Below are 230,686 nucleotides of genomic sequence, written 5' to 3'. Positions count from 1 at the left end.
GAAGGAAAAATCATTAAATTTTATCGAGAAAAGTACAAACTAACACAAGAACAATTAGGAAAAAACATTTGCTCCGTTACCCATATTAGTAAAATAGAATGTGCACAGACAAAGTACGCACCTGAAATTATAAATTTATTATCCAAAAGACTTGGAATTGATATGGAATTAGAAGTAGCTAATTTTATGAATATAAAACAACGATTACTTCACTGGCATGATGTAATTATTATGCAATTATTTGAAGAGATGGATCAAATTTACTATGAATTTGAAATGGAAGAATTAATTCAAATCTCGGAATATAATGATATGTATCAGTTACTAAGAGCGAAATATTTTCTTGCACATAGTAAATGCAATGAAGCATTTAAAATCATAAAAAAGCTACAAAAAAAAGAAGACAAATTAGCTCCTTATGAAAGAAACTTATTGAAGCATATTTTAGGAATCTATTCATTGGCGAAGCAAGAATATGGTAAAGTAATCCAAATTTTAAAGTCCATCGATAATACAGTATATAAAAACCCTGAATTTTATTACCATTTAGCATCCGCTTACCATACATTAAACGCTCCTGTGTTAGCCTATTATTATGCTGAAAAATCTCATCAATTTTTTAAACAGATCAATAACTATCTTAGAGTTATTGATGCTGAAATGTTAATGATTATTCAAATTCAAGGTGACACTTTAGATGAAGAGATTATCAGTCGTTTTAAAAATTTGATTAGAAGCTGCGAACTATGTAATGCACCTGATCGAAAAGCAAAAGTCTTGCATAATTTAGCCTATGAATTTTACAGAGGTAAAAATTATAAGGAAGCAAGAAAGTATTATAAAGACTCTATGTTACTGAAAAATTCAGAATCTTTATCCTATTTATTATCATTAGAGGGTTATATCCGAAGCTCTTTTGAAGACGGTTATTCTAACCTAGACGAATTAATAAATGATGCTGAAACTGGATTGTTCATAGCGAAAAAGAATAATTATATTTTATATATCCATTTATTCAAACTTTTACTTTATCTATTAAAATCTAAAGAAAAAGAGTACTATAATTATTTAAATAATAAAGCGTTACCAATGTTTATTAAAAATGGTTTTACTTTTTTAGTGGAGCGTTCTAAGAAGGAATTATTTAATTATTATAAAAAGATGAATTTAAATGAACAGGCAATGGAAATTGCGCAGTTAATCGTAAATGCATAAGAACTTATATATATAATTTTAATAGGCTACTATTTACAGATAAATGCTGGTCCTCACACTGAGGACCAGCTTATGATTTTTTCCAGGAGTTGCGAAAATGAACTTTAAATGAAAAAAAAGACAAGAATACTTATTTTGTATGCTTGTCTTTTTTTATTTTTAAGGGAAAGATTGAAATTTGAAAAAATTAGTCATTTTTTAAGTAGGGAGTATTTAGAAATTCTTACCAGCAAAATACTTTTAACATTATATTTATACGGATAAACAATGAAAAAGAAACCTTTTATGTCTAACTCCCAAAAATTCTATTCATTTCTCTAGCTTGACTTATCCGAAACAATCTTATAAATTCACGATTGATAAATCGCCATAGCTTACTATCTAATTGTTCTAATTAAAATTTAAAATAGGTTATTTTTATCTATAAATGAACGTACTAAAAATGAACCATATTTAATAAAACTATATTTAACTGCAGTTACTCCTAAATAGAAAAACCTCTTAAAACACTGATATATCAACGTTTTAAGAGGTTTAGAATTTATAATTTTAAGCATAAAAAAACCACCAAACAGTATGTATTGGTGGAGACGGTGGGAGTCGAACCCACGTCCAAGAATATCGGCACTTAAGCTTCTACGAGCGTAGTCACTGTATTAGAATTTCGCATACCATTTGGCCCAATGACAGGCTTCCTGATAGCTAGTCTGATTAATCTCTTCCATTCCCCTCAGACGGCGAGGTCCGGCGTAGCCCACTAATGAGTGAACCCCTCTAAGCTATGCACATGGGCGATACATAGGAGGAGCCTTTAGTGCAATTAAGCAGCTAAAGAGAAATTGTTGTTTTTGCCAGTTATTGGCTTTTGCGTTTTAACGAGGCCGACCCCTCGACTCGCAACTTAAGCTCGAACTACCCCTGTCGAATCCGTAACGTCCCCATATAAAATGCTCCCAGAACTTATTCAGATCTGTTCGCTATGAGTGACTTACGAAGCATAAAGCAAAGGCTTCATAATTTATAAAAACTGAACATCGTTCAATTTGTGTTGCTGATTAACTTACAAACTTATTATAGCATATCCTACTCAAGTTGCAATTAACAATTGTTTCTAAAAGAAATACAGAATTCCAATGCTTCAACATTTATCCAATTAGATTCGCTGACGATCTCTGAATGCACGCTCTACTTCACGTTTTGCTTCTTTTTTCTTTAAATCATCACGCTTATCATATTGTTTCTTACCTTTACCTAATCCAAGTAATAGCTTAGCATAGCCATTTTTTAAATAGATTTTTAAAGGTACTAACGTATAACCTGTTTCCTTTGTATAACCGATTAACTTCACGATTTCTTTATTATGTAGTAGTAATTTTCTAGTACGTAATGGCTCGTGATTGTAACGGTTTCCTTGTTCATATGGACTAATATGCATATTATGAAGCCATACTTCTCCGCCTTGAACACGTGCAAAGGAATCCTTTAAATTAGCTTTTCCAGCACGTAATGATTTTATTTCAGTACCTTGCAAAACGATACCTGTTTCATACGTTTCTTCGATAAAGTAATCATGATACGCTTTTTTATTTTGAGCAATTACTTTCCCTTCACCTTTTGGCATAAATAACACCTCTCTATCTTTACTTATTTTACCATAAATTATGTTTGTATACATAAAGCAGTGGACAATTTTGTCCACTGCTTTTTACTTACTATCGTTTTTTATTACCTTTTGCTACTTTTTCGTAGAAAGGTTTGTTCTTTTTACTCTTGCTTTTGCTTTTCGTAGGATTAAAACGATCATCGCGTTTATTTCTCGATGATTTTCCGCCACGTCCGCTTTCTTTCTCTTCATTTCGAGGTGAAGAACTATCTCCACGTCTTCCACGAGAACGGCCACTGCGAGAGCTATCTCCATTTCGCTCAGAAGAACCTCTGCCGCGTCCACCTCGTCCACTACCGCCACCAGAGCCGCCGCCAAGATTAACTGGGCCTTTACCGCCGCTTCTACGAGGTTTGTTCGATTTCATGCCAACAATTTCAAAATCGATTGCTCGTTCTTCTTTATTAACGTTAACTACTCGAACAGATACTTCATCACCAATTCTGAAGATTTTCCCTGTTCTTTCACCAATCATAGCGTACGTACGCTCGTCATAGTTATAGTAGTCATCTGATAAATCAGCAACTCGAACTAATCCTTCAATTGTATTTGGTAGTTCAATAAACATACCGAAATTTGTTACAGAGCTAATAATACCTTCATACTCTTCACCAATTTTATCAAGCATGTACTCTGCTTTTTTCAAATCATCGGTTTCTCTTTCTGCTTCAACTGAGCGACGCTCCATATTGGATGCATGCTCTGCGATTGCAGGTAATTTATCATCCCACTCACGCTTTGTCTCATTATCCATTTTTCCTTCGATTAAATATTTACGAATTAATCGATGAACAATTAAATCCGGATATCGACGGATCGGCGATGTGAAATGAGTATAATACTCCGCTGCTAATCCAAAATGGCCAAGATTATCCGCCTCATATTTCGCTTGTTTCATTGAACGTAGCATAACTGTTGAAATGACTGTCTCCTCTGGTTGCCCATGAACCATATCTAGAACTTGTTGCAACGCTCTCGGGTGAATTTCATTTCCAGCACCTTTAACTGTATATCCAAATGATGCAATAAATTCAAAGAATCGTTGTAACTTTTCTTCTTTTGGATCCTCATGAACACGATACATGAACGGTACATTTAGCCAATGGAAATGCTCAGCAACTGTTTCATTAGCTACTAGCATAAATTCTTCAATTAGTTTTTCAGCAGTTGAACGCTCACGAATGACCACATCAGTTGGATGACCATCTTCATCGACTAATACTTTTGATTCTTTAAAATCAAAATCGATTGCTCCACGAGTCATTCGTCTATTACGTAAGATTTTCGCTAACTTTGCCATTTCCTCAAACATTGGGATTAACGGTTCGTAACGTTCATGTAATTCAGCATCTTGCTCATCTAATATTTTATTTACATCGCTATATGTCATTCTTTCAGTTGTTTTAATGATACTTTCAAAAATTTCATGCTTAACAACTTCACCTTTTTGGTCAATTTCCATTTCACATGAAAGTGTAAATCGATTAACTTTTGGATTTAATGAACAAATTCCATTAGACAAACGATGTGGGATCATTGGTATAACTCGGTCAACCAAGTAAATACTTGTTCCACGATCATGAGCTTCTTGATCAATCGGTGAGTTATCAGTCACATAGTATGAAACGTCTGCAATATGTACCCCTAACTTGTAATGACCATTTTCAAGCGCTGTTACTGTAACAGCATCATCTAAGTCCTTTGCATCCGCTCCATCTATCGTTACAATCTGTTCATCTCGAAGATCGCGGCGAGTACCTATCGCTGATTCATCAATCTCATCAGGTACAGCATTTGCTTGATCCATTACTTCCTTAGGGAATTCTTGCGGTAAATCAAACTTATGAATAACCGATAGAATATCAACACCAGGATCATTTTTATGTCCTAATACTTGAACTACAATACCCTCTGCATTTTTCCCATTCTCAGGAAACTGAGTAAGTTCTACAACAACTTTGTGGCCTTCCACTGCGCCTTGGGAATTACTCTTTGTTATAAAAATATCGCTTCCGAATCGCTTATCATCAGGAACAACGAAACCGAAACTTTTCTGAGCCTGGTATGTACCTACCATTTTCGTTTGACCACGTTCAACAATTTTTACAATTGTCCCTTCTCTACGTGCATCACTTTTTTCTTTTGTAATACGAGCTAAAACGATGTCTCCATGTAAAGCACCATTTAAATCTGATGGTGAAATAAATACATCCTCTGCCCCTGCTTCTTCTGGAATGACAAACGCAAAGCCTTTCGCATGGCCAGTTAATTTACCTCTTACTAAATTAGATTGATCAGGTAAGCTGTATTTATTATTTCGAGACCGTACAATATAACCCTCATCTTCTAACATAACGAGCGTTTTTACTACTTCTCGAAAGTCACTTGCATCAGTCAACTCCATAGCCTCTTCAATACCTTGAATATTTAAAGGCTTATAGTCTTCACTTTTCATTAATTCTAATAATTTTTCTTTCCATTGTTGATTCATACTTTCCCTCCTTTTTTCTAACTGTTAAAGGGTATTTAGTTTAAGTTTGTCCAGAAAGATTTCATTCTACCATTCCAATTCATTAAGAAATGATAGTACATCTTCATGTAACATGTCTTTTTCCTGTCCAAGCGTAATAACATGTGTTGAATTTTCGTACCACTTTAATTTTTTCTGATCAGATTGCACTTCATTATAAATAATATTTGCGCTGTCCGTATTAATCATCTCGTCTACAGTAGATTGAACGACAAACGTTGGTGCATATACAGTATCAACATTTTCACGCACTTCTTTTATTAATCCTTGAAGACCTTTTAATGTATTCATCGGAGTTTTTTTAAACTCTTCCATTTCTACTTCAATTTGTTCAGGAGATTTCCCTTCACGTTTTTTAAACTCTCTTGTGTAAGCTAAGACACCTTCATACATAATTTCTTCACTTTTTATGTACATTGGCGAACACATTGTGACAATTCCATTTAAAGGAACAGTATAACCTAGCTTTAGTGCAAATACTCCTCCTAAAGATAGACCTACCGCTGCAATTTTTTGATGTCCTTTATCTTTTAAAAATTGATAAGCTTCCATTACATCCTTCCACCAGTCCTCTGGTCCAGTATGAACAAGCTCATCTGGTGGTACACCATGTCCTTTATAGTGCGGTGCATGACAAGTATATCCTTGTTTTTCTAAAAAACGACCAAGCATACGAACATCAGCAGAATGCCCTGTAAACCCATGTAATAATAAAACTGCTCGATCTCCACCTTCAAACGTAAATGGCTTCGGCATTGTTACTCTCATATATACTCACTCCAAAACTTTTCTATCCATTTTTCTTTCGTTACTTTTATATTATCTATAAATGATTTTGTTTATTTAAATTAATAATCGATATCTTCAATATAAATAATGAATAATAATTTTTAACTAATTTTACGTAAAGAAATTGTTCTTTTATTTTACCTTTCAATTCAATAATTTACCAATAAACAGTTTTTTTAATTAACTAGTTATGATTTAATGAAAGGTGTGGTAATAATAATGTTGGTAATTTAACCAACAAAAGGAGGATACGTTATGTTTAATAATGTTGAAGAATTTATTACTGAATGGAAAATGGAAGAAGCAAACACCATCAAATTACTAAATGCTATGACAGATGAATCACTTGATCAATCAATAGGTGAAGATTTTAGTTCATTAGGAGAATTAGCTTGGCATATAACAACAGCAATTAAAGCGATCATTTCACAATCAGGATTACAATTCGAAGCATCTATGAGCAAAGAAGAAATGCCTGCAACTGCAAAGGGAATTACTGAAAAATACGCAGAAGCTAGTAAAGCTATGGTAGAAGCTGCACAAAAAGAATGGAAAGAAAAAGATTTAAATCAAATCATTAACGCTTTTGGATTCCTTGAAATGCCTATCCATGCATTACTACGTATGGCAATTTCGCATCAAACGCACCATCGTGGCCAAATGACTGTATTAATGCGACAAGCTGGGCTAGCTATTCCAGGAATGTACGGTCCAAGTAAAGAAGAATGGGCTGCAATGAAAGGTTAATATTCAAAGGCAACCTAAAATACTTTGTCTACATACTCAGACGACCTAACTTTAGGTTGTCTTTTTTATTTTCTCACAAATTAAATAAAGCATTTTAACAAAATAAAAAGCCACCCTTTTAGGCAGCTTGTTTATTACAGTTTAAAATATGTTACAGCAATCGTTAGAATGAAGAATAAAACTGCTACAACAACTGTTATTCTTTGTAAAACTAGTTCAAAACCACGAGCTTTTTGCTTGCCAAACAGTTGCTCAGCACCACCAGATATCGCACCTGATAGGCCGTTACTTTTACTAGATTGAAGTAGAACTAAAACAATCATAAGTACTGAAACAATAATTAAAAGTACAGATAAAAACGTATGCATTTCTTCACCTCCACAGTAAAAAGACTGTTACTTCCTATTCTACTATGAAGAATACTATACTTCAATATGAGAGTACAACACTTATTTAATGATTTAGTATAGTTTCTTCTATCCAAGTTTTTACATCTTGATGCACTTCATCTTTATTGGTTTCATGAAGCATCTCATGGCGACCTTCTTCATATAATTTCAACTTTACATTTGTACATCCAATCTCTTTATATAACCCATAAACTTTCTTTACACCGTCACCATTTTGACCAACTGGATCTTTATCTCCAGAAAAAATAAAAATTGGCAATGAAGTTGGTGTCTTCTGTATTTCCTCTTTACGATGGATAATTCCGATCCCTTTCAACAGTTCGCGATAATAACTTGCAGAACAAATATAACCACAAAATGGATCTTTTATATAACGATTAATCTCTGCTTCATCTCTTGTTAACCAATCATATTTTGTTTTAGGAAACTTAAAATGATTATTGAAGTTTCCAAAAGTTAAAAAGTCTAAAATTTTACTTCTCTTATTGGCACCAATTAAAAATGCCTCTGCGCTTGAAATAAAGACCCCTAATTTTCTTAGTATTCCTGGATCGTATCCAGTTCCAGATATAATTAGTCCATCGTATAGTCCTCCATTTAATTGAACTACTCGTCTGCTCAAATAAGATCCCATACTATGTCCAAATAGAATTAAAGGGATATCCTTTACTTCTTTTCTAATCATCTTACTTATAAAAATAATATCATTAGCAACTTCATCCCAACCGATTTCTTCACCAAAAAATCCTAGATCATCTTCAATCGCCGCCGTTTTCCCGTGACCTCTTTGATCATGAATAAAGACTGCAAACTGATTATGCACTAAATATTCAATAAATTTATCATAAGCTCCACCATGTTCTGCCATTCCATGTACAATTTGAATCACAGCAATTGGTTCAGCAGGAATATATTTTCGCAAATAGATTTTTGTTCGATCTTTCGCCGAAATTAATCCTTCCCAATTAATCATTTTTATGCCCCTTCATCTCATATGTTGTAAAAGAAACTAATAAGAAAAAACAAATGAAATAGATTATTTCTAATCGTATGTATTTAAATGTAAATCCATCACCTAATAATCTCCAAAAAACAATTACTATTGAAACAATTACAATAATAAATGGAAGTAAATATGTTTTTATAGTATACCAAATAAAATCTTTTAAGTATGCGAAAAAGTTCATAATTCTCCTCCCAACTAATTGCCATTCATATCATTAATTCAATACTAATCCAAATTCCCTAATTTTATAGGTTAATTTTTAACATTTTTTCATCAAATTGATGAACTTTTTATGTCAAAGTTAAGCTCATTTTCGGGATTTTTAACTAATCAAGTTTTGTATTGATGTTTGATTTGAGATAAAAACAGGATGAATGGGGGATTCGAAATGAAAAGAGGCATACAAACAATTTTAAGTCTTGTCCTTGCAATTTTGATGCTTGTCTTATTTGTCATTTTTTTTATAAGAGACGATTCTTATCGATATCCAATCGCACTAGGTGGCTTCATTTGTGCACTTATGCCACTCATTTTAGATAAGTTTTTTAAAATTCGATTTGCATTTGCGTTTATACTCTCTTATTTTGCTTTTTTAATAGGGTCCCTATGTCTTGGTTCAATGCTTAGATTTTATAGTTTAGGCTGGTGGGATACGTTTTTACATTTTCTAAGTGGCACGCTAGTCGCGTTTTTAGCAATTGATTTAATGGGAAAATTAACAACCAAACAGTCTCGGAGTGAGATGTCAGCTGGCTTCGTATTTTTATTTGTTTTTGCATTTGGAGTATTCTGTGGAGCATTATGGGAAATTTGGGAATTCAGTAGCGACCAATTTTTTGGAACTAATACTCAAGGCGGAGGTAATTTTGATACAATGACAGATATAATCGCAGACTCAATTGGAGCACTCATTATTGCATTTTGGTTTGCTAGACGGTCGAAAAAAAATAAAAATTAGCATGAAATATAAAAAAAGAGAAGGACAAAAAACCTTCTCTTTTCTTTATTCTTCACCATCCAACGATACTAATGACACGAATATTTTCGCTTTCTTTAATAGAGTAATCAGGTTTTAATATAAAATGACCTAGTTTTATGATTTTGCTTCAACTGCTACATTTTTCATCTTAAACATCGGAACCATAATCATTATTCCAATGATGAATAATACCGCTGAAAGTTGATAAATAGTAAATAAAGAGAATTGTTCTTTTAAAACGCCTGATAAGCTCATTGTAATGACCATAGAGCCCATAAATAATGGAGTTAATATACCGTTCACTCTACCTACAAACTTTTCATCCGTATTTTTTAAGATAATCGTATTAATTCCAATATGAAGTGCAGGCATAAATAGCCCTATAAAGAACTCGGCTAATAGTGTAAGCCAGAATAATTGAGACCAACCTATTACAAAAATTCCAATAGCATTGACAGCCATACCGATTAATAATAAAACATGCGGTGCCAGTTTATTAGAAATTACCATAATCAGGCCACCCCCAATAATCATAGCCGCACCATTTGCTGCGAATAACCATTGTAAATAATCTTTATCTAGTCCTAATCGTTCAGTAACTAGAAAAATTGCTAATGGATGAATAAAACCGATACCTAGTCCTGCTGCTGCAAAAACCCCGCCTAAAAGGACTAATATTTTTCTTGTCCAAACATATTGAAATCCTAGTTTCATCTCTTCCCATAAAGATGAAGCATGATCAACTTTTTCCTCTTCCTGATCTTTAGGTAACTTTGTTAATACTAGAGCTGATAAAAGAAAAGCAATACCTACTATGCCCATCGATACAAACATTCCAGCTTGTTGAAATACAAATGTTCCTAATACAGGACCTAATATCATAAAGATCGCCATCATTGTTTGAAATAAGGACATACCAGCTTGCATTTGCTCCATTGGTACATGAACCTTAAATAACTTCATATTAGATGGCTGTGAAAACTGTGACAAAATTGCAGAAACCAATGTTGCAAAAAATACGAACTTCCAAGTCCCATACGTTAGCGCTAGAAGTATAACGAAAATTGAAGCCGCACTTAAAAGATCACACCAAATCATTGTACGCTTTGGTTTCCAACGATCTGCAAAAGTACCACCGATAAATGAAAAGATAAAAATAGGTGCAAACTCAGCAACTGAAATAAGTGACACAGCTGTAGCATCGCCATTCGTCTTTTCAACAACAAATAATAAAATTGCAAAATTACGAATCCAAATTCCGACTTGGATAAACAAACCTGCCGTAAGAATCGTCTGAATAAAGCGATTTTTTAGCAAGGAAGCCATTGAAGGATTTGAAGGTGTTGAAGTAGTTATCGTCATTTTTTCCTCCTCTTTTTTCAATTACTTGAAAACAAAAATTGTATAAAAAATTTACAGTTAACCGCCAAGACAGGAACGTACATTCTTAGTTATCTAGAACATATATTCTTATATTAACATTAAAATCCTTTAATAATCAATCTATTTTTTTTATTTATCTACAGTTAAAAAATGTAATTGAAACTGATCATTGCATATTTTTCAACTAAATTTGTTCACATATCAACTAGTTATTCCTAAAAAAACTCTGCAAGATATAGTCAGAATATCTATGATTAATACTATTTACTACATAAATTAGGAGCAACCAATGAAATTTGCTCTTTCAAACGATTTAATCAGATATTTCAAGTATATTCATTGCTATTATTAGAACATGTAGAATTTGGTATTTAATTAAAAAGAAAAGATTTTAAACTGTGTTTTTAATGCAAAAAAAAGAGAAGGTGACGATCCTTCTCTTTTTAACGTGTCTATAATGGATTATTTTTTTGTTAATGCACTTAGTTTTGATAAAATTATTTTCTTAAGTTGTAGAAAGATTTTAATCCTTGGTATACTGCGCTGTCGCCTAACTCGTCTTGAATACGTAATAATTGGTTGTATTTAGCAATACGGTCTGTACGAGAAGCAGAACCTGTTTTAATTTGACCAGCGTTTGTAGCAACTGCGATATCAGCGATTGTGCTATCTTCAGTTTCACCAGAACGGTGAGAAACTACTGCTGTGTAACCTGCACGTTTAGCCATTTCGATTGCATCGAAAGTTTCAGTTAATGTACCGATTTGGTTAACTTTGATTAGGATTGAGTTTGCGATACCTTTTTCAATACCTTCAGCTAATTTTTTAGTGTTTGTAACGAATAAATCGTCACCTACTAATTGTACTCGGTTACCTAAACGTTCTGTTAATAATTTGTGACCATCCCAGTCATTTTCATCTAAACCATCTTCAATTGAAAGGATTGGGAAATCATTGCAAAGTTGCTCGTAGAAATCAACCATTTCTGCTGAAGATACGCCAGTGCGTCCTTCACCAGCAAGATCGTATTTACCAGTTTCTTTGTTAAAGAATTCAGAAGAAGCAACGTCCATTCCTAAGAATACTTGCTCTCCAGCTTTGTAACCAGATTTATCAATTGCTTCCATGATTACTTCTAAAGCTTCACGGTTTGAACCAAGGTTTGGAGCGAATCCACCTTCGTCACCTACAGCTGTGTTTAAACCTTTGTCATGTAGTACAGCTTTTAGGTTGTGGAAAATTTCAGTACCCATACGAATTGCTTCTTTAAAGCTTTCAGCACCTACAGGTAAGATCATGAATTCTTGAAAGTCTACGTTATTATCAGCATGAGAACCACCGTTGATGATGTTCATCATTGGAACTGGTAATTGCTTCGCATTAAATCCACCAAGGTATTGGTATAATGGTAAACCTAATTCATCAGCTGCTGCACGAGCTACTGCCATAGATACACCTAGGATTGCGTTAGCGCCTAATTTACCTTTGTTTTCAGTACCATCTAGCTCAATCATACGACGGTCGATTGAAACTTGATCAGTTACTTCGAATCCTACGATTTCTTCAGCTAAAATATCATTAACGTTAGCTACAGCTTTCTCAACACCTTTACCAAGGTAACGAGATTTGTCTCCATCACGTAATTCAACAGCTTCATATTCACCAGTTGAAGCACCACTTGGTACTAGTGCACGGCCAAAGCCACCATCTTCTGTATAAACTTCTACTTCAACAGTAGGGTTACCACGAGAATCTAATACTTCGCGAGCATAAACATCAATAATCATTGACATAATAAAATCTCTCCTTTTGTTGCGTTATACGCATAATTAAAAACTTTTTATATTAACTGATCACTTATTTAATAAGTGATTTACCAGTCATTTCTTTTGGAAGTTCTACTTTTAATAAATCAAGAACAGTTGGAGCTAAATCACCTAAAATACCATCTTCACGTAACGTAATACCTTCTTCAGTAACAATAACTGGTACAGGGTTAGTCGTGTGAGCTGTCATAGGTTCACCCTCTGGTGTAATTTCCTCATCAGCATTTCCATGGTCAGCTGTAATGATTGCTTTTCCGCCTTTAGCTAGAATTGCATCAACTACTTCTCCTAAACATTCATCAACCGCTTCAATTGCTTTAATTGTCGGCTCAAGTTTTCCTGAATGTCCTACCATATCTGGATTTGCAAAGTTTAAGATGATTACATCATGCTTGTCTGCGGCAATTTCTTTAAGTAATGCATCTTTTACTTCATAAGCACTCATTTCAGGTTTCAAATCGTAAGTCGCAACTTTTGGCGAGTTAATTAAAATACGTTCTTCACCTGGGAACTCTGCTTCACGGCCTCCACTAAAGAAAAATGTAACGTGTGGATACTTTTCCGTTTCAGCAATTCGTAATTGTTTTAAGTTATTTTGAGCCAGAACTTCACCTAAAGTGTTATCTAGGTTTGTTGGTTTAAATGCTACATAACCTTGTACTGTTTCGCTAAAATGTGTTAAACAAACGAAATGAACATTTTTCGGGAACTTACTTCCACGATCAAAGTCACGGAAATCATCGTTTGTAAATACATTTGAAATTTGAATTGCACGGTCAGGTCGGAAGTTGTAGAAGATGATTGAATCTTCATCACTTATTGTTGCAACTGGAGTACCATCTTCTTTTAACATTACAGAAGGTAATACGAATTCATCATGGATACCGTTCGCATACGAATCTTCAATTAATTCATACGGGCTTGTATAAGTTGGTCCTTCTCCATAAACCATTGCACAATAGCATTTTTCTACACGATCCCAACGTTTGTCACGGTCCATGGAATAATAACGGCCAGAAATTGTTGCAAATTCTCCGACACCATATTCTTTAAACTTTGCTTCCGTTTGATCGATATATTTTTTAGCTGTAGTTGGACCAACATCACGTCCATCAAGGAATGCATGTACATATACCTTTTTCATGCCTTCTTCAGCAGCTAATTTTAATAAAGCAAACATGTGATTAATATGGCTGTGAATACCACCATCAGACAGTAGACCAAAAATATGTAATGCTTTATCTTTTTCTTTTGCACTTTTAATTGCATCGATGAATGTATCATTTTTTTCGAATTCGCCTTCACGAATTGCCTTATTTACACGCGTTAAGCTTTGATAAACAATACGTCCCGCGCCAATATTTAAATGACCTACCTCAGAATTACCCATTTGTCCTTCAGGTAGACCTACTGCTTCACCGCTAGCAGTTAATTGTGCGTGAGGATATTTATTCCAATATCTATCATAATTTGGTTTCTTCGCTTGTGCAACAGCATTTCCAAATGTTTCATCACGCAAACCAAATCCATCTAGGATAATTAACGCTACTGGTTGTTTACTCATTACTTAACAGCCTCCAATAATGCAAGGAAAGAAGCTGGTTCTAAGCTTGCTCCACCTACTAACGCACCGTCAATATCAGGTTGAGCCATATATTCTTTAATGTTTTCAGGTTTTACACTGCCGCCATATTGTACACGTACAGCTTCTGCAACAGTTTCATTATAAAGGCTTGCTACAACATCACGAACAAATTTACATGAATCTTGTGCATCTTTTTCTGTAGCAGATTTTCCTGTTCCAATTGCCCAAATTGGTTCATATGCAATGACTAAATTCTTTACTTGCTCATCTGTAAGACCTGCAAGATCAGCTGTTAATTGAGTACGAATAACTTCCTCAAATTTACCGCCTTCACGTTCTTCAAGCGTTTCGCCACAGCAAAGAATTGGTGTAAGTCCATGTTCAAAAGCTTTTTTTGTTTTACTATTAATAAACTCATCTGTTTCGCCATAATATTCACGACGTTCTGAATGTCCGATAATTGCATAAGTTACACCTAAATCTTTAAGTGCTACTGGGCTAATTTCTCCAGTATAAGCTCCACTATCTTGATTACTTACATTTTGAGAACCAATTTTTAATTCAGTTCCTTTTACACCATATAACATTGGTGCAATAAATAATGCAGGAGCACAAACTGCTGAATCTACTTTATCAGATGATGGAATGCTATTTTTTACTTCTTCAACGAATGTCATCGCTTCGTTAAGCGTCTTATTCATTTTCCAGTTACCTGCGATAATTGGTTTACGCATGAGAAACACCTTCCTAACAATTGGTAAGACATAACATCTTACTCTATTTCAATTACTAAATATTGTAAAGCTATAAGACTTATTTATCGTTTAATAATGCAACTCCAGGAAGTTCTTTACCTTCCATAAATTCTAATGAAGCACCGCCACCAGTAGAAATATGGCTCATTTTGTCTGCTAAGCCGAATTTTTCAGCAGCAGCAGCTGAGTCTCCGCCACCGATAATTGAGTATGCGTCAGAATCTGCTAATGCTTGTGCCACACCTTTAGTTCCCTGTGCAAATTTATCGATTTCAAATACACCCATAGGTCCATTCCAAATGACTAATTTAGAGCTATTAATGACATCTGCATACAGAGCAGTTGTTTTTGGTCCAATATCAAGGGCTTGCCAATCTGCTGGAATGCTATCAATATCAACCTGTTGTGTATTAGCATCTTCACCGAATTTGTCAGCAATAATTGCATCAATTGGCATATAGAATTTAACGCCTTTAGCTTCGGCTTTTTGCATAAATTCATTTGCTAAATCAATTTTATCTTCTTCTAAAAGAGATTGACCAATTTCATAGCCTTTAGCTTTTAAGAATGTATAAGCTAGACCGCCACCAATAATTAAGTTATCTACTTTATCTAATAAGTTTTCAATTACACTAATTTTATCTCGAACTTTCGCTCCACCGATAATAGCTGTAAATGGGCGCTCTGGATTAGAAAGTGCTTTACCTAAAACGCTTATTTCTTTTTCCATTAAGAAGCCAGCTACCGCAGGAATAAATTTAGCAATACCAGCAGTTGTAGCATGTGCACGGTGTGCAGCACCAAAAGCATCATTTACATATACATCAGCTAAAGAAGCAAATTCTTTTGCTAGAGCTTCATCATTTTTCTCTTCGCCTGGGTAGAAACGAACGTTTTCTAATAATAAAACATCGCCTTCACTCATTTTGCTAATTTCTTCTTGAACTTTAGGTCCGTATGCTTCATCAGTTTTAATAACGTTTTTACCTAATTTTTCACTTAAACGTGTAGCAACAGCATTTAAACGCATATCTTCATTTACTTGTCCTTTTGGGCGTCCTAAGTGAGATGCTAAAATAACTTTTGCTCCGTTTTCTATTAAATACTGAATCGTAGGAAGAGCAGCACGAATACGAGTATCATCTGTTACTTCACCATTTGCCATTGGTACGTTGAAATCTACACGGCAAAATACGCGTTTCCCTTTTACATCGATGTCATGTAATGACTTTTTGTTCATAGTAGGTGCCTCCAGTACTGTTTTTATTCATCCATTCAATTTCACTGGTCGATCCGTCTCATACAAAGTCGTATCTATTCTGTGATATTGTCACCGCAATTTTAACAGATTATGTACATCAATTGGAATTTATTTCTAGAGTATTTTTTAATATTGTGTTGGATTAGTGACAAAAGAGGATTTTTATCAAACAAAAGAGGGGAGGAAAATCCCCTCGCCCTCATATTAATTTTAATTAAAATTATAGACCTTTTGAAGCGATGTGAGCTACTAAGTCAACTACACGAGTTGAGTAACCAGTTTCATTATCGTACCAAGAAAGGATTTTAACCATGTTGCCTTCCATAGTCATTGTAGATAATGCATCGATTGTAGATGAGTTTGAGCAACCGTTATAGTCGATTGATACTAATGGCTCTTCAGAATATCCTAAGATACCTTTTAATTCGCCTTCAGAAGCAGCTTTAAATGCAGCATTTACTTCTTCAGCAGTAACTTCAGCATTTAATTCTACTACTAAGTCAACTAAAGATACGTTAGCAGTTGGTACACGTACAGCACCACCATTTAATTTACCTTTTAATTGAGGTAATACTAATGAAACTGCTTTAGCAGCACCAGTAGTTGTTGGGATCATGCTCATTGCAGCAGCACGTGCACGACGTAAATCTTTGTGTGGTAAATCTAGAATTTGTTGGTCATTTGTGTAAGAGTGAACAGTTGTCATCATACCACGTTTGATACCGAATTTTTCGTCTAATACTTTAGCAAATGGAGCTAAACAGTTAGTTGTACAAGAAGCATTAGAAATTACATTGTGGCTAGCAGCATCGTATTTGTCATCATTTACACCCATTACGATCGTGATATCTTCATTAGAAGCTGGTGCAGAGATGATAACTTTTTTAACTGATCCACCTAAGTGTTTTTCAGCATCTTTTTTATCTGTGAAACGACCAGTAGATTCTACTACAACTTCTACTCCGTAATCGCTCCAAGGTAAAGCTGCTGGGTCACGCTCAGCAATTACTTTAATTTCGCTTCCGTTTACAACGATTGAATCGCCATTAACTGCTACTTCAGCGTTTACTGAACCGTGAACTGAATCATATTTTAATAAGTGAGCTAATGTTTTAGCATCTGTTAAGTCATTAATTGCTACAACCTCTACATTTGGGTTGTTTAAAGCTGCGCGGAAAACCATACGTCCGATACGTCCAAATCCATTAATACCAATTTTAGTTGCCATTTTTAATTTCCTCCTTTTAATAGGTAGAAGCTTTTTTTTATTTTAAAGGGTACATCCTTTAATTAACTCTCTTGCTGCTCCTTCGTCTGTGACGAGGATGTTTACATGACCTTTCTTTAAGAAAGAAGCCATTGCTTTTGCTTTAGAAGATCCACCAGCTACTCCTAGAACATAAGGTATATTCTCCAATTCATTAAGTTGTAAACCGATTGTTCTTACTCTGTAAACAACTTCACCATTTTCATTAAAGTAATATCCAAATGCCTCTCCTACAGCTTCAGATTCAGTTAAGATTTCTAACTGTTCTGATGAAGATTGTCTTCGTTTAGCCATCGTAAATGCATCTCCAATGCCGTGTACGACAATAGAAGAAGATCGAATTAAATTTAGAACCTCTTTTACTCTTGGTTCTTCCATCATAGTTATATAGGCCTCTTCACTAAGTTCATCTGGCAAGTGAAGTAATCGATAATTACCTTTTGCCATTTCAGCCATTTTTGCACAAATCGTATTTGCTTGATTTCTTACTTCTTCACCTAAACCGCCTCGCGCTGGAACAAATAAGGTATTTAGATCCTTAGAATCATCATTCATCATTTCAGCTACGGCAGCTAAAGTGGAACCACCAGTAACAGCAACAATATTATTTGTTTCTATCCTTTGGTTTATACAGCCAACAGCCGCTCGACCCATCTCCTTTTTTACCCAGTCCAGCTCGTCACTATCGCCTGAAACAACGATTACTTCCTTAAGATTAAATGTTTCCTTGAGCAAGTCTTCGATATTTTTCAAACCGAATAGTTCACGCATTGGTTCTTCTAGGTCTAGAAGTAAGCTTAGTCCTTCATCCGTTAATGTCATTCCAGAAGATGCGACATTAATCAGTCTTTGCTCTTTTAATAAAGCAACTTCTGATCTAAGTACTCTTTCTGTCAATCCTACGCTAGCAGACAAATTCCTTCGACCGATCGGCTGCATAATTCGTATATATTGTAGGATTTGAAATCTTTTTTGGATAACGGGTATTAGATCAGGTAATAATTTTTGTTGTAGCTTTAAAATATGGTTCATTTTCATCTCCTCTTTCACAGAGTATTCACTTGGGTCTAAATGTGTCCCACTATGACATATTATGTCCCGCTTGTTTTAAAAAAATTACAGCGTTTTGCAACGTTGTTTTTTTGAACAAGACTTACTCCAGAAGTGAAATAACCCTGCTACATTTATATTGTAACAGGGTCATTCATTTCTTTCAACTGATAACTACCCATTTATGGCATTTAATATGTCAATCTTATGAATTTTTCCGTATGCAACAGTTTCCCCATTAATTTGAATAACAGGAATCATTAGTTGATACTCCTCTAATAATGCATCATCAGAATAAATATCAATTTCATTTACATCGATTTCATATTCAGATTGAACCAAGCGAATTGCATCTTTTGCTTCTTCGCATAATCCACAATTCTCTTTTGTAAATAAAGTTAACTTAATCGACATCCCATTCTCCTTTTTAACTAAAGCGCTTTCGTTTTGATGAACCAGGAATTCTCAGTATATCTCTATATTTAGCTACCGTTCTTCTTGAGATTTCTACTCCGTGTTTTTCAGCTAATAATTCTACTAGCTTTTGATCTGAAAATGGTTTTTCTTTGTTTTCTTCATCAACTAGTTGCTTGATGAATACCTGTACACTCGTTGATGCAAGCTCCTCACCATCTACACTTACACCTTGATGGAAGAATTTTTTCATTTCATATAAACCAAACGGTGTCTGTACATATTTGTTTTTACATGTACGGCTAATTGTCGATTCATGTAATGAAAGTTCTTCCGCTATCTCTTTTAAAGTAAGAGTTTTTAAATTTGCGGGACCTTTTTCAAAAAAAGCAATTTGCTTTCGAAGAATACAATTCATTACTGCTAACATTGTTGATTTTCGTTCTTCCAAGCTTTTCATTAACCAGTTAACTTGCGTATTTTTGTCCTTTAAATAAGTTGAAACTTCCTTCTCATGTTGACCATTTAAAATTGAAGAATATTCATTAAGTACTTTTAAACGAGGCATAATTTTATCATTAATCAGTACAACGAATTCCCCACCTATTTTTTCAACTGATAAATCAGGTGCTACATAATTTACTTGGTCTTGGAAATAATTTAAACCTGGTCTTGGCTGAAGGGTTAAAATTAAGTCAATTTGCTTTTGTAAATCGGGTAAGCTAATCTTAAGTTTCTTAGCTATTTCTTTCCAGTTTTTATTAACAAATAGATCAAAATAATCTTTAATGACCTGTTTTGCAATTGTTGTGTCAACTTCAAGGCCATTTAGTTGAATTAATAAGCACTCTTTAACGGATCTTGCTCCAACTCCTGAGGGTTCAAAACGTTGAAGTGTATCAATGCAGATTTGTAATTGATCGAATGAAATATTTAATTCGTGTATAAGCTCTTCATCTGATTCCATTAAAAATCCATTTTTATCTAAGTTATAAATTAAATATTTTATAATTTTATATTCCTCATTATCAATTTTCAACTCATTTAACTGACTAACAAGTTCTTCTTGTAATGTTTCTGTTCTTCGAGTATATAACTCCATTCCTTGTCCGCTGGAAGTAGTTTGTTGTTTGATTTTTGAAGAAGTGTAATCGTTATAAGGAGTTTCGACTTCAATTAAGGGATTTTCTAATGATTGCTCAAATAAAAAATCTGTAAGTTCTTGGGCATTAAATTGAAGCATTGTAATGGCTTGTCGTAGTTCCTGAGTCATTGCAAGTTTCAATGATTGTTTTTGCATTAAATTCATTTCCATACTACTTCACTCCCTTATTACTATTTTACTCGATATTTAACTTTTTCATAGTACTTGACGAATTGTTGTACTAATTTAAATATAGTGAAAACGTTTACTTTTTCCTGTATAGTAAAAGTATACAACTCTTTATGATGGGTGGGCCATTATGAACAGAAAAAATCAGATTTATGAAGTTTTTCTTCAAAGTAAGGAGCAAGGCTTTACTGCTAATGATATTGCTCAAAAGCTCGGTTTAGATAGAGCAAACGTTAGCAGTGATTTAAATAAATTAGTTAAAGAAGAATTATTAATTAAAACAAATTCTAGACCTGTCGTATTTAAGCTCCTATCTCATACTTTACAACAAACGAATCAATCTCAAATTAAGATCGCAAGTTCAGACTATAAATATGAATATTTTTATGAAGAAAATATTAGTTTAAGACCTGCCATCGAAAAAGCAAGATCAGCTATTCTCTATCCACCAAATGGTATGCATACATTAATACTCGGTGAGACTGGTGTTGGTAAATCTGCTTTTGCTAAAAGAATGCATGATTACGCAATCCGTTCAAATGTTTTAGAAAAGGATTCTCCATTCATTATTTTTAATTGCGCAGACTATGCAAATAATCCACAACTATTATTAGGCCAGCTTTTCGGTGTTAGAAAAGGTGCTTATACAGGTGCAACAGAACAAAAAGGTCTACTCGAGAAAGCAAATAACGGAATATTATTTTTAGATGAGGTTCATCGACTTACTCCTGAAGGTCAAGAAATGTTATTTACGTTCATTGATTATAAGTTGTATAGAAGACTAGGTGAGACAGAAAACGAGCGAACATCGAATGTATTAATCATTTCAGCAACAACAGAGGATCCCGAGTCCACTTTATTATCTACATTTACGCGCCGGATCCCTATGGTCATTACCTTGCCAGCTCTTCGTGATCGTACATATGAAGAGAGACTGACACTGATTAAACGTTTTTTCACGGAAGAAAGTGTTCGGCTAGGAAAAGAGATCGTTGTAAGTGCAAATACTATTCGCTCATTTCTATTTTATCCGTGTCAAAACAATATCGGACAACTTAAAGCCGACATTCAATTAGCTTGTGCAAAGGCTTACGCAGATTTTATTACTCATAAACATGACAAAATACGAATTTACAGCACTGATTTGAACTGGTATGTGAAGGAAGGCTTATTCATTGAAAAAAAAGTGAAGCATGCGGTTACACTTTTAAACGAGCATTTTGAATTTTCACCAACAAAAGGTATAACCAGTAACCACCAATTGGATCATTCTGCAGATACAATTTATGACCGAATTGATACGAAGTATGAAGAACTGAAACAACGTGGCGTAGCTCAGGACGAGTTATCCTTACTAATGGAAAACGATATTGAAAGCTATTTTACGCATTATTTAACTTCTATTAATCGCAAACTATCTAGTAAAGAAAATGTCTCAAAAATAATCAAGCCTGAAATCGTTACATTAAGTGAAAAGGTACTAAAACTAGCAGAAGAAAAATTAAACAAGAGATTTAATGAAAAAATACTCGTTGCACTTAGCCTACACATTCAAACCTTATTACAACGTATACAGTCAAACAAGAAAATTTATCATCCAAATATAACGCAAATCCGAGAGCAATATAAGAATGAGTTTTCCGTTTCAATTGAATGTGTAAAAATGATTGAAGATTTCTCAAATGTTTCAATCCCATTTGATGAAGTAGCATTTATAACGATGTTTTTTGTATATGGAAACGAAGATTTTAAAGTGACTAGCTCCAATGTAAAAGTAATTGTATTAGCTCATGGTAACGGTATTGCTAAAGAAATGGCGAATGTAACAAATGAACTGTTAGAAAACGAGGAAGTTATTGGAATCGATATGCCATTAAGTGAACCACCACAAGATTTTTTAATTCGAGTAAAAGATTATATTAAATCTTTAGGTAAATTAAATGGAATTCTACTTTGTATTGATATGGGATCACTATCTTATATCGGCGACATAATTGAAGCTGAATTTTCAATTCCTGTACGCGTGATTCAAATGGTAAGTACTGCACATGTAATCGAAGCTTCTAGAAAAGCAACACTAGGTTATAATTTAGACGAGCTTTATCAGGATGTAAGAAACTTAACTACTTTCTTCATCAATTCTCATTCAAATAAAACGAAACAACCTGAATTTAATCGTTCTGTCATTTTAACAGCATGTCTGACTGGTCAGGGAAGTGCAATAGCCATTAAAAATATACTAGCGAATAACTTGGTCTATGATAAAGAGATGCTAGAAATCGTGCCAATTAGCCTTTTAAATAAAGACGAATTACAAAAAATGTTAAATGATATATCTAAAGAACGAAGTATCGTTTGTATTGTTTCAAATTTTGATATAAATGTTCCATTTAATACGTTTCATTTACAGGATGTATTAAATATGAAAGCAACAAAGACAATACAAGAATTGATAACTTATGAAGAAACGTATTTAAAAATGGCTGAAACACTACAAGAGACTATTTCTTTAAAGGATGCTAAAAAAGTAATTAGTGTGATTAGACGTGCCTTAAATGATATACAAGTCCAAACAGACAAATTTTTCAAAAATGAGGATCTAATGGGAATTGTTATTCATATGAGTTGCATGATTGATCGGATTCAAAACTCACAGCCTCTAATCCCATTTAAAGATAAAGAAGATAAAATAAATAGTGACTATATGCTATATTTAAAAATTAAAAAAATAATGCAACAAATTGAGGATGCTTGTGACATTATCATACCTGATGATGAAATATGTTATTTAATGGAATTTTATTCTAGAAACGATATAAGTAGGTTAGATGAAGACTTTTATATAAAATAAGTAAAAAGCCAGTTACTTCGATGAAGGAACTGGCTTTACTCTGTTGAAAAACATCCCTGTCAATTAAATTACCAAATTTTCGTAAAAGGAGTAGAGTGATGTTGATTTCCACTACAGGATGCTCGCTTTCCATGGGGAGAGATTCTTTAGCCTCCTCGGCAAGCCTGCGGGGTCTTTAGCCTTCCCGCTAATCCCATAGGAGTCGAGCACCCCTCCGCTCCAATCAACTTATTCATCGAAAAAAGTCTCCAATAAAATCATAATCAAATAGCTTTTACTTAGAATAATCTAACTGTTGTGTATTAATCAGTTTGTAGGTCAACTAATATCGAACTTTAATTAAACTAATCAACTGAATTTGTTTTTCTAAAAATTAGCTCATAATATTTTTAATCACTGAAAAAATCATTACTAGTGATTATTGAAATCGTGAAATTGCTCAATATTAACATTTATAACCATTAATAAATCATCCAAAAAATGATCATTTCATCATAAATAAGTTCAATTTAATGTCTGTTTCCCTATTGACCATTTTATATTTCAATACTCTAATGCCAGTTACTTCGATGAAAGGAACTGGCTTTTTATTCTATATAATACTTTACTAGCTCTACTCCCTCAGGAAGTTTTGAGTTCGTTAAAATGTCTAGTTCTGTTAATCTCTCAAAGCAATAGGATGTACCATTTTTTAAATGATTATCGACTAATGCTGGATGTACCATAACCTCTACTGACTCAACATTTTTATTTATTCTGTCTTCTATTGTCTCAAAATAGTTTAATGGAATATCACTACCATAAAAATCAGTTAATAATTGATCCGTGAAAGGTGTGATTCCGTCTATTTGACTCTTTGGAGAAATACGGACTGGAAGATCATACTTTTGAGATAATTTTGCAATTACTGGATGTAGAATTGGAATCATGTGTACATGGTGATGACTATCTAGATGTGAAGGATTCAATCCATAAGAAAGAAACTTTTGAATTTGAGCATCCCATTCCTTTTCAACTTCTTCAACATTAATAACGGGATTGTCATACCAGTAACTATTTTTAAGGAAATCCCCATTTTGATCTACAATTGTTTGTAGATCTGTTAATAAAGGTTTGCCCGCAGTTAATACAAGATGTACACCTAATCCTAATGTAGGATGTAATTTTGCTAATTCAATTCCATGCTCTACCGCATACATATTCATCATCATAGTCGCGGAGTTCACTATTCCATTCAAATGTGCTTCAATAATGCCATAATTTACACCTTTTGAGTACCCGAAATCATCTGCATTTACAATTAGCTTCTTCATCATTCATTCTCCTTTTTCTTTTAGGATGATAAAAAGGGATGCACTCTTTCAATCGAGCTACATCCCTCTTTTTAATCGTTAATTCGCTGCTACTTTTTCGTTTTTAAAGAATTGAGGTAAATGCTCTTTGTGAGCCTCTAACATTTCATCTAGAATTTGTTTTGCTAAATTATCAGATCCAACTAGAGGGTTAATACACATAGCAAGTAATGCTGTTTTATAATCCCCTGTTACTCCAGCTTCCGCAGCAACACGTTCGAATGATTTAATTTGTTGAACTAAACCGCGTACTGCAACCGGTAAGTCACCCATCGTAAGCGGTTTTGGACCATCTTTTGTAATAACAGCACTTACTTCAACAGCACAATCATCTGGAATTGATGCAATTGCACCATTATTCATTGTGTTAACAGGTTGGATATCACCTTTATTGTTATATAAAGATGAAATTAATCGACATGCAGCATCACTATAATAAGCTCCGCCACGTTTTTCTAATTGTGGTGGCTTAATATTTAAATTAGGATCTTTATATAATTCGAATAATGATTCTTCTAATTTTTTCACAACCTCAGCACGCGTTCCATCTTTTTTCGCTGCTTCCAGTTCTTCCTCTAACATTACTTTCGTTTGATAGTAGTAACGATGATACGGACATGGAATCGCTCCAAGTGCTTCAATAAAATCAGGATTCCAATCCATTGCCTTAATATTTTGCATCGTCATACTTTCAGCAGGGCGTGCAAACTCACTTACAACACGACTTGTTACATCTTCACCATCTAATAATACTTTCGTTCCGTAAACCATATGATTTAATCCCATAAAATCAATGTGCACACGCTCAGCTTCTACCCCTAGACCTTTTGCAATGTTCATGTGAATATGAATTGGTACATTACATAAACCTACTACTTTACGGAAATCTGTGTATCTTAAAATCGCTTCTGTTAAAATACCTGTAGGATTCGTAAAGTTTACTAGCCAAGCATTTGGACAAAGCTCTTCAATATCCTTAACGATATCTAAAATAACCGGAATTGTACGAAGTGCTTTAAATAGACCACCTGGACCATTAGTTTCTTGTCCAATTACCCCATATTTTAAAGGAATACGCTCATCCTTCATACGAGCTTCAAGTAAACCTACACGAAATTGTGTTGTGACAAAATCAGCATCTTTAAGAGCAGCACGTCGATCAAGTGTTAAATGAATTTCCATCGGTACTCCTGCTTTTTCTACCATTCTTTTCGCAAGGTTTCCAACGATTTCAAGTTTTTCTCTACCTTCTTCAATGTCCACTAACCATAACTCTCTTACAGGTAGTTCATCATAACGTTTAATAAATCCTTCAACTAATTCTGGAGTATAACTTGAACCGCCACCAATTGTTGCTATTTTAATACCGTTTCTCATTTTCTTCACTCCTTCTATATGATAGGAGAAAAGTAGCCCGATGATACTAGGAAACTACTTTTCTATTTTCTCTTATTTATTTAATTTCTCATGTAGGAAAATTATTTCTGTTACTAAATCTCTCATCGTTAATGCATTCATTAAATGATCTTGAGCATGAATTAATAAAATACTTAATTCAACATTCTCTCCACGTGCTTCACCTTGAATTAATGAAGTTTGTGCCTGATGCGCAAGATTTAATTCTTTCTTTGCTTCTTCAATCTTACTATTTGCTTCTTCTAAATTACCTGCTCGAGCAGCCTGCATACCTTCCATTAATGAGCTTTTTGCGTTTCCTGCGTGTAAGATTAATTGGAATGCTGTTTGCTCAATTGTCGTTAATGTACTCATTTCGTATCCTCCTCAAACTGCATTACATAGCAGCACTTTGATTATTTGCTGCTTCTCTAGTTTTTTTAGATTCCATTCGTCTTTGTAGTGCAACGAAAGGTAAATAGATGACAACCGAGATAACTAGGTTAAATGCTGCTAAGGCTGCACCTGTCCAATGTCCCCCTGTAATCAGCCATCCACCTAAAATTGGTGGAGTTACCCATGGAATATTCGTAGTTACTGGGTGAACCATACCTAAAGAAATTGCTAAATATGAAATAACTGTTAAGATAATTGGTGTGCCAATGAATGGAATTAACCACATTGGATTTAACACAATCGGTAATCCGAAAAGAACTGGTTCATTAATTTGGAATAAACCTGGTGCTCCACCTAATCCAATCATTTGTTTATTACGTTTTCGATTTATTAAGATCATTGAAATGATTAACCCTAAAGTAGCACCTGATCCACCTAAGAATACAAATGCATCAAAGAACTGACCAGCCATTACATTATATTCACTCCACTTTGTAACACCTTTTGCTGCTAAATCAATATTTTCATTTCCTAAAGCTGTAAATAATGGTGTCGTAATTCCACCTAGTATATTCGGTCCATGTAAGCCAAGCATCCAGAAGAAATGAATAAAGAATGCGATACCGATTGCAAACGGTAAAGAGTCTGCAGCATTTGTTAATGGCTTAACAAGAACTGAGCTTAACCAATCATTAAAATAGACTCCATCTGATAAATATAGTCTAAATAGTAATCCAACAATCGCAATCACAAAGATTGTTAGCATACCTGGTAATAGCTTTGCAAATGCTTTTGAAACTGCTGGTGGTACACCATCTGGCAATTTAATAACTAATTGTTTTACTCTTGATAAGCGAACAAAAATTTCTGTTGCGATAATGGCAACGATTATTCCGGTAAAAAGTGCAGTTGAATTAGTATAAGTAGAGTTCACTAATCCCCAAACACTACCAGTAGCTGTTTTTCCATTTTCTAATGTAACTGTTACTGCATTTAATGATTGAGGCACTAGTACAAAATATGATGCTAATGCGACAAGCATTGCTTCAAATCCCTCATCACCATAAGAACGAGCCAATTTATAAGCAATCCCTACAACTGCAAAAACAGTCATAAATGCGAATGTTCCCCACCAGATGTCTCCACCTAATGTCTTCCAGTTTACTCCAAAAAGAGCTTCCATCATTTTGTCGTAACCTTTGATTGCTCCACCTAAATTATTAAATAATACTGCAAAAGAACCGACCATTGTAATGGCAATCATCCCGATTAACGCATCGCGTATTGCTAATAAATGACGTTGGTTACCGAACTTTGCTGCAGCTGGCATTATATATCTATCTACAAAATTCATCATTGTTTAGGACTCCTTTTTGTTTAAAATGTATGCAACGATCATGACTATTTTTTTAAACTAAGTGCTAATTCTAAAACCGCTTCACCATTCATAAGTCCATAATGCACTGGATTGATTACATCAACTGGTATCCCTTTTGGCTCGGCAACTTTTTTCATTTCAGAAGCTAAATAACGTACTTGTGGTCCTAATAAAAGAACGTCGGCTTTATCTAAATTTTCTTTTGCAGCATCACCTGAAACTGCCCAAATCTTTACGTCAATTCCTTTTGCTTTTGCTGCTTCCTCCATTTTAGTTACTAGTAAACTAGTAGACATTCCTGCTGAACAAGCTAATAAAATATTCATTGTGATTCCTCCAGTATTAGAATTAGTGTAGCGCTTACAGGTTTGTTTGAAGTAAGAAACAAATCCTTGAAGTAACTACAAATTAATTTATTTTGTACACTTTTTATATAGCAAATGGCGTGCCAACTTTTTCTGGTATATTGAAAAATATATAATTTACTCATTGAAACCTTGTCCTATAAGGAATCATCTTCATGAAATCTTTTTTCTTTACTTTAAAAGGAAAGTAACTTAAAACGTCTAGTGTGTTAAATATAGTTCCTCAATCTTCTTAAATTGTTTTAGTGTGTTATTATCCTGTTAGTGTGTCGTGATTTATATAAACTATATTGTAGTGTTTTAAAACACTTTTACGATCCTTACTTAAATTATACATTTTGTTCTATGTAATCTATCAAAAAAGTGATGTAGAATTAGTCTACACCACTTTTTTGATCAATTATTAAAGTGAAATTTTTTCATGTAAGTAAATAATTTCCTCTACTAAATCTCTTGTTGTAAGAGTGTTCATTAAATGATCCTGTGCATGTACTAAAAGAATATTAATTTTGTATTGTTGCCCACCCGCTTCACTTTGAATAAGTGAAGTTTGTGAATGATGAGCTCGCTTAAGTTCCGCATTCGCTTCGTTTACTTTACTACGGGCTTCCTCGAACTTACCATCACGAGCTTTATACATTGCTTCCATTAATAAACTCTTAGCATTACCGGAATGTAATATAAGTTGAAATGCAATTTGTTCATTATTTGTGTCGGTAGGCATTTTCACTCTTCTCCTTCACATTCTTTATACATTTAATGAATTACTACTTGTTGTTGTTTCTGTCGACTTTCTAGCTTCCATTCTTTCTGCTACTACAACGAACGGTAAGTAAATAACGATTGAAATTACTACGTTAACAAGCGATAAAACTGCACCGCTCCAGTGACCACCAGTTGCTAAATAGCCACCTATAACTGGTGGAGTTACCCAAGGGATTGTAGAAACAACCGGGAAAACAATATGTGATTGAACAGCTAAATAAGAAATAATGGTTAAAACAATTGGAGTACAGATAAACGGTATTAACCATACTGGGTTTAACACGATTGGTAAACCGAAAATAATTGGTTCATTAATATTAAATAATCCTGGAGGTGTTCCTAAAGCAATCATCTGTTTATGACGTTTACGGTTAACTAAGAACATTGCAATAAGTAAACCGATTGTAGTACCTGATCCACCCATATATACAAATGCGTCTAAGAATGGACCTGCTAAGACAGAATACTTATCTAAATCAGTCACACCTTTTGCATATAAATCGATGTTATGGTTTCCTAGAGTTGTTAATAAAGGAGTTGTAATCCCTCCTAAAATATTTGGACCATGTAATCCAAGCGCCCAGAAAAAATGTACAAAAAATGCAATTGCAACTGCAAATCCTAATGAATCTGCTGCATCAGTTAATGGTTTTACAAGAACTGAATTTAACCAATCATTAAAGAATACGCCATTCGAAATGTATAATCTGAACAATAAACCAATTAATGCAACGATAAAGATTGTTAACATACCTGGTAATAACTTTGCAAATGCTTTCGATACTGCTGGTGGAACGCCATCTGGTAATTTAATAACTAATTGTTTCACTCTAGCTAATCGTACAAAAATTTCAGTCGCAATAATCGCAACGATAATTCCTGTAAATAAAGCCGTTGAGTTTAATGAATTCCAACTAATAAATCCCCAAGTTCCACCTGTAGCTGTCTTACCACCATTTAATGTAACTGATACCGCAGCTAATGATTGTGGAACTAGTACGAAGTAACACGCTAATGCAACCAGCATTGCTTCAAAACCTTCATCACCATAAGAACGAGCTAATCTATGCGCGATCCCTACTACAGCAAATACTGTCATAAATGCAAATGTTCCCCACCAAATATCACTGCCTAGTGTTTTCCAGTTTGCACCAAAGACTGTTACCATCATTTTGTCGTAGCCGTGGATTGCGCCACCTAAATTATTAATAAGTACAGCAAAAGCTCCAATCATCGTAATGGCAATCATGCCAATTAACGCATCACGAATCGCTAACAAATGACGTTGATTACCAAACTTCGCTGCAGCAGGCATTATATACTTTTCAGCAAAACGCATCATTCAAATACACCTTCTTTTCTCTCTAGATTTTTAATTCCCCGTTTTACTTTTTCAAATTTAAAGCCATTTCCAGTACAGCTTCACCATTCATCAATCCATAGTGCACTGGATTAATTGTATCTACTGGTATCCCTTTAGGTTCAGCTAATTTTTTCATTTCTGAGACTAAATAACGAACCTGTGGACCAAGTAGTAATACATCCGCTTTAGCTAAATTTTCTTTCGCCTCATCACCAGCAACAGCCCATATTGTTGCTTGAATACCTTTCGCCTTAGCTGCTTGTTCCATTTTTGTAACTAGTAGACTAGTCGACATTCCCGCAGAACATACCAATAAGATCTTCATCCTACACCTCCTCAATTATTCTTGTCGATGAAACGCTTACATTTTTACAAATAATGACAAAAGAATTACGCGTTACAAGGACAAGTTGTGTAATCAATTTAAATATTGCAAATTCCGTGCCAATATTCCGAAAAATCTATCTATTTAAAAATACAACAAAAAAACCCTGATAAATCAAGGTTTTCAAAACGTAACATTTATTTAAAATATTAGTGTTTTATAAGTGTGTAGGCACAATTGATACTGTGTTTGCAATTACACAATAGTGTGTTAAGAAATTCCCAAAATAGGATATCTCCTAGCCGAAGTGTGTCATTCGACAACACATTAAGATTATTCTTCAACTGTTAAATGAGTTTTACAAAATTCAAATACTTCTTTTTCCTCATCTTCTTCCAAATCAAAATCTAAATACTGATTTGACTCAGCTTCATATAAGTCATATTTAATTAATTTCGACTCCTCACCATTTACTCCAAAAAGTACTTTTATATATATACCTTTTTCATTAAATAATTCATCATCCTCTGGTACATTGATATAAAGAATAAACTCATATCGATCACCTTCAATGATACCAAATGGATCTTTTATTTCTTCTACAGTGTATTCTGCAATCGTTAACACAAAAACATTCCCTTCAATTTTAATATGTACTATTATACACAAAGGAATGGACAAAAAGAAAGACGCCTGCCGCAGCAGACGTCTTGATGCGTTTGAGGCGAGAGACCGGGCGGCCACATCCGCGCGTTTAGCTTGCGCATATCTCTCGTCTTACTCAAATTAGCTCATCGCAAAGAGTAATATATCATATATTTAGGAAAAAGGATAGAGGAAATAAATAGAAGCAGGAAAAAGAACCGAATAATTTTTATAAATACAAAGTCACTCAGCTCTTTTTTTAGTAAATTTAAGATGATAATAAACATTCTCTAATTTAAATACAGAATTTAATGATTTTTAGGTCGATGCAGTATTTTTTCTTTTTAGAAGTTGAATACAGTTTATAAGTTTCTTTAAATTTTAATTCTCTTTCTATTTCATCTTTATTGATTTGTGCCATTTCTTCAAGAAACCAAGAATTCATATCCATTTGAATAACCTCCCTTTATATACTTTTAATATATGACTTAAAGTACCGGGAACCCATTCTTCATTGGATGGAGTTTTAATACATCTTTAGTTGTAAGGTAAAGGTAGGATTTAAGGCTGAGATTCAGGGTTTAAAGGAGGAAAAATAAAAACCGAACGATAATATCTGATAATTAACAGATTTTATCGCTCGGTTTATTCTTTTAGCGCGCTCGACAGGATTCGAACCTGCGACACACGGTACCGGAAACCGATGCTCTATCCACTGAGCTACGAACGCATTATATAATATCTAATTAAAATAAGTATAGTGTATCTGTCGCCCCAATCTCAGCAGGTAGTTGCAAGGAGCAGCTCGATTGGTGCGCTGCAGTTTCGCTTTGTAGCTTATTCGGACGTGCTCTATCCACTGAGCTACGAACGCATTATATAATATCTAATTAAAATAAGTATAGTGTATCTGTCGCCCCAATCTCAGTAAGTTTATGCAAGGAGTGGCTCGATTGGTGCGCTGATGTTTTGCTATGTAGCTTATTCGGACGTGCTCTATCCAACTGAGCTACGAACGCATTTTAATATATGGTTAAAATAAGTATTTCGTATTGTCGCCCCAATCTCAGTAAGTTTATGCAAGTAGCGGCTCGATTGGTGCGCTGATGTTTCGCTTTGTAGCTTATTCGTAAGTTTATAAGAAAATCTTATGTTTTATTATATCGTTAGAATGTTCTGACCGCAATAATTTAGGTTTCTTTTTGAGTAGGAAAAAGAAGAAGATACACTTTGGAATGGTTTGTGTGCATTTTCTTTTATAAATTTAGTTTTGATGGCTTGTAAAAGCGTTAAAAACTCATCGTCTTCTATATACAGGCGACGCGATGAATTTATATTTAATATACCAACAAAAATATAGAAATTGTTTATTAAGAAGTTAAAAATATTTAGAGCAAATTTTAGATAAATAATTTCAAATGATTAGTTTATAAGTTCATGGTCGATCTTAATTGAAATACAAACTGATTAATAAACTGTTATTTTACGCTAAGTAAAGGATATTAAATTAGCCTTTTATCGTAAGCTTTTTTAATAAGCAACTTGATTGGAACGGAGGGGTGCTCGACTCCTATGGGATATGCGGGAAGCCTGAGACCCCACAGGAACGAACGTGACGAGGAGGCTCAGGTCTCGCCCCATGGAAAGCGAGCACACTGTAGTGGAAATCAACATCACTAAACTCCCTTTACGAAAATTTGGTAGTTTAACAAGGCTCTATATTTCAAACAAGAATATGCTCCAATCATTTTGTTACTAGTTTTTTAACTTATCAAAAGAAAAACTACATAAAGTTACGTTTAATAATAGGAAAAGTCGTTAATGATGTTGAAGTATTAGATAAATAAATATGTTATAAAAGGTCAAGAATTTTAAGTTTGAATAATACATTAAATATAGCATCTGTTTTATTTGACCTTTTCTGACCTTAAAGGTATTATTGTATTAATCATTAATTTGTTTTAAACAAGGAGGAGAAAAAATGAATTTAATTCCTACAGTTATTGAACAAACAAGTCGTGGTGAGCGTGCGTATGATATATACTCTCGTCTATTAAAAGACCGCATCATCATGTTAGGTAGCGCAATCGATGATAACGTAGCTAACTCAATTGTTTCACAACTTTTATTTTTAGCAGCAGAAGATCCAGATAAGGATATTTCATTATACATAAATAGTCCAGGAGGAAGTATTACTGCTGGTATGGCTATCTATGATACGATGAACTTTATTAAGCCTCAAGTATCTACAATTTGTATTGGTATGGCGGCTTCAATGGGTGCGTTCTTATTATCTGCTGGGGAAAAAGGAAAGAGATATGCTCTTCCAAATGCAGAAGTTATGATTCACCAACCATTAGGTGGTGCTCAAGGTCAAGCTACTGAAATCGAAATTGCAGCTAAGCGAATCTTGTTCTTACGTGATAAATTAAACAAAATTCTTGCAGATCGTACTGGTCAACCATTAGATACAATCGAGCGTGATACAGAGCGCGATAACTTTATGACTGCAGACCGTGCATTAGAATACGGATTAATTGATAAAGTAATTTCTAATACTGCAGCTATTAAATAGTAAGAATAAACTAGCCGAAATTTTTCGGCTAGTTTTTTTGTAAAAAAAATTGGACATCCAACTTGTGAATGTCCAATTACATTAAATTTCTTCTCCGATAAAGTCCATTACGGCTTCCATTGCTTCAACTTCATCGTCACCAGTAACAGTAATTACGATTTCTTCTCCATGGGGTACAGCAAGGCTCATAACACCCATGATACTCTTTACGTTTACTTGTTTACCTTTGTAAGCTAATAATACTTCTGAACGAAATCTCGTAGCAACTTGAACAAATTGTGCTGCTGGACGAGCCTGTATTCCAGTTTCTAATAGTACTCTCCCTTTTTTCTCAATCATTTTTTTCTTCCCTCTTAACTTTTATTTTATTTTTATTGGTTCTCCCGCTCTTAGTTTATCAGCTATTTCATCTATTTTACGTAGGCGATGATTGATTCCTGATTTACTAATTGCTCCGCTAGATACCATTTCACCTAACTCTTTTAATGTAACATCCTCATACGCTACTCGAAGTTCTGCAATTTCACGTAGCTTTGGCGGTAATATATCTAAACCAACTGAGTTTTGGATATAACGTATATTTTCAATTTGCCTGAAGGCTGCACTGATCGTTTTATTTAAGTTCGCAGTTTCACAATTTACTAGACGATTAACACTGTTTCTCATATCTCTTACAATTCGGATATCTTCAAACCTTAATAAAGCTGAATGTGCACCAACAACGTTTAAAAACTCAGTAATTTTTTCTGCTTCTTTTAAGTACGTAATATAACCTTTACGTCTCTCCAGTGTTTTAGCATTTAATCCGAACTCATTCATTAGACGACAAATTTCTTCCGTATGCTCTTTATATAGTGAAAAAATTTCTAAATGATATGAAGATGTCTCTGGATTATTTACCGAACCACCAGCTAGAAAAGCACCTCTTAAATAGGAGCGTTTACAACATTTCTTCGTAATTAGCTCTTTCGCTATTTCATTCGTAAAGGTAAATCCTTCACCAGTTATATAAAGATCATTTAAAATATGTTTCGCTTCTTCTTTTATTCGAACAATATATACATTGTTCTTTTTAAGACGCATTTTTTTACGAACGAGCAATTCAACGTCCACATCATAAACACGTTTAATTAATACATATATTCTTCTCGCAATTGCTGCATTTTCAGTAACTACATCTACTATAAATTGGCGATTCGCAATTGATAATGAACCATTCATTCGAATTAAAGAGGATAGCTCAGATTTTGAACAACAATCTTTGATCTCAATCGTTGTTAATTCTTTTTTCGTTTCTGATGCAAAGGACATTTGAATCACCCCCTCCTTCTAGCTCTAAATATTTTTTCATTATTCTTTTATTTTTGTCGGGATTAGATCACATAAAATTTCTGCTAACTTTACTGTATCATGCCTAATCACATTATCATCATATTTAACGATCGACTTATGAACAATTTCTAGATTTAAAGATTCAAGCTCATTTATATCTAGTTTTACTTGTTGAGCATGTTCTTCCTTATAAAGTTCTAAAATATTTTTAGGCATCGTGCCTTCATTTACGATAATTGTATCGATAAAACTTGAGTCTAAATGCTGGTACAGAGCCCTTACATGATCACTAGCTGTATAATGTAAAGTTTCACCCGCTTGAGTCATCACATTACATACATATACTTTTCTAGCTTTTGAATTTACAACAGCCTTCCCAATTTTAGTAACTAATAGATTAGGAAGGATACTCGTATATAAACTACCTGGTCCAATTACGATTAAGTCAGCACGATTAATTTCATCAAGCGCCTCTTTTAAAGGTTCAACATTTCCTGGTGCTAAAAATACTCTTTTAATCTTTTTACCAGAATAAGGAATTTTCGACTCACCTGAAACAATTGTCCCATCTTCTAATTCAGCTTTTAATACGACACTTTGATTAGCTGCTGGTATAACTTTCCCTCTAACATTTAATACCCTTCGCATTTCAATGATTGCACGGTAAAAATCACCTGTAATCGCAGTCATTGCGCTTAGCATTAAATTACCAAGAGAATGCCCAGAAAGGTCTCCAGATGTTGCAAATCGATGTTGGAATAATTCTTCCAACATCGGTTCCACATCTGATAACGCAGCAAGTACATTTCGTACATCACCAGGTGGTGGAATTTTTAACTCGTCACGTAATCGTCCAGAGCTACCACCATCATCTGCGACTGTTACAATTGCGGTAATATCAACGGGATGTTTTTTCAATCCACGTACTAAAACAGATAGTCCCGTTCCGCCTCCAATTATTACTATTTTTGAACGTTGACTAACCATTACTTATGACTCCTTTTTTCAACGTCCCGATGACTAACATTCGTATCATATTGATCCTTATAGTAGTTAGCTAAATACTCTGCTAAAGTAACAGAGCGATGCTGTCCACCCGTACATCCGATCGCAATGATTAGTTGTCGTTTACCTTCTCTTTTATATTGAGGTAACATAAAACTAATTAAATCAATTAATTTCAGCATAAATTCCGTTGTCTCATTAAATTTAAGAACGTAAGAGGAAACTTCCTCATCTAAGCCAGTTAAGGGACGCATTGATTCAATATAAAATGGATTTGGTAAAAATCGTACGTCAAATACTAAATCCGCATCAATCGGTATTCCGTACTTAAAACCGAATGACTGAATATTTACTGAAAAACCTTCTTGTTCATTTTCTCTAAATTGTTCAATTATTTTTTCTCGTAATATTTTAGGTTTTAAATCTGAAGTATCATAAATTAATTGTGCACGCCCTTTTACCTCGGCTAAAAGAGTACGTTCCAACTCAATTCCTTTTAATGGAGAACCCGTTGGAGAAAGTGGATGTGAACGACGAGTTTCTTTGTAGCGAGTAACGAGTGCAGCATTCGTTGCGTCTAAAAATAAAATTTGAGGGATAATTGACGGAGTAGACATTAATTGATCTAACGAACTCCCTAACTGATCAAAAAATTCTCTTCCTCGTAAATCCATAACAAGAGCAACTTTATCTGTTGTATTGTGATCCGGGTCCTTTAATAGCTCTACAAATTTTGGAAGTAGAGCAGGAGGAAGATTATCAACACAGAAGTAACCGATATCTTCTAACGCTTGAACAACGACAGTCTTTCCAGCACCCGACATTCCAGTTATAATAACCATTTTTACATGTGATCTTGTAGGCATTTAACTCAACCCTTTCTATAATTTAAGTTAACTCGGATTTAAGCGATACCTTAATAATTCAAAGTCCGGTGTATAGACAAAGGTACCATGTAAAATTTCTTTACCCTTCAGTAAATAATCAATAATATGATAGTCACCTGCTGCCATAGGAAGGTTTTTCACTTCATCTATCGCATGCCAGCGAAGAATTCCTTCTTCACACTCATCTTGATTTTCACCGTCAAACTCGGTAGCTAAAAATGAAAACATCATCCATTCATTCACTACCTTAGCATCTTCTTCTATAATAATTGTAAAAACACCTTTTAATTTTGGGTTTTTTAAGTATATACCTGTTTCTTCACGATATTCACGAACAACTGCTTCTCTAATGTTTTCACCTGGCTCCATCTTGCCGCCGGGTGCAACCCACCAGTTTCTTCTAGGTTTTTGTAGCAAGAGGATATTATTTTCATTTACCAAAACACAATGTGTAACTCTTTGCATTTCTTATACCTCACTTACAATTTGGACTTGCAGTTGGTTGAAACTGCCCAATCTATATTATACCGTTAAACTAGTCAGACAACAACTTGTTAAGAGTGGGAATTAGGGTTGACAGGTACAGGCTAAAGGAAAAGATTTTGTGGGTTCGAACTACGGTCGAGGAACAGAACCGATCATTTTCGGAGACAAATAAAGAAAACTCACCGATTGCCGAGCTTTAAAGACTAAAGGCGTAGTTGCACTTATACTTAATTGCTAAAAATTTGCAACTACGTCAGTTCCTCATTCGTCGCTGTAAATTTAAACTTTAAAGCACAAAAAAAGGGAACATGGACAAGCGCATATCCATGTTCCTATATATATTAGGGGGCTCTCTGGTTATTGTCTATATTACAGTAACTATATTTCAAGAGAGTTACACCCTAATTACATATAAGTTTCAGAATATTACAATTTTGTTCACAATTCTAAAACTTAATTTTATCGTTTTTAATCAAGATTAGTTAGTTTTAGATAATTCTTCTTTTAATTCTTCAATATAATGTTGTACTGCTTGAGCAGCAATACTTCCGTCTCCAGTAGCTGTTACAACTTGACGTAAAGTTTTTTCACGAACATCACCAGCAGCAAAAATACCTGGTACTCTTGTTTCCATTACATCATTTGTTTCAATATAACCATTTTCATTTGTAATACCTAAACTTAAGAATGGTTTTGTTAATGGCAGCATGCCAATATAGATAAATACGCCATCAGTTTTAAATTCAGATTCTTCACCATTTTGAGTATCTACAAGCGTTACGCTACTTACTTTACCATCAGTTCCGTTTACTTCTTTAATTGTTGAATTCCAAATAAATGAAATCTTTTCATTTGCAAATGCACGGTCTTGAAGAATTTTTTGAGCACGTAATTGATCTCTACGGTGAACGATTGTAACTTTAGAAGCATATCGAGTTAAATATACGCCTTCTTCTACCGCTGAATCTCCGCCACCTATAACTACTAATTCTTTATCCTTAAAGAATGCTCCATCACAAACAGCACAGTAAGATACACCACGTCCTCCAAGCTCTTGCTCACCTGGAACACCAATTTTTTTGTATTCTGCACCAGTTGAAATAATAATTGCGCGTGTTTTGTATTCTTTTTTACCAGCAATGATTGTTTTATATTCTTTACCGTCGATAATTTCTTTAATGTCTCCATAAGCGTATTCAGCACCAAATTTTTTCGCATGATCAAACATTTTATTTGATAAATCCGGGCCTAAAATACTATCAAAACCTGGGTAGTTTTCAATTTCTTCAGTATTTGCCATCTGTCCACCTGGAATACCACGTTCCATCATTAATGTAGAAAGATTTGCACGAGATGTATATACAGCTGCAGTCATCCCTGCAGGACCAGCTCCAATGATAATAACATCATAAATTTTTTCTTCCATTTCTTAATCACTCCTTGTACTTAAATGGCTAATTGCCCTACTTCATTAACTAACACTATCCTAATACGCGATGACATAAAACAACAAATCATATGCTCATGATAAAGAAAACTCTTCGACTGACGAGCCTTCACCTTCGAGTACAAATCCTTGCTGCCAATTTATACTCACCTTAATGAGAAATAAAGAAAGCTTGCATTAACACCATCTGGTATTAAAACAAGCTTCGAATGGCGCTAATGCCTTTATTTAATAAATAGGTAGAGATATTATAGTTTGCTGCAATTTTCTTTTGTGATACACGATTTACTTCATTTTCAACAAGATAATGTGTAGCAGCTAATAAAACCTCTTCACTTACAGGTAATTCTTTATATTTTACTGTAAGTTCACAAATAGCGAAAAACCATAATTGAAGATGATTACGTAGTATTATATAATCTTCTTCCCAAGTTGTCTGTACTTTCTTTGCGCCGTTAATCGCAATATTCAATGACGGATGAGGCTCTAGATAACACATATTATTTAGTAGAACTTGTTCTAATTGTTCATCGAGACCAATATTTTCTAATGGATTCAAATCTTGAAGGATTGAACTAAATTTTTGTTCATAATAATATTCCTTCATAAAATAGATTAATCCCCATCTCTCACTATTCGAATTGGAGTGTTTTGCTTGGTATTCTGTTTCAACCATTAATTGTTCAATTTCATTTGATGAATGCTTTTTTTCAGCCCATGGAGCCAATTCCTCATGATCATCAAATTCACTTGTCATTTCAAAATTCCAAATACGTTCCGCCGTTTCAATTCTTCCAGATTGATATGCTGCATCACAGAACATATAATAAAACTGTATTTCACGATCTGGTCGTTCCATGTACAGTAAATTAAATAACTTATAAGCTTCTTCATACTTCTTGAACTGATAGAAAAGTACGCCAAGCTTGTGGCGGTGCTCTTCAGAAATTGGAACAATATTTGATAAGCCTTCAAGATATTGTAGAGCAATTTCTTGTTCGTTTAATATTCTTTTTAACATTGTTAAATGAATTAAAGCTGATAAATTACCTGGATTTTGTTCTAAAACATATTGTAATACTCTTTCAGCTTCTTCAGGATTTCCTAAATGAAGCTCTACTAAAGCTAAGTTATTATAAGCTGGCCAAAATTCTTGATACTTATCAACAATATTAAGTAAAGTTGTTTTAGCAGATTTCCAATCATGATTTGCCAAATAGCTTGTAACTCGCTCTTGAAGTACTAATAAATCATCATTAATACTTAAATCATCATCTTCTTCACTATGAATAATATCTAAATAGTCTTCTAGTTCTTCTAATTGCTCTTCATCCGTGCCAATTTCTAAATACTTTTGAGCATACAAATTGGCTTTTTGGAATAATCCTAATTCAAAAAATGCAAATGCTAATAAATAATATACATCCTCATTTGTTGGATATTTATCTAAAATATATTCTAAAATAGTTATTGTAGTTTGATATTGATGTAATGATAAAAGTTTTCTAGAAATATCTATAAGAACTGTTTGATTTTCTTCATTTTCAGCAGCTTTTTTCAAATAATAAATCGCTTGCTCAGAATCGTTACTATTATAAGCTTTCATCCCTTTTTCGTAGAAATAATCTTTCGGTAACGAGAACGAAACGACATTATGAAGTTGATTTGTTTGATTCCCCAAATTTTCAGACATTCGATCCTCCAGTTTTTCAAGCTTATCACAGTATATCACATAAAAAGAGGAAATAGTCGCCGTCCAAATTATAAGAATTTTAAACGAACGTACAATTTCCACATTATCTAAATAAGTTGTCAAAGTATTATTTTAACCGAAACAAAAAATATTGAAAACCACTTTTTTTAAGAGTTTAAATAGTAGTTTCAGATTGAGGTAATGAAATAATAACCATAGGATTACCTCCAACAAATGCACCAGCTGGAACGTCCTTGTTGACAAGTGTTGCAGCTGAAACTTTCGCACCATCACCTATTGTGACCCCCGGCAGAACTGTCGTGTTTGCACCAACTAACACATTATTACCAATAATGACTTCTCCTAATCGATATTCATTAATTAAATATTCATGCGCCAAGATTGTTGTATTATAGCCGATAATCGAATTCCTACCAACTGAGATTAATTCTGGAAACATTAAATCAGGCGTTACTTTAAACGCAAAGGATGTATACTCTCCTACTTTCATTCCAATGAGATTCCGATACATCCAGTTTTTCAATCTAAAGAAAGGGATATAACGGGCTATTTCAATGACAATAGTATTTCGAAATGTTTTCCAAAATGAAACAGTCTTGTACACTTGCCAAAGTGAATTTTCACCTTCAATTAGGTACCGTTTCGTTTTCCTCAATTCTCATCAATCCCTAAAATTGGTAAGAGATCACTCATCTTTTCAAGCATATAATCAGGTTTAAAAGTAGCTAAAAATTCTCTTCCTTTTAGTGACCAAGCAACCCCTGCTGTTTTCGTTCCAGCATTTTGACCACCTTCAATATCATGGTAATTATCGCCAACCATTATACTCTCTTCAGGAATAGAATTTAATTTTTTAAGAGCTAATTGAATAGGTTCTGGATGTGGCTTTGCATTTTGTACGTCATCTATTGTGATAACAATATCAAAGAATTGCTTTAATCGACTAAAACTTAAACCCATTTCAACAACATTTCGTGCCTTTGTTGTTACAATCCCTATTTTATAGCCTAATTTGTGTAAAGTTTCGATCGTTTCATAAACCGTTTCATATTCCTCAACAAACTCATCATGCATCTTCATGTTAAAACGACGATATTCCGAGATGAACTCTTCAACTCTTTCTTCATCTACCGTAGAGAATGATTCAGTTAAAGTTGGCCCCATAAAGGGTATAACATGTTCACGTTTATATTGTTCAGGATAATATTTATTCAAAGTATGCAAGAATGAAGCAATAATTAATTCATTTGTATTGATTAAAGTACCATCTAAATCAAAAAGTATCGTATTTATTTTCATAAGATTTCCTTTCTATTTCATTTCAGCTTTTAAACTAGATTCTGTTTTTCTACCAACTCTACCTACAATTCTTGCTACGATACAAGTAACAACTAATGCGACAAAAAAACGAATTAAAAATAAGTATAAAACTGGAATCCCTAAAGGAATAAAGAGAAGTGTATCTTCTACTACAGCATGGCATGCTACTAAAAATAAGAAAACGAGGTATAAATCTCGTTTCGAAACACCATCTTCTTTAACAGCTTGAATCATAACACCTGCTCCAAAAGCTAATCCAAAAAACAATCCCGCAGCTAATGTAACTCCAGCTTTTGCTTCAACACCGATTAATTTAGTAAATGGAGATAATGCTTTCGTTATATAATTCATCCACCCAAAATCTTTTGCAATTTGAATAACTAGCATTAAGGGGAAAACAATTTTAATAAGATTAAAAATACCCATTAATGACGAAATGATAGCATTATAAACGATATCCCATCCCGACTGGTTAACGCTTTCTGCAACAGCAATGCCTTTATGAACAATTTCTGTTCCACCAGACCAAAAGAAATGGATACAAATAGCAGAAATAATTGCAAATCCAATCCTTACTAAAACAACAAAGGATGCTCGAACTCCTACAGCAGTAGCTACTGTCGTTTCAACAAATAGATTATGAGAAAAACTTAACATAACTGCTAGGATTAATGCCTCCTTAACAGTTAAATCCATCGGTAGCATTGCTCCAAGGGCCGCATATAAATTTAAAACATTTCCTAAAACTAATACTAATGCTGCATCTCCCTTTAAACCGATAAAACTCATTAATGGTTCAAGAATATTCACAAACCAGTCCATTAGTGCAGTTTCTTTAATAATCGTTAAAATGAAAGAAATAGGGAAAATTATTTTCCCTATTTTCCAAGAAGTTTGTAAACCAACTAGTAACCCTCTCTTTAAAGTTTCCAACGTGCTCCCCACTCCTGTTTTTACAAACTTATGCGTCTAAATAACGCTCCTTCGATAATCCTTTAACTCTTCGATAAACAAGAATGAAAATAGATAATATGATAATGACGACTGATATAAATTGAGCCATTCTAATTGTACTTGTTAACATTAAACTATCTGTTCTTAGTCCTTCAATAAAGAAACGACCAACAGAATACCAAATTAAATAAGTTAAAAACATTTCACCACGTCTTAGATTCACTCTTCTTAAAATTAGTAAGAAGATAATCCCTAATAAACTCCATAATGATTCATATAAAAATGTTGGATGATAATACGTTCCATCAATATACATTTGATTAATGATCCAAGTAGGTAAATGAAGACTTTCTAAAAATGATCTAGTTACTGGACCACCATGAGCCTCTTGGTTCATGAAGTTTCCCCAACGTCCAAGCATTTGGCCTACTAAAATACTTGGTGCTGCGATATCGGCAAGCTTCCAAAATGAAATGCCTCTTTTCTTTGCAAAGAAATAACTAGCTATAAATGCTCCAATTAAACCACCGTGAATAGCTAATCCACCATGCCAAATGGCCGGTATTTCACTAACATGCTTAGAATAGTAGCTCCACTCAAAGAGTACATAATAAATTCTAGCCCCTATAATCGCAGAAGGTAGAGCTACTAAAATAAGATCCAAAAATGTATCATCAGGTATTCCACGTCGTTTACTTTCACGAATTGCTAACCATAAACCTAATACAACACCTAATCCGATCAATACCCCATACCATTTTATTGAAAGAGGACCTAAGTGTAAAAATACTTTATCTAATGGCTGAATATTTGACTCCATTCCAATTTCCCCACTTTTCCATTAAATTAAATCACTAACATTATTACCGCCTTGAATTACTTTTTCTAAACGATCTGCAAATTGCTGAGCTGCATTTACACCCATATTTTTCAAACGGAAATTCATCGCTGCTACTTCAATAATAACAGCTAAATTTCGACCAGGTCGAACAGGCAATGTGATTTTCGAGATATCAGTATCTAATATTTTAAGTTTTTCATCGTCTAAACCAACTCGATCGTAAACCTTTTGGGAGTCCCAAGTCTCCAAATCAATGTTCAACGTAATACGCTTGTAATTACGTACAGATCCTGCTCCAAAAAGAGTCATTACATTGATAATTCCTAATCCACGAATTTCCAATAAATGCTCAATTAATTCTGGCGATGAACCAATTAGCGTATCCTCATCCGTTTGACGAATCTCTACAGAATCATCTGCTACCAATCTATGACCACGTTTTACTAACTCTAGGGCCGTTTCACTTTTACCAACTCCACTTTTTCCAGTAATTAATACACCGACACCGTAAATATCAACTAGTACACCATGTAACGCTGTAGTTGGAGCAAGTTTAGCCTCTAAATAACTCGTAAGTCTACTATACGCTTTAGTTGTCTTACTGTTTGATAGTAAAATAGGTACGCCAGTTTCTTCCCCAGCTTCAATTAATTCGGGTGGAATGTCTAAACCTCGCGTCACGATAATACAAGGCGTATCATCTGCACAAAGCTTTCTTAATCGACCGTGTTTTTCTTCGTCAGTTAAGTTATGATAAAAAGTTAATTCTGTTTTCCCTAATATTTGTACTCGATCAGATGGATAGTATGTAAAAAATCCTGCCACCTCTATACCTGGACGAGATAAATCAGTCGTGTTAATCGAACGATTCAAACCTGCACTTCCACTAATGACCTCTAATTTAAAATACTCAACTAAATTCTTTGTACGTAATTTAGCCATACAAGCCTCCTAAGGATTAATAATTATGTATTATCTCTCATATTGTACCATTTTTAAACTTTGTGGGAAAATGTCGACAAGTCACTAACCGCGCTAGAACGATTAAAAATCATTAATGTAAATGTGAATTTATCACGATATTTAGTAATTTCAATAGCTTTAGCATTTAATGATACCAAGTTATATAACAACAGAGTTCACATAATGTTCAAAAATCCCATTAATCTAAAAAACAAAAAAAAGAGACTCTCAAAAGTACTTTAACTTAAGAGACTCCTCTTTTTCTACCGTTGACTATTCTTTTTTTTATCCTTTGAACCAAATACAAAATATTGAATTAACATACTGAATGTACTAATTAGAATCGATGCAATAATAGCTGTTCCAAAACCATTTACTCTTAAGGCATCTCCTAATAAATAATCAGTAATTTCAAGCGTAAATGCATTAATAATAAACAGGAATAATCCCATTGTAAAAATGGTTACAGGTAAAGTTATTAATATTAAGATTGGGCGGATAATTGTATTTAAGATCGATAACACCAACGCAGCAATGATAGCCGTTGGAATATTTTTCACATAAAAATCTGGTTGCAGAAATCCTGCTACTACAATAAAAACTAAGCTATTAATAGCTAATGAAAATAACCATCTCATTTATTTCACGTCACCCTCTTCTGGTACAACAAATATCCATATTAAATATACAAATAGTAGTGCTCCAAATCCTACGAAGAATAATATAACAAACAGTAAACGGATCAATGTACTGTCCAAATTAAAATACTTACCTAACCCACCACATACACCCGCAAGCATAGAATCTTTAGAAGATCGATATAGTTTTTTCACAAAAATCTCCTCTCTATCGATACGCCCTCATTTTTTTATCATTACTAATTTTTTTATTTTCATTATTTATTCTATGTTAAAACATTAAAGAAATGTGGACTACTTTTCAAGTAAAAGGAACTATGAATGACACTAAGTCCTAAATACAAACAATTATATACTTTGACCGTTTCAACACTCTGACATAGAAAAAGAAGAATAGTTGATTTCCGTTCCAGATTACTCGCTATCCAGCTAATTTAACTGGAGTTGAGCACTCTTTTCGTTCTAATCAACTACTCTACCTCATCAATATTTTCAATAACTATAACTTATTAAAAAAGAGATTTTTTTAAGATTCCATCAATGCCAATCTTTTTTCCATTCTAGCTTTGTCACGTTCTAATACAGCTTTTAAATACTTACCAGTATGGGACGCTTCGACTTTACATAGCTTCTCTGGTGTACCGGTTGCTACAATCGTACCACCTTTGTCTCCACCTTCTGGTCCTAAATCAATTAGATGGTCGGCCGCTTTAATGACATCTAGATTATGTTCAATTACAAGTACAGTATCTCCATTATCTACTAGTCTTTGTAATACAACTAATAATCGTGCAATATCATCAACATGAAGTCCTGTAGTAGGTTCATCTAAAATATATAACGTTCTTCCATTCGTACGTTTATGAAGCTCGGAAGCAAGTTTTACACGTTGTGCTTCTCCGCCAGATAAAGTCGTAGCAGGTTGACCTAATGTAATATATCCTAAACCTACATCATTTAACGTTTGAAGTTTACGTTTAATCTTAGGAATATTTTCAAAGAATGAAACTGCATCCTCAACTGTCATATCTAAAACTTCAGAGATCGATTTATCTTTATACTTAACTTCTAAAGTTTCTCGATTATATCGTTTACCATGACAAACCTCACATGGTACGTAAACATCAGGTAAGAAATGCATTTCAATTTTAATGATTCCATCGCCTCGACATGCTTCACATCTACCGCCTTTAACGTTGAAGCTAAAACGACCTTTCTTATAACCGCGAACCTTTGACTCATTCGTAGCGGCATATACATCTCGAATATCATCAAATACACCAGTGTAGGTAGCCGGATTTGAACGAGGAGTACGACCAATTGGTGATTGATCAATATCAATAACCTTCTCCAATTGTTCAATCCCTTTTATTTCTTTATGCTCCCCTGGACGTACTTTCGATCCATTTAATTTTTGAGCTAATGATTTATATAAAATCTCATTAATTAATGTACTTTTCCCTGATCCTGATACACCTGTTACTGCAACGAACGTACCTAATGGGAATGAAGTTGAGACATTTTTTAAATTATTTTCTTTTGCTCCAACAATTTTAATTTCACGTCCATCGCCTTTTCTACGTTCAAGCGGTACAGGAATAAACTTCTCACCTGATAAGTACTTCCCTGTTAATGAATTTTGATCATTCATTACTTCACTTGGTGTTCCTTGTGAAATGACCTGTCCACCGTGAATACCAGCTCCCGGTCCGATATCAATTAAATAATCTGCTGCTAGCATCGTATCTTCATCATGTTCTACAACTATTAATGTATTTCCGATGTCTCTCATATTTAACAATGTTGAGATTAAACGATCATTATCACGTTGGTGTAATCCAATTGATGGTTCATCCAAAATATATAATACACCAGTTAGTCTTGAACCAATTTGAGTCGCCAAACGAATCCTTTGAGCTTCTCCACCAGATAATGTACCTGCAGCTCGGTTCAATGTTAAATAATCTAAACCTACATTTACTAAAAAGCCTAAACGCTCTCTAATTTCTCGAAGGATTAGATTTGCAATTTTTTCTTGTTTTGGCGTTAAATCAAGCGATCCAAAGAAATCAAATGCTTCTTTAACTGACATTTTTGTTACTTCACCGACATGCAAGCCACCAATAAAAACAGCAAGTGCCTCTTTTCTTAGACGATGCCCTTTACAAGTTGGACAATGTTGTTGAGCCATATATTTTTCCATTTGCTCACGAATAAAATCTGAAGATGTTTCTTTAAAACGTCTTTCTACATTCGAAATAACACCTTCAAATTCAATCATTGCTTCACGTACATGACCTTGCTCGTTATCATATTTAAAATAGATTTGTTCGCCATTACTACCATAAAGAATTTTATCTTGCAGATCTTTTGGTATGTCTTTAAATGGAATATTCATATCAATGCCGTAATGATTACAAACACTCTCTAGTAATTGAGGATAATACATTGAGCTAATTGATTCCCACGGTGCTATAGCATTTTCTTTAAGAGTTAATTCATCATTTGGGATAACTAAGTTTAAATCCACTTCTAATTTCGTTCCTAATCCATCACATGAATGACAAGCTCCAAACGGGCTGTTAAACGAAAACATACGTGGTTCTAATTCCCCAATTGAAAATCCACACAGAGGACATGCATGATGTTCACTAAAAAGTAATTCTTCTTCACCTATAACATCAATGATCACTCGACCTTCTCCTAGTTTTAATGCTGTTTCAAGAGAATCAGCTAATCGAGATGCTACACCATCTTTTACAACAATACGGTCAATTACAACTTCGATTGAATGCTTCTTATTTTTCTCTAATTCTATTTCATCAGATACATCAAATAGCTCACCATCAACACGAACGCGAACGAACCCTTGTTTTTTAATTTCTTCAAATACTTTGACATGTGTCCCTTTACGACCAGATACCACTGGAGCAAGCACTTGAATTTTTGTTCGTTCAGGGTACTCCATTACACGATCTACCATTTGTTCGACTGTTTGAGAAGTAATTTCAATACCGTGATTTGGACAAATCGGAGTCCCAATTCGAGCATATAAAAGTCTTAAATAGTCGTAAATCTCTGTTACAGTACCAACTGTCGAACGAGGATTTCGGCTAGTCGTTTTTTGATCAATTGAAATCGCCGGTGAAAGTCCTTCGATTGAATCTACATCAGGTTTATCCATTTGACCTAAAAATTGACGAGCATACGCAGATAGTGATTCTACATATCTGCGTTGACCTTCTGCATAAATCGTATCAAATGCTAGAGATGACTTACCTGATCCAGATAAACCTGTCACAACTACTAATTGATTACGAGGAATCGTAACATCGATATTTTTTAAGTTATGCGCTCTGGCCCCTTTAATAATTATTTCATTCATACTTTTCAAGTTCTTCACCTCTCAGACTTCAATTCTAATATCAAGTCACGAAGTTCTGTTGCTCGTTCAAAATCAAGCGCCTTCGCTGCGTCCTTCATTTCCATTTCAATTGATTGAATAAATAAATGACGTTCTTTTTTGTTCATCTTCTTATATTTAGCACTAATGCCGTTTTCATAAACTTCTTCTTCTTCAGCAACAGAAGTAGCTCGAATAACATCACGTACTTGCTTAATAATTGTTTTAGGTGTGATTCCATGTTTTATGTTATATTCTTCCTGAATCTCACGACGACGTTTTGTTTCATTAATAGCAATATTCATCGAATTCGTCATTTTATCAGCATACATAATAACATGACCATTTGAATTCCTTGCAGCTCGACCAATTGTTTGGATTAATGAACGTTCAGATCGTAAAAATCCTTCTTTATCTGCATCTAAAATTACAACTAATGAAACTTCAGGAATATCGATCCCTTCACGTAAAAGGTTAATACCAATTAAAACGTCATATTTACCTAAACGAAGATCACGAATAATTTCAATTCGTTCAAGCGTTTTTATTTCAGAATGTAAATAGTTAACCTTAATACCGATTTCTTTCAAATAATCCGTTAAATCTTCAGACATTTTCTTCGTTAATGTAGTAATTAGTACTCTCTCATTTTTAGCAATGCGATTACGAACTTCATCAATCAAATCGTCAATTTGACCTTCAATTGGACGAACATCTATCGTCGGATCTAGTAGACCTGTTGGACGAATAATTTGCTCTACTTTCTCAGGACACAACTCTAGCTCATATGGCCCAGGTGTCGCAGTTACGTAAATAGTTTGTTGAACCTTTTCCACAAACTCTGCAAACTTTAAAGGTCGATTATCCAATGCTGAAGGCAGACGGAATCCATGATCTACTAATACTTGCTTTCGAGCTTGGTCACCGTTAAACATTCCTCGGATTTGCGGAACTGTAACATGTGACTCGTCAATTACCATTAAGAAATCTTCTGGAAAATAGTCTAATAATGTATAAGGCGTAGAACCTGGTGGTCTCAACGTCAGATGACGGGAATAGTTTTCAATTCCTGAACAAAATCCCATCTCGTTCATCATTTCCAAATCATATCTAGTCCGCTGCTCAAGCCTTTGTGCTTCTAGTAACTTACCGTTATCTCTCATTTCCTTTAATCGTTCTTCTAACTCAACTTCAATATTTTTAATGGCAATTTTCATCTTTTCTTCACGTGTAACGAAGTGGGAAGCCGGGAAAATTGCAACATGTTCACGGTCACCTAAAATTTCACCTGTTAAAGCATCCACTTCTCTAATTCGCTCAATTTCATCACCAAAAAATTCCACACGAATACAGTGCTCATCACGTGATGCCGGGAATATTTCAACAACATCTCCACGAACTCGGAATGTACCACGTGAGAAGTCAATATCATTACGCGCATACTGAATATCTACTAGTTTATGTAATAGTTCATCTCTACTAATTTCCATTCCAATACGAAGAGAACAAACTAATTCACGATATTCTTCAGGAGAACCTAAACCGTAAATACAAGACACACTCGCTACAATAATGACATCCTTACGTTCAAAAAGGGAGGAAGTCGCAGAGTGACGTAATTTATCAATTTCATCATTAATACTTGAATCTTTTTCAATATAAGTATCCGTTTGAGGTACATAAGCTTCTGGCTGAAAATAATCATAGTAACTAACGAAATACTCAACTGCATTATTAGGAAAGAACTCTTTTAATTCACTATATAATTGCCCTGCTAATGTTTTATTGTGAGCAAATACTAATGTTGGTTTTCCTACTTCTTTAATTACATTTGAAATGGTAAACGTTTTTCCCGTACCTGTAGCACCTAATAAAACTTGATGCTCTTTACCATTTTTAACCCCATCAACAAGCTGCTTAATCGCATTTGGCTGATCGCCTTGAGGTGAATAATTAGAAACTACCTCGAATTCCTGCTCCATCTTCCCCGCCTCCATTTCCAAAACATACCTATCCTTCTATTTTACCACAAAATTTCAAAAATCAATCAAAAACAGAACAAACGTACTTTAAAATTTAATTATCTTTACATATTATCGATGTTTATGGACGAATTCAAGTAATTAAACTAGAACGTATATTCTTTTAGTAAACAAGAAAGTAGTAAAGCAAAGAAAAAAGAACAGGAATAAAGAAATAAGAAGGAGTAGGAAAAGATTTATAAGTTTATAAAATCTTTTCCTATAACCAATCTCTTATCTTTTTCCTGCCCTACTTATTCAACCTGAAAATCATATACTTGTAATTTCTTTAATGCTTTACTAGATTTTCCTTTAAAATTCTTCACTTCAATCTTGCCTTCGAAAACACTTTGTCCATTTGTTAAATCAACAATAATGAAATCTTTACTGATTTCCCCTGGATTTTCAATATTCGTAATTGCATATAGTTTTCCATCAATGATTTTATAATTTGAAAGATTATTACCATTAATTTTAGAAGCAAGTACTGGTACACCTTCAACTTTTTTATTGTTAAGGTTATACTTTAATACTGAAAGATCTTTATCACCGTTCGTTATAAAATACAAGTTATCATTATCAATGATTACATTACTTTGCTTCAATTGTTCTTTTTGTTCATTCGATAAATTTAAAGGTTCTTCTTTATCAGTTTCTAAATTAAATACGAATACTTCATTACTAATTTCTTCAGTTGTTGTTTCTCCATTCGTTTGAACCGTATCCTTTAGTTTTGCCTTTTTGTAAACACTGAATTTAGAAGGAATAGTTTGATCTGATTCTGATATCGTATTTTGTAATTCAGTATGAGTCTGTGTTTTTTGGTCATTGGATGATTTATTAATCACTTTACGATCAACAATTTTCTTTTGGTTTACATTAATTCGATACATAACTAGTTCAGTTTGCTCGACATTCACATCAGGATTTGTATTATTATCTGTCATTTTATTTTGATAAGTAGTGACAACTAAATCTTTACCGATTAATTGTACATCCTCTACATTTATATATGAGTAGTTTTCTTCACCTGGGATATCTATTTTAAATTTATAACGGTCTTTATTTTGAAGATCGAGACCATCTATATACATATTAAAATGATTATTTTGATGCTCATACGTACCATCAAGTTTTCCACCTTTTACCTCGGCGTGCCATGCAAAATCTTTATCGATATAAAATTGAGAAGAAGAAATTTTTCCGCGCATAAAGTTTCTTTCTTTCTTTTTTAAATCATTTAATTTTTTTAAGGCATAGTATTCACTATCAAGTTCACTAAGAATTGAATTATTGTCTTTATATTCACTTCCGTCAGTTGTGATACTTAGACTTCTAGCACCTTCTTGACCATATCCAGCGCTAATCGTTAAATCTTTAACGTATTTTGTATCTCCATTTTCAGTCTTTAAGTAAAATTTAGGCAACTTGCTTTCTGACATAGCTACTTTCGTAAAAAACGTACCTAAACTGATTGTCGTGACAACGGCTATTACTGCCAAATTACGATATCGCTTCATTCTAAACTCCTCCTTACACCGATACTTTGTTTTTTAATAAATATTTACTAAATAAGATTGAACCTGTAATAATGATTGCAATAAGACCTATTTCCATATAAACGACTTCGCTTGGATAAAATGAGAAATCATTTCCAAAAACGTAAGATTGAATAATCTCTGGTATAAGAATTAAAACTACAATCGCCATAGCGTATAAAATCCCAAATAATATACCTTTCCAGCGATAACTACGTTCTAATAGTATGAATGTGAAAAGAGTAAACACTAAGCCCATTCCAATAAGATATCTAAAAATAAAATCCACAAAATTACTTGGTAAAATCATTTGAAAAATATTAGGGCCCATAACAAGTTCAACTGTATTCATTTTCCCTAAAAGTTCACCTGGAACTATTTGTTGAAATACGTTAATTTCAATTGGTAAAAGTATTAGTTGAAATGCCAGTAAACTCAACACCATAATTAAGATTGTAGTCGCTTTAGCAAAATAAATGGTCATTCTTGAAGTTGGTAACATAAATAAACGGTAAATAAACGTATTTTTTCCGAAATAATCTCTGTACCAAATGATAAAAACATAGAACATCATTAAAGCGACACTGATCACAATTGGCCCAATAAATAATGGATGATTAGCAACATGATTAAAGTTTAGCAATCCATTCGATGTAATAAATTCCTCCGTTGCTTTCAAAGAACTCGCGTAATTTGCTTCATTCGCTTGGCTCATATACGAGGACTTTACTACAAATAAACTTACAAACTGTGAAATAGCAACTACTATTAATAACCCTATATATAATTTAAAAAATCGATTAACTTCAAAATTAACTAGTTTTAAATATCGATTCACGATTCATACACCTCTCTCATTACGTCCATAACTGACTTACCTTCTTCTAATCGAATTTCTTCTGTATAAAACTCTTTCAGAATTTCGCCGTTATCTAATAAAACGACCTTATCAATTAAATGCTCAATATCACTAATTTCGTGCGTAGTTATGATCACGCCTCGATCTTCTATTAAGTGACTCGTAAACACTTTTGCAATTTGCTCTCTACTAAACATATCGATACCAGAAAAAGGTTCATCCATCAGAACATAATCAACATCTAACCCTAAACCAAAAAGTAAATTTGCTTTTGCAGCATTCCCTTTTGAAAGCTCACCTAGTTTTTCATCTTCCTTTAAACGGAAAAAACCAAGTAATTCTTTAGCACGCTCTGGATTCCAATTTACATAAAAATCCTTCATAAACTGCATTGCTTCTCCAACTGTAAAACTAGGTAGCATTGTAAGCGTATCTGGAATAAATGTGATATTTTCGTACATTGTATGGTTCATTTTCTTATCATCTATTACTATTTCACCGCGATCGATTGGTGTAATCCCCATTATCGCCTTCATTGTTGTAGACTTACCAACACCGTTAATACCAATTAAACAAGTGATTTCTCCTTTATTTGCTGTGAAAGATATATCACGTAAAACATTTTTCCGACCATATTTTTTTGAAACATTCTTTACTTGTATCATTTAAGCCTCTCCTTTCCCTTCTTCTTTTATCTTTTGTTCATAGTTTTGTTTCACCATCGTAAGTAACTCTTCAACCGGAACATTTATTACTTTAATTGAATCAACAAATTCATTTACTGCTTCCATAATCAATTCATTTCGTACACCATTTAACACTTTTATATCAGTCGTAATCTTACTAGGGAAATTTCGTTCAGTCGTAATCAACCCTTGTTCCTCCATTTCCTTGTATGCTTTTTGTACAGTATTTGGATTTATATTAAATTGAACAGCTAATTCTCTTCTTGATGGTATTTCTTGACCAGCTTCTAATAGTCTTTTGGCAATTTGTTGTTTAAAATGCCTAACGACCTGTAGATAAACCGGTTCACGGTTATTCACTATAAATTCCATCAATCCACCTCCTCGTTCTTAATACAATTTAATTAGTATGTGTGTGTACTACTTAGTTCATACACTTAATACACAACTATGCGTATCACTCGATTAATACACCTTATACGTGTACTATACAGGTAGTACACTAATATTGTCAATCATAAATTTAAAAATACTAGACTTAATTGAACCGATCCAATTAGTCTAGTATTTCTACACGATCCTTAATTTAGTTTTTTTCGATCTTTTCGAACAACTAAAAAGTAAAAGAAGACACTAGGCCAAGGGAATTGAATCATTCCTAACAGCCCCCATAACCAGGCTGAACGATTTCTCTTTTTAGCGTTTGTAAAAAGTGTGATACTTTGAGTTATTAAAATTATAAAGACTAAAACTAAAATGATAATATTTTCTGTTGTCCATTCCACTTTAGATCAACTCACTTTCAATTTTCTTTTTATCTCGTTTAAAAATAATCGGTAGTGCAATAAAGCCTAAAGCTTGAATAATAACAATGCTTACTGGTGCCTCTAAAGTAATTAGAAGTGCCCCGATGAATAGACTGCATGCTACACAAATGAATACGATTAGTTCTTTAAGAAAAATGGTTTTCTTTTTTTCCTGATGAACATTAAGTTTTTCCGTAATCGCACTGATTGAAGGTTCATGTACATTCGTTAATTCATCAAACTGCTTAAATGCTGAAACAATCTCTTCTTTATCCATCTTGCATTAACTCCTTTCTTAATTCCTTCATTCCATTATGAATTCTTGATTTAACCGTTCCTTCTCGAATTCCCATCATATTTCCAATTTCTTCGTTCGTATAGCCGTAGTAATGCTTTAATAATATAGCAGTTCTCACATCTGATTTAAGCTTTTCAAAGCCCTCCATAATATCACTCCACTCAAACCCTTTATAGGCTAACTGCCAATTTAAGGAGCGCGATAACTTTTCAGACTCATTTTTTTGCCAAAACCATTCGCGCTTTTTCCTTCTTTGTTGATCTAAATAAAGTCTAGTTGCGATTGTAATTAGCCAAGTTGAAAATTTGGATTGACCGTTGTATTTCTTAATATTGTCATAACCTTTCAACATCGTATCCTGCACTAAATCTTCTGCAGTTTGTTGATTTAGGGTCATTTTTAAAACGTATTTATATAAAAAGGAATAATGGATTTGAAAAAGTTTAGCAAATGCATCTTGGTCACCTTGCTGAGCATACTTTATAATTTCTAGTTCATCTAAATCCGCCATATCTTCCTCCCTTCTTGCTAATTCTATACAATTTTTATTTGGTTTCATTTGTTATACGAATAAGTTCTGCATATCGTTCATTTTTCTTTTAATTTTTTTCAAAAAAAAGTGAAGGGGAAATTCTACTTTCCCCTTCACTCTTATTAACCTTATTTAGGACGATCAATCGTAAACATTTCTCCAACCTTAGCATAGTCATTCCCTGCTAAACGGCTAACTGCTTTTAAGCCATCTGCATCTATACGTCCATTTTCATAAATTTCATCTTCTATATGAAAATAAACAACCTTGCCTATTAATAAGTCGCAAGCCTCATTATCTTTTCCTAATGGAATTGCCTGTTCTAAAATACATTCCATTCGAATTTTTGACTCTTTCACTCCTGGAACTGAAACCTTTACACTTTCTACAGGTGTTAATCCTGCTAACTCAATTTCACTTTCAGTAGATGGCAAAGCAGTAGCTGTTTTATTGATCGCTTCAACATTCGATTCATCAACGATATGAACGACGAACTCTTTTTTCTCAATCGCATTTCTAGCTGTATCTTTTTGTTTACCATTTTGTCGCTGAACAGATACAGATATCATAGGTGGATTAGCCGTTACGATGTTAAAATAGCTAAATGGTGCTCCATTTAAGACATTCTCATTTGATTCAGTTGTCACAAAAGCAATTGGTCTTGGAATTATACCGCCAATTAAGAACTTATAATTATCACGATCACTTAAATCTGCTGGAGAAAAAGATTTCATCATTATTGCATGCTCCTTAAAAGTTATTTTCGTACCAATCAGTTGCTGCTTCAATTTCCGATCTAGTTAAGCTATGCCCCATGTTTTCCCAATGAGTAACGACTTTTGCACCGGCACCTTCTAACAATGTTGCTAATTCTTCTGTTTCTTGTGGTAAACAGATTGGATCATTTTTTCCTGCCCCAATGAAGACTGACACATCCTTCATATTTGGCAATTCTAAATCACGAATCGGTACCATTGGATGCAATAGCATTGCGCCTTTAAATACATTTTCGTAATGGAACAGTAGACTACCAGCAATGTTTGCACCGTTTGAATAACCAATAGCAATCATATTATTTGGATCAAATCCATGTTCTGCGGACGCCGTTTCAATAAACTCTTTTAATTCTTTTGTACGGAAAACTAAATCATCCATATCAAATACACCTTCAGCTAATCGCTTAAAAAAACGTGGCATTCCATTTTCACTTACATTTCCTCTTACTGATAATACAGAAGCTTCATCATCGATCATCCCTGCAATTGGTAATAGATCAAGTTCATTCCCACCTGTACCATGTAATAATAAAAATGTTGGCTTCGATGGATTACTACCTCTATTAAATACGTGTTTCATCGTCATTCTCCTTTCACTTCTCTAACAACAATTGGTTGCAAGTGATTTTCTATTATTTCACGATTTGGTTCCTGCCACTTTGGTAGCATTAACTGTTCTCCTAAATGGTCTATATTCTCATCAATCGTAAATCCTGGTGGATCAGTTGCAATTTCAAATAATAACCCACCATTTTCACGAAAATAAATTGCATTAAAGTAATTTCGATCTTTTACTTCAGTAACTCCATAATGATTATCATATAATTTATGTTGCCATTTTACATGTTCTTCATCATTACTTGCTCTCCAAGCAATATGGTGGACAGTTCCCACTCCCATAACGCCTCTTCCTACTGCTGCTAATTCAATATCGATAATATTTCCGATGTCACTAGCAGCTTTGAAACGTAAATAGTTACCTTCTTGACCTAAGCATTCTAATTCCATTACGTTTTCCAACAGTTCAGCTGTTTTATTTGGTGCTCCAGAATATAAAACTGCACCACCAAACCCTTTAATTGCTACATCCTTTGTAACACCATTAAATTCCCAAGTATTTTCCTCGCCAGCTTCCCTTTCTACTAATTCAAGCTGTAAGCCGTGGAAGTCTTCAAATTGAAGAAATGTTTCTCCAAATCGACTTACTTTTTTTGTTTGAATTTTAAAAGATGTTAAACGGTTTTCCCAAAATTCCATTGAGTTAGCTGGGATTAAGAATGTTGTGATTCCTACTTGCCCACTTCCTACTTTTCCTCTGTATGCATTTGCCCAAGGGAAGAAAGTCATGATCGTCCCTGGTTTTGCAGTTTCGTCTCCAAAATAAAAGTGATACGTACCTGGATCATCAAAATTAATTGTTTTTTTCACAAAGCGTAAACCTAAAATCCCAGCGTAAAAATCCATATTTTCTTGTGGATCACCAACTATCGCAGTGATATGATGTATGCCTTTCATTTTCTCCATAAACTTTCCTCCGTTCTAATTCACTTTTTATTTAATTTCCTTAATAAAGTAAGTAATTGAAATTGCTCTTCTTCGGTTAATTTGCTGAATTGAGCTTGTTGAAACTCATCTTGTGAAGGTACGATTTCTTCATACATTTTTTGACCTATCTCTGTTAAAGAGAGATATTTGTTTTTCCATTCCACTTCTCTTTTAATCCACTGAAGCTCTTCCATTTTCTTTAATAGATGAGTCACATTTCCTTTTGTAACAACTAATTTATCGGCTAATTCTTGCTGAGTAAGACGCTTATTTCTCCCAACATGGACAATTACATCAAATTGAGCAGTCGTCAGTCCCCATTTTTTCAATTGATTATTTGATTCTCTAACATTTTTAAGATAAAAACGAGCTAATCGAAACCAAAGTAATACTGCTAAATTTTTTGATTTGTTTGTAGAAGCTTCATTATGACTATTTAACATTTTTGCACCTCTTTGATCGATCTTGTTATCAGTTTAATACTAAACTGATAACTTTGCAAGTAGATTGTTTGAACTAAATAAAAACCTTTTAAAAAAAAAGAAAAACTGTTGATTTCCGCTTCAGGACGTAATCTTCACTCTTTCACTATTTCTTTCTACAGTCTTAAATTCCCTTTAATTTCCTTCTTTTATTCTTTTTTTAATTAGTGATGATATAATGATGTTTAATTTCAATAACTAGAAAGACAGGTAAAATAGATGAAAATAAGACTACTGAAAATAAGTGCAAGTATTCTAATTTTATTTCTAATCTTATTTGGATTATACAAACTAATGAATGCGAGATCTTTTCAGCTTTTTGGAGGATTAACAAATGAAGTAAACACTAACCAAAAAGTAGTTGCTTTAACATTTGATGACGGTCCAACTAAAAATGTTGATGCCATTCTACCACTTTTAGATCAATACAATGCAAAGGCTACTTTTTTTCTAATCGGTAATGAAATTGAAAAGAATCCAGAAGAAGCTAAAAAAATTGTAGATGCGGGACAACAGATTGGAAACCATACATATTCTCATGACAGAATGGTGCTAAAATCACCTTCATTTATCAAGAACGAAATTGAAAAGACAGATAAACTAATACGAAAAGCTGGCTATAAAGGGGAAATTCAGTTCCGTCCCCCAAATGGAAAAAAACTATTTGGCTTACCGTATTACATGCATAAACATAACCGAGAAACGATCACATGGAATTTAGAACCAGATACTTTTTATACAAATCCTCAAGACAAAATAAACTATGTAAAGAAAAATATTAAACCGGGTTCAATTATTTTAATTCATCCGATGTATGATAAAACTGGCAAAGAATTAGAGACAATTAAGGGAATTTTGGATTTATTATCGAAAGATGGATATAAATTCGTGACAGTGAAAGAGCTTCAGAAGTTACAAAAAGACAAGTAGCATTATGCTCCTTGTCTTTTTGTATATTGATTATCGTTTTTTTTCTCTATAGAGAATTTAGTGCTTAAACTAAAGACTATAACTCCTAACACAGAGCCAAATGTATTTAATAATAAATCATCAATGTCACACGATCGATAATTATATCCAAGAATAAAACCAGTAGCTCCTTGTATTATTTCAATCCCTAAACTTACAGTAAAACCAACTAATATCACTTTATACTTCGAAATCATTGGATATAGAACTGGCAAAGCAAACCCTAACGGCATAAATAATAAAATATTTCCACCAACTTGCTTTAGAGCAATTGAAAATGATCCATATCTTATTGAATCTACAACTACTTTAAAGGGGACAAAATTATTTGTATTTCCCAAGTGATCCTCAATCATGACTTGAATTAGATATTTTTGATAAGGAAATGGGAACAAAGTAAAATCGACAAGACATGTAATATAGATGCCAAAGATAATCCAATATAAATATTTTACTAGAGTAATATAACCTTTAAAGAATCTATAACCAAAAAATAAAATGATTAAAGTCATGATAATGATACTAGGATATAAAAAATTTAACATTGCTGTCCTCCTCTTCACCTTCCAAGGAAAAAGGGTAAAACACTTGAAGCGTTTTATATCCACTTTCCATTTTTTACCATAATTCATTATTATACTATATCAAAATTACTATTTATTATATAGTCTTATATTCTCCACATTAGTGGCATTTTCTTTAGAAAAATTACTTTCATAAATGAAATGAATGTAAAAACTTTGAATATTACTTTTAAAAAAAATCCAAAATAATACTGGTATATTTTGAAAACATCTCAAAGGAGACATCTAGATGAAAAAACAATTACTAAAATTCACATCTCTATTTTTATGTTTTGCACTAATTTTATCCCCTATTAAATCCAGTGCCCAGCATGTTGATAATCGAGTTCAAGGAAGATGCATAAGTAACTCAGCATGTAATTTCAAAGCAGATATGAGAAAGCTTTGGATGGATCATTTAATATGGACTAGTAAGTATATTGTTAGTGCTGTTGCTGGAATGCCAGATAAGGACGTAGTACTAGCAAGACTCTTAAGAAATCAACAAGATATTGGGAATGCAATTAAACCATATTATGGTGCTGCCGCTGGAGATCAGCTTGCTAAATTACTAACCGACCATATTGTAATCGCCGGTAAAATTATTGATGCTGCGAAAGCAAATGATATGGCAACATTAAAAACATTGAACGACACATGGTTTAAAAATGCAGATGAGATTGCTGCATTCTTAAGTAAAGCAAATCCAAATTGGACAAATCAAGCTTTAAAAGACTTACTATATACACATTTAAAAATGGTAACAAATGAAGCTGTAACTAGAATAAAAATGGACTGGGATGGAAATATAAAAGCATTTGATGCTGGTCTTCAACATATGATCCCTATAGCTGATACAATTTCTTCAGGCATTATTAAGCAATTCCCAAATAAATTTAAATCTTAAACAAACGTTTGATTAAAAAACAAAAAAGATGAATTTAGCTCTAAACTAAATTCATCTTTTTTCTGCTTATTTTAAATCATGCAATCTTTCCATGATCCGTCTTTTTTTATAAAGCATTCTACCAGCTTCACCAACATCTTCAATTGCTTGTTTATTTACATATGCACCAAATATTAAGCCTGCAATTGGAATCATTTGAAACAGCTTCTTCCATCCCATGTTGTCACGATATGTATAAAATACTTCTCTCCAACCCTCAATTTGAGAAAAGGCTTTTTTTCCTTCAATATTTGTTAACTCTTCTAATATCGCTTTTTTACCAACTATATCAGCAGATGTAAATTGTAAGCACTTAATAATGAATACTCTCTCCATTTGATCATTTGGATCATAACCATAAGAAATCGCTATTTCTTGAAGTGTCTTTAATGTAAGTCCTAATAAGATTGGAATATCGATCGCAATTGTAAACATTCCACCAAAACCTGTGGTCGCTCCTTGGACTTTTGCAAATTGTTTACGACTAGCAATAAAATCATTCGAAACGCGATCCATTTGCTCAAGACTAAGTTGATTGACCATTTCAATTTCGGTTAGTTCCTGAATAGAAAGCTCCTTACTCATCCTATTTAAAGTTGAAGGAACACTAACTAAATATTGACCACCAGCATTCACATACTTAGATAGCTCATCTAAAATAACTCCAATCTTATCGTGAATGAACTTAGGTGTAATTTTATCCAAGATCATAAATGGAATTCTACCGATTTTCTCCCAAAAAAATACGCTTTTTTGATCTTTTTCCCATTTTTCAATTTCATTAAGCTGCGTAATTAGATACTCTTTCGTTTCCATAAACACTCCTATAATTTTTAATCTAAACATAGTAACTACTAAAACTATAAAGCTTTTTGTGAAAAAAACCAAAAATAAAAAAGGGCTGTTCTTAGACTTACACCCTTTTACTCTTTTGAGTAGTATGTTTCTTATTTTTGCTATTTTTACTTACTCATGAGTACCTTATAAGTTACTAAATTTCTTATTTTTGCTTTCGTACTTACTCATGAACCCTTTATGAGTTACTAAATTCCTCATGTTCTCTTTTTTACTTACGCATGAACCTTCTATGAGCTACTAAATTGCCCATTTTCAAATTTTTACTTACTCATGAACCCTCTATGAGTTACTAAATTTCTCATTTTCACATTTTTACTTACTCATGGACCCTTTATGAGTTACTAAATTCCTCATGTTCTCTTTTTTACTTACTCATGAACTCTCAATGAGTTACTAAATATCTTATTTTCGCTATTTTACTTACTCATGAACCCTCTATGAGTTACTAAACTTCTTATTTTCACTTTTTTACTTACTCATGAACCCTCTATGAGTAAGATGCTTTCGTTTTCTTACATCTAAAAAACAAGGTACCCATAAAAAGTGGGACACCCTGTTCTAATGTTTAAAATGCTCTTGATAATCAACCTAAAAATCTTATTTTTTCAGGATTTCGAAGCATATAAATACTTCGATAACGGTCTCCTTCTATTTCAAAACAAATTACGGTTGGTTCTTCGCCTTCACTTTTAACAATTAAGCCAATTTGATTATTAATCAAAACAATTTCGGTTTCAGATGGAGAGTTTATTTTCTTCCTTACACCAACAAGGAAGGCAATAACATTTTTCTGTAGATTGATTGGGCGAAGAGCAGCTTTCGTTTTGCCACCAGCGTCTGTAATTAGTACGATATCTTCCGTTAAAAGTGAGATTAGCATATCTAAATTACCTGTTTCTGCAGCTTCAATAAATCGTTTTGCAATGTCTAGCTCTTGATTTAGATTTCGTTTTTCAACTACATCCTTACTTTGGACTTTGCGCTTAAGTCTACTGAATATTTTACGGCAATTCAATTCGGTCTTATTTAAAATATTTGCGATTGTTCGAAAGTCAAACTGAAAGGCTTCCCGTAATACAAATACTGCTCTTTCGGTAGGGTTTAACTGTTCAAGTAAAACTAAAAATGCATAGGTGATCGTTTCATCTAAAATCATCTTTTCCATCGGATCATCATTTAAATCTTCCGGTAATTTTTGAATAATCGGTTCTGGAAGCCATGGTCCTATATAAACTTCACGTTTATTTTTTGAGGATTTTAATAAATCTAAGCAACGGTTTGTCATTATTTTACATAAGTATGCTTTTATATTATTTGGCTCTTCTTTTGAGGTGGATTGATTCATCTGTTGAACTGTGAGAAAAGTATCCTGCACCAAATCCTCCGAATCCTCAACCGATCCTAACATACTATATCCGATTGAAAATAAAAGTGGCTTATATTGAGAATATAGATAGTCTACTTCCATGAAGTATCTTCTCCTCTATTTTAAATTAGTTGAAGTTCAAGCTTCTCATTTATTAGTTTAGTAGCATTTTTAGCACTCGTTAAAGATGCATTCAATAGAAGTTCTGTCTCCCCCACCCAGTCTCCTGCAATATAAATACCTTCTAAGCCAATATCACTATTTGATAAATGATTGTCTAATTTATGAAATGGCTTTTTTATGTCGTTAGAAACGATAAGCTTAGGAAGATAGCGACGTGAAATTACATAGTCTCTCCAACCTGGTTGAAGCAAATCAAGTAAGCTTTCTAGTTCTACCTCATCTTTTTCAGAATCTGTTTCGTTGACCGAGTTTAAATATTTCATTAGATGAACTACAATTTCGCCTTCTTTATTCGATAATTTCGCGACTGATGAATGATTTGAAAAATACCACGGTTGGTCAACTCCTAAAGCAAAGTTGAGTTTTGGATTTGGTAAACCATTCATTACAAGGTCAAGGCATGCAGCTTTTACAGGAATCGTTTGATTACATTTTTGTAAAAATGAATCTGAGATTGGCTCATCTATTAACTTAACAAAATCAATTGGATTAATTGTCGATAACAAACAGCTCGTGTTGATCCTAGTATCATTTTTCAAAATAAGATTTATGTTTGGATAAGTTCCAGTGATTTTAGACACTACTGTACTATTTTGAATCGTAACACCAAGTTGATTCGCCTTTTTAATTAGGTCATTAACAATTGATTGCCATCCTTCGTTTATATACATAACTTTCGCGCTACGAAGCTGACCAATTGCCACTCCTGCACTTATTAATTCAGAATTACTTGTAAAAGTAGATACACGTATAAAAGCTAAAATTAAATTCTTTACACGACGACTTGTTATTTTTCGATTTAAATATTCTTCTAAACTAATATGATTGATTTCCTCTAAATCCATTTTACGAATATGTCGGTAAAATCGAATAAATTCCATTTTTTCTTTCCATTTTAAATGATTACCCAAAAATAAATTAAATGCTTCGATTATTTTCATTTGACTAAATTGATCACCAAGAATAAATGCACCACTCAATTTTGGAACCCTGCCAGAAACAGTAACACCAACCTCATTTAAAATTTCGATACAGTTTATATATAATGCGTGTGCTCCAAGATTTAAATATGCATCGCCAATTGTATTCGAAATACCTCTCCCACCTAATTTAGATGCTTTATCCAATAGAAGTACTTTTTTACCTGCTTGAGCTAAGTAGATCGATGCAGTTAATCCAGCAATACCACCACCTAATACAGTAACATCCCATTTTTGATGACCATCTATTTGATTTAGTTTCATAATATTATCTCTCCCTTTCCTTTTCTTCACTAATTAAGACGAATGAAATCCAAAAAATGTGACATATAGTAGAGCAGGAATAGGAAAAATAATTTATTTAGGCTTCGGACGGGCCTATTTCATTTCCTACGAATAGTCAAAAATAGAATCACATAAAATTACTTTGACAGATAGAGTAATTATTGTTAACATTACTCTATCAGATAGAATAATCTTATAGAAGGTGAATAGGTGAATTATGGTAAGAAGTGACATTATACGCGGGCATCTTGACTCAATCATATTAAAACTTATTTCTGAGAAAGACCGCTATGGATATGAGATTTCTCAAGAAATTGGATTACGGACAGACAATCGGTTTCAAATAAAAGAAGCAACATTATACGCTGTATTTCAGCGCTTAGAAAAAAAGGAATTAGTGGAAGCTTATTTTGGCGATATTACACACGGTGGAAAAAGAAAATATTACAAAATCACTTCATTTGGTAAAGCATATTTAAGTGAATTAGTAAAAGAATGGCAAGAAGTAAAAGAAATTATTGATCTATTCATGGAGGAGAAATAATGAAAAAAATTAGAAATCATATTGAAGAACTATTTAAAGATGTTCCTAAAACTGAACAATCAGAAATAGTTAAACAAGAGATTATTCAGAACTTAGAAGAAAAAGTCATGTTTTTAATGGAAAATGGTAAGGACGAAGAAGATGCTATAAACAAAGCGATTGTAGAATTTGGGGACATTGAGGAATTAAAGAGAGAACTTGGTGTTAAAAAACCAGATAGCAAGAAAGCAAATTTTGCAAAACTAAATTTATCCTATTCAATTTGGGGTAGTGGATTACTAATTGCTTTATTCTTATTTATTAATTTTTACTACACTCCACAGACTATATGGTTTGTGTACCCAACGTTTGGTCTATTATGGTGGCCTCTTTCAATGTATTTCTACTGGCAACGTAAAAAGTGAGGTGAAGCACAGTGAAAAATTATATCGGTTTTGCAACTGCAGGCTGTATTATGACAATGGTCTTTTTTATGCTCGTTAATTTTATTACATCTCCTAGCACGATTTGGTTCATTTACCCATGTTTTTTCATTTTATTTTGGCCAATTAGTTTATATTTCATTGGAAAAAGATCGACGAAACAATTCTCAATCTTTAGTAGTATCGTACTCCTTGCTTTCTTGTTAACGGAAAACTTAATTCACTCTCCTGATTATCTTTGGTTTTTCTATGCTGCCTTTCCAATTATTAGTTGGCCAATTCTCATGCATTTAGGTAAGAATGCTAGAACATTACCGATTGCACTCCTTGGCAGTATCATTACAATCGCATACTATGGGCTTTTGAATTTTATCTCATCTCCAGATTATCTTTGGGTCATTTATCCGGCATTTGCAATTATTTGGTGGCCTTTATCCATTTATCATGCGAATAGAAAATCGTTTGTAGCATTTTCGTTTACAGCTAGCATACTAATTAGTCTTTTCTTTATCATTGTAAATATCATTTCATCCCCAGATACAATTTGGGCTGTATATCCAATTTTTGCAGTTATTTGGTGGCCTTTAAGTATGTATTTTTATAGTTATAAAAAGAAACAAATATAGGCACTAATTGGTGGACTTCATACAATGAGGTCCATTTTTTATAAATAAGAAAAAGCGATTCTCATAAAGAATCGCTTCACGGACTTATTCTGCTTCAGAAACCAAAGTAAATCGTTCGTTAATATGCTGTGGATTTTCAATCTCGTCTAATAATGCAATTGCATAGTCAGCATAACTTACGTAGCTATTACCTTTTTTATTAACAATAAAATTGTCTTTTCCTTTTTGATAAGCCCCAGTTCGTTTACCATTCGGATCAAAAAATGCTGCTGGACTAATAAATGTCCAATTAATATCAGTTGTTTTTTGTAAGTCGTGAAGACCTTTTGTCATATTTGATGCAGTAGCATAATATTCTTTTGGAAATTCAGGTGTGTCAACTAATTGAATCGTTTTTTCTTCATCAACATACAAGCTTCCAGCTCCACCAACTACGATTAATCTAGTATCGTTAACACCTTTTAAAGCATTTATTAAAACATTCCCAGCTTCAATATAAAGATTCTCTTGGCCTTCAGCTGCTTTAAATGCATTTACAACAACATCAAATTGCTTTAAGTCAGCTGAATTTAGATCTAATAAATCCTTTTCCAATACTGATACTTCTTTATTTGTTAATTTAGAAGCATTTCTTACGATTGCTGTTACCTCATGTCCTCTTTCTACTGCTTCTTTTAAAATAAGGTTACCTGCTTTTCCTGTTGCTCCAATAATACCAATTTTCATCTTTTTTCTTCCTCCTTAATTCTTTAAAAATTGTTTTGAACTCAAAGTCGTAACTAAAATAGTTACAACTAGTTTAAAAAAATATAATATATAGATGTAACAACACCAGTTACATCATTTATAAAAAAAATTGAATGATACTATCCAATTTTTTTGCTTAATACTGTAACTAATTCTTCCATAGTAACTTCATCCAGTATTTTTTCCATTGCATCTTGTGCTCGATTTAAGATTAGTTCTAGCACTGCTTGGATATTTGCACCTACTGGACATTTAGGATTCGGTTTCTCATGAAATTGAAAAAGTTCTCCTTCTTCTACAACTTCAACTGCTCTATAAACATCTAAAAGAGTAATTTCATTTAACGGCTTACGAAGTGAAGCTCCACCGGTTCCTCGACGGACTTGAATTAAGCCAGCATTCTTAAGTTTTCCCATTACTCTTCTAATTACGACTGGATTTGTATTTACACTTCCTGCAATCCATTCGGAAGTACAAAGCGCACTATTCTCAATCGTGACCAAAGATAAAATATGAACAGCAACGGTAAAACGACTACTGATTTTCATAGGATTCAACCTCCGATGTAACTATTATAGTTACAACATTTATTAATTGTCAATAATATTTATTTTACACAAATTTATGATCGATACTATATTTTTTTATTTAATAAAGCAAGTTAAACAGCAGAAAATCGTTTATGGCTACTATTAGAAGTAAACTCAGACCAGTATCTTAATGGTTAAAATTAACTTATAAATGGAAAAAAATGGTTGAACAGCAATGATAGGTAATTTATCCTTAAATTATAAGAAAGATTCATAAAAAGGGTGAAGAAAATGAATGGAAATGATATTGCTTATCTAATTTGCTTTACGATAATAGGCTTGTTTTTGCTGGTCTTTGGAATTATGTATAAAAAAGAAGCACATGCAGATTTAAAAAATAGTGGAGTTGGAGGAAATGGTGTTAGTGGAATAGGTGCTATATTGCTCTTTTTGCCTCATTGGGTGTATAAAGCAATATTTATTGCATTAGGCGCATTCCTAGCGATTGGAATTTGGTATGTTATGTTTTTTTACAATTAATAAAAGACTTTCTATTCAATTCTAGGAAACAGCAAAAAAAAAGAAGCTATTAATATATATAGCTTCCTTCTTTACTTAATAAATGAAATAATTCCTAAAACAACAATCATTAAACCAGCCATTTTATTTACTAAACCTAAGTGAGTTATAATTTTATTTCGAAACAAACTAACTACGCTACTTAAAATAAACCACCAAGAAACTGCACCTAAAAAAACACCTATAATTAATGAAACTGTTGATTCTATAGATGTGGAACTTTGATCAAAACCCACCCCTGCAAACATTGCTACAAAGTTTAAAATTGTTACAGGATTTGTGATCATTAATAAAAATGTAGAGATAAACATGCTAACCATGCTTTCACCCTTCAAATTCGAGGCAGTTTTAGCAGGTCTTTTTAGAAAGGTTTTAATTCCTAAATACAATAAAAATATTGCACCTACGATTCGAAGAACAAATTCCTGCTCAATTAAAAATGATGAAACAATAGAAAAACCAAACGCGGCAATACTAGCGTAAAATAAGTTAGCTGAAGATGCGCCTAATCCTGTCATAAATCCAGCTGTTTTTCCTTTAGATAAAATTCTTTGTATGCACAATAAACCAACCGGGCCTATAGGTGCTGAAACTGATAAACCTAAAATAAAACTTTTTATTAATAACATCTAAATACCCTCTTACGCTTACTTACATTAATCCATATAAAGCTATACAACCAAAAATAATAATAATAATACCTGATAAACGGTTAATTAATGTTAAAGAACGATCATTGATTCGAGTTCTAAATAGTCCCACACCACTGCTTAATATTACCCACCATAAACTTGAACCACAAAATACACCTAATACTAAAATAACGGAAGAAACAATATTGCTATTTGAATTTGAGATTCCTAATCCCGCAAAAATGGCGATAAATGATAGAATTGTCATTGGGTTTGTTAGCGTTAAAAATAAAACTGATAAAAACGCATTCATTATATTTTTCTTCTGCGTATCAGATTGAGTATAACTGGCTTTTGAAATAAGTGTTTTTACACCTAAATAACAGAGGAAGAAACCACCGATTAACTGAATCCAAAAATGCTGACCAATCAAAAAATTCATAATGACAGTTAATCCAAAGCCTGCAACTAAGCCATAAATACCATCAGCAGTAGCAGCCCCAAGACCAGAAACTAAACCAACCATTCTTCCATACGCTAGAGTTCTACGAATACACAGTACTCCAATTGGGCCAACAGGTGCAGCAATTGATATGCCAATTATTAATCCTTTAATATAAAATTCAAAATTCATTTTGCCCTCCCTACTCTATAGAAAATTTATTTTTTTGTAATGGCAGTCGAAAGGTTTCTTTCGTTGTATCCATTACAATTGTTGTTTTTGTTCTTATTACACCCTTTAACCCTTTTATTTCATGGCTAATTACTCGATCCAAGTCTTTTGTATTTCTACTTCTTATTTTTAGTAAATAATCATCTTCACCCGCAATATGGTGACATTCCTGCACTTCCTCTAATTGATTAACAAGCTCTAAAAATGGAGCTCGATTTTCAGGTCGCTCAAGCGAGACAGCTACAAAGGCAGTTAATTCACTTCCAACTTTTTCTGAATCAACTAGCACACCAAATCCTTTAATTACACCTTGTTCAACTAATCGGTTAACTCGTTCAGCAGTAGCCGGAGCTGACAAGCCAACTTCACTAGCTAAATCCGCCCACTTTATTCTTGAATTATCCATTAAATGATTAATAATTTTTAAATCGAAAGCATCCATCTACCCAAACCTTCTTTTTGTAAGTATTTATTCCATTTTACTTATTTTATGAAAGTATTTCAATATTTCTGAGTAAAAATACAATCTAATATGCACGTTTAATAAACATATTTATTTACAAGTACTAATAAGATAAAAAAGGAAGACAATCTTTATCGAAGGGGGCGTCATTTTGTGAAAAGAGACCCGTTTGAATATCGAAAAAGACTAAGGGAAAGAGAAAAAGAAAGAGAAAGAGAGTTAAATGAAGAAAATGAAAGAGAGTCTAATGAAGAGAAAGAAGTAAAACCAAAAGAAGAAAAACCTCAAACACATGTACATGAATTTGTAGCTAGCACTAAATTGGCAGAAGAAGATGACGATCGACATAATCATCGCTTTGCTGGAGTTACAAGTGAAGTCATTCCCAAAGGAAGACATAGTCATGTACACCGAATTGTAGTAAATACAGATTTTCTAGATCATCATCACGAGGTTATTATTGAAACTGGTCCTCCTATTCCGGTAGGAAACGGTAAGCATGTTCACTTTGTCAAAGGAATGACAACGATCAATGATGATCATGAACACGATCTGGAATTCGCTACTTTAATTGATAGACCATTAGTTTAAGGCAATTGTAAATTTCAATTTATGTATATTTTATTAAGCATAATATACATAATTTATATCCTAATAAATTAAAGACCTCAGACTACACAATATTAAAACACGATGAAGAACCTTCCATAAAAGGCTCTCCATCGTGTTTTTTCGAATATGAAATCTTAAGTATTCTTCAATCCTTCAGTATTCATTAACACAACCCTCCATCTATCTGGGTCTTCGAATGTAATACCTTTTCCGCGCCAATAAGGATTCTCAGATTCAACTGCAAAATACCCCATATTATTTAATCGATTTTTGACCAAATCTATTTCAGCTTTATTAGGTATATAAAATACTAAAAGATTATCCTTTGTTGGAGCAGGACATGGACTTCCATCAATATGTTGAGTAAATTCTAAATGGTATTCAACATCAGGTAATCCGAACATGATTCCATCATACCCATTATGATTTTGAAAACTGCCCACGGTTTTTAATCTAAGTCCTTCACCATAGAATTTACTTATTTCAGCTAATTGGTTTGTAGGTCTTGCAATTCTAAACTGAACCCAGTCTTTCAATGTTATCACCTTATCCTTTAATAATTTGATGCAACCCATTCTTCATTTAGCTTTTTTGAAATTTGAGTATAGAGCTTCAATTCTTGAAATATGCTATCTACTGAATAAGATGTATTTTCTTCTAACGTAGTACCTTCTGACATAAAGTCTGATGGGTCAATCACAACTTGTTTCGATAAAACATTTGCATATAATGCTCTTAAAACAATTCTCATATTGTTAAGTGCATTAATTCCACCCTTTCCTCCACCGGCTACAGCCAAAATTGCAACTGGCTTATCTTTAAAATGCTTACTTCCTAAAAAGTCAAAAGCGTTTTTTAATGCTCCGCTCATTCCACCATGATATTCCGGTGTTGCAATGATCATAGCATCAGCATTTTCTAGCTGTGATCTTAGTTTTTGGATAGTAGCAATTTCATTTTGCTCCTCTTGACCATTATAAATTGGTAACACTAGTTCACTTAAATCAATTGTTTTTACATTGTATTTTTTCGAGATGATTGTCGCTAATTTACCTGTACGACCTTCTTTTCTTGGACTACCATTAATCATTAAAATATTCATATTTTCCACTCCTTTAATTCGTACCTTTAGTATAGTCAATTCATAATGTCCGAACTTCGGTCATTTGATAGAACTTTTCTACACGTTTAGGAGTATATAAAAATAAAAAAAATCTACAACTAAAGTTGTAGATTTCAAACTGAAAGACGTTCGGTTTCTTGATTACTATGATCTTGATTCATTTTTTGATAAACTTTAATATTTTGATAAACTAATTCAAGTAATTTAGCAGTTATATCCTTTTTCTTTGCAAGTTCTAGTAAATGCCCTTGCAAATGGTCCCCTTCTACTAACGAAATTTTTTCCATATCCCTCTGCAAAGATGATTTCATATCATATCCAAGAGCATCGATTGATTTCATATGCTCATCCACAATATTTTCAGAAATTGGCGCACCATGGGACCTCATAATATTAGCGCATTCTTCAAATAATTCACTGATAATAGCTCTTCCACCTTCACTTTCTCTAATTGGGCCAATAGGAGCACGCATAAGAGACGTTACGCCAGACATTACAGTAATAAACAAATATTTGTGCCACATATCTCGTTCAATCTGCTTACTATGGACAAAGTCAGCTTTTGAACCGCTAAATGCATCAGCAATTTTTTTAATACGGTCAGTTTCTTTACTTAAGAATTCACCAAATACAAGTCTAGCAGCTTTACTTGTTTGAGCAACTTCCCCTGCTTCATTTAAAGTAGTTTCGATAAAACATAAACCGCCTATAACCTTTTCTTCACCAAATGCCTGCTTTAAGGGATTTAGATGAGCAATACCATTCAAAAGTGGTAAAATAACAGTTTGATCGCCTACGAATGGTTTTACATCCAGAATGGCATTGCTTAAATGATATGACTTAGTTGAGAAAAGTACGATGTCAAAAATCTCGGCAGGACTCTTTGCAGTAATTAGATTCGGTTGAAATGAAAAATCACCATTCACACTCCGAATGACTAAACCATTTTCCTCTAGCTGTTTTTTCCGATTAGCTCGTACTAGAAATGTAACATCTTCTCCCTTTTCTACTAAGCGTCCTCCAAAATAGCCGCCAATTCCTCCAGCTCCTAATACAAGAATTCGCATTACACTCTTCCTTTCTATTAAAAAGTAAAAATCTGTAACTTACTAATGTCTATTTCAAAATCCCATTTCGTACTGCATATAGTGCCAATTGAGTTCGATCTTGAAGCTGAGTCTTGGCTAAAATATTCGAAACATGGGTTTTTACAGTTTTTTCTGTAATAAATAATGATGCTGCTATTTCTTTATTACTCTTACCCCTCGTAATTTCCTTCAATACATCCATTTCTCGCTTAGTTAATTTGTCTTGAAATGACTCATCGTTCTTCGTTTCTATCTTCCCAGTTAAAGCAGAAACTAATTGCGTCGTAACCTTCGAATGAAACTGTTTTTCCCCATCGTATATCTTTCGGATCGCGGAAACGAGTTCATCTGGATCACTATCCTTTAAATAATATCCCGCTGCACCCGCTTCAATTGCAGGTAAAATATGATCTTGATCATAAAAACTAGTTAAAATCATTACTTTAACTGCTAAGCCTTCTATTTTTATTCTTTTGGTAGCTTCAATTCCATCTAGAACTGGCATTGATAAATCCATGATAACAATATCAGGTCTTAACTCTTTTACTAAGCTTAATGCCTCTTCTCCGTTCGATGCTTCTCCAATAACTTCGATATCATCTTGCGTATTTAAGAAAAAAATAAGTCCTCTCCTAACTACATGATGATCATCAGCAATTAATATTTTAATAGACATAAAACTCTCCTTCTTAAAAAGGGATATTCGTCGTAATTTTTGTTCCTTTATTCAAATCACTTTCAACTAAAAACGACCCTTTTATCGATTCGACTCTTTCCTTCATGCTTTTCAAACCTAATGTTGGAATTTGTACATCCTTTGGGCAGATAAAACCTACACCTTGATCTCGAATCGTCATTTTAACTTTCTTTGTACTGATTGATAACTGTAAATATACCGTATTTTGTCCTGAATGTTTTCTACAATTATTAAACGCTTCCTGACCTACGCGCCATAATGTTTCTTCTATTTTAGAAGGTAATATCGTTGTTCCTTTTACATTACTAATTACTTTTAGTCCTAGCATTTCACCATAGTTAATTAATGCACTAACTATTCCTTTTTCAATCCCTTGTGGTCTAAGCTGCCATATTAATGCTTTCATTTCTGCTTGTGCTTCTTGGGCAATTTGTTGAATATGATTAAATGTATCCTTTAACTTCGGACTGTCGGATACATTTGCACCTGCTTTAGCAGTTACATTAATCGAAAACAATAATTGACTAACTGAGTCGTGTAGGTCCTTTGCAAGGCGATTTCTTTCTTGAATCAGCTCAAACTCTTTTACCTTTTCTGTTAATTGAATTCGTTTAATTGCTGTTCCAATTTGTAATGCAACTGCACCTAGTAAATTTAATTCTTCCTGATCAAATTTTAATTTATTAGAGGCAGCTACATTTAATAAACCAAAAGATTCTTCACCTGCTTGCAATGGTACAGTCGCATGATGGGTGACACCATTTGTTTCTCCCCACTTATGAATAATTGAGTCTTCTAATCTTTTACATTCCATAATGTTTGATGCCTTGTTAAGTCTTCCGGTATTATATTTATCTACACACCAACAATCTCCATTGCACATTGGCTTAGCCTCTTCGTTCATAAGAGCTGGAGGTAATTTATGTGAAGCAACTAATTCAAAGTCCCCATTTTTATCAATTAAAAAGATCCATCCTGTATCTAAACCCGTAACTTGAACTAACTTGGCTAAGGCACAATTGAGGGTACTGTATAGATCAGTACCCTCGTTTAATATTTCGGCAATTTCTTTTAATACTTGTAGCTCTAAAAGAAATGATTCTTTTTTCATACTTAGGCTAATTCCTTCATTCGACGATCAAGTTGTTCAAGCACCATCGGCCACGCTTGTTCGTGTTGGTCTCTTGATAATTCATCTGGGAATCCTGCATGAGTCAATCTAATAACTGTCGCTCCACTTTCATTTGTTGAAAACTCTACAGTGACTACCGTCTCCGTTTTAGATCCAGAAGTGAACCAAGTAATCTCAACAAGTTGATTATGCTCAAGTTTTAAAAAGCGACCATAATGAGGATGGCGTTTATCTTCAAAATGGGTCTCAAAGAAAAATACAGAATTAACCTCTGCCTTCATAATTACCGAACCTGGCGCAGCAAACCAATCACCGAATCTTTTTGTCCAAGCTTCATACAAAACATCGATAGTATTTTCCATTACTCGTTCCACAGTGAGACTATGTGGTCTACTCGATAAATCTGGATAACTAATAATATTCATATTAATCCCTCCAAAAGGTATATAGTTATTCATTTTCATTAATAATAGCTAGCATTTGGTGATCTTCCCATTTCCCATTTATACGTACATTTTTCTTGGCAATTCCCTCTTTATGGAAACCCGCCTTTTCTAATACTCTTATTGAACCAATGTTATGCGGCATTACACCCGCTTCAAGGCGATGCAATTTTAATTCATTAAAGGCATATTCTACAACTAACTTTGCAGCTTCAGTTGTATATCCTTTACCATTATGTTGTTCATCTAAAGAATAACCAACAAAACAACTTTGTAAATCTCCTCTTAAAACCTCTGCTAGCATCGTAAAACCTATAAAAGCATCTGTTTCCTTTAAAAAGATACCAAAGCCATAATACAGATCATTGTCGCTTTTCTCTTTATATGACTTAATACGATCTTGCTGAGCTTCCAAAGTATAGAAACTTTCGTCTTTTATATATGTAAAAGGTTTAAAAAACTCTCTATTTCGAACTTCGTAAGATAAAAAATCTTCTGCATCTGCAACTTCTAAATGTCTTAAATATATATTATTACCAACTAATTTCATCTTTTTCCTACACTCCCTAATTTCCCTGCTTTTCCTAACCCATTAAACGCCTGTTGCCCATATAATTCTAGGATCGATTTTACGGACTAGACGGTACGCTATCGGTTTAAAACCATTTTTTGGCCAGAATCTCGAGGATTGTAAATTCGTTATTCTCCAATCTGTTTCGCAAAGTTTATAGCCTTCTTTTTCAGCAAAAGTAAGTCCATGCTGTAATAAGGCCTTACTAACACCTATTCCGCGAGAAGATTCGACCGTTGCTCCTATTACTAAACTAATGCAAGATTCAGGTGTTAATAAATTCTCATCAGATGCTGTAGCTGATTCAAATACTTGAAGACCTACAATCTCATTTTGATAGAGCGCTAACCATAATGTTGCCGCTTCATCATTAATAATTTCTGCGTAACCTTCCTGATAGTCATCTCTTTCTTCAATAAACCCTGGTGCAAATACAGGTGACTTCGCTTGGTGTTCCATGATTACGGTTGCTAATTCACGGATTCTTTTTTCATCTTCACTAGTTGCCAATCGAATTTGAATATCTTCAAATACTTTATCCGACGAAACTGACAAATCACGTAAACCATGAACCTGTTCATAGGCAAATCCTAAACGAAGCCAAGCATCTAAAGTTGACTTATTTCCACTTGGTACCATTACGTAATGATTAAACGAACCAAGCTCTACCATTTTCTTGGCAAACTCTGCATATAATTCACGATATAATTCTACATCTTCACTTTCAGCTATAGCCATACCTGCATACTTAATCCATGTATGACGTTCTCGATTTTTATCTGTTTGAATTGACCCAATCATATAGCCAACTAACTCGGAATCTTTCACCGCTGCAATACCAAAACTATCCTTTTCATTAAAAAGTGCCTCAATAGCTTTCTTAGCATACGTAGCCTCTTCAAATTTAGATGGTAATTCAGGGTTGTTACTTCGGTCATACATATGACGGATAGCCAAAAGACTAGCCGCTTCTTCTAAGTGTATATTTTCGAATGCGATAAATTTCATAACAAACCTCCTTGCAACTTATACAAGTGCAACCGCTTGATAATCCAGACTATTCTAATTGTATTGATATTCACTCATTACTAGTTCCATAAAAAGAGCATTACTTCCTGCTTATAGCTGAATAATGCTCTCTCATCTAGTAAAATTCAACAACCTTCTTTTGTATTTGTTAATTAAATCATATCAATTTTCTTAAAATTAACAATTTAATTCTAACTAAGCATTCAATTAAAAATAAAAAACCACTGTTTATATACAGTGGTTTATCAAATAATCTTTAATGAAATTCTAAAAACTCGACTCTATTCCCAAATGGATCATTAACAAAAAAGCGAGTACGACCTTCTATTGGTGGTTCCTCTTTTATTTCAAAGTTGAGTTGAAGGAGTTGCTCTCTTAATGCCTCTATGTTTGTAACAATTAAACCAGGATGAGCTTTTTTAGGTGCTATAAAATCTTCTTGAATACTAATATGAATTTCTTGATTACCGCAAATAAACCAGCATCCACCTCTGCCTTTTAAATTTTCCGGCTTTGGCAATTCCTTCATTCCTAGAATTCCATTATAAAATTTTCTCGCTTCGTCCTCTCCACCTTTTGGACAAACTAATTGAATATGATCAATTCCTTTTACTTCAAATGCCATTGACTAGCACCTCTCTCATTATGAAAAGTTTATATCTTTAGATTACCAGAAGTAAAAAATAAGAAAAGCATTACCTCTATAGAAGTAACGCTTTTCCCAATATTCCAACTTATCAAACTAGCTTTAAGCCATTTGTAATTAGATTCTTTAAAGAATCTTCTTTTCTTAATGCTTCCAATTCCGCTTTTAATGGTTCAACAATTTGCGCTAATTTAGCATTAACTGTAGCTATTTCAAGTAATTCTAAACGTAATAACCAATCACTTTGGTGTTCACGTTTAAGCTCATTATGCACAGCAATTAATTTAGAAATACAGTCATCACAGAATGTATTCTTTTCTCTAATTACTCTAACTTCTTTATATAATTTTTCTAATTCAGTTAATGGAGCTGGTGTTTCCATTACGAACTCTACTTCTTTAATTGAATCACTAAAGTAAGATGTTGGGTCAGCTGCACCAGGGTATGCTGATTCAACTCGAGAACCAACTGCCATATCAAAAGTTCCCCACTCTTTTTTGAATAATTCTTTTCCTTCGTAAGTAACAGTGCAGTCTTCAAATGAGATTAATGCAACTTTGTCTTCATTTTTAATGATATTTACAATTCTACCGGAAGCGCTTACATTGCTTGAGAATTCTAAATCAACAAAGTTTCCTACGACAATACCTAAATTTTTAAGTGCAGCATCGTCACATTCTTCTAATTCAATATTACCTTTTAGAAGTCCAATTGGTGTTCCAAATCCTTTAGCATGGTAGTCTTTTCCGTGACCTTCTAATTGCTTATTGTTTATTGAAAGTGCAGTTTCGCCAGTTGTATTGACGTAAATTGCTTCACCGTTTTCGTCTTTTATGATTGCATGAACAATACCAGTTACACTTAATCCAGAATTTAATTCAAATGTAGCAACGCTTTTCGATTTAAGAGCTTTATCTAAGCTTTCTGTACCACCTACACGGAATGCCATAGTGCTTGCTAATTCTTCAGCGCCTTGCATTAATTCATCGAAATCTTTGCATACAAATAATTGTGCTTGCATTTCAGTTATATTTTTCGGTTGTAATGTAGAAGCTTCAATAGAGAAAGGTAGTCTTTCAACTGCATCTGTAAAGCAATGTGTGCTTTCACCTACTGATGATAATAAACCAGCACCGTAAATTTTTGGATTATCTAGTTCACCTATTAGACCATATTCAACTGTTCTCCAGAATACGCGTGAAATTTTTTCAGCTTCTGAAATTCCAACAATTGCTTTTTGTCTTTCTTCAACTAATCTTTGTGCAGCAGCTTTTTCTTCAGCTGTCGATTTTGGATCTTCCATTACAATCGTTAAATTTCTAACTGCTTCAAATAGTTCTTGTTTTTCTTTTGTAGCAAATGCCTTTGCACCAATTGATCCAATTTTTTGTACGTACTCTCTAAATACAGGATCAAATAATATTGGCGCGTGTCCTGCAGCCTCATGAATAATATCTGGAGCAGGTGTATATTCTATATTCGTAATTTGTCTAATTTCAGTTGCGATTGGTAAAATACCATTTGCTAATAGTTCAAAAAATGCAGCGCCTGGAATTAATCCATTAACGATTCCTGCGCCCCAACCGATTTTTGAAAGGCACTCGTTCATTTCAGCTACATTTGGAATTTTTTCCGTTTCAATTCCTGACATCTTAAGTCCATCGACAAATGCAGAATGTGCTCTATCTTTTAATGCGTGATGATTTTGTCTCATTACATAGCGCCATACAGCATGATCAATTGGCGTGTAAAGATCATAATTTTGCTCCGATAAGTATTGTTTCAAATGAGGTGGTATTATTTTTGTTTCAAAAGCTGCTTCTTTCATGTCATCAATTCCCCTTTTTAAAAATTATTTCACTTAAAAATCTATTACTCTACTTTCTTAAAAATACCCGTTCTATCTATATCTTGCTAAAAGCTTTTTTTTGAGCATTTTTAAGCAAGTTTCCATCATTTAACCATTTCTACTTTTTCCAAATTACTCCTTCTTTCTACAAAATCTTTTTTTATTCGGTATTTATAGTCATAATCAACCAAACACATCACTCCTTTCAAACATGAAATGTGGAAGGCGTTTGCTCAGCCCCGACAAGCATAAGACAAAGGCTGATAAAGGTTGGTTTTTACTTTTATTGGACTTTGGCTTATGACCTCGAGGGGCTAACGCCTGGAACTAGACAACTCAAAACAAGACAAGCTTGTTTTTCCTCTAAGCTCTTACCACTCTTGTAGCTTATTCCGTTACATCTATACATGCATCCAAGATTTTTGCACATAAAAAAATCCCTACTGTTTGCACAGTAGGGACGAACTTTAAATTCGCGGTACCACCCTAGTTATTAGCTGTTTTACTAAAACTTACTAATATCTTCATTTCATAACGGCTCTTCACCGTCTTCCCCTCACTATTCGTTTCGAAGAAGATGCTCATGGACTGTAATTCATGTCGTTTTATGTACTGATTTGCACCAACCATCAGCTCTCTGTCACAGGGAAAACTTCACTACTTTCGTTCCACTCATTGCTTATTATTTAATTAAATTATTTTCTTAAAATAAAAAAGTCCCTACTGTTTGCACAGTAGGGACGAAATAGTCTATTCGCGGTACCACCCTAAATTATTAGTATTAAAAACAATACTAATATCTTCATTTCATAACGGCTCTTCACCGTCTTCCCCTCACTATTTGTTTCGAGGAAGATGCTCTAGGATCGTAATTCATGTGTTCTATGTACTGGTTTGCAGCAACCACCAGCTCTCTGTTACAGGGAAAACTCCACTACTAAAATTCCTATCATTGCTTTTCGCGATTCAATTAATACATACTTTATTCCTATTTTTCGTAAATGTCAACACTTTTTATCTTTTGTTTTTTTTGAGGTTTTTATTATTTCAATATAATCAAAACCCTTACCTATAGAAATACCTAATTAGAAATATATACTTTAGACTCACAAACTAAATATTAATTACGCATCTCGTTTTATAGTAGTACCACACTTTTTCTGTCTAGCCTAAACAAGGATTTGTCAATCAATAAAACGATAAGTCTATTATATAGGTTATTTACTAGTACCATAATCTTATTCATGCCAAATATTTTCGCCCTTTAATATTTACTTAATTTCCCGTTGAAAATTCACACTTATTTTATCAGCTTCATCTTTTTGAAAGAAAAGAAAAGATATTATATTAACAAAGTTTTTCCCCGACACATTTACTAACTTCACTAATAAATGTATAGATACCTTTTATTGAGTTAACTAACATTTGGTATCGGTGTTTGAGCAAACATACTGCAAGCTAAAATTACAAGCTCATAATTGGTCGATTAGTTTACAGAGTTTTTACAGATTAATAATTAATAAGTTTCTTTCGAATATTGAACCGTTTGGAAATATTTGGTATTGTATACTTAATTACTTAGGATTATTTATCCAATTATTTATTTTAGGAGAACTTATGTTAGGAATGGTTGTAGTTTTACCAGTTGCAATTTTAATGATTGCTGGAATTATTTATGGTGTAATCAAATTAATTAAAAGAACTCGCTATTAATTAAATTATTCGGGAAAAAAATTATAGTTTTGAAAGGAGAGTAATCGAATTCGAATTACTCTTTTTTTATTTAATTGGGGATTAGACATTTTCCTAAAGCAATACTCTCTTTAAATTTGAACATATTGACAATCTTTTTATATAAAATATAATTAATTTATAATATGTTAACTAACAAATTAAATAAGTTAACATAAAGAGAGGGAGATTTTGTAATGCAACAAGAAAGATTAAAAATGCTTATTAATTCAGCTTTATTTGCAGCAATTATTGGTATTCTATCTCAAGTATCTATTCCTTTGCCCTTTTCTCCTGTTCCAATCACAGGTCAAACTTTAGCAATCGGCTTAGCAGCTACAATTTTAGGTAAAAAATACGGAACAATCTCGTTACTTCTTTATTTAGCACTTGGTGCGATCGGAATTCCGGTTTTCGCAGGTGGTGCTGCGGGGTTTGGCGTACTAGTGGGTTCAACGGGTGGTTATTTAATTGGATTTATTCCAACTATTTTCATCATCGCTTACTATATTGAAAAAACTAAGTTCACAGTTTTAAATGCAATGATTGCAAACACAATTGGAATGTTTGTAACGTTAATTTTTGGTACTGTGTGGTTAAAAATTGCAGCTTCTCTAAGCTGGCACGATACAATGGCTTTCGGATTTTATCCATTCATTATTCTTGGATTAGTTAAAGCCTATGTAGCATCTGCATTAGGTGTTATTATTGGAAAACGTTTAGCAAAAGCTAATTTATTAAAACGTGATGAAATTTCAGCGTAATACAAAAAGAGCTCACTCTTATGATGTGAGCTCTTTTTTATATTAAAAGGTTATTTTCATTGAACATCAACAGCTTTAACGACTGATCGATCTCTTTTTTGTTGGACTGTAACAATATACTTAGTTCCGCCTTGATTGTATTTGTCCATTTGGCTTTCAGGAATATAAAAGCGACCTAGATTATGGTTGATTACAATTTCTTCCTCTTCAGCAATATATGTGTATTGAATAGTTGCTTTAATGTATTTTGAATGTTTTGGACGATGATCGGTTACATAATCAAATTGATAAATATCGTTTTGTCCCTTTTGAAAGACAATATAAACTTTTTCCCCTTCTTTTGGTTTAGCTTCACCTTTCCAATTCTTCATTGTTATTGAGTCAAAATCATAAGATAGAGCCGCATAATGCCCTAATAAAGGTTCTACTGGATCCAAACTTTCTGACTTTATTTTAAACGTATCTGCTGACTGCTTAAAGTACATAATGTTGCCAAGTAAAGCTAGTAATAAAACAAATTGAATTATTGAAAGTAAAAGTAATTTCTTCTTATTTTGCATGTTCATCACCTCTTGCTTTTTTCGATTGGGTATAGACAAAATATAGAACCACTGCAAGGATGATAAACACAATTGACTTACTTATAAATGAAACGGCAAATCCTGTATAAATTCCAATAACGAGTGAGGCAAATGTAATAAAACCTATAATGATGCTTCCTTTTTCCTGACCTGAAACACCTTTAAATAAACGGATACATGAATAAGCAAATAATATTAGTACGCCTACGATCATATTAGCTAATTTATCTTGAACCCCTAGTATCGGTAATAAGAATATGAATAAGAAGATCCAAAGATAATTATTAAACGGTTCATGGTCCTTCCACTTCTTGTACACAGTATAGATTGCTAGTAAAAGGATTAATAGAATAATCGTATTAAACAGTGGCACTGCAATTGGCTTTAAAAACCCATGAGAAAATTCCTTTTGTAACTCGTGAACTGCATCATATGATCCTCCGAATAATGAGGTGAAAAATGTGAATAGCCATATGAATATAGTAAATACAGGTAGTAGTATATAATCAATAATTCCACGTTCATTTAAATACCAAAGAATAAACACTACTAGAATAATTGGCATCATATATTGGCGATCTGAAAATGTCTGGAAAAACATAATGATAATATAGCCTAGAAATGTGTAATTAAAGCTGGTATTCCATCGATTCTGCATTAATCTCAAGAAATAAATTGAACAAAGTAACAATGGAAATTGAAGTAGATAAACATGTGCCGTTTCTATTCCAGCACTATAGCTCAAACTAAAAAATCCGATTCCTAAGAAAAGATAATAGAACATATTATGCTTTAATACATAATAGTAAAGAAACGCGAGCAACGTCCAAGTAATTAGAAATACTGGACTATCACTAGAAAATTGATACATTTGTACAATTAAAACGAAAGCACATGCGTATCCAATTACATTAATAAAGTTTAAACAATGCCCAAACAACTCTTTACCCTTTTGATAGCTTATAAATGCAACTGTATGGAAAACCAATAGTGTTACAAAAATAATGACTAATCTCATAGTTTGGCTAAAGTCGTTCCAGTTACTGCCCACAAGCGCTAAAATTGCAAATGCTACAAGTAATGCAATTAAAAATGGCACAATATCCCCTAAAAACGATTGCTTTTCAGCTTTCGTTCGGTGCCTTTCATATTCTAGTATTCGATTTAAAGAGTCTTCATCTAGTAAGTTCTGTTTGTGCCATTCTTTTAGCTTTTGATCTAATTTACTCATTTAACTTCCCCCCTTTTAGTAACAGCTTAATAAACTACTTCCATTATTATTATAATTTCTTAATAATATATAAATTACCTCTAAATCTAAAATTTTATTGAATATATCTATTAATCTACAAGGAAATGATGAATCAAACGTTTGTTTAATTCATTTATTCCCCCTTTAGGCTTTGACAGATTGAACTAAGTGACGACAGTAGATTACCTTCATTTAATATCAATAAAAAAACAGCCCTATGTTTTGGGCTGTTTCTCTATAACTTATACCGGATAAACACCATGCTTTTTCGTAGCAGGAGTTTCATATGATTCTGAGTAATAAGCAAAACGTTTAATTAGCTCTGTACGTAGCTCTTCTGGTTGAATAACTACATCTACTACTAATTCAGATGCTAAGCGGTAAATATCGATATCTTCAGCATACTCTTTACGTTTTTCTTGGATAAAGGCAGCTTGTTCTTCTTTTGGTAAGCTTGCAATTTTCTTTGCATACACTGCGTTTACTGCTGCTTCAGGACCCATTACAGCGATCTGAGCAGATGGGAATGCAATGACACAGTCTGTTTCAAATGCAGGGCCAGCCATTGCGTATAGTCCAGCACCATAAGCTTTACGAACGATAACTGAGATTTTTGGAACAGATGCATTACTCATGCTATAAAGCATTTTTGCACCATGGCGGATAATTCCTGCACGCTCTACTTTAGTACCAATCATGAAACCAGGTACATCCATTAAGAATAATAAAGGAATATGGTAAGCATCACATAAATTAATGAATTTAGCTGCTTTATCCGCTGAATCATGGAATAATACGCCACCTTTAACTCTCGGTTGGTTAGCAATAATTCCTACACTACGTCCATCTAATCTAGCAAAACCAGTCACTAGTTCAGGTGCAAATAGCTTTTTAATTTCAAAGAATGAATCTTCATCAACTACTCGGTCGATAAATTCATAAATAGAAAATGGTACGTTTTGATTGCTTGGTATAATTTCTGCTAAAGACTTTTCCTTTTGAACAGGATTTTTAGCCTCAACAATAGGAGCCCCTTGCTTGAAATTAGTTGGTAAGTAAGATAAATAATCTTTTAACTTCGCAATTGCTTCTTCTTCTGACTCACACAATACATCTCCGCAGCCTGAAACTGAACAGTGCATTCTAGCTCCACCCATTTCTTCGAGTGTAACTTTTTCACCAATTACCATTTCAGCCATACGAGGTGATCCTAAGTACATTGAAGAATTACCTTCAACCATAAATACTGAATCACAGAATGCAGGAATATAAGCTCCCCCTGCAGCAGAAGGTCCAAATAATAAGCAGATTTGAGGTACTTGACCTGATAGCTTAATTTGGTTGTGGAATATACGTCCAGCACCACGTCTACCAGGGAACATGAATACTTGATCCGTAATACGTGCTCCTGCAGAATCCACTAAATAAATTAGTGGTACTAGCATTTTTAAACATGTTTCTTGAATGCGGATGATTTTTTCTACTGTTTTTTCGCCCCATGAACCTGCTTTTACAGTTGAATCATTCGCCATTACACATACAGTACGGCCATCAATTTTACCAATACCTGTTACGATGCCATCTGCTGGAAATTCGTCATTCATACAGTTCGCAAAGAAACCATCTTCCACGAAACTATCTTTATCTAAAAGTTGATTAATTCTTTCTCTTGCAAAGAGCTTACCAATTTTGGCATTGCTCTCATGATATTTTTCTTTCCCACCAGAAAGTATTTGTTCTTTTCGAGCTTGATATGTTGCTTCGTTTGACATGCAATTACTCTCCTTTATATTGCGGCTTACGCTTTTCTTGAAATGCTACTAAACCTTCCATACGGTCGTTTGTATGCAGTAAAGTTTCATATTCATAAGTTTCTAATCTTAGTCCTAAATCTAATGGAAGATCGAAACCGCGTTGAATTGCCTTTTTTGCTGCACGGATTGCAAGAGGACCTTTACTTGCGATTGTTTCGCATATTTCAAGCGCCTTATTTTGTAATTCATCTATTTCAACAACATGTTCTAGAATGCCGTAGCCTTCAGCCTCATGTGCATTTAAACGTTTGCCAGTAAAGATTAGTTCTTTCGCTCTCCCAAGTCCAATTAAACGTGGAAGTCTTTGTGTACCACCAGCACCCGGAATAATCGCTAAAGATGTCTCCGGTAAACCGACAATTGCTTCTTTATGAGCAATTCTTAAATCACACGCTAAAGCAAGTTCAAGTCCTCCACCTAGGGCAACTCCATTGATTGCTGCTATTGTTGGCATAGGTAATCTTTCCACTTTTTCAAAAAGTGTCCCGATTTTTTCTACAGTTTCTCGAGCCTCACTCTCAGTCATGCCTCTTCTTTCTTTTAAATCAGCACCACTGCAGAAGTAAGATGATCCACTACCAGTAAATATGACAGCACGCACAGAAGATTTCTTTAACTCATCCATTTGTCCATGAAGAGCATCTAGTAACTCACGTGATAATGAATTAGCTGCATTTGTACGATTTAAAGTAAGAATTCTAATATGACCGATATCACTTACTAATAAACTTGATTCCATTTAAATACTCTCCTTTGAACCATTCCATACGGAAAATAGCTTACTAACTGGTTTTAAGTTCATTTGTTCAGAGATATATGAAGTAGCTTGATGAAGTTTCTTTTCATCCACATTAGTTGTAATACCTAAATTATGAAGTAATGAAACAACATCTTCCGTAGCTACATTACCACTAGCTCCTGGTGCATATGGACAACCACCTAGTCCACCATTTGATGAATCAAATTTTTCAATTCCAAATAGTAAAGAAGTATATAGGTTTGCAATAGCACGACCATATGTATCATGGAAATGCATTGCAATTCGATTAACTGGTACTTCTTTAACTAGATTTTCTAAAAATTGATTTACCTGAAGCGGATTAGCAATTCCAATTGTATCGCCTAAGGAAATTTCATCTACTCCACAATCTAGTAATTGGTTTGCCAGATTGATCACCTTCATTTGGTCTACAGCACCCTCATATGGGCAACCAAATACAGTTGAAATATATGCTCTAGTAGTCTTTTTATTATTTTTACATTCTGTAATCATTGAGCGAATATCGCTCATTGAATGCTCGGTACTCGCGTTTTTATTTTTTAAATTATGTGTTTCGCTAGCAGAAACAAAAAAATTAATTTCATCTGCATCTACTTCAAATGCACTCATTAACCCTCTTTTATTAGGAACAAGAGCTGCATAAGTAACCCCATCTTTTTTCTTAAGTCTCGTAAATAGATCTACCGAGTCACTTAATTGAGGAATCCAGTCTGGTCTCACAAACGATGAAACTTCTATATAAGACAAACCACTCTCTACTAATAAATTGATCCACTCAAGCTTCTTTTCAGTGGAAACAAACTGTTTTTCATTTTGCAAACCATCACGTGGACCTACTTCTCTTATAAAAGCCGATTGAGGTAGCTTCATCACTAATAACTCCTAACCTAGTTTTTCAACTTGAATTAAAGAGTCGCCCTCGTTTACAAAATCGCCTTCGTTAACGAACACATTTACGACTTTACATTTATAAGGAGCAGCATGCGGAATTTCCATTTTCATAGATTCTAAGATTACATAATCTTGATCACTACTAATTTCGTCTCCTACAGATACAAGACATTTCCATACGCTTCCAGCCATCATTGCAGTTAAGTTTTCCATTTTTAATTACCTCATTTCACTTTTTGATATTCGCTAATAAAACTTGTTGTATAGTCGCCTTCTTGGAATGCATTCGTTGAAAGAATATCAATCAAAAACGGCAGATTTGTTTTAATACCTTCAATTTCTACCTTTTTAAGATAATTGTGCAGTTGAACTACTGCTTCTTTTCTTGTATTAGCCGTAACAATTACTTTCGCTAATAGTGGATCATAAAATGGTGATACAACCCATCCATCATAAAGATGTGTATCAATACGTACACCAATCTCCTCTGGGAAGTTACAGTGATGAACTGTTCCTGGCGATGGGAAGAAAGTTTTAGGATCCTCAGCATACACTCTTACTTCGATAGAGTGACCATTCATTTCTACATGAGTTGGGCGAATTGGAAGTGTTTCACCAAATGTGATACGGAACTGCCATTCAACTAGATCAATTCCTGTAATTCCTTCTGTTACACCGTGCTCAACTTGTAATCTAGTATTCATTTCTAAGAAGTAAATATTTTCTTTTTCATCAACTAAAAATTCAATTGTTCCCACGTTTACATATTTCATTTGATTAGCAATTGTGAGGGCATATTCTTCAAGTTTCTTTCTACCTTGTGGAGAAAGGAATGGTGATGGTGCTTCCTCAACAACTTTTTGGTTTCTTCTTTGAATTGAACAATCTCTTTCAAATAAGAAAACAGCGTTGCCATGAGTATCAGCAGCGATTTGTGCTTCAATATGTCTCGGTTTAATAATCGCTTTTTCAATGAATACATCATCATTTGCAAAAAATTGGAGAGCTCTCGTTTGTGTTGTTAAAAATTCTTTTTCTAGCTGTGCTTCGTTTTCGATTAACTTCATACCAATTCCGCCGCCACCACTAGAAGCTTTTAACATAACAGGATAGCCAATTTGTTCTGCTATTTCTCTTGCTTCTTCAACTGATTGAATTGGGTGAGAATTTCCTTTAATTAATGGAATGTTTAATTGTTCCATTATTTGTCTAGCTCTAATTTTTTCGCCCATCATCTCTAGATGCTCTGGCTTAGGACCAACAAATAAAATGCCCGCTTCTTTACATTTTCTAGCAAAATCACTATTTTCTGATAAGAAGCCATATCCTGGATGAATGGCTGTTACATTATTTTCTTTTGCAATTTTTATAATTAAATCAGCGTTTAAATACGTATCTTTTGTATGATTCCCTTTTAAAGAAAAAGCTTCATCACTTAACTTAACATGCAAACTTTCTTTATCAGCATCTGAGTAAACTGCCACAGTTTGATAACGAAGCTTTTTACATGTTTCGATAATTCTACATGCGATTTCCCCGCGGTTTGCAATAAGTATTTTGATCATATTCTCTCTCCTTATCGGCATCCTAATTGACGTGCAATTACCATACGTTGAATTTCTGATGTACCTTCACCAATTTCAAGTAACTTAGCATCACGCACTAAACGTTCAATGCCATACTCTTTCATGTAGCCATATCCACCATGAATTTGTAATGATTCATTCGCAATTTTGGAAGCGATTTCAGATGCGTATAACTTAGCGAATGCCGCTTCTTTCGTAAACGGTTTTCCATTGTCTTTTAACCATGCAGCTTTGTGTACCATATTTCTTGCTAACTCAATTCCCATAGCCATATCAGCTAATTTAAATTGAATAGCTTGGAAACTAGATAAAGGTTGTTTAAATTGTTTACGTTCTTTTGCATATACTAATGCTTTATCAAAAGCCTTTTGTGCAATTCCTACAGCAAGTGCTGCAATTGAAATTCTACCACCATCTAATGTATATAAGAATTGGCCAAAACCTTTATCAGGATTGCCAAGAATATTTTCTTTTGGAACACGTACGCCATCTAATACAATTTGTGTCGTATTTGAAGCACGAACACCCATCTTGTCGTAAGGATCTGTAATTGTTAATCCTTCTGAATCAGTTGGTACGATAAACGCACAAATATTTTTCTTTCCTTTTTCATCAATAGAAGTATAAGCAGTTACGATAATTGTGTTAGAATACTGAGCATTTGTAATCCAGCATTTTTCACCAGTAATCACATACTCATCACCGTCTAATACTGCTTTTGTTTGTGTCCCACCAGCATCAGAACCCGCATTTGGCTCAGTTAAACCGAAAGCTCCAAGCGTTTTTCCTTGTGCCATTGGAACTAAGTATTTTTGCTTTTGTTCCTCTGTACCAAAATAGTAAATTGGAGAAGCACCTAATGAACAAGTTGCAGCAAAACTTAAACCTGTTCCTCCACATGCACGTCCTATTTCCTCTACAGCTAACGCATAACTAATTGTATCGCCACCGCTACCGCCATACTCTTCAGGGAACGGAATTCCTAATAAACCTAATTCACCCATTTTTTTGAACGTTTCAATTGGGAATTTGCTATCACGATCAAGTTCCTCTGCAAAAGGCTCAATTTCCTTCGCTGCGAAATCTCGTACCATTTCTTGAATCATTTGCTGTTCTTTAGATAATAAAAAATCCATGTGTTAGTCACTCTCCTTTTAATATTTAGGTACGTTTTAAAAAACGTAAGAATGTCTCCAACTGCAGCACATAGCAGTGGAGTCTCATATTTCGTGTATAAGAAATAAATATTTTAGTCTTACAATTGATAATATTCGATATTTTCTACCATTTTCCTTTAATCTATGTTCGACAAATTGAGACAAGAAAGGAAATGTTAGGAAAAGTGGGAGGATTGTGGGGATGTAGTCTGAATTTCTGTTGAACGGTGGGCTGTGAATAAGTCTTGGGGGAGTGCAAATAAGAAGACAGTTAGTGCAAATAAATCTCAGAGAGCTGCAAATAAGCAGTTCATCAGTGCAAATAAAAGGAGAGCTGCAAATAAAAATGTCAAATCTGCAATTAAAATAACGATATCTGCAATTAAACACACCAAAACTACAATTAAATTCGTTAAAACTGCAATTAAGATGAAAAGTTACCCATACCAGTTAAGGTATTACACACTAAAAATGGCACAACTGTTGATTTTTCAAATGGAAAAATAGCAAGTTGCTCTAATATTGTTTAAATCAATTAAAAAAACTGATACGAATCTATTAAAAACGGTTTATTTTTACTATAAATGAAAAGTATCTTTCATTTACTACTACTTTTTAACCAATTCTTAATACATAATAGCGAAAATTAAAAATGGTAAAATATTACTTTATTAGAATAAAATGGTAGTTTTATTAAAAAATACTAATTATAATAGAAAATGTTCTTAATGAGAATGACCCCTTGTTCTTAATTAAGAAACAACATCTACGAGGTGATAGAATGAAAATGAAGAATGTTTTAGGAATTTCAATTGGAGCGTTACTAGCTTTAGGTGTTCAAAATCCTACTTTTGCAGCAGCAATAAAACTTTCAAAAACAGATGCTTTAGTTTCAGAAGTTTCTAAATTTGAAAAAGGCTTAACTACTACTCAAATTTTGAAAGATGCAAAAGAGGTTGCTAGAACTCAACATATGTCAGTAGACGATGTACTAGCACAAATGAAAAAAGAATTATCCGCTGATAAAGCAAAAGCTAGTAAGGAGCGATCAAATGTTATTAAACCACTAGGAGGTTCCGGTGGTACGGTTATAATTGGCTCAAGTACTAAAGGAAATTTCTATTATACAGATTCACAAACGGCATACTTAAATCATGGTCATGTTGGAATGTACTATACAACTACTACAATTGTAGAGTCTATTCCAGACAAAGGAGTACGTACGATTTCATCTAGTTCTAGAAAGGTAGATACAGGAGCTGTTATTAAGTCAGTTAATACTACACAGGCTAAAAGAGATGCTGCAGCTAACTGGGCATACGGTGAATTAGGAGAAGATTATTCTTACAATTTTGCTACAAACCGTCAAACAAGCACTAGTGGAGCAAAAAACTGCTCTAAATTAGTTTGGTCTGCTTTTAAAGAAAAAGCAGGTTTAGACCTTGACGTAGATAAAGGACTTGGAGTATATCCGAGAGATGTACGTGATGCAAAGGATACTACTAAAGTTAAAACATTATAAGATATTATACATAGGATAAAAAGGTGTAAGTATGGGAATAGCGAATATTTAACATATTCGCTATTCCCATTTATTACTAATATCTGTTGGAGGAATTATGAAATTAAAAATTATACTATCAACCCTAATAGTGGCACTCATTTTAAGTGGAGGATATAGTTTTTATGTGTACGCATGGGACCCAAGTGAAAAGGTTTCAGTAAAAGAAGATGAAATGACAAATGTTGATTTCTTAAAAGATAAACGAGCTGTAATTTACTTTTCAACTACTGCTGATCAAGATTCAAATGATGATGGTATGAGTTATGCGATGTTCGTTGATGAGAAAGGGCAAGCGAACAGTATTAAAATGGAAGGTTTAGAGTTAGGGAATATCACTAAAAGTACGAATCAAGTCTTTATAGAGGATAAAAATCGAATACAACTTTTAGGTGGGAAGTATGAGGATTTTCATTTAAAGAAAAGTCAGTATACGGGAGAGCGCTCCGGTTATTTACCAGGTAAAGATTTATTCTTTAGCATTTATAATACGGGATTTAATAAAAAAGGCGGATATGATTCTGATGTTCGCTATGGAAATGAAAATGGATTTAAAACAGGTACCATACCTAATTACCTTGTGTCTTCTGGCGTTGTAGGAGACAATGTATACGTTTTGGCGAACGATCAAACTAAGCCAAAAGTGTTTGTGTTAAAAGAAGTAATCCTCGATAATAAATTTGATGTAAAGGATCTAGCTAAGATTGAAACTCCTAATGAAGTAGCTGCAGAATCGGAAGTGTTAGCTGATCAAAATTATTTTTATTTTATTATGGGAGCTACAACAGATGACCATAATAAAGACGACCTTTTAATAAGGGTACATAAACAAACAAAAAAACAAGATATCTTTCCACTTGTACATTATGCGGGAGTGGACGACATAATTGAAACGATCGTATTTAATGTTAGGCAATCTGCATACCTCTACAAGGATGAGTTATATTTCGTTGATGGTCTAGGTGATGTTTATACATTTAATACAAAAACAGAACAAATTCAAAAAAAATTCTCATTTGTTGATGCTGATAAAACTAAAGTTGGTTATAACGAGCAAGTTTACTTCCAAGATGATCATGTTTATTATTTTAGATTTAATCCAAAAAGCGAAAAGTACACAATAGATGTATACAGTCTTCTAACAGGGAAACAAGAATCCCAACAAGAAATCACTGGTATAAATGAGGTTATGAACCAAGTGCAAAAGAGAGGAAAATCTATTTACTCCTATGGTTTCATGATGTTAAGTAAATAATGAAAAACAAAAGGGCCTACGTTGGTCCCTTTTTTAATTCTAGCTTAAACCCAATAATTTAGGACACTATTTACATTATTGGCTACTGCAAAGAACGGAACATAACTTGAAATATATCCCCCATATTTAGATTAGAACTGTCCTTATTTACAGTATTTTGAACACGCAAACCATACATAAATGTCAGAAATATAGAAGCCATTTTTTCTGCATCAACTACTAAAGGAATTGCACCTTCCTCTTGCCCCACTTCGATCCATTTTGTTGATATCGCTAAACTATGTGAATATACATCTTTTAAGATTTCTTCAACCTTCTGATTATCCATGCGACCTAGTAAGTAAATGAAAATTTTATTCGTTACATCTTGCTCTGTCGAATGTTTCGCTACGCCGTTTGCAATTACATTGAGTGGGTCATTAATCCCTACTGTTTCTTCTTTCGAAACAATTTCAAAAAACTTTGTATTTATTTGTTCAGTACGGGCTTTCAATATCAATCCAAACAGTTCATCTTTTCCAGTAACATAATGATAAATGGCCCCTTTAGAAAGTCCTGTTCGACCAATAATATCTTGCATCGTTGTTTGTCTACAGCCTTTTTCCTCGATGAGCTGTTCTGTAGCCGATAATATCAATTGAAAACTTGAATTTAGCTGTGGATTTTCTTTCATGTTTACCTCCTGTGGTAAATCCGTTGTTATCTATTTAATTGCTTTTCCATACAGTAGTAGGGGTATTTTCGTAAAGGAAATTCGATTTCTCCCTTTTTGACGTAACCATATTTGGTATACATCCCTACTGCCCCTTCATTAGCAGAATAAACATCTAATCTAATGCTTGTATAGCCTCTTTGTATTGCCAAATGTTCCACATAATTTAATAGTAATTTTCCAATTCCTCTTCCTTGGTAATGGGGACTTACAGCAAGTCTGTGTATACAGACAGGGTTTCCATTTTTGTCATTCCAATCTATTTGTTTATACTTTTCACTCTGGTTTTCGTCGAGTACTACAGCTCCAATAATGACGTGATTTTCTACTATACCGTATAAATTATGATTACTTAAATCACTTTGAATAACGAAAACATTCGGATAAAGTAAATTCCACTGATCATTATTCATACTAAGCAAATGCTTCGTGACAGTTTTATAAAGGCTTAAGACACTTTTTTGATGTGCCTTTTGAATAGGAATAATTTCCATCTCTACTGCACTCCTTTTATAGATTACTTTGTTAACTGTGATTTAATTTCTTGAAGCCTTGTTGCTGACTTTCTTCGATAAATAATAGTCCATAAAATTGCAGCACCAATAAATCCATAAAGAACATAATTTGAGAAAAATAGATATCTTTCAGTTGATAGATTATAAACCATAATTACCCGAACGATTGCTTCTGCTAGTAGCATAATTCCCCAGACAAAAGTCATTAATCGCATAACAAAACGAAAATATCTTATACTCCAGTTTTCTGCGAAACGATTGTTTTGAATAAATCGCATTCCTAAGTAGAATATTAAAGGGCGTTTAAATAAGAGCGAAACTAAAAAGATTATTCCGACTGAAGCAGTTATTAATGATTCTCTTACAAGTAAAATCTTTTCACTACCACCTAGGAAAACTAATAAAAGTGTCAGAACAATGGTAAAAAGCATTAATCCACCAAAAACATCAAGTTTCTTATACTTCCACAGATGAACTGCATTATCTACTAATGGAAGTAGCATTGCGATCGAGAGAGCTAAAAGACTGCTCATATAGTCTGATAACACTACATAAATAACCCAAGGTAAAATACCGTTAATTACTAATGTGAAAATGACATACATACTTTTAGACATATAATCATCCCTTTGATTTATTTTTTAAATAGAGAGTTTGTTTGAGTGAGATTAGAGGAGTGACAAATATAAAGGTGACAAATACCTACGTAATAGCAAACTTCGATACCTCCATTCTAAATGAGCTATCTGAATTTAAAGACCGACTGACGGTTTGTGTTTCTATAAAATTATATTATGTACCGACTGTCGGTATGTTAATGAAAATAAGTCTTTTTTTGAAAATAGGCTATGGACACATTTAATTTTTATAAATATGGATAAATAAAAAGGGCGCCTATCCATCAAATAACGATGTAATAGACAACCCCAGTAATTTATTATTTATTAACCAGCATACTCAAATGTTCAGCCGCCGATCTAATATCTTCTTTCCCTAAAATTGCAGAAACAATTGCAACACCATCAATATTTGTTTCCATTAATTCTGAAACATTTTTTTCATTAATACCGCCGATCCCCACGATTGGAATTTTTACTGCCTCACGTATTCTTCGCAACTCATCTGGCGCTAAATATTTTGCATCTAGTTTTGTACTCGTCGGATACACTGAACCAATTCCAACATAATCCGCACCTTGTTCCTGTGCAATCATTGCTTCTTCTAATGTTGATGCAGATACACCAATAATCATATCTTCTCCAACAATCTTTCTAGCCACAGTTAAAGGTAAGTCTTCTTGACCGATATGCAATCCATCAGCCTTTATCGCCAAAGCGATATCTAAACGGTCATTAATAATCAATGGTACATTATATTTTGAAGTTACTTCTTTTACTTGCATAGCGATTTTGTAAAAATCTAGACTACTACAATTTTTTTCTCTTATTTGTACGATTGTTGTTCCACCTTTAATTGCTTCCTCAACAGATTGAACTAAATCCCTTGATCCTAATACATCTCGATCCGTTACTAAATAAAGCTTATAATCTATTTTACTTTTTGTTATAGCCATTCGATTTTTCCTCCTGTTAGAAGTGTATCAACAGAAGCTTTAGATACCTCATCAAATAAGTTTACTTTAAATGTACCGATTCCTTGCCCTTCAGTTAGTCGAGCTTTAGCGAGCTCTCCACATAGTCCCATTGTAGTAATTCCTGAAACTGCAGCAAGGAAATAATCATTCGTTGCACCAGCATAAGTTCCGATTAATGATGTACTCATACATCCAGTTCCAGTTACATCAGCTAGCATTTTATCTCCATTTGAAATGGTACATACTCGGTCTTGTTCTGCAATAATATCTACCGCACCTGTAATTGCAACTACTGAGCCTAATTTCGCTGAAAGAGATTTTGCTATTTCAACACCGTCTTCTTCACCAGCTACAGAATCAACACCTTTAATTTGTACATTTAAGCCAGCAATCATTTTAATTTCTGACATATTTCCACGAACTACGGCAAAACGTACTTCTTTCAATAATTTAGCAGTCGTTTCTGTACGTAGAGTTGTTGCCCCTACTCCAACGGGATCTAATATAACTGGTACGCCTAATTGATTAGCTTTTTTACCAGCTTTAATCATTGATTGAATTGTTCTTTCATTTAATGTTCCAATATTAATAACAAGAGCTGATGCAAAAGATACCATTTCTTCTACTTCGGCTAAATCATCTGCCATAACTGGTGATCCACCTAGAGCTAACACCATATTTGCACAGTCATTTACAGTTACATAATTTGTAATGTGGTGAACTAAAGGCTTTTTCTCTTTTACGCTTTCAAGAATTTGACTCATTTCATTCATAGTTAACATTTTTTTCTCCCCCGATTTGCTTTCGAACAAGCTTATTAATAACAAATTGAACAACAATATAAATGACACAAATTAAAATCATACTTGGAACAGTAGCTCCAAGGAAGAAGTCTAATTGTACGAATTTACGATAAATAAAAACGCCTAAAATCCATGTAATAAACGCGATCCAATCAATCTTCAACGATTTACTTATACTTGTTCTTTTTAGAATAAAATAGTCCGTTAATAAAATTGCATATAACGGCGCAAAAAATGAACCAATTGTATATAAAAATCCTTCATACTTCTCAATAGGGAAAATAACGGCCAATAACGTTCCAATAGCTGTAACGATAAGGGCGATATGTTTTCCATTTAACTTTGGAAAAATGGTTGTAACTGATATTCCTGCAGAGTAAGCATCCATGAAAGTCGTTGTAACAGTTGCTAAGACGACAATACCAACTGCAAATAATCCTAGATTTGCACTCATTAAAACAGCAACCGGGTCTACTTGATTAAATGCTAATGCTGCGCCAAGTCCAATAATATACATCCAAGAGCTACCAAACATATAGCCTATAAAACTACCGATTGCACCATCCTTTGTTGTCTTTGCAAATCGAGTATAATCACTAATTAATGGAATCCACGATAATGGCATAATCACTGATAATTCAACGGCTTCACCAAAAGATAATCCAGAAGTGCTTGGTTGTGTTAAGATTTTATCGCTTTTAAAAATGACAAAACAAAGTACAATTGTTAAAACAAACAATAAACAAACAGCTAAACTATTTAGTTTTTTTGATGCATTTTGTCCAAAGTACAACCAGATTGCTATTAATACACCGATTACTAAACACCAAACCCATAGGTGGTCAAACCCGTAATCTTTTATTGTAACTAAATTGATTGAGCGAGCTCCTGTTAAAATCATAATTGCTGTCCAGCCTAGTAACTGTAAAACATTTAAAAGCGAAAACAAATAGCTACCATAACTACCAAATGAAATTTTTGTAGATTCCATGGCCGATAATCTTTGCTGAGAACCAATGGCCCCACCTAAGATAAGTAATAATGTTCCAAGTAAATGCCCTACTAAAATGGCCGTCAAACCTTTCTTAAAACCTAGTGGTGCTACTAGGGCACCCGTCATAATTTCTGCTACAGAAACTGCCGCTCCAAACCAAAGTGTTGTAAAGTTCCACTTCGTCATTTTTGCATTTTGATTAGACATGTTGTACTCCTGCCTTTTCATACAATGAGTAGAAATGATGTACAGGACCTACACCTTTTCCGATCGAAAAAGAATGTTGGATTGCTAATGTTATATAGTTTTTCGCCTCTCTAATTGCCTCATTTAATTCAAGTTCATTTGCTAAATTAGATGTAATAGCTGAAGATAAAGTACAACCTGTACCGTGAGTATTAATTGTATTAATTCTAGCGCTATTAAAGCTTGTAAACTCCTCACCATTAAAACAAATATCAGTAGCTTCGCCTTCTAGATGACCACCCTTTACAAGGACGTTTTTAGCACCTAATGAATGAATTTGAGCAGCAGCTTCTTTCATCTCTTCAATGGTTGTAATTTTTCTTCCAGTAATAACTTCTGCTTCAGGAAGATTTGGCGTAATAACCGTTGCTAACGGAATCAATTCTTTAATTAAAGCTTCCTTTGCATCAGGACTTAATAAGTCAAATCCGCTTTTTGAAACCATAACTGGATCAACCACGACTTGCTTTGGTTTATATTGCTTTAATTTCTCAGCAATGACTTTAATCGTCTCTATTTGAGATACCATTCCAATTTTTACAGCATCTACTTCAATATCAGTGAAAATCGCATCTAACTGACTAGCAATAATCTCTGGTGTCATATCTTGTACTGCAAACACTCCTTGCGTATTTTGAGCAGTTACTGCTGTAATTACACTCATTCCAAAAACACGATGAGCTGAAAATGTCTTTAAATCAGCTTGAATACCTGCACCACCACTTGAATCAGAGCCTGCTATCGTTAATACTTTCTTCAATTCTCTTCCCCCTATTTCATGAATAGAACTCTTTGATCTTACAGATAGAAGATGAAACTTGATTTTAAATACAAAAAAGCACAAATCCCATAAGGACTTGTGCTCGAACAAATCAATGTTATGAATACAAAATATGTATTCTACCGTTCACTTTCCTACGCTGGCATTATCCAGATCAGGTTAAAGGGTCAAAGACTTATGTGTCTTAATCTCAGCCGAACATTTACGGCACCCCTAGTACTATTCAATTATTAAAGTTAATTACTTTATCATCTTAATTAATCCTTCTACTTTATTCAAGTATTTAGACAGATTACTTTAAATTTTATCTTTTTAGTTTACGTTATACTTCTATTTTGAATAATTTGTATCACAATTTGAACTACAAGTTTTTGCGATTGAACAAGAACCACATTTACCTTTTTTTGTTTTCTTTATATATCGTAAAAGTGTCCAACCTGCATATCCAAAAATAAGAGCTCCTATTATAATATTGACAATCATAAGTAGATACCCCTTTCTTTAGTAGCCTAATAGACTTCCAACCTGATAGATAATTAGCGCTAAGATATACGCAATAACTAGTGCATATCCAACTGAGAAATACGTCCATTTAGCTGAACCTGTTTCTTTACGAATTGTCGCAACAGTTGCAAGACATGGTACATACAATAAGACAAATACCATAAAGCTAAATGCAGAAAGTGCAGAAAACTGTGTCGACAATATTCCTTGTAAAGAATTTGCATTTGGCACGTGATAGATAATATTCATGGCAGATACAACAACCTCTTTAGCCAAAAATCCTGTTAGTAAAGAAGCACCTGCTTGCCATGTCCCGAACCCTAACGGTGCAAGTATTGGTGTAAGTATTCCGCCAATCATTGCTAAAAAGCTATCATCCATTGAAACACCTAAACCACTTGGTCCCATATAAGATAATAACCAGATTACTACAGAACCACCAAAAATAAACGTACCTGCTTTTCGAATAAATCCTTTACCTTTATCCCATGTGCTTCTAAACAAAGCTTTACCTTGTGGCATACGGTATGGTGGGAGTTCTACAACAAATAATGAAAACTCACCTTTTAATATAGTAGATGAAAAAACCTTAGCTAGTATTAATGCAACTACTATTCCGAGTATATACAGTGAAAAAACAACTATTGCTTGATTTTTCGCAAAAAAAGCGCCAACGAATAGTGCATATACCGGCAAACGCGCCGAACAAGACATTAATGGTGTTAACAAAATCGTGAGTAGTCTCTCTCTAGGCTGTTCAATCGTTCTAGCTGCCATAACTCCAGGTACATTACATCCAAATCCAATAATCATTGGAATAAATGCCTTTCCGGTTATACCAACCATTTCCATCGAACGATCCATTACTAAAGCCGCTCGCGACATATATCCAAAATCTTCAAGGAATGATATTAGTAAAAACAAAATAAAAATTTGTGGAACAAAGACTAAAACTCCACCAACACCGGCAACAATACCATCAAGAACAACTGCTTTTATAAAACCAGATGCATGTATTGCATTTAAGCCGTTTGTTAGCCAGTCTGTTATAGGTCCAGATAAAAACCCATCTAATGCGTCAGATAAGGGTAAGCCCAACCAATCAAAAGTAAGCTTAAACATTAAAAACATTGTCACTAGGAAAATAGGAATACCCAAAATTGGGTGTGTCACAAATCGATCAATTCGATCAGTTAACGTAACTGCTTCATTAGATTCTTTCTCCACGGATCTTCCAATTAAATTTGAAATGACTTCTTTTCTTACAGAATAAATCCATTTTGAAGGTGAGACACCTTGTTCACTGTTTAATTGTTCCTCTGTTGTTTTAGTTACTTGGTCAATTTTACTAAAATCGTAGGATGAAGCTATAAATTCTATTACCTCTTTATTGCCCTCTAAGATTTGTATTGCAGTCCATCTTTTAGGAATAGATAAAGTTGAAGGTAATAGAGTCATAATATTTTTAATACCTTCTTCAATAATTAATCCATAATCAATTTCAAACTCAACTTCAGATTGAGGAATTGTCTCTAATAATTCATTTACCTCGTTTGTTCCCTTACCCGATCTAGCATCAATTGGAATAACTGGTACTTGTAATATCTTTGAGATACTAGAAGGATCAACTGAAATTCCTCTCCTTTTAGCAACATCAACCATATTTAGACCAATAATCATTGATTTATTAAACTCTAGAAGTTGAAGTGTGAGCATTAAATTTCTCTCTAATTGAGCAGCGTCAACAATATTAATCATTCCATCAAATGTCTCATTTACAAAAAAATGTGAAACAACGGCCTCATCTTTTGAAAGAGGGCTTAGAGAATAGATACCTGGTAAATCAATTAGATTTCCAAGTTTATTTTTAATAGTCCCTACCTTTTTTTCAACGGTAACCCCACTCCAATTTCCTACGTATTGGTATGTACCTGTTAAATTATTAAATAGAGAAGTTTTTCCTGTATTTGGATTTCCAATAAGCGCTATATTTAACATATTTTTTCTACCTTTATCCCCGATGCATCTAGAAATCGAATACCAAGTGATTGTCCACAATTTTCTATCATACAAGGTCCCTTAAATGGCATTGTACATTGTAGGCAGACCATAGACCCTTCACTTATCCCTAAATCTAAAAGACGTCTCTTCACTGCATCAGCTAGTGATGACAAATCTGTTATTTTTGCTTTTTCGCCTTTTTTTAATTCTGAAAGTAACATAAGTGATTCCCCCGGATCAAAACTTATTATATATAAACAATCAATAATGATAATCTTTATCAATATCTTTATCTTAAGTCAATACTAGTTAATTGTCTACCTGCTTTTATGAAAAGGTTTACCTAAGAAAAAATTTCCAAAACAGAGCAAAAAAAACAAGAAAAAACCCACAAAGAAAATTCTATGTAGGCTTTTTTGAAAACAATGATTAATTAATTATTTATTATTTTAAGTCTTTAACTTCTTTTAATACGCTTTCTAATTCGTCACCAGCTTGGTTAAGTGTATCTGCATTCAATGGAGATACCTTTACTCCTGCTTCAATAATATGAAGTGGCGTTTCTACTTTTTCATAAAGTGATTTGTCTTTATCTTTTACTGAGTCTTCGAATTTTTCCCATGATTTTTCAAGGGCTTCTCCGCTATCTTTTGCCTTTGCTTCATCATTATTTGAAATTTGTGTTTTTAATTCTGAAATCGTTTTGATCATATCATCAGAACCAGTTTTAATTGCATCGTCTGTTTTCGTTCCACATGCAGATAAAGTTAAAGATAGTCCTAATGCCATTGCTGCGACTAGTTTTTTATTAGATAACATTTTTAGTTCCCCCTGAGTTTTTACTACTTTTTTTATTGTTTTTATTTGAGAATCTATTATATATTACGGCAATACAAGCTATTAATAACAAGATCATTTGAGGTATAAAGCTCTCCCAAGTTGAATAGATCGCAAAGAAATCAATTGTTGGAATAGGAGCTTGGGTCGCTGGAAGTAATCCAGAAAGTTGTAAACCATGAATACCCATGCCGGCAAATTTAAAGCATAAATAGAACATTAATATACTTGAGACAAGGAAAAACGGTCTCATTGGAATTTTCAGTCCAACCTTTAAGATTAAGAAGCTTAGTATTGCTAAAATTGCGAAGCCTAAACCAATTCCTATTAATAATGAAGACAGTTTAATTGATGATGCCATTCCAATAAAGAATAATACAGTTTCAGTTCCTTCACGAAAAACTGCTAAAAACGCAAGAATTGATAACGATAATAAGCTACCAGTATTTAATGCTCGATCACTCTTAGTTTTAATATACTGTTGCCATTGCTTTGTATTAGATTTGCTATGTAACCAATAACTCATATATAAAAGCATGACAGCAGCAAATACTCCAGTCCAGCCAGCGATTAAGAAGTTGTTACTTCCAAAAGTACCTGCTGAAAATAAAATATTTACAATGACACCTAGTATGATGCTGACGCCTAATCCAGCACCAACGCCAAACCAGATCCACTTACTTTTCTTTTCTTGTCCAGACTTTTTAATAAATCCTAGTAATGCAACTACTACTAGTAATGCTTCTAAACCTTCTCTAAGTAAGATTGTAATAGCATCAATCATTGTATAACTAGTTTTAGATGCTAACGGTAATAAATAATCACGCATATCAGTAATTGTTTTTGTAGCCGCTTTTACATCTGGTGTTTTAGCAGTAAGCATTGCATAGGACGTAACCATATCTCTTTCAGCATCCGTGTAAACTGTTTGAGATTGTGTTAATACAACACCTTCAATATTGATCCAAGATTTTCTAAATTGATCAATCTCCGAAGTTGCTTCTGATACATTATTATCTTTTAAATCTGCTAATGCTTTGTTTAATATTTCAATTAAATCTTCTACACTACCTGTACTTTTTGAATTTAATTTTGAACTAGCAAACTGATGAGAAATAAACTTTTCATTTACCTCTTCTAATTCTTTAAGTGCAGTTACTAGTGCATTTTGATTCACTGTTTTTTGTGCTAGGTTATACTGAACCATTCCCATAGCTTCCTCGATTTTGCCATATGCTTCAATCGATTTATTTTTTATTCCATCCTCTTTATCAAGCCACTCGTCGTTGAATTTTTTATATTCCTGCTCAGCAGATTTAAAATCTCCTTTTTGTGCAGATTGAATTGCACTTTCTACAAAAGAATTTGCATGTGTTAAATCCTCTTCAGGGCTTGCAGCAAAGGTTTTAAACGGTAAAACTAATAATAGTAAAGCTGTTAAAGTTATTTTAATAAGAGCCTGCTTCATCGTTGAATTTCCCCTTAAATATAAATGATAATCATTATCACCTCTTGATAATAAGGGTATTTCAAGTAATAGTCAATTATATTTTTATTAATTATTTCTAATGTGTATATCAACATTCGACTAAATAAAAAAAACTGAGGAAAAGTTCCCCAGTTCAGTCGATAATCAATTTTTTAAGTTTTCGCCTCAAAAGACATTCCTTCATTTACAAAGCCATACTGTTTAATTAAAGAATCACGGTCTAAATAAATTCGTTCTGGATGTGGATGACTTAGAAAATTATGATGTGAGATCGCCCAGCCATACGCTCCCGCATAGCTAAATAACAAAATGTCTCCTACCCGTAATTTAGAAATGATGACTTCTCTAGCTAATACGTCATTTGGTGTACAAAGTTCTCCTGCTACTGTAATCTTTTCATCGATAACTTCAGGTCTTTCAAAAGAATATGGCCACTTTTCTACTGGGATGACGGTAAATGGATGGCTTTGCTTCCAAGCTGCAGGAAGTCTTAAATGATGACTTCCACCTCGTAGAATACAAAAATACTCACCGTGATTTTGTTTAATGTCTAGAACTTCCGCTGCGTAATAGCCACAGGAAGAAGTAATATACCGACCGCACTCAAATAAAGTATTCCAACTTTTGTCATTATGTTTTTCAAGTACTTTTTCCAATTGTTCCGTAAAATCTTCCCAATCAAATTGCTTATCTAACTGTAAGTAATTAATACCAATTCCTCCACCAACATTTACGTATTTAATGTCTAACTCCCACTTGCTACTCCACTTTTTTGTCAATTCATAGCAATGATCTACAAAAGAAGCATGCGATTTTGAATCAGTATTATTCGACATGGCATGGAAATGGAAACCTTGTAATTCTAAGTTGGGTAATCCTTCTATTAAGGAAATTGCCATATCTATTTCTGTCTCATCAATACCAAATTGTGTTGGCACTCCAGCCATTTTTAATTTAGCTGACGGTACAGAGTGACGTAAATTAACTCGTAATAATATTGAAACGGAGACTTTTTTTTGCATTGCTATATAATTAACGAGTTTTATTTCATGTAAGCTTTCAACATGAAGCAAGGTTACTCCATACTCTAATGCCATTTCAATTTCATGATGTGTTTTACCAGGGCCGCCAAATAGAATTGGTATAGTACGATCAATATTTCTTACCTTTTCAATTTCTCCTAACGAGGCTACTTCAAAACCATTCACAATTGGTGCCAATGCTTTAAGAATCATTTCATCTGAATTTGCTTTTATTGCATAAAATAATCGACAGCTTGAAGGAAGAGTTGTCATTAATGAATTTACATGATTTCGTAATTTTGTTAGGTCATATAGATATGCACAAAATGGACGATCTTGCTCCTGACTTTGTGTTTGCACAATTTTTGCGATCATTTTCATACACTCCTAAGAATAATAAAGTTATACTTTTAAGATTTCTCTTCTTTTCAACACAATCATTAAAGTGGTTAAGATGCAGCCAAGCCCCATTACACTTCCCGCCCAAAGAATTCCCAAACTTGATGCCATTGCTCCAATTAATAGTGCACCTAGTGGAATAAATCCTCGATCCATTAAAGCTATACTCATAATTCTTCCCCGGAGATGATCTGGAACTTGCTTTTGTAGAGTAATTCGACTTAACGTTCTATATGTTTGACTCGTTAAACCAACTAGGAACATTGCCAAACCTGCAACTAGATAATTATTTGTGCCAATAAATAATAGCAGTGATAGACCGAATCCAATAATTGAATAAATTAGCCATTTACCCGTTTCAATAATCTCTTTTCCAACGGATAACCAGCTTGTCCCAATTATTGCACCAATGGAAGAAATCGATAATAAAACACCAAATCCTTCAGGACCGAGATGCAATAACTCTTTAGCAAACAGTGGCGTCATTGTCGTATATGGGAAACCAAATACCATTGGAACAATTGCTAATATAAGCAAGGACTGAACTGATGGCTTCTTCTTTACGAAATCGACAGCTTCTTTTATTGTTATTTTTGCATCTTTATCTTTATCTTTATATTTAATCGATTGGTAGTCTGCCCGAATAATAGCTAAAGAGATTAAGACAGCAAATGTACCCCATGCATTTATATAAAATAAATTTGCTATATTTGTAATTCCTAACAAGATACCAGCAATTGCAGGCCCAATAATTCGCGATAGATTAATAATCATTGTATTAACCGCAAGAGCGCTCGCCATTGAACTTTCTGGTACAAGGTTTGGTATTAGCGCATTTCGAATTGGTGGATCCATAGCTGCAAGCATCGACCGTATCGTCACAATTAGTGCAAACAGCCAAAATGCTGGACCTTTTGCAACAAGAAATCCTATCACAAATGTTAACAGCATCATTCCTACTTGAAGCCATATTAACAATTTACGACGATCTAACCTATCAGCCATGATTCCCGCTGGAACACTTAATAAAAATGTTGGAACTAATCTACAAGCGTTCATAATGCCTAAATGAATTGGAGAATTTGTAAATTGCAAGACAGCCCAATTTAATGCAACTAAATCCATCCAATCTCCAACTCTTGAAATTAAGCTTCCCGCCATAAAAGTATTGAAGGATTTTGATTGAAAAGCAAAACGCGAATTCTTTTTATTCTGTACTTCAATTTGTGCCATTTTAAATTCGTTCCCTTTTACTTAAATTCATGAAGAGGATTTGGTACTATTGCGTAAGAATATCCTTTCTTTGTAGGATCTAGTCGCATTTTTGTAAGTGCCTTGTGCTCAACCTTCATTTGATAAAGAGCTTCGCGGTCAAATGCCACATTTTCTGTCAACGTCGGGTCTGCCTTTAATTTGTCAAAAACTCGATTACAGATTTGATGAATTTCTTGCCAAAGGTAACTCTCATTAAGACCGAACTCCTTACAAACTTGTAAAATTAACTCTCCTAAATGGTTTTGAAATACTGTATAAAACAATTTATTGTGCACTTCTTTCAAATCATCTGTCGCCGTTATCGAACCGGGATAAAGCTCTACATGTAAATTGTTTTTCTTAAGCCTTTCTTTATAAATTCGTAGACCACCCCAATCACGGAATAGCACTCGGACAGGTTGACCGTTCTTAAATACCATCACACTATTTTGCAAATGTCCCTCTAAACCGATGCCATATTTAACTAATAGTGTCAAAAATCCAGGTAACGCAATATTTGCATATTCTGAAACAAATTGATAAGCAGCCTGTCTAATTGAGGATTCATTTGTAGCTTTAGCATATTGGTCAATTAATTCCGAGACGATGGTCTTTTCTGAAATTGGTGATTCTGAAAATAGTGAACTTCCGACAATTGCAACTTCATCATTGTAAGTAAATGACTCAATATTTTCGCGTAATACTGCAGATAAATTACTATTTTTTTGCTTATCATTTTCTTTTTTGAAATTGTAACCAGCAACCTCATAAACTGGTACAAACTGTTTTCTTAACACTTGTTCATTTTCCATAATGGACTTTATTAATCTAGTAAAAATTGTAGAATTATTTGTTGTATTTGCAGAAATTGTACGAACAGTTGAGGTCATTTGACTATTAACCGCAACTTTAATTGCATAGTTCATGCACTCCTGGCTCCCAAGTGGTACAACAGTTCGGAAAGAAGATGTTGATCCACAAGGAACGTGAAATGATCGGATTGGAACAATAGTCTGTTCATTCAATTCTTGCTTATAAACTACAGGAATAGCGTTTTCTAGTTGCCATGGATGCACTGGAACGATGACATATTCTTCTATACGATGGCCTTGTAGCTGAAATTGTTGCTCAACTACTTTTCTTAATTCAGGGTAAACCTTAAATAGTAGTTTATTTGCATCCTCTTCAAATTCATCTTTCACACACCATTCAACACGATCTTTTAAAATGCCGACAAATTGAATTGTAGCCACTCCACCAAACTCAGGTGCATATTGAAAAACATCTTCAGCTTTCATATCGACTTTCGTCTTTGTACCTGGATGAAGATTATGCCCTTCAACCGAAAGCTGTTCAAAAAATAAGCTACTGTCAAATGCTGAATCTAATTTTTTCTGTAACAGTACCCAGTCTAAAACATTCGTAATCTTAAATTCTGAAGCTCTCTTTTGAAGCTCTTTTTTCTTTTGATCCCAATACGCATAGGATAATGCAAGATTTGCACTCCCATTAATTAGTTCCTTAGCAAGCTGCTCCCAAGCAAACTTTTCACCTTCGTATTGGAACTCTTTTTTGTGACGAACAATTTCCAACAGTTCAACCGAGTGATTTATTGGTCTTACTTCCTTCTCAGTAACAAATAATATTTCACCGTCGACCTCAATTCGATTAAACGCATAAGTACGACTTACCGGAATAACCAAACATTCATGCTCATTAAGAGAATATAGTTTATAAGCTTTGCCTGATTGTAGGTTATAAGATTGTACCTGTTGAATAACCATTCTCCAAAAGCTTGTGATAGCTGGTACATTTAATGCATAGATCGAATCAATAACATATAAATCATGTGAGTTTGTAGAAAAATTAAGTATGTTTTCTCTTAACATTGAACCGACGAGTCGGTTTAAAATACCACGTCTTCCTTTTTCCAGGTTTACCATATAATTTGGAATTAGATTTGGCGTATGACCTACTAAAAAAGTAAGATTCTCTGCTTCATCTGCCAAAAGTTCTCCGTTACGTAGTTTTTCAAATGATTCATATAAAAAACCTTTTTCTAATAATACTTTGGTTAGACTTGTACTCATTCTCCGACTTCTCCTTTCCAGTACTTCATTGGATTTGGAACTTTCATAAATGAATAAGCAGTACTATCTCCTTGTAGTCGCATCGTTGCTAAAGCCTTTAGGTTAATCAATGGTTGAAAAAATGCTTTTTCATCCGAAGCTGCTTGTACATTAATCGAGGGGTCCTTTTTTAATTCCTTGAATATCTCTCTACTAACGTTAACAATTTCTTCCCATAGCTCTACTTCATCGAATTCTAATGTACGAACTATACAAGTTATTAACTCAGCAAAATGATTCTGCATAACTGAATACGATATGATATTATGTAACTGGCTTTCCTCATCAGTAACAATTGATGAACCAGGATAAAATTCTGCTTCAAATCCTTGTTTCCACATTCTTGACGGAAGTATTCGAATTCCACCAAAATCTCTCACTAAAATGCGTACTAGCTCACCTTCTCTAAAGACCGTAACACTATTTTGCATATGACCTTCCAAGCTAATTCCATAACGTACCATCATTGTTAAAAAGCCAGGTAACGACGTTCTTGCATATTTACGAATAAATAGTTTAGCAGCCTCGTTCAGATCATCTAAATGATTTACAATAGCTAATTTTTCAATTAACTCGATCACAATTGGCTTTTTACTTATTGGAGATTTTGAAATTAATGATGCTGCAGCCATTGGAATTTCATCCTCAAATAGAACATAGTTTTCGGGATTTTCTCTTAAAATAGATGCTAAATTTGCTTGAAGTTTCCATTGCTCTTCCTCAGAAATATTTATACTTTCGGGCTTAAAATGAATTCCCGCTCGTTCTTCTAGCACAATAAATCTCCCATCAAATCCATATTCCTTTTCTTGGATTGCTTTAAATATTTTTGAAAGTATCGGACCATTTACGACAGAATTAGGTGATACAGTACGAATAGCACTTGTTGTTTGCACGTTAACTGCCGTTTTTATATGATGTTTTTTCTCTCCTAAATTTTGAATCGGAGCTAAAGATCGAAATGACACTAATGATTGAGTTGGAATAACAAAATCACTGATTGGAATTATTTTTCCTTGCATAATCTCTTTTTCATAAAATGCATTTAATGTATTTTCAAATTGCCATGGATGTACCGGTATCAATTCAAAATCACTAAGCTGTAAGCCTTTATTATGTAAAACCGCTTCAACAACAGGTTGTAAATTTTCATACTCTTTAAATAACCAATTTGTAATAGTAGTTTCATCAATGGATGTCGTTCGACAAAAGTCTTTTGATACTGCAAAAACGACTACTTCTGGTTTGCCACCCCATTCCGGTGAGTATTGAATTACCTCTTCGACACTAAGGCCAAACTTTGTTTTTGCTCCAGGATGTAAAGGATGCCCTTCAACTACACATTGTTCAAAAAATGCAAGTGGACTAAATTTTTTGTCCTGTTTCTTTTGATGTAGAGCCCATTCTATTGAAGAATCTATCGAAAATTGTTTTGCCTTTTCCGCTAATTCTTGATGATTGATTGTAGCACCCGTTAGAGCCAACGTTAGATTAGCTACACCATTTTGAATTTCGTGCTTAAATCGTTCATACTGCTCTGTAGTTGCTTTCTCCAACATACCTTCATTCTTTAATAACTCAATCAGTTCAACAGGATGCATTAGTTCGTTAGATAATGAATTGTTAATTACACTTACATCACCAGTTAGATCGAATCTTCCAAGTGAGTGTAATTTGCCAACAGAAACTTGCAGAAGTCTTCCACTAGGTAGATTTACGTTAATTTTTGACACTTCACCATTTATCCAATTAATTCTTTCTTCTGGTATCAACTTTTCTCTTATAAACGCTTGTAAAAGACGTTGAAAAATTCCTCTTCTTCCGGCTTTCACATTAGAAAGATAACCTACCAATAATTCAGGTTTTTCACTTTTAAGATAGTTCAAAGTTTTTAACTCTTCCTGATCTAAATGATCATAATTTGTTAGTTCATCTTTGTTCTGAATATTAATCATTTCTACACATCCTCTAATGATTTTCATTTAAATTCAAGAAAATGATAATGATAATTATTATCAACACAAAACACATTATCATATTAAGTGATAATGATTATCAGTGTCAATATTTTTTATTCCAATATTTTCTAATTTATAAAAAATAAAAAAGCAAAAAGTATATAACTTTTCGCTTTTAGTGTGTAGAAAACGTTCAAAAATCAACTATACAATTGAGTGAAAACTTTGTTTTTAAGAGGTATTAGTTAGAAGATGTAACTAATACCTTCTCTTCAATATTTAATATCTTATAAAGTTCATCTAGTTTTTGGATTTCATAAGTTGGAACTACATCTGAGTCATTTGAATGCATTTTTGGATTGACCCAGCAAGTATCGATTCCTGACCCTGCCCCACCAATTATATCCGCGCTAAATGAGTCTCCAATAATCAATGTCTTTTCTAATTCAATATTTGGAATTCGATCAAATACATATTGAAAGTATTCTTTCATTGGTTTTTGATAACCAGTATCCTCAGAAACGAAAATGTCTTTAAAGAAAGGATAAATACCCGCCGCATTCAAACGTTTATATTGTGTCTTTGAAACTCCGTTCGTGACAATATATAACTCGAATTCATGCTGAAGACTTGTAAGTAATTCATACGCACCTTCAACTAATTGATTTCCCTCTCCTAAATAACTTTGGTAAGACTGTTCCAGCAGAAAACCGTCAACTTCAATACCAAACTCTTTAAATAAGGTTGAAAAACGTGTGTTCACCACATCATCTCGACTTATTTTACATTCTTCAAATGACTTCCAAAGTCCATGGTTTATTTCTTTGTACCTTGACTTAACTTCATCCGTTAATGGTAATTTTTGATCTTTAAATAGAGACTGTAATGCTACTTTTTCTGCTGCACCAAAATCTAATAATGTATCGTCTACATCTAATAATAATGTTTTGTATGTTTTCATAACATTTCCCCATCTCTATTTATTTAATTCATATTTTACTAGATTGATTTTTAACTAGCTTAATACGTTTCATACTTATTCCGCTTAATTTAAAAATTAATATACCACTTATAATAAGCAAAACACCAATTAGATGCTTAGAAGAAAACGGAACTTTCTCAAGACCTAGCCATCCCATAGAATCAAATAACATTGCAAACAATAATTGAGATGTGAGAACAATTGATATCGCATAAGTTGGTCCAAGAATTTTAGTACTATTCGTTAAGCAGAAAACAACACCTACACCGACTATTCCGCTAATCCAATACCAATTTTTCATATTATGCAAAACAAATAATTCCTTACCTTCAAATAAAAGCCCCATTCCGAAAGAGGCTAAAAAGCCCATTCCTAATACAAATGTAGTTGTCACCCATATTCCTGCCCGTTCATTAACTTTACTATTGAATATGTTTTGTAAACCAATTAGTGATCCTGCTATTAAAGATAATATTAATCCATAAAGCATAAATTACACCTCCAAAAAAATTCTGTATGAGTCCTAAAATTATCATTCGTATATATTATTCCTTGCAAGAATACTCAAACCGGCTCGATCTTTAATAAGGATACTCCCATTTTTTCGCTCTACTAGGTCATCTTTACAGAACTGTTGAATAACTCGATTAACATGTCGATAACTCGTTCCGATTAGATTTGCTGCGTCTTTAAGATTGATCGGATTTATATTATCGTTTTGTAAAGAATTCGCTTCATGGTATGAAACCGATAATAAGTAACTTGCTAGTCGAACTTCTACTGGATACATTAAATTAAAGCTCATTGAATTCGACTTAATAAGAAACTTTTCCGTTATGATTTCTAATAAAAATTGAAGAAACGGTGCATAGTCTTTACCAATTTTTTTTAACCAACGATAATCTACAGCAATCATCTCAACCGCAGATATGGCTTGAACCGTATTTATATAGTTAGAGCCTCTTACATATTCAATATCTCCAATTATTTCAAGAGGCGTTTTAAATGATAGAATTAACGTTTTACCCTCCGCTGAAGAAGTATAAACTTTGATTTTCCCTTTTACTAAAATAAACAAAGTTTTTGGTGAGTCTCCTTGAGAACAAATAAGTTCTCCTTGCATGAATCGTTTAAGAGTTAAATGAGCTTTTAAATCCTCATTAAAGACTGCTTCAATATTATGTTCAGCTAAAAAACGATTAATTTGTTCAATATCACTAGTGATTTTCAAGTTAACTTCACCTCCTGTAAATTTACTTTTAAGACCCTAACACAATCACACCGATTATCATCATACCGATTCCAATAAATTGTGACGGACTAATAGTAAGCTTTTTGACTCCGAACCAGCCTCTACTATCAATGATAAATGTTAAACTTAGCTGTGCGATTAAAAGTACAGAAATTGAAAATGTCACACCAATAATATGAATTGAGGTCACATTACAAAATATAACAAATGCTCCAAGTGCCCCACTTAATAAATAAATTGGATTCACTTTCTTAACTTCAGCTAATTTTTTATCTTTTATTAATAGTAGTACGAATAAAGCTACAATAAAACCTGTAAACTGTGTAATTGTAGCTGCTTGCCAAGTACCTATATCACTACTTATTTGAGAATTGGCAACTCCCTGTAGTGTAATGAATGCTCCGCCGATAATTGCTAATAAAATTCCTTTCATATTTTTCACTCCTGACATATTGATTTCTTCATTATTAAACGATATTGGAAGGTTGTTTGGGAAGGACATATGTCCTAAAGGAAAATTGAACGATCTTTGCAATTGTGAAAAACTTTTTAGATTATATAAATTTCTGTGGATAGTTTGTAGATATAGTTTTGGGAGTGTGAGATTTCTGTGGATATTCTGCTATTATGTGGAAAACCTCATATAAAAATGTGGAGAATTGTAACTATTAGTGGATAAATTGATGATGCATTTTTTGGGAAATCTTCTAGTTTTGTGGATATTTTGTTACTAAATAGATGAAGTCGGATACTATAAGAAGAAATTAAAATCTGATATAGTGAAAAAACTGCAAATAAAGTATATTGATTCGCAATTAAATCCCCTTAGTCTGCAATTATTTGAGGAACTGCAAATATTTTTCGATAATCGCAATTAAAATGATCAAATCTGCAATTATATTTCTGGAATCGCAAATAAAAATAGCACATCTGCAAATAAAATTAAGAAAACCGCAATTAAACGTTTATTATACCCATACCGCTTACCGTATTTCACGTGTAATTCCACTAAAATCAGATGATAATATCAATCCTATTCAAACTTTTTCATCTAAAAAGGTTAACACAGACCAATTATTACCTAGAATCAGCTATTTTTCAGAGTTAAGCATGGTTAGGCTCGAAAGAATACCCCAAAAAATAAAAAATCAGGCCACTGATCTAGCCTGATTCACTTTTATTAAATTACTTCTTCGCTTACTATACTTGATTCCATTAAAAGTTTAATTTCATTAATCTTATTTTGATTAAATAAATCAACAATTTTACTTCCAACAATAACTCCATCACAATCTTGGCTTAATTCCTTTACTTGTTCTGGGTTAGATACACCGAATCCAGCTATTACAGGTTTATTACTAATTTCTTTAACACTTTTTAAAAAAGATGATAGGCTGGCGTCTAGCTCATTTCGAACACCAGTAATCCCTTTTACTGTAACTGTGTATAAGAACCCTCTTCCTTTTTCAGCAATTTTAATGATTCGATCTTTTGGTGTAGCCATTGTGACTAAACGAATTAGTTCTACTCCAAATTCTTCAAGTTGATGAATGATAATTTCTTCTTCTTCGATTGGTAGGTCGGGAATAATACAGCCGTCCACTCCTGCTTGCTGAAGGTCAGATACGAACCGATCAATTCCATATGCTAAAATAGGATTCATATATGTCATGACGATTAAAGGTACAGAAATTAATTTACGAACTTCTTTAATTTTTTCAAGTACAGCTTTTAAAGTTGTACCATCTTGTAATGCTCGAATTCCCGCTTGTTGAATTACCGGTCCGTCTGCTACTGGGTCTGAAAATGGAATACCTATTTCGATTGCTGATGCGCCAAATTTTTCTAGTAACGCAAGTCTTCCCCCTAATACTTCAAGACCTCCATCACCTGCCATTATATAAGGAATAAATAGCTTTTCACCTTTTTTAAGTCGTTCTGAAAATTGGAATTCAATTCGATTTAACATATTATTTACCCTCCTTCAATCGCTCACGAACGGTATGAACATCTTTATCGCCTCTACCTGATAAACAAATGACTAAACTTTCATCTTTCTTCATTGTTGCTGCTAGCTTTATTGCATAGGCAACAGCATGTGCACTTTCTAATGCTGGAATGATTCCTTCTAATCTTGCTAGTAATTGGAATGCTTCAAGTGCTTCTTCATCTGTGATCGATTCGTATTTTACTCGTTCAATATCTTTTAAATAACAATGTTCAGGACCTACCCCTGGGTAGTCAAGCCCCGCAGAAATTGAATGGGCTTCTTGTATTTGACCATCTTCATCTTGTAGTAAATACATTAATGCACCGTGTAATACGCCTGGTACACCTTTTGTTAACGATGCTGCTTGCTTATCTGTATGGATTCCATGCCCAGCCGCTTCTACTCCAAATAACTTTACACTTTCATCCGTTATAAATGGATGGAACATACCAATTGCATTACTTCCTCCGCCAATACAAGCTACTACTGCATCAGGAAGCTTACGTTCCTTTGCTAAAAATTGTTGTCTTGTTTCTTTTCCAATTACACTTTGGAAATCTCGTACCATCATAGGAAATGGGTGTGGCCCCATTACTGATCCTAATAAATAATGAGTGTCATCTACATTTGCAACCCAGTAACGAAGGGCTTCATTAACTGCATCCTTTAGTGTCGCACTTCCGGATTCAACACTAATCACTTTTGCACCTAGTAATTCCATTCGGAAAACATTCAGTTCTTGTCTTCGAACATCCTCCGCGCCCATGAAAATAACACATTCTAAATTTAATAAAGCACAAACAGTTGCAGTTGCTACACCGTGTTGTCCCGCTCCTGTTTCAGCAACGATTTTTCGTTTACCCATTCGAATTGCAAGTAATGCCTGACCAATCGCATTGTTAATTTTGTGAGCACCAGTATGATTTAAGTCCTCACGTTTTAAATAAATGCTAGCTCCGTTAGCATGCTTAGTTAAGTTTTCTGCAAAGTAAAGAGGTGTTTGGCGACCTACATAATCCTTTGACAATCTTTCAATTTCCTCATTAAATGCTGCATCATCTTTAATTTTTGAATAAGCTTCTTCTAATTCAGTTATGGCTTGAACAAGCGTTTCGGGTATATATTTCCCTCCATACATACCGAAATGACCTTTTACATCTGGAAGTGTATACGTAGACATTTAAATTCCTCCTAATTTAACTTTTTTTATAAAACTTTTTATTTTTTCTTTATCTTTTTTTCCGTTTGTTTCAACCCCACTACTTACATCAACCATTATTGGTTTTACGACACTACATGCAGGTATTACATTCTCAATCGTCAATCCACCGGCTAAAATCAAATTATCTACTTTCTTTGATCTAACAAGATTCCAGTTAAATGTTGTTCCGTTTCCTCCACGATATTTTCCACTCGGGCTATCAACTAAAATATAATCACAATCATATTCTGCTATTTTTTCAACGTCCTTTTCCGATTGAACTCGTAATGCTTTGATTACTGGAAAAGATAATGAACGACAAAATTCTGGCGTTTCATCCCCATGTAGCTGAAGATGTGTTAAACCAACTTCCTGGTAAATGGATTCTAATGTCTCCTTTGTTTCATTTACAAAAACGCCAATCTTCATTACCGAATCTGGCAATGATTCGATGATTTTTTTTGCCTCGGAAATTTCAATTTGACGTTTACTTTCTGCAAAAACAAAACCAATTGCATCAGCTCCTGCATTTATTGCACTTTTAGCTGTTTTTAAATCGGTGATGCCACAAATTTTCACTTTCACTGCTTAGCCTCCTTTAGAATAGGAACCATCAGCTCTCTCATGTTTGATGATAATTCATTGCTCCTCATTAATGCCTCTCCGACTAAAATTCCATTTGCCCCAACATCTCTTACACGTTTTGCATCATACTGATTGAAAATTCCACTTTCACTAATAATGAACCCTCCATCTGCTTGAATAAGTGGTGCTAGTCTTTCTGTCACACCCAGATCCACTTCAAATGTTTTTAAGTTTCGGTTATTAATGCCATATAGACCAGGCCTAATTTTTAGTGCTTTTTCTAAATCTTCCTCGTCATGTACTTCCATCAATACTTCAAGATTTTGCTGCTTAGCATACTGATATAAATGATTTAATGCTGTAAATGGTAACGCAGCAGCGATTAGTAAAATAATGTTTGCTCCATGCTCTTTTGCGATATCTATTTGAACTGGATCGATAATAAAATCCTTGCATAATATCGGAATATTAACGGAATCACGCACGATTTTCAGATCTTTAAAGGAACCTTTGAAGAAAGTTGTATCTGTTAAAACAGATATTGCAGCTGCTCCATTTTCTTCGTATTTCTTTGCTTGTTCTGCAGGATTGAGATTTGTATTAATGTCCCCTTTTGATGGTGACGCTCGTTTAAACTCTGCAATGATCGATAAATGGTCTGCAACTTTTAATTGTTCAATTAATGATAAATTCGTTGATTGATTCTTTATTTTCCGACTAATCGCTCTTAAACTTTTAATTTCGATTTGTTTTTGAGAAATAATTCGATCTAAAATGGTTTCCATTTAAATAACCTCTCTTTTTAGTTTGCTAGTTTTTTCGATTAGTTTTTGTAATTTCTCATAAGCTGCACCAGAATCAATACTCTCTTCAGCCTTCCTAATACCATCTGTAATTTGATTGACAATCCCTGAGGTATAGATTGCTAAACCAGCATTTAATAAAACTGTATCTCTAAAAGCTCCTTTTTCTCCTTTTAATACTCGAAGAAGAATATCTGCATTCCTCTTTGCATCTCCACCTTTTATTTCTGTATTTGGATAATAAGTTAATCCGACTTCTTCTGGATGAAGTGTCATCTTTTTCAGTTCCTTATTTTCAAGTAGGATGATATGATTTTCGCCGGCTAACGATGCTTCATCTAAATGCCCTGCACCGTTTAATACAATCGCTCGTTTACGTCCTAATTTATTTAGTACTTCTGCAAATACCTCTAAATAATCTCTTCTGTAAATTCCTAATAGTTGGGTCTCTAACTCAACAGGATTTGTTAAAGGTCCTATTAAATTAAAAATGGTCGGGATTTGCAACTCACGTCTAACCTTCATAACTTTTTTCAACCTTGGATGAACATATGGAGCAAATAAAAAGGCAATTCCTATTTCATCTAAAAGCTCCTCGGAAGCTTGTGTTGGAATCGATAGCTCCACACCTAATTGTTCTAATACATCGGCACTACCTGTTTTACTGGACATGCTACGGTTTCCATGTTTTGCAATTGGAATTCCACTTCCCGCAATAACAAACGCTGATGTTGTACTCACATTAAAGCTCGATGAGTTATCTCCACCTGTCCCACAGTTATCAATGACATTATGAAACTTCCTAGTAAATCCTACCGTATGATTTCGAATTGCGTTTACTAGTCCTGCGATTTCGTTTACTGTTTCACCTTTTGTTTTTAAAGCAACTAGAAATGCTGCGATTTCACTATCTGATATTTGATCATCCTGTAGAATCCTACCGACAGCTACTTGCATTTCTTCTACTGTAAACGACTCTCGATTAGCTAAGCGTTGAAGGTACTCTTTCATCTTTTAATTCCTCCTTTATTTCATTTAAAAAATTTAGTAAAAGTTGTTTTCCGTATTCTGTTCCAATAGATTCCGGATGAAATTGCATGCCGTAGATTGGATATTTTCGATGTTTAATGGCCATGATTTCTTGATCGTCCATAGCAAATGCTAAAGTTTCAAATAATGGCGGTATAGTTTCCTTTTCAATTACCAGTGAATGGTATCGCATAACTTCTAACGGTTGGGACATGTAGGCAAATAAATTACTGCCATCATGCCTAATTTTCGATGTTTTTCCATGTTTGATTTGTCCAGCTTTAATGATTTTTGCGCCGAATGCATAACCGATTGCTTGGTGCCCTAAGCAAATGCCTAGTATTGGCACAGTCTTATGAAAAGTTTGTATGAGTTCATTCGTTTCCTGCTTCTCTTCGGGCTTACCTGGTCCTGGAGAAAGAATAATTGCTTTTGGATTCATTTCTTTTATTTCATCAATCGAAATTTTGTCATATCTAGCGATTTTCATTTCTTCGCCAAGCTCTCCTAAAAATTGATAAAGATTGTAAGTAAAAGAATCATAGTGATCAATTATTAAAATCATGATTTTCCTCCAAAAAAGCCTTTAGTTTATTAATGGTCTCTTCATATTCGTTTTCAGGTTTGCTGTCATAAACAATACCTGCTCCTGCTTGAATATAGGCCATTTGATTTTTTAAAATCATCGTTCGAATAGCTAATGCAAAATCAAGGTTTCCATTTACGGATACATAACCGACTGCACCGGAATATACCCCTCTCTTTGAACTCTCTAAATCATTAATGATTTCCATTGCTCTAATCTTAGGTGCACCCGATACAGTTCCAGCTGGTAAGCAAGCAATAAGAGCATCAAGTGAGGTATGTGGTTTTTTTAATTGCCCGCTAACTTCGGAAACGATATGCATGACATATTTGTATCTTTCAACGTTCATATATTTTTCTAATTTGATTGTTCCAAACTCGCAAACTTTGCCTAGATCATTTCTACCTAAATCAACAAGCATTTTATGTTCGGCAAGTTCCTTTTCATCCTGTAATAAATCCCTTTCGATCATTAAGTCTTGTTCATCCGTTTTCCCTCTTCGTTTCGTACCGGCAATTGGATTCGTTATGACCTGATTATCTTTAACTTTTATTAAACTTTCAGGGGAAGTACCAGCAACAACGCTATCACCAAAATCGATATAATACATATATGGTGACGGATTTTGGATTCGTAATTTTCGATAATAATCAAATGGATTCCCTTCAAATTTTGCTCCCATTCGATGTGATAGAACGACTTGAAAAATATCTCCTTTTTGAATAAATGACTTTGCCTTTTCTACTTTGGACATATAGTCCGATTTACTAACTTCAGATTCGAACGTAGAAAATACAACTGGTTTTACTTCCTCCTCTTGATTTGAGTTAGATAAAATTAGTTGCTTATACTTTTGAATTTCGCTCTTCAAATCTTCTAATGTTGTTTCATCCGTAAGCCTTGTTCCAACCAAATGAATTTTCTGTTCCAAATGATCAAATACAATAATGACTTCAAAAAACATTAAATGGAGATCTGGCATTCCGATAACATCTTCCAGTTCATCACCGATCTCTTCAAACTGGCGAATCATATCATATCCTACATACCCAATTCCCCCTCCAATGAAAGGGATATCCAATATCTTTAAGCAATCCTGCTTTGGTATTAACTCTTTCAGTTTTAAAAGAGGATTTCCAACAAACTCTTCTTTCTGGCCATTTTTATAGATGATTTGGCCACTTTGATTTGTCCCAACCAATTCAAAAGCTGGTTTTGAGCCAACAAATGAGTAACGTCCAGAATCTTTATGTTTAAATGAACTTTCAAATAAAAACTTTTTGCTAGCGGTCAATTTCTTAAATAATAAAATCGGTGTAAACAAATCCCCCATTATCGTTTCAATGACTATTTCTGCTTTGTTTTGTACTGACAATTTGTTCGACCTCCAAAAATTTAATGTTGAATATAAAAAAAGTCCCCTATACGCACAAAGATTGTGCATATAGAGGACGATTAGTTGCTACCGCGGTACCACCTCAGATTGGATCAGATTTATCTGAATCCCACTTTTCGGATACGGGAATAAGTTACTAATCTAATTCCGATACCCTATCCTTTTAACGGTGGAAATCCGTGCATCCCTACTATATTGTTCAAGATGCCTCTCGTAAGCCCATTCGATAAAGGTTCCTGTATTAGACTCCCACCATTGTCTAACTCTCTGTGACATTCACCAATATTTACTCTTCTTACTCAGCGATTTAATTTTATTTAATTTTAAAGAAATACAAAAAGGGCCCCCCGTCTTAAAAAAGGACGAGAGACCCGTGGTGCCACCTTCATTAGCTGATTAACAGCTCGCTTTGTCGGTATCCAATCAACTTTCCATTGAATACCCGTCTTTTGTAACGAGAAGACTACTCGCCAAAGCCTACTACTTATTTAAGGTTCGGTTTGAATGCTCAGAAGTCCATTCGCGATTACTTTCACACTGATTCGCACCAACCATCAGCTCTCTTTAGTTTCCGTAATCGTTACTACTCTTCGTCAACGCAAAGTAATTATAGATGTTTATTTAAATTAATTGTCCTTATATTATTATGCAAAAAATAAAAAGTCAACAAGTTTATTTCTACAAGATTCGATTTTTCTACTTTTTATAAAACTGATATTTTACGTTTTTGTTAATCTAAAAAACGGAATCGTAAATGATTTATCATATGAGTCTTCATTGCATACACAACCTAATTTTGGAAAGAATAAACCCAATTAGACCTTCCATCAAAGAGGTATCAATATGAGAACAAATACAACAACGATGAGTTCAAATAAAGATGAAGTTTTAACAAAAAATCTAAAAAATAATATTGAAATGATTCAAGATTACTTATGTCAAACAGAAGATTTAGTCGTTAAGATTATTCATAAAAATGCTCAGATTTTTGCTATTTTGTTTCTTGAATCGATGATAAAAATTGAGGCACTTCAATCATTTATTATTGAACCTATTTTAAGAGAAACAAAGGATGAAACAGGGAATATCGTCAAATCATATGAGATTAAAAACTCAACAAATATCTCAGAATTAGGGGATAGTTTATTAGACGGATTTTGTCTAATTTTAGAAGAAAATTGTTTAAATGGAATATTAGCAGCAGCAGCAGATGATAAGGAACGTACAATTTCTGAACCTGCTAATGAACAAAATATTAATGGTCCTCACGATGGTTTTGTTGAAAGTATAAATACAAATATACAATTACTAAGAAAAAGAATTCGTACACCTGAGTTAAAGATTAAGTATTTTACGATTGGTACGATTACGAATACTAAGGTTGCTATGGTTTATATCGATTCAATTGTAAATCGAAAACTTGTCGAGGTCATTGAAGAAAGAATTTCAGGTCTTAAACTAGACAGTCTTCGTTCAACAGGACAACTCGAAGAATTGATTGAGGATAATACGTTTTCACCTTTTCCACAAGTATTAAATACAGAAAGACCAGACCGAGCTGCATCCTATCTTTTAGACGGAAAAATAAATTTACTTGTAGATGGGAATCCAACTGTTTCTATTGTTCCAATTACCTTTTTCGCTTTTTATCAAGCTCCAGATGATTATAATCATAGATGGTTGATTGGTTCATTTTTTCGAATTATTAGGGTATTTAGTTTTATAGTTGCAATTAGCTTACCTGCCATATACATTGCAATCGTATCCTTCCACTCTGAAATACTACCCATAGGCCTTCTTTATTCAATTAGGGTTTCTTTAGAGTTTGTACCATTTCTCCCTCTCGTCGAAGCTTTTGCGATGCAAATCATATTAGAGTTGCTCAAGGAAGCTGCTATTAGACTGCCTTCTCCCATTGCTCAAACAATTGGTATAGTTGGTGGGCTAGTAATTGGTACAGCTGTTGTAGAAGCGCATTTAGTATCAAACACGATGATCGTCGTAATTGGTTTTACAGCAATTGCTTCGTTTGTAGCTCCAGTTAGTGAGATGGGTACTAGTATGAGGCTATTGGGCTTTCCGACGATGATCATGGCTTCAATACTAGGTTTCTTTGGAATTACACTAACTTTAATGTTAATTTTTATGCATATGTGCAAATTAAAATCTTTTGGCATGCCTTATTTTTCTCCTATGGCGCCTTTTCGAAAGGAAGATATAAAGGATACTTTCTTTAGACTCCCTTCATGGAAACAAAATACTCGACCAACTGATGCAGTTCCCCAAAAGATTGTACAGCAAAGAATATCTAGGGTGTGGAAGAAAAAATGATAACGAATAGTAATTCGATTTCTAAATTACAGCTCTACTTTTTTATTATCCAAAGTCAAATCGGTATTGGACTTCTCTCATTACCAAATGCAGTTCAAAGTACAGCCAAAGGTGATGGGTGGATTTCTACCTTAATTGCAGGAGTAGCAGTCCAAATTACATTATTCATTTACTGGCTTTTACTAAGAAAATATCCAGATGCAACATATACAGATATTACAAAAAAAATTTTAGGTAAATATGTAGGAAAGCTCTGTAACTTATTTATATATATCTATTTTATTATGATTGGAAGTCTGGCTTGTGCTCTTTTTATCAGAAGCATAACTCTTTGGTTATTACCGTTAACTCCTATGTGGTTACTATCGCTAATTATTATTTTATCAAGCATTTATTTAACAATTAGTGACCTAAGAATCATATCAAGATTTTTTGTATTAGCATCGGTTTTAATCATCCTTCTTTTTTTACTATCGTTCTTTACCTTTTATTTACCAAATGATTTTCACTATATTCAACCGATTGGCCAATCAGGTGTAAAAAATATAATTTTAGGAAGTCATAAATCATTACTCTCGATATTAGGATTTGAAAGTCTTTTACTAATTTTCCCTTTTGTGCTTGATACTGAAAAAGGAATATTAAAAACTGTAAGTCTTGCCAATTTCTCTGTGACATTATTCTATACATATTTTACCTTTATTTGTCTAATAAGCTTTAGTCCGACACAACTTCTGCAAATTAGAGAGCCTGTTTTATATTTATTTAAAGCCCTTTCGTTTGAAATGATTGACCGCTTAGATTTGATCTTTTTATCGGTCTGGATTGTACCAATGACAACCTCGGTAATCCTTTATTTATTTTTATCAGCTAAAACTATCAGTAATGAAAGATCATTTAAAAAAAATGTATGTCTTAGTGGAATCTTAATTTTTTTCATAACAAACATACCATTGGATGAGGATCAACTAGCTATCTTTGATAAGTATGTAACTTACTTAAGCTATGTAGTTGTTTTTGGACTTCCCATCATTCTGTTATGTTTATCCTTCATCATTTCAAAAACTGAAAGGAGTGAACAATTATAAGAAAATCAATTTTGATAACCTTATGTTTGTTTACCTTTTTTTTAGCTAGCTGTTGGGATCAAAATCTATTAGTAAATAAAAAAATGGTCAATGGCATTAGCTTCGATTTAGATCAAAACGATAATGTTTTAGCTACAGTTAGAGCTTTAAATATTGAAAATAAAGGTGGAGGACAGTTTGAAGTTAAGGACGAACTTGTTAAAGTAAACCGCCCTAGTGTATCCGGGATGGAAGTTGACATTAACAATAAACTACCTGGCTTAATTGATGTAAGTAAAGCACATATTATCTTAATCGGAAGAGAACTTGCTAGAAAAGGAATTTACCCTTATTTAGAGCTTTTTTATCGCCCTAGACAAGCCTATGTTTCTACTAGAGTTGTAATAGCAGAAAATAAGGCTTCAGACATTATTACACTTAATCCTGGAACTAGCCCTATAGCATTTGTTATTTTAAAAGGGCTAGAAGCTGCTGAAGATACTACAAAGATTCCTAAAGAAACTGCTTTTACAGCATGGACACAAATTACAGATACAGGTCGAGATATCGTTTTACCTTTTGTAACAAAAGACGAAAATGATAAAATTACAATCGGTGGAATAGACCTATTTAATGGGGATAAATTTTCAGGAATTAGCTTACCTAATGAAAAAGGAAGTCTTTTATTGTTACTAATGGATCGACTAAATAAATATGCTGAAATGGCTGTACAGTTAGGAGACCATCGTTCAATTTCATATAGAGTAAAAACAATGAAAAGAGATTTAGATTTAAAAGTAGATAAAAAAACTAAAAAAATAACTTGTAGAATTAATTTAACTCTTGATTTAACAATTACTAGTTACACAGGTAAAGTAGGAGAAAAGCTTAACAAAGACAAATTAAATAAAGATGTTTCAAAAATTCTTACTAAACAGTCTGATGAAATCACTAAATCACTATTGGAAGCTAATTGTGATGCTTTAGGAATTGGAGGAATCTTATCTAGCTCTTATCCAGATATATGGAAAAAAATAAATTGGGACAAAGAATATAAGAATGTTAAGTTCAAAACTTCCGTAAAGGCAAAAATTGATCGAACTGGACCTGTTTTTTAAGAATCATATTTATAAAATTTCATACTCTTGAGCAACATAATGTAAGGATTAGAATCAATCTGTTTTTTAGGAGGAACTATACTTGAGACTAGGTAAAAAAAATGATACATTCTTTGAAATGCTCTTAAATATTGCAAATAATTTAAATGAATGTTCGATTTATTTTGATGACTTTAAAATAAAAAATGCTACTGATTTAAAAACATTTTCTGCAGAAATGAAGGCTTATGAAACAAAGGGTGATACATATATTCATCAAGTTATCGTTGAATTAAATAAAACATTTATTACACCAATTGAACGTGAAGATATACTAGAACTGGCAAATAAAATGGACGATGTACTAGACGGAATGGAGCAATGTTCAGCAACATTCGAAATGTACTCCATCATTCAAATAGATGAATTCATGGTGAAGTTCGTTAAAAATATTCGCAGTGCTGCAAATGAAATATTAAAAGCAATTCAGTTACTTTCAAGGAAAAAATTATTAGAAATGCGCGTACACGCAATCCAAGTAAAGGATTATGAGTCACAGTGTGACGCGTTATTACGCACTTCCATTAAAGAGTTATTTAAAAATGAAAAAGATCCAATCAAAATCATTCAGTTCAAAGAGATTTATGAAATGCTAGAAGCAGTTTCTGATAGTGCACAAGATGTAGCAAATACACTTGAACAAATTATTATGGGTAATGCGTAATTAAATACTAACTAAAAAATACAGCCTAATTAGACTGTATTTTTTTATCTCTCATCTAATAGTTTTTTTGCAAGTTTTCTAACGATTGATCGTGGGATGAATCGAACAGATTGCGCTAAAATTTTATTCTTAATACCTGTAATAACAACCGTTTTCTTCTTACTAACTGCCTCATAAGTCAACTTCGCAACTTTTTTTGGGGTCATAATTTTACCTTTAAATAGCTTTGAATTATTTCCACCGGATGAATTTATGATTCCCGTTCTAGTTGGTCCTGGACATACAGCTGTTACACTAACTCCTGTGTGCCTTAATTCCTCTGAAAGAGCTTCACTAAATGATAGTACATACGCCTTTGAAGCTGCATAAACAGACATTTTTGGCCCTGGTTGGAAAGCTGAAGTAGATGCAATATTAATAATTTGGCCCGATTTTTTTTGAAGCATATTTGGTAAAAAGTATTTTACTATCTCTGTTAAAGTAACAATATTTAGCTGAATCAACTTTAACTCTTTAATTAAATCAGTCTGACCAAATTCCCCGTATAGGGCAACCCCAGCATTATTTACTAGAATATCAATCTCCGTTTGTGATTTTGTAACTTGATCAAAAATGGACTTAGCAGAATTTACTTTAGAAAGGTCTTCTGTAATAACTAGTACTTTTATATTGAACTGCTTCTTCAATGAAATAGCCATTTCTTCTAATTTAGTTTTATTCCTAGCAACTAAAACTAAGTTGTAATGATCTTTTGCAAATAATTTAGTTAACTCATAGCCGATTCCTTCCGTTGGACCGGTAATTAATACTGTTTTACCTTTTTGTTTTTTGACCATCATTTTGATTATCCTTTATCTTTTTATCGTTTGAACACTTTTCGTTTTACTATATGTTCAACTTAATAAAAAAAGGAATCTTACTTTATTTTTCATAATATTTCTTAACTAACTCAATAAATATTTCCATCGATTTCGTTTGCAGTTCGATTTTATCAGTGATAATTGAAAAATTCCGTTGAATAGGTGTCCCCTCTACTTTTAGGTAATCAATGGTATTTAACTGTTTTTCTTTTTTTATTGCTAGCTCGGATAGATAGGTAATTCCCATGCCAGCTTCTACAGCTTCTTTAATTAATTGTGTACTACCAAATTCAATTATATTTTTAGGACGTATCTTTAATAATTCAAATAATCGTTCAGTCGCTTCCCTTGTTCCAGATCCTTCTTCCCTAACAATCCAAGTTTCATTTTCAATTTGATTCAATGTCACAGCTTCAATGGAATATATTTCACTCTTAGTTCCAGAAATAATATACATTTCATCATTTGCAAAAGGCTGTATATTTAAATTTGAATGAGTCGCTTCTCCTTCAACTATACCAATATCAATTTGATAACTTAGTGCGGCCTGAACAATTTCTCGAGTATTCCCTATTTGTACTGATGGTATGACATTCGGGAAAAGCCTCTTCATTTCAGCTAAAATTTGCGGTAATACATATTCACCAAAAGTATAACTTGCACCTATTTTAAGATGACCACTAGCCTCATTCATCAGATCATTCACAAGAGTTGACATACGCTTGTATAAACTAGTTATTTCCTTAGCATGCAAATAAACAATTTCTCCAGCTTTCGTTAACTGAACATATTTATTCGTTCTAATTAAAAGCTTTGCACCGATATGCTTCTCAAGTAATTGAATTTGCTGACTAACAGATGGTTGAGTCATATGTAACTCTTCAGCCGCTCTTGAAAAGTTTCTTTTTTCAGCGACCGCCATAAAAACCAAAAGAATTTGATCCATACTCAATCTCCTAGTATTAGATTTACTTATTATCAATATTATCATCATTTATTTTTCTTATAATAAGAAATTGATAAAACAGGTAAATAGAAAAGACTGATTCAAAATGAATCAGTCTTCTTTGACGCCTTAACTTTTCGAATTAAGTTAATTGCCAAGTATGCTAAAACCATAAAGACAAGATAGATTGATGCATAAAACCAGTACTCTTTATTGGTAAGTTTATTACTTAGGAGACTTAATATGAAGAATGTTGTAAATGAACCTAATAATAGCCCAATTAATGTTTTTAACTTCATTACAATGCACTCCCATTAAAGTAATTTTAAGTATTTAAAGAAACCCTTTTACAGTCTATATAGTTCATTATTGGTAAGAATATTCCATTCTAACCTTTTAAAGTGCAAACTAAGCCCTTTCTATACACGATTTCCAATAAAAAAGGCTGAATTAATCGGTCAATAATCCGATACTCTTTTACTATATTGAACTCCGACATCAATTAGATCATTTATAAACTCTTTAATATTTCCTACTAGGATTCCTCCATGTCCAGTACACATAACATTACTATCAAACTGATTTATTTTTTTTAGTCCACTTAGAAAATGATCTAAGTGTTCTATTGAGACTCCACCATCTCTCAGATACTTTACCCACTCATTTCTAAGGTCATCTCCTTTAGAAACTAGCCCATCTTTTGATAAAGGATCACCGAAGAAACATAAGAAATCACCCGTAAAAACTGTTTTTGATGGGCGCTGATAAAAAACGACCGAACCTGGAGTATGGTATCCAACTAATTCATATTCAAACTCATTAATTACTTCAAATACTTCTAGGTCATTACTAAACTGAGTTAAATCAAGTGAATCCATCAAATCATTATCATTTGAATGGATAAACTTCTTAGCATTTTTAAAAATATTAGAACCTTCAATATGATCTTCATGTCCATGTGTAGCTAAAAAGAGATGGACGTCTTCTGGTGTTTTACCCAGTTCAACCAGAGCTTTCCTAAGATACTTAGAGTGGATCCCTTTTCCTGAGTCAATGAGAGTAACTCCATTATCTTGAATTATAAAATAGCAATTATTATATGACTTCCATTCAGTATCCCATATCGCTAAAGCGTATATGTTATCTACTACATGTTCAAAAGAAACTTCCACGTCTTCACCTCCAGAATAGATAGCATTCCACAATTAACAAAAAATCGGTCTAAAATACCTAAATTATAGTGTTCGATCTTTACGACTAATAACCTTTTATCAATAGGTTATATAGTCATAATGAATAAATTTTATGAAAGATTCATCAGATTTAATGGGTCTTATCCACTATATCAAAATCACATAAGACATAATTTTAATTTTTCAGAAAAAAACAGATTGGAAAATTAATATGCTATAATCTTTCTAATTTTATAAATATAGTCCTGGAAGGAGCGTTTAACGTGGAAAAAGAACTAAATTTAAAGAAAAATATTGGCTTTTTCGTATCAACGTCTTTAGTAATCGGTACAGTAATCGGTTCTGGAATCTTTATGAAACCTGGGATCGTGCTGTCTTCAACTGCTAACTCCACTATGGCTCTTCTAGCGTGGATTATCGGTGGCGTTATTACACTAGCAAGTGGATTAACAATCGCTGAAGTAAGTGTAAAAATCCCAAGAACTGGTGGATTATATGCTTATATAGAAGAGGTTTATGGTGAGAAGTGGGGATTTTTGTGCGGTTGGGTACAAACCCTCGTCTATGGACCTGCTGTTATGGGTGCCCTTAGTCTTTATTTCGGCTCTTTATTGGCAGATTTTTTCGGTTTTCAGGGAAGTAGTAAAGTTATTGGTATTATCACGATTATATTACTAGGTGGTCTAAACATACTAGGCACTCAACTTGGTGGATTTATTCAAACAATTTCTACTGCAGGTAAACTTGTTCCTATTATTTTAATTGCTGTTTTTGGTATCCTTCAAGGGGACGTATCAGTTTTTAATGCAGATAGTGGTAGTTCTACTCAAGCACTTAGTATGGGCGCAGCAGTATTAGCGACTTTATGGGCATATGACGGCTGGATGAATGTAGGTTTTATGGCAGGAGAAATGAAGAATCCTTCAAAGACTCTACCTAGAGCTATTATTTCTGGTATTGTTATTGTTATTTTAGCTTATCTTTCTGTTAATATCGCAATGCTACATGTTTTATCTGCAAGTAAAATTGTTGAATTAGGTCCTAATGCAGCTACAGCGGCGGCTTCTTCACTTTTTGGTAGCATTGGTGGAAAAATTCTTGCCATCGGAATCTTAATTTCTATTTTTGGCTGTTTAAATGGCAAAATTCTCACATTCCCAAGGGTTACATTTGCAATGGCAGAACGAAACTTTCTACCTGGTTCAAAAGTATTATCTAGTATTCACCCTAAATTTAATACGCCAGTAGGCTCAACAGTTTTTCAAATTGTTTTAGCTTTAGCAATGATGATATTCTGGAACCCAGATCGACTTTCTGATATGGCTATATTTGCAGTGTTCTTATTTTATGGACTAGCCTTTAATGCAATCTTCATATTACGTAAAAAAGATAAAGGTGGAAATAAATTATATAAAGTGCCTTTATACCCTATCACTCCGATTGTGGCAATATTAGGTACACTTTACATCATCTGTAGTACGATTATAAATGCACCAATGGATGCACTTGTATCAATTGCTATTGCAATTGTTGGTTTACCTGTTTATTGGAGATTAAAATCGACTATTAGAAGTGACGAAAAATATAAAGCAAGTTGATATATAAGTATATTTAAGATTAATAAAAAGCAGGAAAAGACTTCAGTGTCTTTAACCTGCTTTTTATGTTCTCTATTATTTATGTGCAAAAAATACTAATTGAACTAAAAATAATACTGCAAATAAATAAACAAATGGGTGTACATCTTTAAATTTACGTTTTACGATTTTCATGATTGGATAAGAAATAAAGCCTAAAGCAATACCGTTTGCAATGCTTGATGTTAATGGCATACTAACGATGACTAAAAATGCCGGGAATGCTTCTTCAAAATCATCCCATTTAATCTCCGAAATACTTTTAATCATAAAACAGCCAACAATAATTAAGCTAGGCGCTGTAATTGCAGCAACTTCTGAAACGGAACCAATCATTGGGCTAAAGAATGCTGCGATTACAAATAGGACTACAACCGTTAATGAAGTTAAACCAGTTTTTCCACCAGCACCAACACCAGCAGAGGATTCTACAGTTGCTGCAGTCGGACTTGTTCCTAACATTGCACCAACAATTGTTCCAATTGAATCAGCTGAGAATGCACTTCCTCCCTTTTCTAACTTCCCATTTTTGATAAGACCCGCTTGTTTAACAATTGCTAGTAAAGCTCCTGTTGTATCGAATAACATGACAAGTAAGAATGAGAAAATCACACTATAAAGTCCATATTGAATAATGTCTTTCACTGAATCAATTGGGTTGTATACTAAAATTCCTTTTGGTAAATGAGGCATAGCAACAAAGCCATTTGCAAAATTTAATTGACCTGTAAAATAGGCAATTAGCCCCGTCGTAATCATCCCTAGAAATAACGCACCATTTAAGTTAAGTGCCATAAATACAATTGTTATTAGTAAACCAATCAATGTAAGTGCAACCTTAGGGGAACTAAAATCACCGATTTGAACTAGATTAGTAGGGTGATCTGTGACAATACCTGATAAACGTAAGCCAATAAAGGTAATGAACAAACCAATTCCAGCAGCAATTGCATGCTTTAAGTTTGCAGGAATTGCCTGAATCAATTTTGTTCGGAAAGATGTTAAAGAAAGTAGTAAAAATAAAATTCCAGTAATAAAAACAGCAGAAAAACCTACTGAGTATGGGAGATTATGTCCCCCAATTACAGAATAAGTAAAATAGGCATTTAACCCCATTGCAGGCGCAATAACGATGGGATAATTAGCAATCAATGACATGGTTAAAGTCCCAATAATTGTTGCTAGAATAGTAGCTAGGAATGCCTGGTTAAAAGGTACACCTGCGTCCTTTAAAATCATAGGATTGACAATAATGATGTACGCCAATGTTAAAAATGTAGTTAAACCAGCTAATACTTCAATTTTAACTGAAGTATTTCGTTCTTTAAGTTGAAACATATGATGACTCCTTTATTATATTGAAATAAAAAAACTGCCCGCTTTTCATGAGAAAAAGCAGGCAGTTTTACATTGTAAAGAAAACAAAAATCCAGAGCTCTTCCTCATAGTCTAGCAGTTTACGGGCGCTAGGTAGAAACTCTTGAACCTTATTTTCAAGTTTATATGAGAAAATATTAATATATTTTTTCTATCATACGACCTGACTTACAGTCTGTCAATAAAAAACATTTTTGTTATATAATTTAGAAAATAATATAATGAATGTGGATAAAATAGTAGTAAACAAAAATAATTTAAAAGTACTTTTCGTTATAGTCGAATGGTATTCTCATTAAAAAGCTATATATGTTATTCTGAAAGTATAATTTAGAATTTAAGGGGTTGTTTAACATTCGTTTAAATAAATTTATTAGTGAGTCTGGAAAGGCTTCGAGACGTGGAGCGGATAAGTTAATTAGTGAAGGACGAGTAAAATTAAATGGTAGAGTAGCAAAAGTCGGCGATCAAGTTGAGCCTGGTGATGAAGTAATTGTAAATGGTGAACATATTAGACTAGCCCGCAATCATGTTTATATAGCCTTGAACAAGCCAGTTGGTATAACAAGTACTACTGAAAAAGGTGTTAAAGGAAATATTGTTGATCTAGTAAACCATCCATTACGTATCTTTAATATCGGAAGATTGGATAAAGATTCTGAAGGTTTAATTCTCCTTACAAATGATGGTGATATTGTAAATGAAATTTTACGAGCTGAAAATAGGCATGAAAAAGAATATATTGTATCTGTAGATAAACCAATAACTCCTGAGTTTTTAACAAAAATGTCTGAAGGGGTAAAAATATTAGGTACAAAAACATTACCATGTGAAGTTAAACAGCTTTCAAAATATGATTTCCAAATTATTTTAACACAAGGTTTAAACCGTCAAATTCGTCGTATGTGTGAAGCGCTTGGATATGAAGTTTATCGATTACAAAGAACACGAATTATGAATATCACTCTAGGTAATCTACCAATGGGTCAATGGAGAGACTTGTCTAAGAAAGAAAAAACTCAATTGTTTAGAGAATTAAATTATGAACCTAATGAATGGTGATTTTTAAAAGACTGATTCGATTGAATTAGTCTTTTTTTATGATGGGTTAGTGAGTTTCATCTTATCAATTTTTTGCTTAATCATGAACCCTTTATGAGTTACTATATTTCATTTTTTCGCTTTTTTACTTACTCATGAACCTCTTATAAGTCATTATATTTCTTCTTTTTCCTTTTTTACTTACTCATGAACCTCTTATGAGTCACTATATTTCTTCTTTTTCCTATTTTACTTACTCATGAACCCTTTATGAGTTACTATATTTCATCTTTTTCCTTTTTTACTTACTCATGAACCCTTTATGAGTTACTATATTTCTTCTTTTTCCTTTTTTACTTACTCATGAACCATTTATGAGTTACTATATTTTCTCTTCTTCCTTTTTACAAAAAACAAGGTTTCCCATAAAAAAAGAAACTACTATTAAGTATTATTTAATAGCAGTTCCTTTGGGAAATAAGATTATAAGCCTAATTGACTCTTAATCGTTTCTAATGTTTGGTTTTTGTAGATCGTTTTCGGTGTCGGCGCATTTTGTACTGATGGATTTTTCTGCAAGTAATTTTTCTCAATCAAAGCGAAATCTTTTGCATCTACTGTTCCGTTAAAATTGATATCAGCACTTCGTTTATTTGTTCCCCAGTAAGTTTGAACGTAAAGTGCATCTTGTACATCGATTACGTTATCTTGGTTAACATCTCCACCAACTAAGTCAATGTTTGTTGATTCGGATTTTCCGTATAATTCGCCTTTATATTCAAAACCGAATTTCTGTGTTTTCTTCGTAATAAAGTGCCCTGGTACATTCACTTCAAATGTGTATGCATCTTTGCTTAGAGGAAGTGGTTCTATCTCAAAACGCCCACCACTTTTAATTAAATTAGTTCCGTCAAGATTATAGGCCCCATCTGTTACCTTCATTGATGCACCTATTTTTGTCCAATCACGGTATCCAGTATATGATTGACCTTCAACTAGGTACCCTTCTGGTATTATATTACCTTGCACTCGATTAAATCTTGGTTTTAACTGGAATCGTTTACCTGCGTTTAATAGCTTCACTGATTGACCGTTAGCATCTACTATATTAGCAGATGGGTTAATATAACCTATTGGATAGAAAAGTTGGTCTTGTACTTTTACTTTTACATTTACGATTTCTGCACGATCAAATACCATCGCTTCTTTAAATGTCACTTTAATTTTATTACCAGTTACTTGAATAGTTGCTTTATCTTTGAATTTATCCGTTAAAGCAGCATCTACAAGATTAACATAAGGAATCCCCGCAGCTTGAGCATCATCAAAATTCCAAGTAACTTCTTTTACACCTTGTAAGTTATCTAATACTAGAGATGCTGACAATATATCGCCTGATCTAGCTAGCTCTACATTATGTTTAGCGTAGGAGACAGGTGTACCTTCTTTTACAAAGTAGTATTCCTTCCAGTTTGCTTGATTTCCAGCTGCATCGTAACCAATTAAGTTAAATGATAATGCTGGAACTGTTTCAATCATTTCTACTTCATCAATCCACTTGCCGTTTTTGTCCATTTTAATTGGTCCATTTGGAAAAGGAGCACCATACGTATAGACTGCAAAATTCGATGTTTCGTCTAGATCAATACCAGCCTTCTGCATTTCAGTTAAAGCGTCATCTTTTATATCCATTTCAAAAGGATATGTTTTTTGTCCCGATTTATACTCTATAAACGGTGAATCTCCATCTAATGAACTTTTTACTTTAGGTGTGTCGATATCAATAAATACATCATCAAAGCTTATTTTTTGTTTCCCACTTGGTAAAGTAGTAGCGTATTTTAATTTGTAGTGTCCAGGTTTAGCAATCGTTGTTTCTTCAGAAATAGGATGTTTTTTATCTCCAGTAAACTCGTTATATGCACCACCAAACGCTTGAAGGAAGTAGTCTTTGTCCGTTGGTCTTCCTTCTAAATTAAGAGTACCGACTAACCCTAGATCTTCATTCGTTTTTCCGTCTTGTAAAATTACATCTAATGTATTAATTGGTGAACCTAAGTTGAATTTTAACAAGGCTGTTGTGTTACGATAGCCGTCATACGCATGATTATAATAAGAAGGCGTAATAGCAGGCGTTAGTAAATCAAGCATATCAAAGCCTTCATCTGATTTTTTGAAACTAAATGGGATACGATATTGCTCTGTTTTATCTTCACTATTTGTGATTAAAACATAGCCTTCATAAAAACCTTTTTTTGCTGTGGATGGGACAGTTAATGTTGCTTTGATTGTTTTAATGGTGTTCTTGTCCACTTTAAATGAATTACTTATATCTAGAACCACTCCGTTATCTTGTAATCCATTCTTACCATTTGCATTATCTACTATTTTTACATCAAATGTTTTCTTTTTATTACTATTGTTTGTAAACTCAATGTCTTTCTTTACTTTAACTTGTGAGTCATCTTTTACTACTTGTTTACCGAAACTCAACCCACCTGTTTCATTCTCAGCTTTTAATAACTTATCACCGACGGGAATTAGTGTTTCATCTTGTACTTTTATTTCTGTTTGAGTATGAAGAGCTTGATATGGATCTACACGACCTGCTCCTACTTCAAAAACGCTATAGTCTCCATTAAGTTGATCAGCAGTGTTCATCAGAATTGATTTAACGTCTGCTGGCTCAAGGTTTGGATTCTGTCCGATTAATAATGCTGCCACACCAGCTGCAAATGGTGATGCCATAGACGTTCCATCCATTCTTTGGTATGCATATCTATAGTCTTCTGGTGTATCATGATTTGCAATATAAGAAGGAACCGTAGATAGAACACTTACACCAGGTGCAGTAATCTCTGGCTTCATTTGGAAATTACCATTAACTGGTCCTCTTGAACTGAAGTCAGCTAATTTATCTCCTCCAGTTAAGATTTCCTTCAGGTTCGTAAACGTGAACGTTGTATTTCCGCTCGCAATTTTTTCTTTTAATTCTTCTCCTGCTTTCTTTGTCATAGAGAATGCAGGAATATATTCCATTGATTCACCTAAGTTATATCCAACATGGCCATCAACATTATTGTACATAATGACAGCTTTTGCTCCATTTTGCTTTGCAAACTTCACTTTATCTACTAGAGCAAAATTTCCACGTTGAACGAAAGCAATTTTCCCTGCAACATTTTTATTCTTGTATTCATCTACTGTTCCTAAACCAACATCTACTAGTTCAAGAGATTTTCCTTCTAAACTATTGAAGGTATCAGCAAAGCTTCTTGCCATACTAACAAGATCCGTAGACCATCCACCTGCTACTTTTCCGTCAAATGTTGTAAGCGAAGTTGGGACATCACTGGCTCCAACCGTTAGAGCAAATGCTGCTGTACCTGGTGAGCCTAAAGTAAAAGCGTTAGGTCCACTATTACCCGCTGAAACCACCGCTGTTACGCCATTTAGTACAGCATAATTTATTGCCGTACTAGTTGGATAATATGGATCGTTTATTGCTGCTCCTAATGAAAGGTTAATAACATCCATACCATCTTGAACTGCTTTATCAATACCTGCAATTACATTTTCAGATGATCCGCTACCGTATGGACCAAGCACACGGTACATATATAGATCCGCGTCAGGAGCAACTCCTTCTACCGAAACTTCACTATCATTTTTATTTTGTCCAACAATTGTCCCTGATACATGCGTACCATGCTCTGTATAGTAAGAGCCACCGCCATTACTTTCAGGTTGGTTTGATGCCTTCCAATCCTTATATGTAGTTTCCATTGGATCATTATCATTATCTACAAAATCGTATCCGCCTTTATACGCGTCTTTTAAATCAGGGTGGTTATAGTCAATACCAGTATCTAGTACCCCTACTTTAACGCCTTTTCCTGTTATTCCTTCTTTATGTAGCTTGTCCACATTTAAATAAGGAATGCTATCTACTGATGAAGTTGTTTTACTAGCAACATCTGTTGGAACCTCTTCTTTAATTGGATCTACATTAAAAGTTACATCTTTATATATCGTTTTAACAGCATCTGATTTTAAAAGTTCTTTTACTTGATTTGCAGGAAGTGTAATCGCTGCACCGTTAAATGCTGTTTTATATGTTTTTGTAATAACAGGTGCCTTTTTCTTTTCTTTCACTTTTACAAACTTTCCAACGTCTTCTTTAAAAGTATTGTGCTCTTTGTCTACCTGAGCTTGTGCTGATGCTTTTGTTAATGACTTTCCGTCAACTGCTGCTTCTAATACTGCGACATTACTTGGATCTGAGTTAAACTGAACGATGACAGAGATGTTTTTATCAGAATTCAATTCACCTTCTTGAAAGCCCTGAAGCCCATCTTGATCGTTTAATTCTAATTGTTTTAGTGCTTCTCTTTGCTCTGGTGTAATTGATGCTAAAATTTCTTCAGCTTTAGAAGTTGCTGCTTTTGCCGTTAAATATGACTTTGCACTGATAGGTGAAATAAGCAGACTTGTTGAAAGGGCAAGTACTGCCGAGTGCTTTGCCAATGTTGTTGCCTTCATATTCTTCATCCCCCATTATTCTCTATATAATTAAAAAATTCTTACTATTTAAATAGTAATCGCATTTAGGAAAAAAGCATATTGTGTTATTTTTAATCGAAATTTTGGTTATTTTGTAGGATTTTTTTACTAAAAAGTATTGAAATCTGAAAGAAAATTTCATTAAATATTAAAAAAGCATGAAATTTTGATAAAAAAATTGTGTTATTTTTAATTTAAATTGAAAGTATTTGACTTTACCAATTTCTAGCTATAATGAAATTAATAGGTATTTCAAAGTCATTGTACTTTCTAGTTTCTTAGATTTGCGTTTCAAAATGAACATTCGCAAATTGTAGGAATGCAATCTTGCATTGACGAAAAAACTTCATAGTTAAGCAACTGGAATTAGAAAAGGAGAGCACATATGCTTGAAGGCGAAATCATTAAATTTTATCGTAAAAAAGCGGGATTGACCCAAGAGGAATTAGGAAAAGACATTTGTACCGCTACCCATGTAAGTAGAATTGAAAGAGGGGAAACTCGATATTCTGAAGAAATTATTCAACTGTTCTCTCAACGTCTTCAGATTGACATTAAAAATGAGATAGCCGCTGTTCAAAATATTGAAAAGAAACTCCAAAAATGGCATAACGCAATTATATTAGAGCGAATGAAGGACGTTATCATCATAAAAGAAGAATTAGAAAGCATTCACTATATTAGTGCGTCTAACTATGCCATCTATTTTCAGCTTTTATTAGCCCGATACTTTATTTTATGTAAAAGCATTGAAAAAGCAGAGCGTATTATAAAACGGATTGAAAAAGATTCTCCTCCTATGTCAACTTATGAAAAGAACCTATTCCACCATGTCAGAGGAATATATTATTTAGTCCAATATACCCGTCTAGAAGATGTAAATAAACAAATTGCCTTACAAGAATTAAAGAAGGTTAATATAGAAGAATACGGAAATAAAGAATATTACTATCATCTAGGAACAGCCTATCATTGGACACGCTCTAAGGTTATGGCATATTTCTATGGTGAAAAAGCTTTTAGATACTTTAATAAAACAAATAATTATGCAAGGGCAATTTTGGCTGAATCCTTGATGCTAGTACAATTAAAAGACAGTACACAACTAGATTTTAAAGAAATTGTAAAAAGGTATGAGAGTTTAATAGAGCATAGCGAAGCTTTAGGCCTTTTAGATAAAAGAGGAATGATCTTACACAATTTAGGTCTAATGTACTTTTGGAAGCAAGACTTTAAAAATGCACATATTTTTTATAAAAAATCAGTTGAAGAAGCCGATAAACAATCATTACCTTATTTAAATCGTTTGTATAACTATCTAGATAATGCAGAGGAAGGTAAGCTTTTATTGACGAATGAATTGCTTAATGAAGCAAATGAAGGACTTGCCCTTTCAGAAAAGGCCACAAATAATTTATATAAGATCCTCTTTACTCTTCTAATTTTACGTTTTAACGAAAAATTTGATGAGTATTATGATTACATGGAACAAACTGCATATCCTTTCTTTAAGAATCACCATCATGTTACACATGCAATTAAATATGCAAAGTTGCTTTACAACTACTATGTCGAGACTAAACAGTATGAAAAGGCAGTTCATACTGCGGATATGTTTATTAATGGTAATTAGAGAATAATTAAAAATAGACAAAAAGGGACTAATTCAGATCGAATCTGTCCCTTTCAGTGCTTTTTAGAATCTATAAATCTAGTAAAATTAGTGTACAAGTAAGTCCTTCTCTAACTGATTGTATTCATCAGTAATTAAACTAATTAACTCGTTGTAATCTGATAATTCAGAATATTTTACGAGCAACTCTTCCACAGTATGATCTTGAAGGAAGTTTTGTAGTTCAACTGCTTCATGATCATCATTATTTTTATAGAATAAAGCAACTGCAATTGCTTTAACTAAAAAGGTAGGAGTTATTCCAAAATTTATTAATTCTCTAGCTGGCTTAATAAAACGGTCATTTGCTCCTAATTTACGAATTGGCGAACGAGCAACACGAGATAATTCATCTGAAATATATTCATTATCGAATCTACCTAATATTTTACTAATATAGGCAGTGTGTTCATCCGAATCAAAGTTATATTTTTTAACTAATAACTTACCCGTTTCATCTAAAATAGAACTAACAATATTTCTAATATTTTCATCAGAAATTGCTTCTTTAATCGTTTTATATCCATAAAAATTTCCTAAATATGCAGTTGCTGCATGTCCAGTGTTTACAGTAAATAGTTTTCTTTCAATATAAGGAAGCAAATCCTCTACATAAGTCACACCATTAATTGCTGGAACTTCTTCTATCATTTTTGATTGATCAATAACCCACTCATAAAAAGGTTCTACCGCTACTAATAATTTATCTTCGTGACTTTGAATTGGTACGATTCGATCTACAGCAGCATCCGGAAAACTGACCGACTGTTCAGTTTTTTTCTTCTGAGATTCAGTCATATTTAAATAAACTTCGTCTCTTAAAAAAGTACTTCCACCTATCATATTCTCACATGCAATTATATTTAACGATTTATCTGAATTCTCAACTCTCTCAATTAATCCCTCTGCAATTAGCTTTGCTATTTTAGGAAGAATTGTGGGACCCACTGCTGTTGTTACAATATCAGCCTGTACAATTGCTTTTGCTACTTCCCCTGGATCTTTTAGACTATTGATACCTCTTACATTAGTTATTTTTATTTTTTCTTGAGTACGATCTGCTAACATGACAGTATACGATTTCTTCTCATTCAGTTCATTAATAATCTCTTCGTTTACATCAACGAAGCAAATCTCATATCCTGCCTTGTGTAATAATTGTCCTATAAATCCTCTTCCAATATTACCTGCGCCAAAGTGTACGGCTAACATCTTACTCCTCCTCGCTAAACATTAAAATTAGTTCCTCTTTTGATGTGGCTGCGACCAATTTATGTACATTTTCTTCCTCTGAACAAAGGATCGCAATTTGAGATAACAGATCAAGATGCTCATTATCTTTGCCAGCAATACCAAATACTACCTTTACAATATTTCCGTTCCCAAAGTCTACTCCATTAGGAATTTGAAGAATTGAAATTCCAGATGAGATTACCTCTTGTTTTGACTCCTCAGTTCCGTGTGGAATCGCAATAAAGTTCCCCATATAAGTTGTTAAAGACTCTTCTCTTTCAATCATCTTCTCAATATAATTTTCTTTTACATAACCGTTTTTTACTAAGAGATTTCCCGCTAAACGAATAGCTTCATCTTTTGTTTTCACATCTACATTTAATAAAACATTATCTGTTGGTAATACTGTCTGAATCATTTCATAATCCCTCAATCCTTAAATCTTTTTTGTAAGTTGTCATAAAGTGCATAGCTTAATTTGCTATATATATCTGTATAGTTATTTGATGTAAAAATCCGTGTTGATTCTTCATCATCAATAATTGTTGAACTAATTGTGCTCAATACCTCTAATTGACCTGTTTGCATATCAACTGGAGCTAGTAATAATAATAATGTATTGATTTTTATTGACGAGTGGTCCATTGCTTTGACTACCATAGGCTCATGAAGCAAAAAGGATAAAAACACCGGTTGCATAACATATTCTGAACGACAATGATACAGTGCTATGCTAGTACCTGGTATCCCTAGACCACCCTTCTTTTCTCTTTCTGTGAGTTGATTAGTCACCTCAAAATAATCACCTATTAAACCTCTAACATTTGCCTGTTTGCATACTTCCAATAATAAAATAGATGAGGTTGGAATAAACGGTAATGAAATTGTCTCAAATGTATTCAATATATGGAGTACCGTTTCTGTGTACTGCTGAATAACTTCAAGATTTTGTTTAATTAATTTTGGCGTTTTTAGCTTTATCTGCTTTTTAAACTTTTTGTTGTGAAGCTTTCTTAGTAAAGTTGCTTCCGTTGTAAGAGAGTTACGTTTTATTTCATCTCGAATCTGTTCAGCCTCTTTCTTTGGCAATAAAGGATTTACGGTAATATATTTTTTTGAAAATCCCGGCATCTCAACTGTAGATAAAATAATGTCATATTGGTCAATTTGAATATTTCTTAAGTTCGCTAAAGACGATACTTCAATCTCCGTTATTTCTTTTATCTCTTTTTTGATTCGACTCGCTAGCATTTTAGAAGAACCGATCCCACTTGAACATAATACAAGCGCTCTTACCTCTTTACTGTTATCATAGATTACTTGAGATGAACCAAAATGTAGGACAAGATAAGCGATTTCCTCAGTTGGAAAAACAATCTTTGGAAAAGCTTCACTTAAACCTTCTTGAATGATCTTAAACATTGCAGGATAATCCTCTTGAATTTGACCTGCTAAAGGATTATTTGCATCTAGCTTTTTTTGAATTCGATAGATTGCTGGTTCAATATGAGTAATTAATCCTTCAAATAGGGCTTGGTCTTCTTCAAAATTTATTTCAAGTTCTTTAGATACATAATTGATTAACTTTTTTGAGCCTACAACCATCTCTGTACTACTCTCTTTTTGCCAATCATTTTTCTCTTGACGCTGCCTTGCACCTAATAAATGCATCGTAATATACCCTTTTTCAGCAATTGGGATATTAACTTGAAACACTTCTTCTAATTCAATAACAATCTGACTTGCGATAATAAATTCTTTAGAGATACTTAATTCCTCAAGAACCTCTTGATCTATTTGTATTACTTCACCTTGAATAATTCTTTCTATGGCTAAAGATAAGTGAATTGTAAATGTCATAAATGCACTATCAGCTAGAGAATAAGGTAATTGTTGTTCAATATCTCGAATCATTTTTCCAATCATGGTGAGTTTTTCTAGTTTTATTATTTCTAATAATCCATTTGAGAATCTAGTCTTTGACTCATACTCATCTTCCACTACAGATAAAAACTCATATTCATTTAATTGCTGTGCGATTAGATGTCCTAGGGCTTTTCTTTTTTTTCGTTCCGAACCAAGTAAGGCAATGCCATAACCTTTCTTTCTTATTAGATTCAAATCGAAGTCTTTTAACCATTCTTCTACTTTATTGAGATCATTACTAACTGTAGCAACGGTGACATGCAAATCATTTGCTAGTGAGCTTAGTTTAATAGATTCTGGTTCTTTTAATAACGAACATAGAATTAACTCTTGTCTTTCTTTTTGAGTAAACTCTTGCCCACTTTTTAATATTGCAATTTGAAGCTCATTTTTTTGCTCAGGTGTCCCTTCAATATACATTCCGACACCTAATACCTTTTTTAAGAAAAGACTATGAGCTGAGGCAATACTTTCAACTCCTTTTAGTTCCCGTTGCACGGTTCGGCTACTAACATTTAAACTCTCAGCAATTTCTTGAACATTGATTCCGTCTGGATGATCCAACAACAAATTAATGATTTCTCTTTCTCTTGCTGATATATGCATTTACATACCTCTTTAAATTTTTATTATTTTATTAAAGAATTCACTAATTCATCATACTTTGGACTGTTTAAGAAGTTCTCTACTGAGATATGAACTGCATTCGGTACTTTTGCCTTTGCTCGATCAGTTAAATCTTTATGAGTTATGACAACATCTACATCACTTGGTAAATTATTAATTGCTACATTCGTAACCTCTAATTCTAGTCCCTCTGTTTTTACCTTTTTGCGTAATATTGATGCTCCCATGGCACTGGATCCCATTCCAGCATCGCATGCAAAAATAATCTTTTTAACTTCTTTATCAATACCAAGGGAACTTGCTACCTCTTTTTCAGTCTGTAATAAACTAGCTACTTTACTTTCTTTACCTTTTAATTCTTGTGTTTTTTGAGCTGCTCTTTCTAAATCTTCATCTGATGCAACCGACTTAGATGATTTCAATACTACAGCTGAAACTATAAACGAAACGGCTGTTGCAACAAATACGCCTGCAAGAATTGGTAAGTATCCTCCTTTTGGAGCCATTGCTAATATTGCAATAATACTACCTGGTGAAGCTGCTGCTACTAGACCTGCGCCAAATATATTAAAAGTAAATGTACCAGCCACACCACCAGCGATAACGGACAAGATTAATAAAGGTCTCATTAAGATATAAGGGAAATAAATCTCATGAATCCCACCTAGAAAATGGATAATCACTGCCCCTGGTGCTGTTTGTTTAGCCGTTCCTTTTCCAAATATCGTATATGCTAGTAGTACGCCTAAGCCTGGTCCTGGATTAGCTTCTAGTAAGAATAAAAGTGACTTTCCAGCTGATTTTGCTTGTTCAAGACCAATTGGACTTAAAATTCCATGGTTAATCGCATTGTTTAAAAATAAGATTTTTGCTGGTTCAATAAATATGTTTGCCAGTGGAATAACGTTTGCTTTTATCATCATATCTACACCGTTAGCTAATGCTTCTGTTAGTGTCGAAACAACTGGATTAACAACTATTAAGCCAATTATTGCTAAAATTGCTCCTAAAATACCCGCTGAGAAATTATTAACTAACATCTCAAATCCTGACTTAACTTTTCCTTGTATAGCTTGGTCAAATTTCTTAATAGCCAAACCGCCAAGGGGTCCCATAATCATAGCTCCTAAGAACATCGGCATCTCTGCACCAACAATTACCCCCATTGTTGCAATCGCACCAACAACTCCACCTCGAATATCATGGACCATTCTTCCGCCAGTAAAACCAATTAGCAAAGGTAATAGGTAAGTAATCATAGGTCCTACTAATACAGCTAATTTTGCATTAGGTATCCAACCTGTTGGGATAAACAATGCAGTTATTAACCCCCATGCAATAAAAGCACCAATGTTTGGCATTACCATACCGCTTAAAAAGCTACCAAAGCGTTGTATTTTTACCTTTATATTATTATTTTTACCTGTATTCAAATTTTTACCTCCTTTATGAAGCTTCTACTTAAATGATAAAACGCTTACAGTATCAATACAATGAAATGAATATTCGTATTTGTCGCTTACTAATGTGACAAAATTTAAAAGGGCTAAAAAAAGAAATAACCTTTTTCTATAATATCTACTTTTAATAGAATGCTAAATTTCATCAACCTGAGCAATAGGTCTCTAAACACACTCAAAAAAATGACATTCTACCTACAAAAACACCCCTACATCAGACACATAATCGGTATAAATAATAGAAATAAAAAAGGAACATATTCAAGTTATGAATATGTTCCTTTTAATTTTATAATGTAGAAATTAAAGCTTCCAACCTACAACTCTTATCCGACCTGTCCACTATATTTAGATTCTTCTTCTGGGAATAAAAATCCTAACTCATGGTGTTCACCTTCATAAACTGAAGATTGAGTTATACGGATTTCAGAATTCAAATCAACTACTTCCAATTTACAGTATGCACGATTAATTTGTAGTGCTTCATAAAACTCATTAACAGTAGAAACATTTTGTCCATTTACTTTTGTAATGCTTTCGCCTACATTAATGTTCATTTTATCTGCTACAGAGTTTGGTAGAATTCCTAAAACAATTAGGCCCGTTGATTTTACTGTAAAGTATGATGGTGTATTAATATCTCTATTTTTATGAATATAGTTTATAGCCTCTCGTCCCACTACTGCGACTGCTACAGCTATAAATGCTACAAAACCAATAAAGTAACTTACTATACCACCTACACAAACTATAATTGCTAAAGCCACTATTTGTTTACCAACAAGCTTAATTGATTCCTTTGGTAGCATCCCTTGAATTAACTGGTAAAATCCAATTCCAAATGGTACACAAAGAATGGAATAGCCACTATCACCTAAAGCAAGTGTAGGCCACCATGAATAATCACTAACGATCGAACCACTTGGTATCAGTAAAAATAATGGCACCATCCATAACCTATTTGCCTCATGTGCCCCTACTCTTTTTCCACGTTTACTCTCAATAAATAAAGGAGTTGTATGATTTGCAGCATTACGTTGAACTAAAATTCCTTCAGCCAATAAAAGTAAAGCCAATAGAATCGTTATAGCAGGAAGCATCGCATTCAGATCATTAGGTATAAAGTTTTTCAACAAAGGTAATGAATCTTGCCCTCTATTTAGTAATGGCAGTGCTACTAATGCTAGTCCAAAAAGATAAGCAGGAGACATCCATCTGAATTGCAAAATAAGTGCACAAATGATCGTTAATACACTTAGTAAATAAACCATTTCAATCGGAATACTAATTCCAGCTACCAATGTGATAACTGAAAGAATTAATCCAATCAGTAATCCATACCCTAATGAAGTTTTCCACTCGAACGTTACATTAAAATTTCGAACCGAAAAATGCTTACGTTCTCGTTTTACACGTAAATTGCCACAGAAAATTGATGCGATGAAAAATATATAAGTAAATGGATTTAAAAATAGTTTACCGAATCCAACTAATAGTTCAGATAATAAATTTGACCACATAACATTCACCACCTTTTTCTATAATAGATTGATATACTTATGTTATCGGTTTATTAATGTTTTTTCAAAGAGAATATGCTACAAAACAATAAAAAAGCACACTTCTCCATAAAGTGTACTTTCGACATACTAAACTAAAACTCCTGCATGGATTGTAATTTCAAATCTATTTCCCGGGAATTATGTCAAAAGAGGACGAAATAAAGTTCGCCCTTGGACTGGACTTTGTCTATATACAAAGAGGACAATACGATATTGTCCTCTTTGTGTATTATTATTGAGCTACCATATCTAAAGCTTTTTCTAACTGAAGATCATTCTTTTCATCTTTAATTTTATCAATTAATGATGATTCAAGTTTTTCTGAAGTTAGAGGATCAATCTCACCGTTAACAGTAATTCCAACAGCTTTTTGATAGTTTTTAACTGCTATCTCAGTTTGCTTGCTGAAATATCCATCTTTACGGCCTGGGTCGTATCCTAAACCTTTTAACATGATTTGCGCTTGTTTAATATTTTCATCATTGTCATCAAACTTAAATGTTTTCTTTTTATCAATTGGTGTAGCGTAGAAATAATCAGGTTGTTTCACAGCAACATCTGGTTTAATACCTTTTTTGTGAATCCAAGTACCATCTGGAGTTAACCATTTAAATTGCGTTAACTTAATATTGCTACCATCTTTGAAATCTAATGTAGATTGTACAGTACCTTTACCATAAGATTTTTCCCCAATTAATTCATAATGTCCTGCTTCACTTAATGCCGCTGCTAAAATTTCAGCCGCAGATGCACTTCCTTTATCAATTAATACATCAATTGGATATGGTTTCGCTTTATTTAATTTAGTATAATACTTTTCACGTTGGCCATTTCTATTTTCAACTTGTAAATATGGCTCACTTTTTACAACTAATTCTTCTAAAACGCCTTCTACAGCTTGTAAGTACCCACCAGGATTTCCTCGAACGTCAATTGTTAATCCTTGGATATTTTGATCCTCTAGCTTTTTCAATTCTTTCTTGAACTCGTCTGCTGTTTTTTCATTAAACGAAGTAATATGAATATAACCTATTTTTTCGTTATTTACGTCTTTTACTGAACTAAATACTGTATACATTGGAATATCATCGCGTTTAATTGTAAATTTAATTGGATCCGGAACTCCTGGACGTTGTATTTCAATCGTAACATTTGTTCCTTTTTTACCACGGATTTTTAACACTGCATCATATTGAGATAAACCTTTTACACTTTTGCCATCAACTGATAAAATTTCATCCTTTGGTTTCAGACCAGCTTTTTCCGCAGGAGAGTTCTTAATTGGTGATACAATAATTAACTTTTCACCATCTTTAGAAACTTCCGCTCCAATTCCTTGGAAAGAAGAACCTAATGATTCATGGAATTGTTTAGCTGTCTTTCCATCCATATAAGTAGAAAACGGATCATCTAAAGTTGTTACCATCCCCTGGATCGCACCTTCAGTTAATTTATCAGGATCAATCTTTTTTACATATTGATTTGCAATAATTTCGTAAGCTTTTTGTATTTTAGCAATATTTTCATCTTCTGAAGCCTTTACTTCTTTACTCTCAGAGAATTTCGAAACGATTGTACTTGTACCATCATTAAATGCAAATGTACCTACCCCCATACCAACAACAAATGTTGCTGTTGCAAGTAAAGCCGTTGTTTTACGATTCATACAGAACCTCCTATTTTTCGTTCCAAAGGGAACGTACCAATCTATTAAATAGTGTATGTACTTGAAAAAGCATCACACAGACGTGCGATGCCATTTCTGTTCTATTATATGATAAGCCTGTATCACTTATGTTTGCAAGTAGAACACGATTTAATAAATTTTTATTAGAAGAGTTTAATTTATTTTGGTAGATGTTGTAAGTATGGCGTTAGGTTAATACCTAATTTAGCCGCAAGTCTCTCACCTAACTTTGCATCTGCACGATAGAAGTTACAAACTGCACGAAGCTTAATTTTTTCATCTACATCTGCTAGATCTGCACTAATATTTTTAATAACAGCATCCTGCTCCGTTTTACTATATCTATTCCACACTTCCCCTGCTTGGCCGAAGTCATTTGTTTTTTCTATTTTTTTGCGCTCAGAAACACCACTTAATGGTTGAGCTACTTCAACATAATCGGCATCCTCTTTTGGTGTATCCGAGTAGCTATTTGGCTCAAAGTTAATATGATGTGTTTGCTGACTAAAAGGCATATGACCATCACGTTGACCATTCGCTACCTTCGCAAAAGGACAATTAATTGGAAGTTGTAAATAATTTGCCCCAATACGATATCTTTGGGTATCTGAATAAGAGAATAATCTTCCTTGTAATAACTTATCCTCAGATGGTAATATGCCAGGAACTAGCACCCCTGGATTAAATCCAACTGATTCCGTTTCTGCAAAAATATTTTCAGGGTTTCGATTAAGGACCATCGTTCCGACAAATTGTCGAGGAATCACATCTTCAAACCAATCTTTTGTAGGATCTAATGGATCAAAATCGAAATCATCCATATCTGCAGGATTTAATACTTGTACATATAAGTCCCATTCTGGAAAATCTCCGTTTTCAATTGAATCGTATAAATCACCGCTTGCATGATTAAAGTCTTTACCTTGAACTTCACTAGCTTCTTCCATTGAAAGATTTTGAATTCCTTGCTTTGGTACCCAACGATGTTTTATATAAACAGTATTTCCATATTCATTTACCCATTTATATGCGTGAACACTTGAACCTCTCATTTGACGATAGTTAGCTGGAATACCTTCATCAGAAAATACATGTAATAACATATTTGTTGACTCAGGTGTTAGAGACATGAAATCCCAATATCTGTTAGGTGTTTGTAGATTAGTCCTTGGATCAGGCTTTAATGAATGAACCATATCGGGGAATTTCATTGCATCACGAATAAAGAATATAGGAAGATTATTACCTACAAAATCATAGTTACCATCTTCAGTATAGAATTTTACAGCAAATCCACGAGGATCACGTAATGTTTCAGGAGAATGTAATCCATGAATAACGGTTGAGAAACGAGCAAATACTGGTGTTTCTGTTCCGGCATCTTGTAAAAACTTAGCTTTCGTATATTTTTTCATACTATTTTTAGTTATGAAAACACCATGTGCGCCGGTTCCACGTGCATGCACAACACGCTCAGGTACTCTTTCACGATCAAAATGAGCTAGTTTTTCGATTAATTGATAATCCTCTAATAAAGTTGGACCTCTACGTCCCGCTGTATGTGAATTTTGATTATCTCCAATTGGCACACCTTGATTCGTTGTTAGTCGATTATTTGTCATATCATTTCTCCTTAATTATAATTATTATAATCTAGTAATAATTATATAATAGTCTAACTTATAATGAAAATCAATATCAAATTATAATTATTATAATCTAGGTATCAATATGATTGAATTTAATTTCCTCTTAACTTAAGTAGGTATAAATTGTAGTTTTATAAATTAATTGAGATTTATAAAACAAAAATAAAGAAAAAAACCTATCCTAGTGTTTTAGGATAGGTTTTTAGTAAATTAAAAATTAATATATTTCATAGGATCTACTGCATTTGATTTAGCATAATTCCATTCACCTTTATGTAATTCAAAGTGTAAATGTTGTCCAGTAGAATGACCTGAATTTCCCATATAACCAATTTGCATACCTTTTGAAACAGTTTGTCCAGTTGATACATTAAAACTAGCCAAGTGAGCATATACTGTTGTCCATACTTGTCCATCAATATTATGTGTAATAAATACACAATTTCCATAAGAAGATGAGACATAAGCACGAATTACAACCCCATCGCCTGCTGCTACAACTGGTACAGTTCCCGCTGAGGCAATATCAACACCTTCATGGAACTCTCCACCCTCAAATGAACGTTGTCCAAATCCAGAAGAGACATAACCATTTGCTGGTCTTGTAAAGTTGCCACTAGACACGGTTGGTGTATTATCAGAACTACCGGCACTATCTGAATTATTAGAATTACCTGAACCACTTGAGCTTCCAGATCCACTTGAATGACTTGTACTTGTAGATGTCTTTTTACTTTTTGCAGCAGCTTCTGCTTTACGTTTAGCCTCTGCTTTACGTCTAGCTTCTGCCGCAGCTCTTTCAGCAGCTTGTTTCTTAGCGATTTCAAGAGCTTTTTGCATTGCAGCCTGCTGACTTGCTAATAATTGATCTTGTTCCTTTAAATCTAAAACATCTTCATGAGCTTCACTTTCTTTAGCTTTTAATGAAGCCATTAATTTGTTCTTTTCGCTAACCTGACTTGCAAGTTGATTATTTAGACTCTTTAAGTTCGCTAAATCTCTTTCGATTTTTGCTTGTTTTATAGTCAAATCATCTTTTTTAGCACTAACTTCTTTTAAGTCCAAGTTTTGCTGGTTAATTATGTCCTCGTCAGCCTTCATAATAATTTGTACGGCACTCATTCGTTGAATTAAATCTCCGAAACTATTAGCACCTAAAATGACATCAATGTATGATACCATTCCACCAGCTTTTTGAAGAGAACGCATACGGTTTTTCAATAATTCTTCACGAGATTTAATGCGTTCTTCAATAAACTTAATTTCTTCCTTTAGTTTTGAAATTTGCTTTTTCCCATCACTAACTGCATCTTCAGTTTGGTTAACTTTCTGCTTAGTCAGTTTCATCCGAGCATCAAGTTTTTCAAGCTCCGCAACAACTTCTTGCTGGTCATGCTTTATATCAGCAATTTTGTTGTTTGTTGCATCAGTCTTATCCTGAACTTCACTACGCTTCTTTTTAATGCGGTCAATTTCTGATTGGTATTTACTTTCAGCAAAAGAAACGGATGGGATAGCACCGACTATGAAAGTACTGCATAACATAATCGTTATTACTTTCGATGATTTTCTCTTACTCATCTAAGATCCCTCCTTATATGTATATAGAAAAGCCCTAGTACCTGTATCAACTCAGACAGACGTTAAATTGGGAACTAGAGCTTATCAATCGAATTACACTATTAAAACAATAGAACTACAAATGAAAAAATTTATCTTATTTACGTAAAAACTTACGAATTGACATGACAGAACCCCACATCCCGATTATTGCACCAATAGCTATTAATATTGCAGATAGCTGGTACACAAACGGTGAAAATGGCAATAATGTAAACATTGTTCCTGCTAATTTTGGCATTAGCATATTATAAATGACTTTATAGCCAGTTAATAGTAAAACAATCGGAATAACCGATCCTAACACACCTAGCAGTAAACCTTCTATTAAGAACGGCCAACGAATAAAGTTATTAGTTGCCCCTACTAATCTCATAATCTCAATTTCACGTCGTCTTGCCATGATCGTTATTTTGATAGTATTAGAGATTAAGAACATCGCAGTAAATAATAGTCCGAAAATCAGTACTAAACCGATATTGCGACCTACCGAAACTGCATTAAATAATTTTTGAACCTGTTTTTTACCATAGATTACTTCATCAATATATTTTAAGCCTTCAATTTTTTTGGCTACTGGTGCGATTTGTTCTGGAGAATCCGTTTTAACAATATACGTATCATTTAATGGATTTTGCTGTTCAAACAGTTTGAATGCTTTTCCATCTTCTCCCATACTTTTGATTAGATTGTTTAATTCTTGATCTTTCGACGAGAACTTTACAGTAGTTACATGATCTAATTTTTTGATTTCTTCTTTTAAAGTAGCTTGTTGCTCTTTGTTTGCTGTTAAATCAACTAAAACACGTACCTCTACATCTTTTTCTAAAGTTGTTCCAATGTGATTAACATTCATAATTACGGTTAAAAATACGCCAACAAGCATTAAAGTAACTGCAACAGCACTTATCGATGCAAACGTCATCCAACCATTTCGTTTTAAACTACGTAAACCCTCACGAACATGTCTTCTTGCAGTTCTAGCTTTCATAACCGTACACTCCTCTCGCTTGGTCGCGTACAATTTTTCCAGCTTCAATTGCAATTACTCGTCGCTTGATCGTATTTACGATATCTTTATTATGAGTTGCCATTACTATAGTTGTTCCACGATCATTGATTTCTTTAAATATATCCATAATCTCCCATGTAGTTTCAGGGTCTAGGTTACCCGTTGGCTCATCGGCGATCACTACTTGTGGTTTATTTACAATAGAACGAGCAATCGAAACACGTTGCTGTTCACCACCAGAAAGCTCTGTTGGTAAAAATCGAGCTTTATGTTTTAACTTAACAAGGTCAAGTACTTCCATAACTCTCTTCTTTATTGTTTTCGGGTTTTCTTCAATAACTTCAAGTGCAAATGCAATATTTTCATAAACTGATAAAGTCGGTAATAATTTATAGTCTTGGAAAACTACTCCAATATTTCTACGTAATAAAGGAACTTTTTTATCCTTCATATGGCTTAAATCCATTCCATTAATTAAGATTGCACCCTTTGATGGTTTTTCTTCGCGATACATCATTTTAATGAATGTCGACTTTCCGGCACCACTCGGGCCCACGACATACACAAATTCACCTTGGCGAATTTTTACATTAATACCATCTACCGCAAGAACACCATTAGGATAAGTCTTATAAACATCTTTTAACTCAATCATGACATTCTCCTTAATTTTTGTTCCGTTTTCTTCTATCAAACTATAAGATCCATTCTGGATGAAATTATAATTAACTTAACTTTACTTGATCTTGATCTTATTATTTCGCCTGCTATTTACATATTTCGATAATTTCAGCTAAGCTCCTCTATTATACCACTTAAAAAATGTCAAAATTGATAAATTTATGTTACATTTTAATAATAGGCTAGATTTTTTCCGAACGATTTATGGGTTTGTTTAACAAATTATGGCAAAATGTAACTAAAATGAAAAGAAACAGACCTTTTCTAATTAACAGAAAATTGTCTGTTTCTTTAATTCTTTTCGATAGAAAACATTTTATTTTTTAGTCGCAAGCCATTTCGCTACACTTTTCGCGTCATTTCCTTGAACAACTCCGCTAGGCATTGAACCTCTACCATCATGGATAATATTTTCTATTTCTTTTTCAGAATATTTCGCTCCGACCTTTTTTAAGCTTGGTCCAATTATACCTTCTAATTCTCCACCATGGCAGCTAGCACAGCTTTGTTTAAATAGCTTTTCCCCATTAGCAACTGAAACCGGCTCACCTGAATCATTATTTTTACTTGTATCATTATTTGAACCACATGCTGTAATCGTTAACAGCATACCACCAGTTATAAAAGCAAGAAGTAGCTTTTTCACAAAAATCATCGCCCCTTTAAAAATCCCATAACTATAGTCTACTACTAATGAAAATATTTATTTTACCTTTTTATGTCAAATTTGTGAAACCTTCTCCAAGAACTTCTGTTGCATCTACAACTGTAATGAAAGCATTTCGATCAACTGTCCGAACGATATCACGTAGAGAAGAAAATTCAGTTTGATCAAGTACACACATTAATACTAAACGGTCTTCATTTGTATATCCACCAACACCAGTTAGTTTTGTAACTCCACGATCTAATTGGTGAACAATTGCCGTTGTTACAGGCTCCACTTCTGAAGTAATAATAAGTGCCATTTTTGATCTAGCAAGACCAATTTGAACTAAATCAATTGTTTTACTCGTAACAAAAAGTGCAATTAGTGCATACATACCACTTTCAAGATTAAACACGATTGCAGATGTAAGAACAATTAATCCGTCAATAAAGGCTACACAAATCCCAAGTGATAAACCAGTATATTTATGAACAATTTGAGCTGCTAAATCTGTTCCACCAGTAGATGCTTTACCACGGAACACGATTCCTAGACCTAAACCAATAAATAGTCCACCAAAAATTGATGCTAAAAGTGGATTATCAGTTGCAGGTTTTATATTGTATAAATCAACTAAATAAACAACAAGTGGAATAAAGATTGTTCCAACTAATGTTTTAGCGCCAAATTGTCTACCTAAGAAAAAGACACCTGCTATAAATAAAGGAATATTAAATGCCCATTGTACAAATGCAGGATTAAATCCCATTGTACTCTTTAGAATTGTCGAAATACCACTTACCCCACCAGAAGCAATATGATTTGGTAATAAAAACACACAAAACGCGACAGCAATGATTGCAGAACCAATTAATACAAAAAAGTACTCAAAAAACGTTTTTCCCCACCCTACAGTTAGAGCAGTAGAATATCTGACCTTTTTCAAACTTATCCCCCTCAAAATTTCTCACTTACAGACAACTTTTCTATTTTATATCCTTTATATCGGATACTCTCTCTATTTTTTATTATGAAAAAAACAATAAGATTTAATTACATATAAACAAAATTTACTTTCTTCTATTTGTAAAACAACTTAAAAATAAATATGATTCATGTAACTCCTTCACATTAGTAAGGTAAAATCCTTATTAATCCTCTAAAGAAAAAAAGCTCAAAAGAATAACATCTCCATAATTAGAAGATGTCCGTTTAGACAAAGTCCAAAAAACTTGATGATCAGACTAATTGCAAGTGTTTGGCAGGCAGTCTGGTAGATGTTCTAGGTTAAAAGATGGATTTACAGCTAACGAACTGATAAAATATACCCCTTTTGTCCCCAAAGATTAGGGCTGGTAAGAAAGAAGTTTCCCCCAATCTTATCAGCCCATTTTTCAACATTAAATCTTAGAACGTAAGTAAGCATCAATAAATGGATCAAGATCTCCATCCATTACTGCATGTACATTACCAACCTCTGTGTTTGTTCGATGATCTTTAACCATTGAGTATGGATGGAAAACATATGAACGAATTTGACTTCCCCAGCCAATTTCTTTTTGTTCTCCACGGATTTCATCTAGTTGAGCTTGTTGCTCTTCTATTTTACGTTGATATAGTTTTGCTTTTAACATTTTCATTGCATGTTCACGGTTTTTAATTTGTGAACGCTCTGTTTGACATGTTACTACAGTGTTAGTTGGAACATGTGTAATACGTACTGCTGAGTCAGTTGTATTAATGTGCTGACCACCGGCTCCACTTGCACGATACGTATCAATCTTTAAATCTTCTGTACGAATATCGATTTCAATTTCTTCATTGAACTCAGGCATTACTTCGCAAGAAACGAAAGAAGTATGACGACGACCTGATGAATCGAATGGAGAGATACGTACTAAACGATGAACGCCTTTTTCTGCTTTTAAATAGCCATAAGCATTATGGCCTTTAATTGCTAAAGTTACGCTCTTAATACCAGCCTCATCTCCAGGTAGATAATCTAAAGTTTCAACTTTAAATCCACGTTTTTCAGCCCATCTAGTATACATACGTAATAACATTGAACCCCAATCTTGAGACTCGGTTCCACCTGCTCCTGGGTGAAGCTCAAGAATTGCATTATTTTTATCATATGGCTCGCTTAATAATAATTGAAGTTCAAAATCATTCAGCTTTCCAGTTAAAGATTTTACTTCAGTTACTAGTTCTTCAAATAGTTCATCGTCATTTTCTTCTTTAACTAACTCATATGTTACTTCAAGATTCTCATATCCATCATTTAAATCATTGAATTCATTAATGACTTCTTTTAAACCATTTACTTCACTTATTACTACTTGTGCAGCTTTTTGATCATCCCAAAAATCTGGCTCTGACATAAACGCTTCAAGCTCATCTAGTCTTGCTTGTTTTGTTTCGACGTCAAAGAGACCCCCTAAATGCTTGAAGGCGTTTCGCCATCTTTTCTAGTTCTTGCTTTACTTCTACTAATTCCATTACATAACACCTCGATTAAATTTTACGAACAATAAAAAGCAGGTAAAGACAAGTAGTGAAGTAAGAATAACCTTTGAAGGTTACTCTTCTTTCCTAATAACTACTTGCCCTTGCCCCTTTTCATATAGTTTCTATTTTATTAGATTCCTTTACCGTGGCAGTTTTTATACTTCTTACCTGATCCACAAGGACAATCTTCATTACGGCCAGTTTCTTCGCCTTTTACGATTGGTTTTTTCTTTACTTCACCATCACCATCATTACTTACATGAATTGCATCGCCTTGTATAGCTTCACGCTCTACATCAGCTTCAATTTCAGCTTTCATAATAATGCGAGATACTTCTTCTTCAATTGAAGCAATCATCTCTTCAAACATTGCGAAGCCTTCCATTTGATATTCACGTAGTGGATCAATTTGTGCATATGCACGTAAATGGATTCCTTCACGAAGTTGATCCATTGAATCGATATGAGCCATCCACTTGTTATCAACAGTACGTAATAATACAACTTTTTCAAACTCACGCATTTGTTCAATTGGTAAAGCTACCTGTTTTTCTTCGTAACGCTCGAATACTGTTTTTTGAATTAATTCAACCATTTCATCCGGTTCAATTACACGTAATTGATCAACTGTGATTTCATCTTCATTTAATAAGTTTGCTTCTAAGAAATCAATGATTCCTTCTAAATTCCACTCTTCTTGAAGCTGCTCGTTTGGAGTATGAGCTTGAACTACTCTGTTAATAGTACCTTCAATCATATTCTTAACGATTGGTTGTAAATCATTTGAATCAATAACTTCAGAACGTTGAGCATAAATAACTTCACGTTGTTGACGTAATACATCATCATATTGAAGTAATTGTTTACGAGCATCAAAGTTATTACCCTCTACTCGTTTTTGTGCAGATTCAACTGCACGAGAAACCATTTTACTTTCAATCGGTTGAGAATCATCTAATCCTAAACGGTCCATCATAACTGATAAATTTTCTGAACCAAAACGACGCATTAATTCATCTTCCATTGATAAATAGAAAGTTGTCACACCAGGGTCACCTTGACGACCAGAACGACCACGTAACTGATTATCAATACGACGGCTTTCATGACGCTCTGTACCAATAACAGCTAATCCGCCAAGCTCACGAATACCTTCACCTAATTTAATATCTGTACCACGACCAGCCATGTTTGTCGCAATAGTAACTGCACCACGGTGACCAGCTAATGCGATAATATCAGCCTCGCGTTCATGGTTTTTCGCATTTAATACTTCGTGTTTAACACCTTTACGTTTTAACAATTGAGATATTAACTCTGAAGTCTCGATCGCAACTGTACCAACTAGAACTGGTTGCCCAGCTTTGTGACGTTCAACGATTTCATCAACAACAGCATTAAATTTACCAGTCATTGTTTTGTATACTAGATCAGGTTTATCCATACGAGCGATTGGTCTGTTCGTAGGAATAACTAGAACATTCATATTGTAAATATTACGGAATTCTTCTTCCTCAGTTTTAGCTGTACCTGTCATACCCGAAAGTTTTTTGTACATACGGAAGTAGTTTTGGAAAGTAATTGTAGCAAGCGTCATACTTTCATTTTGAATTTTTAATCCTTCTTTAGCTTCAATCGCTTGGTGAAGACCTTCACTGTAACGGCGGCCTTTCATTAAACGACCAGTAAATTGGTCAACGATTACAATTTCACCATCTTGAACTACATAATCTACATCATGAGTCATCGTAACGTGAGCACGTAATGCCTGAGTAATATGATGGTTTAAGTTAACATTTTTCAAATCAAATAGGTTTTCAACGCCAAAAGCTTTTTCTGCACGTGAAATACCATCTTCAGTTAATAAAACTGATTTTGTTTTTACATCGTACGTATAATCTTTGTCTAGCTTAAGCATTCCAACAAATGCATTCGCTGCAATATATGATTGTGCAGACTGTTTTGCTTGTCCAGAAATAATTAATGGAGTACGTGCTTCGTCAATTAAAATTGAGTCAACCTCATCGATAATAGCATAGTTTAGTGGACGTTGAACTCGTTGTTCAGCGTATACAACCATGTTATCACGTAAATAGTCAAATCCTAATTCATTATTTGTACTATACGTAATATCACAAGCATATGCTTCACGCTTTTCATCTGGTTCCATACTATTTAAATTTAGACCAACAGTAAGTCCCAAGAACTCATATAATTGACCCATCTCACGAGCATCACGACTAGCTAAGTATTCATTGACTGTAACAACGTGAACACCTTCGCTACTTAATGCATTTAAGTAAACAGGTAAAGTGGAAGTTAAAGTTTTACCTTCCCCAGTTTTCATTTCTGAAATATTACCTTCATGTAAGGAAATTCCACCTAATAACTGTACAGGATATGGAGTCATACCAAGCACACGAGTAGCACCTTCACGAACAACGGCAAATGCTTCAACTAAAATATCATCAAGAGTTTCACCTTTTTGGATACGCTCTTTAAATTCAAATGTTTTACCTCTAAGTTCATCATCAGATAATTTTGCATACTGATCCTGTAAAGATAACACTTGATCAACTTGTTTTTGCATTTTATTTAATTGTCGCTGATTAAGATCAAAAACCTTTTTTATCATTCCAAGCATTCGTAACGCTCCTCTATTATAAAGTCATAAACTAAAATGTCATTAAGTTAGTAGATACTATTTCTAATTTTATCATTAAATGAAGATACGTGACAACCTTATGTCGAGATTGTTCTATTAGAATTAATTAATATTTTAGAAAATAAGCAAAAAAGGACTAAGCTAATTGTTCAGCTCAGTCCTTTTATTATTATTTTATTAATTTTTATTTGGCTTCAATTAAACCATAACGCCCATCTTTTCTAGCGTAAACGATGTTCGTTTTATTTGTTTCACCGTTTAAGAATACAAAGAAGTTATGACCTAACATATTCATTTGTAGCACTGCTTCTTCTGCATCCATAGGTTTTAAATCAAATTGCTTTGTTCGAACTAACTCAATATCATTTTCGTGTTCTTCTACTGCTACAGCTGATTCAGTAGTTGATGGTGCAAACATGAATTTTAATGATCCTTTTTCTCTTAACTTGCGATTTACTTTTGTTTTGTGTTTTCTAATTTGACGATCTAGTTTATCAATAACTAAATCGACAGCTGCATACAAATCTGAATGCTCTTCTTCTGCACGTAATAACATATACGTTCCAGGAATAGTTACTTCAATTCTTTGCTTGTCGTGGAATACCTTAGCATTAACTCTCGCCGTTAACTCTTCGTCAAAATAACGATCAAATCGCGATAATTTTTTATCTACGTAATCACGAATTGCTGGAGTAATTTCAATATTTTCGCCTCGGATGTTTAGCATCATATGGGTTTCCTCCTTCATCAAGCTCCAAAAATGAAAGCTGTCATACTTATATTCTACACCTCTATCTCAATTTCCTCCTTGAAATATTTGTCAAATATGAGAAAACTCTGTGTCCATTTTTTGAACTTTTATGGTTTATATCTGATTATATTTTTATAATAATTTAAAGATACTTAAAAATTTTCCAAAACAAACAAAGGCTTACTCAAATGAGTAAGCCTTCGTGGTCCGAATCTATATAAGCAAATACTTACTTATTAACGGAAAAAATTAAATTTTAGTCACATTAGCAGCTTGAGGTCCACGGTTACCTTCAACGATTTCGAAGCTAACTGCTTGGCCTTCTTCTAAAGATTTGTAACCTTCTGCGTTGATAGCTGAGAAATGTACGAATACATCGTCTCCATCTTCACGCTCGATAAATCCAAAACCTTTTTCTGCATTAAACCATTTTACTTTACCTTGCATTCAAATCCATTCCCTTCAGTCGAAAACTTGTGAATCTTCTCCACATTTCAACTATACATCATAAAACTAGGGCAAGTCAAAAGTAGCTTATCGCCTTTTTTTTCACGAATTCGACAAATAACGAAAAATTCTAATTATTTCCCTACCTATCTTATTCGCTTACCTTTTGACTTGTCCTATTATTTTTTTCCTATTTTTATAAAAAGTAAATTTATGCCATTTTTCCTGCAAAGTTTTTTTCTTCTATAAAAAACTTTACTATACCTTAAATCTATAAGGTACAGTAGTTACAATAACACTTCGTTTATGAAGTAAATACGCTCTTAGTAATAAGCTTGATTGATTATGTAAAACATTATGCCAATTTTTTCTCGTAATAAACTGTGGTATTAAAACTGTAATTTCAAAGCCTTGTGCATGAGCTTTAGCTTCCATTTCATCTATTACTTTTAAAAGAGGTCTAGTGATTTCTCGATACTCAGAATGTTCAACAATTAGTTTTACGTTAGGGTTCCAAGCTTCCCATTTTTCTCTCATTTGCTCTTCACTTTCTTTATCAAAAGAAATGTAAACAGCATAGACTTCATCAGCAATTCCTTGAGCATATTGCATTGTACGTTCAACTACTTTTGTGATCCCAGCGACAGGAACTACCATGATATTTCCACTAATTTTTTCAGGAATATCATTGTTTAATCGTAATTGGTCACCTACTGCTTCATAATGCTTACGAATTCTTAAGAATAGAATAACAATCAAAGGTAAGAAAACAAATATTGACCAAACTTGATTTAACTTAGTAGTTAAGAAAATAATCGAAACTGTTGCTGAGATAAATGCCCCAACAAAGTTGGCAGTTAATTTCGGTAACCAGCCAGCCGGTTTTTCCCTAATCCATTTAATTACCATACCAGTTTGAGAAAGTGTAAATGGTACAAACACACCAACAGCATATAATGGAATTAATGCTTCAGTTTTACCTTGGAAAGCAATAATTAATAAAATTGAAGCTACACCAAGTGTAATAATACCATTTGAATATCCTAAACGATCTCCTCGAAGTAAGTACATTCTTGGCATAAATTTATCACTTGCTAAGTTATAAGCTAGTAATGGGAATGCAGAAAATCCTGTATTAGCTGCTAATACAAGGATTAGCGCTGTTGTCCCTTGTATAAAGAAATAGATTATATTTCGTCCAAAAATATCAGAACCTAATTGGGACATAACTGTTTCTTCTGCATTTGGTACAATTCCATACCAGTAAGCTAAAAACATAACTCCCGAAAATAGTACTGCTAAAATCGAACCCATCAACAATAGTGTTTTTGCCGCATTTTTATCTGAAGGCACTTTAAAGTTCGGAATTGCATTTGAAATTGCTTCAACACCAGTTAAGGCTGAGCAGCCAGATGAAAATGCTTTTAAAAGAATAAAGAGAGAAATCCCTGGAACAACTGTACCAATCGCTGAATGTGCTGTTTGTGGTGCATGGCCTGTAAAGACATTATATAAACCTACGATAATGATAATAACAAGTGCTACAACGAATAAATAAACTGGATATGCCAAAATCGAAGCAGATTCAGTTAGTCCGCGTAAGTTTAAAATTGTAATACATATAACCAAAATAACAGCAATAAAAACTGTATGAGCGTGCAAAGCTGGGAAGGCCGACGTAATCGCGTCCGTACCTGCTGACACACTAACCGCTACCGTCAAGATATAGTCAACTAACAATGATCCACCGGCAACTAAACCAGGAATAACACCGAGGTTTTGTTTAGATACGACATAAGCGCCTCCACCGTGAGGATAACTAAAAATAATTTGGCGATAAGATAAAATTAATGCTAGTAATAAAATCAGTACGCCTATACCAATCGGAACCGAATACCAATACGCTACCGCCCCAACCGTAGTTAAAACGATCAGAATCTGCTCCGGACCGTATGCTACTGAAGAAAGCGCATCTGACGATAGAATTGCCAAGGCCTTCGTATTCGATAACTTTTGTTCACTTAACTCTGTTGACTTAAGTGGTTTACCAATTAAGTATCGTTTTAAAATCGATAACATATGTACACCTCTACATAAAAAGTAAAAAACTAAACTATTTGAGTTTATCACATTATTAGAAACAATTGTGTGATATATTAAGAAAATCTTTCCATAATTTTATTAAGTTTTTTTCAAAATAATTAATATTAACTTCCCTCCAAATCAAATTAAAATACAATAAAATGAAAGAGTACTTTAAAAACTTCAAGACACAAATAAGATAAGATTTTGATTCGTATGTAAATCCTTTTTATTTCCTTGCCTAGACACAGAAAGAACTTAACATTTTGCTAAGTTCTTTCCTATTTTTTACATATATAGCTTAACAATTTTAGTAACAATCCGGTTCGGTTGTTAACCTTTATTTCTTATTAAAATAGCTAAGCATTTTTTCAGCCACTTTCATTGGTTGAACTTTGTATGTTCCCTCGTCAATTTGTTTTTTTAATTGCTTAATACGTTCATCACGTTTTGCGATTATCTGATTGGCGTTTTGATTATCCTTTGCTTGAGGGGAGATTTCTATTTTTCCTTCTTGTTCTCGTTTATTTTGTTCATTTTTTTCTACTTTGTATCGATGTAAATGAACTTTATCCTCATCAGATGTATTACCCTTCATATTTCTCACCTCATCGCTAATCGTTTTATACCTCGGATTTAATATTAAATTACGATCCTTTATCTGTATTTTTTTTTTATTCTGTCCAATGACCACTATTTATATCGGTAAAACTCGTAGTAAAATTAAGTTCTTTTATAATTAACAAGCCGCCAAGCTTTATGCCCGAATTAATGTAAGAGAATGTACTTCAGTAGCACCATTTTGTAACAATATCGTTGCGGCATCTTGTACCGTTTTACCAGTTGTATACACATCGTCAAGTAATACAATCGGTTCGTTATCGATTTTTTCCGCACAACAATAAGAAAAAACTTGTTCTCGGCTAAGTCTTTCATAACGGTTTAACTTACTTTGTTTTTCCGTATGAATTCTTTCTAAACAATTTGTTAAGTTTAAACCTGCATATTGTGCAAGCACTTCAACTTGATTAAAGCCTCGTTCCTTTAGTCTCGCATCACTTAGAGGTATTGGAACTATTTTATAATTTTTGAAAGAATTTTCATAGTATTCCCTCAAATCATCCGCAAATATAGATGCTAACTGAACATCACCACAAAATTTAAATTTATTGAGCCACTCTTTTATTTCATTTGTGTAATGAAAGATCGACTTATTAATAATTAACGGCATTTCTAGCTTTAAACTTATATACTCGATACAATTTTTACAAAGCTTTTGATTCTCCATAATGTAACCACAACAAATTTCACAAACAGGATCAATTATTTTTTTAAATTTCGATATACATTGTGAACAAGTTAATTCATTGGTTTGAAAAAACAATTTATGAAAGGAAAACTTCTCAACAAATCGAACACCACAATATACACAAATCACTTATTATCCAACCAGCCTTTCTTGATACCTAAATGATTCATTAGAAGTATTTGCTTTTTAGCTTTGACCATTTCTTCGCTTATTCCATTATGAAAAAAGATAACTTCTCCCTTTGCATAATTTATATGCCTACCAGCACGTCCAGCAATTTGGACTAATGCACTTTCAGTAAAAATCTCTTCATCAGCACCTAATACAGCTATTTGGCTATTCGGAATCGTAACGCCTCTCTCTAAAATTGTCGTTGTAATTAAAACTTGCGTATCACCATTTCGAAAAGCACTCACTTTTTCATGTCTTTGTGGATCTTGACTATGAACTGATGCCGATTTAACTGTTATCTTTTTAACGGCCTCTTCTATAAAAATACATTCATTAATTGTAGGGACAAACAAAAAAATAGGGCAGCCTTTCTGAATAAATAATTTAATCCATTTTTCTAAAGAATTTGGGAGTTTTTGTGTTTTGCGGATTGTTTTACGCCAGTTGCCAATCCATTTAAAGCTTGGTACTGGCAGGGGTTGCCTATGGTATCTTGCGGGAACCATTACATTTTTGATTTTATTTTTTAGCGCAAGTAGTTGTTGTTCACTAGTGGGAGTAGCAGTCATTTGTACTGTAGAACCTTTAATCGTTCTTGATTCATTTGCAACCCAGTGCAAATGTGTTTCAATATTATAAGGAAAAGCATCAACTTCATCGATAATTAATAAGTGGAAGGTATGTCTAAATTTCATTAACTGATGTACTGTACAAATCGTTATCCTATTTCCATCCCATATCTCTTCACTACCTCCATAAAGTACTGCAATTGAAATAGTAGGGAAGGCTTGTCTGAATCGAATCGATAGCTCCAAAACAACATCTACTCGAGGAGTTGTAATACAAATAAATTTTCCTTGCTGTAGTGCAGCTTCAATCCCTTCAAACAACATTTCTGTTTTTCCTGCACCACAAACTGCCCAAAGTAGCAAATTCTGATTTTCGTTCACAGCTTCAACTACTTTAATAGAGGCTTCTTTTTGCTGAGGTGAAAGTTTACCATCCCATTCGAGTCCAGAAATTGAGGGATCGAATCTCAAATCATCTTCATTAATGATTAACTCAGTACATGTCGACATCTTTCCCATAGTGATGCATTTTCGACAATATGTACAATGTGATGAACATTTAGCACAAAAATGAGTAGCGAAAAAGTGTTGATTTTGATTACCACAACGAAAGCATTGATAACGATTTTTAATTTTTTGAACCGCTTGAATGATTACACTTGTTGGAGGGATTTCCTGAAGGTTTATTGTGGGGAGAAGTTGGAGTTTTCTACCGTAAAATTTGTCCATTTTTAACCTACTTTCTTATATTATTTATTTTGAGGGATGAAACTTGGGAGCTTTTAAAAAGGTTCCACATAAATATGGCCATCTTCAAATATTACATCCAATCATTCACTAACGAAGTAAAATCCAGTGAAATTTCTTTGTCAAATATATAGATATATTGTGACGAGTTTTTAAGGATAAAAATCCCTCTTCAATAATTCTACAGTTCGTTTGTAAAGTAGACTAAAAATAATTTAATTCTAGTTAAAAACGAAGCATTTTTGATCAAATTCTATATAAACTCTAAAAAAACTTTAAGTGAAATTGAATAAAATCTTCAATAATTTATCGAGTTTTTCTCTTTCATTGCGATTTCTCTGGTTTTATTTGTGATTTTCTATTTTTAATTGCGATTTTCATTATTTAATTGCGTTACCTAGATTTTAATTGCGATTCTCTATTTTTAATTGCGTTACCTAGATTTTAATTGCGATTCTCACTATTTAATTGCGTTACCTAGACTTTATTTGCGATTCTCTATTTTTAATTGCGATTTCTAGTTTTTATTTCAAATACTCACTTTTTAATTACAATAACAAATATTCACTGCTAAAAAAAAAAGCCCCTAATCAAAGGAGCTCCTACTCAAACAACATACCAACCCAATCCTAAAGCACCTTCACCAAGATGCGTTCCAATTACTGGGCCAAAATATGAAGTTTCTATTTCAACATTCGGATATGTTTCACTAAGTTGTTGGGCTAACTTTTTTGCATCGTCTTCACGATTTGAGTGAATAACAACTGCTTTCATTTTTTCGCCTTTTGATGCAACTTCGCCAAATAAATCTGTAATTCGTTTCATTGCCTTTTTTTCAGTTCGAATTTTTTCAAAGGCAACAATTTGTTTGTCTACAAATGTTAGAATTGGCTTTACTTGTAGAAAACTTCCTACAAATGCTTGTGCACTTGAAAGTCTTCCACCGCGTTTAAGGTGTTCTAAATCAAAAACCATAAAGTAAGCATTAGCAGATTGTTTTATTTCATCTAATCGCTCTATGATTTCAGTTGGTCCAGCACCATTCTTTGCCATTTTCGCAGCTTCAATGACATAAAACCCTTGGACCATGCAGCTAATTTCTGAATCGTAAGCGACTACTTCTAAGTTATCAATCATTGAACCTGCTGATACAATACTTTGATAGGTTCCACTAATTCCACTTGATAAAGTGATAGCAACTACTGCCTCATATTCTTTTGATAGCTGTTCAAATTTTTCAATAATCGTGCCATATGCAGGCTGTGAAGTTTTTGGAAGTTCCTTTTGTTCACGGACCTTGAGGAAAAATTGTTCAGCAGTAATTTCAACTTCTTCTTGGTAGGACGCGTCTCCGAAGATTACATTAAGAGGCAACATATGTATATCTAAAGAATCTCTTACTTCCTTTGGGATATAGGATGTACTATCTGTAACAATTGCAGTTCTCATGTTCATATCCTTTCTTATATATATTAACGTTTAACTATGTATTTATTGGTTTTAATTTTACACAACTAATTAAGTAAAATCATTGTATTTCATTCTCTTTACTCTTTAGCCCATTCGACAAGTCAGCTAGACTTAGAAAGACTATTATACTCAAAAGCCTATTTATTGAAAAGATAAAGTGGGCATTTATTGTTGCTATGTTTCAGACTAAAAGTGAAATATCAAATATAATGTTCTTTGTCTACAAACTAAAACAGAGTACCGATCCTCCGATACTCTGCTTTTTGTATCTAACTATTTCACTTCTACCCAAGCATTTCTAATTGCCGTCACTACAGCATGAGTACGGTCATTTACTTCTAGCTTTTGTAGAATATTACTTACATGGTTTTTGACAGTTTTTTCACTAATAAAGAGAGCTTCACCAATAGCACGGTTACTTTTACCATCTGCTAGCATTTGAAGCACTTCACATTCTCTTCTAGTAAGTAAATGTAATGGACGGCGCACTTCTACTTCGCGAGATTTAAATAATTGTTCTTTAAGTGATAGTCTTCTAAATTCTTCAACTAGGTTGTGAGTAATCTTCGGATGTAAATAACATCCACCTTTTGTAACGACTTTAATCGCTTCAATAAGTGTATCTGAGTCCATTTCTTTTAATAAATAGCCTCTTGCACCTACTTTCAGGACATGAGTTACATACGATTCATCATCATGAATTGATAAAATGATTACTTTTGCATCAGGATGTTTTTCTAGTAATGCTTTTGTAGCAGTTACTCCGTTCATTGTCGGCATGTTTATATCAACAATAAATATATCTACTTGATGTTGATCCATGATATTTACAACCTCTGTACCGTCTGAACCTTCAGCAACAACATCAAAACTCTCTTCAAAATCTAGGATTCTCTTAATTCCTTCACGAAACAATTTATGATCATCTACAATTGCAATTCTAGTTTTCATTTCATTACTCCTCTGTTTATTTGATCTAGTTTGCTAATCTATCGAAATTTGTAGAAATTGGTATTTTTTTCTAAATTATAGTATATTTTAACATATTTTCTTATTGCTTACGACGCAAATCTCCAAAAAACGTGAAATAAAATTTTACTTTTAGGAATTTTCAGACGCTTTATTTTGAAATGACATTTCTAATTCATTCTCTATTTCTACATCTAAAGTGATCCTAATTGTCGTACCTATGTCTATTATAGATTCGATTATAAAATCTCCACTTAATAACTCAACGCGTTCTTTCATTCCTATTAATCCAAAAGAGTTTTCACTTTGCCCTTTGCCAACGGGAAAACCAATTCCATCATCCTGTACGAAAACTTTAATTTTGTTTCTTAAAAACTCTAATCTTACAAAAATTGTTGATGGATTGGCATGCTTACATGCGTTTTGAACCGCCTCTTGGATGATCCGAAAGATTGCAACTTCTATTTTTGAATTAAGTCTTTTTTCGCTTTGACCGCAATAGTCAAATTTTATTTCAATATGCTTATACGACTCTAGCGATTTTAAATATTTATTAAGGGCTGGAACTAAACCTAAATCATCTAATGCCATTGGGCGTAGATCATATATAATTCTTCTAACTTCCCCTAATGCGCAACGGACTTGTTCCTTTATATCACCTAATTCTTTTCTTGCATCTTCTTCTGGTCTTTGGCGATATGTTTTTATTAAAAAGTCTGACTGCATTAATATACTGGCTAACGTTTGGGCTGGGCCATCATGAATTTCGCGTGATAACTTTATACGCTCCTCTTCCTGAGCTTGTATCAGTTGGAATCCGAACTCTTGTTTTTGTTTTGCCTCTTCATGTAAATGACTAACTTGCTTAAAGTCTGTATTAAGGTAGTTTAAAACAATTGAAATACGGGAAACTATTAATTCGGCTTTTTGTAGTTTCTCTAACAAAGTCTGAAGTCTATTTTCTAATTCTTTTCTACGATGATTTAGGACTTTTTCTTCCTTTAATGAAAGAAAGTGCTGTTCCTGAATGTTTTGGACAGTTTCATATACTGACTTTACTTGAGATTCAGTATACCGATTAAATTCCCCATCAACTTCAGTTAGTTTTTTGCGTGCCGCTCGGGCTAATAAATCTAATCTAACCGTATTTTCAATCTTCTCTACTACTTGTAATTTTACTTCTTCAAGCTCTACTCTTAATTTCTCGTATTCTGAGCGAGTATCTTCAACAATTCCAAACACATGGGACTTACTATCTATAACAGATGAGAGCATATTATCCATAATTTCGTCTAGTGTCTGATTGTCCATTTTTCTAGCTGTCATTCACCTTTTCCCCCATTAGCCTATTACTAAATGACTAATAAATTTATGTATATTTAATATTATAATGTAAATAGGATTATAATTGTACAAAAATTTGAAATAAGCAAAAATTTTAATTTTTCCGATTCAAACCTTATATTACCAATATATATTGGTATTTTATTATAAATTTTAAAAAATACATACCTTTATATAACATCCTTAACACAATGTTAACAAGTATTACAAATATATTACGATTGACCCAATAAAAAAGCTGATTCCTGTAAAAGAATCAGCTTTCTGCCTATTTATTTATTGGTACTATTTTCATTTTCAGAACTACTATCTGAATTAATTGTATTAGTTGTATTCGTTTTAGATGGTTTTTCTAAACCTAAGTGAACTCGGAATTTGCTAGTAATTTCTTTTACACTTTCCTCTTCAGGAACATAGTAGTAAATACCGTGAATCGTATCATCGTTACCTTTTAATTTTATTGTTTCTAAGTCATTTTCAGTAATATTAGGTAAATGCTTCGCAAGTGAAATACCACCGCTCATTTTCATATTCGTACTAATATTTTTACTGAACACTTTCGCATATTGATCCATTTTCATGATTGTTTCAGGTGATTTAATTTCATTTAAAATCGCTTTAATTACTTGTTGTTGTCTTTCTTCACGTCCAAAATCACCACGAGGATCACGTTTACGCATACGTGAATATGCTAATGCCTGTTGTCCATCTAAATGCATCATACCCTTTGTAAAGTAAACCTTTTTCCTTGGTGTAGTATCTGTATTTTCCCAGAAATCAAATGGTACATCAACATCAATTCCACCAACTGCGTCAACTATGTTTTTAAAGCCATTAAAGTCGACTGTAACGTAATAATCAATTGGTACATTTAAGAATTGCTCAACTGTATCAACTGTTAATTGTAAACCGCCATATGAATATGCATGGTTTATTTTAGTTTTATCTGCATGTCCAGGGATACTTACATATGTATCACGAGGAATACTCATTGTTTTAATTGTCTCTTCTTTTGGATTAAAGGTAGCAAGGATCATCGAGTCAGTTCGTCCACCCTTTCCACCGGTTGAATAGTTTTCAATCCCTAAGAAGAGAATAGATATTGGGTCTTTCGATATTGCAACTTTTTCATTTCTTAAGTTTGAAGAAATATCTTCCCCTTTTGTTGCTTTATTTAATTCAAGATATGTTCTAACGCCTTTATATCCTACAAACACTAAGGCTACTACAATGATAAGTAATAATACCCTAGCAATTATACCTCTCTTTTTCTTTCTTCTTTTCTTGGCCATTTTTCGAGAATGATTCTGATTCATATGTTCGAATAGACCTCCTTTAAAATTAGTATGATTGTTCTATTTAAAATTAGTCATAAATTTACTATTTATAAAGCTAGACTACTACATGTATTTAACAATACTTTCATTTATATGGCAACTACCATTTGTTAACTCAATCATCCAGTTTTTGAAGATATCTACTTCATCAATCTTAATCCAAAGTTCAAAGCTTACTTCTTCCATGTGGTTAACATTTTCTAAATGATAATGCGAGTTCCGTAAAGCGAACTCTACTTTACCTAACAATTTATAATTTATCTTTACGTTCATTACTTTAACTAATGAACGCTCAACAATTCCAACGGCGTTTAGCCCTTCACTGACTGCTTGTCCATATGCACGAATTAATCCTCCTGCTCCAAGCTTTTTACCGCCAAAATACCTTGTTACAACAACAACAGTATCTTTTAAATCTCTCTTTTTCAAAACTTCTAACATTGGAACTCCAGCCGTACCACTCGGTTCACCATCATCATTGGCTTTTTGAACTTCATCATTTTCACCGATTAAATAAGCTGAGCAATTATGTGATGCATCAAAATGCTTTTTTTTAATTTCTGAAATGAATCGTTGCGCATCAACTTCAGTTTTCGCTTCATTTATGTAACAAATAAATTTCGATTTTTCAATCTCAATCTCATGACTACCAAAGCCACAAACAGTGAAATAATTCGCTAGCATTTAACACCTAACCTTTCGACTAAATTAAACAAAATTTCGACTCACTTCAATATATTACTACAATTATTCATTCCATTCCTTAAAAAACACTAACATTCTTCAAAAGTAAGTATTTACTGACAAGATTTTATACAGTAACATTAGAAATAATGCTTAATAATTTAGTTTTAAATTTTAACCAACTTCAATGATCAACCATTATGATTTAATCATTTCATACAAAAAAGTAAAGATTTCATTTTCGCACGAATATCAAACTGTCTATCCACAATGCATAAAATTTATATCAATTACTGATACCACTTCAAGAGATTTCTACTCAATTTAAATTAAATTTAACAATATTGAAAACTAAGTGATAAATCCATTTCATCGTTGGTCATTTCTAGGCATATCCCCACTAATTTATTTGTTTTTTCATTTAAAAATTAAAGTTTACACCTTTTTTAAGAAGAAGATTATCCTAAATGATCAAAAATATTAGAATCATATTTCTTCTGTGGTAATAAGTTTAATAATGCGGTAATTAAAAATGCAGTTAATAAGAGCATTTTATTTACAATCATATGATAAAAAAGCAATACTCCTCTCTGAATATTAATATAGTCCTTAATGGAACTACGTAAATTATAAATTGCGCCTACTTAATTCAAAATTAAACATAACAGCAATGAAAAGTGCTAAAAGAGGTTTTCAATAAGTAAAAAAATTCTTGAGCAATTACGAAGAGGGAGCTGATTTTTGGAGAAACAAAAAACAAGGTTTTAAAGGAAGGATAAAAAAACTATATTTATTCATAATAATTATAAGGAGAATCATCAAAATATTGTTATTACATACCCAATTACAAAACTAAGGTTATAAAAAAGATTAATCCCCACAAATAGTTAGATTCTTTGTTTATTTAACAAATGTTTTTATTTACTTATTTTCTTACAATAGCGTATGAAAATAAGGGAAGACAAATAGCTGATAAAATATCTATATGGGGTTTTATTCCTTTGGGAAAGTGCTATTTTAACGCGACGTATTATTCCACTTACTTTAAGCTAAAATAATAATACTTAAAAAGTCGACCTGGACAAAAGTTTGATCAATTACTAATTATTGTAATGCCGATTAATAATTCATTCTTGCACACACTATAAGTGTAAGGTACCCTTGTGAACTTTTTATGTGGAGTAATAAGCTTGTAACATAAAAATAATTTGATTTTTTTCTGCGAACATTTATAATTGTTATGATGTTATAAAACGTAAACGTTATACATTAGGACATGTTGCAATGCACTTGCAAGGATGGGCCTAAATTATAAACTGGGGTGTTTAAATGGCCTTACAGAATACTCAACAAAAGGTTGAAAGCCGCTACTCAATTCAACAACTTGAGTCATTAAAAAAGAAAAGTATTTTTTATTCATTTATAAAAAGAACATTGGATATAGTCTTTGCGTCGCTCGCGTTTGTGATTTCTTTACCATTCGTATTGTTCTTTATCGCATTAATTAAAATTGATTCTCCTGGTCCTGCTCTTTTCATCCAAGAACGAGTTGGATTAAATGGGAAGATTTTTAATATTTACAAGTTAAGAACAATGCGTATGGATGCAGAGATAAATGGACCACAATGGGCTAGTACGGATGATCCTCGCATTACAAAACTTGGTCACTTCCTTCGAAAAACTCGTATCGATGAATTACCGCAGTTCGTCAATGTCTTACGTGGAGATATGAGTCTTGTTGGTCCTAGACCAGAAAGAGCGTTTTTTTTAGTAAAATTTAATCATGAAGTACCAGGCTTCACTAATCGCTTAACAGTCAAACCAGGGTTAACAGGTTGGGCACAAGTGAATGGCGGGTATGAATTAACTCCGAAAGAGAAGTTAGTTTTGGATTTACACTATATTGAACATCGCTCAATTATGTTAGACATTCGAATTATGTTTAAAACAATTAAAGTTGTTTTAACTGGTGAAGGTGCTCGTTAAGTAATTTAAGATAAGTTCAAAATTCTCTTATTAAAAATAATAGTTTAACACCAAAAGGCCATTTCTCAATTGGGAAATGGCCTTTTAATTTCTTTAATAATATATAGTATTGATCATAAAAATACTTTGTAAGGTAAAAAACATTTTAAATTCCGAAAATTACCCACAATTTCAGAAGTTTATTAACAATTTGTGGATAACATATAATACTTATCCACAAACCGCTTGTTTATAAATTAATTCAAGTAGGCAAGAAATATAAAGATACGACAAAATTCTATCAAAATGAAAATTGTTAATCTTTTCTTCCTGTCGATAAGTATTAATTTTATTCACAAGTTATCCACATATTAAAAACAAATTGCATTCTTCTTAAACATATTTTGTAAAAACAGATCCTCGTCTACTTAATTATCGAGCATTGGAAATGAAGCAATTGTATAGTCCGAAACAAATAAATTTACTCTTTCCAATAAGAACTTGAAAAATAAAAAAAATACAATGCAATAAGAAAAAAACTTATCGCATCGTATTTAAACTATTTTACAACTTTAATTGTACGAACACTTTTGTTTCCTGATTTATCAATGACATAAACCTTTAAATATGTGTTTGCTTTCTGTACTTTTATTGATACAGAAAATTTACCACTGGAATTAACCGAGCTTTGACCTATTAATGTGCTTCCTCGATAAATCTTCACTGAAGCATATTTCTCAGCACTACCTGTAACAGTTTTAGATTTTGAAGTAACTTTATTAACAACTGGAAGAGCTGGTGGTGTTTTATCTAATACTTTTAAAGACTTTGTTGTACTTACATTTCCAGCTTTATCCGTAGCAGTTACACTAACTGTCGTTCCACTTTTTTGCTTTGAAATTGTAAATTTGTAGCTTTTATTTGAAGCAGCTGTTGTGCTTTTTTGAAGCTTACTATTTATATATAGTTTAACTGTAGAACCTGCTTCTGCTGTTCCGGTAATAGTAGTTGATTGATCTGAAACTGTATTCATTGTTGGTGTTGTAGGTTTTGTTTTATCGATTGTAAATTTAATAGTTGTTGTATTCATCACTGAATCTTTCACTACCAATGTATAGCTTCCCGCTTTTGAAACTAAGTAGTCATTATTAATACGTGTACCATTCAAAGTTGCGATACCCTCATTAAAGTGAAGTTTTACATCTTTATTGTAGAATTTCCCATTAGCAACCCCAGTTATAATCGGGTTTACTAAATCATATTTCTTCGTAATGTATGCAGATGAAATAAATCCTATTTTTCCATCTGCTCTTTTCACTTTAAACCAAGCGAATTGGTTATCATCACTCTTAGTATCAAACTGGATTTCGTCATAAATTGTTAATGGTGTATATTTAGCAAGTCTTTCCCACTTTGGAGTTGGTTTATCTTGCTCTACCGATGTATTTGGTTCTGGTCGTAATTTAGCACCATCTACTGTTACGTATGCAATTTCTCCCTTTTTCATGAAGAAAGGAGAATCATGAAGGAGCTCTTTATTGATTGTATAAAGAGAAGTTTTAAAAATAATTGGTGCTTTACTATCTTTGTTATAATCAAAATCTGACGTTTTAAATGGATACCTAGCTAAAACCGCTGGGGCATCATCAAGCCTTAAATAGCTTTGGCCTTCTATTATTCGGAATACTTTTTCCTGATAGGCATTTACATTGACCGATCCATCTTCCTGTTTAAGTGGACTATTGGCAGGTACATTACCATTATAAGCCATAACAGGAAAATACCAGTTCTCAATAATATGACGATTAGCACCACTAATTCTTGGTAATAGGTAGTTTCCGCCTGATTTCAAATTGTATTTCTCGTTAAGAATCTCGACACCAGCTTGAATATTATATGCAATATCATTTTCTAGTCGTTGCTGATCATAAATAGGTTGATCTGTATTTTCAGTAATTTGCATAATACCAAGCCCACCATCAAGGGACTTCATTTTCTGGTTCCAACCAGATTCCCTCCAAGCAATTGCCTTTACAACCTCAGGTGGAATATCGGCGTTTATTGCCGCATAAGTCAATAAACAATTAACCTGTTGTATAGAAGGAGCTGGAGTTTTACTAGCGTCTCCACACTTTGAAGCCCAATCTGTGTTTGTTTCTGCACTAGCTTTTCCAGTAAATAAACTTACTGATAAAGCCGTTATTAAACCACTTTTCAGAAAAAAAGATTTCATTGTATCTTCTCCAATCTACTTAAATATTAAGCAATAAATCTATTTTAACATACTTCAATTCATGACTATCTATTTGTCTATAAATCTCATAAAAAAAATGGCTCAGTTTTTCTGAGCCATCAAAAATATTATTTTAATTCTTGCTTAACATAACTTGAAGATACCCATCCAAAGCTTCCATTCGCTAGTTTGATTTTATACCATTTTTTTGAACTATCCATTGTTAAAGTACCATCTGTATTTGTAACAATACTTACGTAATTATTAAGGTTTAATGTGCCAATTACATTATTTTCAATTGTAGTTGCAGTTGAGCGCACGTTTAAACCATCTGTTGTTACTCTACCTAAGTTTTTAACAGATAAAGTTTGGCTATATACATTTAATTTGATACTGTTTGTCCAAAAAACATTTCCATTTATTGATAATTTAAACCAATAATTATTTGTTTTTTCAAGAAGAAGGAAAGTTGTACCGGCTGTAATCGATTTCACTTTAGTCGTATCTCCCTTTGCGGTATATAGATCAATATTTCCTTTTGCAACCGCTTGGATATTAGCAGGGAATACATCACTACCAACAGGAGTAGTTGGACTGCCTGGAATCGTGGTATTCGGTTGAGCTTTATCATAATACGCTTTATCAAACGGTAGAATTTTTTGCATATGTTGAGCAATCAATTTACCCCAGTTTGGATCAGTCGCGTAATAAAAATTCATCCCTTCACTCGCTCCATCTATTCTTACATTGCTCATATCTTTTGTACTGAATCCAAGATATGCACCTTTATATTTCCAGTTACTTGGATTTAAGTAAGTAGATTTAATTGAACGAGCAATATACTCTACATTCTCCTGAACGCTCATAAATTTATATGATGCTATATATGGCGTTGAATCATATGAACCAAATCCAAATAAGTTATTTTTTCCTAATGAAATTTGAGATGTACCAAATCCACTTTCATGAATGGCATGTGCTGCTAAATAAAGTGCATTTACACCATATTTATTTCCAGCATCAATAAATAATTGTCCTTGACCAGTCAGAATACTCTTAACTCCACTTTTCACATTATTAGCAATATAGGTATTAATTTGCGAAGCAGTTACAGGAGATTGTGTACGCAGATCAATAAACTGGTAGCTATCTCTTGATGTCATTGGGTCACCAGTTTTTACTTGTTTGATATATGTTCCGGATACATATCCCGTTTTCCCATTGTAATTAACCTTATACCAATTGTTAGAAGTTTTATCAGTTGCAATTAAAACCATATTAACCGGTATTACCGTAAGCAATGATGAAGAAGCATCATACGTTTGACGTAAATTTAATTCTGAAGTCGTAACATACGTCGTATCTGTTATATTCGTTATCGTCACGACATCACTTTTTCCGAAATCTCCTGCTCTTACATATCCATTTACACCGTTATAAGACACACTATACCAATTACCAATTTTTTTGCTAATCGGGATAACTGTATCTTTTGGAATTTGAATAAGCTGTTTTGATGCATCGCCGAACGATTCATATAAATATGTTGCATTTAGTGCCTTATAATTCGTAGTAGTAAATGTTGTGAAGCTATTTGCAGTTACGTCTTCACTCTTAACATAAAGATTTTGTCCATTGTAATTAATTCGATACCATATCTTCCCTACTAAATCTGTCGCTTTTTGAGTTGAAGCAAAGCCATTATCTCCATTAACTGTAGTTACTACAGGTTTTGTCGCATCTGGAGTTGCATATAAGTTAGTGACTGCTTTCGTAAAATAATATGCAGTACTTGTAGTTTCATATTTTATTTCATTTACTTTAGTAAAGTTACTTATATAAACATAACCTGTTATTCCATTAAACGTAACGTTATACCAGTTACCAATACGTTTTGATGATGAAACAACGGCACCAATTGGAATATGCGCTAGCACTTTATACGAATTTCCAAATGATTGATATAGACCAGCTATATTAATTGCTTTATACTTTGTCTGTTCAAATGTAGTTAAAGCACTTTTCGTAACATCAGCGCTATTTACGTATAATGTTTTTTCATTATAACTGACGCGGAGCCAAGTTTGGCCAATGCTATTTACTACTTTTTGAGTACTGATAAATCCATTATTCGCTACTACAGTATATACTGAAGCATTTTTTGTATCAGGTGTTGGATATAGCTTTGTAGTTTTATTTGTTAAATAATAAGCCGTGTTTTGAGTAATATATGTATTAGTTACTTTAGTAAAGTTACTTATATAAACATAACCAGATTTTCCATTAAACGTAACGTAATACCAGTTACCAACTCGTTTTGATGATGTAACAACGGTACCAACTGGAATTTGCGCTAGTACTTTAGAGGAATTTCCAAATGATTGATATAGACCAGCCATTTTAATTGCTTTATACTCTGTCTGAGCAAATGTAGTTGCAGTACTTTTCGTAACATCAGTGCTATTTACGTATAATGTTTTGCCATTATAACTGACGCGGAACCAAGTTTGGCCAATGCTATTTACTACTTTTTGAGTACTGCTAAATCCATTATTCGCAACTACAGTATATACTGCAGCTTTTTTGGTATCAGGTGTTGGATATAGCTTTGTAGTTTTATTTGTAAAATAATAAGCCGTACTTTGAGTAGTATATGTATAATATTCATTTAAATAGGTACCATTTACCCAACCAGTTATTCCACTGTAGGTTACTTTATACCAGTTACCATTTTTCTGTGTTGCAGTAATTACTTTTCCTTTTGGAATAGTCAACAATGTCTTATAGGTTGCACCTGCACCTTGCCTTAAATTGAGATTTGCTGTCGTTTGATACTTCGTTTTAATATTTACGATCGCTGCACTCGCTTTTGATGTTTCCAGACCGATATTAGGACAGGAAATGCTGGAGGTGCCTACTAATATACTTGTTGATACCAAAAGTACTCTTCCCATTTTTTTCATGTATCAAATTTTCCTTTCTTACCCTTTTTACATTTAAACCGTAGAATAAAACAATCCAATTCTATTAAACTAGTAAAATTAATAAACTATAATTTTTTTTAAATGAAATTAACAAAAAATTACACTAAAATTAAGTATAAGTCATAAAATGTCGGAATTTGAATTGTTTTTTCAATAATTATATCGGTAAAAAAAGGAAATTGTTTTATTTTATCGAAAGGACAACCATTTTGTAATTAAATTGACACAATTCTAGAATAAAAGTTAAAAAGTCCATAAAGAAGACATTTATCTCTTCTTAATGGACTATGGTTTTCCTACTATATTATTTTTAAGCGGAACTAAAATCTCGAAGTACTTTGTTTTCTTCATTACTTTTTGACTATATGTGAAGTCACCATAACAATATGGATATCTGAAATTTTTCTTATTATTATTACACGTATAAAGCTCAGGATTCTTCTCCACCATCGATAGAGAATAAGTTTTAGCAAGTTGATCTGTATGTTTACCTCCATGTGTTTTTACAAAATCAATATAAGCAATCCCCATATTGTAACTTTGTATTATGGTTTGTAAATCAACGCCTTGCTTTTTACCATAGGAATACACGTCTTTAAAGTGTGATACCCCTTGCTGTATGCTTTTTGAAGTATCTTGAATACTATCCTTTGCTAGCCCTAGTGATTCTGAAGCCTGCATTGGATCTTTTCCTTTACCCTTCGTTTCTTGCATCATTAGTCCTAGTAATAAAGGTGTATATTCTTCTAAATTAGATGTCTTTAATTCAGTGTAAACTTGTGTTTCATACTTCAATACATCTTGGAAATAGTAACGATAGATCGCAAATAACCCAATAATTGATATCAGAAGTGTAAATAAAAGAAGTTTTTTAATAAATTTCCACATTCTATTCTTTTTCATTACCTCCAAACATTTCTCTTTAATACATTATAACGAATATTCCTATTTAAAAAAGCAATGTGATAAAACTACATATATTTGACATTAAAATGTGAAAAAAGAAATATTTCTTATAATAATCATTTAATAAGGATTGTGCTCTTTTAATCCTAGCTTAATAATTGTGAAATCTTCCAACTCTGAAATCAAAAAGAGTCCAACCTAAATTGGACTCTTTTCTACAATTTACTTTAACTCTTTCACTTCTACTATACGATCCATTTTTAATTCATCATTTTCTCTTGAGAAGTGGTAAGTAATTTCAAATGATTTCATTTTAGTTTTACCATGTTTATCAGTTATCTCATACGACTCATTTGTTGTAATGATCATACCCGAATCATCTTGCTTTGAATTTTTCATAGAAAAGCTTGTGAGTTTTTGCGTTGTATCTTTTTTCTTAATTTTGTCTTGATATTCCTTAGACTGTAAGAATGCTTGGCCATTTTGATTAAACAAGCCGTTGATTAGTTGCTTTTCTTCTAAATCAGAAGAAGGCTTAGGACTTGGTAAATACTTATCAAAAAATCGTTTAAGTCCTGCAAAGAAACCATCTTTTTGATCTGTAGTGTCCTGATTTTCTACTGGCGTATCAAACATTAAATCTACATATTTTCCTGTAACCGGAATATCATCCGTTTTAAATAATTCACCATTCTTTTCAATTTCTGCGTGAACTACTGTTTTACCATTTAATAAAAATGGACCAAAACGGTCTAGTTCACTTACTTTTTGCCCCGTATCTTTTCCATTTACAAATAGTTCTGCCTCAGGTTCGTTTGAGTAAATTTGGACATAACTAACATTAAAAGTTAATTCTTGTGATAACTTATTTTTTGAAGCAGACGAAAAATCTATATCAACTGAATCCTTAACATCACTATAAACACCTTTATATGAAATAGCCATAGTGTACTTTCCAGGTAAAATTTTGTGGTATGTTGTTTCATATTCGTCTTTATTCAAATGAGTAATATGATTATTTAATTTTAATTCAATGTCATCAATTGGCGAAGAAATCTTTAATTCGAATGGTTGGGCACTTATTAAATACGTTTGATAAATCCCTAAAAATTTACTACCCTTTTTAATTGAAAGCACATAATTTCCACGACCATCTATTAACTTACTATTAATTACTTTATTATTTTGAATCATATCGTCTAATTTATCTAATACATTATAGCTATTTAAGTAATCCATAAATGCGATTACCGATTCTTCATCTAAGGATGCCCCGGTACCGCCTTTTTGTAACATATGTGTGACTTCTTTAAAATTATTATCTGACACAGCTTTATCAAAAATCTTCACTAATCTTTTAGGCGAATTTAAGTAATTTAACGTTAAATGTGTAATTAATATCACGATAATTGGTATTAAAATAAACATCCATTTTCTTTTAAAACTAGGTATTCGTGTTTTTCGCATTGTTCGTATACCCGCTCTTGACAAGGAATTTTGTTCTCTTAACTGAGTTTCCATTTATTTTTAACTTCCCCTTAAATTTTCATTCTATTATAGTGCATGTTTTTAATATATAAATTGAATCTAAATAAATACTTAAAAAAGTAAACTATAGTCTATCATACTATTTTTTATTTAAAGGGTAAAAAGAAATTTTTTTATTATTTAGTGGAAGTAATTGGTTTCATTTCTCTTAAATATATGTATGACATCCTTTCCATTTACTTGTTAAACTATAGGAGTTGAGGTATAGGAGGAGAAAAATTGAAGCCGTTAGTTAATAGGAAAGAATCGATTTATTTTATATTACTTTTACTTTTTAGTATTCCAATTTATTTTTTACTTATTTTAAGTGTTGTTGGTCTTATTATTTTAGGAATTTTAATTGTTTTACCACTCTTTGCCCATTTAATTTTCACTGCCCACATACGTATAAATGGCGTTAAGATTACTGAAAAACAATTTCCAGAGGTATATTTCAGAACAAGAGAAATTTCAAAGGAAATGGGCTTTTATTTTCTACCGGATGTGTATGTAGTCCAATCAGGAGGACTGTTAAACGCCTTTGCTACGCGATTCTTTGGACGAAATATGATTGTTTTATATTCAGATCTATTCGAAGAGATTGAATCAAATCCAAAAGTAGTTGATTTCGTGATTGCACACGAACTTGCACATATTAAACGAAACCATCTTCTAAAACAGGCTTTAGTATTGCCTGCAAATTGGGTTCCTTTTTTAGGCTCGGCATATTCCCGTGCATGTGAGTATACAAGCGATCGAATGGCTAGTCATTATATAAATGATTTTGAAGCATCGACTCAAGCACTTACAATGTTAGCCGTTGGTCGGAAATATTATCAACAAATTGATCAGCGTGAATATTTATTAAATAGTAGTAATGAAAAAGGCTTTTTAATTTGGTTAAGTGAACGATTAATGTCCCATCCAACTTTACCTAAACGTATTAACGCTTTGCATCATTTTAATAATGTAGAAAGTGATATTAAATTTAAAACACCAAAACGCGTATACGGAATTGCAGTAATTGTATTCGGTTTGTCATTCGGGGTTATAGCCGGTGCAGGTTTATTAGTAGAAAAAGCGATTCCGCTAGCACAATCATTCGTTGATGGCTTTTTAGCTGCGGAAACACCATTAACGCAAGCAGTACTTGATAACGATATTGAACAAGTTAAAAAGTTAATTGACGAAGGAGCAGACGTAAATGAATTGAATGATAACTACGAATCTCCACTTCTCAAAGCTTCATATACTGATGAAGATCATCTTAACTTGGAAATTTTAAAGTTATTACTTGATAACGGAGCTAATCCTTCTATAGGAGATGCAGATGATTGGACAATCTTACACGCCGCTGCTTCTATGGGAGACAAGCAATCAATTGACTTACTACTAAAATACGGGGCAGATATAAACCAGCAAGACAGTTCAGGAGAATCACCTATTTTTGATACAACTTATGAAGTTGATGATGTAAAAACATTCCAGTATCTAATAAAAAAAGGTGCCGACTTATCAATAAAGAATGTGGAAGGAATGACAGTAAAAGAAGTAGCTAAGAAAAATGGAGCAAAGAAAATCTTAAAATGGTTAGATAGTCAAGTAACCGAGATTAAACTTTAAGACATACTCAAGTATTTCCTTATCAAAAAGCGTCAGTAAAAAAGCAAAGTTCATCAATCACTGAACTTTGCTTTTTTACTAGCTTTTGATGTAACTGTCATTTTCCAACTATTCCCTAGATTTAATTAAACTTAAATTATATTTTTCAACATCATTAAGCTCTCCGCCATATGCTGGATTAGGTTTATACCAAGACTTCGAGCTGAAATAAATCGTCAAGTCACTAGATTTAAATACTAAACCATGCCTAGCATAAATCTCATTTCTAGCTAAACGCAATTCATTAGGAGCTAATTTTATTAGATCTGCATTCGTTAGTTTTCTACTATTACTTTCCGGTAAAACATAATCTTTTGATTGCTTTTCTTCATCGGTGACTTTTGTTTCCTTAGAAGTCGCTTCCTTCTTAGTTGTTTCTTTAGCAACTTCCTTAGTTTTTGTTTCAGTCGCCTTTTCACTCTTTGCTTCTTTTTTTACTTCCTTATCCGCTGCTGCCTGTGTAGAAGCATTTTGCGGATGAATATTACCTTCATTCATTATTTTTGGGTAAACATAAAAAATTGCTGTAGCACCAATTATAAGTACTCCAGCTATCGAGAGTATTAACGAAAAATATCGTTTACTACTTAAACCATCTTCCTTATTCTTAAGTTTTCTATGTTCTGAACGACTTTCAACATTGTTTTCTGCCTTATTAGCCAAATTCTTTCACTCCCCTGATACAGTTATAAATAAATACACTTATCATATTATCTAATCTATTTGCTTAAAATCCAATTCTTTTAATAGAAGTTTAATACGTTATTAACACAATTGAAAAGACTTTATCAAATAACAAGAAATCCCTAGCTCCGCAAACGGAATTAGGGATCATTCATCACTATAATTATTTAATATTGACGCTAATATATTTACCTCCTCTAGTTCCAACAATTACTTGTTGTCCAACTACAACTGGAGACGCCTCAATATTTGCACCTAGATTGATCTTATTAATAATTTTTCCGCTACCACTTATTAAGTACAGGTTACCAACGGAATCACCTTGAATGAAGTAAGCTTTATTGTCCTTTGTATAAACCGCTACTGTAGATGACCAAGCATAGTTTGGTAACTCTAAATGCCATTTTTCTTTCCCCGTAACAGTATCATAGCTAATTAACAAGCCCCCATTCATCCTTTTATACCTTGAAATATTAAAAATAACCTGCCCTTTTAATGGCCCGGTTCCAACAATTGGCGTCGCTAACAGTCCACCATTAACAGGATGATTACCTTTTATCGAATAACCGGGTATCTTCTTCTCCCAAATTACTTTACCAGTAAGCCCATTTAACTTTTGAATGCGTGCATAGCCTTTAGTTCCTTGTTTATCGATTTCAGAACCTGTGTATAAAAACGGTGTACCATTTGAATTCTCTATGACAATTGACGCATCCGTATCATCATATGCATTATTTGCCCAAATTGGCCTTTTCTTAATAATATCCAGCGCTTGAATACCACCACCATTATCGGCGAAGTATGCAATATTTTTAAATACCGCTACTGAATTTTCAATACCTTGATAAGAATTATTTTTAAGTTTATATCGATATTTTGAAATTACTGGAGAAATTTTTATCTTTTGAGCCTTTGGATCATATTTAGTATTTAGTTTTATAAAATAAACTAGTCCATTTTCCCCGCCGACTAACATAGCATCATCTTCACGGTTAAATAACGCAGAGCCATCAAAAGCTCCCCAACCGCGAAAAGAATAAGAATCAATTCCTGGAATAAATGCTAATTGAGAGCCATCAATCAGACTAAAAATCCTCATACCTATTTTTCCGGTTTGTGGTATACCTTGTCCAACATATAAAAGAGGATAACCACGTGGATCAAGAGCTACACTACCCTTAATTGGATTTTGAATATTAATTGGATTTCTTGTTTTCTTACCTGTTGCTAAGTCTAAAAAGTAAACTCTTCCATCTAAAGATCCATAGACTACTTCTTTAAAATTTGACTTTGTTTTAAATTGAGAATATAAATTCATAATTTTTTGTTCTTGTGGTTTCCATTCAATTACACTAGGTTGGCCAGTCCATCCTGATCCCCCGCCCCATCCAGATGAAGAAGAAGTTTGAAACGACCAGCTCTTAACTAACATTTGCTTTGAAATAATTGTCGTTCCCATCGAACCGTTATTTCGGAAAGGTCCGCCTCGAAAGCTCAATATTCCATTAATCGTTTGATACTGCTCTGGGAAAGGCCTCGTAAACACTTTTGTACTATTACTGAAACTATACGATAAGTTTTTACTACTTGGGAGTGGATTCAGTTGTAGTGCTTCCCATTTTTTTGATTGATTTGTCTCAACCTTTTGAAGTGTCGATTGCTCACTACTCTTTTGATCTGTTGCAGCTTTTACTTCATTATTACTTATTAAATTGGTCTCATGTTTTGTGCCTCTATGTTTCAACGATGGTGAACTAAATATACTTGTTAAAAGTATTGCAGCAGAAAAGATTATACCGATCTTTGTCTTCAATTAAGCTCTCTCCCTCATATCTTAGTAGACTATTAATATGAAACTACTAAGATTATATATAATAGGAAGTAAGCAATTTGTCACATTTTGAAATTAACTAGTTATTTTTACTTAAAGATTGATCGCTTCATTTTGATTCCTAATGATTTTTACTTTAGTATTAATAATATAATTTTCAATCTTTTCTATAAATTCCCACTATTTACACCTTGAGTCCCGTAAAACTTATGATACATTTAAAGAAGAGGCTTGATAGATTACCAGCTCAGGAGGGAACACCCTTGATCCAGACTTTGCAAAAAATTATTGGCAATCGAAAATTAAAAGAGTATGAAAAAGTTGTTCAAGAGATAAATACAAAAGAGCCATTCTATGAAAGTCTTCTAGATGAAGATTTGCGTAAATTTACTGATCTATTAAAGCAAAAAATTTCTAATAACGAAGCCGTTACTCATGAAATTACAATAGATGCTTTTGCTCTAGTACGTGAAGCATCAAAACGTGTTTTAGGGATGCGCCCTAATGATGTTCAATTAATTGGTGGACTTGCATTACTAGATGGAAATATTGCTGAAATGCCTACTGGGGAAGGAAAAACATTAGTTTCTTCATTACCTGCCTATACTCGTGCGCTTGAGGGAAAGGGCGTGCATATTATTACCATAAACGAATATTTAGCCCGACGCGATGCGGATCAAATTGGGCAAATTCACAAATTTTTAGGTCTTACAGTAGGTTTAAACATTCCCAACTTAACTCTAGAGGCTAAAAAAGCTGCTTACAATGCAGATATCACTTATGGAATCGGAACAGAATTTGGTTTTGATTATTTACGAGATAATATGGTTACTTCTTTAGTTGATCAAGTTCAACGCCCATACCATTATGCAATTATTGATGAAGTCGACTCAATATTAATAGATGAAGCAAAGACACCATTAATTATTGCAGGAAAAAAACCCGCACAGTCACACTTATACTCGCTTTGTGCACGCTTTATTCGTACGTTTATAAACGATAGGGATTATTTTTTAGATCAAGAAACTAAAGCAATTACTTTAACTGAAAAAGGGATCTCAAAGATTGAAAAAGCCTTTATGATTGAAAATTTATATGACCTAGAACATACAACGCTTTTCCACTATGTTCATAACGCATTGCAAGCCGATTTAGTATTCCAACGCGATGTTGATTATATTATTCAAGAAGGCGAAATTAGACTAATTGACTTATTTACTGGCCGAATTATGGAGGGACGCTCATTAAGTAACGGTCTCCATCAAGCAATCGAGGCAAAGGAAGGGTTAAAAACAACTGAAGAAAATCATACGGTTGCATCAGTAACAATACAAAATTATTTCCGGATGTACCCAATTCTTTCTGGCATGACTGGAACTGCAAAAACGGAAGAAAAGGAACTCCTACAAATTTATAACATGGAAGTTATTCGAATTCCTACTAATAAACCGGTAATTCGTATTGACCATGAGGATATTGTGTTTGAAAAAACAGAAGAAAAACTCAGAGCAGTTCTAGAAGATGTAAAATTACGACATAAAAAGGGACAACCAATTCTAATTGGAACAGCCTCCATTCGTCAATCTGAAGTACTCGCAGAATTATTAGAAAAAGAATCGATAAAGTTTCAGCTCCTTAATGCAAAAAATGTTGAAGAAGAGGCAAAGATGATTGCCATAGCTGGGCAAATAGGTATGATTACCATTTCAACCAATATGGCGGGTCGAGGGACTGATATCTTATTAGCTGAAGGTGTATCAGATTTAGGGGGTCTTCATGTAATTGGAACCGAACGTCATGAAAGTGAGCGCATTGATTTCCAATTAAGAGGGCGTGCAGGGAGACAAGGGGACACTGGTTCATCTCAATTCTATCTGTCATTAGAAGATGAATTATTTGAAAAATATAATCCAGAAAAGCTAGAGAAATTATTTAAGAATCTACAGGCTGATCAATTTGGTAAAGTACTAAATTCTACGATCCAAGACTTTGTTTCATCTACACAAAAGCTCTGTGAAGGAAAACAATCTTCAATTCGTGAATGGCAGCTTAAATTAGATGGTGTTGCAAATGAACATCGACGTATTATTTATAAATTAAGAAATAACTTGTTACAAAATGAAACTGGTTTAGACTGGTTTATTGGTCAAGCTGAAGAAACTGTTAATCACTTATTAATGCAATTCTATCCTAAAGATAGTACACCTGAAGATTGGGATCTACTTGAAGGAAAAATAGCACTTGAACAACTTATACCACCACTTCGAATAGATATTGAACATTTTAATACTGAACAAGAGATTTGGCATAACGTTAAAGAAGCTTTTTCAGTATATAAAGATGTATTAAGCGGTATAGAGGAAGAGAAAAAAATAATACTTATTAGTATTTTAAAAAGCACGGCATTAAGTACGATAGATTTATATTGGACTGAACATTTAGAGCATTTACAACAATTGATTGAGGGGATACACTTAAGACAGTATCAACAAGAAGATCCAATCCGACTATATGAATTTGATGGATTTACTCTGTTTGAACATACTTATAACTCGATACAACAAGAAATATCAGCAAATCTTGCTTCAACATTCCAAGAATTATCTTGTCCACAGGGGGTAGAAAAACAAAATGTTATCATCGATTAAGCGTTTATTACAAAAGGGTAAAGATTCAACAGTTTCATCGAGTGATTTATTGCAACAAACATCTACTGATCAAGCAGTTCAAGTTGAAGAAAATGAAGTGGTTGAAATTTTTCCTAAAATTTCATTCCATCCATTAATGCATATTGAGGATGAAAAGCGTTATGTTTATCAATTTTTAAACAACGAGCTTTCTCCTTTAAAACCAAATCAATTATCATTATCTGCAATCGAACTTGAAACTAATGATGACGGAAGTGCAACTGTTACAGCATTTGTTCGTAACAGTTTAGAAAAATTAGTTCGTTTAGAAGATGCTATTCTATTATTGATTAGTGAAGAAGGAGAACTATTAGCTAAAAAAGGCTTTAGACTAGAAGAGCTTGGCGAAATGCCTCCTTGCAGTAGCCGCCCATGGCGCTTTGTTTTTGAACGAGAGTATTTACTAAAAGAGGACTTGCCTGAAAAAGGTTTTGAGTTAGCATTTGATTTATCAAAAACTATCCACCGATTAGATATAGATCCAACATGGGAAGGTCGACTTACTGAAGAACAAATTACAGAATTAAGCAATCTTGTAAATTCTTTACCTAAATTACGTATAAATGAAGTGAGCTTACATGCTTTACGAGCAAGCTATAATGAAGAAGGCAACTTAGGCGTTAATATTTTAGTTCGAAATGGATCAACACAAGCTGTTAGTCTAGAATTACTACCACTGGAAATGTTAAATGAGAATGGCGAAATAATTGCGAAAGGCTTATTCACACTACCTCCATTAACAATCCAGGCAAATACGAGTAAACCATGGACATTTATCTTCCCTAAAGAACTAGTAGAAATAAATGCGTTCTCACAATGGACAATCAGAATTCCTGAACAAGAAGTTATTTAAGGCATAATTAAAGAATAGATTCACAGTGTTTAAAGCAGGATTTACGATCGATAAGATCTTAAGGCCTGCTTTTTTGTATTTCTTGCCTCTAGCCTACCCATCAAAAGAATATCCTTCTATTAATTCCTTAATCATCATTAACTTTTCTTCATCTGATTTTAGTTTATATTCCACTTTCTGACTTAAATACATACTAATAATCTTTGTTGCTTTACTAACTTGTTTATCAAAAATGTAATAAGAAATTGAGAATATCCTCTCTTCTCCATTCCTAAACTGTATTCTTGTTTTTCTTTTTTCTTTTATATATTTATTTATTTGGATAAAATTTAGCCATTTGCAAGATATGTTATTTTGCGAAGATGTAGGAATCATAATAATAGATAATGTGGGATTAATCATAAGAGGAATCTTTTTCATAGTTGGGTATTTACTTTTTACGACTTCGAGATGACCTTTAATAGATTGATTATGGTAGAGGGCTGATTCTTTCAAGATTACTTTCATTGGCCGCTTTGAATAGATCACTCCTTTGTTTTTATCTGTTATTTTGGTTAAATACTCTGGATGATCCGCAGCTTCAATCAGCATTGTTTCATACGATACAACATAATCTAATTTTGACATATGTGCCTCCTTTGAGGATTTTTTACATATCGATTATACCAAAATTATCTTTTCTTATTTTTGAAACTTCTATGACCGTTTTTCCAGTGTTTAGTAAACTTTACTTCTTTTAAAAATATAAATAGATAAGGTTTCATTTCATTATTTCTGGCAAATTTAACGTTTTAAATTCAATACTCACGTTTCACTCTATTTTATTTATTCTTAATTGATGTATCCAAATATGATATATTTCTTATATTTTTATATAGTTACTTCACCGCGGAATACACTCAGGGGGCATGCCTTTAAGAAAGGCAGTAAGCGTGAAATATAGTGAAGAACATGTAGACTATCAAGTTGTTTCAGGAAAAATGAAGCCAAATACATTCGAGGAATGCTTAAACCAGTATTCCCGAATGATAAAAGCAACTATGAAGAAGTTACATATATATAAAAATTTTGATGAATATTATCAAATTGGTCAAATAGCATTATGGATGGCTTATCAGCAATATCAAACTGAGAAAGGGAGTTTTTCAAGTTATGCTTATATTACAGTAAGAGGCTATTTATTAAACGAGCTATCCAAAGCAATTAAATATGATGAAAGAAACGTATTCTCCGAGCAAGGTATAGAAGATTTAATACATTTTGATGAGGCATTTCCACTTGTTAATTTTAAGAGTTTTCTAGATGGAATTTCCCCCTTGCAGAAGCAAATTCTTATTGAACGTTTTTATTTCAATCACGAATTTCCTCAAATTGCAAAAAATTTAAATATGAAAGAATCTAGTGTACGATCTAGTTATCGTTATGCATTAAAAAGATTAAGAGATTCAAAATAAACTTTTAAAAATAAAGTAATCTATTTATTGGTTACTTTCAGAGTGTTGAAATAAAAAATGGTCAATAGAGAAAACGGACATTAAATGAACATTTATTAATGATGAAATTATCATTTTTTGGATGATCTACTAATGGTTTTAACTGTTAATATGTTTGAGCAGTTTTATGATACCAATAACAAAATTCAATTGATTGTTTAATTAATGTTCGATATTAATTCTTTCAAACTGATTAATAAACAGCTGTTAGGTTACTTTAAGTAAAGGCAATTTGATTAGATTTTATTGCAGACTTTTTTCGATGAATAAGTTGATTGGAGCGGAGGGGTACTCGACTCCTATGGGATTAGCGGGAAGGCTAAAGACCCCGCAGGCTTGCCGAGGAGGCTAAAGAATCTCGCCCCATGGAAAGCGAGCATCCTGTAGTGGAAATCAACATCACTCTACTCCTTTTACGAAAATTTGGTAATTTAATTGACAAGGTTGTTTTCAGCAACATGAAAGTAATCTATTTATTGGTTACTTTATTTTTTAGTTTAAGTTTATCTATCCAAATTCCAATCAAATCCAAATAAACCATTACTTTCCTCCTACTTTTACAAATTTAAGAACTATGCCATTTTAAGTAGAACTTTATACATTTTTTAACGTAATCTTCCATTTTGGCCTACTCTAGAATATTATTCTAAAATCACTAAGTTTTTCCAGTATTTTTTTGGTATTTCGACATTTTTTTTGTATATGTCGAAATGTTTTTCCTTAAAATTTTTCCTTTTATTTCAAATGTAAAAAAACACCTTGATTTATCTAATGTTTTTAATATAATTGAAATATTATTAATATTATTGTTTTTTTTGAAACTACAAATTACTACAAACTATGTATTGGATTCATTATATAATTGTTATATAAATTTTTTAAAAATTGTAATAAATCAACCAGAACTCTCTCTAGAAAAAGGCAAACCAATTGAGAGATTGGGACGCAAAGCCACTGATCTTAGTTGTAAATACAGTTAAAAAGAACTAGTTCACTGTATTTTTTTATTATCAAACGGACTAAGATAGCAGGGTTACCTAGGTATTTTATACCTTAATTTTAGGAGGCTATTATCCATGTACAGTCAATTGGAAAAACATTCTGCCGAATTAAACTGGATCGACTTACTTCTAGAGTGCATTGAAGTAGGCATAAGTCCTGATGAAGTGCGATCATTTCTTTACAATTGCGTTAAAGATTCATGTCAAAACTAGGATAACTACTCCCTACTATGATATACTTTTTGTAATAGTCAAAAAGATATGGAGTAGCTTATATGATTGGAGAACGAATTAAAAAACTACGTTTACAACATGGAATGTCACTTACAGAGCTTGCAGAACGTGCTGGTATCGCAAAATCTTACATAAGTTCGATTGAACGAAATCTACAAAGCAATCCTTCAATTCAAGTACTTGAAAAAATTGCTGGCGTCTTCAATACAACGGCAGAAAGCCTCCTGAAAGATGATATTGATCCAACAAAAATTATTGATTCTGAATGGATGGAAATCCTTCAAGAAGCAATTAATTCAGGTATACCAAAAGATGAATTATTAAAATTTATTGAGTTTAATAAGTATAAGCAAGGCAAATAAACCTTCGAATTAAAATGTTTCCATTTTAATTTGAAGATTTTTTTTCACACAATAATAAGAAGGGCGCACTTCAAAATGAAGAGCGCACTTCTTATTATTTATTTACGTAAATCATACTTTAGAGAAATGTTATCGATATAACCAGCATCTTTACTAGACCTGCCAGATTTATCCTTAGCATAAGTAAGTTTTAACACATGTTTACCTGGTTGAATAGTAAGTTTTTTATTTGTCCAATGGTTATCTGTACCTGATTCACTAACTAGTACATTGCCATCTAATGAAATCGTTAAGATATCTTTATCTAGTTGAGAAAGTACTAAATAATCAAAAGATAGGAATGCGTTATAGGCATTATCTGGTACATTAATTGTTACATCAGCAGTAGAAGAACTATTATTAGGAATGTTATTGCTAATTAAATAATAGTCAGTTTTCCCATTTACTTTTGAATTAATTCTTCCCCAATCACCAGCAATTGAAAATGGTGAACTTGCACTTTCAAAGTCTGCTAGAAAACTATTTTGGGGAGTATATAATCCACTAGCTAAAGAATCTAAATCATTAAGTGTATCATTTTTAATAGATGTAGCTTTATTAGCTAGAGCTGTTGCTTTCTTAAGCTCTAATTGATCTGTTGCAGCGTTAATAATATTTGTTACTCTTTTTATTTCATCTGATAAATATGTTTTTACAGTTGCATCAGTCGATTTTTTTTGCTCATCAATTAGTTGTCCTAAAGTTACTTTTGCAGCATTTATAGCGTCTTCTAAATCATCAAGCGCCTTAGCTTGTTCAGCAGTAATTTTTTGTTGCCCATTTGAAACTTGTGAACTAAAGTCAGGTTTTAACCCGTTAACTTCACCTTCAACTCCAGCAGTAGTTTGAGCATTTAATTGTGCTACTAGCTGCGAAAATTGGTCTGTAGTATTTTGATTAATTCCAGGTAAAGCATTGTTGATTGCTTTAATATGCTCATCTGACTGACTGTTAATTTTATTAACACCAGCTTGTTCTAACTCGCCTTGTTTATTATTAACGCCGTTTTCTGTATCAGAAGCATATGCATTTAATTTATTCTTTAATGCCCCAATCATATCTGAAGTTTTTGAACCTAATGTGCTACTAACCGTTGACTTCGCATCATTTAATAATTGAGCTGCATAATTTGTAAATAACTCCCCGGCATTAGTAGATGCAAACGCTAAACTAGAAGATGTTAAGATTCCAGCAGCCAGTATTCCAACTGCGATTTTCTTTTTCATTGATTTTTTTTCCATTTTCTTTCGTGCCTCCATTAGACAGATTACACTTTAAGTGGTTTTGCTATTTTATGAATAGGTAAAATTGAAACAAGTACATAACCTTTAATGTCATTAATAGGTATAAATCCAAAATCTTTACTTCGACTATCGAAGCTTATTCCCGGCTCTCGATTATCACCAACAACAAATATCTTGTTTTTAGGAACCGTTATTTTATCCATATCTTCAGAAGTTCCATTTGTAGAGATTTCTGGAACCGGTTTGTTATTCACATAAATAATTCCATTTTTTATAAAAACTGTGTCCCCAGGAACTCCAATTATTCGTTTTACAACATCAAATCCTTCTGCCCTTAATTTCATAATCGCAACATCTCCAAGTTCAGGATCATGAGTAAATCGCGCTAATTTATTCACAAAGACTACATCCCCATCGTTTAAAGTAGGGTACATTGAAAATCCGCTAACTTTTGTTAGTCCAACTGTGTTTAGTAAAATAACTAAAAGAATACTTAAAAATAGAAAGAACCTCATCCATTCAAATAATGACTGACTAAAAGTTTGTACGTTTTTATCTTCCACCGCTTTTTGTTCTTCAATTTTTGAAGCATTCATTACTGTTGACCTTCCCCGCTAGACTGATCTTGGCTGTTTGTATTTTGTGAATCATCATTTTTGGAGTCAGATGTTTCGTTGGATTTATTCCCATTATTTGAGTTCACCTTAGGAACCTGCTGTTTCATTTCTTCTTTTGCTTGTTCCTGAGCGTTCTGTATAATTTTATCAATTCTCGCTTTTGCTTCTTGTTCATCTTTTTCGTTCTTACTATCAATTTGTTTAATCAATTGATCTCCATACTCTTGAAGCTCCGCTTGAGATTCTAAGCTTTTTTGTGTCGCATATTCTTGTATTTCATCAGCAGATTCTTTAGCTTTTTCTTGCACCTCTTGAATTAAGCGTGCTTTTTGCTTAGTAGACTCTGCTTCGGTCATTCCAATAATATAATCACTTGCTTGTTTAGTTTGTTGGCTTGTCCATGCAGTCATTGCTGCAGGTAAATTTGTATCGGCAAATGAAAACGTCGTTGCGATGAGTAAACCACCACTTAACGTAACAGATCCAATTAAAAGCTTTTTAATTTTTTTGGAGACCCATGTTTGTTTTTCTGTTTTTTCAGTATGATTCTGCATAATTTACCTCCTAATGACTACATGAAAAAAACAAACTCTTTAATTTTATGAATTTAAAAGTCATGTTTACTACTAATAATGTAAATTATCTTATTTATTAATAGCGTCCACTAAATTTTGCATATCTTTAATAGCATCATTAGTAGTTTTTGATTGTGTATCTTCTAAAGTTTTAAATGCTGCTTCTTTTTGCGTGTCAATTTCAGTTTTTAATGAAGCTTCAATACGATCAATTTCAGAAGATAAGTGCTCTAAAACAGCTTTTTCAGAATCAGATACTTGAGTATTAATTAGTGTAGTAATTTCAGCTTTAGCATCTTGAATTTTTTGCGTTAAAGTGTTCACAGCTGTTGTGCGAGAAGAATTTAAATTAGATTGAAGTTTTGAATCCGCACTTTTAGCAACCGCTGAAAGCTGTGCGTTAAAGCTACTATTTAATGTATCTGCTAATGCATTTAAATCAGATGTTGTTTTACCATTTGTTGTTGAAACATAATTAGCAAAATCAGCAGGAATGCTCATGTTTAAAGCAGCCATAGCTTGAGAAATTGCAGTAATATGCTCATTTAAAGCCGCACTAATTTGTTGATTTGCCAATTTTGTTTGAGCGTCTCCTACTGATTCAATCGTGTTTGCAGCATTAACTTTGTAATTATTTACGTTAGTTTTCATATCTGCAACTGAAGAATCATATTTTGGTTTGTATGATGAAGATAGCTCTGTTTTTGCATCAGAAGTTTTCGAATTAGCCCAGTTTGTTAATAACTCCCCTGCGTTAGTACTTGCGAATGCGATTCCTCCAGAAATAACTAAACCAGCAGATACAATCCCTATTACAACTTTACTCTTAACCTTTTTCATCTCTTTCTCTCTCCCTAAATTGTATATAGTTTGTATTTTGTTCTCCTATGAGAACGTATACAATTTAACTATACAAAAGACTAAATAATCTAACAATTGAGTTAAATCTTTATAAAAAGTGCTATTTTGATAAAAAACGACAATGTTATTATTTTTTTTAATCAATTATTGAAGAATAATGTATTTATTTGTTGATTGTTGTTGTAAAAACAGAACTATACTAACTATCACACTGTTAACTAGTTCTTTTTATACATAAAATACGGAAATGATTAAACGTAAATACTGTTGATTCTCTATTTTTTTTCATATTTCAATGGAAAAACCAGGATTATGTACTAGGTCTATAGTAGCGTTCGGATTTATAAGCAAATATTAATATGTAGAAATTTGTAGAAACCTCAGGGGATAAATGGGAGGAGTAGTCTTTCCTTTTAGATTAGAGATCTTATCTTGAACAAAGCAAAAAACCCCGATTTGGTATATAGTTAAACTATTTACCAAATCGGGGTTCTTTCTCTTCATAAAAATTCACGCTATTGTGTTAATCCTAACTGATCGCGTAGTTCATTTGAAAGTGCTAAACGATTTTCTTCCGGTACTAAATAATAGTAGATTCCCTTGATCATTTTCCCATTTCCTTCTAGTTGCTGTTGTTCAATACTATCAGTGGCACCTCGATAGCTTTTCTGAATATCAAACATTTCATCTAGGGTTAAATTAGTTTCTAGGTTTTTACTAATCGAATTTAATATATCCTTATAACCCACTAAACTTTTAATTTTTGTTCCTTTGTTAATTACTTCTTGAATGATTTGACGTTGTCTTGCTTCTCGTCCAAAATCACCTTGTGGATCCTCGTAACGCATTCGCGAGAAACTTAACGCCTTTTCTCCATTTAGAGACAATAATCCCTTTTTAAAGTGATAACCGTCATTTGTAAAGTCTAGTGTATTCATAACCTCTACTCCACCAATTGCATCTACAATGCCTTTAAACCCCTCCATATTGACTTCTAAATAGTAATCAATAGGTATGTTTAAAAATTTCTCCACAGTGTTTACACTCATTTGTATACCACCGAATGCAAATGCATGATTAATCTTATCAGTACGATTTTTCCCTACTATTTCAGTACGAGTATCACGTGGAATACTAATAATTTTCGTCGTATGTTTTGTAGGATTTACGGTTATAACCATTAGCGAATCAGATCGCCCCTGGTCACCTGGTCGTTTGTCTACCCCTAGGAGTAAAACAGAGAATGGATTTTTTTCTTTAACGCTGACGGGTTCAACCCTTTTTTCCGTCTTTTCTATTGGGTGATAGATAACGCTCGTTGTTTTCGTTACTTCATGATAAATATAAAATCCAGTAGCCCCAGCTATAGATACCAGTACGGTCAAAACAATTCCAATGCGCAACATTATTTTTTTCCAGCTCACGGATATTGCTCCTTTTAGTAAAAATTAAAGTGTAGTTAAACAATATTTAAGAAAATATGTTTCAACGTCTTGTTAATTAATTTTTTGTTTTAATGTTAAAACATTGATTTCAGGAGGGTTAAATAAACGAAACTTTAGGAACCGAATAAAATTGCTACTTCCAAGACCTGTACTCACATATTGTTTAGTATGTTTGTACTCCCAAAGACCTTTAACGCGGTTTTGTGGAGGAAACAGACCACCCCACTTATACCATCCCTCTGGTACGAATGGTGCTCCTATAAAGGGTAAACGAATTTGTCCTCCATGATAATGTCCAGCAATAATCAAATCGTATTTCCGATCTCTAAACTTCAGACTTGCATCATTTAAAAGACTATCAATTCTCGCGTCAACTATAGGATAGTGATTAAGCGCAATTAAGACATCATTCTTTTTTAATTGATTAATACCGGACATCTCTTTAATTAATGATTTACGGTGCTCAATATACTGCTTGGTTTGTACATATTCAGGTAAGAAGATTCCATTTGTTTGTTTATCACTTTGAGAAGCGTTCAGGATTGACGTTTCAAAGTCAACGAAGTTAATTGTGGAATTGTTTTTTTTGACTGAATAAATAGATTCCAAGAATTTGACACCACGTTTTTCAATACCTTTTATGAACTTACTTTTTACTAATACATCTTTTGAATTTACATAATATGCCTCTGGATCTTCATTTCCAGGTATATAAATGGCATTCTCTTTGTTTTGTATTCCTTCTAATAATTGATAAAAAGGCTTAATATTAGTACTTTGGCTTTTAAGAATCATATCACCAGTAAAAACAATGGCGTCATAATCGGTGGAGTTAATGGATTTTAACAAACGACTTTGATTTTTACCAAACTCTTTACTATGCAAGTCTGAAATTTGAAGAATTTTATATCCCTCAAATTCTTTTGGTAAGTGGTCTACTAAGACATCTTGTTTTGCTATTGTAATTCGGTTATTATCCCAAATTATATAAATTACTAGTGCAAAGATAAATAATATGATTAACCCTGCAACTACTTTTGCTAATCTATTTTTCAAAGTAACCGCTCCATTATCCACTTTTTATACAAAGTATTGATACACCGTTCATATGAAATTAATACTTGATCGTCTGCTTTAATTCAAAAAAATCAAAGAGCTCCTCAACGCTTTCAGTTACATAAACATTCTTGCATTTATCCGCGTTAACTTTACTTTCAAATCCGTAACCATACGTCACGGCAATAAAATCAATTCCCACTTTCTCTGCACCAATTGCATCATGCATGCTATCGCCGATCAATACTACCTTCGACAAATCATTTTGCCCTATCTCTTCTAAGCACATTAAAATTAAATCTGATTTACTAAGCGTATCGGCATCATCGACCCCGAAAATAACATCAAAGTGCTTACTCAATTCGAAATTTTCCAATATTTCTTTTGCTAAATCATCCCTCTTTAGCGTTGCAACTGCCGTATTACATTTTTTCTCTTTTAATGAAAATAGTAACTCTTTTATATAGCTATATTGCTTAGCCTCAAATTTACCCTTTTCTTTATATCTACTTCGATATATTTTTACAGCTTCTCTTGCCTTCTCTTCATTAAAACCGCACTCTCGCATAAATGATTCGACAGGTGGTGGACCAATAAATCGTCTCTGCTGTTGAACTGTTAATTCAGGTGCCCCCATTAGAATTGCAGTATGATTCGCGCCAATCATGATTCCTTGGGCTGTATCTAATAATGTTCCATCTAAGTCAAAAATGATTGTAGAATATTTCATATGCCCTCCGCTTTAATATGTCTTACTATACAAATGAACATCTTTATAAATCGTCGACGTTACATAGTGAATTCCCATATGCTTTTCTACATTGGCTAAGTAATTTTTTATTTCTTCATTCTTCTTAACAAGCTCGACCATTTCAATATGGTTAATTAAATCTGTTGAATAATAGTTTTTAGCCTTGTTTAGACTGAATCCATCAAATCCAGCAAGATATACATGATCAATAAATAAACGATTTAATAAATTAATAGCCATTAATCCTGCGTTATCTGAAATTAAGGAGTTTTCTAGCAGTAAATCAGAATAATTAACGACTATTGATGAATCGACTTTTAAGTTTGTAATATTAGATGTTGTTATTAAAGTTGTTGCAAATGATAAATCTTTTATTACATCTTCCATACTCTTAAATCTCTTACTATTGCTAATAAAAATGGCGTTACAGTTAAAAGCACTTGGTAAAAAATTTATGCTAATAATAAATGGATCTTCTTCGTTTATAAACGTTTTAATATTTTCTATTTCTTTTTTGATTGATTTACCTGGTGCTACAATAAGTACTTTTTTATTACCAATTAGCTTCCTTAATCTCTTCAAATTTTCTGTATCATCTACCAATTGCATTTGATGACTTATGTATAAATCTTCAATATAATTTTCATCAAAGATATCACGTTTTTTGTTCGGGATTTGCCTCAATATTGTATTGATTGACTTAACAGAAATCGTCTGTTTATTCATTAAATAGGATGCATAGTTAGGGTGACAATTATTGATTGCCGCTATAAAATAGGGAACGGAATAACCCCATTTGGGCTCATTAAAAAATCTACTCAAATGTTCATCTACAATTTCCAATAACGGTACTATTTTATATTTTTCCTCAATATTTTCATTGATGTACTCAGAAATTAGCTCCGTGCATAAATTTCCTGCTCCTCTTCCCATACCAAATACCGAAGAATCTATTATTATCTTTCTTTTAGTATGCAGCGTTAACAATTCTTGGGCATTTGAAAAAGATAATTGTAAATTATTATGAGAATGGAATCCGATGTTAATTGTTTTATCAAGATTATGATCTAGTAGATGGTACATTCTTAGTAAATTATTTTTGTACATAATTCCAAGTGTATCTACTAAGTAAAATGCATATGGTTTTAGCTCATTAACTTTTTCGATCAAAGCTAACAGATTTGCATCAGTGTAGCTTGTAGTACCAACTGGTTGAATAAACACTTTATACCCTTTTTCAATTAACATTTTTCCATATTCTAATGCTTCAGTAATTTCTTTTTCATTATCATGGAACGTTAATCGTATTCCATCGATTGAAGTACCATCATATACTTTTATTTTATCGATTGAGATGAATGGTTGATCAATCATAGCTACGTAAATAGTATCTTTATTTTTTGGCTGAATCAGTTCTTTGATGTTTTCAATATCATTGAAAATTGTAGTGTCATTATCATAATCCACATCCCTAAGAAATCCACATTCAATAATGTCTATACTAGATTGTGTCAACTTTTCAATTACTTTTTTAACCGTCCTCTTACCAAAGTTCCAATCATTGATGTATCCACCATCGCGTAAAGTACAGTCGAGTAGCTTTATATTGTTCACTCAAATACCACGCTTTCTAAACGATCTTTTATAATATCTCGCACTTTATCTAAATCTTTTGGAGTATCCACGGAAAGAGTCGTCACATTTGCTTCCACAAATTTTATCTTTTGGCCATTCTCAATAAATCTAAACTCATCAATGTCTTCGGCTGCTTCCAAAGGGCCTCTTGGTGCTGAATAACAAAACTCCAATGCACTTTTTGTGAAACATTGTACCCCAACAAACTTTTTATAATAAAAATCGTATGTCCCCTTTGGGTAAGGAATTGGGCTTCGAGCTAAATATAATCCATATCCAAATACATCTGTTGCAATTTTTATTTTGGAGAAGTCCACAGCTTCTAAAGGATTTTTTAATTCTGTCATTAAATTTGATACATATAAGGAATTAGGGTCAACCCCATTAGGTAGAATTCTACTAATCGCTTCAGTTTCTATTAAAGGTTCATCTCCGTTTACATTAATATAAAAATCTGCATCTATTAATGTAGAAACCTCGTATAGACGATCAAGATGTGTTTTATGATTTTCAGAAGTCATAATCGTTTTTATTCCGTAGCTTTCACAAACTTCTTTAATTCGTAGATCATCTGTTGCGACATATACCTCATTTAGTCCCTCTAATCCCTTTAATCGTTCATGAACCCACCAAATCATTGGTTTTCCACAAATATCTGCTAAAGGCTTGCCTGGGAATCTTGACGAATTATATCTAGCTGGAATAACACCAATGATTTTCATAAATTATCTTCCTCCTGATATCATCTTATATATTAAAAAGATTTGTTCATTTAAAAGAACATTCACTAATAAAATTCATCCTAAATATTTTCAACTAAATAATTATTAAATTTATTTTCGTATATTTTACTTTCAAACACTTGAAAAAATTTGATTCTATCCGCTAAATACTTAAAATATTTTTGCTCCCCTAAAGGATTTTCCACTAACCTTTGTGTAATAAATTCTAAGTAAAATATATATCTATATAATTCTGAATGCTGTACTAGTACTGCTGCTAACTTAGAATTTATAAAATGATTCTCTAAATAATTGCGAATAAAAGTCTGATAAGCATTTTCAATTTCCCTACTTACTTCGTAAAGATTTTCCTCGTTTATACTAGAAATTTTATCAAATGTAATAAAGTAAAAATCAAAAAAAGCACTTCTGATTTCTAAAGTATTCCAATCTATTACCCTAGATTTTTTTCCACTTTTCAAAATATTACCTTCCCAAAAATCTCCATGTGAAAATCCTAAAACAATTTCTGATTGGGAGACAACTTTGTTCAACTCTTGATGTATTACCGAAATAAAATCTGAAATAATTTTTATATTATTTACTAAACTAACATTATGATTTAGAAAAGGACTCAATAATTGCTCAATCCTCTTTGAAACATTTTGAATATGTTGACCTAAGAATATATTTTGATGACCTTTACTTAATAAAATCTCCTTTAAAATAGGTAGAGTTTCTAAATAAACATGCTTTATATCATTTAATTTGAAAGATACGGGCTTTAAATTTAAATAACTTTCCTTCATAAACCTACTATTAAGTTCCCAATCTAGTAGTTTAGGTGATAATTTGCAATTTTGTGCTTCTTTTAGTTTATAAAACCTATTCTCCATCACACTCTTTGGAAAATCATTAGGGTATACAGTTGTAACATATTTCTTTCTAAAATTTATTATTTTGTACTCACCTTGACCTCCTAAAATGAGACAGTCCCCACAATATACTGATGATAGAGTCGGAAATAAATCAGGAGACTTTTTATTTAAGTTCTTTTTTCTTTTATATAAATAAGTAAATTGCAAAACGCGTATAAGTCTAACAATCGGAAGACACAAATTAATAATATGAATTTTTGTCTTCCTCTCAAGAAAACCAAAAGGTTTACCTTTGAAAAATAGGAAGTATATAAGACTAATTAAACTCTGATCTAGATTAACGTAGAGCGAACTATATAAAAAATTATCTACATAAATATATCTAAACTCCTCCATGTAAATCTCCCTCTATTGTATATTGTTGTAAGTAAATGATTTTTAATATTTGGAAACAACTTTTGAACAAACACTAAAAAAATGTATTAAGAAGTCTAATGAGAATGTTATTTTCTTAATTAAGAACATCTTATTTCAAAAATTTTCATCTTATTAAACGCCTTTCATTTTTTATTTGATTATAATACTTTTTAAGTGTTTTAGGATATTAAATTATGATAAAGGTTGTAAAGATTTTTCTCTTTTATTGTTCGCTATAACATCATCTAAATCAACTCTTTCAAATATCTCCAGCATTCCTCCTCTAGTAGCGTTAAAGATTTTAATATTATTTGAATCCGCATATTTCTTTGCCACACTATACGCATGAATCATTTTTATTCCGGCAACTGAATAAGTGGGATCAAAGCAATCGTAATTTTTAAAATGATGATTTAGATCACTAGAATAGTTGCAATCTGCGCCAAGCAAATAGATTTCTTTAAATCCCATATAAACTGCAATTTGTATAAGTGAATAAGCTATTGAATAACCATCATACACTACTGCAAATGCATCGTCGCTAAACTTTGTATTATACTCCGTATGCAGCCAATAATGATTTAACATGTTCATTGGATAAACATAATATTCTTCTGGGATCTCCGCTCTTTTTAAAATAGGTTCACCAATGAATTTACATTCTGAATCCAAATTTTTAATATCTTCTTCAAACCTAAGATAATTTCCAATACACTGAATCCCATAATATGTTGGTCTCCAGTCTGTTTCGTCAAATGCGAGGCAAATTGAATTCATACTAAAAGTAATTTCGCCACGAAGTTTTTCCAAATCTTCAATTTTCAAGCTTGGTCCCGTTGCTACAATAAAGCACCTTTCACCTAGATGTTTATTCTTTATGTCTTTTAATTTTTCGAAATGACTTTTTCTATTAATACAATTCACTCTTAAAAATTTATTAATACTAAACATAATATTTGGTATAATGACCGGTCTAATCATAGGAATAAAAGTATATCGAATATTTCTAATAAAATCATAAAAGTACAATGTGACCTTATTACTTTTTAAGATCTTTTTTATTGTCATAGTTCCCCATTCCCTTTTTTATTTAATTAGTTTGTTAATATGTCCCTGTCTTAGATTCGATATGGTCATTATTAATTTTTATTTCTTTTAACTTACTAAGTCTGTCTAATAGCCTATAATCCACAATACTATTATCGTATAGGTTAACTTTCTCCAAATTAGTTAGATATTGTAAACCGTCTAAATTTGAAATATTTTGACCGCTTAAATCTATTTCCTTTATCGAGCTCAATTCAGAAATAGTTATCCATTTTACATTTGGATTATGAAGATGCTGTCTGATACACCTTTCTAAGTTTTTATCTATAAAAGTGGCAATTCCAGCTAATTCAGCAGTAGTATAGAATTCAAACCCTAGCGCTTTAGCTTCTTTTATAATTTCTTCGATTAATTTTGTTGAAGTTCTCCACGTTCCAGCAAGGTCTGATTCTTCTCCCCATCCAAAATCTTCCCACTTTATATCTTCTGGTAATGTAGAATGTGACATTAAAATTAAATTTAGCCCAGTTTTCTTAACAACCCTCAAAATCCTTTTTATATACTTTTTATTCTTTAAAAATATACTGTCTATACAAACGGCAGGTGCAAATCCAGCATGGTTGAAAGGTGTTAAATGATTAGTAGATGAATGTCCCCTTACAACTTTAAAGTACTTCGGGACGATCTCGTTTATCATTTCATCATTATATGCTGCAAAAGGGAATGCATGGGTTACTGGTAATTTAAACTTTTCCTTTGTTTTAGAATGAGAGTGTTTGTCCATCCATTTAAACAATGATTCTATTTCATCTTCAACCCATTTTGCTAAACCATATTCATTAATATATGATTTAGCATTTTGGTGTTTTAAGCTATGGTGAGCAAGTTCATGACCATTTGCTTGTAATTCTAGTAACTGATCTATTTCCTTTTGATTATGTTCCCTTCCACCCTCAAATTGGTGAAAGGCATTAATATTAAATGTTACTTTCACATCATAATACCCAAATAAATCCATACCATATTTATACCAATGTCCTACTCTAAAACTGTCATCAAACGAAAATGCAATCCCAGGTTTATTTACGAAAGGAACTTCATTCTTTTCGTCTCTTGGAACTATTTTCTTTTCCATCTCCCTAATTAAATTCCCATAAAATCCATGCCAATACCAAGTTTCAGCCACTTTATTTTTTATTTTTTCTAATCCTCTCCTAAACATCACGTACCTCCTTTAATAATAGTTTAAATTAGATATTTTCCATTATTAAATAACTGAGTGCTTTAATTTATGGTCAACCGTTACTAATCTACCTTTATTCAATTTGAAAACAATATCACAGTTTTCAATTGTACTCAGACGATGCGCAATAATAATTAAAGTTTTTTCTCCCTTTAAGCCATCGATCGCTTTCATAATTTCTTTTTCTGTTTCATTATCCAGTGCAGATGTTGCTTCATCCATAAAAATTATTTCTGGATTGTGGTATAATGCCCTAGCAATTCCAATACGTTGGCGTTGTCCACCTGAAAGCCTTACTCCTCTTTCACCTACTGTTGTGTTTAATTGTTCAGGAAGTGATTTCACAAATTCCTTTAATTGAGCTTGCTCTAGCGCTCTCCACACTGCACTCTCATCAATTTGGTCCTCATCTAATCCAAATGCAATATTTCCTCGAATTGTATCATCTGATAGGAAAATTGATTGGGGAATATAACCAATTTTTTGTTTCCACAGTTCTCTTTGATTGTTTAAATCATTCCCATCAATTAAGATTTCACCATTTTCGGGATGGAATAACCCTAATATGATATCAACTAGTGTTGTTTTACCAGCACCGGATTCACCAATAAATGCCACAGACTGACCAATTGGAATAGTTAAAGATACATCCTTAACTGAAAAGTCTCTCTGATTAGGATATTTAAAGGAAATATTGTTCAATTTAATGGATTGAGTGAAAACTCTATCATTATGATCAACCACTTTTGAATTTTCCTTGCTAATTTGATCGTCAATATTTATGAGATGATCTTTATTTAGGAATAAATCTTCATAAATGATTGATAACGCAGGTTCTGAATAACGTATCGCAGTTATAAACCCTACAATACGGGTAATTGAAGGCATTAAACGAAATGCTGCCATAGCAAAGAGTGCCATAGTTGAAACTAGACTTGTAGTATTACTACCCTTAAAGACAATTATTAACATCGTGATTAGTACGATTGTTACCATAGTTGTTTCAATAAAATATCTTGGAACTTGATTTAATATATTTAATTGTCTACTATTTCCTGCACTTTTTTGACTTTGATTAGTAAAAGCATTTACAAAGAAGTCTTCTTTACCCGATACCTTAACTTCTTTACTAGCACCTAATCCCTGATTTACCCATTTAATCATAGCAGCATTTACTTCTTGTTGTTCAGTACCTAAGCGACTAATCTTTTTACGAAAATACCTAAAAAATAGGAATACACTTCCACCCAGTAAAGTCGAAGCAATTATTGTTGCTAAAGGAGCAGTAATAATTAACAAAACTAATATAAATGAAGTAACAAGAATTTCTGTTAATAACTGAAAACCCGAAATGATGATTCCTTGAAATACTTTAGTAATTTCTGTATTTATATTGCGAAGTAATTCTGATGTGTTTCTTTGTAAATGAAATATATATGGTTTCGTTAAATATTCTTTAAACAAGTTTCTTGATAATCTAACTTGTTGGTTTAAAATGACACGTACTTGTAAATGGTTAAATATTAGTAAGTATATATTTTTAATAAAAAATACTGCAAGTAGTGCTATACCTGCAAATACGATGAATCCGTTTACCGATTGAAAATGAAGAAATTTATAAATAAATGATAAAATAGCTTGTTCTTTGATTACTTTTGGATCGGTTAATATCCCTACAAAAGGGAAGATTGCTCCTATTCCAATCGTTTCAAATACTGCTGCAGCTATCATCATGAGAAATAATATTAAAAGTTTATTCTTTTCTTTTTTATTAAAAAGCATTAGTAATTTACTTAATGAAGACTTCAAATTTATCACCCTTTTAAAAATAAATAAGACTAGTAAACTAATTTTTTAAAAGTTTCTTAGTCTTTTTTGAACTAAACTATCAAATAAGCTCGTATTGATCACAAAAATAAACCAACCTATTTTTTCTTTTTTTATAAAGTATGGATTTTTTATAAATGAAAAAAGACTAAAGCAGAATTCTGATTTTAATCTTTTTAACTCTTCTCTACTATTAGGTACTTCATTTTTTGCTTTGTAATAATACCTAAAAAATAATGGTATATAACTATACTCAGCTTTTTTTTGTAGATCAAACTGATTTATTGTCATAAAAAAGTTGACTCTTTCTTTATATGCTTTAATAAAGTCTAGATGTTTAATACAAAATTCGGCTTGTGTAATGCTATTTTTTCTTTGTAAATAAAAGTGTAATTGTATAGGTATGTATGTTATCTTCGAGCTTTTATAAAGTAATTGATGAGCGATAAATTCATCTTCGTGGATTTTGTTTTCTTCAAACTCTAAATTGTCAAACAAGTGTTTTTTGAACAATTTATTCCAAACAACGACAAATTTGACTCCTTTATTTCCGTATAATTCGTTTAAAGCTTCTATGTTCGTATAATGTTCTTCTTTATATCGAAGATTAAGTTCATCTGAGTTGAGTACATCTCCTTCATTTACTTTTAAATAGTCACAAATCACAATATCTGATGAATATTGCTTTGCATTACTATGCAAGACTTCATACATTTTTAAATGGATGAAATCATCGCTATCCACAAATGCAATATACTTTCCTTTTGCTATTTTAAGACCAGCATTCCTCGCTGATGATAAACCACCATTTTCTTTATGAATCACTTTTACTCGTTGATCGGTGGACGCATAGTCATCACAGATTTTCGGACAATTATCAGGCGATCCATCATTTACTAGTATTAGTTCAAAATCCTTAAATGTCTGCCCTAGTATTGAATCGATACATTTATTAAGATAATTTTCTACCTTATATACAGGAACGATTATTGAAATTTCACAAGCCATTCAATGTCACCCTATTCTAAAATTACGATATTCTAGAGATAATTTCTTCCTCATACTTAATGTCATTGATTCCATGAACATCAGTACCTTCGGGAACTTCACCTACATATTTATTTTTAATTGCTTCCTTTTCTACAGCTTTATTTAAAAACCATTCATATTCGATATCAATATGGCCAATATCAATTGCATGATAGCCATAGTTAGCCAAGTCATAAGCTAATACCGTAGCTGTAGGTCCAAGAGCAATTAATACTAGTTTTGACTTATCGTGTTTTATTACCTCTTCAAATATTTGATCATACTTTGCAAATGCGTCGGTAGCTGGACATAAAATTCTTTTTATTGATTTGGTATTATCGAACAAATTATTTCCAATCCCTAGTCTACTTTGCTCGCCTTCGATCATAATGACCTCTTTTTGATGCCACAGTTTTTTAAAAGTCTTAAACCTAAACTCAGCCTGACTTTTATCCTTATAGTCTATATAAAGGCGAGTGACCAATGAATCATAATAGACCTTGTTCTTTTGTAGTAGTTTATAGATCTTATATCGATTTAAATTTAAGTAACGGGTCCAATAATTTCTTGATTTGTCTGTACACCAGTCAACACTTTTAAAAACATTTGGAATAAAGACTTCATGATTTTCTTGATTACTTTTGATAATTTCCCTTAATCTCAGGCTTAACTCCTCTGAATATGGCTGAAATCTTAAGCTTTTTCCGTTCATTAAATTGAATTCACCATCGCCATACCTACTTATAGAACATTTATTTTGAACAATTAGGCTTAAACTTTCATCGGTTGTTTTTATAGAAGGTTGTCTAGAAAATAAAAAAACCATTCCATTAAATAGGGTGGTAATCTGTTCAATACTTCTTATTTTTATTTTCGAACCTAACACATACATTTTTCGGTATATGCTCATCCTCTTTTTCTCCTTGATAGGAAATTAATTATTAACTTATACAAAATAGGGTGAATGCGTGTTGCAAATAATAATATTTTTACATTTGTAACATACTCTTTTAGTTTGATTGTTTCAGTGAAGTAATTGTTTAAAATCTCGGTTACTTTTTTGTATTCATTTTGATATACAATATGATTTGGATCTAGTGATATTGTGTTTAAAACAGCCATAGCATTATTAGCCAGTTTTAATGTTATGATTGGTTTTAGTTCCGGATAGTATTGACTTACATAACGATAGATGTCGTCGTAAATCAGTACTGCATCAATACTTTTATTCTTTACTGCCAGATCCATTGTGCTATTTTCACGCTTAATATAGTGATATTTTGGTTCACCTATATAGCATACTTTTTCACTCTCATTAATTACTTTATAAGTAAATGCAGTATCCTCATACATAATCCCTTCTGGAAATCTAAGGTTTTCCAAAAGCTTTCTTTTCATTAATTTCGACCAAACAACTTCATCATATAGTGCACCTTCAAATAATGCCTTCATTGCTTGACTTCGATTATGAATTGTTAATGGCTCTGATCCATTTACGATTGTTTTGTCGTTATAATGAACGATACTCGTACAGTTTGCAATATCACAGTCATTCTCAATACAAATATTATAAAGTATTTCATACATATCCGGTTCAATCCAGTCATCACTATCTACAAATCCTATATAATCGCCTTTAGCAATGTTTAAAGCAGCATTTCTAGCACTTGCTTGCCCGCCATTTTTCTTATGAATTACTTTTATTCGATTATCCTTTTTAGCATACTCATCGCATATTATTCCGCACTGATCGGGTGATCCATCATCGACAAGGATAAGTTCAAAGTCAGTTAGCGTTTGAGCTAAGATTGAATCCACACATTTATGTATATATGGCTCTACTTTATACACAGGAACAATAATACTTATTTTGGGATTCATTTGTTCACTATCCTTTCCATTATTAATATTTTACGAATATTAGAGTATGTTCTTAAAAGGTAATTTAATCCCCACATATAATTCGTAAATATAAAGTTAAACTTGTTAATATTTAACTTCGAAGTCTTAACTATAGGATAAAATTTCTTTAAATTTGGATTTACTAAAAATTCTCGGTAACTTATTAAGATTTTGTTTTTTAAATCATTTCTATATTTCTTATTTGGATCAATTTCTTTATTGTTAAGTAGTTTTTGATAAAAAAATAAAATACGAGTAAAAAAATAAGATTCTGATAAAGTAAGTAATGATTGTTCACTAACTCGTTCCCGTATAAAATGAAATCTCTCTTCGTCACACTCTAAGCCATCTAAGTTCCTTAAAGTGAATTTTTCTTGTTTTGACATTGTACTCTCGTTTCTTTGTACGTAATAATATTTACTTGTACCAATAAATACGTATTTCTTTACCAAATAATATATTTTAAATGCTAAAAAGCCATCTTCATATAACTTATTTGGAAATCTAAGATCATCAAAGATTTCTTTTTTGTACAACTTATTACAAACTGAATTTCTGTATCCATTGTTTAATAGTCCTTTTAAAGCGAATATATTATCACCAATTTCAACTTGATTATTATTTTGAATTTGTTCTACCTTATTTCCATTTACAATTTTTATGCCGCACTCAACAACATCTGCCTCAAATTTCATTGCATTCTCAATTAATGATTCAAACATATCACTTTCAACATAGTCATCACTATCAACAAATCCTATATAATCGCCCTTTGCTATATCTAATCCCATGTTTCTAGCGCTGGCCTGCCCACCATTTTCTTTATGAATTACTTTAATTCTATTATCTTTAGAAGCATAAAGTTCACAAATTTCCCCACTTTTATCTGGTGATCCATCGTTAACTAGAATTAATTCGAAATCAGCAAACGTCTGATCCAATAATGAATTTATACACTTATGAAGATAGGGTTCTACTTTATATACAGGAACAATAATACTCATTTTTGGATTCATTAATTTCACTCCATCTTATCCGATATATTGATATAACTTATCTATTTCAGAAGTAGTATCTACAATTTCGTTTAATAGATTTCTAGATAAATCCTCACTTTTTCCAGGATTATTAATTAAATATGTTATTTTTTCAAATAACTCATCTTGGTCGAATTTGACAATTAACCCATCATAATTATCAGTAATTTGCTCATATGCACCTGTAAAATTTGTAGTAACGATTGGTTTATGTAAACACCTAGCTTCAGCTAAAGTAAGACAGAAACCTTCGTGTCTAGAAGTTTGTACATAAAGATCAGCATTCGCTACATACGGATATGGATTTTGTTTTGCACCTAATAAGATAAAATTGGATTCTAACCCAAGTTTATGAATTAACGCCTCGTACTCCTTGCGATCCTCACCTTCACCAATGCAATACCATCTCACATTGTATCCATTTTCAATTAATTTTGATAATACCTTTATAGCCATATCTTGACCCTTTTCCATCGAGAGCCTTCCAACCGTCAAAATTTTTATTCCTATGAAACTATTATCAAAGTCAACCTCTGCTAAAGACATATTATTAATGACACTTGATGAAAGTATATTTTTAAATACTTCTGTTTTATTTACATCTTGTGGTAATTTTTCAATTAGCCTTTTCTTTGCTTCCTCTGAAACAACAAAGATCTTATCGAACTTTTTATGAAGCTTTTTATATAATTTCGTATTGATTAGATGTTTTGAAACATCGAAGTGAACCCATGACACCTTTTTTTTAGCAGTTACTCTGTTGGCGATATAATAATCAATGATGTCAGTAGGACCTTGATATGCTATAGCTACATCATACAAAGTTAAATCTTTTGGAACATCCTTAAAAATATGATGATAATAAATATTTCGATCTGAAGTTTTTTTTGAAATTAGGTATTTACTTAAAAAAGATAGCATTTTTACGTATTGCTTATTATGAAAGTAATCTTTCAAAGTTTTGTGTGGAGGTTGTAATATAATATCTTTAATTGTGGTAAACCATGTAGCTTCTACTACATTAACCCAATCTGGGATATTCCCAAAAAATCCCCCTTTTTTCTCTAAGAGTAGGAGCGTAATATCATATTTATCTTTTGGAATTACTGATAATAATGATAGAAGAGATTTCTCCACACCGCCTATATTCATACTACTAAGCATAAATAAAACTTTTTTCTTCATATTTCACCCCAAGAATGAGTATTAAAAAACCAAAATATCTATCTAGATGACTAATGAGGTAAATTTGTTATACATTGAGTAAGTTCAACTTCTCTATTTCCTTTGTAGTATCTACGGATTCTTTTTTTAAATTTATTTTTATTTCATTTCTTAAAATCTCATTATCTAGTAATTCTTTCACTGCCTTATACATTTCCTCTACATCAAAATTAACAATTAAGCCTGTTTCCCGATTTTTGAGCTGTTCGTTTGCACCAGTAAAATTCGTTGTAATGATTGGATTATTAAAGCATCTTGCCTCAGAAAGAGTAATGCAATATCCTTCGTGGCGCGATGGCTGCACATATAGATCGCATTGCCTCATATAAGGATATGGATTTATTTTCGTACCTAATAAAATAAAGTCTTCCGAAACATTATACTCATTTATCAATTTGAGATATTCTACCTTACCTTCTCCATCTCCAATGCAATACCATTTAACATTGTATCCAGCTTTCTTTAGCTTCGATAATACTTTGATTGCTAAATCCTGTCCCTTTTCAATTGAAAGTCTTCCAACTGTTAGAATTTTTATACCTTTAAAATCTTCATCAAATCCTGACTCTTTTTCCGCCATCTTTTCAATTAAACTTGAAGAAATAATATTTCCGAATGTATTTATTTTGTTTTTTATTCCAGATAACTTCTCTATAAGTTTTTCTTTTCCTTCATTTGATACAACGAAAATTTGATCAAACTTCTTATATAGATTAATAGCAAACTTGTTATTAAAGGAAATTTTAGTTACATCAAAATGGATCCACTGAACTTTCTTTTTGGCGTTTATTTTGTGCATAACAAAATAGCTTATTAAATCCATTGGACCTGCATAAGCTACTGCTATATCATATTCTTTTTCAAATTTGCGATAATCTTTTAATACATATTTAAAGTATGAACTTCTATCTTTCATAATCTTTGAAAGTAAATGATAAAAGATTAAATTAATAGCGCGAACCGGTTTACCATCTTTTAATATTTCCATAGCTTCGAATAATGGAGGATTGTTTAGTAAAGCTTTTATTTTGTCGTAATCTTTTACATATTCAATTTGGATATTACTTGGTAATTCATTTAAAAAACCACCAAACTCTTCTAACATAAGTACAGTGATTTCGTATTCATCCTCGTTCATCTCAGATAACATATTTAGTAGTGCTTTTTCAGTTCCACCAATATTCATATTAATTATCATAAATAATATCTTTATTTTCATAGGCTTCACTCTCTCTTCTTACATTAACCTATTAACTCATAAAATTTTTCTAATTCTTCGACATTGCCTTTTTTCTCCACTCGCAAGAATTTTACTATATTCTCTTTGAGTTCATTATCCGTGATTAATTTCAATATCCCGTTTGTAACACCTTCAGCCGTCATATCTACAACTAAACCATTTTTCCCATCAATCATTTGACTATAAACTGCGTCAAACCTAGTTGTAACTACAGGAATATTTAGCATACGTGCTTCAGCAATTGCAAGACCAAATCCTTCAAACTTCGATGTTTGAACATAAAGATCAGCATCTTTTATATATGGATAAGGGTTTGATTTTACTCCTAACAATATAAAGTTTGTATGTAACTGATGATCCTCAATATACTTTTCAATTTCTTGTTGTAACGGTCCCATTCCTAATACATACCATCTAAAGTCAATGCCCTTTTCTTTCAGATTTTTGCAAGCTTCTAAAGCAAGATCATAGCCTTTTTGGTGGGCCAATCTTCCAATCGTTAAAATTTTAATGCCATTAAAATTATCTTGATAACTATCTCCACTTAATGCCATTTGGTTAATAAATTCTGGATTATTTATATCAAAAATAACCTCCATTTTACTGGAATAACTAGGAAAGGTCTCTATGAAGATTTCACGTGTAGAATTTGATACAGCTACAATTTTTTTATATTGATCATAAAATGGTTCTTGAAAATTCCTTTCATGATCAGTTAAATGATAGCTTACGTTTACCCATGCGTATTTTTCCTTTGCTATAACTTTATCAGCGACGTAAAAAGTAGGAATACCTTGTGCATAACTTATTGCAATATCATATACTTTTTTATTTTTCTCAATCACATTGGAAACACTTTCCCAGAATATTCTTGCTTCTTCCGCTATACTATAGTTTTTTCTCCTTATTTCAAAGGAATACTTTAGCCTTGAAAATAGCATATCAAATTTAAATTTCTTTATTGAGTAGATAACTGAGTCAGTCATACTTAGCTCAGTAAATTTGGTGTATTTAAGGGGGGGTAAAATATTTACATCCTTAGGAACCAGCTTCTCGAATTCACCACCGTGTGCAAATAACATTAGATCAACGGAGTATTCTTCTAGATTTAATAAATTCAATAGTGTAGTTAAACTTTTTTCCGCTCCTGCTATGTGTAAGGAATCAATTACAAAGAGTATATTTTTTTTCACTAGAAAAACCTCCCTTATACAGGTTTATATTTAAGCAAAAGCTGTCGCAAATTATATTAAGCTATAAAGTTTGTTTAGTTCATTTAAATTACTAAAAACTGTATCTTTACAATTGGTTACTAATTGCTCTCTCATTCGGGAATCCAAGTAAAGTTTTTCAATACCATCTGCAATACCCTGGACTGAGAGCTCACAGATAGAACCATCAAATCCATCTTTTACTTGGCTTTTAGCTGTTGGATAATTTGTTATAAGAACCGGCTTCGAAAGAACTTGTGCTTCGACCACTGTAACTGCTTTTCCCTCATACCTAGATGGTTGTACGTATAAATCAGCTTCTTTTATAAATGGGTAGGGATTTATTTTTTTTCCTAAAAGAATAAACTGATCCGTTAAATTATTTTCCTCTATTAAATCTTTAATTTGTTGTTCGTCGCCCCCGTAACCGACTACATACCAACATATGTTTTTGTATCCTCGATCATTTAACATTTTCAATGCTTTAACCGCGGAATCAATTCCTTTTGCGTATGAAAGTCTGGCCACAGTTATAATTTTAAATCTAGTATCTTCCACCATTGGATTATCTGCTTCTTCATTTGCTAATGTGTTAATCAATTCTGGAGTTGTAATGTTTTCCATTACGATGACTCGGTCCTCTAATTCTGAATATTTACTTATGAATGCATTTTTGCATTCATCTGAGACTGCTACGATATAATTGAACCTACTCCACAATTTCACATCTAATTCAATGTCTGTTTCCACTGTTGAAAAATCTGTATGAATCCATGCAATTTTGATTTTGGCATCTACTTTCTCCGCGACAAAATAATGTGGCCATAGGTAACTAATTGCCACATCATATTTCTTATTTAGCTTTGGTAGAAAAGGGACTGAATACTTCCACATATATTGCATTTGTTTATATCCATTTTCGGAAGAATGATTTTTATTTGCCAAATACTTTGCTAACAGTCTAGAAAACGCAAGACTTAATTGCCCACTTTTTATGACATCTAGGACTGGCATCCGAAATGTCTTATATGCCTTACTTTCTGCGAGTAGATTTGCCTTATTGGGCAAAAGCTTCATAAATTCTCCTGTATGACTATAAAGCATTAAATCAACTGTGTAACTCTTAAAATCAAAGTTATTTAACATACTGATTAGGCTTCTCTCAACTCCTCCAATCTCTAGATCAAAGGATGCCACTAATATATTCTTCTTCATTTAGTTCACCTGTCGAATATTGGTAAATAGCCAATAAATTTGATATTCCTTTAGAAACCGAATATCCTTCCGTTTCGAATCCATTAATTATTCGGTTAATATTGCCTTCCTTATTCCAAGAATTCATTAATATTGTATTTGCCCAAAGCTCTGGTCCTTCGCTTAACATGCGCTGTTCTACCAGTCCGATATTTAAGTTTGCCTCAGGCTGTATTGCTTCAGATACAATACAAGGTATACCACTTGCTTGCGCCTCTAAAAGAACAAGTCCTAATCCCTCGTACAAAGATGGAAAAACAAATAAATCCATACTATGTAATAGCGTTGGTATGTCTTCCCTAATACCTACAAATTTAATATTCTCATCGATTCCAAACTTTTTAACTTCTTCTTCAATACCTACTCTTAATTCCCCATCACCGACTAATAACAAGGTAATGTTTTTTTGCTTTTTTAAAATGTTCTTCATTATCTCAATTAAAAACAAGTGATTTTTTGCATCCATGAACCTACCGATATGACCAATTACAAAACTATTTTCTAAATCTGCTTCTTCTTTGAATTTCTTCACTTCTTTTAATGGCGGTTCTAGAAATTTTGTATAGTCTATTACATTCGGATAATAGGAATATTTTGTTTTTACTAATTCTTTCTCTCCAAATAAATATCGTCCGGCACCATTACTACATGCCAACAATTTTGTTGAAGTTACATTGATGAGTTTTCGCATTATTCCTTTATAGATTGTTCTAATTAAAGATTGATTAGTATCTAAAGTTGTATGTGCATGTGATATTCTAATCTTTACACCTGCTAATTGAGCCGCTAAATTGGCTATACCACAATTAAATAAAGCATGTGCATGAACTACATCATACGGACCGTACTTTTTAATCGCAGTATAAACTTCTTTTACTGAGTATGTTTTTACCAATCTTATAATACGTCCGCCTAATCTTTCTATTTCTTCGTCATAGTGTGCCTCTTTTTGACTATAAGAAATAAAATCAAATTGAATTTTGGTCCGATCTATATTTCGATATATATTCATTAGCATTGTTTCGGTCCCTGCTCTATTCATTGCACCAACAACATGAAGGACCTTTAAGGGCTTTGTTTTATCCATACATAACTCCCTTTAGCATTTCTTATCAATGATTTTTAGAATTCTTCCATTTTACAAATTCAAATACCTTTTTATATTCTCTTAACTCTTCTCTTCCAATGCCAATTTCAACTAATTCCTTTATAAGATCAATATAGTCATTTTCGAGTTTATTATTTTCTATATTAGTCCCCAGTAATGTTCTAAATTCAACTCCTAATACCTTCGAAATCTTTTCTACAACTTGAATAGACGGATTATCGTTTAATTCACGCTCAATATTGCTTAAATAAGACTTAGAAATATTAGCTTTTTCTGCAAGTTCTGATAAAGTAAGTCCCTTTTTGATACGAATTTCCTGAATGTTTTTTCCTATCATTTTTGGCACCTCAGCTGTTCTGTCATAGAATGCCCTCCCTACAAGCTACTTTATAAAATAATTTTTTGATACAGCTTATTACTCTACTTTGATCGTCAAACGATAGATTTGATCCTGAAGGTAAACAAATTCCAGTTTCGAACAACCTCTCTGCAACATGGTTATTTTCTTCGTTAGGATAATAACGAACTCCTTTGAATAGGGGTTGCAAATGTAATGGCTTCCACACTGGTCTTGCTTCAATATTTTCCTCTTCTAATGCATCTAATAAATTATTTACTGATAGATTAGATTCTTCTTCTTTAATCGTTAATGCTGTAAGCCATCGGTTACTGCGTGTATTTGCTAACTCTGGCATAAAAGTTAGACCTGGTAAATCTTTTAGTTCTTCAAAATAGCGTTGAAAAATCCTTCTTCTAGCTTCAATTCGCTCCTCTAATACTTGCAATTGAGCTCTACCAACCCCTGCCAAAATATTACTCATCCTATAATTGTAACCAGCTACACTATGTTGGTAATGTCGCGCTTGATCCCTAGCTTGAGTGGCTAAAAATCTTGCTCTTTGTATTAACTCAGTATTATTTGAGACAAGTGCTCCGCCACCAGATGTCGTGATAATTTTATTTCCATTAAAGGAAAAAATACTAAAATGACCAAAAGTACCACTAACTCTTCCTTTATAAGTAGAACCAAGTGATTCAGCCGCATCTTCAATAATAGGTATATTATACCTGGAGCATAACGATTGAATTTCATCCATTTTTGCAACTTGTCCATATAGATTAACAACGATAACAGCCTTAGGAAGAGTTCCTTCTAAATATGAGTCATGCAATGCTCTTTCAAGTGCTTTTGGTGACATATTCCATGTATCAGGCTCCGAGTCTATAAAGATCGGTTCGGCTCCTTGATAAATTATTGGGTTAGCACTAGCCACAAAGGTAAGACTGGAACAAAATACCTTATCGCCTTTTGTGACATTTAATAAAGAAAGAGCCAAATGAATTGCAGCTGTTCCTGAACTAACAACTAACGCCCCATTGGCTCCTATATAATCAATAATATCTTTTTCAAATCCATCAACATTGGGTCCAAGTGGTGCGATCCAATTCGTATTAAATGCATCCTGTATATATTTTATCTCCTCTCCGCTCATATGGGGGGGAGATAAATAAATTCTTGATAAGGTCAACTCACTTACCACCTTTTCGAAAAATTTAATCTACAAATTTCAATTTTTAATAATTCTAGCTGGGCAGCCTACTACTGTACTAAGTGGTGAAATATTGTGAATAACCGTTGAACCCGCACCTACAATTGACCAACACCCTACTTTAATACCGGGAATAATAGTAGCTGATGCTCCGATATGTGCACCTTCTTCTACTAACACGTTTCCTGTTAAAGTAGCATTTGGAGAGACATGCGTATAGTCTCCGATTTGATTATCATGTTCAATGATTGCTCCAGTATTAATTACACAATGATCGCCTATTTGCGCTTCTGCATTAATAACTGCATTTGGCATGACCACTGTTCCGTATCCAATTCTAGTCGAAGTGCTAACAATTGCTGAAGGATGAATAACTGTTAAGTATTGTTCTTTTTTAATATCCATTGAAGTAACTATATTTTTTCTAAGCTTGTTATCTCCTATTGCAATCACTACTTTAGCTTCTTGATCTAGAAATTTTTTTAAAGAATCAAATGGAGCATATATAATTCCATTCTCACGTTTTTCAACTTTATATTTGTCATCTAATATAGCAACAATTTCATTTCCCTTTATCGAGTAGATGATGTCTTGGACAACTTTGCTATGTCCCCCATTACCTAAAATAATTACCTTCATACTACATCACTTCATTAGAACCAGTGAATTTTTCCATTGTCACTTGCCCCTCCTGTGAAATTCCTTCTTTCTTTATAACCTTAATAGCTGTTTTAATTAGGATTTTCAAATCTAAAAGGAGACTATTATTTTTCACATACCATACGTCCATTTTAAATTTCTCCTCCCATGTAAGTGAATTCCGTCCATTTACTTGGGCCCAACCTGTAATCCCAGGTTTTACATTATGCCTTAGCATCTGTTCTTCTGTATATAAAGATAGATATTCCATTAAAAATGGTCTTGGTCCAACTAAACTCATTTCCCCTTTAACCACGTTTATTAACTGTGGAAACTCATCAATACTATACTTTCTTAAAAACTTCCCGAAGGCAGTTAAACGTAATTCATCCGATAAAAGGTTTCCTCCTGCATCATGCAAATCACTCATTGTTCGGAATTTATACAAGTAAAATGGTTTACCATTTAAACCAGGGCGCTCTTGAGTAAATAGTATAGGAGCACCCATTTTTAATCTAACAAAAATTGCTACAACTACTAGAGGTAGCGATAGCAACAGCAATATTATCATTGAACATACTAAATCTATGACTCTTTTCATTTTTAGTCTACTCCTAAAAATTAATTACTTCATTTCTACTAAATTGTTTGTGCTAATCATAATGATCGTATTTTTCATATCATTTATAAAATCAATCGTATTCAATTCATTCGAATGGCTTCCTCTATAGTAAAAGAGTTTTAGAATATCTATTAATTGCTGTTGTGATAAATTAATTGATTCCATTTTTTCCTCCCAAACCAAAAAAAACACTGCATTATTGCACTGTTACTTGTTCAATCCCTTCAGTATATCCGTTCGGATTATTTTTTTGCCATCTCCATGTATCCTCACACATTAAATGAATTCCCTTTGTAGCTGTAAAGCCAAGTTTTTGCATAGCCTTTGTTGGATTCGCATAACAAACTGCCGCATCACCAGGACGTCTTTCTTTAATTCTATAAGGTATCTTTTTACCAGATGCTATTTCAAAAGCTTCAATCATTTCTAGAACACTATAGCCATTGCCTGTACCAATGTTATATGCTTCAATCCCAGTGTTGTTTTCTAGGTTTTTTAGTGCATTCATATGACCAATTGCTAAATCTACCACATGAATATAGTCCCTCACACCTGTGCCGTCTTTTGTTGGATAGTCATTTCCAAAAATAGTTAATTGCTCCAATTTACCTACTGCTACTTGTGAAATGAATGGCATTAAGTTATTCGGAACTCCATTTGGGTCTTCGCCAATTAAACCACTATGATGTGCACCGATTGGATTAAAATATCTCAATAATGCTATCCTCCAAGTATGGTCTGATTCGTATAAGTCCTTAAGGAATTCCTCAATCATAAGCTTAGTTCGTCCGTATGGATTAGAAGCGCCTAAGTCACTACTTTCTAATATCGGTGATTCATTCTTTGAACCATAGACTGTGGCAGAAGAACTAAAAACAAGCTTTTTTACTTCATATTTTCTCATCATTTCGCAAAGATTAATCGTTCCTGTAATATTGTTATAATAGTATTCAATAGGATTTTGGACTGATTCACCTACAGCTTTAAGCCCGGCAAAATGGATAACAGCCGATATTCTATTCTGAGAAAATATATTTTCTAACTCATCTCTATTTAATAGGTCAATATTATATGTTTTAAATGACTTACCCGTTATCTCTGACACTCTTTTTAATGATTCTGGCTTACTATTTGAAAAATTATCTAGAACAATAATTTCATTACCACTCTGTAACAGCTCTACGATTGTGTGACTCCCAATATATCCTGCTCCACCAGTTACAAGAATTGCCATTTATTTTTCCTCCTATAAAAGACTAAAAAATAATCACTTTTACCAGTTTAAATTAATATAATCGCTGAAATATTGTATTTGCAGACTAATTACATTTTCATAGTAATAATAAAAAAAGTAGCAAATTAGTATGCCATAATAGATTAACTTTTGATCTCTTACTCGAAATAATTTCACAATCCATGAAATTAAAATTAGCTGATAAAAACTAAAATAAATTGAAATTCTTGCAAAGATCCAATTTTGCGTAGAAATAAGCATAAAGACAAATCCAAGTAAAGCCATATTGACAACAATATCACTCTTTGGATTCATTTCTCTTAACTTCTCTCTTCCCACAAAAGCAATTAAAAGTGGAATTGCTGTTACTGCAACTCTAATAATGCTAGCTCCACCTTCTTGAAAGTTTTTATAGACTGCATACTGGGTATCTTGAATAGCGTTAAACAAATAAGTTGAAAGTTGATTAAATCCAATTATGAATACGATTGAAAATAATAATAGAGCGATTGTTACTTTTGACCATGCCTTAAAGCGGACAAGAAAATAAATTGGAATTAAAATAAGTGCAGTTTGATGGAATAAAGAAGCAAATAAAATAACGAGTAGATAGCGTTTAAAGCTACCTTCCAGCAATAGCCGTATACCTGCAAAAGCAATGGATGCAGCAAGTACTTGTCTGATACCATTCATAGAGACCAAAAACAAACCACCAGTAATATACACATAAACGCTCAATTCAAAAATTCTTGAATAATTATATAAAGTAAAAATAACTAATACATTTGTGATAATCGCTGTTGTAATTAACAATATTTGAGGATTTGAAGAAAAATATTTTAAAATCATTTGCAGAATGCCGAATCCAATATCCTTAGACTCTAAAATATAGTTCCATGTAAAGTCATGTCTTTTATAGATATCCACATATGCATATGTGTCCCCGATATTTGATCTAAGTCCCGATACGCAAACTAGAGTTACTAATACAACAAATGCCAACGTTTTATTAGGTTTTATATAGACCGATGATAATGTTGCGGTGCTAGATATGCTAACCCTTGAGGTTACCCGTGCCATGAATGAAAAAACAAATACAATTGCTAAATTGAACCAAAATATAGTCATACCAATATCCTTCCAAAAAACAAAACCACTTTTTAGGCGGTTTTTGTTTTTGTCGTAATATAAATATATAAAGTTATCCCAAATGGAATCGCCAAGATTGTTAAACCTTTTTTAGGCGTCTCGTCTAAAAAACTCCAGTTTCTACTCATAATGCTACTAGAAACATAATGAATGGCTTGTCTGAATTTAAACAACTGACTTGCAAATGGCAATTTCATCATTTCTTTTCGATAAAATGCAAATCCATTCGGATTTTTAATATATTGACTTAACATATTTAAAGATGATCCATCTGCAAGATACTCTACATAGCATAAAGTTTCATTCATTAATAGCATTTCGTATTGTTTATCAAGCATGTGATATTTGTATGCTAGACCAACATAACGTTCATTTTTAAATAGTGGATATGGAAATTTTTTTGTTAACTCTGTTCGATATACAAGTTTTTTATCACCAGTTACTCCAAATTTATTATATAAATCAAATAATCTAGACTGTTTTCTATTAACCGGTAACTTTGTACCAATAATTTTTCCATCTGAATATGCATCTAGACCAATAATTCCACTCACATGATCGTTACCAAATTGATTCCAGTGCTTAATAATTTTTTCAACCGCATCTAAAGGCATATAATCATCTGAATCAATACAGACATTAAGTTCTGTGACAATTTTCTGGTAAGCGGTATTATGGGCACCATGCATTCCTTGGTTTTTCTGCCAATAATACATAATTTCAATTTTATTTTCTTCGATCCAGCCTTCAACTAATTCTTTAGTATTGTCAGTTGAACCATCATCAATGATTAACCAGATAAATTCTTTGCATGTTTGATTCTTTAAACTCACGTAACATTTGTGAAGACAGTATGCTCGATTAAATGTTGGAGTAAATACAGTTAATTTCTTCATATCCTACCTCCCTAACGAGATATATGTCTTTTGGGTATTCTCCGCTGTTATGCGAATATCATATCCTTTTTGGATCAATGCACTTCCCGCATTTCCTCTTTTAAAATTTCTTTTTGCTTCTTTCAAGATTTTCTCAACCCATTTTTCACTGTCATTTAATGAACAGTATTGAATTAGTCCCATCTCCATATCAACTTCTGTTGTAATCGCATCTGAAATAATACAAGTTAAACCTGCACCTTGTGCTTCTATTACCGTTACAGGTAAACCTTCGTGTAAAGATGGGAATACAAACACATCCATTGCTTGTAAAAGTTTATGAATATCATCTCTAATACCAAGTAACTTTACATTTTTCTCTATTTGAAGTTCTTTTATTTTCGATTCTATTTTTGCTTGAAGGGAACCTCCTCCAACTAAGATTAAAACTGCACTCGGCATTTCTTTTAATAGTGAAGCAAAAATTTCTAGTAAAAAAAGATGATTTTTTTGTTGATTAAATCTTCCAACATGGCCAAGTACAAATGCTTTGTCTGAGATATCTAACTGATCCCTAATTTGTTTTCTTAAATTTAATGAGAATTGAAACCTCTCACTTTCAATGCCATTTTTTAAGATTAGTGATTCACTTGAACGTTTAGTAAATAACCACCTACTTGCTGACTCCGAACAAGCAAATAAATGGGTAGCATTGGGCTCAATGTATTTACCCGCATACCATTTATAAACCTGTGAAGCCAACCCACCTTCACTTTTTGTATTATGGCTGTGGGCAATTCTCGTGGGTATATTAGCTTTTTTTGCAGCTCTTAAAACTAAGCCACTCATTTTATCCATATGAGAATGTACGATTTTATAATTAGGATTTAGCCTAAAAAATTTATCTAGTTTTCTTATATAACCTATATGACCAACGTCCGTTATATATGGAATTCTATGAATCTTTCCACCCATGGCAATTATTTCAGAGTCATATGCCCCCTCTTTACACGTTAAAAAATCGAACTGTATTTTCGTTCGATCAATATTACGATACAAATTCATTATTAATGTTTCCGCGCCACCTCTGTTCATATTAACAACGGTATGTAAGATTCTTAAAGGGTCGCCCACATTGTATCCTCCATTTCCTTCATATAGCTCTTATATACCTCACTTTTTTCCAATAATACTTTATCAATGCTATATTTTCTCATAATGATCTTTCTACTATTAGCCCCAAGCCTCTCTTTGAGACCCTTTCTTTCGGCAAGGTCTTTTATAGCGCTTGAGAAACCAGTGGAGTCATTACTCTTTACAAGCCATCCATTTTTGTTATTAATTACAAGCTCTCTATGCCCTCGGTTATCTACTGCTATAATCGGTAAGCCACAAGACATGGCTTCCATTATATTGACCGGCAAACCTTCACGTAGACTAGACCCAACTGCAACGTCACACATAGGTAGGATTTCTTTAATATCCTTTCTAAAACCTAAAAACTCTACCATATGTGAAATTCCAAGTTGATTTGCTAACTGTTTACATTCATTTAGTAAAGCACCTTCCCCAGCAAGTAGAAGTTTTACATTCAACAATTCATCTTTCATTAGTGCCAATGAATTAAGTAGAAATTGTTGATTTTTATTTTTATTAAATTCTGCTGCATAAAAAAGCAAAAAGTCATCTGGTTGATATCCAAACGACTCTCTTACTACCTTTTTATTTAATTCATCAATTGGCTTAAAATCCTCTGTATCAATTCCAACCCCATGGATATGTACGATTCTTTTAATATTAAAACTTCTATTTGATAACTCATAATCTTCTTTATTAATCGTTATTAAACAATCTGATAGGGGTGCCATGAATTTTTCAATAGGATAATATAATAGCCAGTTTAATATAGGTGCACCCTTACAAAAATGGAATCCATGTGCTGTGTAAATCAATTTTGTTGTTCCTTTAGCCCTGGACTTACGAGCCGCAAGGCGAGCAAGTATCCCACCCATAGGAGTATGGCAATGTATGATCTCATAATTATTTTCATCTATTATATTTTTAAGGTCTTTTAGTGCCCTTATATTTTTAAAATTAAAAGGCGATCTTTGAATAGGTAGATTAAACTTTTTGTCGACATAATGAATATTGTTTTCCCCATTAGCAGCAATATGTACTTCCCAGCCATTATCCTTGAACCACTTTATATATGGCATATGAAATGCCGTAAAATGATAATCCACAGTTGCACAAAAGAGCACCTTTTTTTTCATCTTTTTCACCTATCAACATTATTTTCTAATCATTTGACCCGCTAATTAATTCTTTTTTCATTAGTTCCGTTAAATAATCTAGAACACTATGTCTCAAGTCCTCCCTTTTAAGAGCAAACTCAAGAGTCGTTTTAATAAAACCTAATTTCTCGCCTACATCGTATCGAGTTCCTTCAAATTCATAAGCATAGACTGCTTCTTGTTTGTTAAGTTCAGCAATTGCATCAGTCAGTTGAATTTCATTTCCAGCCCCTGGTTTCTGATTACTTAAAATATCAAATATTCTCGGCGTTAGTATATAGCGGCCTAAAATCGCTAAGTTTGAAGGAGCTTCTTCTTGCTTTGGTTTTTCTACTAAACTATGAACATTATAAAAATGATTATCTATTAAACTCCCGTCAACAATTCCGTATCTAGAAACCTCAGCTTCATTTACAGTTTGTACACCTAATATAGAAGCATTATATCGATTAAATTGCCCAATCATCTGCTTTAAACATGGTGTATCGGCTTTAACAACATCATCGCCCAATAACACTGCAAATGGTTCATCACCTATAAATTTGCGTGCACACCAAATCGCATGACCTAAGCCCCTTGGTTCTTTTTGGCGAATATAATGAATGTCTACCATCTTTGATGATTTCTGAACCTCTGATAATAATTCAAATTTACCTTTTTCTAATAGATTTTGTTCTAATTCAAATGAATTATCAAAATGATCTTCAATCGCTCTTTTACCTTTTCCGGTTACAATTATAATATCCTCTATTCCTGATTCGATAGCTTCTTCAACTATATACTGAATAGTAGGTTTATCTACAATTGGCAACATCTCTTTTGGCATTGCTTTTGTTGCCGGTAGAAATCTAGTTCCTAATCCAGCAGCAGGTATTATGGCTTTTTTAATCTTCATTTTTTTCTCCCTTAATTTAAAATTGGTGTTGTAGCGTTCGTTTGAGAAATAACCCTATTATTGGCCAAATTCAATAATCTCTCTCTAAGATCGTCCTTCTCTAAATCTGAAAAGTTATCAATAATTTCATGTATTTCACTTATATGCAAATCCGTTGTTTTTCCAATATAAATCTTCGGATAAATTTGTTCTTCATGAATTTCTTCTTCTTTTAATAATTCCTCAAATAGCTTCTCTCCCGGTCTCATTCCTGAGAATTCAATCTCTATATCATCAAGTGAGTTACCTGATAATAAAATTAAATTTCTAGCAAGATCTACTATTTTTACTGGATCGCCCATGTCTAATACGAAGATTTCGCCACCCTTTGCTAATGCCCCTGCTTGTATCACCAGCCTAGATGCCTCGGGAATCGTCATGAAATAACGCACCATATCTGGGTGAGTAACAGTGACAGGGCCTCCATTTTCGATTTGCTTTTTAAATAGTGGAATAACACTCCCTCTACTACCTAGCACATTTCCAAATCGAACTGCTACAAATTTTGTATCACTATTTTTATCCATATCTTGAATAATCATTTCTGCAAGTTTTTTTGTTGAACCCATTACACTCGTTGGATTGACAGCTTTATCAGTTGAAATCATGACAAATGTTTTTACACAATGCCAGCTAGCTGCTTTTGCAACATTCATAGTACCAATTACATTATTTTTAATTGCTGCCTCCGGATTTCGCTCCATTAAAGGTACATGCTTGTGTGCTGCTGCATGGTAGACAACATCCGGACTATAATGTTCCATAATTGACATCATTTTCTTTTCATCTTGTAAATCAGCAATCTCTGTTATAAATTCAATGCTAGAATCCTTAAAACTATTCTTTAATTCCATTTCAATTGAATAAATGCTATTTTCACCATGGCCAAGTAAAATTAATTGTTTAGGATTAAAGTTAGAAATTTGTCGTGAAATTTCCGAACCGATTGATCCTCCCGCTCCTGTAACTAATACAACATTATTTGTAATTGATTCAGAAATGCTGCCCATATCCATTACAACAGGATCCCTTCCTAATAAGTCCTCTACTTGAACATCGCGGAATTGATTGACTGAAACCTTACCAGTAATTAGATCTTCTAACATAGGTAGTATTTTAGTACTAGCGTTTGTTTTAGAGCATTCCTGAAAGATAATATTTAACTCCTTTTTACGTAACGAAGGAATGGCAATAATAATATTTTCAATTGAATACTTATTTACAACACTTTCAATTTTTTCAACCCCGCCTAAAACGGGAATTCCCAATATATCTAAATGATGTTTTTTTACGTTATCATCTATAAAAGCAACAGGATGGAGATGACTATAATTATCGTTACTCTTTAAAAGCTGTCTCGCAACCATAGTGCCTGCTGCGCCAGCACCAATAATTAATGTTCTCTTCTTAATAATATTTTTTCTAACGAGTGAATCTCGATATAACCTCCAAGTAAATCTTGAACCACCTATTAATATCATATGGAGTAACCAAGCGACCGCAAATAACCTGAAATATGTTTTTTGCATAATCATTTGCTGGATAATTAATGATGTAACTATCGAAGACGTTACAATATTAAAGATAATAATTATTTCGCCTATACTTGCATATTCCCATGCCTTTTTATAAAGTTTAAAAATTAAAGAAAAAATATGATGGCTTAATAAAAGAAAAAGTGAACTTATAAAAACAGGTTTAATAAAAATATCAATTGTTGCGTCTACCAAAAATCGACTAATAAAAATGGATGTGAGTACAATACATGAATCAATAATTATAAATAGAGATAATCTTTGCCTATAAGTCACTTGAGTGCTCCTCTCATAAACCATCCTACGTTATATAATTCAAGCTTTTTTCTACCATCGTCATTTACTTTATTATTTGGTAACCCGTTAGTTTCATCTAGCCATTCAAATTGTTGAATGATTTTAATTCTATTCTTTATTGTTTTAGGTGACCTATCCTTATTTTTCATATTCACATCCCCATACTGTATTAATAAAGTGCTTATTTTTGCACTCTTTAAAAAAAGCACATAAATAAACACTTTATATAAAAAACGGGCATTCAACCCACCCTCACACCACACTCTTGACGACTTGCGTCTAAGGTATATTTCAACCCACAGCATGATCGAGTGCCTACATTGATAAAGGAAAGTAGACATTACCTAAACTATTCTATTAAACGTTGTTCTTAATTAAGAACAAAGTAGTAAAAATTTTACTTACTTTTCATTTATAATTGCACCGATCAATCGTCCATGTGATAGCTCAATTACTCTACTAGCCTCAATCGTCTTTTCTATTTCAGTTTTACCACGGTTAAGTACTAAAACTACACCATCACATTGATTTGCAAGTACTCTTGTCTCTGTATAGTCTAATATTGATGGTGAATCAATTAGTACAATATCATAAGAGGTAATCAATTTTTTAAATAACTCATTAACCGCTGAATTCGCCAAAAGTTCTACAGGATTAAAATTAATTGTGCCACTAGTCAAAACATCCAAGTTTTCAAAATCTGTACTTGTTACTACATCTTTAAGCTCTATTCGTTTTGTTAACAAATCTGTTAATCCAACATTGTTTTGTAATTTAAAAATTGTATGTAATGAGGCTTCCCTTAAATTAGCATCGATCAATAAGACTTTTTCTTTCTGCTGGGCCATCGATACAGCTAAATTAGCGCTAATTGTTGAATTTCCTTCACCTTTACCAGTTGAAGTAATTAAGAGGATCTTATTTTTGATTTCCTCAGTTAAAAAGTGTAAATTTATACGTATTGTTCGAAATTGGTCAGATATAATTGAATTTGGATTTGTAAACGTTACTAGATTTCTTTTTTTAAAGGCTGTGTTTTGTTTTCTTTTATTAAATATCAACATTCTCACCTTCATTTTTTAATAATTTATATTTCTTTTTCTCAGTTAATAACTTTTTCTTATTCATATTTGGAACAATGCCAATTACAGGTACCCCTAGGATTTCTTCGACCTCGCTTCGTCTTTTAATTGTTTGATCTAAAGAATCCATTAAAAATACTAATGCAATACTAATAACAATCCCCATAACAAATGCAAAAATTATGACTTTATTACTTTGCTGATTAATTGGGATTGAAGTTTCTTTTGCAGGAAATAGTAACTGAACATTTTTAAAATTTAATATATTACTAACCTCATCTTTAAATGATTTTGCTGTTTCATTGGCAATATTTTTGGCGATAATTGGATTATTATCTTGAGCCGTAATACTAAAAATTGTTGAATCATTTATTCTTGTAACATTTAATTTTTTGGCTAAATCTTCTGTAGAAATACTAAGATGTAAGTTATTAATTACCCTTTCCAAAACAGATGGATCGTCCATCATAACCATTAACGTACTCAAATCATCTTTTGTATTAAGCATAATTCTTGTTGAAGACTCATACACAGGAACATAATTATTATAAAATTTCTGATATAGATAACCAGCTGACGTAGTTAATATAGTAAAAACAATAATAATCCAAAACCGACTTTTAATTACATCAAAATATTCCTTTATATCAATTTCCTTAGGCCTTACACTATTCATCCATTCACCTTCATTTTTTAGTATTTTTTACTGGAAATAAAACATGACGAAAGATTCTATATAACGAACAACGTTTTAATAAGCTATCAAAATAGTATGTAAGCATATAATTATGTATGATAAGTACTCTTATGACTAAATAAAATCTGAAAATTAGGGTAATTATGAACTTAATTTTAATTCTTTATAATGAACTAGTCAATAATATTTTCGCTCCAATTTATACCTATTTTACTACACTTTAATAATAGTAGATTCTAGTAAATTAATTATAAATTCCTAGTAAATTTATTGTTAATAAATTATGTTTAGTACTAAACATAAGAACAAAGACGTTCTTTTAAACGAACAATTACCATACTTAATTACTAGGAAAAATTAGGTTTTTTTAATAATTCCCCATATACTTACTAGATAGTTTCACCATCTTTTATGCTTTCTCTTAATTAGTACAAGCAATTTGGACTTAAATAAATATACTACTCCTATAAAAATAATAATTTATAAGGAGTGTCATGTTATTTGGCAATTAGTAGTCCAAAGATTAATAGTTTACCTGTTGTAACAAGTATCAACGCAAGCTCCTATACTGTAAGTGGTAGCGGAATTGCAAATGCTACTATTTATTTAACGTTTAAAGATCCTAACAAAAATACGATTTCTACTACTATTAAAGCAACTTCAAGTGGTACCTTTTCTACAAAATTTAATCTCATTACTCTAAAAGATGGCCAATTAAATTTGGAAGCTTATCAAAAAGATACAAAAGGTAATATAAGTGGAAAGGTTAATAAGACTGTTTTAAAAGACACCGTTGGACCAACGATTCTTTTAAGTGTCTCAAATATTACTTTACAAAATCAAAGTGCTTATCCAGTAAATGGAAAAGTGGAAGCAAACCAAAAAGTAACAGTAACTGTTAGTGATGGTATTCATAGCCCACTCTCTAAAGTAACTACATCTGATACAAGTGGTAATTTTTCAGTATTATTTAATATGAGTTCTTTAAATAATGGAAGTATTACAATCACTGCTGTCTCGAATGATCAATATGGCAATCAATCTACGAGTTCCACAGTTGTCACAAAAGATACTACGGTTGTATCTCCTCCAGCTGGAGTATATGAACTAACTTCGCAAGAAAGAACTAGATGGGGAATTTATAATGATAATTCTCATCCTATTGAAACTACGAATGGATTTAACCAGGCATTACAGTGGGCAACCAGTAATGGATACACTACCTTTCATGTATTAGGTGGTACGTACTTGATAGCTAAGGGCGTTGAAGATAAAGATCATAATGCTCAAATTAATATGGTAAGTAATATGACATTTTTAATGGATAGTGATACGGTTCTTCAAAAGGAAACAAATAAATGGGAACAATACGCTATTATTTCGCTAAGTAAAGACATTGTGAATGTGACAATAAAAGGTGGGACCTTGAAAGGTGACCGATATACTCACGATTACACTTATGTTGGTCCTTACACTTCAGGTACGCATGAGTGGGGATTTGGAATCATAACAGAGGGAGCAAGTAATGTCATTATTGATGGTGTTAATTTTACAGATTTTACCGGTGATGGTGTTCAAGCCGGTGGTACAACAGTCACAGGCGAATCGATTGATTCAACCAACCTAGAATTAGGTGGATTAGATGCAAATGGAAACCCTATTAGCCAATCAGGAAAAATTCGCACTAAACCTTATACGCTTAGTGATCCAGCGTATCAAAATCCTCATTTTAGAAATATTATGATGTGGAATCCTGAAGGTGTATCCGGGAAATACGATTTATATTATTATCGCTCAGATGGAAGTTTAATTAAAACTGATAAAGATCAAGATTTCAATTCATCTTTTGGATATTCTAAGATTCCAGATGACGCGGTTAAATGGCGTGCTGTTTTTAATGCTACAAGTACAGCAAATGTTGGTGTTCAAATGATGTCCGTTGCTGTTACAGAAAATTTATTGATACAAAATTGCAATATCGGCAATAACCGTCGACAAGGCATAAGTTTAGTAGGTACTGATGGTGTCAAAATACTCAATAATAAAATACACGATATAAGTGGAGTCGCTCCTGGAAGTGGAGTTGATTTAGAGCCTGGATTTTACCCGGGTATAAATACGGAGATAAGCGGAAATGAATTTTTAAATAATAAAATTCATATGGTACTCTCTTATGGTGGCCATGCAATAGCAAATAATAACTACTTTGGTCCTGATGCTGCTTTTGCTTCAACTAGCTGGGGTGGCGTTTCTGCTTCTAATAACACCTTTGACAATTCTTCATTTGTAAGTTCTGACGGCTCTTCTAATATTACTTTTACAAATAACAAACTAACAAAAAGTGGAGCAGTTTTTGACGGTGGAGAAAATATAATTGTTGATGGTCTTGTTGGTGTTGATTCAGATATCAGCTTTACTCAGACTGTTGAAAACGGCATAAGCGCATCCAATATTTCTCTTACATCTTCTGGACAAGATTCAGAATTACATGGTTTTGCTATATGGGGAGACAAGCCAATAACGTTAAGTACTATTTATCTAGAAGGAAACAATGGTCTAAGTGGCAATGGACTCGCTTCGAATGTATACTCGAATGTTACATTTAATAATACTACTGAATCTCGATTAGCTTCTGGAAACTATAACAATCTAATTGTTACAAATGGAAAGATCAATTTCTATCCTGGAAAAGTAACTATTAATCAGGGACAGTTTAAAAATAGTACTGTCATACTTGATAATGACAATGGATATCCAAATGTTACTATATCAAGCTCAACATTCGACTTCGATAAATCTGTATCAGGTAACATTATTTTAGTAAATAATGCAACAAGTTTTTCCTTTCTTAACAATACAATAAATGATAGTGTAACAACTTCTGCAGATCATCCAATCATTCAAATCGGCCGTGACGCATGGAAAAATTCTCCTACTCAAGTTAAAGGAGCAGTAATTAAAGGAAACAAAATAACATCCAAAATAAAAAGGGTTGGAATTGACACAACTAACGGTGGTATCGGTGCGCCTCCTTATGATATTGAAGACAACACATTAATCAATAATACACTTGCATTAACATCTAAAGATATTAACAAAAACAATACAGTCACTTAAAAAAATAGTTGAAACAATAGGTGCGTTAATTATTTATTAAAGTAAAATTCAACTACTATTAATTTATCTGATATTACTATACAAAAATATTCATTCTAACGATTACACATATTACTTCATACACAGTTTAAAACTTTCTACAAAGTAAGTTCTAGTTATGGATAGCTGGTTGAATCTATAATGGTCTAATCAATTTGTTTAAACGGATTGATTAGACTTACATATAAGCGTTAAATTATAAGAAGCATAATTGTTTAGCAAATGTATTTTCATATCATGAATTAATCGTTAAATAGACAGTTTTAAATTGTTAATTTAGGGGATTCTACTTATATCTTATTTTGAAAGGAAGCTACTAAATGGAACAAACTCTTTATGAAAAATATGGTGGAGAAGAAACAGTTGGAAAAGTAGTAGATTATTTTTACGATGAATTAGTCCTAAAAGATGAAACAGTTAATCATTTCTTTGATCAAACGGATATGGACAAGCAACGTCGTCACCAAACAAAGTTTATTAGTTTTGCTTTGGGTGGACCTAACAAATATACTGGCAAATCCATGTCAAAAGCTCATGAAGGAATGAATATTCAACCCGAACATTTTAATGCAATTGCTACCCATCTCCATGATGCACTAGCTCACTTCGGGGTAAGCGAAACAGACATCGATCAAGCCCTAACAAAGGTTGAATCACTAAGAGATGACATACAATATAAATAATAGTTCAATAAAAGCTACTATCTATGATAGTAGCTTTTACAGAGTGTTGAAATATAAAATGGTCAATAGGGAAAACGGACATTAAATGAACATTTAATAATGATGAAATTATCATTTTTCTGGATGATCTTTTAATGGTTTTAAATGTAATATGTTCGAGCAATTTTATGATTCCAATAACACTAGACATGTTTTTTTCAGAAGTTAAAAAATTATGAGCTTATTCTTAGAAAAACAAATTCATTTGACTAATTTAGTTTAATGTTCGATATTAAATGAACTACAAACTGATTAATAAAAACTGCTAGATTACTCTAAGTAAAGGCTATTTGATTAGGATT

General features: G+C 33.0%; 211 protein-coding genes, 1 tRNA gene, 1 other RNA gene, 3 riboswitches and 4 other annotated features (1 of these 220 cut by a window edge). Of the genes, 31 read left to right on the top strand and 182 right to left on the bottom strand.

All coding sequences use genetic code 11. The features are described 5' to 3' along the window. Positions 1-1,215, top strand: the 3' portion of a protein-coding gene (locus BM319_RS14950) for a helix-turn-helix domain-containing protein (RefSeq protein WP_069034912.1). The gene continues 6 nt to the left of window position 1, outside the view; only the last 1,215 of its 1,221 coding nucleotides appear in the window; its start codon lies beyond the left edge, outside the window; it ends in the stop codon at positions 1,213-1,215. Positions 1,216-1,797: 582 nt separating this feature from the next. Here BM319_RS14950 and ssrA read toward each other — a convergent pair. The 4 genes from ssrA to BM319_RS14930 form a co-directional block, all read right to left on the bottom strand. Next, positions 1,798-2,155, bottom strand: a transfer-messenger RNA (tmRNA) gene (ssrA, locus tag BM319_RS14945). A 213-nt stretch (positions 2,156-2,368) separates the two neighbouring features. Beyond that, positions 2,369-2,836: an SsrA-binding protein SmpB gene (gene smpB, locus BM319_RS14940; protein WP_025569157.1), complete on the bottom strand. Its 468-nt coding sequence runs from the start codon at positions 2,834-2,836 to the stop codon at positions 2,369-2,371. Between the two features lie 91 nt (positions 2,837-2,927). Further along, entirely contained in the window at positions 2,928-5,369 is a 2,442-nt protein-coding gene (gene rnr, locus BM319_RS14935; RefSeq protein WP_091023433.1) for a ribonuclease R, read from the bottom strand. A 66-nt stretch (positions 5,370-5,435) separates the two neighbouring features. Continuing rightward, on the bottom strand, positions 5,436-6,176 hold the full coding sequence (locus BM319_RS14930; RefSeq protein WP_091023431.1) for an alpha/beta hydrolase: 741 nt from the start codon (positions 6,174-6,176) through the stop codon (positions 5,436-5,438). A 276-nt stretch (positions 6,177-6,452) separates the two neighbouring features. Here BM319_RS14930 and BM319_RS14925 point away from each other — a divergent pair, with 276 nt between their 5' ends. Then, a complete protein-coding gene (locus BM319_RS14925; protein WP_091023429.1) occupies positions 6,453-6,944 on the top strand; it encodes a DinB family protein in 492 nt (163 codons plus the stop codon). A gap of 134 nt (positions 6,945-7,078) precedes the next feature. On the opposite strand, the gene secG is transcribed toward BM319_RS14925, so the two are convergent. The 3 genes from secG to BM319_RS14910 form a co-directional block, all read right to left on the bottom strand. After that, entirely contained in the window at positions 7,079-7,312 is a 234-nt protein-coding gene (gene secG, locus BM319_RS14920; RefSeq protein ID WP_025569105.1) for a preprotein translocase subunit SecG, read from the bottom strand. Positions 7,313-7,397: 85 nt separating this feature from the next. Then, the gene (locus BM319_RS14915; RefSeq protein ID WP_091023427.1) at positions 7,398-8,327 is read right to left on the bottom strand and encodes an alpha/beta fold hydrolase; all 930 of its coding nucleotides are present in this window, start codon (positions 8,325-8,327) and stop codon (positions 7,398-7,400) included. Beyond that, positions 8,320-8,541 (bottom strand): hypothetical protein, encoded by a 222-nt coding sequence (locus BM319_RS14910; RefSeq protein ID WP_091023425.1) that lies wholly within the window; start codon positions 8,539-8,541, stop codon positions 8,320-8,322. The genes BM319_RS14915 and BM319_RS14910 overlap by 8 nt, the downstream gene beginning before the upstream one ends. 207 nt (positions 8,542-8,748) lie before the next feature. Here BM319_RS14910 and BM319_RS14905 point away from each other — a divergent pair, with 207 nt between their 5' ends. Next, positions 8,749-9,318 carry a DUF2238 domain-containing protein gene (locus tag BM319_RS14905; RefSeq protein WP_091023423.1) on the top strand — a complete coding sequence of 190 codons (570 nt, stop codon included), beginning with the start codon at positions 8,749-8,751 and terminating at the stop codon, positions 9,316-9,318. Between the two features lie 135 nt (positions 9,319-9,453). Here the strand turns inward: BM319_RS14905 and BM319_RS14900 are convergent, their stop codons facing one another. From BM319_RS14900 to rpoN, 9 genes are all read right to left on the bottom strand, one after another. Further along, a complete protein-coding gene (locus BM319_RS14900; protein WP_091023421.1) occupies positions 9,454-10,701 on the bottom strand; it encodes an MFS transporter in 1,248 nt (415 codons plus the stop codon). A gap of 518 nt (positions 10,702-11,219) precedes the next feature. Continuing rightward, positions 11,220-12,515, bottom strand: a complete 1,296-nt coding sequence (gene eno / locus BM319_RS14895; RefSeq protein ID WP_069034919.1) for a phosphopyruvate hydratase — start codon at positions 12,513-12,515, stop codon at positions 11,220-11,222. Between the two features lie 64 nt (positions 12,516-12,579). Then, complete coding sequence (gene gpmI / locus BM319_RS14890) at positions 12,580-14,112, bottom strand: 2,3-bisphosphoglycerate-independent phosphoglycerate mutase (RefSeq protein WP_069034920.1); 1,533 nt, start codon at positions 14,110-14,112, stop codon at positions 12,580-12,582. After that, the gene (gene tpiA, locus BM319_RS14885; protein ID WP_025569248.1) at positions 14,112-14,867 is read right to left on the bottom strand and encodes a triose-phosphate isomerase; all 756 of its coding nucleotides are present in this window, start codon (positions 14,865-14,867) and stop codon (positions 14,112-14,114) included. The genes gpmI and tpiA overlap by 1 nt, the downstream gene beginning before the upstream one ends. Before the next feature lie 79 nt (positions 14,868-14,946). Beyond that, positions 14,947-16,128, bottom strand: a complete 1,182-nt coding sequence (locus BM319_RS14880; protein WP_025569249.1) for a phosphoglycerate kinase — start codon at positions 16,126-16,128, stop codon at positions 14,947-14,949. Positions 16,129-16,369: 241 nt separating this feature from the next. Continuing rightward, complete coding sequence (gap, locus tag BM319_RS14875) at positions 16,370-17,377, bottom strand: type I glyceraldehyde-3-phosphate dehydrogenase (protein WP_069034922.1); 1,008 nt, start codon at positions 17,375-17,377, stop codon at positions 16,370-16,372. 42 nt (positions 17,378-17,419) lie between these two features. Beyond that, complete coding sequence (locus BM319_RS14870; protein WP_069034923.1) at positions 17,420-18,448, bottom strand: sugar-binding transcriptional regulator; 1,029 nt, start codon at positions 18,446-18,448, stop codon at positions 17,420-17,422. Positions 18,449-18,640: 192 nt separating this feature from the next. Next, a complete protein-coding gene (locus tag BM319_RS14865; RefSeq protein ID WP_049813566.1) occupies positions 18,641-18,874 on the bottom strand; it encodes a glutaredoxin family protein in 234 nt (77 codons plus the stop codon). A 19-nt stretch (positions 18,875-18,893) separates the two neighbouring features. Next, positions 18,894-20,195: an RNA polymerase factor sigma-54 gene (rpoN, locus tag BM319_RS14860; RefSeq protein ID WP_091023418.1), complete on the bottom strand. Its 1,302-nt coding sequence runs from the start codon at positions 20,193-20,195 to the stop codon at positions 18,894-18,896. Between the two features lie 148 nt (positions 20,196-20,343). Here rpoN and BM319_RS14855 point away from each other — a divergent pair, with 148 nt between their 5' ends. After that, the gene (locus BM319_RS14855; RefSeq protein WP_091023416.1) at positions 20,344-23,064 is read left to right on the top strand and encodes a sigma-54-dependent transcriptional regulator; all 2,721 of its coding nucleotides are present in this window, start codon (positions 20,344-20,346) and stop codon (positions 23,062-23,064) included. Between the two features lie 587 nt (positions 23,065-23,651). On the opposite strand, the gene chbG is transcribed toward BM319_RS14855, so the two are convergent. From chbG to BM319_RS14805, 11 genes are all read right to left on the bottom strand, one after another. Beyond that, entirely contained in the window at positions 23,652-24,377 is a 726-nt protein-coding gene (chbG, locus tag BM319_RS14850; protein ID WP_091023414.1) for a chitin disaccharide deacetylase, read from the bottom strand. A gap of 78 nt (positions 24,378-24,455) precedes the next feature. Further along, positions 24,456-25,793 carry a 6-phospho-beta-glucosidase gene (locus BM319_RS14845; protein WP_091023412.1) on the bottom strand — a complete coding sequence of 446 codons (1,338 nt, stop codon included), beginning with the start codon at positions 25,791-25,793 and terminating at the stop codon, positions 24,456-24,458. 72 nt (positions 25,794-25,865) lie between these two features. Further along, complete coding sequence (locus BM319_RS14840; protein WP_029715362.1) at positions 25,866-26,186, bottom strand: PTS lactose/cellobiose transporter subunit IIA; 321 nt, start codon at positions 26,184-26,186, stop codon at positions 25,866-25,868. A gap of 22 nt (positions 26,187-26,208) precedes the next feature. Further along, entirely contained in the window at positions 26,209-27,564 is a 1,356-nt protein-coding gene (locus tag BM319_RS14835; RefSeq protein WP_069034928.1) for a PTS sugar transporter subunit IIC, read from the bottom strand. Positions 27,565-27,608: 44 nt separating this feature from the next. Continuing rightward, positions 27,609-27,911 carry a PTS sugar transporter subunit IIB gene (locus BM319_RS14830; protein WP_025569051.1) on the bottom strand — a complete coding sequence of 101 codons (303 nt, stop codon included), beginning with the start codon at positions 27,909-27,911 and terminating at the stop codon, positions 27,609-27,611. 442 nt (positions 27,912-28,353) lie between these two features. After that, the gene (locus BM319_RS14825; protein WP_069034929.1) at positions 28,354-28,674 is read right to left on the bottom strand and encodes a PTS lactose/cellobiose transporter subunit IIA; all 321 of its coding nucleotides are present in this window, start codon (positions 28,672-28,674) and stop codon (positions 28,354-28,356) included. 24 nt (positions 28,675-28,698) lie between these two features. Continuing rightward, positions 28,699-30,057, bottom strand: a complete 1,359-nt coding sequence (locus tag BM319_RS14820; RefSeq protein WP_025569049.1) for a PTS sugar transporter subunit IIC — start codon at positions 30,055-30,057, stop codon at positions 28,699-28,701. 43 nt (positions 30,058-30,100) lie between these two features. Next, positions 30,101-30,403: a PTS sugar transporter subunit IIB gene (locus BM319_RS14815; RefSeq protein WP_025569048.1), complete on the bottom strand. Its 303-nt coding sequence runs from the start codon at positions 30,401-30,403 to the stop codon at positions 30,101-30,103. Positions 30,404-30,736: 333 nt separating this feature from the next. Next, positions 30,737-31,030 carry a DUF6509 family protein gene (locus BM319_RS14810; protein ID WP_091023410.1) on the bottom strand — a complete coding sequence of 98 codons (294 nt, stop codon included), beginning with the start codon at positions 31,028-31,030 and terminating at the stop codon, positions 30,737-30,739. 313 nt (positions 31,031-31,343) lie between these two features. Further along, positions 31,344-31,499, bottom strand: a complete 156-nt coding sequence (locus BM319_RS24760) for a hypothetical protein (protein ID WP_175403524.1) — start codon at positions 31,497-31,499, stop codon at positions 31,344-31,346. 206 nt (positions 31,500-31,705) lie between these two features. After that, positions 31,706-31,778: transfer RNA gene (locus BM319_RS14805), tRNA-Arg, on the bottom strand. 1,251 nt (positions 31,779-33,029) lie between these two features. Between BM319_RS14805 and clpP the strand changes: the two genes are divergently transcribed. Continuing rightward, positions 33,030-33,623, top strand: coding sequence for an ATP-dependent Clp endopeptidase proteolytic subunit ClpP (gene clpP / locus BM319_RS14800; RefSeq protein WP_025568718.1), 594 nt, complete (start codon positions 33,030-33,032; stop codon positions 33,621-33,623). Positions 33,624-33,704: 81 nt separating this feature from the next. On the opposite strand, the gene BM319_RS14795 is transcribed toward clpP, so the two are convergent. The 26 genes from BM319_RS14795 to BM319_RS14665 all read right to left on the bottom strand — a co-directional run bounded on the left by BM319_RS14795 (position 33,705) and on the right by BM319_RS14665 (position 58,117). Then, positions 33,705-33,962: an HPr family phosphocarrier protein gene (locus BM319_RS14795; protein ID WP_025568719.1), complete on the bottom strand. Its 258-nt coding sequence runs from the start codon at positions 33,960-33,962 to the stop codon at positions 33,705-33,707. Between the two features lie 21 nt (positions 33,963-33,983). Next, positions 33,984-34,934, bottom strand: coding sequence for a DNA-binding protein WhiA (whiA, locus tag BM319_RS14790; protein WP_025568720.1), 951 nt, complete (start codon positions 34,932-34,934; stop codon positions 33,984-33,986). Between the two features lie 39 nt (positions 34,935-34,973). Beyond that, the gene (mgfK, locus tag BM319_RS14785; RefSeq protein ID WP_025568721.1) at positions 34,974-35,942 is read right to left on the bottom strand and encodes a gluconeogenesis morphogenetic factor MgfK; all 969 of its coding nucleotides are present in this window, start codon (positions 35,940-35,942) and stop codon (positions 34,974-34,976) included. Further along, positions 35,942-36,826, bottom strand: a complete 885-nt coding sequence (rapZ, locus tag BM319_RS14780) for an RNase adapter RapZ (RefSeq protein WP_025568722.1) — start codon at positions 36,824-36,826, stop codon at positions 35,942-35,944. Before rapZ ends, mgfK begins: the two co-directional genes overlap by 1 nt. Before the next feature lie 27 nt (positions 36,827-36,853). After that, positions 36,854-37,312, bottom strand: coding sequence for an NUDIX hydrolase (locus BM319_RS14775; protein ID WP_025568723.1), 459 nt, complete (start codon positions 37,310-37,312; stop codon positions 36,854-36,856). A gap of 499 nt (positions 37,313-37,811) precedes the next feature. Further along, positions 37,812-38,759: a thioredoxin-disulfide reductase gene (gene trxB / locus BM319_RS14770; RefSeq protein WP_025568724.1), complete on the bottom strand. Its 948-nt coding sequence runs from the start codon at positions 38,757-38,759 to the stop codon at positions 37,812-37,814. 214 nt (positions 38,760-38,973) lie between these two features. Then, on the bottom strand, positions 38,974-40,473 hold the full coding sequence (locus tag BM319_RS14765) for a tetratricopeptide repeat protein (RefSeq protein WP_025568725.1): 1,500 nt from the start codon (positions 40,471-40,473) through the stop codon (positions 38,974-38,976). 175 nt (positions 40,474-40,648) lie between these two features. Beyond that, a complete protein-coding gene (locus tag BM319_RS14760) occupies positions 40,649-41,149 on the bottom strand; it encodes an acyltransferase (protein ID WP_025568727.1) in 501 nt (166 codons plus the stop codon). Continuing rightward, positions 41,146-41,793, bottom strand: coding sequence for a pyrophosphatase PpaX (gene ppaX, locus BM319_RS14755; RefSeq protein WP_025568728.1), 648 nt, complete (start codon positions 41,791-41,793; stop codon positions 41,146-41,148). The genes BM319_RS14760 and ppaX overlap by 4 nt, the downstream gene beginning before the upstream one ends. A 12-nt stretch (positions 41,794-41,805) precedes the next feature. Further along, positions 41,806-42,747, bottom strand: coding sequence for a nucleoside recognition domain-containing protein (locus BM319_RS14750; RefSeq protein ID WP_025568730.1), 942 nt, complete (start codon positions 42,745-42,747; stop codon positions 41,806-41,808). A 28-nt stretch (positions 42,748-42,775) separates the two neighbouring features. Beyond that, positions 42,776-43,588 (bottom strand): prolipoprotein diacylglyceryl transferase, encoded by an 813-nt coding sequence (gene lgt, locus BM319_RS14745; RefSeq protein WP_025568731.1) that lies wholly within the window; start codon positions 43,586-43,588, stop codon positions 42,776-42,778. Between the two features lie 21 nt (positions 43,589-43,609). Continuing rightward, positions 43,610-44,551, bottom strand: coding sequence for an HPr(Ser) kinase/phosphatase (hprK, locus tag BM319_RS14740; RefSeq protein ID WP_069034931.1), 942 nt, complete (start codon positions 44,549-44,551; stop codon positions 43,610-43,612). 284 nt (positions 44,552-44,835) lie between these two features. Beyond that, positions 44,836-45,210 (bottom strand): phage holin family protein, encoded by a 375-nt coding sequence (locus BM319_RS14735; protein ID WP_025568733.1) that lies wholly within the window; start codon positions 45,208-45,210, stop codon positions 44,836-44,838. Further along, a complete protein-coding gene (locus tag BM319_RS14730) occupies positions 45,211-45,405 on the bottom strand; it encodes a PspC domain-containing protein (RefSeq protein WP_025568734.1) in 195 nt (64 codons plus the stop codon). Between the two features lie 331 nt (positions 45,406-45,736). After that, positions 45,737-48,595, bottom strand: a complete 2,859-nt coding sequence (uvrA, locus tag BM319_RS14725; RefSeq protein WP_029715322.1) for an excinuclease ABC subunit UvrA — start codon at positions 48,593-48,595, stop codon at positions 45,737-45,739. 14 nt (positions 48,596-48,609) lie between these two features. Beyond that, positions 48,610-50,595 carry an excinuclease ABC subunit UvrB gene (uvrB, locus tag BM319_RS14720; protein WP_025568737.1) on the bottom strand — a complete coding sequence of 662 codons (1,986 nt, stop codon included), beginning with the start codon at positions 50,593-50,595 and terminating at the stop codon, positions 48,610-48,612. Positions 50,596-50,888: 293 nt separating this feature from the next. After that, entirely contained in the window at positions 50,889-52,154 is a 1,266-nt protein-coding gene (locus BM319_RS14715) for a hypothetical protein (RefSeq protein WP_091023408.1), read from the bottom strand. A gap of 13 nt (positions 52,155-52,167) precedes the next feature. Next, positions 52,168-53,010, bottom strand: a complete 843-nt coding sequence (locus BM319_RS14710; protein ID WP_025568740.1) for a hypothetical protein — start codon at positions 53,008-53,010, stop codon at positions 52,168-52,170. Continuing rightward, positions 53,007-53,696: an ABC transporter ATP-binding protein gene (locus tag BM319_RS14705; RefSeq protein ID WP_025568296.1), complete on the bottom strand. Its 690-nt coding sequence runs from the start codon at positions 53,694-53,696 to the stop codon at positions 53,007-53,009. The genes BM319_RS14710 and BM319_RS14705 overlap by 4 nt, the downstream gene beginning before the upstream one ends. Continuing rightward, positions 53,697-54,089: a GntR family transcriptional regulator gene (locus BM319_RS14700; RefSeq protein WP_025568295.1), complete on the bottom strand. Its 393-nt coding sequence runs from the start codon at positions 54,087-54,089 to the stop codon at positions 53,697-53,699. A 414-nt stretch (positions 54,090-54,503) separates the two neighbouring features. Beyond that, entirely contained in the window at positions 54,504-54,800 is a 297-nt protein-coding gene (locus BM319_RS14690) for a DUF5345 family protein (protein WP_025568293.1), read from the bottom strand. Then, a complete protein-coding gene (gene sigY / locus BM319_RS14685; RefSeq protein ID WP_025568292.1) occupies positions 54,793-55,332 on the bottom strand; it encodes an RNA polymerase sigma factor SigY in 540 nt (179 codons plus the stop codon). The genes BM319_RS14690 and sigY overlap by 8 nt, the downstream gene beginning before the upstream one ends. 149 nt (positions 55,333-55,481) lie before the next feature. Then, on the bottom strand, positions 55,482-56,087 hold the full coding sequence (locus BM319_RS14680; protein ID WP_091023568.1) for a flavin reductase family protein: 606 nt from the start codon (positions 56,085-56,087) through the stop codon (positions 55,482-55,484). 16 nt (positions 56,088-56,103) lie between these two features. Beyond that, the gene (locus tag BM319_RS14675; RefSeq protein ID WP_025568290.1) at positions 56,104-56,709 is read right to left on the bottom strand and encodes an alpha/beta hydrolase; all 606 of its coding nucleotides are present in this window, start codon (positions 56,707-56,709) and stop codon (positions 56,104-56,106) included. 2 nt (positions 56,710-56,711) lie between these two features. Then, positions 56,712-57,653: a ring-cleaving dioxygenase gene (locus BM319_RS14670; RefSeq protein WP_025568289.1), complete on the bottom strand. Its 942-nt coding sequence runs from the start codon at positions 57,651-57,653 to the stop codon at positions 56,712-56,714. A 20-nt stretch (positions 57,654-57,673) separates the two neighbouring features. After that, entirely contained in the window at positions 57,674-58,117 is a 444-nt protein-coding gene (locus BM319_RS14665; RefSeq protein WP_069034936.1) for a MarR family winged helix-turn-helix transcriptional regulator, read from the bottom strand. 258 nt (positions 58,118-58,375) lie between these two features. Here BM319_RS14665 and BM319_RS14660 point away from each other — a divergent pair, with 258 nt between their 5' ends. Beyond that, positions 58,376-59,086 (top strand): polysaccharide deacetylase family protein, encoded by a 711-nt coding sequence (locus tag BM319_RS14660; RefSeq protein ID WP_091023406.1) that lies wholly within the window; start codon positions 58,376-58,378, stop codon positions 59,084-59,086. 2 nt (positions 59,087-59,088) lie between these two features. On the opposite strand, the gene BM319_RS14655 is transcribed toward BM319_RS14660, so the two are convergent. Further along, positions 59,089-59,670, bottom strand: coding sequence for a VanZ family protein (locus tag BM319_RS14655; protein ID WP_175495622.1), 582 nt, complete (start codon positions 59,668-59,670; stop codon positions 59,089-59,091). A 268-nt stretch (positions 59,671-59,938) separates the two neighbouring features. Between BM319_RS14655 and BM319_RS14650 the strand changes: the two genes are divergently transcribed. Further along, on the top strand, positions 59,939-60,595 hold the full coding sequence (locus BM319_RS14650; protein ID WP_069034939.1) for a glycosyltransferase: 657 nt from the start codon (positions 59,939-59,941) through the stop codon (positions 60,593-60,595). A gap of 66 nt (positions 60,596-60,661) precedes the next feature. Here BM319_RS14650 and BM319_RS14645 read toward each other — a convergent pair whose 3' ends face one another. The 3 genes from BM319_RS14645 to BM319_RS14635 all read right to left on the bottom strand — a co-directional run bounded on the left by BM319_RS14645 (position 60,662) and on the right by BM319_RS14635 (position 64,285). Beyond that, positions 60,662-61,450 carry an EcsC family protein gene (locus BM319_RS14645; RefSeq protein ID WP_025568284.1) on the bottom strand — a complete coding sequence of 263 codons (789 nt, stop codon included), beginning with the start codon at positions 61,448-61,450 and terminating at the stop codon, positions 60,662-60,664. A gap of 625 nt (positions 61,451-62,075) precedes the next feature. Beyond that, positions 62,076-62,960, bottom strand: coding sequence for an RNA polymerase sigma factor SigJ (sigJ, locus tag BM319_RS14640; protein WP_069034940.1), 885 nt, complete (start codon positions 62,958-62,960; stop codon positions 62,076-62,078). A 20-nt stretch (positions 62,961-62,980) separates the two neighbouring features. Next, entirely contained in the window at positions 62,981-64,285 is a 1,305-nt protein-coding gene (locus tag BM319_RS14635; protein WP_025568282.1) for an FAD-dependent oxidoreductase, read from the bottom strand. A 238-nt stretch (positions 64,286-64,523) separates the two neighbouring features. Between BM319_RS14635 and BM319_RS14630 the strand changes: the two genes are divergently transcribed. From BM319_RS14630 to BM319_RS14620, 3 genes are read left to right on the top strand one after another with little or no spacing between them, the layout of a single operon-like run. Next, the gene (locus BM319_RS14630) at positions 64,524-64,850 is read left to right on the top strand and encodes a PadR family transcriptional regulator (RefSeq protein ID WP_091023402.1); all 327 of its coding nucleotides are present in this window, start codon (positions 64,524-64,526) and stop codon (positions 64,848-64,850) included. Further along, on the top strand, positions 64,850-65,254 hold the full coding sequence (locus tag BM319_RS14625; protein WP_025568280.1) for a permease prefix domain 1-containing protein: 405 nt from the start codon (positions 64,850-64,852) through the stop codon (positions 65,252-65,254). The genes BM319_RS14630 and BM319_RS14625 overlap by 1 nt, the downstream gene beginning before the upstream one ends. A gap of 11 nt (positions 65,255-65,265) precedes the next feature. Beyond that, positions 65,266-65,898: a hypothetical protein gene (locus tag BM319_RS14620; protein WP_025568279.1), complete on the top strand. Its 633-nt coding sequence runs from the start codon at positions 65,266-65,268 to the stop codon at positions 65,896-65,898. A gap of 84 nt (positions 65,899-65,982) precedes the next feature. Here BM319_RS14620 and BM319_RS14615 read toward each other — a convergent pair whose 3' ends face one another. Together BM319_RS14615 and BM319_RS14610 are read right to left on the bottom strand one after the other, a co-directional pair. Further along, positions 65,983-66,624 carry an NAD(P)-dependent oxidoreductase gene (locus BM319_RS14615; protein ID WP_025568278.1) on the bottom strand — a complete coding sequence of 214 codons (642 nt, stop codon included), beginning with the start codon at positions 66,622-66,624 and terminating at the stop codon, positions 65,983-65,985. A 140-nt stretch (positions 66,625-66,764) separates the two neighbouring features. Beyond that, positions 66,765-67,193, bottom strand: coding sequence for an Rrf2 family transcriptional regulator (locus tag BM319_RS14610; RefSeq protein ID WP_025568277.1), 429 nt, complete (start codon positions 67,191-67,193; stop codon positions 66,765-66,767). A 273-nt stretch (positions 67,194-67,466) separates the two neighbouring features. Here BM319_RS14610 and BM319_RS14605 point away from each other — a divergent pair, with 273 nt between their 5' ends. Next, positions 67,467-67,715, top strand: a complete 249-nt coding sequence (locus BM319_RS14605) for a hypothetical protein (protein WP_091023400.1) — start codon at positions 67,467-67,469, stop codon at positions 67,713-67,715. 71 nt (positions 67,716-67,786) lie between these two features. Here BM319_RS14605 and BM319_RS14600 read toward each other — a convergent pair whose 3' ends face one another. Genes BM319_RS14600 through BM319_RS14590 form a run of 3 tightly spaced genes read right to left on the bottom strand, consistent with a single transcriptional unit; the run spans position 67,787 to position 69,501 of the window. Next, positions 67,787-68,383 carry a LysE family translocator gene (locus tag BM319_RS14600; RefSeq protein WP_025568982.1) on the bottom strand — a complete coding sequence of 199 codons (597 nt, stop codon included), beginning with the start codon at positions 68,381-68,383 and terminating at the stop codon, positions 67,787-67,789. A gap of 22 nt (positions 68,384-68,405) precedes the next feature. Further along, positions 68,406-69,020 carry a LysE family translocator gene (locus BM319_RS14595; RefSeq protein WP_091023398.1) on the bottom strand — a complete coding sequence of 205 codons (615 nt, stop codon included), beginning with the start codon at positions 69,018-69,020 and terminating at the stop codon, positions 68,406-68,408. Between the two features lie 10 nt (positions 69,021-69,030). Next, complete coding sequence (locus BM319_RS14590; protein WP_025568984.1) at positions 69,031-69,501, bottom strand: Lrp/AsnC family transcriptional regulator; 471 nt, start codon at positions 69,499-69,501, stop codon at positions 69,031-69,033. Positions 69,502-69,675: 174 nt separating this feature from the next. Between BM319_RS14590 and BM319_RS14585 the strand changes: the two genes are divergently transcribed. After that, the gene (locus BM319_RS14585) at positions 69,676-70,113 is read left to right on the top strand and encodes a YmaF family protein (RefSeq protein WP_025568985.1); all 438 of its coding nucleotides are present in this window, start codon (positions 69,676-69,678) and stop codon (positions 70,111-70,113) included. A 155-nt stretch (positions 70,114-70,268) separates the two neighbouring features. On the opposite strand, the gene BM319_RS14580 is transcribed toward BM319_RS14585, so the two are convergent. From BM319_RS14580 to BM319_RS14535, 10 genes are all read right to left on the bottom strand, one after another. After that, entirely contained in the window at positions 70,269-70,670 is a 402-nt protein-coding gene (locus tag BM319_RS14580; protein ID WP_091023396.1) for a VOC family protein, read from the bottom strand. Between the two features lie 17 nt (positions 70,671-70,687). Next, positions 70,688-71,236, bottom strand: a complete 549-nt coding sequence (locus BM319_RS14575) for an NADPH-dependent FMN reductase (RefSeq protein WP_069034941.1) — start codon at positions 71,234-71,236, stop codon at positions 70,688-70,690. Between the two features lie 134 nt (positions 71,237-71,370). Continuing rightward, complete coding sequence (locus BM319_RS14570; RefSeq protein ID WP_091023394.1) at positions 71,371-72,324, bottom strand: ketopantoate reductase family protein; 954 nt, start codon at positions 72,322-72,324, stop codon at positions 71,371-71,373. A gap of 49 nt (positions 72,325-72,373) precedes the next feature. After that, positions 72,374-73,021, bottom strand: a complete 648-nt coding sequence (locus BM319_RS14565) for a response regulator (RefSeq protein WP_025568989.1) — start codon at positions 73,019-73,021, stop codon at positions 72,374-72,376. A 13-nt stretch (positions 73,022-73,034) separates the two neighbouring features. Further along, positions 73,035-74,153 (bottom strand): GAF domain-containing sensor histidine kinase, encoded by a 1,119-nt coding sequence (locus BM319_RS14560; RefSeq protein ID WP_025568990.1) that lies wholly within the window; start codon positions 74,151-74,153, stop codon positions 73,035-73,037. 2 nt (positions 74,154-74,155) lie between these two features. Continuing rightward, on the bottom strand, positions 74,156-74,599 hold the full coding sequence (locus BM319_RS14555; RefSeq protein ID WP_091023392.1) for an SRPBCC family protein: 444 nt from the start codon (positions 74,597-74,599) through the stop codon (positions 74,156-74,158). A 25-nt stretch (positions 74,600-74,624) separates the two neighbouring features. After that, the gene (locus tag BM319_RS14550) at positions 74,625-75,167 is read right to left on the bottom strand and encodes a GNAT family N-acetyltransferase (protein WP_025568992.1); all 543 of its coding nucleotides are present in this window, start codon (positions 75,165-75,167) and stop codon (positions 74,625-74,627) included. A gap of 42 nt (positions 75,168-75,209) precedes the next feature. After that, entirely contained in the window at positions 75,210-76,196 is a 987-nt protein-coding gene (locus BM319_RS14545; RefSeq protein ID WP_091023390.1) for a GNAT family N-acetyltransferase, read from the bottom strand. A 277-nt stretch (positions 76,197-76,473) separates the two neighbouring features. Then, the gene (locus tag BM319_RS14540; RefSeq protein WP_025568995.1) at positions 76,474-76,842 is read right to left on the bottom strand and encodes a VOC family protein; all 369 of its coding nucleotides are present in this window, start codon (positions 76,840-76,842) and stop codon (positions 76,474-76,476) included. Positions 76,843-76,954: 112 nt separating this feature from the next. Then, complete coding sequence (locus tag BM319_RS14535) at positions 76,955-78,691, bottom strand: aromatic amino acid hydroxylase (protein ID WP_025568996.1); 1,737 nt, start codon at positions 78,689-78,691, stop codon at positions 76,955-76,957. Between the two features lie 474 nt (positions 78,692-79,165). Next, positions 79,166-79,397 (bottom strand) — a binding site (T-box leader). 48 nt (positions 79,398-79,445) lie between these two features. Next, positions 79,446-79,674: a binding site (T-box leader), on the bottom strand. A gap of 966 nt (positions 79,675-80,640) precedes the next feature. Here BM319_RS14535 and BM319_RS14530 point away from each other — a divergent pair. Beyond that, positions 80,641-81,207 (top strand): biotin transporter BioY, encoded by a 567-nt coding sequence (locus BM319_RS14530; RefSeq protein ID WP_091023388.1) that lies wholly within the window; start codon positions 80,641-80,643, stop codon positions 81,205-81,207. Positions 81,208-81,263: 56 nt separating this feature from the next. Here BM319_RS14530 and BM319_RS14525 read toward each other — a convergent pair whose 3' ends face one another. The 8 genes from BM319_RS14525 to BM319_RS14490 all read right to left on the bottom strand — a co-directional run bounded on the left by BM319_RS14525 (position 81,264) and on the right by BM319_RS14490 (position 89,248). Then, positions 81,264-81,767 (bottom strand): GDYXXLXY domain-containing protein, encoded by a 504-nt coding sequence (locus BM319_RS14525; protein ID WP_175495621.1) that lies wholly within the window; start codon positions 81,765-81,767, stop codon positions 81,264-81,266. Continuing rightward, the gene (locus BM319_RS14520) at positions 81,757-83,019 is read right to left on the bottom strand and encodes a DUF2157 domain-containing protein (protein ID WP_025568299.1); all 1,263 of its coding nucleotides are present in this window, start codon (positions 83,017-83,019) and stop codon (positions 81,757-81,759) included. Before BM319_RS14520 ends, BM319_RS14525 begins: the two co-directional genes overlap by 11 nt. 263 nt (positions 83,020-83,282) lie before the next feature. After that, positions 83,283-84,812 (bottom strand): acyl-CoA carboxylase subunit beta, encoded by a 1,530-nt coding sequence (locus tag BM319_RS14515; RefSeq protein WP_069034949.1) that lies wholly within the window; start codon positions 84,810-84,812, stop codon positions 83,283-83,285. Positions 84,813-84,816: 4 nt separating this feature from the next. Beyond that, on the bottom strand, positions 84,817-85,593 hold the full coding sequence (locus BM319_RS14510) for an enoyl-CoA hydratase-related protein (protein WP_025671249.1): 777 nt from the start codon (positions 85,591-85,593) through the stop codon (positions 84,817-84,819). Further along, the gene (locus BM319_RS14505; protein ID WP_069034950.1) at positions 85,594-86,505 is read right to left on the bottom strand and encodes a hydroxymethylglutaryl-CoA lyase; all 912 of its coding nucleotides are present in this window, start codon (positions 86,503-86,505) and stop codon (positions 85,594-85,596) included. Positions 86,506-86,517: 12 nt separating this feature from the next. Further along, on the bottom strand, positions 86,518-86,739 hold the full coding sequence (locus BM319_RS14500) for an acetyl-CoA carboxylase biotin carboxyl carrier protein subunit (RefSeq protein WP_025568303.1): 222 nt from the start codon (positions 86,737-86,739) through the stop codon (positions 86,518-86,520). Between the two features lie 11 nt (positions 86,740-86,750). Next, positions 86,751-88,091, bottom strand: coding sequence for an acetyl-CoA carboxylase biotin carboxylase subunit (locus BM319_RS14495; RefSeq protein ID WP_025568304.1), 1,341 nt, complete (start codon positions 88,089-88,091; stop codon positions 86,751-86,753). A gap of 11 nt (positions 88,092-88,102) precedes the next feature. Then, positions 88,103-89,248 (bottom strand): acyl-CoA dehydrogenase family protein, encoded by a 1,146-nt coding sequence (locus BM319_RS14490; RefSeq protein WP_091023384.1) that lies wholly within the window; start codon positions 89,246-89,248, stop codon positions 88,103-88,105. Positions 89,249-89,503: 255 nt separating this feature from the next. On the opposite strand from BM319_RS14490, the gene BM319_RS14485 reads away from it, so the two are divergent. The 3 genes from BM319_RS14485 (at position 89,504) to BM319_RS14475 (ending at position 92,085) form a co-directional block, all read left to right on the top strand. After that, entirely contained in the window at positions 89,504-89,776 is a 273-nt protein-coding gene (locus tag BM319_RS14485; RefSeq protein ID WP_091023383.1) for a hypothetical protein, read from the top strand. 274 nt (positions 89,777-90,050) lie between these two features. After that, the gene (locus BM319_RS14480) at positions 90,051-90,791 is read left to right on the top strand and encodes a YiiX/YebB-like N1pC/P60 family cysteine hydrolase (RefSeq protein ID WP_025568306.1); all 741 of its coding nucleotides are present in this window, start codon (positions 90,051-90,053) and stop codon (positions 90,789-90,791) included. Between the two features lie 97 nt (positions 90,792-90,888). Continuing rightward, complete coding sequence (locus tag BM319_RS14475; protein ID WP_091023381.1) at positions 90,889-92,085, top strand: YycP family beta-propeller protein; 1,197 nt, start codon at positions 90,889-90,891, stop codon at positions 92,083-92,085. A gap of 82 nt (positions 92,086-92,167) precedes the next feature. Here BM319_RS14475 and BM319_RS14470 read toward each other — a convergent pair whose 3' ends face one another. From BM319_RS14470 to trpE, 27 genes are all read right to left on the bottom strand, one after another. After that, positions 92,168-92,758 (bottom strand): TetR/AcrR family transcriptional regulator, encoded by a 591-nt coding sequence (locus BM319_RS14470; RefSeq protein WP_091023378.1) that lies wholly within the window; start codon positions 92,756-92,758, stop codon positions 92,168-92,170. Positions 92,759-92,784: 26 nt separating this feature from the next. Next, positions 92,785-93,291: a GNAT family N-acetyltransferase gene (locus tag BM319_RS14465; protein ID WP_069034952.1), complete on the bottom strand. Its 507-nt coding sequence runs from the start codon at positions 93,289-93,291 to the stop codon at positions 92,785-92,787. Between the two features lie 23 nt (positions 93,292-93,314). After that, positions 93,315-93,929: a VC0807 family protein gene (locus BM319_RS14460; RefSeq protein WP_025568310.1), complete on the bottom strand. Its 615-nt coding sequence runs from the start codon at positions 93,927-93,929 to the stop codon at positions 93,315-93,317. A 320-nt stretch (positions 93,930-94,249) separates the two neighbouring features. Next, positions 94,250-94,885, bottom strand: coding sequence for a thiamine phosphate synthase (gene thiE / locus BM319_RS14455; protein ID WP_069034953.1), 636 nt, complete (start codon positions 94,883-94,885; stop codon positions 94,250-94,252). Beyond that, positions 94,876-95,688, bottom strand: a complete 813-nt coding sequence (thiM, locus tag BM319_RS14450) for a hydroxyethylthiazole kinase (protein WP_069034954.1) — start codon at positions 95,686-95,688, stop codon at positions 94,876-94,878. The genes thiE and thiM overlap by 10 nt, the downstream gene beginning before the upstream one ends. Next, the gene (gene cytX / locus BM319_RS14445; protein ID WP_091023376.1) at positions 95,672-96,910 is read right to left on the bottom strand and encodes a putative hydroxymethylpyrimidine transporter CytX; all 1,239 of its coding nucleotides are present in this window, start codon (positions 96,908-96,910) and stop codon (positions 95,672-95,674) included. Before cytX ends, thiM begins: the two co-directional genes overlap by 17 nt. After that, on the bottom strand, positions 96,903-97,709 hold the full coding sequence (gene thiD, locus BM319_RS14440; protein ID WP_025568314.1) for a bifunctional hydroxymethylpyrimidine kinase/phosphomethylpyrimidine kinase: 807 nt from the start codon (positions 97,707-97,709) through the stop codon (positions 96,903-96,905). Before thiD ends, cytX begins: the two co-directional genes overlap by 8 nt. Positions 97,710-97,844: 135 nt before the next feature. Beyond that, a riboswitch (TPP riboswitch) is annotated at positions 97,845-97,955 on the bottom strand. Between the two features lie 105 nt (positions 97,956-98,060). Continuing rightward, on the bottom strand, positions 98,061-98,213 hold the full coding sequence (locus tag BM319_RS14435; RefSeq protein ID WP_025568315.1) for a FeoB-associated Cys-rich membrane protein: 153 nt from the start codon (positions 98,211-98,213) through the stop codon (positions 98,061-98,063). Between the two features lie 18 nt (positions 98,214-98,231). Further along, positions 98,232-100,232 carry a ferrous iron transport protein B gene (gene feoB, locus BM319_RS14430; protein ID WP_091023373.1) on the bottom strand — a complete coding sequence of 667 codons (2,001 nt, stop codon included), beginning with the start codon at positions 100,230-100,232 and terminating at the stop codon, positions 98,232-98,234. Continuing rightward, on the bottom strand, positions 100,226-100,456 hold the full coding sequence (locus BM319_RS14425) for a FeoA family protein (RefSeq protein ID WP_069034958.1): 231 nt from the start codon (positions 100,454-100,456) through the stop codon (positions 100,226-100,228). The genes feoB and BM319_RS14425 overlap by 7 nt, the downstream gene beginning before the upstream one ends. Before the next feature lie 223 nt (positions 100,457-100,679). Beyond that, positions 100,680-101,054, bottom strand: a complete 375-nt coding sequence (locus BM319_RS14420) for a hypothetical protein (RefSeq protein WP_025568318.1) — start codon at positions 101,052-101,054, stop codon at positions 100,680-100,682. Continuing rightward, complete coding sequence (locus BM319_RS14415; protein ID WP_091023371.1) at positions 101,044-102,540, bottom strand: FTR1 family iron permease; 1,497 nt, start codon at positions 102,538-102,540, stop codon at positions 101,044-101,046. The genes BM319_RS14420 and BM319_RS14415 overlap by 11 nt, the downstream gene beginning before the upstream one ends. 173 nt (positions 102,541-102,713) lie before the next feature. Continuing rightward, positions 102,714-103,958 carry a type III PLP-dependent enzyme gene (locus BM319_RS14410; protein WP_091023369.1) on the bottom strand — a complete coding sequence of 415 codons (1,245 nt, stop codon included), beginning with the start codon at positions 103,956-103,958 and terminating at the stop codon, positions 102,714-102,716. A gap of 27 nt (positions 103,959-103,985) precedes the next feature. Next, positions 103,986-105,215: an MFS transporter gene (locus tag BM319_RS14405; RefSeq protein ID WP_091023367.1), complete on the bottom strand. Its 1,230-nt coding sequence runs from the start codon at positions 105,213-105,215 to the stop codon at positions 103,986-103,988. Positions 105,216-105,232: 17 nt separating this feature from the next. Then, positions 105,233-107,326: an IucA/IucC family protein gene (locus BM319_RS14400; RefSeq protein WP_091023364.1), complete on the bottom strand. Its 2,094-nt coding sequence runs from the start codon at positions 107,324-107,326 to the stop codon at positions 105,233-105,235. Beyond that, the gene (locus tag BM319_RS14395; RefSeq protein ID WP_175495620.1) at positions 107,323-109,320 is read right to left on the bottom strand and encodes an IucA/IucC family protein; all 1,998 of its coding nucleotides are present in this window, start codon (positions 109,318-109,320) and stop codon (positions 107,323-107,325) included. The genes BM319_RS14400 and BM319_RS14395 overlap by 4 nt, the downstream gene beginning before the upstream one ends. Before the next feature lie 244 nt (positions 109,321-109,564). After that, positions 109,565-110,284, bottom strand: a complete 720-nt coding sequence (locus BM319_RS14390; RefSeq protein ID WP_091023358.1) for a YjjG family noncanonical pyrimidine nucleotidase — start codon at positions 110,282-110,284, stop codon at positions 109,565-109,567. A gap of 28 nt (positions 110,285-110,312) precedes the next feature. Then, positions 110,313-110,795 (bottom strand): DMT family transporter, encoded by a 483-nt coding sequence (locus BM319_RS14385; protein ID WP_069034964.1) that lies wholly within the window; start codon positions 110,793-110,795, stop codon positions 110,313-110,315. Between the two features lie 42 nt (positions 110,796-110,837). Then, positions 110,838-111,536, bottom strand: coding sequence for a Crp/Fnr family transcriptional regulator (locus BM319_RS14380; protein ID WP_091023356.1), 699 nt, complete (start codon positions 111,534-111,536; stop codon positions 110,838-110,840). Between the two features lie 28 nt (positions 111,537-111,564). Beyond that, on the bottom strand, positions 111,565-111,990 hold the full coding sequence (locus BM319_RS14375) for a DMT family transporter (protein ID WP_069034966.1): 426 nt from the start codon (positions 111,988-111,990) through the stop codon (positions 111,565-111,567). Between the two features lie 747 nt (positions 111,991-112,737). Beyond that, a complete protein-coding gene (trpA, locus tag BM319_RS14370; RefSeq protein WP_091023354.1) occupies positions 112,738-113,526 on the bottom strand; it encodes a tryptophan synthase subunit alpha in 789 nt (262 codons plus the stop codon). Position 113,527: 1 nt separating this feature from the next. Next, positions 113,528-114,727, bottom strand: a complete 1,200-nt coding sequence (gene trpB, locus BM319_RS14365; protein ID WP_091023351.1) for a tryptophan synthase subunit beta — start codon at positions 114,725-114,727, stop codon at positions 113,528-113,530. After that, complete coding sequence (locus tag BM319_RS14360) at positions 114,728-115,333, bottom strand: phosphoribosylanthranilate isomerase (protein ID WP_091023349.1); 606 nt, start codon at positions 115,331-115,333, stop codon at positions 114,728-114,730. It abuts the gene before it with no gap. Further along, a complete protein-coding gene (gene trpC, locus BM319_RS14355; protein WP_091023347.1) occupies positions 115,330-116,118 on the bottom strand; it encodes an indole-3-glycerol phosphate synthase TrpC in 789 nt (262 codons plus the stop codon). The genes BM319_RS14360 and trpC overlap by 4 nt, the downstream gene beginning before the upstream one ends. Further along, a complete protein-coding gene (gene trpD / locus BM319_RS14350; protein ID WP_091023345.1) occupies positions 116,119-117,147 on the bottom strand; it encodes an anthranilate phosphoribosyltransferase in 1,029 nt (342 codons plus the stop codon). Further along, on the bottom strand, positions 117,119-117,730 hold the full coding sequence (locus BM319_RS14345; RefSeq protein WP_069034973.1) for an anthranilate synthase component II: 612 nt from the start codon (positions 117,728-117,730) through the stop codon (positions 117,119-117,121). Before BM319_RS14345 ends, trpD begins: the two co-directional genes overlap by 29 nt. Then, entirely contained in the window at positions 117,714-119,084 is a 1,371-nt protein-coding gene (gene trpE, locus BM319_RS14340; protein WP_098948720.1) for an anthranilate synthase component I, read from the bottom strand. Before trpE ends, BM319_RS14345 begins: the two co-directional genes overlap by 17 nt. A gap of 111 nt (positions 119,085-119,195) precedes the next feature. Further along, positions 119,196-119,459: a binding site (T-box leader), on the bottom strand. A gap of 43 nt (positions 119,460-119,502) precedes the next feature. Next, positions 119,503-119,753, bottom strand: a binding site (T-box leader). 237 nt (positions 119,754-119,990) lie between these two features. Here trpE and BM319_RS14335 point away from each other — a divergent pair. The 4 genes from BM319_RS14335 to BM319_RS14320 all read left to right on the top strand — a co-directional run bounded on the left by BM319_RS14335 (position 119,991) and on the right by BM319_RS14320 (position 124,366). Beyond that, on the top strand, positions 119,991-121,478 hold the full coding sequence (locus tag BM319_RS14335) for a spore germination protein (RefSeq protein WP_091023342.1): 1,488 nt from the start codon (positions 119,991-119,993) through the stop codon (positions 121,476-121,478). After that, the gene (locus tag BM319_RS14330) at positions 121,475-122,566 is read left to right on the top strand and encodes a GerAB/ArcD/ProY family transporter (RefSeq protein WP_091023340.1); all 1,092 of its coding nucleotides are present in this window, start codon (positions 121,475-121,477) and stop codon (positions 122,564-122,566) included. Before BM319_RS14335 ends, BM319_RS14330 begins: the two co-directional genes overlap by 4 nt. 11 nt (positions 122,567-122,577) lie before the next feature. Next, positions 122,578-123,663, top strand: coding sequence for a Ger(x)C family spore germination protein (locus BM319_RS14325; protein WP_286143775.1), 1,086 nt, complete (start codon positions 122,578-122,580; stop codon positions 123,661-123,663). An 82-nt stretch (positions 123,664-123,745) separates the two neighbouring features. Continuing rightward, a complete protein-coding gene (locus tag BM319_RS14320; RefSeq protein ID WP_286143774.1) occupies positions 123,746-124,366 on the top strand; it encodes a DUF47 domain-containing protein in 621 nt (206 codons plus the stop codon). A gap of 44 nt (positions 124,367-124,410) precedes the next feature. Here the strand turns inward: BM319_RS14320 and BM319_RS14315 are convergent, their stop codons facing one another. The 4 genes from BM319_RS14315 to BM319_RS14300 form a co-directional block, all read right to left on the bottom strand. Beyond that, positions 124,411-125,202, bottom strand: coding sequence for an SDR family NAD(P)-dependent oxidoreductase (locus BM319_RS14315; protein WP_286143773.1), 792 nt, complete (start codon positions 125,200-125,202; stop codon positions 124,411-124,413). A gap of 85 nt (positions 125,203-125,287) precedes the next feature. After that, on the bottom strand, positions 125,288-126,172 hold the full coding sequence (locus BM319_RS14310) for a LysR family transcriptional regulator (protein WP_069034977.1): 885 nt from the start codon (positions 126,170-126,172) through the stop codon (positions 125,288-125,290). 101 nt (positions 126,173-126,273) lie between these two features. Next, positions 126,274-126,471, bottom strand: coding sequence for a hypothetical protein (locus BM319_RS14305; protein ID WP_069034978.1), 198 nt, complete (start codon positions 126,469-126,471; stop codon positions 126,274-126,276). 159 nt (positions 126,472-126,630) lie between these two features. Further along, positions 126,631-127,344, bottom strand: a complete 714-nt coding sequence (locus BM319_RS14300; protein ID WP_069034979.1) for an MBL fold metallo-hydrolase — start codon at positions 127,342-127,344, stop codon at positions 126,631-126,633. 284 nt (positions 127,345-127,628) lie between these two features. Between BM319_RS14300 and BM319_RS14295 the strand changes: the two genes are divergently transcribed. Further along, entirely contained in the window at positions 127,629-128,963 is a 1,335-nt protein-coding gene (locus BM319_RS14295) for an APC family permease (protein ID WP_091023336.1), read from the top strand. A 75-nt stretch (positions 128,964-129,038) separates the two neighbouring features. Here the strand turns inward: BM319_RS14295 and BM319_RS14290 are convergent, their stop codons facing one another. Next, on the bottom strand, positions 129,039-130,340 hold the full coding sequence (locus tag BM319_RS14290; RefSeq protein WP_069034981.1) for an NCS2 family permease: 1,302 nt from the start codon (positions 130,338-130,340) through the stop codon (positions 129,039-129,041). An 87-nt stretch (positions 130,341-130,427) separates the two neighbouring features. Continuing rightward, a riboswitch (purine riboswitch) is annotated at positions 130,428-130,529 on the bottom strand. 195 nt (positions 130,530-130,724) lie between these two features. Here BM319_RS14290 and rluF point away from each other — a divergent pair. Further along, on the top strand, positions 130,725-131,441 hold the full coding sequence (gene rluF / locus BM319_RS14285; protein WP_175495618.1) for a 23S rRNA pseudouridine(2604) synthase RluF: 717 nt from the start codon (positions 130,725-130,727) through the stop codon (positions 131,439-131,441). 462 nt (positions 131,442-131,903) lie between these two features. Here rluF and BM319_RS14280 read toward each other — a convergent pair whose 3' ends face one another. Continuing rightward, positions 131,904-135,962 carry a S8 family serine peptidase gene (locus BM319_RS14280; RefSeq protein WP_091023334.1) on the bottom strand — a complete coding sequence of 1,353 codons (4,059 nt, stop codon included), beginning with the start codon at positions 135,960-135,962 and terminating at the stop codon, positions 131,904-131,906. Between the two features lie 406 nt (positions 135,963-136,368). Between BM319_RS14280 and BM319_RS14275 the strand changes: the two genes are divergently transcribed. Beyond that, complete coding sequence (locus BM319_RS14275) at positions 136,369-137,616, top strand: helix-turn-helix domain-containing protein (protein WP_069034983.1); 1,248 nt, start codon at positions 136,369-136,371, stop codon at positions 137,614-137,616. 87 nt (positions 137,617-137,703) lie between these two features. Here BM319_RS14275 and BM319_RS14270 read toward each other — a convergent pair whose 3' ends face one another. The 25 genes from BM319_RS14270 to BM319_RS14150 all read right to left on the bottom strand — a co-directional run bounded on the left by BM319_RS14270 (position 137,704) and on the right by BM319_RS14150 (position 168,814). Continuing rightward, complete coding sequence (locus BM319_RS14270; protein ID WP_069034984.1) at positions 137,704-138,867, bottom strand: mannitol-1-phosphate 5-dehydrogenase; 1,164 nt, start codon at positions 138,865-138,867, stop codon at positions 137,704-137,706. 1 nt (position 138,868) lies between these two features. Then, positions 138,869-139,306, bottom strand: coding sequence for a PTS mannitol transporter subunit IIA (locus BM319_RS14265; protein ID WP_069034985.1), 438 nt, complete (start codon positions 139,304-139,306; stop codon positions 138,869-138,871). 11 nt (positions 139,307-139,317) lie between these two features. Then, complete coding sequence (locus BM319_RS14260; protein ID WP_069034986.1) at positions 139,318-141,420, bottom strand: BglG family transcription antiterminator; 2,103 nt, start codon at positions 141,418-141,420, stop codon at positions 139,318-139,320. A 23-nt stretch (positions 141,421-141,443) separates the two neighbouring features. Further along, complete coding sequence (locus BM319_RS14255) at positions 141,444-142,874, bottom strand: PTS mannitol transporter subunit IIBC (RefSeq protein ID WP_091023332.1); 1,431 nt, start codon at positions 142,872-142,874, stop codon at positions 141,444-141,446. Between the two features lie 353 nt (positions 142,875-143,227). Beyond that, on the bottom strand, positions 143,228-144,421 hold the full coding sequence (locus BM319_RS14250) for a PDZ domain-containing protein (RefSeq protein WP_091023330.1): 1,194 nt from the start codon (positions 144,419-144,421) through the stop codon (positions 143,228-143,230). Between the two features lie 274 nt (positions 144,422-144,695). Then, positions 144,696-146,129, bottom strand: a complete 1,434-nt coding sequence (locus tag BM319_RS14245) for a S41 family peptidase (protein ID WP_091023328.1) — start codon at positions 146,127-146,129, stop codon at positions 144,696-144,698. A gap of 179 nt (positions 146,130-146,308) precedes the next feature. Further along, positions 146,309-147,772, bottom strand: coding sequence for a catalase (locus BM319_RS14240; protein WP_091023325.1), 1,464 nt, complete (start codon positions 147,770-147,772; stop codon positions 146,309-146,311). A 237-nt stretch (positions 147,773-148,009) separates the two neighbouring features. Then, entirely contained in the window at positions 148,010-149,380 is a 1,371-nt protein-coding gene (locus BM319_RS14235; RefSeq protein ID WP_091023323.1) for a murein hydrolase activator EnvC family protein, read from the bottom strand. Between the two features lie 136 nt (positions 149,381-149,516). Next, on the bottom strand, positions 149,517-150,410 hold the full coding sequence (gene ftsX / locus BM319_RS14230; protein ID WP_069033821.1) for a permease-like cell division protein FtsX: 894 nt from the start codon (positions 150,408-150,410) through the stop codon (positions 149,517-149,519). Further along, the gene (gene ftsE / locus BM319_RS14225; RefSeq protein WP_069033820.1) at positions 150,400-151,086 is read right to left on the bottom strand and encodes a cell division ATP-binding protein FtsE; all 687 of its coding nucleotides are present in this window, start codon (positions 151,084-151,086) and stop codon (positions 150,400-150,402) included. Before ftsE ends, ftsX begins: the two co-directional genes overlap by 11 nt. Before the next feature lie 342 nt (positions 151,087-151,428). Continuing rightward, complete coding sequence (gene cccB / locus BM319_RS14220) at positions 151,429-151,767, bottom strand: cytochrome c551 (RefSeq protein ID WP_069033819.1); 339 nt, start codon at positions 151,765-151,767, stop codon at positions 151,429-151,431. 61 nt (positions 151,768-151,828) lie between these two features. Next, positions 151,829-152,707, bottom strand: a complete 879-nt coding sequence (locus tag BM319_RS14215; protein WP_069033818.1) for a YitT family protein — start codon at positions 152,705-152,707, stop codon at positions 151,829-151,831. 454 nt (positions 152,708-153,161) lie between these two features. Further along, a protein-coding gene (gene prfB / locus BM319_RS14210) for a peptide chain release factor 2 (protein ID WP_248267333.1) occupies positions 153,162-154,260 on the bottom strand; the annotation gives its coding sequence in 2 pieces (ribosomal slippage) (positions 153,162-154,196 and positions 154,198-154,260; 1,098 coding nt in all). Between the two features lie 139 nt (positions 154,261-154,399). Beyond that, positions 154,400-156,913: a preprotein translocase subunit SecA gene (secA, locus tag BM319_RS14205; RefSeq protein ID WP_069033816.1), complete on the bottom strand. Its 2,514-nt coding sequence runs from the start codon at positions 156,911-156,913 to the stop codon at positions 154,400-154,402. 205 nt (positions 156,914-157,118) lie between these two features. Further along, positions 157,119-157,664 (bottom strand): ribosome hibernation-promoting factor, HPF/YfiA family, encoded by a 546-nt coding sequence (gene hpf, locus BM319_RS14200; RefSeq protein ID WP_069033815.1) that lies wholly within the window; start codon positions 157,662-157,664, stop codon positions 157,119-157,121. A gap of 270 nt (positions 157,665-157,934) precedes the next feature. Continuing rightward, positions 157,935-158,132 (bottom strand): cold-shock protein CspD, encoded by a 198-nt coding sequence (gene cspD / locus BM319_RS14195; protein ID WP_056469532.1) that lies wholly within the window; start codon positions 158,130-158,132, stop codon positions 157,935-157,937. A gap of 258 nt (positions 158,133-158,390) precedes the next feature. After that, positions 158,391-160,211 carry a potassium transporter KimA gene (kimA, locus tag BM319_RS14190; protein WP_069033814.1) on the bottom strand — a complete coding sequence of 607 codons (1,821 nt, stop codon included), beginning with the start codon at positions 160,209-160,211 and terminating at the stop codon, positions 158,391-158,393. Between the two features lie 343 nt (positions 160,212-160,554). Next, complete coding sequence (locus BM319_RS14185) at positions 160,555-160,812, bottom strand: flagellar biosynthesis anti-sigma factor FlgM (RefSeq protein WP_069033813.1); 258 nt, start codon at positions 160,810-160,812, stop codon at positions 160,555-160,557. A 159-nt stretch (positions 160,813-160,971) separates the two neighbouring features. Next, complete coding sequence (locus BM319_RS14180; protein WP_091023320.1) at positions 160,972-161,502, bottom strand: ComF family protein; 531 nt, start codon at positions 161,500-161,502, stop codon at positions 160,972-160,974. Between the two features lie 146 nt (positions 161,503-161,648). Beyond that, positions 161,649-162,992 carry an ATP-dependent helicase ComFA gene (locus tag BM319_RS14175; protein ID WP_091023318.1) on the bottom strand — a complete coding sequence of 448 codons (1,344 nt, stop codon included), beginning with the start codon at positions 162,990-162,992 and terminating at the stop codon, positions 161,649-161,651. Between the two features lie 624 nt (positions 162,993-163,616). Next, positions 163,617-164,459, bottom strand: coding sequence for a DegV family protein (locus BM319_RS14170; RefSeq protein ID WP_091023316.1), 843 nt, complete (start codon positions 164,457-164,459; stop codon positions 163,617-163,619). A gap of 294 nt (positions 164,460-164,753) precedes the next feature. Continuing rightward, complete coding sequence (locus tag BM319_RS14165) at positions 164,754-165,431, bottom strand: response regulator (protein WP_069033809.1); 678 nt, start codon at positions 165,429-165,431, stop codon at positions 164,754-164,756. Between the two features lie 150 nt (positions 165,432-165,581). Further along, on the bottom strand, positions 165,582-166,775 hold the full coding sequence (locus BM319_RS14160; protein ID WP_091023314.1) for a sensor histidine kinase: 1,194 nt from the start codon (positions 166,773-166,775) through the stop codon (positions 165,582-165,584). Positions 166,776-167,065: 290 nt separating this feature from the next. Further along, positions 167,066-168,109 (bottom strand): LCP family protein, encoded by a 1,044-nt coding sequence (locus BM319_RS14155; RefSeq protein WP_084006880.1) that lies wholly within the window; start codon positions 168,107-168,109, stop codon positions 167,066-167,068. Between the two features lie 84 nt (positions 168,110-168,193). Next, complete coding sequence (locus BM319_RS14150) at positions 168,194-168,814, bottom strand: YigZ family protein (protein WP_069033807.1); 621 nt, start codon at positions 168,812-168,814, stop codon at positions 168,194-168,196. A 1,329-nt stretch (positions 168,815-170,143) separates the two neighbouring features. Between BM319_RS14150 and BM319_RS14145 the strand changes: the two genes are divergently transcribed. Continuing rightward, positions 170,144-170,800: a sugar transferase gene (locus BM319_RS14145; protein ID WP_025671303.1), complete on the top strand. Its 657-nt coding sequence runs from the start codon at positions 170,144-170,146 to the stop codon at positions 170,798-170,800. A gap of 538 nt (positions 170,801-171,338) precedes the next feature. Here BM319_RS14145 and BM319_RS14140 read toward each other — a convergent pair. The 4 genes from BM319_RS14140 to BM319_RS14125 form a co-directional block, all read right to left on the bottom strand. Then, complete coding sequence (locus BM319_RS14140; protein ID WP_091023312.1) at positions 171,339-173,012, bottom strand: Ig-like domain-containing protein; 1,674 nt, start codon at positions 173,010-173,012, stop codon at positions 171,339-171,341. A gap of 128 nt (positions 173,013-173,140) precedes the next feature. Continuing rightward, positions 173,141-175,951: an SH3 domain-containing protein gene (locus BM319_RS14135; protein ID WP_175495616.1), complete on the bottom strand. Its 2,811-nt coding sequence runs from the start codon at positions 175,949-175,951 to the stop codon at positions 173,141-173,143. 330 nt (positions 175,952-176,281) lie between these two features. Then, entirely contained in the window at positions 176,282-176,899 is a 618-nt protein-coding gene (locus BM319_RS14130; RefSeq protein ID WP_025569083.1) for a lysozyme family protein, read from the bottom strand. A gap of 225 nt (positions 176,900-177,124) precedes the next feature. Further along, positions 177,125-178,423 carry a TcaA 3rd/4th domain-containing protein gene (locus tag BM319_RS14125; RefSeq protein ID WP_091023308.1) on the bottom strand — a complete coding sequence of 433 codons (1,299 nt, stop codon included), beginning with the start codon at positions 178,421-178,423 and terminating at the stop codon, positions 177,125-177,127. A gap of 246 nt (positions 178,424-178,669) precedes the next feature. Between BM319_RS14125 and BM319_RS14120 the strand changes: the two genes are divergently transcribed. Then, a complete protein-coding gene (locus tag BM319_RS14120) occupies positions 178,670-180,052 on the top strand; it encodes a M48 family metallopeptidase (protein ID WP_091023306.1) in 1,383 nt (460 codons plus the stop codon). A 108-nt stretch (positions 180,053-180,160) separates the two neighbouring features. Here the strand turns inward: BM319_RS14120 and BM319_RS14115 are convergent, their stop codons facing one another. Together BM319_RS14115 and BM319_RS14110 are read right to left on the bottom strand one after the other, a co-directional pair. Beyond that, positions 180,161-180,754: a YARHG domain-containing protein gene (locus BM319_RS14115; RefSeq protein WP_091023304.1), complete on the bottom strand. Its 594-nt coding sequence runs from the start codon at positions 180,752-180,754 to the stop codon at positions 180,161-180,163. A 184-nt stretch (positions 180,755-180,938) separates the two neighbouring features. Further along, entirely contained in the window at positions 180,939-182,588 is a 1,650-nt protein-coding gene (locus tag BM319_RS14110; protein WP_091023302.1) for a PQQ-binding-like beta-propeller repeat protein, read from the bottom strand. A gap of 281 nt (positions 182,589-182,869) precedes the next feature. On the opposite strand from BM319_RS14110, the gene secA2 reads away from it, so the two are divergent. Then, a complete protein-coding gene (secA2, locus tag BM319_RS14105) occupies positions 182,870-185,254 on the top strand; it encodes an accessory Sec system translocase SecA2 (protein WP_091023301.1) in 2,385 nt (794 codons plus the stop codon). Further along, entirely contained in the window at positions 185,238-186,146 is a 909-nt protein-coding gene (locus BM319_RS14100; RefSeq protein WP_069033800.1) for an accessory Sec system S-layer assembly protein, read from the top strand. The genes secA2 and BM319_RS14100 overlap by 17 nt, the downstream gene beginning before the upstream one ends. Positions 186,147-186,239: 93 nt before the next feature. Here BM319_RS14100 and BM319_RS14095 read toward each other — a convergent pair whose 3' ends face one another. After that, positions 186,240-186,773, bottom strand: a complete 534-nt coding sequence (locus BM319_RS14095; RefSeq protein WP_069033799.1) for a competence protein ComK — start codon at positions 186,771-186,773, stop codon at positions 186,240-186,242. A gap of 281 nt (positions 186,774-187,054) precedes the next feature. Here BM319_RS14095 and BM319_RS14090 point away from each other — a divergent pair, with 281 nt between their 5' ends. Further along, positions 187,055-187,600: a sigma-70 family RNA polymerase sigma factor gene (locus tag BM319_RS14090; RefSeq protein ID WP_084006878.1), complete on the top strand. Its 546-nt coding sequence runs from the start codon at positions 187,055-187,057 to the stop codon at positions 187,598-187,600. A 949-nt stretch (positions 187,601-188,549) separates the two neighbouring features. Further along, positions 188,550-188,680, top strand: a riboswitch (cyclic di-GMP riboswitch). Between the two features lie 235 nt (positions 188,681-188,915). Beyond that, entirely contained in the window at positions 188,916-189,236 is a 321-nt protein-coding gene (locus BM319_RS14085) for a helix-turn-helix domain-containing protein (protein ID WP_069033798.1), read from the top strand. 98 nt (positions 189,237-189,334) lie between these two features. On the opposite strand, the gene BM319_RS14080 is transcribed toward BM319_RS14085, so the two are convergent. From BM319_RS14080 to BM319_RS13905, 37 genes are all read right to left on the bottom strand, one after another. Next, entirely contained in the window at positions 189,335-190,516 is a 1,182-nt protein-coding gene (locus BM319_RS14080) for a hypothetical protein (protein WP_091023300.1), read from the bottom strand. Between the two features lie 26 nt (positions 190,517-190,542). After that, a complete protein-coding gene (gene lepB / locus BM319_RS14075; RefSeq protein WP_091023299.1) occupies positions 190,543-191,115 on the bottom strand; it encodes a signal peptidase I in 573 nt (190 codons plus the stop codon). Next, complete coding sequence (locus BM319_RS14070; RefSeq protein WP_091023298.1) at positions 191,115-191,690, bottom strand: hypothetical protein; 576 nt, start codon at positions 191,688-191,690, stop codon at positions 191,115-191,117. The genes lepB and BM319_RS14070 overlap by 1 nt, the downstream gene beginning before the upstream one ends. Before the next feature lie 90 nt (positions 191,691-191,780). Continuing rightward, positions 191,781-192,551, bottom strand: coding sequence for a hypothetical protein (locus BM319_RS14065; protein ID WP_091023296.1), 771 nt, complete (start codon positions 192,549-192,551; stop codon positions 191,781-191,783). A 536-nt stretch (positions 192,552-193,087) separates the two neighbouring features. Then, positions 193,088-193,996 (bottom strand): LCP family glycopolymer transferase, encoded by a 909-nt coding sequence (locus tag BM319_RS14060; protein ID WP_286143768.1) that lies wholly within the window; start codon positions 193,994-193,996, stop codon positions 193,088-193,090. Positions 193,997-194,068: 72 nt separating this feature from the next. After that, entirely contained in the window at positions 194,069-195,073 is a 1,005-nt protein-coding gene (locus BM319_RS14055) for a metallophosphoesterase (RefSeq protein ID WP_069033793.1), read from the bottom strand. Positions 195,074-195,131: 58 nt separating this feature from the next. Beyond that, positions 195,132-195,803, bottom strand: coding sequence for an HAD hydrolase-like protein (locus BM319_RS14050; RefSeq protein ID WP_091023293.1), 672 nt, complete (start codon positions 195,801-195,803; stop codon positions 195,132-195,134). Between the two features lie 12 nt (positions 195,804-195,815). Continuing rightward, a complete protein-coding gene (locus tag BM319_RS14045; RefSeq protein ID WP_091023291.1) occupies positions 195,816-197,438 on the bottom strand; it encodes an aldolase catalytic domain-containing protein in 1,623 nt (540 codons plus the stop codon). After that, the gene (locus tag BM319_RS14040) at positions 197,435-198,181 is read right to left on the bottom strand and encodes a 3-deoxy-manno-octulosonate cytidylyltransferase (protein ID WP_069033790.1); all 747 of its coding nucleotides are present in this window, start codon (positions 198,179-198,181) and stop codon (positions 197,435-197,437) included. Before BM319_RS14040 ends, BM319_RS14045 begins: the two co-directional genes overlap by 4 nt. An 80-nt stretch (positions 198,182-198,261) precedes the next feature. After that, complete coding sequence (locus tag BM319_RS14035) at positions 198,262-199,455, bottom strand: protein kinase family protein (RefSeq protein ID WP_091023289.1); 1,194 nt, start codon at positions 199,453-199,455, stop codon at positions 198,262-198,264. Positions 199,456-199,668: 213 nt separating this feature from the next. Further along, the gene (locus BM319_RS14030) at positions 199,669-200,544 is read right to left on the bottom strand and encodes a 6-hydroxymethylpterin diphosphokinase MptE-like protein (protein ID WP_069033788.1); all 876 of its coding nucleotides are present in this window, start codon (positions 200,542-200,544) and stop codon (positions 199,669-199,671) included. Positions 200,545-200,578: 34 nt separating this feature from the next. Further along, the gene (locus BM319_RS14025) at positions 200,579-201,745 is read right to left on the bottom strand and encodes a polysaccharide deacetylase family protein (RefSeq protein WP_091023287.1); all 1,167 of its coding nucleotides are present in this window, start codon (positions 201,743-201,745) and stop codon (positions 200,579-200,581) included. Between the two features lie 45 nt (positions 201,746-201,790). Beyond that, the gene (locus BM319_RS14020; RefSeq protein WP_502686149.1) at positions 201,791-203,584 is read right to left on the bottom strand and encodes an ABC transporter ATP-binding protein; all 1,794 of its coding nucleotides are present in this window, start codon (positions 203,582-203,584) and stop codon (positions 201,791-201,793) included. Between the two features lie 36 nt (positions 203,585-203,620). Further along, positions 203,621-204,601, bottom strand: a complete 981-nt coding sequence (locus BM319_RS14015) for a glycosyltransferase family 2 protein (RefSeq protein WP_091023283.1) — start codon at positions 204,599-204,601, stop codon at positions 203,621-203,623. 22 nt (positions 204,602-204,623) lie between these two features. Further along, positions 204,624-205,532: an SP_1767 family glycosyltransferase gene (locus tag BM319_RS14010; RefSeq protein WP_069033784.1), complete on the bottom strand. Its 909-nt coding sequence runs from the start codon at positions 205,530-205,532 to the stop codon at positions 204,624-204,626. Further along, a complete protein-coding gene (locus BM319_RS14005) occupies positions 205,529-206,503 on the bottom strand; it encodes a glycosyltransferase family 2 protein (RefSeq protein ID WP_091023280.1) in 975 nt (324 codons plus the stop codon). The genes BM319_RS14010 and BM319_RS14005 overlap by 4 nt, the downstream gene beginning before the upstream one ends. Further along, positions 206,500-207,540 (bottom strand): glycosyltransferase family 2 protein, encoded by a 1,041-nt coding sequence (locus tag BM319_RS14000; RefSeq protein ID WP_069033782.1) that lies wholly within the window; start codon positions 207,538-207,540, stop codon positions 206,500-206,502. Before BM319_RS14000 ends, BM319_RS14005 begins: the two co-directional genes overlap by 4 nt. A gap of 15 nt (positions 207,541-207,555) precedes the next feature. Then, on the bottom strand, positions 207,556-208,746 hold the full coding sequence (locus BM319_RS13995; RefSeq protein WP_286143767.1) for a glycosyltransferase: 1,191 nt from the start codon (positions 208,744-208,746) through the stop codon (positions 207,556-207,558). A gap of 67 nt (positions 208,747-208,813) precedes the next feature. Continuing rightward, complete coding sequence (locus BM319_RS13990) at positions 208,814-210,004, bottom strand: glycosyltransferase (protein ID WP_091023278.1); 1,191 nt, start codon at positions 210,002-210,004, stop codon at positions 208,814-208,816. Positions 210,005-210,027: 23 nt separating this feature from the next. Next, entirely contained in the window at positions 210,028-211,218 is a 1,191-nt protein-coding gene (locus BM319_RS13985; RefSeq protein WP_091023275.1) for a glycosyltransferase, read from the bottom strand. 51 nt (positions 211,219-211,269) lie between these two features. After that, positions 211,270-212,451 carry a glycosyltransferase gene (locus tag BM319_RS13980; protein WP_091023273.1) on the bottom strand — a complete coding sequence of 394 codons (1,182 nt, stop codon included), beginning with the start codon at positions 212,449-212,451 and terminating at the stop codon, positions 211,270-211,272. Continuing rightward, positions 212,420-213,577, bottom strand: coding sequence for a glycosyltransferase family 1 protein (locus tag BM319_RS13975; RefSeq protein ID WP_091023270.1), 1,158 nt, complete (start codon positions 213,575-213,577; stop codon positions 212,420-212,422). Before BM319_RS13975 ends, BM319_RS13980 begins: the two co-directional genes overlap by 32 nt. A gap of 25 nt (positions 213,578-213,602) precedes the next feature. Continuing rightward, positions 213,603-213,935, bottom strand: a complete 333-nt coding sequence (locus BM319_RS13970) for a helix-turn-helix domain-containing protein (RefSeq protein ID WP_069033776.1) — start codon at positions 213,933-213,935, stop codon at positions 213,603-213,605. 22 nt (positions 213,936-213,957) lie between these two features. Continuing rightward, a complete protein-coding gene (locus tag BM319_RS13965) occupies positions 213,958-215,091 on the bottom strand; it encodes a DegT/DnrJ/EryC1/StrS family aminotransferase (RefSeq protein ID WP_069033837.1) in 1,134 nt (377 codons plus the stop codon). Between the two features lie 75 nt (positions 215,092-215,166). After that, entirely contained in the window at positions 215,167-215,787 is a 621-nt protein-coding gene (locus tag BM319_RS13960; protein WP_069033775.1) for an acetyltransferase, read from the bottom strand. A gap of 1 nt (position 215,788) precedes the next feature. Then, positions 215,789-216,388, bottom strand: a complete 600-nt coding sequence (locus tag BM319_RS13955; protein ID WP_091023268.1) for a sugar transferase — start codon at positions 216,386-216,388, stop codon at positions 215,789-215,791. A gap of 24 nt (positions 216,389-216,412) precedes the next feature. Further along, positions 216,413-216,574 (bottom strand): YwzD family small protein, encoded by a 162-nt coding sequence (locus tag BM319_RS24755; RefSeq protein ID WP_175495615.1) that lies wholly within the window; start codon positions 216,572-216,574, stop codon positions 216,413-216,415. Positions 216,575-216,605: 31 nt separating this feature from the next. Beyond that, positions 216,606-217,643, bottom strand: a complete 1,038-nt coding sequence (galE, locus tag BM319_RS13950) for a UDP-glucose 4-epimerase GalE (protein WP_091023266.1) — start codon at positions 217,641-217,643, stop codon at positions 216,606-216,608. Positions 217,644-217,682: 39 nt separating this feature from the next. Next, the gene (locus tag BM319_RS13945) at positions 217,683-218,771 is read right to left on the bottom strand and encodes an EpsG family protein (RefSeq protein WP_091023263.1); all 1,089 of its coding nucleotides are present in this window, start codon (positions 218,769-218,771) and stop codon (positions 217,683-217,685) included. Between the two features lie 32 nt (positions 218,772-218,803). Continuing rightward, positions 218,804-219,688 carry a glycosyltransferase family 2 protein gene (locus tag BM319_RS13940; RefSeq protein ID WP_091023261.1) on the bottom strand — a complete coding sequence of 295 codons (885 nt, stop codon included), beginning with the start codon at positions 219,686-219,688 and terminating at the stop codon, positions 218,804-218,806. Between the two features lie 3 nt (positions 219,689-219,691). Next, positions 219,692-220,801, bottom strand: coding sequence for a glycosyltransferase family 1 protein (locus BM319_RS13935; protein WP_091023259.1), 1,110 nt, complete (start codon positions 220,799-220,801; stop codon positions 219,692-219,694). Continuing rightward, entirely contained in the window at positions 220,786-221,940 is a 1,155-nt protein-coding gene (locus tag BM319_RS13930) for a glycosyltransferase family 4 protein (protein WP_091023256.1), read from the bottom strand. The genes BM319_RS13935 and BM319_RS13930 overlap by 16 nt, the downstream gene beginning before the upstream one ends. Before the next feature lie 25 nt (positions 221,941-221,965). Beyond that, positions 221,966-222,856, bottom strand: coding sequence for a UTP--glucose-1-phosphate uridylyltransferase GalU (galU, locus tag BM319_RS13925; protein WP_091023254.1), 891 nt, complete (start codon positions 222,854-222,856; stop codon positions 221,966-221,968). Between the two features lie 11 nt (positions 222,857-222,867). Beyond that, on the bottom strand, positions 222,868-224,706 hold the full coding sequence (locus BM319_RS13920) for a polysaccharide biosynthesis protein (RefSeq protein ID WP_091023252.1): 1,839 nt from the start codon (positions 224,704-224,706) through the stop codon (positions 222,868-222,870). Continuing rightward, positions 224,703-224,876, bottom strand: coding sequence for a hypothetical protein (locus BM319_RS24750; protein WP_175495614.1), 174 nt, complete (start codon positions 224,874-224,876; stop codon positions 224,703-224,705). Before BM319_RS24750 ends, BM319_RS13920 begins: the two co-directional genes overlap by 4 nt. A gap of 252 nt (positions 224,877-225,128) precedes the next feature. After that, complete coding sequence (locus BM319_RS13910) at positions 225,129-225,791, bottom strand: CpsD/CapB family tyrosine-protein kinase (protein ID WP_286143766.1); 663 nt, start codon at positions 225,789-225,791, stop codon at positions 225,129-225,131. Next, positions 225,778-226,485, bottom strand: a complete 708-nt coding sequence (locus BM319_RS13905; RefSeq protein ID WP_091023246.1) for a YveK family protein — start codon at positions 226,483-226,485, stop codon at positions 225,778-225,780. Before BM319_RS13905 ends, BM319_RS13910 begins: the two co-directional genes overlap by 14 nt. Before the next feature lie 522 nt (positions 226,486-227,007). Between BM319_RS13905 and BM319_RS13900 the strand changes: the two genes are divergently transcribed. Then, on the top strand, positions 227,008-229,623 hold the full coding sequence (locus BM319_RS13900) for a right-handed parallel beta-helix repeat-containing protein (protein ID WP_091023244.1): 2,616 nt from the start codon (positions 227,008-227,010) through the stop codon (positions 229,621-229,623). 359 nt (positions 229,624-229,982) lie between these two features. Then, complete coding sequence (locus BM319_RS13895; RefSeq protein WP_069033764.1) at positions 229,983-230,345, top strand: group I truncated hemoglobin; 363 nt, start codon at positions 229,983-229,985, stop codon at positions 230,343-230,345. Positions 230,346-230,686: the final 341 nt, after the last annotated feature.

Origin of the sequence: Bacillus sp. UNCCL81 (assembly GCF_900112535.1) — a bacterium.
Taxonomy (GTDB): Bacteria; Bacillota; Bacilli; order Bacillales; family Bacillaceae_G; genus Gottfriedia; species Gottfriedia luciferensis_B.
The sequence above is the reverse complement of the archived record's forward strand: the minus strand, read 5'-3'. Positions and strand labels throughout refer to the sequence as shown.

Coding starts and splice junctions, on each gene's coding strand:
- BM319_RS14715 (WP_091023408.1), bottom strand. CDS start 52,154: ATGAAGCGATATCGTAATTTGGCAGTAATAGCCGTTGTCACGACAATC.
- BM319_RS14820 (WP_025569049.1), bottom strand. CDS start 30,057: ATGATGCGTTTTGCTGAAAAGTATATAATGCCTGCTGCAGCGAAGTTT.
- BM319_RS14280 (WP_091023334.1), bottom strand. CDS start 135,962: ATGAAGGCAACAACATTGGCAAAGCACTCGGCAGTACTTGCCCTTTCA.
- BM319_RS14470 (WP_091023378.1), bottom strand. CDS start 92,758: ATGAAAGAAAATCCACAGCTAAATTCAAGTTTTCAATTGATATTATCG.
- BM319_RS14845 (WP_091023412.1), bottom strand. CDS start 25,793: ATGAGAAACGGTATTAAAATAGCAACAATTGGTGGCGGTTCAAGTTAT.
- BM319_RS14375 (WP_069034966.1), bottom strand. CDS start 111,990: ATGAAAGGAATTTTATTAGCAATTATCGGCGGAGCATTCATTACACTA.
- BM319_RS14460 (WP_025568310.1), bottom strand. CDS start 93,929: ATGTCTAAAAGTATGTATGTCATTTTCACATTAGTAATTAACGGTATT.
- trpD (WP_091023345.1), bottom strand. CDS start 117,147: ATGAAAGAGTACCTTCAACGCTTAGCTAATCGAGAGTCGTTTACAGTA.
- thiE (WP_069034953.1), bottom strand. CDS start 94,885: ATGGCTATAACAAAAAGTAAAATAGATTATAAGCTTTATTTAGTAACG.
- BM319_RS14655 (WP_175495622.1), bottom strand. CDS start 59,670: ATGTTAAATTTTTTATATCCTAGTATCATTATCATGACTTTAATCATT.
- BM319_RS14490 (WP_091023384.1), bottom strand. CDS start 89,248: ATGGATTTTTTATTATCTAAAGAACAGCAAATGATTCAAGAAATGGTA.
- whiA (WP_025568720.1), bottom strand. CDS start 34,934: ATGTCCTTTGCATCAGAAACGAAAAAAGAATTAACAACGATTGAGATC.
- sigJ (WP_069034940.1), bottom strand. CDS start 62,960: ATGGAAGTAGACTATCTATATTCTCAATATAAGCCACTTTTATTTTCA.
- clpP (WP_025568718.1), top strand. CDS start 33,030: ATGAATTTAATTCCTACAGTTATTGAACAAACAAGTCGTGGTGAGCGT.
- BM319_RS14510 (WP_025671249.1), bottom strand. CDS start 85,593: ATGGAATCAAGTTTATTAGTAAGTGATATCGGTCATATTAGAATTCTT.
- BM319_RS14010 (WP_069033784.1), bottom strand. CDS start 205,532: ATGAGCATATACCGAAAAATGTATGTGTTAGGTTCGAAAATAAAAATA.
- trxB (WP_025568724.1), bottom strand. CDS start 38,759: ATGGAAGAAAAAATTTATGATGTTATTATCATTGGAGCTGGTCCTGCA.
- rnr (WP_091023433.1), bottom strand. CDS start 5,369: ATGAATCAACAATGGAAAGAAAAATTATTAGAATTAATGAAAAGTGAA.
- ftsX (WP_069033821.1), bottom strand. CDS start 150,410: ATGAAAGCTAGAACTGCAAGAAGACATGTTCGTGAGGGTTTACGTAGT.
- BM319_RS14560 (WP_025568990.1), bottom strand. CDS start 74,153: ATGAAAAAAGAATCATTTCTTTTAGAGCTACAAGTATTAAAAGAAATT.
- BM319_RS14830 (WP_025569051.1), bottom strand. CDS start 27,911: ATGAATATTTTATTAGCTTGTTCAGCAGGAATGTCTACTAGTTTACTA.
- BM319_RS14245 (WP_091023328.1), bottom strand. CDS start 146,129: ATGAATCGTAAAACAACGGCTTTACTTGCAACAGCAACATTTGTTGTT.
- BM319_RS14030 (WP_069033788.1), bottom strand. CDS start 200,544: ATGACAATAAAAAAGATCTTAAAAAGTAATAAGGTCACATTGTACTTT.
- BM319_RS14310 (WP_069034977.1), bottom strand. CDS start 126,172: ATGGATCAAATTCTTTTGGTTTTTATGGCGGTCGCTGAAAAAAGAAAC.
- BM319_RS24750 (WP_175495614.1), bottom strand. CDS start 224,876: ATGAAAAATAAGGATAGGTCACCTAAAACAATAAAGAATAGAATTAAA.
- BM319_RS14540 (WP_025568995.1), bottom strand. CDS start 76,842: ATGGCATTTGAAGTAAAAGGAATTGATCATATTCAATTAGTTTGTCCA.
- BM319_RS14625 (WP_025568280.1), top strand. CDS start 64,850: ATGAAAAAAATTAGAAATCATATTGAAGAACTATTTAAAGATGTTCCT.
- ppaX (WP_025568728.1), bottom strand. CDS start 41,793: ATGAAAATAAATACGATACTTTTTGATTTAGATGGTACTTTAATCAAT.
- BM319_RS14070 (WP_091023298.1), bottom strand. CDS start 191,690: ATGCAGAATCATACTGAAAAAACAGAAAAACAAACATGGGTCTCCAAA.
- BM319_RS14395 (WP_175495620.1), bottom strand. CDS start 109,320: ATGATTAATATTCAGAACAAAGATGAACTAACAAATTATGATCATTTA.
- mgfK (WP_025568721.1), bottom strand. CDS start 35,942: ATGGTTAGTCAACGTTCAAAAATAGTAATAATTGGAGGCGGAACGGGA.
- BM319_RS14305 (WP_069034978.1), bottom strand. CDS start 126,471: ATGAAGTTAAAAACATTAATTGGGCTATTATTAGGTTCATTTACAACA.
- BM319_RS14565 (WP_025568989.1), bottom strand. CDS start 73,021: ATGTCTATTAAAATATTAATTGCTGATGATCATCATGTAGTTAGGAGA.
- BM319_RS14065 (WP_091023296.1), bottom strand. CDS start 192,551: ATGAAAAAGGTTAAGAGTAAAGTTGTAATAGGGATTGTATCTGCTGGT.
- trpE (WP_098948720.1), bottom strand. CDS start 119,084: ATGGGGGATTTGTTTACACCGATTTTATTATTTAAGAAATTGACCGCT.
- BM319_RS14530 (WP_091023388.1), top strand. CDS start 80,641: ATGCAACAAGAAAGATTAAAAATGCTTATTAATTCAGCTTTATTTGCA.
- BM319_RS14100 (WP_069033800.1), top strand. CDS start 185,238: ATGTTATCATCGATTAAGCGTTTATTACAAAAGGGTAAAGATTCAACA.
- trpC (WP_091023347.1), bottom strand. CDS start 116,118: ATGGAAACCATTTTAGATCGAATTATTTCTCAAAAACAAATCGAAATT.
- lepB (WP_091023299.1), bottom strand. CDS start 191,115: ATGAATGCTTCAAAAATTGAAGAACAAAAAGCGGTGGAAGATAAAAAC.
- BM319_RS14670 (WP_025568289.1), bottom strand. CDS start 57,653: ATGGAGAAAATGAAAGGCATACATCATATCACTGCGATAGTTGGTGAT.
- BM319_RS14690 (WP_025568293.1), bottom strand. CDS start 54,800: ATGGATAAAGAAGAGATTGTTTCAGCATTTAAGCAGTTTGATGAATTA.
- cccB (WP_069033819.1), bottom strand. CDS start 151,767: ATGATTTTTGTGAAAAAGCTACTTCTTGCTTTTATAACTGGTGGTATG.
- uvrA (WP_029715322.1), bottom strand. CDS start 48,595: ATGAATGAAATAATTATTAAAGGGGCCAGAGCGCATAACTTAAAAAAT.
- BM319_RS14925 (WP_091023429.1), top strand. CDS start 6,453: ATGTTTAATAATGTTGAAGAATTTATTACTGAATGGAAAATGGAAGAA.
- gpmI (WP_069034920.1), bottom strand. CDS start 14,112: ATGAGTAAACAACCAGTAGCGTTAATTATCCTAGATGGATTTGGTTTG.
- BM319_RS14005 (WP_091023280.1), bottom strand. CDS start 206,503: ATGAATCCCAAAATAAGTATTATTGTTCCTGTGTATAAAGTAGAGCCA.
- trpA (WP_091023354.1), bottom strand. CDS start 113,526: ATGTTAAATCGAATTGAATTCCAATTTTCAGAACGACTTAAAAAAGGT.
- BM319_RS14025 (WP_091023287.1), bottom strand. CDS start 201,745: ATGTTTAGGAGAGGATTAGAAAAAATAAAAAATAAAGTGGCTGAAACT.
- BM319_RS14085 (WP_069033798.1), top strand. CDS start 188,916: ATGATTGGAGAACGAATTAAAAAACTACGTTTACAACATGGAATGTCA.
- galE (WP_091023266.1), bottom strand. CDS start 217,643: ATGGCAATTCTTGTAACTGGTGGAGCAGGATATATTGGGAGTCACACA.
- BM319_RS14545 (WP_091023390.1), bottom strand. CDS start 76,196: ATGAAATTTATCGCATTCGAAAATATACACTTAGAAGAAGCGGCTAGT.
- BM319_RS14165 (WP_069033809.1), bottom strand. CDS start 165,431: ATGAAAACTAGAATTGCAATTGTAGATGATCATAAATTGTTTCGTGAA.
- BM319_RS13910 (WP_286143766.1), bottom strand. CDS start 225,791: ATGTTGATATTTAATAAAAGAAAACAAAACACAGCCTTTAAAAAAAGA.
- BM319_RS14290 (WP_069034981.1), bottom strand. CDS start 130,340: ATGTTTCAACTTAAAGAACGAAATACTTCAGTTAAAATTGAAGTATTA.
- BM319_RS14900 (WP_091023421.1), bottom strand. CDS start 10,701: ATGACGATAACTACTTCAACACCTTCAAATCCTTCAATGGCTTCCTTG.
- BM319_RS14575 (WP_069034941.1), bottom strand. CDS start 71,236: ATGAATATTTTAATGATTAATGGTAGTCCAAGAAAAGAAGGTCGTACA.
- BM319_RS14160 (WP_091023314.1), bottom strand. CDS start 166,775: ATGACAGCTAGAAAAATGGACAATCAGACACTAGACGAAATTATGGAT.
- BM319_RS24760 (WP_175403524.1), bottom strand. CDS start 31,499: ATGGATATGAATTCTTGGTTTCTTGAAGAAATGGCACAAATCAATAAA.
- BM319_RS14765 (WP_025568725.1), bottom strand. CDS start 40,473: ATGTCTGAAAATTTGGGGAATCAAACAAATCAACTTCATAATGTCGTT.
- BM319_RS14590 (WP_025568984.1), bottom strand. CDS start 69,501: ATGGATGCTTTCGATTTAAAAATTATTAATCATTTAATGGATAATTCA.
- BM319_RS14550 (WP_025568992.1), bottom strand. CDS start 75,167: ATGAAATTAGTTGGTAATAATATATATTTAAGACATTTAGAAGTTGCA.
- BM319_RS14680 (WP_091023568.1), bottom strand. CDS start 56,087: ATGAAATCTTTTTCTCCAGCAGATTTAAGTGATCGTGATAATTATAAG.
- tpiA (WP_025569248.1), bottom strand. CDS start 14,867: ATGCGTAAACCAATTATCGCAGGTAACTGGAAAATGAATAAGACGCTT.
- BM319_RS14410 (WP_091023369.1), bottom strand. CDS start 103,958: ATGATCGCAAAAATTGTGCAAACACAAAGTCAGGAGCAAGATCGTCCA.
- BM319_RS14330 (WP_091023340.1), top strand. CDS start 121,475: ATGATAACGAATAGTAATTCGATTTCTAAATTACAGCTCTACTTTTTT.
- BM319_RS14415 (WP_091023371.1), bottom strand. CDS start 102,540: ATGAAGCAGGCTCTTATTAAAATAACTTTAACAGCTTTACTATTATTA.
- BM319_RS13940 (WP_091023261.1), bottom strand. CDS start 219,688: ATGAAGAAATTAACTGTATTTACTCCAACATTTAATCGAGCATACTGT.
- BM319_RS14675 (WP_025568290.1), bottom strand. CDS start 56,709: ATGAAACACGTATTTAATAGAGGTAGTAATCCATCGAAGCCAACATTT.
- BM319_RS14555 (WP_091023392.1), bottom strand. CDS start 74,599: ATGAATATTATTAGTTATCCAGATTTATCGAGTAGACCACATAGTCTC.
- BM319_RS13990 (WP_091023278.1), bottom strand. CDS start 210,004: ATGAAAATAAAGATATTATTTATGATAATTAATATGAATATTGGTGGA.
- chbG (WP_091023414.1), bottom strand. CDS start 24,377: ATGAAGAAGCTAATTGTAAATGCAGATGATTTCGGGTACTCAAAAGGT.
- cspD (WP_056469532.1), bottom strand. CDS start 158,132: ATGCAAGGTAAAGTAAAATGGTTTAATGCAGAAAAAGGTTTTGGATTT.
- BM319_RS14660 (WP_091023406.1), top strand. CDS start 58,376: ATGAAAATAAGACTACTGAAAATAAGTGCAAGTATTCTAATTTTATTT.
- BM319_RS14615 (WP_025568278.1), bottom strand. CDS start 66,624: ATGAAAATTGGTATTATTGGAGCAACAGGAAAAGCAGGTAACCTTATT.
- BM319_RS14260 (WP_069034986.1), bottom strand. CDS start 141,420: ATGCATATATCAGCAAGAGAAAGAGAAATCATTAATTTGTTGTTGGAT.
- BM319_RS14495 (WP_025568304.1), bottom strand. CDS start 88,091: ATGATCAAAATACTTATTGCAAACCGCGGGGAAATCGCATGTAGAATT.
- BM319_RS14930 (WP_091023431.1), bottom strand. CDS start 6,176: ATGAGAGTAACAATGCCGAAGCCATTTACGTTTGAAGGTGGAGATCGA.
- BM319_RS14185 (WP_069033813.1), bottom strand. CDS start 160,812: ATGAAGGGTAATACATCTGATGAGGATAAAGTTCATTTACATCGATAC.
- gap (WP_069034922.1), bottom strand. CDS start 17,377: ATGGCAACTAAAATTGGTATTAATGGATTTGGACGTATCGGACGTATG.
- BM319_RS14915 (WP_091023427.1), bottom strand. CDS start 8,327: ATGATTAATTGGGAAGGATTAATTTCGGCGAAAGATCGAACAAAAATC.
- BM319_RS14855 (WP_091023416.1), top strand. CDS start 20,344: ATGAACAGAAAAAATCAGATTTATGAAGTTTTTCTTCAAAGTAAGGAG.
- trpB (WP_091023351.1), bottom strand. CDS start 114,727: ATGTCTACGTATACACTTCCAGATGTAAAAGGTCATTTCGGTATGTAT.
- BM319_RS14705 (WP_025568296.1), bottom strand. CDS start 53,696: ATGATACAAGTAAAGAATGTTTCAAAAAAATATGGTCGGAAAAATGTT.
- BM319_RS14635 (WP_025568282.1), bottom strand. CDS start 64,285: ATGAAACTAAATCAAATAGATGGTCATCAAAAATGGGATGTTACTGTA.
- BM319_RS14905 (WP_091023423.1), top strand. CDS start 8,749: ATGAAAAGAGGCATACAAACAATTTTAAGTCTTGTCCTTGCAATTTTG.
- BM319_RS14270 (WP_069034984.1), bottom strand. CDS start 138,867: ATGTTAGCCGTACACTTTGGCGCAGGTAATATTGGAAGAGGATTTATA.
- secA (WP_069033816.1), bottom strand. CDS start 156,913: ATGCTTGGAATGATAAAAAAGGTTTTTGATCTTAATCAGCGACAATTA.
- BM319_RS14035 (WP_091023289.1), bottom strand. CDS start 199,455: ATGGAGGAGTTTAGATATATTTATGTAGATAATTTTTTATATAGTTCG.
- BM319_RS14150 (WP_069033807.1), bottom strand. CDS start 168,814: ATGCTAGCGAATTATTTCACTGTTTGTGGCTTTGGTAGTCATGAGATT.
- BM319_RS14390 (WP_091023358.1), bottom strand. CDS start 110,284: ATGAAAACATACAAAACATTATTATTAGATGTAGACGATACATTATTA.
- BM319_RS14420 (WP_025568318.1), bottom strand. CDS start 101,054: ATGTTATCTAATAAAAAACTAGTCGCAGCAATGGCATTAGGACTATCT.
- BM319_RS13895 (WP_069033764.1), top strand. CDS start 229,983: ATGGAACAAACTCTTTATGAAAAATATGGTGGAGAAGAAACAGTTGGA.
- BM319_RS14835 (WP_069034928.1), bottom strand. CDS start 27,564: ATGATGAATTTTGTAGATAGATATATAATGCCAGCTGCAGCAAAGTTC.
- uvrB (WP_025568737.1), bottom strand. CDS start 50,595: ATGGAGCAGGAATTCGAGGTAGTTTCTAATTATTCACCTCAAGGCGAT.
- BM319_RS14425 (WP_069034958.1), bottom strand. CDS start 100,456: ATGTTACTTTCAGAATTAAAAAAAGGCGAAAAAGCAAAAATAACAGAT.
- BM319_RS13965 (WP_069033837.1), bottom strand. CDS start 215,091: ATGAGCGGAGAGGAGATAAAATATATACAGGATGCATTTAATACGAAT.
- BM319_RS14465 (WP_069034952.1), bottom strand. CDS start 93,291: ATGGAAATTATTCCTATTCAAAAGGCACATCAAAAAAGTGTCTTAAGC.
- BM319_RS14345 (WP_069034973.1), bottom strand. CDS start 117,730: ATGATTTTAATAATTGATCACTATGATTCTTTTACTTACAATCTTTAT.
- rpoN (WP_091023418.1), bottom strand. CDS start 20,195: ATGGAAATGAATTTAATGCAAAAACAATCATTGAAACTTGCAATGACT.
- BM319_RS14175 (WP_091023318.1), bottom strand. CDS start 162,992: ATGGACAAATTTTACGGTAGAAAACTCCAACTTCTCCCCACAATAAAC.
- BM319_RS13945 (WP_091023263.1), bottom strand. CDS start 218,771: ATGACTATATTTTGGTTCAATTTAGCAATTGTATTTGTTTTTTCATTC.
- secG (WP_025569105.1), bottom strand. CDS start 7,312: ATGCATACGTTTTTATCTGTACTTTTAATTATTGTTTCAGTACTTATG.
- BM319_RS14515 (WP_069034949.1), bottom strand. CDS start 84,812: ATGTCAAACGAAGCAACATATCAAGCTCGAAAAGAACAAATACTTTCT.
- BM319_RS14535 (WP_025568996.1), bottom strand. CDS start 78,691: ATGAAAGAAGCAGCTTTTGAAACAAAAATAATACCACCTCATTTGAAA.
- BM319_RS14795 (WP_025568719.1), bottom strand. CDS start 33,962: ATGATTGAGAAAAAAGGGAGAGTACTATTAGAAACTGGAATACAGGCT.
- BM319_RS13905 (WP_091023246.1), bottom strand. CDS start 226,485: ATGAATAGTGTAAGGCCTAAGGAAATTGATATAAAGGAATATTTTGAT.
- BM319_RS14665 (WP_069034936.1), bottom strand. CDS start 58,117: ATGTTAAATAGTCATAATGAAGCTTCTACAAACAAATCAAAAAATTTA.
- BM319_RS14605 (WP_091023400.1), top strand. CDS start 67,467: ATGAATGGAAATGATATTGCTTATCTAATTTGCTTTACGATAATAGGC.
- sigY (WP_025568292.1), bottom strand. CDS start 55,332: ATGGCGGATTTAGATGAACTAGAAATTATAAAGTATGCTCAGCAAGGT.
- BM319_RS24755 (WP_175495615.1), bottom strand. CDS start 216,574: ATGGAATCAATTAATTTATCACAACAGCAATTAATAGATATTCTAAAA.
- galU (WP_091023254.1), bottom strand. CDS start 222,856: ATGAAGATTAAAAAAGCCATAATACCTGCTGCTGGATTAGGAACTAGA.
- BM319_RS14155 (WP_084006880.1), bottom strand. CDS start 168,109: ATGAATCAGAATCATTCTCGAAAAATGGCCAAGAAAAGAAGAAAGAAA.
- thiM (WP_069034954.1), bottom strand. CDS start 95,688: ATGTTAACTATGAATGAAATGAGTCAAATTCTTGAAAGCGTAAAAGAG.
- BM319_RS14140 (WP_091023312.1), bottom strand. CDS start 173,012: ATGAAATCTTTTTTTCTGAAAAGTGGTTTAATAACGGCTTTATCAGTA.
- BM319_RS14825 (WP_069034929.1), bottom strand. CDS start 28,674: ATGCCTACCGACACAAATAATGAACAAATTGCATTTCAACTTATATTA.
- BM319_RS14235 (WP_091023323.1), bottom strand. CDS start 149,380: ATGAGTAAGAGAAAATCATCGAAAGTAATAACGATTATGTTATGCAGT.
- BM319_RS14880 (WP_025569249.1), bottom strand. CDS start 16,128: ATGAACAAAAAGTCATTACATGACATCGATGTAAAAGGGAAACGCGTA.
- BM319_RS14595 (WP_091023398.1), bottom strand. CDS start 69,020: ATGAATTTTGAATTTTATATTAAAGGATTAATAATTGGCATATCAATT.
- BM319_RS14080 (WP_091023300.1), bottom strand. CDS start 190,516: ATGGAAAAAAAATCAATGAAAAAGAAAATCGCAGTTGGAATACTGGCT.
- cytX (WP_091023376.1), bottom strand. CDS start 96,910: ATGTCTAATCAAAATGCAAAAATGACGAAGTGGAACTTTACAACACTT.
- BM319_RS14500 (WP_025568303.1), bottom strand. CDS start 86,739: ATGGAAAACTTAACTGCAATGATGGCTGGAAGCGTATGGAAATGTCTT.
- BM319_RS14405 (WP_091023367.1), bottom strand. CDS start 105,215: ATGGCACAAATTGAAGTACAGAATAAAAAGAATTCGCGTTTTGCTTTT.
- ftsE (WP_069033820.1), bottom strand. CDS start 151,086: ATGATTGAGTTAAAAGATGTTTATAAGACTTATCCTAATGGTGTTCTT.
- BM319_RS14240 (WP_091023325.1), bottom strand. CDS start 147,772: ATGACAAATAATCGACTAACAACGAATCAAGGTGTGCCAATTGGAGAT.
- BM319_RS14040 (WP_069033790.1), bottom strand. CDS start 198,181: ATGAAAATCATTGGTGTTATTCCAGCTAGATATAATTCGTCAAGATTC.
- BM319_RS14095 (WP_069033799.1), bottom strand. CDS start 186,773: ATGTCAAAATTAGATTATGTTGTATCGTATGAAACAATGCTGATTGAA.
- BM319_RS13955 (WP_091023268.1), bottom strand. CDS start 216,388: ATGAAAAGAGTCATAGATTTAGTATGTTCAATGATAATATTGCTGTTG.
- BM319_RS14000 (WP_069033782.1), bottom strand. CDS start 207,540: ATGAATCCAAAAATGAGTATTATTGTTCCTGTATATAAAGTAGAACCC.
- BM319_RS14910 (WP_091023425.1), bottom strand. CDS start 8,541: ATGAACTTTTTCGCATACTTAAAAGATTTTATTTGGTATACTATAAAA.
- BM319_RS14505 (WP_069034950.1), bottom strand. CDS start 86,505: ATGAAGCTACCTCAATCGGCTTTTATAAGAGAAGTAGGTCCACGTGAT.
- BM319_RS14600 (WP_025568982.1), bottom strand. CDS start 68,383: ATGTTATTAATAAAAAGTTTTATTTTAGGTTTATCAGTTTCAGCACCT.
- rapZ (WP_025568722.1), bottom strand. CDS start 36,826: ATGCCTACAAGATCACATGTAAAAATGGTTATTATAACTGGAATGTCG.
- BM319_RS14250 (WP_091023330.1), bottom strand. CDS start 144,421: ATGTGGTCAAATTTATTATCTGAACTATTAGTTGGATTCGGTAAACTA.
- BM319_RS14520 (WP_025568299.1), bottom strand. CDS start 83,019: ATGAGTAAATTAGATCAAAAGCTAAAAGAATGGCACAAACAGAACTTA.
- BM319_RS13975 (WP_091023270.1), bottom strand. CDS start 213,577: ATGGATAAAACAAAGCCCTTAAAGGTCCTTCATGTTGTTGGTGCAATG.
- BM319_RS14700 (WP_025568295.1), bottom strand. CDS start 54,089: ATGGAATTTATAGTGAATAACCGTGAACCGGTTTATCTACAGGTCGTT.
- BM319_RS14385 (WP_069034964.1), bottom strand. CDS start 110,795: ATGCTTTATGGATTAATATTATCTTTAATAGCAGGATCACTAATTGGT.
- BM319_RS13995 (WP_286143767.1), bottom strand. CDS start 208,746: ATGAAGAAAAAAGTTTTATTTATGCTTAGTAGTATGAATATAGGCGGT.
- BM319_RS14630 (WP_091023402.1), top strand. CDS start 64,524: ATGGTAAGAAGTGACATTATACGCGGGCATCTTGACTCAATCATATTA.
- BM319_RS14840 (WP_029715362.1), bottom strand. CDS start 26,186: ATGAGTACATTAACGACAATTGAGCAAACAGCATTCCAATTAATCTTA.
- BM319_RS14870 (WP_069034923.1), bottom strand. CDS start 18,448: ATGAACCATATTTTAAAGCTACAACAAAAATTATTACCTGATCTAATA.
- BM319_RS14570 (WP_091023394.1), bottom strand. CDS start 72,324: ATGCGAATTCTTGTATTAGGAGCTGGAGGAATTGGCGGCTATTTTGGA.
- BM319_RS14645 (WP_025568284.1), bottom strand. CDS start 61,450: ATGGAAACGAAAGAGTATCTAATTACGCAGCTTAATGAAATTGAAAAA.
- BM319_RS14130 (WP_025569083.1), bottom strand. CDS start 176,899: ATGAAAAAGAATAGAATGTGGAAATTTATTAAAAAACTTCTTTTATTT.
- BM319_RS13960 (WP_069033775.1), bottom strand. CDS start 215,787: ATGAAGGTAATTATTTTAGGTAATGGGGGACATAGCAAAGTTGTCCAA.
- BM319_RS13980 (WP_091023273.1), bottom strand. CDS start 212,451: ATGAAGAAGAATATATTAGTGGCATCCTTTGATCTAGAGATTGGAGGA.
- BM319_RS14050 (WP_091023293.1), bottom strand. CDS start 195,803: ATGAAATATTCTACAATCATTTTTGACTTAGATGGAACATTATTAGAT.
- BM319_RS14315 (WP_286143773.1), bottom strand. CDS start 125,202: ATGGTCAAAAAACAAAAAGGTAAAACAGTATTAATTACCGGTCCAACG.
- BM319_RS14265 (WP_069034985.1), bottom strand. CDS start 139,306: ATGATTCAGACAGTATTACCAACAGATAATGTTTTATTAAATGTAGAT.
- BM319_RS14775 (WP_025568723.1), bottom strand. CDS start 37,312: ATGCAAAGAGTTACACATTGTGTTTTGGTAAATGAAAATAATATCCTC.
- BM319_RS14435 (WP_025568315.1), bottom strand. CDS start 98,213: ATGATTGTCAATATTATAATAGGAGCTCTTATTTTTGGATATGCAGGT.
- feoB (WP_091023373.1), bottom strand. CDS start 100,232: ATGTTAAATATAGCGCTTATTGGAAATCCAAATACAGGAAAAACTTCT.
- BM319_RS13930 (WP_091023256.1), bottom strand. CDS start 221,940: ATGAAAAAAAAGGTGCTCTTTTGTGCAACTGTGGATTATCATTTTACG.
- BM319_RS14180 (WP_091023320.1), bottom strand. CDS start 161,502: ATGGAGAATCAAAAGCTTTGTAAAAATTGTATCGAGTATATAAGTTTA.
- BM319_RS14170 (WP_091023316.1), bottom strand. CDS start 164,459: ATGAGAACTGCAATTGTTACAGATAGTACATCCTATATCCCAAAGGAA.
- BM319_RS14015 (WP_091023283.1), bottom strand. CDS start 204,601: ATGGCTTGTGAAATTTCAATAATCGTTCCTGTATATAAGGTAGAAAAT.
- BM319_RS14275 (WP_069034983.1), top strand. CDS start 136,369: ATGCTTGAAGGCGAAATCATTAAATTTTATCGTAAAAAAGCGGGATTG.
- BM319_RS14145 (WP_025671303.1), top strand. CDS start 170,144: ATGGCCTTACAGAATACTCAACAAAAGGTTGAAAGCCGCTACTCAATT.
- BM319_RS14125 (WP_091023308.1), bottom strand. CDS start 178,423: ATGGAAACTCAGTTAAGAGAACAAAATTCCTTGTCAAGAGCGGGTATA.
- hprK (WP_069034931.1), bottom strand. CDS start 44,551: ATGGCTAAATTACGTACAAAGAATTTAGTTGAGTATTTTAAATTAGAG.
- BM319_RS14735 (WP_025568733.1), bottom strand. CDS start 45,210: ATGAGATGGTTATTTTCATTAGCTATTAATAGCTTAGTTTTTATTGTA.
- hpf (WP_069033815.1), bottom strand. CDS start 157,664: ATGATGCTAAACATCCGAGGCGAAAATATTGAAATTACTCCAGCAATT.
- BM319_RS14650 (WP_069034939.1), top strand. CDS start 59,939: ATGAAAAAACAATTACTAAAATTCACATCTCTATTTTTATGTTTTGCA.
- smpB (WP_025569157.1), bottom strand. CDS start 2,836: ATGCCAAAAGGTGAAGGGAAAGTAATTGCTCAAAATAAAAAAGCGTAT.
- BM319_RS14480 (WP_025568306.1), top strand. CDS start 90,051: ATGAAAATGAAGAATGTTTTAGGAATTTCAATTGGAGCGTTACTAGCT.
- BM319_RS14335 (WP_091023342.1), top strand. CDS start 119,991: ATGAGAACAAATACAACAACGATGAGTTCAAATAAAGATGAAGTTTTA.
- eno (WP_069034919.1), bottom strand. CDS start 12,515: ATGTCAATGATTATTGATGTTTATGCTCGCGAAGTATTAGATTCTCGT.
- BM319_RS14400 (WP_091023364.1), bottom strand. CDS start 107,326: ATGAGTACAAGTCTAACCAAAGTATTATTAGAAAAAGGTTTTTTATAT.
- BM319_RS13970 (WP_069033776.1), bottom strand. CDS start 213,935: ATGATAGGAAAAAACATTCAGGAAATTCGTATCAAAAAGGGACTTACT.
- BM319_RS14610 (WP_025568277.1), bottom strand. CDS start 67,193: ATGAAAATCAGTAGTCGTTTTACCGTTGCTGTTCATATTTTATCTTTG.
- BM319_RS14525 (WP_175495621.1), bottom strand. CDS start 81,767: ATGCAAAATAAGAAGAAATTACTTTTACTTTCAATAATTCAATTTGTT.
- BM319_RS14475 (WP_091023381.1), top strand. CDS start 90,889: ATGAAATTAAAAATTATACTATCAACCCTAATAGTGGCACTCATTTTA.
- BM319_RS14815 (WP_025569048.1), bottom strand. CDS start 30,403: ATGAAGATCTTATTGGTATGTTCTGCGGGAATGTCGACTAGTCTACTA.
- lgt (WP_025568731.1), bottom strand. CDS start 43,588: ATGGAGTCAAATATTCAGCCATTAGATAAAGTATTTTTACACTTAGGT.
- BM319_RS14090 (WP_084006878.1), top strand. CDS start 187,055: ATGCCTTTAAGAAAGGCAGTAAGCGTGAAATATAGTGAAGAACATGTA.
- kimA (WP_069033814.1), bottom strand. CDS start 160,211: ATGTTATCGATTTTAAAACGATACTTAATTGGTAAACCACTTAAGTCA.